Below are 179,008 nucleotides of genomic sequence, written 5' to 3' on the forward strand. Positions count from 1 at the left end.
GAGAAACACAGCCTCAGAAACATCGTGTTTCTCGTTGATTACGCTCACCATCTTTCAGCGGCATTGAACCGAGCAGGACTCCGATTTCAAACTGTTCGCCATGGAAATCGGAATGCTGTCGAACGTGTCTTTAGAGAAATAAAACGTCGAACGTCTTCGTTTAGCAATAGTTTCAGCCATGTCGATCCAGCAACCGCAGAAACGTGGCTGCAATCGTTCGCCGTCTGGTGGAATTCGCTTAACTAAACACGATGGGTATTGTCTGACAAAGACTTATATTCACCCATCGCTACCGTTCGGGTATGGTACAGAGTGACTCACCGTACGTCTTCGGCCACGCACCGCCAGCGAAAGCCCGTCACGACCCCGAAGGGCGGGATCTCGTGATCATCGATGGGAAGTCGATGACGTACCGGCACCACCGCGCCCAGCAGTAAGCCGCGCCGACCGCAGAGTGGCTGTTTTCGCCGTGTCGAGAGTTTGTGCCGGCGGTTTTGATTCGTCGATGTCGCCTATTCAAGAACGAACGATTCCTCGCCGTCGAGTACGTGGGCTTCCGTCCCGCTGCCGGTGGCGCGGACCTCACGCACCCAGTCGTCGGGGTCAACATCGATCGGCGGGAAGGTTCGGTAGTGCATCGGGAAGGCATACTCTACATCGAGCCAATCGACCGCCTGCGCAGCCTGCCACGGGCCCATCGTGAAGTGATCGCCGATCGGAACGGCCGCGGCGTCGGGTTCGAGATACGGTCCGATCACGTCTTTCATCTCGCTCATCAAGCTGGTGTCGCCAGCGTGGTAGAACGTCGTCGACTCGCTGTCGGCGACCTGTGTGGGTTTGGTGTCGCTGATGACGAACCCGGCGGGCATGCCGCCCTCGTACTCGTGTTCGGTGTTGATGCCGTTGGTGTGGTCGGCGCGAACCATCGTCACGAAGGCGTCGCCGCACTCGACGGTGCCGCCGAGGTTCATGCCGATGCCGCCGACGGCGTCCTCGTAGCCTAACTCGGCTTTCGCGTAGCTGACGATTTCGGGGGTGGCGACCAGCGTCGCCTCCGAGAAGTGCTCGGCGTGACCGATGTGGTCGGCGTGGCCGTGGGTGAGCAGGACGTAGTCGGGTGTCTCGACGTCTTCGGGCTCCAGTTCGCTGTGGGCGTTGTCGAAAAACGGGTCGATGAGGAGGGACGTTTCACCGACGGCGACGTGCCATGCGGAGTGACCATGATATGTTATCTCTATCGTCATAGACAGTTGTACTACCGGCAGCAGACACATAAAACTCGGCCGGCGGTGGGGGTTGCCGACCGCTACGGCGAGCTCACTCGCAGAGCCAACAGCGCGGCGATCCCCAGCGAGAGAACGACGCCGACGGCGGCGATATCGGCGGCCGGCGGTGTGAGCCGCGGCACTGCAAGCTGATACAGGAGCCACGCGCCCGCGGCGGCGACCGTACAGTACAGCAGACTCCCGGCGGCGTGGATCGTCTCGGTTCGGAGCGTCGGCGAGCCGTCGGGCAACTCCTCGCGGATTCCCGTCCCGAACTCGCCGACATCCCAAACACAGAGTCCGGCGGCGGCAGCGACGACGGCGAAGCCGACCAGATCGACGATCACGGCAGCGACGGCGACGCCGAACAGGCCGACGCTGCTGAGCGCGACGCTGCCGGCCCGGTTCGGAATCACCAGCACGGTCTTTAGTGAGCCGACGACGCCGAGCGGCTGGAGCGCGAGCAGCACCAGCAGCCCGACGACGGCGGTCCCGGCCGCAAACGGTGGGGCGGCCTCCGCGAACTCGATGATCGCCGCCGGGACGGCCGACGGTGCGGCCGCAAGCAACCGCTCCATTACGCCGAACTCGGCCGCGAGATAGCCGGCGGGCAGCGCGGTCAGAACCCCACCCGCAATCGGTGCGAGCAGTCGCGCCAGCGTCCAGCCCAGCCCGCGCCGCAGCGAGCCGAGCGCGCGAAAAACAGCGAGAACGCCAACCGAGCCGATCGTCGTCACCAACAACGCCGCTCTGAGCGAGGGCGCGGTGACGATGCCGACGAGTAGGCCGCCAAGCGAGGGCGGTAAGGTCGCAGCGAGCACATCGGTTCGCAGCAGCGACGTGTAGCGCGTGATCGTCGCCGCTCCCGCCGGAGCCGCCGCATTGAGCAACAGCCCGAAGCCGACAACCGCACCGAGACTGAACAGACCCCGAGCAGCGGTCGACCGCCACGCCTGCACTGTCGTAATCGTCGCCGTGACACCGGAGCGTCGATCGGGCGGCAGCAGTCGCTCGACCGGAAGCCGCGCGAGGAGCCGCCCGACCGCGAATAGTGTGATCGACACCAAGATCAAAAACGTCGCCAGCGCGTGGCTCGGCGCGACCGACAGCAGCGTCGACACCACCACGTCGCCGACGGCAGCCAGCGCGTCGACGGCCTGCCCTCTGAGCGCGGCCCGCGGCAGCACTTGTGCGGCGAGAACGAAACCGATCCCGAGCGCGCCGGTGACCAGCACCGCGCTGCTGCGGAGGATCGCCAGCCGGCTGAGGGTTCGCGCCGGCGTGAGGAACGCCCCGAAACTGGCGAGTGCCAAGGAGAGTAATCCGAGCCCGGCGAAGAGGCCGAAAAAGCCGCGCTGGAGGACGACGTAGACGACGAACGCACCCATCGCCAGCGTCGCCGCGCCGGCGAGCGTGCCGACCGCAACGCCGAGGGCGGTCACCAGCGGATTGTCGCTGGCGGTCGTCGCCAGCGTGGCCGCGAGTAACAGCCCGCTGGCGACGGTGAGGGCCGCACCGGTCGGGCCAGCAAAGGCGGTGCCGACGACGCTGACTACACCGAGTGTGAGCAGGATCGTCACCCAATCGCCGAACCGGAGGCTGTAGAGCCGGCGGCGGAGGTGGGCTTTCGTGTCGCCGAGCGTTGCTCGAAGGGCCGCCCGCACCGCCGCCAGCCGATCGGTCGCAGCGTCACTCTCCTCAGGTGTATCGTCTGCGTCGCCCGACAGCGTCGCGTACGGCTCGCTCACGGCGACCACCGCTGTTGGAGCCGCTGGAGTTCGACCATGATCGGCTCCCGAAGCGTCCAGTCGGCGACCGGGATGTCACGGCCGCGCAGGCGTTCGATCCGGCCGCGTCGCTGGAGTCCCGCGACGCGCTGGCCCGGCGTCAGCTCATCAACCGCAAGCCCGGTCGTCATATCCGGCGAGAGGACGCTCACCGCATGGCCGTAGGCGGAAATCCGCTCGGCGGCATCGACGATTTCGTCGTCAACGAGCGGGCTACAGACGACGACCTGTGCGTTCGCCGGCAAGCGGCCGAGGAGTCGATCGGTGCCGCCGTCGGTAGCGACGGCCTGATCGGTCGTCGCAGCCGTATCGAGCACGTCGTTGATCCGCTGGCGAGTGCCCTCGTCGGCACCGGGATCGACCCAACTCCCGGTCAGGGTGGCGAGCCCGGTGCGGTTGCCACGCTCGATCGAGGCGACGATCCCGCGGGCGGCGGCGTACAGCGAGAGATCGAAGGAGTTCGGCCCGCCGCCGATGCCGTCAACGTGGGCCGCGACGCGGTCGTCGATGACGAAGACGACGGTGACGGCCTGCTCCAAGCGGTACTCGACCGTCGAGAGCGTCCCCGAGCGGGCATACTGGTTCCAGTCGATCCGGCTCAGCGGGTCGCCCGGGCGGTACTCCCGCACCGAGTAGAACTCCAGTCCGGAGCCGCCGGTGTCGGTCGGCGTCTCACCGAAGAACTGGATCGTCTGCTGGCGCAGCGGCATCCGATCGAGCAGCGTCTCGCAGGTGAACTCGGCCGTCCCCTCGGCGGTGACGTGGTCGGCCGCGCCGAACGTCGCCGCGAGGTTTCGCCGCCGGACGGTCGCCTCGCCGAAGCTGAACTCCCCGCGCGGCGCGATGATCTCGTAGCTATGGCTGGCCGAACCACCGGGTTTGAGCGATGTTGCAAACGAGGGCGTTCCGCTGACGACGGCCACGTCTTCCGGGAGGTCCTCGGTCACGCGGAGGTCCGGCAACATCCGATCGCCGTCGTTGTCGATCTCGATGGTGACCGTTACCGGGACGCCGGGGGTCGGCCGGTCGGTATCGAGGCTGCGGCGGACGGTGTACTCGGCCGGCGGTGCAGGCGAGGCCTCCGCCAGCACCACGAGCCCGATCGCCACCAGCGCGACCAACAGCAGCGTTTCGAGCCCGATAACGACGCCGAGGACGGTCAGCAGGATCGCGCCGACCATCGCCCCCTGCCACCGCGAGAGGTGCTTCATCCGTCGCTGCCCTCCGCAGATCCGGCGCGATCCGCCGCGTCACGCGCCGACTGGTCCGTGCCATCAGGATTGTAGTACCGCTCGATCGCGGTGATCGCATGAGCGACACCCGTCTCGAAGGGGTCGCGGCCACGGAGCAGATCCCAGACAGTGAGCGCGAGCGGCACCGAGGGCCCCTCCTCGTCGGCCAGCAGGCCAGCGGCGCGGTCGTCGGTCGTCCAGTCGCCGGTGCCAACGGCCTCGCTGGCGGAGTCAGCGTCGTCGCTGGTGGTTCGCTGGATGGTCGTCGCCGCAGTGCGGCCGAGTTCGGCGACGGTAGCGCGGCGGGCGGCCTCGCGCTGGTTCCGGGAGGTGCCGCCGTAGTCGGTCGCCGTCTCGTAGTTCGCGTCGAAGCCCGCGCCGAGGTCGCCGCGGGTCGTGCTGCCGTCCCGGAACAGCGATTGCGTGGCTTCCGTCCGGGGCTCGTCGTCGCCGAGCGTCCGGTCGCCCAACAGCCGCGAGCGGACGATGATCACGAGCCCGACGAACACGAGCATGACCGTCGCCGCCAGCAGGAACGCCACTGGCTCGGCGGCCGAAAGCAGGGTCCGAACGCTCGGCACCGCCGCGAGCACTTGGGTCGGGAATCGGTAGAGAATCACCACGATAGCCAGCATGGCGGCGGCGATGCCGAGCGGCAGGAGCGCGCGGAGCCGCCTCATGGCTCGCCCTCCTCGGTCGGCGGTGCGTCGGCGTCATCGTCAGTCAACGCCGCCGCGGCGGCTTCGACCTGTTCGGCGGCATCGACGGCAGCGTCGGCGCGGTCGCCCGGATCGCGGTCGCCGTACTCGACGGCTCGGAACGCGCCGAGCAGCGTCGCCACCGGCGGCTCGGGGAGGCCGGCATCGACAGCCCGCTGTTTGATCTCTCCCGGCGTGCGGTTCGGATACCGGCTGACGCTGGCGACATCGACGACGGTTCGCCACGCGTCCCTGATCCGCTGGCGGTCGCTCCCAAGCGACGGCGACGCGGCGGTCTCGGAGCCAGCTGGCTCACGACCGAGCAGCGACCGCACCGACGAGTCGAGCGACCCTTTCGCGTCGGCGGCGGTGGCGAGCAGGAGGGCCCGCAGTTCGTCGAGCGTCGAGACCGACCGCAGCGCGGCGACCGCTCGCTCGACGGCGTCAGCGACACCGAAAACGAATCGGGTGACGCCGTTTGCGAACATCGTTGGCAACGAGAGCAGGAACTCGATCGCTGGCTTGTCGCTGCGATAGGCGAGTACGGCGACCATAAGCAGTACGATGGCGACAACAACGAGGATGATAGTCTCCAGTCGCCCGCGGTCGGCGACGCCTTCGGGTTCCGTCGGGCCCTCGTCACCAGCGGCCGAGTCTTCGGTCTGACTCGCTTGGTCGGTGTTGGTGCCGTCACCGTCCTGCGTCAGTTGGCCGGTTTCAGCGTCGCCACCGGATTCGCCGGTCGTGGTTGTCCCGTCGCTGGAGGTCGTCTCACCGCCGGTCGTTCCGGCGTCGCTGTCGCCACCGCTTGCGCCGTCAGTTGTTCCATCAGTAGACTCACTGGTCGCGGTGGAGCCGTCCGTGGTTCCGTCGGCTGCCGTCCCATCCGCAGTGCCATCGGCTGTCGTGCCGTCAGTGGTCGTTCCGTCAGTAGTCGCGCCGTCAGTCGTGCCGTCGGTAGTCGTCCCGTCAGTCGATCCGTCAGCGGTCGGTCCGTCCGGAGAGTCGCCGGCAGTCGGCTCACCGTCAGGAACCGTGCCGTCAATCGATTCCGGCGATATCTCGGCGTCGCCCGGATCGACACCGCTGACGCTGCCGCCGAGCGCGCCGCCGACGGCGTCCTCGCCGAGGAGCGTCGCAAGCAGGCCGGCGAGGGATTTCGCCGCGCCGGTCATCTCGGCGTCCTCGGCGGCGGCTGCAACGTCGTCGTTGAGTTCGCCGGTAGCGGGTTGGCCGGCCTCGCCGGCGGCCGAGGCGACCGCGTCGTCGACGCCGTCGCTGGCGGACTCGCTGACGCGGTCCAGCGGCGTCTGACCGGCCAACGCCGGCAGCGCGCCCGCCGCGAGGACCACCCCGAGAGCGAGTAACAGCGCGGCCAGCCCGGTGGTGCGCCCGCCTCCCCCGACAGCCATGATATGGGTACAACCACGGGCGCGTACATAACCGCTGTGGCGATTCGGTCGGGAGCGAGGCCAGAGAGGGACGCGAGAGGGCGGAAGCCACATACGCGTTGCCACCCTACGAACAGCCATGTTTACCGGGCGGACCGACACCCCCTGTTGTCTCTGTGGGAGCCCGACCACCGAGAGCCGGATCGAAGTCCCGCCGCGGGCGGTGACGCTGATGGAAAACAGCGGTCCAATCGCGTGGCAGGACATCGTCAGCCCGGTGACCCTGCAGTTCTGTGCCGACGACTGGGATCTCGTCTGCGACCTCGCCCTCGATATGGACCAACACCCGCTGTCGCGGTGTAACGTCGCCTACGCCTCGTTCGATCTGCGGGAGGATTTCGAGGCCCTGCTCAACGAAACGAAAGCCCCGACGGATCACAGCGAAATGGAAGCCCGGCTGCTCTCACGGAGCCGCGAGGTGCTGGCCGACGCCGACGACCCGATGACAGAAGAGCGTGATCTCGTCGAAGCAGCCGTTATCGACGCCGCACTCGCCGAACTGGATGTGTCGCCGTCGACGGCCGACTGAGCAACGGCGGGCCGGTAGTCGCCATCGCCGACAACGCAGCGATGTCGTGTGCTCACTGGGAAGCAGCGGTAGCTTCTTAACCCAATCCGACGCACCACCGGCCACCGGTGCCCTGTAGTTGTTCACAGCGTCGGCGGGAGTGGTCGCCGTGAGTAGCCGGAACCGCTCGCCGAACGCCGAACTCGGACTGTTGGACGCGACGATGATCGGAATGGGTGCGATGATCGGAGCCGGCATCTTCGTGCTGACCGGGCTGGCCGCCGAGATCTCCGGGCCGGCCGCGATCGTCGTCTTCGCGCTCAACGGCGTCGTCACCGCCTTCACCGGACTCTCCTATGCCGAACTCGCCGCATCGATCCCGAAAAGCGGGGGCGGGTATGCCTTCGTCCGGGAGATCTTCGCCGACTTCGCCTCGTTCATCATGGGCTGGATGCTCTGGTTCGCCTACATGATCGCCGGCGCGCTCTACGCGCTCGGCTTCGCGCCGAACTTTTTGGAACTCCTGCACGTCTACGGCGTCGTCGCGCCGCCCGAGGAAGTCGGTGCTATCGCGGTCCCGGTGATCGAGGCGTCGATCCCGCTGTCGGTGTTGCTGGCGTTCACCGCGGTCGCCGGGCTGGTCGCGCTCAACGCTGTCTCGACAGCCGCAAGCGGGAGCGCGGAGACGATCTTTACCATTATCAAGGTGAGCATCCTCGTGGTGTTCGTTGCCTTCGGGGTTACCTCGCCGATGTTCTCGTCCGCGGAGTTCCAGCCACTCTTCCCCGACACGGGGCCAGCATCGATCCTGCCGGCGATGGGGCTGACGTTCATCGCCTTCGAGGGCTACGACCTCATCACAACAGTCACCGAAGAAGTCGAAAACCCACGGGAGAACATTCCGAAGGCGATCTTCCTGAGCCTCGTCGCCACCGTGATCGTCTACTTGGCGGTCGTCGCGGTGGCCGTCGGGACGCTCGGTGCCGAGGGGCTGGCCGCGGCGGGCGAGGCCGGCATCGCCGAGGCGGCGACCTCGTTCATGCCGACCGGGCTGCCGATCATCCAGAACGGGGGCGCGCTGATCGTTTTCGGGGCTGTGTTCTCGACACTCACCGCGCTCAACGCCGTCGTCATCGCCTCCTCGCGGGTCGCCTTCTCGATGGGCCGAGAGGGGCAACTGCTCCCGTCGGTCGGTCAGCTGCATCACCGCTACGGGACGCCGTTCGTGGCGATCCTCGCCAGCGCGGTCGTGATGCTCGGCTCGGTCGCGCTGCCGACCAAGAGCGCGGGCAACATGTCGAGTCTGTTCTTCCTCCTGTCCTTTATCATCGTCAACGTCGCCGTCATCCGGCTTCGCCGCGAGCGGCCGAACATGAACCGACCCTACGAGATTCCGTTCTATCCGGCTCCGCCGCTGATCGGGATCGCGCTCAACCTCCTGTTAACAGGCGTTCTCGTCGAGTACCTGCTGCGGACCGACCGACTCGCAATCCTGCTGAGCGTCGGCTGGCTTGGCCTCGGCGGAGTCGCCTACCTCGCGCTTAACCGTTATCGAGCGCGGCAAAACGAGACCACTGACTCCATGACCAACAGCGAAATCACTCCGGAGGGCGAAGAACACCCATGACCGAGGATCGTGACGTAATCATCGCGGGTGGCGGCCGGGTCGGCTGTGAGACCACGGAGCTGCTGGCCGACCGCGGGCACAACGTCACCATCATCGAACGCGACCAAGCGGTGACCGATCGGCTGGCCGACGAGTGGCTGGCGACGCTGATCACCGGCGATGCGACGAACCCCGACATCATCGAACAGGCCGGCGTCGACTCGGCCGACGTGATCGCCGCGCTGACAGGTGAAACCGGACTGAACCTTGCGGTCTGTCTCGCGGCCGCGGAACTCAACCCCGGGATTCGGACGGTCGCCCGAATCGACCGCGCGGTCGGCGAGGCGTACCTCCGGTTCGTCGACGCCGTCGTCTTCCCCGAGCGGGCCGGCGCGCGGGTCGCCGCCAACGAGATCGTCGGCAGCGACGTCCAGACGCTGGCGGATGTGACTGGCGAGCTGGACATTATGCAGATCCGTGTTGCCAAGGACGCGCCGGCTGCGGGCAAACAGCTCAGCGACGTGCGCTTCCCCGACGGCGCGCTCATCATCTCCGACGGCGCGGGGAGTTGTGTCGTCGGCTCCGAGACAACGCTGACGCCGGGGAGTCGCTATCTCGTCGCCGTCGAACCCGCCGTCGCCGACGAAGTGCTGAACCTCTTGCGCGGGTAGCCGGACCCGGGTAGGTACGAACTATGCAGACGCAGGCCGAAGGGATTGATCTGGGCGTGAGTATAGAAAATCTACATCTATAGTCGGCTGAATCTGTACATCCACGCCAAAATATAAATACGAACTCGACGGATATTTCAGAGATGGACGATTTATCGGCAGCCCAATATAAATCACTGATTCGGCAGGGGTCCGACGTGGTTTCAATCGTCGCCGAGGACGGTACTGTCCGCTATCAGTCTCCGAACTCTCCGCATATCAAAGGGTGGGAACGCGACGAACTGGTCGGCGAGAACATACTCGACTATATTCACCCGGATGACCGGATCCATGTCGCGGAGGAATTTTACGCGCTTGTTGATGCCGATGGCCACATCGAAAAACAGATCGAGTTTCGATTCGAGACGAAAAACAGCGGGTGGATCTGGCTAGAAGTCACAGGGACAGCACCCGGCCCGGAGATCCCGATTGACGGATATATTACTACCAGTCGGGATATCTCCGACAGAAAAGAACGCGAACAGGAACTGCGGGCAACGAAACGGGAGCTCGAACAGTCCAATGAGAAACTCGAACAGTTCGCCTACGTCGCCTCCCACGACCTCCAGGAGCCACTCCGGATGATCGGCAGTTACATCGAGTTGCTCGAAGCCGACCTCGACGGCGAGCTTGACGACGACACACAGGAGTACATGGCGTTCGCCGCGAAGGGGGCAGACCGCATGCAGGCGATGATCGACGGACTGCTCCAGTATTCGCGGGTCCAGACCGACGGCAACCCGTTTGAAACGGTAGATACCGACGCGGTGCTCGACGATATGTTGCAGGATCTCAAACTCAAAATCGCGGAGTCCGGTGTCGAGATCGACCGCGAGACGTTGCCGACAGTAACCGCTGACAGGGCCCAGCTTGGACAGGTCTTCCAGAACCTCGTCAAGAACGCCATCGAACACGGCGACGAAAATACGGTGGTGGAGATACGCGCGACAGAGCGAGACGGAGAGACCGAATTCACCGTCGCTGACAACGGCCCCGGCATTCCTGCGGATCGGCAGGACGACATCTTCGATGTCTTCGACAAGGGCGGCGACAGCGACGGTACCGGGATCGGCCTCGCCGTCTGCCAACAGGTCATCGAACGCCACGGTGGCGACATCTGGGTCGAGTCAACTGTGGGCGACGGAACGACGTTTCATTTCACGATTCCTGACAAGGAGTGAGGCCGCTCACAACGCGTCACCAGCCGCCGCTCGAAGGAGGCCGCCGGGTAGTGGCATTTGTGCGGTTCTGTCAAAAACGGCCATCCTGTAGCAACCACCACGGAAAACGAGCGACGCGAGTGCCGAAATATGGATTCAGACGCGCTGGCTGTCGGTCGCAGCCTTCTCGATCTCGCTTTTCAGCGCGGCGGCCGCGAAGTCGTGGTCCGGCCGAATACTGACGAATCCAAGGAAGTCGGCAGCATCCAACACCGACGAAATCGAGTACGATTCGAGGGCGGCGTCGACGGTCGCCCGCGCGCCGAGGATCGGTTCGAGCGCGGCCAGCCCGCAGGCCAGATCGTACGAGCGGATCGCCTCCCGGGCTTCGCTGTCGACGCTGGTCGCGTCGATGAAGTAGAGGTCGTCGCCGCGGATGAGCACGTTCTCCGCCCGGAGGTCGCCGTGAGCGAGGCCCGCATCGTGAAGCGTCGCCAGCGCGGCGAACAGCTCGGTCGCCAGCGACGCCTCGGTGTCGGGATCGAGATCGTCGAGCGCGCGGAACTCCGGCAGATATTCGAAGACGACGATGCCGTAGCCGTCGACCTCGAAGGCCTCCTTCGGCTCGGGCGTGTTGAGCCCGAGGTCGCGCATCTCCCGAGTCGCCTCAAGCTCGTGGCGGGCCATCTCGGCAGGCGTCTGGAAGGACTCGAAGAAGCCGGCGGTTCCACTGGAGAACGCCCCGAGGTTCCGGCCAGTCGTAAACAGCGCGTGGACCAGCGTGTTCTGCTGGCTGATGATCTTCACGAACAGCTCCTCGTCGATCACGACCGGCGTCGACAGCCAGTTATCCGCGTCGAGAAACCGGGCGTGGGACGGCGAGCGGTCGTAGCGGTCGGCGACAGCCTGGACGACGCGCTCTAAGTCCCCCCAGCTGATACGACCACGGACGAGACGACGCAGCAACACTACGCGTATCGAGGCGGTCAGTCGTAATAAATGACCGGTGCAGCCGAAATCACCCGGCAGCGGGCACAGAGCGGTTTACGGTTGCCATGAGAAACCACAACATGGTATAGACACGCACGACATGTTGGCGAAATTATTAGTATTCGAGATTGTGACCGATTGTATTATGTATATTCGTCCTGTTGTAGTTGCTAACGAGTGGGGCAAGTGATGGTATCTGTCATTGACACGTCTGGGCACAGCACGTCCGGGCAGGCGTCGGCTGGTGGTAGGCGATGAGCCGACGGGCGGATGTCATCGGCAGCGACGGGCTCTCCGAAGCGATCCTCGCCGCCATCGACGACGGGGTCGTCGTCGTCGATGAGGACGGGGCGATCAGCCACACCAACGAGACCGCCCGGGAATATTTCGGGCTCTCGGCGGACGTGACCGGCACCCCGATCGGCGAAGCACTGCCGCACGGCGAGACGCTCAGCGGCTTGGAAACCGAACCCGACGACGACACGGAGTCGCTCATCGACAGTATTACCGGCGAGACCGACACCGACGCCGAAGAGCTACCCGTCCTCCGAGCGCACGCCGACGGCGTCGAACTCGTCGTCGGACGGGGTGAGACGAAACGGCACTTCATCGTCCGGGTCAAACCGCTGGACGCGTCGACTCCCGCAGCCGCCAAGCTACTCCTCTTCGATGAGATCAGTGCCCAACGGCAGATCGAATCCCAGTTCGAAACCGTGTTGGATTACACCGCTGACACGGTCGCCATCGTCCGGGCGGACGGAACGATCCGATACATCAGCTCAGTCCCGGACTCTCCGACCGAGCAGTTGACCGAACTCGTCGATACCGACAACATCGTCGACATCACCCATCCTGACGACAAACAGACCGTCAGGAACGCTCTCGAGGCGGCCAGCGAAACCGACAACGCGTCGATCCACCACTGCCGGCTGGAGACCGCGGGCAACGGCTGGAAGATGTTCGAGATCGCGGTCCGCGAAAACGACTCGATCCCGGCCATCGACGGGCTGATCCTCACCGCCCGCGACGTGACCGACCAACACCACTTCGAGCAGCGACGACAGGTGATGAACCGCATCCTCCGCCACGACCTCCGCAACGACATGAACGTCGTCGTCGGCCACGCGGAGATGCTGTGTGACTCCGACGACCGCGTCGTCGCCAGCCACGCCGAGACGATCCGCAAGAAGGCCCTCTCATTGGTGAATCTGGGCGATAAGGTCCGCACGATCGACAAACAGCTCCACGGCGTCGAGCGCGACCTCCGGCAGGTCCACCTCTCACAGATCGTCCGCGAGGAGATCGACGAACTCCACGGCCAGTACCCAAGCGTCATCATCCGCTCGCGGATCGAGGAGGCCTCGATCATCGGCAACACGCTTGTCCGAATTGCCATCAGCAACGTCCTCGACAACTCCATCGTCCACAACGACAACAGCTGTCCGGAGATCGAGATCGACGTGACCCACCGCACGGAAACCGGTCGCGTCGAAGTGGAGATCCGCGACAACGGCCCCGGCATTCCCGAGGGCGAGAAACGCGCGATCACCAACGAGGCCGAAACCCCCCTCGAACACATCAGCGGGCTCGGCCTCTGGCTCGTCAAGTGGATCGTCGACGGGATGGACGGGACGCTGTCGATCACCGAGAACTCACCGCGCGGGACGGTCGTCACGCTCTCCTTTATCGCCGCCGACGGCTCGGCAGCAGAAGCCGAGGACGCAAACACCGGCGCGGCGTTGGACCCCTCCGGCTTCAGCGGCGGCTCGATGGCCGACAGCGAACCGATCGGGACGACGACCCGCAGTGAAAAGTAAGTCTCCTCGCCGCAATCGTTTTGCTCCCAGTGAGTGAGCAACAGATATGCGTCGCCAGCGACCGCGCCGCGGCCGGCAGCTGAATCACGATCGGTCGCTCCATCGTCGTGGGGTGCTGACCGTTGGTGTCGCCGCGTTGCTCCCGACGGCCGGCTGTCTCGGCGGGAACGGAGCCGAAGACCCACTAGACGAAGACGGAAACGAGGACGCCATAACGACGCCGGATCCGGATCATCCGATCCGGCTTGCTAACGAAACCGACCAGCCAGTCGAGGTGACGGTCACCGTCATCCGAGAATCGACCGGTGAAACGGTCTACAGCGAGACCCACCAATTAGCTGCAGAAGAGCAGGACAGAGAGGTGTACAACACGCGCCAAGCGAACCCCGAAGGCATCGAGTCGTTCCGGATCGAACTGACGAGCGGCGGCGATACCGTGACCGAGACAGTCGAAACGAGCGCGTGCTACGGTGAAGTCATCGGCTTCGTCACTGCCGAGGGACTCAGAAGCACGTACTCGATCTGTTGAAACGTCTGTGGCTGTCGCTCAGCGGGGAGCGACCGGTAACAAGACCGGAGAGTTAGTCGATGTGGCCTTCGCGGCGGAGNTGNNCGGCGTCCTGNNNNTCGTANCGCCANTCGANNTCGNCCTTCTCGTCCTGCCAGTCCCACGGCTCGATGATGACGACGTCGCCCTCGTTGATCCACGTCCGGAACCGCATTCGGCCGGGGATGCGNCCCATCCGNTCTTTNCCGTCNTNACANCGNANTCGNACNCGNCCGCCGCCGAGCATGTCGGTGACGACCGCGAACATCTCGTTCTCGTCCGGCATGCGGAGGTCGTTCCGCCCTGATTCTTCTGACACGGTTGTAATAGGAACCCAACCCAATTAAATCGTGGCATGTCGCTCCGTCGCCGTGCGGGACGCTACCGTGACGACTCGGCGACGGGAACTACTCAGTATCCGAGTCCTGCGCCCGCGACAGCGTCAACAACACCAGATAACCGATCAGGCCGAGCAGAAACAGCAACACTGGGAGCACAAAGGGGCCAAAGGTGTTGATAAGAGTATCGAGCGGGCCGAGAGCCATACCGACCGAAGGCGACGAGCAGTGTTAAACCCTGTCAGTACACCAGTCCCAGCAGTCGAACGGCTTTTGTGGCCGCTCTGCAGCGTTGGCATGTGTACCGCAAGGGCCATCTCGGTGTCTCGATGCTCGTGTTCGCGCCAGTCGGCTACTGGCTCGTTGCCGTCGGCGAACCCGAACCCGCACTGCTGACCGGCGCGGTAATGCTTTGGCTCGCCATGCTACCGGACATCGACCACCGACTGCCAGTGATCGAGCATCGAGGCGTGACCCACTCGCTGCTGTTTGCGGGCCTCATCGGTGGCCTGTTCGGCGCGGTCGGGATCGTCATCAGCGGCGCGTTCAGCGTCGCCGGGGTGAGCCTCGGCGTCTTCGGCTTTCTGCTCGGCGCGCTGACCGTCGGCGCGCATCTCGTCGGCGACATGCTCACACCCGCCGGCGTCCCGTTGCTGTGGCCGCTGCCGCAGACCTACTCGCTGTCGCTGACGCGAGCCGACAATACCGTAGCGAACTATGGACTGTTCGCGGTCGGGATCGTCGTAACCGGCGGCTGGGCGGCGGTCGCCTTCGGCGTCGCCTGACGCATCGGCGACAGCGTCGGTGGCAGCGTCGGCTGCCGAAATACCAGCGTTTTTCGCCGTGGGGTGCGGAAATAAATCCGAGATGGATTGGTCCTCCGGACGACGCATGCGTTGCAGGTCCCGACAGGAGCACCACGATGAGTGACCGGAAACGATCCGACGCGGCAAGCGACGGCGGCCGGGAGCAACAGCCGGTCGGTGCCGTCACGGCCGACGGCGAGATCGTCGCTAGCGGATCGGGTGGCGACAGCCGGGAGTCGCTGGGCTGGCGAGTGCTCAGCAAGGCGTGGGCTGTCGGCGTCGGGACGGGCCTCGGGTTCGGCGCGACGGTGTTGTCGGCGATCGTCGGGTTCGTGCTCCTGTTGACGCTGAATGCGTTTTCGATCCCGCAGCCGTCGTCGCCGCTGGTGCGCGTCGGCATCCAGTTCTTTTTCGGCCAGCTGCTGGTAATGGGCGGGCTGGCGGCGGGCTACCTCTGGGCGACGGGGAAGACAATATCGTATCTCAACATCCGCCGGCCGACGCTCGGCGAGGGCGTCCTGATCCTGCTCGCCCCGTTTGCGGTGATCATGGTCAACATCGGCGTGGGGATCGTCGGGATGGCCCTCGGGATCGAGAGCTCGCCGCACGCGCTGGCCGAACTGGAAAACATCTCGGCGTCGTTCTACCTCTATCTGATTCCGTTTATGCTGCTGATCGTCGGCCCTTTTGAGGAGTTGCTGTACCGAGGAGTGATCCAGACCCGGCTGCGGCAGTCGTTCGGCCCGGTCGGGGCGATCGGCTTTGCGAGCGTGATCTTCACGCTGATTCACCTCCCGGCTTATGGGCTGGGGAGTGCGGCTCCGGCATCGATTGCGATTTCGTTGACGGCACTGTTCGGCGGCTCGGTGATCTTCGGGAGTCTCTACGAGTGGACCGGGAACCTAACGGTCGTCGCGTTGGTCCACGGGGTCTACAACTCGATTCTGTTGACGCTGCTGTACATCGTCACCCGCTACGAGGACGAACTGATGGAACTCTCCGAGCAGGCGGTCGTGCTGATCGGCTTTTGAATCCCGCCGCGGGCCGTGGCGAGAATTTATATTTTCGTACATACAACGTACAGACACGTGAGACGAAATGGGAAGCACGCGAGTCAACTTCCGGCTGCCCGAGGAGTTGGTGGAGAAGGCCGACATCGCCGCCGAAGTCGGCAAGACCAACCGGACCGAGATCGTCAAACAGGCCCTGCTTGCGTATTTCGAAGAAGTCGAGACTGAGGAAGGGTTCAAGGAAGCGGTTGTCGATCTCTACCTTGATGACGAGATCGGGTTCGACGTGCTGAAATCGGTGATCGGCCGACAGGACGCCGAATCCGTCCGAGCGTCGAAAACCCTGCTTGAAGACGGCGAGGAACTGGCCGACGATCTCGCTGAACTGTCCTGACTGCTCATGATCGTTGCCGACACGAGCGCGCTCATCTCTCTTGCCACGGTCGACCTCATTGCGACGGTGCTTTCGGAGTTCGATGTGCACACGACCGAGACCGTGATCGACGAACTGGAGACAACAAGCGAGTACGACGACAGCCACGGCGACGCCGCCCAGCGAGTGTTGGCTGAGCGGGATCGACTCACGATACACCGCGTCGACGACGCGATCGAATCCTCCCGTGTCGATGTCGGCGAGGGGAGTTGTGGCCGGCTGAGCGCTGACCACGGGGCGTCGTTCCTGCTCACTGACGACCTCCGTGCACTGCCGGAGTTACAGACCGTTGTCGACGCCGATGTCGCCATCTCGCCGATCGTGCTCAAAGCACTCGTCCAGCGGGACGTGCTGAGCCATGACGACGCGGTGAGCAAAGTGGAAACGCTTGCCGACCGACGGGACTGGCTCGGCGCGCCGATCTACAGGCGAGCGAAGGCACTGTTCAACTGAAACCAAAGAAAGCCTAGGCCGGAATTTGAATCCGGGGTCTCGTCCTTACCAAGGACGCGCTTTACCGCTAAGCTACCCAGGCANGCANNANCTCGTAGTTCGGGTTTGTCTTTAGGCGTTTCGATTCACCAGTGCCGCCCTGCGGTTTGCCCGCGTTAGGGATCGCCAACCGAGGACGCGACGGGGCCGTCGCCGCCGGTCGAGTGCTCGGATAGTCGCTGTCGCAAGGGGTCAGTGAGCACCGCGCCAGCCGGCGGCAACGCCGTGTCGCCGTCGTACTCACGCGCGGCGGCAGCAACGTGGTTCAGCAAGGCCTCGGAGGGTTCGCCACCAACGGCGGTGACGCCGGCGCGGACCGCCAGCGCGAAGATGTCGGCTTCGAGGTTGCGGTCGAGAGCAGCGCGGTCGTCGTCGGTTGGGGCCGCACGGCGATCGGTCTGATCACGACCGAAGGCGCGGATCGTTTCGACGGCTGCCGTCGAGGCTTCGGTTCGGGCCAGCAGGTAGAAGCCACGGGAGACGAGTACGTCGGCCGCGAGAATGTCCATGTCGGCGTCGATCTCGCGGTCGCCGACGGTCGCCCACGGCTCGCTGTGGGCCAGCGAGCGAGTGAGTCGCAGCCCCTCGTAGATCAGCTGCACGCCGGCACTCCGGTCGAGCAGCGGCTCAGTCGCCGTCGAGGGATCACGGCCGGTCGCACTCGCCACGACGAGCACACCCGGGGCCATCGAGGCTGCTTCGAGCCGGTCGAAAAGCACCTCGCGGAGCGCGGGCGGCTCGATGTCGGCGACCGTCTCGCGCGCTGCTGCCCGAGCCCGCACGGCATCGTCCATTACGCTCAGATAGGGATGCAACGGGCAAAGACCTTTGGAAAGGCCGGATCGACCGACCGCCGAGCGGTCAGCGTGGCCCGACTCGCTGGCGATGAGAGACACTGTCGCGCCATCCGACGCCGGGGCGAGTATTGGGGAAAAGTACTACACTCGTCTGACATGTGGCAGACGAATTTACTCGGATTTCCGTATGAGATCGGCTGAGAGGGGTTACTGATGCGATAGTATTTTACTGTAGAACCACGACACTTACATAACTGAGTCGTAGCCCAACTATGTCAAACAATACTATCTCAGGGGGGAGCCCGGCCGTCGACTCCGAAGCACTCGGCGAATGGGTCGCGGAAACCGCAGCCCAGAAGGGGATTTCCGAGCGGGAGCTGCTCGACGAGATTCTCTCTTCGTACTGGGTACTCGAAGAACTCTCGGACGTGATCGTCGACTCCGATGCCGAGAGCCCCGCCGCGAACGCACAACCCGAACGGAGCCAGCCGAAGGCCCAACGCGAAACGGTCGGCGGGCCATCGACGACCCATACCGAACCGGAGGCGGAGCAATCCACCGACCCGAAGGCACCCAACCAACCCGAGCCACAGACCGACGACCACCCGCAGAATACGGAGACTGAACAGCCGGTCGAAGCTGACGCTGCGGCGGGCGGCGACGCGAACGACGATATTGCGATCTCTCGAACGTTCCACTATCGGGCAGCCGCTGACGACGCCGAAAAATCCGACGAGGAAATAGAGATTTCCGGTATCGAACAGGAGCTCCAGAAGCTCCGGACGGTTGTGACCGAACTCTCCGGCGACGAGTCGCTGCCGAACCCTGAGTCGGGAGCGGATTCCGAGCGAGCGGAGACCAGCCACCCGCCAAACCGCGAACTAAAAACCGACGGCAACGACAGCCACATCGATGACTCCCACGGAGCGAGCGACCCGCTGGCGGCTCACAGCGGAGCCATCGACGAGTTGGACGACGAACTGGTCGAGATCAGAAACCAGCTGTCGGAGCTCGAAGCCGAACTCACCCGAAAAGTCGAGGCGAACGCCGAGTCCCAGGAGGAACTCGAAGCGTGGATCGAAGACGAGTTCGACAACATCGAAGACGTGCTCCAACACCTGCTGTCGACGACGGACAACCTCGAATACCGGGTCGGCTCAGCGGTCGAATCCCAACGCGAGCAGCTCGAACCGCTACAGGCCGCCCACGCCGAACAGGAGCAGTTGACGACACTCAAAGAAGAGGCGATCCAGAAGGACGTCGAAACCGCTGAGTGTGAGGACTGTGAGGAGGACGTCGATCTCGGCGTGCTGCCGAGCCCGTACTGTCCGAACTGCGAACAGCGGTTCACCGGTGTCGAAGGCGGCTCGGCATGGAACCCGTTCAGTTCGGCGACGCTCCGGACGACCCCGAGCCGGCGGCAGTCGGCAGCAGCTCCACCGGCTGACAGTCACGGAGCGACGGAGGCACACGAACAGCGAGGACCCCAATCAAACCAATCCCCCGAAACACCGGAGCAACAACCACAGCCAGGCGATCCAAACGGCGACCGACCTGACGGTGATTCTTGGGGTTGATCACGACCGCACAAAGCGGCGGAGTGGGTCCGGATCTCAAGGGATAATTCAATGACTCTCCAGCATCGTTCCGACGAAGAAAGCGAGACGGCGTCGACAGCGACGGCCGACGGCGACGAGACGGAACGATCACAGGAGCACACTGGAGCAGCCGCTGGCAACCAGCCAGCCACGATGGAGGCCAATCGACTGTGGGACGATTTCGACGGCGACAACGATAGCGACGAGACCGAAACTGGCGAGGACGCGACGGCGGCGGCAACGACCGAGCAAGCGGCCGAAACCCAGCAGCCAACAACCGAAGAGTCGTTCGGCGACGTGCTTGAGACGCTCTCCTCGTTCGGACAGTCGACATCGCCGACGCAGGTGCTCGTTCTCAGTCCAACCAGCCACTCGGTCACCAACGACATCTTCACGCAGATTACGTCCTCGGCTGAGACGAGCCAGAACGTGGTCTTCGTCTCCTCGGTCCAATCAACCAGCAACCGGCTGCCGATGCTCCGGGACTTTCCTTCCTGGGTCGAAGGGAAATCCACGCTCATCGAGGTCGGTAATCCGCAATCTGGCTCCTCTACACGCGGGACGAACACCTTGGATCGGAAGGTCGACACGTACAAAGAAGTCGCCAACCCCCAAAACCTCGCCAAGCTCGGCGTCGTCATCAGCCACGAGATCAACCGCATCGACAATCAGTATCCGACCGTCCTCTGTTTCCATACGCTGTCGTCGATCCAGCAGTACCTCGGCACCCAAAGCATCGTCCCGTTCCTCTATACGCTCTGCTCGAAGTGCAACGATTCGGGCGTGATGGGGTACTGTCATCTCGATCCAAACCGTCACACCGCCGACGCTGTTGGGACGATCAAGTCCGTGTTCGATGTGACGGTGACGATTACGCCGGGCGGCGACGTCGAGATCGAATAAGTTGCGTAATTAACACCCTCAAGCGGCGAAAAATACGCTACCCACTTGGCTGTTTTATCCGAAATTGACGCTTACCAGCACTCATGCCAATAACAGTTTGACAAGCGACACGCTTGATGGCTGAACGGCGAACCTCGTTGTGACTAGCCGAAATGAAGATAAAGGGAAGCTGAAATGGGTGGCCGATTAGTTGTCTTGGACACCGAAGAAGACCGAGTCGAGCAGGTCGAGGTTGTCCGAGCTAGCACCGAACCCGCTTGAGAGGTTCTGTCGGAGCGTCTGCTCGATGTCTTTGTTGTAGTTGATGTCAACATCGACTTCGACCGTATTACCAGCACCCACCGTAACGTAGTTAGCCGAATCGGGAGCACTCCCGTCGTCAGGTGAGATCTGGGTTGTATCGATGCTGAACGTGTAGAGTTGTCTGACGAGACTCTCCGAAACGTCACCGCTCTCCACATCAGCACCGTAGTTGTATTCGACACCGACATCAGCATCGGATGCACCGACGTTATCGACAATGAGTGGTGCTGTACCGGTCGCAGTCCCTGAGCCGTTGTACGGTGGACTGCCACCAAGACTGACGTTCCGATTGCCGGCCGTCGAATTGTCGTTGATCGTCGCTAACGACATATTCAGCTCGGAGTTGTTCTGGTCATCAACGGTGATATTCGGACCATCACTCTCGTTCAGCGTGCTGCTGGTGAAGTTGAGTGACCCTTCATTGTCGACGAAGTCGTTAGACTCGTTGACGTAGCCAGTTAGGCTATTATCGACCGAAGTCCCGTCCCCTGTTTCGACGGCCGGATTCCGAGCCACGTTGAGCTGCTCTGCGCTCAAGATCCGGAAGTCGGCTCCGGCCTCGACATCCCCTTGTAGTGCTGCGCTTGTGACTGATGCGGCACCGCTAAGCGTCGCTGCCGTCCCCAGCCCGAGTATGAAGTTTCTTCGATTCATTGTACCGAACGTTACACACAATAATGATGGACCTACTTAGTTATACCGAATTGGAATGTCTGATTCGGCATGATAAGAATACTTGAGAACAACCGCCAGAAAGCGGGTGATTTGTTACTAGATGTATCTCTTAAAATTCGCTGCTAATAGATCTCAATCGTAGAAATTTATTCGGGTTTGTAAAATCCCGTTCGTGTGAATTCATACCACGTACAATATCAATCCGATAGAACGGACCTACTGGCCGGAAGCTACATGAGTATTGGTTTCTTACACACATTGCTACGGACATCTGTAGAACACTACACAGCCAGCATGAATCTGAGATCGGCTCTGAGTACGGTAATCACAGTTTTACTTGTCGTCTTAGTGCTCTCTGTCCTCGCCTCCCAGCTTTTCGGATTTCCACCGCCGGTTAGCTATGTCTCAACGGATAGTATGGAGCCGCAGCTACAGCCTGGAGACGGGTTTATCGGAATTCCAGCACCATTAGCTGGAGACGTATCCGAAGGCGATGTCATCACGTATGAGGCACAAATAATTGGCGGGGGTGGGTTGACAACACATCGAATCGTTAACGAAACTGAGGAGGGCTATATTACAAAGGGTGATAACAACCCATTTACTGATCAGGAAGGTGATGAGCCGCCGGTCACTAACTCTCAAATCAAACTCGTCGTCGTCCAAATCGACGGACAAATCGTTAAAGTCCCGTACGTCGGGCTGCTCGCTGAGAGTTTCGGTGCGGGATTGGCGGCACTCGTTGGCATCCTCAATCTCAAGAACGTTTCCTCAACGAATCCAGGAATCATCGTTGGTGTCACCGGGATGGTATTAGTCATTGGTAGTGTTGTATACGACGTTTTTACCGACGATAAAAAGCGGTCAATGAGTCGAACAGCACGTCGAAGCAATGTGGTTGACAGTCGACTAATATTGGTAGCTGTTCTCCTCGTGTTATCGCTTCCGCTATTATCTATAACGGCACTACCTAGTGGAACGGACGAAATCGGGATTGTGAGTGCAGAACGGCCACAGCCAAGTGATCGATCAGTAATCGAAGCCGGTGGCTCCGTTGAATCGACAATGACGGTAAGGAACGAGCAGCCAGTCCCGATGGTGATCATCGTCGAAGGTACATCCGATGATATAGAAGTATACGATCAGGTGTTACCAGCAGCACCAGGAGAGAGAGTCACAACGAAATTCCGCATGTGGGCTCCCGAGGAAACGGGGAGCTACGTTCGTGGTCGGTCGGTAAGTTTCTACATTCACGTACTGCCGGCACCGGTGATCGGGTTTCTCCATAGTCTCCACCCACTCGTCGCACTGGTCACGACAACCGGGGTTATCCTCTCACCAGTGGCAGTATTGTTCTATTTGGTTGTCGGCTTCCGGCAGCTATCACTCAGAGAGGTCAGTCGGTAATCCAGAGCGAAATCAGTCGGTCGAACCATCGCCGACCGCACTCTCACCGACCGCCTCGTGACCTTCAATTAGTTCCTGACCACCCATGTAGGGTTGCAACGGGTCAGGGATCGTTACCGTGCCGTCCTCGTTCTGATAGTACTCCAGAATCGCAACCATCACCCGCGGGACAGCAAGCCCCGACCCGTTGAGCGTGTGGAGATACTCAGCCGACTCGTGTTGCTCGGGGCGGTACTGAATGCCTGCACGCCGNGCCTGNAACGCCNNGAAGTTCGANACCGANGANACNTCGAGCCANCGNCCACCCGCNTCGGGNCCGTCNNNCNNGTCGTNGCCGGGTGCCCACACCTCGATNTCGTANTTNTTCGCCTGCGTGAANCCNANGTCGCCGGTACACATTTCCAAAATCCGGTAGGGAAGCCCGAGTTCGTCAAGCACCGATTCTGCCTCGCTGACGAGGCCCTCGAACCGCTCGTCGCTATCTTCAGGCCGGACGAAGTTGACNANNTCGACCTTGTTNAACTGNTGGACGCGNACGATNCCCCGGGTTTCCGTGCCGTGCTCGCCGGCTTCACGTCGGAAGTTCGGCGAGTACGCCTGCTTCTTGAGCGGGAGGTCGTCGTCNAGCAGNATCTCNTCGNNGTNNANGTTAGTCACGGGGACTTCAGCAGTCGGCAACAGCCAGAGATCGTCGTCGTCGTAGGGCTCGCTGTTGTCGCCTTCGATCCGGTAAGCATCCTCGGTGAACTTCGGGAATTGCCCGGTGCCACGCATCGACGCGCTGTTGACCGGCAGCGGCGGGAAAATGTCGGTGTAGCCCTGCTCGCGGTGGAGGTCCAGCATGAACTGAATGAGGGCGTGTTCGAGTCGCGCCCCGTCGCCTTTGAGAAAGTAGAACCCGCCGCCGGAGACCTTCGCACCGCGGGAGAAATCAAGAATTCCCATATCTTCGCCGAGATCGTAGTGCGGTTCGATCTCGTCGGGAAGTGCCCGCCGGTCGTCGAACCCTTCGCGTCGCCGCTCGACGTTCTCGCTTTCGTCCTCGCCGACGGGGACCGAGTCGTCAGGTAGTTGGGGTAGCGTCAGGAGTGCGGCTTCGAGTTCGGCTTCCAACTCGTCGGCGCGGGCTTCGATCGTTTGGAGTTCCTCTTTGAGGTCCGAGGAGCGTTCGATCGCTTCCTCGGCTTCCTCATCCTTTCCGTCGGCTTTGAGTTGGCCGATCTTGCTCGATACCTCGTTGCGCTCGTGGCGGAGGTCGTCACCCTCGCTTTTGAGCGACCGCCACTCCTCGTCGATCTCAAGAATCCGATCGAGGTCGACATCGACGCCCTTGGTTTCGAGGGCGGCGCGGACGGCCTCGGTGTTCTCGCGGACGAACTGTCTTCGCAGCATTGACTGGGAGTTCCGGCGTCGGTGGGAAAACGGTATCTATTGCAATCGGGAGTGGTCGAATTAGAGTCGGACGTTTTCACCAGCAACATCGCCGAACCGTTCATCGTCGGCACCGCGGTCGCTCACATTGCTCTCGTCGGGCGTTCGCTCGTAGACGACCTGCCCGCGAACCATCGTGAGCTCAGGGAAGACGCCGCGGCGACCCTCGAACGGCGTCCAGCCGCACTTGCTATGCGTGTCGTCGCCGCGAATCTCACGGGCATCATCGGGATCGACGAGGACAAGGTCGGCGTCGCGGCCGACTTCGATTCGCCCCTTGGAATCGAGATCGAAGATGTCGGCCGGGTTGCGTGCAACGAGATCGACGACCCGCTCATACGAGAGGTCGCCCTGCCGGGCCGATTCGAGCAGCAGCGGTAGCATCGTCTCGACGCCGGGGACGCCGCTGGGTGCATCCCAGAGGCCGGCATCCTTCTCTTCGCGTGTGTGCGGCGCGTGGTCGGTGGCGACGATGTCGACCGTGCCGTCGGCAACGCGTTCGAACACCGCTTTCCGTCGCTGCTCGCTGCGGAGCGGCGGGTTCATCCGGCCGTAGGTACCGAGGTCGTCGAGGTCTTCGCGGGAGAGATAGAGGTGATGCGGACAGACTTCGCAGGTCGCCCCGCCGTCGACGGCCGCGTCGATCCCCTCCGGCGTCGAGGTGTGAGCAATGTGGATGTCTGCGCCCGTTTCTTGGCCTACCTCGGTCGCGTATGTCACGGCTTCAGCCTCGGCCTCGGCCGTCCGGTACGTACTCCACAGATCAGCGTTGGCGGCCCGCCCCGCACCGCCGGCGTCGCCATCGCGGGCGGCATCGTCGAACAGGGTTTCGTCTTCGGCATGGACCGTCACCGTCACGTCGGCAGCGACGGCGCGGTCGACGGCGTCGGCGAAATCATCGGGGGCAACACCCATATCGCCGGTCGAATCCGCGAGGAAGACCTCCCCGAGCGCGCAGAGCGGCCGGTCGAACAGCGAGTCTGGCTCCCAGTCACCGGTAACGCCGCCGTTGATCCCGTAGTCGATACAGGCCTTGCTGGCGGCGGCGGCTTTCGTGTCGAAGTGCTCGCCGGTCGTCGTCGGTGGCGACGTGTTCGGCATGTCGATGACGGTGGTGACGCCACCGGCGGCCGCGCTGCGGGCGCCGGTGGTCCACGTCTCCTTGTGGGAGTAGCCGGGCTCGCGGAAGTGGACGTGGGCGTCGATCGCCCCCGGGAAGAGGAGCTTGCCGGCGGCGTCGATCACCGATTCATCGGCAGCGGGATCGAGGTCGGCGTCGATAGCGGCGATCCGCTCGCCGTCGATCCGGCAGTCGACGGTGCGGCCGTCGACCAGTCCTGCGTTCGTGATGAGCATGGTGTTCGCTGTGACGGGGAGGCTCCTAAGTGTCGTGGATCGACTCGCCGCCCGTGCCGCAGTCGGTAGGGATTTGTGTACGGAGCTATTCGCTTGGTACACTGTGACACGACACCGCGCAATCGACACCGACGGCCCGCCGACAGCGGCAACGGTTCGTGGGCGAGGCCCCCCGGTAGCAACACACTTATCCGCCGACCGAACCGAGGTCACCCCAATTACTGAGAGTCAATCATGAACGAAGTGCAACTCGAAGTGGCGAAGGCGTACCCGAACGACTCGGGNCGCGGCATCGCNCGNCTNGACCCNGANACGCTGCTNCANCTNAAGCTNTCNCCGGGNGACATCATCGAGATCGAGGGCGCGGACACCACGGCCGCGAAGGTGTGGCGCGCCGACCGGCAGGANTGGAACACCGACACNGTNCGCATCGACGGCTTCACNCGNCANAACGCNGANGTNGGNATCGGCGAGCGCGTCTCGATCCGGAAAGCCGAGGCCGAAAAGGCCGANNNGCTCGTCCTCGCNCCGCCNGAGGANGCNNNCGTNCAGTTCGGNNNCGACGCNGCNGGNATGGTNAAANGNCAGATCNTGAAGCGGCCGGTCGTCGAACACGACATCGTCCCCGTGATGTCCTCGACGAACCACCCGTTCATGCGGTCGCCNGGNCAGGCNATCCCNNTNATCGCNGTCGANACNGAGCCGGANGGNGTCTGTCTCATCACCGAAGACACCGAAGTCGAACTCCGCGAAGAGCCGATCTCGGGCTTCGAGAAGACCGGCGGCGGCATTACGTATGAGGATATCGGCGGGCTCGAAAACGAGATTCAGCGCGTCCGCGAGATGGTCGAGTTGCCGATGAAACACCCCCAGATCTTCAAGAAACTCGGCATCGAGCCNCCNCAGGGNGTNCTNNTGCACGGGCCNCCNGGCACCGGNAAGACNNTGNTGGCGAAAGCGGTCGCCAACGAGACCTCCGCGAGCTTCTTCTCCATCGCGGGACCGGAGATCATCTCGAAGTACTACGGCGAATCCGAACANCAGNTNNGGGANATNTTCGAGGANGCNANNGANGANTCGCCGTCGATCATCTTCATCGACGAACTCGACTCCATCGCGCCGAAGCGCGAGGACGTGACCGGCGAGGTCGAACGCCGTGTCGTCGCCCAACTGCTGACGATGATGGACGGCCTGGAGGCCCGCGGGCAGGTCATCGTCATCGCCGCGACCAACCGCGTCGACAGCGTCGATCCTGCCCTCCGGCGACCGGGTCGTTTCGATCGGGAGATCGAGATCGGTGTGCCNGACGAGNNNGGCCGCAAGGANATCCTNCANATCCACACNCGCGGGATGCCGCTGTCGGACGACGTCTCGCTCGACCACATGGCCGACGAGACGCACGGCTTCGTCGGTGCGGACATCGAGAGCCTGACGAAGGAGTCGGCGATGAAGGCGCTCCGGCGCTACCTCCCGGAGATCGACCTCGACGAGGAGGACATCCCGCCGAGCCTCATCGACCGGATGATAATCAAACGNGANGACTTCCGNGGNGCGCTNAACGAGGTNNNNCCCNNTGCGATGCGGGAGGTGCTCGTCGAGNTNCCGAAGATCACGTGGGACGACGTGGGCGGGCTCGAATCGCCCAAGCAGCAGGTCAAGGAGGCTGTCGAGTGGCCGTTGACGACACCNGNGAANTTCGANCGGNTNGGCNTCGANNCNCCNANNGGNGTNCTGCTGTACGGNCCGCCNGGCACCGGGAAGACGCTGATGGCGAAGGCCGTCGCCAACGAGACGAACGCGAACTTCATCTCCGTGCGCGGCCCGCAGCTCCTCTCGAAGTGGGTCGGCGAGTCGGAGAAGGCGATCAGACAGACGTTCCGCAAGGCGCGGCAGGTCTCCCCGACCGTCGTCTTCTTCGACGAGCTCGACNNNCTCGCNCCCGNNCGNGGCNNNGACGTNGGCTCGAACGTCTCCGAGCGCGTCGTCAACCAGCTCCTCACGGAGCTGGACGGGCTCGAAGAGATGGGTGACGTGATGGTCATCGGCGCGACGAACCGCCCGGACATGATCGACCCCGCNCTCATNCGGTCGGGNCGGTTCGACCGNCTNGTGATGATCGGNNANCCCGNCNNNGANGGNCGCGANCAGATCCTCCGCATCCACACNGACGNNANGCCGCTNNCNCCGGACGTGAGCCTNCGNGAGATCGCCGAGATCACTGACGGCTACGTCGGATCCGACCTCGAATCCATCGCCCGCGAGGGTGCCATCGAGGCACTGCGCGAGGACGACGAGGCGACGGAAGTCGAGATGCAGCACTTCCGGAAAGCGATGGAGTCGGTGCGACCGACCGTCACCGAGGACATCCTCACCTACTACGAGGAGATCGAAGAGCAGTTCCGCGGCGGTGGCGGCGATCAGTTCGGCGACCGCCGCAACGGCCGCGTCGGCTTCCAGTAAGCCCAGTCGCGGTTTAACGCCCGCCGACCGGCGGTGTCGATTTTTGTCGTTGCTATCGACGACGCAGCAGTGATTAGCAGCCAAGTAATGATTAGGCAGACCAAAACCTATATCCCTTTAGGCATGCCTAAGACAGGTATGGAAATCACGGACACCTCCAAGCCGGACAGCGATCCCGAACCAGCCGACGCTGCGCCCTGTGTTTCTGTGCTCAACGCGACGCCCGACCGAACTGTCTTTACCGAAGAGGGCAACGAAGACGGCTGGATTGCGACCGATTACAGCGTGTCGCTGCAGCGATAGACCCTATTTCTACTGCATCCGTTGGGCTTCTGTTCTGCCGAGTGGAGATTTTTTCTCAGAGACGACGCTCCGTCCGTCGGGTCGAAGCTATTACTGGAGGTTCGGTCGTGTACAAAAATCAGAGAGGGGTTACAGCGATCCTGTCACCAACAGTTACGCGGCGTCGTCCGGATTAGCGGGTCGCCGAGTCGAGGACGAGCGTATCGTCTTCGAGGTAGTGTTCGATGTGGTGGGCGTCCTCTTCGATGTCGACAAGGATCTCCTTGAGGATGTGTTCGGTCGTCGGATCGCCGAGGTTGGCCGCCAGTTGGATGTGGTCGCGCATCCCCTCGATGATCGTGCCGTAGGCCTCCATGTCGTTCTGCAGCGACGTTCGAATGTCGTAGACGTCCTCACCTTCGAACTCGACGGTGGCGTGTTCCTCTTGGTTGGCCGGACCGGCGATCGGAACGCCGCCGATGGCCTGTGCGCGTTCGGCGATCATGTCCGCGCCCGCTTCCATGTTCTCGTAGGCCTCCTGCAGGAAGATGTGTAGGTCGCGGAACTCCGCGCCCTCGACGTTCCAGTGGTGTTTGTGGAGCTGGTGATACATGACGTACGCGTTAGCGAGATCCGTGTTCAGCGCGTCAATGATCTGCTCGGCTTTGTCCGCGTCAAGGCGAAGGGCTTCCGACTCCTCGACCTCACCGTACTGCTGGCGAACAGTTTCTTGGGTACTCATAGCAACTCTTCATTCCCCTGCCAGCCACTTAAATCTTCGCGTTCAGTTAAGACCTTTTTCTGTTTTAGAAAATTTGTTTTGTGTGTTGGCGACTCCTGACAATACATGAGCCGGATGTATCCATCCAACTGAATACCTACTCCAGTCGTTTCATCGATATATTCATCATTACGCACTCTCGAAGGAGCCATATGAACCGTGCGGAGAAAGCCGCCCTGCAACTGCGGGCGGTAGCCGTTCTTCGAGCTCTTAAAGAGAGCCGGACCTACGAGGAGCTATCGGCTGTCACCGGACTCCCAGCCGGCGACCTCAACCGGTACGTCAACGGCCACGTACTGCCCGGGGTTGATCGTGCCGAGGAGCTCGTCGACGAAATCGGCCGTGAGACGCTGGCCGACGAGCTCCGAACCCGGATCAGCGTCGACGACGAGGGATACGTCGACAACTCCGATGTCGTCTTCGACCAGTCGTTTCTCGATCTCGTCGCGCCGGTCGCCGCCACCAGTTTCGGCTTCGATCGGCCCGATGTCGTGCTGACCGCCGCGACCGACGGCATCAGCATCGGCGCGGCGATGGCGNNNNACTTCGNNGCGACCNTCGCNTACGCGAAGAAGTCGAANGAGACNGCNGTCGAGGAGTTCATCGAGTCNCGCCAGCGNCTCGCCTCCGGCATCGANNTNACNTACTANCTGCCGGCCTGCGCGCTNGTCGCCCGGTGAGTCAGTACTCGTCGTCGACGACCTGATCCGGTCGGGTGAAACACAGGAGCTACTCTTGGATATCGCCGCTCGCGCCGATGCCGACGTGGCGGGTGTCTTCGCGTTGATCGCTGTCGGCGACGAAGGGTTGTCGCGGGCGCGTGCGGCAACGTCGGCTCCGGTCGACGCGTTGGCGACCTTCGAGTAAGGGCGGCGTCGGAGGAAACGGTAGTTACTGCGGAACCGATCCTTCGACGTTCTCGACGTAGCTGCTCATCTCCTGGAAGAGGAACTCGTCGCTTTCGCCCTCGAAGGCCGAGCCGCTCCAGACATCGAGGTCGTCGTTGACGATGGCCGACTCCGTCTCGCCGACGGACTCCTGTACGTCCTGTGGAACCTCCGGCCCCCAGTCGTCGAGGCTGCAGATCCCAGAGTCCAGCCCTTCCCAGTAGGCGTCGGACTCCCACGTGCCGTCGTTGACCGACTGGACGGTCGGGCCGTAGAACTCCTCCCAGTGCCAGATCGGCGAGGTCAGGTAGTTGTCGCCGGCCTGCTCCTGCATCGGCGCGTCGTACCCCGTCGCCCAGATGTCGGCGTCGGCCGCGGCGGTCAGTGCGGCCGGTGAGTCCTGATGTTGGGCCATCACGTCGACGCCCTCGTCGATTAGGGCGTTTGCGGCCTCGCTTTCGGTCGGCGGGTCGAACCACGAGTTCGTCCACCGAACTTTGACCGAGGCCTCGTCGTTAACCGACGCCGCCCCGAGCGCGAAGGCGTTGATCCCACGGATGACCTCGGGAATCGGGAACGCCGCGACGTAGCCCAGCGAGTTCGCCTCGGTCACCATGCCGGCGGCCTGTCCGGCGAGATAGCGAGCCTCGTAGACCCGTCCCATATACCGGCCCATGTTTTCGCGGGTCACGTAGCCGGTGTTGTGCTCGAAGAGCGTGTCAGGGTTGTCGGCAGCGACCGTCGCCATCGGGTCCTGATACTCGAAGGTGCAGCCGAAGATGATGTCGTAGCCGTCGTTGGCGTACTGGCGGAAGACCCGCTCGGAGTCGCCGGGCGCGACGGACTCGGTGTAGTCGGTTTCGAGCCAGTCGAACTCCTCGTCGACCGCTTTGCGCCCCTCGTTGTGAGCCCACGACCAGCCGAGGTCGCCGACCTCCGAAATATACACCCATGCGGCACGGACATCAGCCTCGTCGCCGCCGCTGCTGCCGCCGCCGGCACAGCCGGCGAGTGCAGCCAGCCCCGTCGCTCCAACCGTACTGATTGCGTCCCGTCGTGAAATCGTTCGTTTCATGGTATCAATGGTACACCGTTGTCGTGGCGTCCTGTGTCGTACCTATGAACACCCCCACATAAGCCCACGCAATAGCCTCAATATTGACCGATCCGGTGCCCATACACTCGGTTTTGGCGATTGTTCCGACACGATAGTCGATTCGGCGAGCTGGGTCGACCGGGTCGGAGCATACCGTCTGTCTCCCCTCGCTTCGTGGCCCCAATTTGGGGCTTCGCTCAGTATTCCCAATACACGTTCGAGAGGTGACCGAAAATAATGAAATAAACCGAACAAAACCGACGTATCTTCGATAACGACGGTCGATTGGCGGGGATTCGTTGTATAAAGCCTTATCTTCATGTGTTCTCCATAGACGGGTATCAACCCCGATCATGGCTGATCACGCCTTCCTCCGGATGGAGGATATCTACAAGGAGTTCCCGGGCGTCGTCGCCAACGACCACATCGATCTCTCTGTCAACGGCGGCGAGATCCACGGCCTGCTCGGCGAGAACGGCGCGGGGAAATCCACGCTGATGAAGATCTTGTATGGGTTGTATACGCCAGACAGCGGTGAGATCTATCTCGGTGACGACCGGCTTGAGTTGGACACACCCCAAGACGCGATCGACGCCGGCATCGGCATGGTCCACCAGCATTTCAAGCTGATTCCCCGACTCACCGTCGCCGAGAACGTCGTCCTCGGCCAGCGGGAGCCGGCGGCGACGTTCCGCGCCGACAACGACGACAGCCGCCTCCCCGAATCGATCCGAAACAACCGCGTCGTCAAGTCGCTGGCCGAGACGTTTTCCCTCGGCCTCGACGCACCCGAACAACGGATTCAGGAACTCGCCGACCAGTACGGCTTCGACATCGATGTGAGCGCGAACGTCGCCGACCTTGACGTGGGCCAACAGCAGCGCGTTGAGATCCTCAAAGCCCTCTACCGCGACGTGGATCTGCTCGTCCTCGATGAGCCGACGGCCGTCCTCTCGCCGACGGAGGCCGACCGCCTCTTCGACTCGCTGAGCCGGCTGGCCGACGAAGGACTTTCGATCATTTTCATCACCCACAAACTCGGCGAGGTGACGGCGATTGCCGACCGCGTGACCGTCCTCAGAGAGGGACGGCGAGTTGATACCGTCCCGGTCGCCGAAACCACACAGGCCGACCTCGCGGAGTTGATGGTCGGCCGGGAAGTGCTGTTCCGGATCGAGAAGGACGACGCGGCTCACGGCGATCCCGTGCTGGAAGCAAGCGGCCTCCGAGCCGACGACGACCGCGGGATCGAATCCCTCTCGGGCCTCGATCTGACCGTCCGCGAGGGCGAGGTCGTCGGCATCGCCGGCGTCAGCGGCAACGGCCAGACCGAACTCGCCGAGGCGTTGGCCGGTATCCGCGAGTTGACCGACGGCGACCTTCGAATCGACGGTGCCGATCTGACGGGGGCGTCGCCGCGGGCGTTCGTCGATGCCGGCGTCTCCTTCGTCCCTGAGGATCGTCTGCGGTACGGCTGTGCGGAGGAGCTATCGGTGCTCCACAACGCCGGGATGAAAGCCTACCGCGAGGACCGCTTCGCCGACGGCCCGCTGCTGGATTACGACGAACTGGGCCGCTACGCCGAGTCGCTGGTCGAAGACTTCGACATCCGCGGCGTCAGCGACGTGACCGATATCGACGCCGGCGACCTCTCGGGCGGCAACCTCCAGAAGCTGATCCTCGCCCGCGAACTCGACCGCGATCCCGATCTCTTGATCGCCAACCAGCCGACCCGCGGCGTCGACGTGGGAGCCATCGAGTTCATCAGGGAGGCGATCCTCGAACAGCGCGAACAGGGAACCGGCGTCGTGTTGCTCTCGGAGGACCTCGACGAAATTACTGATCTGAGCGACCGAATCCTCGTCATCTACGAAGGCGAGTTCGTCTACGAGACGACCCCCGAGAACGCGGATCGGGAACGACTCGGCATCGAGATGACTGGCGGCCGTGTCGCCGACGAGCCGGCTGACGCGGTCAATTCGCCTGAGGCGGTTGCCCCCACAGCGGCCACCGACGGGGCTGAATCGACCGACTCGACAGCCGATGTCGCCGCCGCAGGGGACGGGGACTGATGGTCGGAATCGACCTCACAGCCCGTGAGAACGTCCCGCGCTGGCTCAACTATGCGACGCCGGTCGTCACGATCCTGCTGGCACTGGCCTGCGGCGCGGTCGCCCTGCTGGCTCTCGGCGTCAGCCCGCTTGCGGCCTACTGGACGATGTTCGGCGACACGCTGCTCAGTACGTTCGGCCGCACCCAGACGCTGATCAAAGCCGTTCCGCTGATCTTGGCGGGACTCGCAGTCTATCTCCCGCTTCGGGCCGGCCTGTTCAACATCGGTGCTGAGGGGCAACTGGTCTTCGGCGCGATCGCCGGCACGTGGATCGGGTTGAACGTCGAGTTGCCCAGCGTGCTGTTGCTCCCGCTTATGTTCGTCGCGGCCGGCACCGCGGGCGCGTTCCTCGCCGGGATTCCGGCGTGGCTCCGCGCGAAGTGGGACGTCAACGAGATCATCACCTCGCTGTTGTTGACGTTCGTCGCGCTCCAGCTCCAGAGCTATCTCGTCCGCGGGCCGATGCAGGATCCGACCGGCAACTTTCCGCATACAGCCCAACTCTCCGCAGCAGCGACGATCCCGGAAGCACTCCTCGGCGTTCACGCCGGCCTCATTGTCGCCGTCGTCGCCGTCGCCGTCACCTACGTCTTGGTGCGAAAAACCGGCCTCGGCTTCGAGATCACGTTCGTCGGCGCGAACGACGCAGCCGCCAGACAGGCGGGGATGAGCCGGTTCAAGATCTACCTCCTCGTCTTCGTTATCGGCGGAGCCTTTGCGGGGCTGGCCGGGATCAGCGAGATCGCCGGCCTGCAGGGACGGCTCCGCGCCGGCTTCGAGCCGGGCTACGGCTTTACCGCGATCCCGATCGCCCTGCTGGGCCGCAACAGCGCGATCAACGTCATGCTGGCTGGGCTGTTTTTCGCCCTGCTGTTCGTCGGCGGCTCAAGCATGTCGGTCGCCTACGGCGTCCCGGCCGCCCTCGTCGAAATCCTCCAGGCACTCATCATCCTCTTTTTGATCACCGCGGAGTTCTTCAAACGCTACCACGTCGACATCGAGTTCGACCGCGCAGGCGACGCGGCGACAGGCGGTGAGGCCTGATGGTGACGTTCGCCGCCGGCCTGTTGGACGCGACGGTGCAGGCGGCGACCGTCCTTATCCTCGCCGGCCTTGGCGAACTCATCACCGAACGGGCCGGCGTGCTCAACCTCGGCGTCGAGGGGATGATGCTGGCGGGCGCGCTCGGTGGATTCATCGTGACCGTTCTCACCGGCAGCCACTGGCTCGGGTTCGGCGTCGGCATCCTCTGTGGAATGGCTCTCGCCTTGGTGCACGCGTTCCTCTGTATCACGCTCAAATCCGATCAGGTGATCAGCGGCGTCATGATCACGCTCCTCGGCGGCGGCCTCACCACGTATTTCGGCTCGGCGTGGGTCGAGGAGTCAATCGATGGCTTCCCGGAAGTGACACTGCCGCTGATCGGCGAGTATCTCGTTGAGATCCCGCTGATCGGCGAGGCGTTCTTCCGAAGCACGGCGACCGACTACCTCGCGTTGCTGCTGGTGCCGCTCGGCTGGTTCTTCCTCACCCGGACGAACCTCGGGCTCGAACTGGTCTCGATCGGCGAGGACCCCGAAACGGCCGACACGATGGGAGTCTCCGTGTTTCGGCTCCGCTATCTGGCCGTGTTGATCGGCGGCGGCTTCGCCGGTGCGGCCGGCGCGCACCTCTCGCTTGCCTTTTCCGGACTATGGGTGCCGGGGATGACCGCCGGCCGCGGCTGGATCGCCGTCGCCCTCGTTATCTTCGCGCAGTGGCGGCCGAGTCGGCTGCTGATCGGGGCCTACCTCTTCGGCCTGCTGGATGCGTTCCGGCTGCGCTCTCAGTCGTTGTCGCTGTCGCTTGAGCCCGGCACACCGCTGGCCAGCGTGTTCAATCCCGTCATCGACTTCCTCACCAATCCGCAGATCATGGGTACTTACCCGTATCTGGCGACGATCATCGTCCTCACCTACGCCGTCGCCCGCACGAAGGGCGATCGGCTGGCGGTGCCGGACGCACTGTTGGAGCCCTACACCCGCGAGACAGACTAAGCAGCAGTCACTCCGCCGTCGCTGGCGGTACCGAACTGCTTTTCGCGCGGTTAACCAAACGAAAGCTATGGAACGGCTGCTCGAATCGATCCACGAGGCTCCGATCATCGATAAGGACGGCTACGAGTACATCGTCCACCCGATCAGCAACGGCGTGCCGATGCTCGATCCAGCCTTGCTGCGGGAGGTCGTCGTCGAAATCACCCGCGTCGCCGACCTCGATGTCGACAAGATCGTCGCCCCCGAGGCGATGGGCATCCACATCGCCACCGCGCTCTCGCTGCAGACCGACATTCCCCTTGTCGTGATTCGGAAACGACCCTACGGCCTCGACGGGGAGGTCTCACTGCACAAGACGACCGGGTACTCCGAGTCGGAGATGTACATCAACGACATCGACCCCGACGACCGCCTGCTGATCGTTGACGACCTGCTCTCGACCGGCGGCACGATGACCGCGATCTGTGACGCACTCGACGAGATCGGCGCGGAGATCGCCGACATCGTCATCGTCATCAAGAAGACCGGCGACAGCGAGTTCGACGACTCCGATCACGAGGCGACGAGTCTGGTCGAGATCTCGGTTGACGACGGCGAAGCCGTGATTCACTCCAGTATCGATTCCGCGTAGTGAACGGTTCCGGATTCAACGCGATAGGCCGTTTTTCCGGTCGAAAATCGACTCCTCGTCGGTTGGGTACAAGCGATACACAGCATCAGTGACTTCATTGGGCTGGCGAGTCTAGCAGCTCTGTATGTCAGACCTCATCCTGTACGAACTCCCGGGCTGTCCGTACTGCGCGAAAGTCATCTCGAAACTCGACGAACTCGGCCTCGAATACGAGTCCCGAGAGGTGCCGCGCTCACACGGCGAGCGGACTGAAGTCAAGGAAGTCAGCGGCCAGACCGGCGTCCCGGTGTTGATCGACAAACAGCACGACATCGACGGAATGCCGGAAAGCGACGACATCGTCGCTCACCTCGAATCGAACTACGCCTAATTCGGCTGCAACATCGCCGACGCTGTTAGTCGGGCGAGGCCGCGCGGTCGCGGATCAGTTCTCGAATCCGCTCCGGTTCATCGATGTCGGCGAGCTCCTCACAGGAGACGATCGCGGTTCCCTCGACCGATTCGCGTTTCGTTTTGTCGGCAGTGAAGTACACCGACCGGGTTTTCGTCACGCGACCGATCGAACTCATCAGTTCGGCCCGTTTCTCCGCGCTTTCGGTAAACGGCGAGTGACCGGTGAGGACGTTGTGCTCCCGGCGGTCGTTGTCCTCGCTGACGGCTTTGAACGGCGAGCGGTTGGTCGGATGCACATCGAAGCCGGCCTCGGCCAGCACCGACAGGACGTGTTGATCGTCGGGGTCAGCGTCGGGCTCGTCGGGTACCGGGTCGGCATCGTGGACATCCTCAGCACCCTCAAGCACCGACACGGGATTCGAGAACGGCTGGTCGAACAGTTCTTCAAGCTGGATTGCCACCTCGATAGAGGCGTTCATCCCGTCTTCGTATTTGGACACTGTGCGACGGGAAACACCGAGTTCGGTCGCCAGCCGACCGAGGCTCCAGCCGCGTTCTTCGCGTTCGTCGGCCAGCAGATCACCGTCGATGCTGACGTACAGCCCGCCGGGGGCGGCGTAGATNAGCGGCGGNACTNCNTCGACGAAGAGGTCGNNGGCGGTNTCNGGNNNGANNNCNGGNACGCCGTGCCGGAAGTAGACGACGCCGGGCTTCAGCTCCTCGTCGCGCGTGCGNAGNCCGANCACCATCGGCGTCGCNNNGAGGTAATCGCCGAGGCGACGGAGTTCCGCGCCGGTTTCGGGGTTGAACGCGTCGATGTTGCCGAGGATCTTCAACAGTACGAGATCGTCCCCGCGACGGGCTGCGAGGTCGAAGCTCTTCGGCCGGACGGAACACCGGTCACTAACGAGGAAGTCGGCATCCTCCAGCATCGCAGCGACGTTGCCGACCAGTGCTGTCCGTGACATAGACGGGCCTAGTGAGTTACGGCATATATAGGTTGTGGCAGGTATCGCCGGATATCACGGTTCCGTCAGTTGATTTGTCGGTTTCGCCGCCGGAAGGGTTATATATAAATCGACGGGCGAGGCGAAAACGGTTTTCGCAGCCGCCCAGTAGAGACGACGATGACCGTCATCGGGCTCGACGACACCGATTCCCGGCGGCAGGGGATGTGTACGACCTACCTCGCCGCCCGGCTGTCCGACGCCATCACCGACGCGGGCGGCCACGTCGAGCGCGTCCTCCTCGTCCGGCTCAATCCGGCGGTCGAACACAAAACCCGCGGCAACGCCGCGCTGGCGGTGCACACTGATCTGCCGGCCAACGAGGCGGCCGATCTCGCCGCTGATCGCATCGAATCTCTCGCCATCGACGCCGACGCCCGAACCAGTCCCGGCCTCGTCGTCGCCGACGACACACCCGAAACAGTGCCCGACGCCGTGGCCGACTTCGCCGAGCGGGCGATCCGCGACCGACTCAGCCTCGATACCGCACTCGACGTTGCCGACGACGCGGGCTACGAGCATCACGGCTGGGCCGGCGAGAGCGATGTCGTCGGTCGCGGGCGAATCGGCGCGCTCGCGGCCGTCGGCGCGTGGACCGCCCTCGATGAGTGGACCTACGAACACATCGCCTACCGCGAGTTCGACCGCTGTGGCTCACCCCGCGAGGTCGATATCGACTCCGTCTTCGCTGCGGCCGACCGCGGCTACCCGACCGTCTGGGATACCGTTGACCGCGAGGAAGGACAGGCAGTCTGCGTCCCCAACGCGCCCGGCCCGATCCTCTACGGCATCCGCGGCGACGACGCCGATGCCGTCGGCCGGGTCGCCGACGCTATCGAGAGCGAGCCAGTAGAGCGGAGCCGCTGTTTTCTGACGAATCAAGGCACTGACCTGCACCTGCGCGAAGGGACACTCGGCTCGCTACAGGGGGGTAGTGCCTACCGTGTCGATGGCGTCGTCACCGAACCGCCGACAACGCGGGAAGGCGGCCACGTTTTCTTTACACTCGGGCAGGACGGCGAGAGCGATGCGGCCGGCGACGCGACCGCCGACTGCGTCGCCTTCGAGCCGACGAAGCGGTTCCGCGACCGGGTGCGCGCACTGCGCGTAGGGGACCGACTCACGGTCTGCGGCGAGTACAGCGACGGGACGATCAAACTCGAAAAGTTCGCTATCCGGGCGTTGAATCGCACCGAACAGGTAACGCCGACCTGCGAGGAGTGTGGCTGTCGGATGGAATCAGCCGGCCGCGATCAGGGCTACCGGTGTCGGGACTGTGGGACATCGGCTCCCGGGCTGGTGGAACGAGAACGGGACCGCGACCTCGAGATCGGCTGGTACGAAGTGCCGCCGTGTGCGCGGCGACACATCGCAAAACCGCTCGTTCGCGGCGGGTTCGACGCACCGACACACCCGGAACGATAGTGAAAAAATCGGGACTCAGTCGGTATCGACGTAGGCGTCGACGACGACTTTGATCCGGTTGGCCAGCACGTCCATGTCGGCAGCGGCGTGGTCGCCCTTGTAGACGAACTCGGTGACGCCCTTCTCGGAGGCCTTCTTTGCGATGGGTTCGAGTTCGCGACCGGTAAGGAGGATGACCGGAATCTCAGGGGGTTCGTCGCCGGCGTTCAGCGAGTCGGCCAGCTCGATCCCGGTTTCGTCCGGCAGTTCGTAGTTGACGACGACGACATCGAAATCACCGGTTTCGATCCGGGTTCTGGCTTCCTCGGCGGTTTTGACCGCCGTTAGGCTCATCCCGTGGGTCGCTTCCAGCACCTCAACGACCCGCATCGACATGAAATCGCTGTCCTCGACAAGCAGTATGTTTGGGGTTATCATTGCTGTCGCTCCTGTCGGCCGTGCTGTTTGCCGCCGAGCCGTGTGCTGTCCTGCGGAATCATTGCCCGGAAGTCCGTTGGCGGCCATATGACCCGCACCGATTTAATAGTGTAGTATGGAATCGCCCAGCCGAACGGCGGTCGGCGGGAGCAGTCGCTGTCGCCAGCGGTAATCAGCAGTAGCCATCGCCATCATGACCGTTAGTAGCTATCGCCAGCGGTGACCGTCAGTAGCTGTCGACGTTGGTGCCGACCGAACAGACGTACTCGCCAACGGCGACCTGCGGAAGCCGCCGTGATCGCCAGAAAACACCGCTGTTGTCGGCGGCGACGCTGTCTTTCACCTCGCCGAAGGGGTCGGTGATCTCGAACAGCGTATCGCCCTCGTCAACGCGGTCGCCGAGATCGACACAGTAGTCGACCAGCCCGCCCGCCGAGGCACCGTACTGATCGAACCGCTTGGCGCGAGTTTGCCGTTCGGTCACCGCTTCGCCGTCGAGGAAGTCGTAGTGATTGAGGACGTTGAAGACGCCCTCGACGCCGGCCTGAATACTCTCCTCGTCGAAGCCGACCGAGCCGCCGAGTTCGGGATCCACCGTCGGAATCCCCTCATCGGGAGCGACGCGAGCGAGTTGGCCCTCCGGGCCCTTCTGATCGAGGACGTACCCGCAGCCGAAGACTTTCGCCAACTGGAGACACTCGCTGTGGAGCGTGTGTCGGCGACCGCAGCGGACGCGAACCTCCTCGATCATCCGGCTGGTCGAGCCCTGATGGAGGTCCAAAATCAGGTCGGCCGTCTTGGCGGTCTCGAAGACGGCGGCGGCGATCCGCTCGCTGGCGGTTCCCTCCGAGTCGCCGGGGAACGTCCGATTGAGCTTGCGGTCGTCGATCGGATTGCGGTGTTCGGCTACCTGAAACCCGTGATAGTTGACGATGCCGACGATCAGGATTTCGCCGGCCAACTCGGCGGGATCGAGCTGTGGGACGATCCGTCGGAGGACGCCCAGCCCGTTGAGTTCGTTGCCGTCGCTGACCGCTTGGATGTAGAGGCGATCGCCGTCGCTCGCGCCGTTGATCACGGCGACCGGCAGCCCCGCGCGACTGCCGTCGCGGGTCTCGCCGATATCGAGCCGGCCGACGGCGAGCTCGCCGGGATCGGCCGAGGCGGAGCCGAGCGTGATCGTCATTACCGGGCGGAGGGCCGCCCCGGTCTTAGGCGGTTCGATCCACTGGAAGGCAGAACGGATGCACCCGAAACCCGAACCGCTTTCCGGGACAGGACCCTACCGAGGGCTAATGAGCACGCTGTACTGGATTCTCGCGGGCGTGTTCGCCTACACCATTGCGATTCTCGCCGTGGAACGACGCGGACTGCTGCCCTCCTCGGTCTCCGTCTCCGGGCCGTTGCTGACGGTGCATACGAAACGCGGGCGGGCCTTCCTCACCAAGCTGGCCAAACCAAAACGGTTCTGGCGGGCCCTCGGCAACATCGGCGTCGGCGTCGCCCTCGTCGTGATGGTCGGCACGTTCATCGCCCTCATCGCCCAGAGCGTCCAGATCCTCCGGTCGCCACCGACCGAGAGCGTCCTCCAAAGCCCCCAAAACGTCCTCGTGATCCCCGGCGTCAACGAGTTTCTCCCGCTGTCGGTCGCCCCTGAGATCGTCATCGGCCTGCTGATCGGGATGGTCGTCCACGAGGGCGGCCACGGNCTGCTCTGCCGNGTCGAGGANATCGANATCGACTCGATGGGNNTCGCGCTGTTCGCNNTNNTNCCNNTCGGCGCGTTCGTCGAACCCGACGANGAGAGCGTCAACGCCGCCGAGCGCGGCCCCCGAACCCGGATGTACGCCGCGGGCGTCCTCAACAACTTCATTATCACCGCGATTGCCTTCGCCCTCCTCTTTGGCCCGGTTGTCAGCGGGATCGCCGTCGCCGACGGCGCGTCGGTCGGCGGTGTCTACCCCGGCAGTGCGGCGTCCGCTGCCGACATCCAAGCTGGCGACCGGATCGTCGCCGTCGGCGGCGAGGAGATCACCTCCGACGTGGCGTTCCAGCGCGTTCTCGACGAAACCGCGGCCGCCAGCGTCACCGTCACCCTCGCCGACGGCACCGAAACGACCGTCGAACGATCCGCACTGATTACGTCAGTCGTCACCGACTCGCCGTTCGCGGCTGGCAGCGGCGAAAGCGAGGGTGGTGAAAGCGGCGACGCCAGCAATAGCGACACCGGCGATAGCGACACCGGCGACGAGTTCGGGAGCGGCGACGACACCGGCCTCTCGACCGACGACACGATCACCGCCGTCGCCGGCACCGAAGTCAGAACGGAAGCGGGGATTCGAGCGGCCGCGACTGACACCGCCGACCCGGTCGTCTCGGTGGCGGCGACCGACGGTCAAACCGGCGAGTCGAAGACCGTCAGCGGCCCGCTGGGCGTGTTGGCGACAGTCGCGCCGGACGGCCCGCTGGCGGCGACGGAGGCGGCCGATGTCGGTGACCGCCTCGTCATTACGTCGGTTGCCGGCGAGCGGACCGTCGATTTCCCGGCTCTTGAGGCAGCACTCGCCGACAGCGAGCCCGGCGACACGATCGATCTCGCCGGCTACAGCGACGGCGAGGCGACGACCTACACGGTCGAACTCGGCGAGCATCCCGAGAACGACGGCGAGCCGTTCGTCGGGATCACCGACGCCAGCAGTTTCAGCGGGATCGGGATCAACAGCGTTGGGGTCAAACCCTACCCCGCCGACACGTTCCTCTCGATCCTCGGCGGCGACGTGGGCGACGGGATCGCCATCGTCCTGTTGTTCCTGCTGATCCTGCCGTTCGCATCAGTCATCGATCCGAGTCTCGATTTCAACTTCGCCGGCTTCGTCGATGCCAACGCCGAGTTCTACGAGGTCGTCGGCCCGCTGGCCGGCCTCGGTGAGGGTGGCGTGTTCCTGCTGGCCAATGTGCTGTTTTGGACCGGCTGGATCAACCTCAACCTCGCGTTCTTCAACTGTATTCCGGCGTTCCCACTCGACGGCGGGCACATCCTCCGAACCTCGACGGAGGCCATCGTCTCCCGGCTACCGACCGGCGCGAAACCGCAGGTGACGCGGGCGATCACGACTGCTGTCGGGATCACGATGGGGCTTAGCCTCGTGTTGATGATCTTCGGCCCGCAGTTGCTGAATTAAGCCCGGTTCCCAGCGCGTAGGGAAACGCGTAAACTCCAAACCATCGTGGAGCCAACGCCACCTATGGCCGAAGTCCCGCAGACCGACGAAGGATGGTATATGCTCCATGACTTTCGGGCAATCGAGTGGGACGCCTGGCGGAACGCGCCCGATCACGACCGCGAACGCGCCGTCAGGGACGCCCGAGAGTATCTGGAAGCACACGAATCAGCCGCTGACGCCGACGGCGAAGGCACCTCGGCGGTGTTCTCGATCATCGGCCACAAGGCCGACCTGCTGATCGTCCACCTCCGCCCGACGCTCGACGCCCTCTCTGCGGCCGAACGCAACTTCGAGCAGACGGGCTTCGCCGACTTCACGACGCAGCCGACCTCCTACGTCTCGGTGACGGAGGTCTCGGGCTATGTCTCAGACGACTACTTCCAAGACGACGGCGAGGTCGATGAAGGGCTGCGCCGCTATATCGAAGGCAAACTCAAACCCGAGATTCCCGACGACGAGTACATCTCCTTCTATCCGATGGCCAAACGCCGCGGCGAGACGTACAACTGGTACACCCTCGATTTCGAGGATCGCGCCGAGTTGATGAGCGAGCACGGCGAGACTGGCAAAGGATACGCCGGCGACATCAAACAGATCATCTCCTCGTCGGTCGGCTTCGATGACTACGAGTGGGGCGTCACACTGTTTGCGGCCGACCCAACAGATATCAAGGATATCGTCTACGAGATGCGGTTCGACGAGGCGACGGCGAACTACGGCGAGTTCGGCTCCTTCTACACCGGCCGCCGGTTCCCGCCGCGTGACCTGCTGGCGTTCATGAACGGCGAGGCGGTTCCAGCGGGCGAGGGCAGCGAAGGCGGCCACCCACACGGCGGTAGCGATGCCGACCACCATCAGGGCGACGACGGCCATCATCACGGCGACGACGGTCATCACCACGGCGACGGCGATGGCGACGGACACCATCACGGAGGCGACGACGGCGGACACCACGGCGACGACGCGCACGGCAAGGACGACGCTGACGCCGACGAAGAATCGATCCGCGGCGAGTTGGCCGATCTCGATATTTACGCCGGTAAACCCCACGGCGAGGACGTGTACGCGACCGTTCTCTACTCCGAAGCCGACACCGACGACCTCTTCGAGGAGGTCGACGGCCTGCGCGGGAACTTCGAACACTACGACACCCACGTCAAAACCGCAGTCTACGAGGCCGCCGACCGCGACCGCGCGGCCGTCGTCTCGATCTGGGAAACCGCCAGCGCGGCCGACACCGCTGCGGGCTTCCTGTCGGAACTGCCGGGCATCGTCGAACGCGCCAGCGAGGAAAGCGGCTTCGGGACGATGGGGATGTTCTACACGGTCAAACCCGACTCCCGCGAGGATTTCGTCACGAAATTCGACACCGTCGGCGACGTGCTCAACGAAACAGAGGGCCACATCGAGACGGATCTGATGATCAACGAGGAGGACGAAAACGACATGTTCATCGCCAGCCAGTGGAACGCGAAGGAGGATGCCATGGGCTTCTTCCGCTCCGATGAGTTCCAGAACACCGTCGAGTGGGGCCGGGACGTGCTGGCCGACCGACCACGACACGTGTTCCTCGCCTAACCATGTCAGCTGAACCACCAACCGACTGGGCCGTACAGGACTGGCTCCTCGTCGCCGAGGGGCTGTCGAGCCGGTTCCACCCGGAGGACGATTCGAAGCGAGCCCGCCGCGGCTGGCGGCTGCTGGAGACGGTCTGTCAGGCCTGCGAGGTCGACGCGACGGAGTACATCTTCGAGATCGACGACGAGTGGGGAGCCGAGGCGGCCGCCGCAGCGGGCCCCGATGCCCACCCCGATAGCCAGCCGGTCGATCGGTTCGACGAGACTGATTGGCAACTCGTCGCCGACGCGCTAACCGAAATCGCCGACCGTGAGACCGAAACGACCCGAACACAGCGAGCAGCGGCACTGGCGCAGTCAGTCGCCAGTCGGGAGCCCTCGGTCTCGTTGCGAGCCGTTTCCGAATCATAGGCCAGCGACGAGCAGAGCCGCTTCGAAGCGTTTTGGTACGGGAGCACCACAGTGTGGGTATGACAGTCCCAACCGCCCACCACGTCGGGCTCACAGTCAGCGATCTGGAGGCCGCCGTTGATTTCTACCGCTCGGTCTTCGACTGCTCGGTCGTCGCGGAGTTCAGCGTCGCCGGCGACGCCTTCGAAACCGGCGTCGGCATCGACGACGCCAGCGCGCGGTTCGCCCATCTCGATCTCGGCTCAGTACGGCTCGAACTCGTCGCCTACGACCCGGCTGGCGACGATCGACCGGCGGCCGAACTCAACGAGTCGGGCGCGACACATCTCGGCGTCGAAGTCGATAGCCTCGATGACTTTTACCGGTCGCTGTCGGCCGATGTCGAAACGATCAGCGAGCCACAGACGACCGAAACCGGGACGAAAATCTGCTTCCTGCGCGATCCGGACGACCACCTCGTCGAAGTGCTTGAGCTGGACGCTTAGGCGAGCGCGTACGGCCAAGCGGTCGTGCTGATCGCCAGCAGCGCGAGGGCCGCGCCGGTCAGGGCGACGTTTTTCAGAAAGTTGACCATCTCGCCCTGTTTTTGATCCTCTGGGACCGCCCAGAAGTCGTGCATCAGGGGTGTCGTCACGACGAGGAAGACGATGAGCGCGCCCGCAGCCAGCGACGGAAGGACGCCGGCAGCGACACCGAGGCCGCCGAACAGCAGGATCCCGCCGGTAAACGGGACCATGAGCCCCGGTGCAGGCACGCCTTTCGCGCCCGCGTAGCCGGCCATCGCGTCAGCATCGAGGAAGTGGTTCAGGCCGTTGAACGCGAGAACCCCGCCGAACAGCAGGCGACCGAGCAGGAACAGTTCGCCGGCGACCGCGCCGTCGAAGCCGGCCTGTAGTGGCAGCGTCGATACGAGAAGTTCGGAAACCGTTGTCGGTAACATTTTGCAAGTAACTGTATGGACGCAACTGATATATTGTTTCCCGGACAGGAATGTAATCAGCTAACATCGATGTTACCGGGACTGCAAGACGCGTTGAGACGGTGTTCGTATCCAGGGCAGAGCAGCGAACAACCGCAGCAGGGGCCACTACCGCGTTTGTGACGGGAGTGTCGCAACCGACTGAATCGGCGGAACGACTTTAGACAATGGCCGTCTGTATACACCTAATGTCCCAGCAGTCCACTCCCGCCGACGGCGACACCGGCCCCTGTTCGGTCGTCGAAGCCATCGAACAGGTCGGCTCGCCGTGGCGACTCGTGATCCTCCACGACCTCCAGGAAGGCGAAAAGCGGTTCAACGAACTCAAACGCTCGACCGAGGCCAACTCCCGGACGCTCTCCCGCGTCCTTGATGACCTCCAAGAAACCGGCTTCGTCGAACGCCGGCTCGAAGAGGACGCACCGGTGGCGAGCTACTACAGCCTGACTGCGAAGGGTGAATCGCTGTGTCCCGTTTTCGACGAAATCGAGGCGTGGGCCGACGACTGGCTGGCGACGGCCGACGCCGCACCGGTCGACGACGACTAACGAGTCGCCGCTGGCAACGACTGCCCTGTCAACACCGACTGTTATTCTTCGCTGTCGGACTCGACTGTTTGGGCCGATTTGATCGCCTCAGCGTCGGGCTCGACGACCGTTTCCGTCTCCGGGTGGCTAAGTGTCACGGCGTGTCGCGTGTGGCGCGCGTGGGTTTCGGCCCACCGTCTCGCCGGCTTCTCGTCGAGGAACCGCTCGCCGTCGGGGCACTGCTGGCAGTCGACGACCCACGGCGTCACACCGTCGGGGAAATGGCCGGTGTGGCGTTCGTGATCGAGGGCGAACTGCTCGAACGCTTGGTTGCCGGCGTACAGCGAATCGAGTTCGTAATCGAGGGCCCACGTTCGGCCACACCGCGAACAGGAGACCGTCGGTGTGTTGCCCGCCGGCTCCTCGTCGGCGGCCGGCGAGTCGTCGGGGTCGGTTGGCGGGTTCGACACGACCACGGATTACGACGCGAGGCATTTGTATCTACCTAGCCGGCGGCCACCGCAGCTGACGCGAGCGGCGGAACGAACGTCCGAAAAGCCACAGCCTCAGACGCAGCCGGGGAACTCCTCGCCCTGAATGTGGACCGAATCGACCCACGGTTCGAGGTCGTCGGCGGGTTTGGTGAACCGCGATCGGGAGTCCATGTAGGACATGATGAGTGCGCGCCGCCAGTCCTCGGTCGTGTTCGGCGCGGTGTAATGCGGAACGAGACAGTGCGTGAACAGCGCGTCGCCGGCCTCCATCGGGAGTTCGACGAGGTCGTCCTCGCTGTAGTCGGTGTCGTTGATGACGATATCAGTCTCGTACTCATCAGCCTCGTGGTTCAGCATGCCATCCTTGTGCGCGCCCGGAATCACGGTCATACAACCGTTCTCGGGCGTCGCGTCGTCGAGAGCAATCCAGACGGTGAGGTGGTCCCGCGGCTGAATCGGGTAGTAGGCGGCGTCCTGATGGAGCCCCTTCTCGCTGCCGACCGACGGCGGTTTGAACATCGCCGCGCTGCGGAGGAGTTTGAGGTGCTCGCCGAGCAGCTGTTCGGCGACCGCCGTGATCGTCTCGTGGTTAGCGATCTCGCCGAAGACATCGTCCTCCTCGACCATGCCGAGGCCCTCAAACTTCCGGACGGCATCGCCTTCCTCTTCGACATCGAGTTCGCCACGTTTGACGCGCGGCTCGATCTGAGATTCGAACGTCTGTGGCTCGCGGTCACCGTGACTGTACTCGCGGAGCCGGTTGATCGTCCGCTCGATCATCTCGCTGGACAGCGCGTCCTCGACGACGAGATAGCCGTCGGACTGGTACTGTTCGAACTGCGAGTCGGAGAGTTCCATACTGAGCACATGGTGGTATCGACTTCTAATATTTTCTCTTTGGCCGTGATCGGAAGGTCAAAACCCCCGGCAGTCGTCCGCTCGTCTACAAACCGATGCCGGATCTCCTGACGCACGCGCTGCTCGCCTACACCCTCGCCGTCGTGCTCTCGTACCGATACGAGTGGCTGACGCCGACGTTCGTGACGGTCTGTATGATGGGCGCGTTCATCCCCGATCTGACGAAAATCCGGATTCTATGGCCGTCCTGGCGGGTCGAGCAATGGCTCGGCATCCCCTTCGATTGGACAGCCCTCCACACGGTCGGCGGCACGTTCGTCTCGGTGCTGATCGGTGTCGTGGTAGTCCCGGCCGCCTACCGCAAGCGAGTCTTCGGGCTGCTGGCAGTCGGTGCCGGCTCGCATTTGGTTCTCGATTCGCTGTTGGCCTTCCCCGCCGGGCGAATGAAGTTCGTGCTCTGGCCGCTGACGACGTACCGGCCCGTCTTCGAGGGACTGTTCGTCTCAAGCGATCGGTGGCCACTCGTCGTTGCAGCGGTGCTCGCAGCACTGGCGTGGTATCTCCGCTACCGCCACTCACCGCCAGCGTGGGACGAATAGCTGGAGCAGCCGACGACGGTCGCTATCAGGTCGAGAGCGGAATTGGTTGCTCCGAAGTATCGGGAACGCGCTCGTCCCGGTAGATCGCTTCCAGTTTGTCAATCGTTCGCTCGACGGAGAACCGTTCGACCGCCGCTCGCGTCGGTCGGTCGCCGTGGAGGCAGTCGGTGATCGCCGCCTGCATTTCGGTGAGATCGCCGTACGCGAACCGTGCTCCGTTGTCGTCGGTGATCGTCTCGGTGAACGGCTGGACGTCGGCCGCGGCGACTGGCGTCCCGCAGGCGTTGGCCTCAAGCGTCGATAAACCGAGCGTATCGCAAGTCGAGGCCGTCACGAAGGCATCGAGTGAACTGTAGAACGTGGGTAACTGCTCCCGCGGCAGGAAATCACGAAACTCGACGTTGTCGGGTGCGGTCGCTTCCAGCCGCGGCCGGTCCGGCCCCTCGCCGACGATCACGTAGCGGAACTTCGGCGTCTCGGCGGCGACACGGAGGATTTCGTCGACATTCTTTTTTCGTGTTAGCCGGCCGCTGTAGCCAACGACCGGCCGAGGGCCGTCAAACAGCGACTCTCCTTGCGGCTGAAAGGTTTCCAGATCGACGCCGACGGGGAGTTTCTCGTGGGCCACGTCGCGTCGGATCTTCGATGTCGAGGCGGTCACGGCATCGAACGACCGGAGGAAGCGAGTCTCGTAGGCGACGTAGGCTCGGCCCGCGAGATCGGCGAGCCGATCGAATTTGAGGGCCTGAATCAGGTAGTCCTCGATCGGCGTATGGTGGGTGTAGACCGACCGCAGACCGTTGCGCGCCGCGTACTGCCGGCCCATGAGTCCCGTCGTCGCCGGGCCGTGACAGTGGACGACATCGAGGTCGGGCAGCGACGACAGCCGCCGGTAGACCGGCATCCGGTAGGGTTCGTAAAACGGGTTCGGCAGCGACGGCACCGGGTACTCGTGTGGCCCCGGCTCGTGGCTGCTGTCGGGATAGACGATGGAGACCTCGTGGCCACGGGACTCCAGCCGCTCGCGCCACGTCTTGATCGTGTACGTGACGCCGTCGATCCCGGGAAAATAGCTGTCCGTGAAGAACCCGATTCTCATTCGCGTCTCTACGGGGGCATTGGCTCCGTTCGGTTTCAATCTGCCGGGACGGCTCGTGGACGCGCCACTGAGCGTTACGAATCAGCCGCCTCGTCCATCTCGTCCAACACAGTATCGACAAAAGCGGGCGCGCCGTTCTCGTAGTCGGGGGCAACGTCGCTGCCGCAGTACTCCTCAACGCGGTCGATCACGCGCTCGACGGTCGTTGCCATCGAGATTCCGGGAAGGTGTTTCGCCTCGGCGCGTTCGGCGAGAGCCTTCTGGAACGGCAGGAATGGGTAGATCACACACGGCGTGCCGGCGACGACGGTATCTGCAATCGACGAAAAGCCGGTACAGACGACGACGTCGGCAGCGGCCGTATACGGCGTCATCGTCGGCTTCGTCTCCCAGTTGTCGTCACCGACGGTGCGGACATCGTACCCCTTCGCTTCCAGTCGATCGCGTAGCTCCGCGAAGTTGTCGCCGTGGCTGCCGGGATTCAGCAGAACGTCGTACGGTTCGACCGCCTCGTCAGGGTCGCCTTCCTGGGCCAGCGGCCCGACGCGGGTCGTCCCCTCGGGTGCGGGGTCATCCGGCCACAGCGACGTGACGATGATCCCCTCGGCGAACTGCAGCGAGACCTGATTGTAGAACGCCAGTGGCGGCCCCCAGATCGATCCGAAGAGGTCGGTCGTCAGGTGGTCGATCCGGTAGAAGTCGATGCCGAGACGAGCGGCCGCGAGACCCGCAAACACGTCGTCGGTGATCAGGACATCAGGCTCCTCCTCGCGGAGCCACGCGGTGACCTCGCGGAAGCGACGAACCGACGATGGCACCAGATCGAACAGCGTGTGTTCAAGGAACGCCCGCGGCGTGTCACCTTCGACGGTGACAGTGGTAAACTCCGGCTGGTCGAAGCCGTTGAGATCGACGAACCGCCCGCCGGGGCCGCCGCCGGCGATCGAAACCTCGATCCCGCGGGACTCGAACTCCTTGGCGACCGGGATGCTCCGGGCGGCGTGGCCCGCGCCATCACACCAGTAGACGATTGCGACGTTGTCGATCATCCGGTTGGCTGTGCTCATCGCTTGCGGTATATAAGCCGACCGTGAGCGCGGCGATCTTGCGCTGTGGATCAGAGTTACTAATTACCCGCTGGTCGTAGCCAGCGATATGACCGAGATCACGGGGCGGAAAAACGTCGTCTTCCTCGTGTTGGACTCCCTGCGGAAGGATCGCGTCTCCGTCTACAACGACGACGTCGAGTTCACCGACTCCCTGCAGGCACTCGCCGACGACGCGGTCGTCTTCGACGATGCCGTCACCCAAGCTCCGTGGACGCTGCCCTCGCATGCCTCGATGTTCACCGGGCTATACCCGTGGGAACACGGGACGACTCACGCCCGGAGCTACTTCGACGGCAGCCACGAGACGTTCATCACGGAGTTCGCCGACGCCGGCTACGACACCGCCGCGATCACCTCGAACATCTGGATCACTCCCCACAAGGGAATGACCGACGACTTCGACTACGTCGAAAACTTCCTTGGAACTGCCGACAACACCATCAGCCAACGGCTCTCGAAACTCTCGACGAAGCTCTACGATTCACTCGGGACGCTCCCCAAGCGCGTCATCGGCCGCCAACTCGACCGGGCGTTCCGGCTGTTCGGCGTCGATGACTCCTGTAAATCCGAGGAGACGGTCGCAGCGGTCGAATCCTATCTCGATGCCCAACCCGCTGAGGACCCGTTTTTCTGCTACGTCAATCTGATGGAGCCTCACGAGCCGTACCACCCGCCGGCCGAGTACCTCGACAAACACGGCGTGAGCGACACCAGCAGCATCCCCCAGCGACAGAAGGATATGTTCACGATGGACGATCCCGATTTCGAGGCCCTCCGACGGATCTACGACGCCTCCGTCGATTATACCGACAACCTCGTCGGGCGAATCACCGACAGCCTCGCGGCCAACGATCTCGCCAACGATACCGTCGTCGTCGTGCTATCTGATCACGGTCAAGCCCTCGGCGAGAGCGAGGGATTGTTCGGCCACCAGTTCACGACGGCCGATCCCGTGATCGAGACCGTCCTCTTCGTCGATCACCCTGACCTCGATGGCGACCACCGGGAGGAACCGTTCGAACTCCGGCGGCTCCACGATCTCGTCCCGTACTACGCCGGCCTCGAACCGAAACCCGACGAGGTCGTCGCCGACACCGTCCGCGGCGGGTGTGAGTTCCCAGAGAACTTCACCGGCTACATTCCAAGCGACGCGTGGGACGAGTACTACCGGAAACACCGGTATCTCATCCGCGACGGAACGACCGTGCGAAAATCCGTCGACGAGGACGGCAACGCGCGGTATCAAGCAACCCACCGCGAGACGGGTGAGTCCGTCGCCGTGTCCGACGAATTGCGCGAGGCTGTCGACGCCATCGACAGTGGAACGGCGGTCGATCACGGGGCGGATGCCGACGACCAGCCGGGTGAACCGGACGACCGCCCGGAGGAAGCAGCCGACGAGGAGATTCAGGATCGACTCGAAGCCCTCGGCTACCGGTGACGGTTCGCCTAAGCTAAGTGGCTCCCCTGTCTTCGACCAGCCATCGAATGAGTGCCACCGCGAACCGTATCGTCACGCGACCGGGCGAGCCGGTCGTCGCCCTGCCACACACGCCGGCCGGCAGCCGGACACACACGCCGGCCGCGGCGATCCCCGTCTGACCGATGCAGATCCCCGGACGTGACGGACTGACCCGGCGTGACCTGCTGTGGTATGGGATCACCGGCCTGTTGTTCGCCGGCCTGCTGTATTTCGCTGACACCGGCGAGTTCTTCCGCGCGCTCGGTCGTGTTGACCGGTCGTTGTTCGCCGTCGCCGTCGCCATCGGCCTCTCGTCGCTGTTCGTCTGGGCGTGGGTCTGGCACCGATTTTTCGGCCAACTCGGAATCGAAACCACCGTCTCGCGGACGATCCGGCTGTTTTTAACCGGGCATTTCCTGAACTCGATCACGCCGCTGGGGCAGTTCGGCGGCGAGCCGGTCATGGCCTACCTCGTCTCGGAGGCGACCGATTCGGAGTACGAGGAAGCGTTGGCGGCGGTCGTCTCCTCGGATATGGTCAACGCCGTCCCGTTTTTCACCTTCACCATCGGCGGCGTCGGCTACCTCTACCTGTTCGGCTCGCTACAGGCGTTCCTCGTCGAAGTCGGCGTGTTGGCCGTGGCGATCCTCACGCTCGGCGGCGGACTCGCGTATCTGCTGTGGTCGCCGGATAGCACGCTTGGCCGGGCAGCGACCCGGCTGTTCGCGGGGCTCGAAGCACGGTTCGACCGCGGCGAAGCCCTGTTTCAGTCGCTGCAGGAGCGCGTCGAGCGGGTCGAAGCCCTCTTCGAGAAAGCCGGCCGTGACCGGCGGTTCCTGGTGACGACGGTCACCGTCTCACATCTCGCTATCGTCGCCCAGATCGTCTCGCTGTACGTCGTCTTTTTCGCCATGGGGCTTGAGCCGACGATCGTCCCGCTGTACTTCATCGTCAACCTCTCGACGATCGCCACGCTGTCGCCGACGCCCGGTGGCAGCGGGACCTACGAAGCCGCCTTTTCGTGGCTGATGACGCTGTTTTACTCGGTCGATCTGGCGACGGCGTTGACCGCAGCGGTGTTGTTCCGGCTGACGACCTACTGGCCGGGGTTGGTCCTCGGCTTCGGGACACTGCTGACGCTCGATCGAGACGGCGAGGCCGAGCCGCCGGAGGAGCCGGAACTGTAACAGGCAAGAAAGCGATTACAGCCAGTCCGCAAACGAGTCGGTCGTGCGGCTGCGTCGGATGTACTCGTGTTGCATCCCGTCGATTGCGGCTGTGAGATCGTCGCCGTCGCCGAGTCGCTGCCGAACCGCCTGTTTCTTCCACGAACTCGGCGTCGCGCCGTCTGCGACTCTGGCCTCGATCGGATCGAGGTACTCGTCGATCGCGTCGCTCGACAGGCCGGCAGTTTCGAGGCCGTGGCGGGCGTACTCGAACAGTTCTTCAAAGATCATGTCGCTGTCAGTCGTTCGCTCGCCGTCAGCAGTCACCCAGTGTAACTCGGCGTCGATGCCGTCGGCCATCGCCGCGTAGAAGCTCTCCTCGGCGGCATCCCACGGCAGCGTCGCCAGCGGATGCTCGGTGGCGACGAGGCCACGGATCGCGCCAGCGACGAGGGCCTGCAGGCCGACGATATCGGTGACCGTCGGCTGGGTCGGAATCGGGCGGTACTCGATGCGCAGCGAGTGGGTGTCGTTTTCCTCGTTGATGTGATCGCCGCCGACCACACAGCGCAGCCACCGCCAGTAGGTGCCGCGTTTGTGGTTGAACTCCCAGAGCCGATCCGCGAGCGTGTCGCGGTCATCATCGGCCAACCACTCCCGGAGGAACGGCGCGTAGGGGTCGTCGGCGACGACGCGGTCGACGATATCGGTCGTTTCCTCGATATCTCGCGGGACCCTGACTTTCGCGTGTTCGGTTTGGTTGACCGACTGCTCGAAGACCTCGATCCGGAGTTCATGTGGCGTCTCGTCGACGACGGCATCGGGATCGGCCGCATCGTAAAACTCGGCCGGCAGGAACGGCGAGTTCGTCGAGAGCGCGAGCACCGGCCCGAGCGTCCGGATCGCGGTGTTGTAGTAGGCGGGGAAGTCGTCGGCGGAGGGAATCTGCAGGTGTGGTTGAATGGATGTTGCCAATGATTCAAAGAGGATCGACGGGAACGCCGCGTCGACGCCGGGAACCGAAAACGGGATTTCGTCACCGTCAGCGTGGGCGAGGGCGTCGTTGTCGATGGCGACGTAGCGGGGGTACTGCCGCATGTTGTCGGCGAAGACGACGCCGTCGTGCGCCTCAGTTGCCGAGAGGTAGGAATCGGCTCCCTCAGCGGGCGGGAGCGTCCACATCGCATCGAGGACGATTTCGCCGTCGTGTGCGCCCGCGGCCGCCCGCGTTGCTGCGGTTCGCTCGCGGATTTCGTCGGCTTGGGCGGCGAGGCCAGCCTCGCTGAGCAGCGTCGGGTCAGTGTTTATCTCGACGTTGTGGAGGCCGAGTTCCTTGTTCGCCGCCGGCTCGTCGAAGACGGTTTCCGGGAGGCGAGCGAGCCGCGGGTGAGCGGCGTCGCCGGCGACAGCCTCGCCGCCGGTCGCGGCCTGTCCGCCGTCGCTGACCGCTGCCGAGTCGTCGGGCACCGTGTCGCTGTCAGCATCGGTCGCGGTGTCGTCGCTGGCAGCGTCGTCGCCGCCAGCCACGGCGTAGGCTTCCAGTTCGAGGCCGACGGCAAAATCGGCGTTATCCAGCCGGCCTTCGTCGATAGCGGTGCGGAGCCACGCGGCCTGTTCGTCGAGGCGATCGCGGAACGTCGCCGCCGTCTCCGGGCTGAGCGACTGGGTGACCAACTCGACGGTGCGGCGTTTCTCGTCAGTCATCGCGGCTCGCTCCCGCCAGGAGTCGGCACGGCGTGGGTGGGTGGTCGTCGCTGCGAGACGTACGTCATTGGGTACTATCGCAAGCGAACGGCAGGTCGTGGCATAATTCTTGCTGCATCGGCGGGCTGGACGGCGAGTGGCGGCGGCAGCAGGTGGCAGCGACGAATCCCATGAGCGGGCTGACTGAAATCGATAGCATCGCCCCAACGCACGCGGGGTTTTTGTCCTGTTCGCACCACAATCAAGTGTGGCATCGTTTGACGCGGTCCTCTTCGATCTCGATGGGACACTGTGTCAGAACACACAGGACGCCCACGCGATGTACGAGCAGGCGTTCGAACGAGTCGATGAAACCCCGTTCGGCGAGCCGTCGTCCCTCTGGTCGGCGTTGTCCGGGCCGCCGGATCACGATGATCCGGTCGGCTACTTCGCGGCCGGGTTCGCCCGCGTGGCCGCCCAACACGGCCGCACCGACGTTGATGCCCTCGCCTTGGCTCGCGCGTTGCGCTCGGTGATCGACGACCGCGCCGTCGGATTCTTGCCGGGTGCGGAGGAGGCATTGGCAGAGGCGGCGGCAGTCGGCCCGATCGGAGTCGTCACGAACGGCCCGGAGGATCGCCAGCGGGCGAAACTCGACGCGCTGGGGATCGCCGACCGCTTCGCAACGGTCGTCTACGCGGCCGAACTCTCCCGCTCGAAACCGCACACCGAGCCGTTCGAGCAGGCCGTTGCCAAGCTCGGCGTCGCCCGTGATCGAACGCTGTACGTCGGCGACTCGCTGGCCTACGACGTGGCTGGCGCACAGAACGCCGGGCTGCCGGTCGCGTGGCTGCGCGGCGACGAGGAACAGGGCGACTACGAGCCGGAGTACGTGCTCGACTCGCTTGCGGAGTTGCCGGCGATCCTGCGGGGTGAGGCGTGACCGACGCGCTGGCAGCGGCGTTCGGCGACGAACGGGCGCGGGTCGCGGCCGCAGTCGGGCTCGACGCGATCGCGGAGTCACCGATCGAAATCGAGGCGATCACCCGCGGCAACCGCAAGGAGACGGCGATTGCGCGGTTCCCGACCCGCGGACCGGTCGTCGTGCAGGTGTCGACGGAGCCGACGTGGCTCCGCACTGAAGCCGCACTGCTGAGGGAGATCAGACAGCGGACCTTCGTGCCGGTACCGCCCGTGCTGGCGGCGGGGACACACGACGGGGTCGCGTACATGCTCACCGCCTACGTCGCCGGCAGCGACCTCCATGCGGCGTTTGCCGCGGTCGAACGCGAAACACAGCGTGCCCTCGCCCGGTGGTTCGGGCGCGCGCTCGCCCGCCTACACGATGCCTTCGCGTTCGACGCCTACGGTCGGCTCGAACTCGCCGAGGCTGGGTTTACCGCCAGCCAGCAAGACTGGCCGACGTGGTTCGCGGACTACGGCGAGCGCGCCATCGACCGCCTGCCGGCCGCTTTCGACGATCTCGCCGCCGACCTCCGGGACTTGCTTGCGGAACCGCCGGACAGCGACCGCACGCCGCGGCTGTTCCCGTGGGATTTCCGGCCCGGCAACGCCTTAGTCGCCGACGGTTCGGTCACCGCCGTCTTGGACTGGGAGGCCCCACTTTCGGCCGCGCCCGCGCTGTCGGTCGCCAAAGCCGAATACCTCGTCGCCGACTGGTACGTCGACGACCCCGAGCCGCTGCGGGCGGCGTTCCGAGAGGGGTACGAGTCGATCAGAGCGATGCCGGCGGTCAGCCCCGCCCACCGCGCCGTCGCTATCGCCGCCAGCGCGATCGACTCCGCCGGCCGGGTGACGAACCCGCGGTATCCGCCGGTCGCCAGCGACGCGGCAGTCGCGTTCCACCGGGACGCGCTGGAATCGGTGCTTGCGGGAGTGTGAGGGCCACCGTTTCACACATCTGCAGCTACGTCGCCAGTTTCCGCTCTATTACGTCGAGTAGAATTCGTGCCACCCTATGGGCGGTCGCTGTCGCAAAACAGGTGTGAGCAAGCGAATTCAGTAGGTGGCCGCCGATCGTCGCTCGACAGTGTCGGCCGGGGTGTTGTCGTCGGCTGTCGCGCCCAGTACCGCCTGCTGGACTGTCACATCGTCGAACGCACCGCGCAGGCGAGCACGAGCGTCGAAACTGATCGTTGGCGACTGCTGGCCGTCGGCTGGCGTCTCGCGGGTCGTTTCGGGGTCGGTTCCCGAGTGTCGGGTGACTGCGTTCATCACGTATGGATATGGGTGGATTGATAATAAACCGAATCCACGCGGAGTGAAAGTGAAATCTACTTCGAGAGTTCCTAATACAGGGTATCACTGTCGTCCGGACAGCCGAAAATAGCTGACGACTCAGAAAACACAACCCACGAAAATCTATCTGACCCCTGTTTTTGATGTTGTCTGCCACAACAATTATACCGATGTGGTGTATAACATCAATTGTAGATGGCACCCGACGACGTGCGTGTGGTGGAGGACACGGAACAGCGTTTCGAGGATGGAACGGTCCTCCGTGTCCGCGTACTGAGTGTGCCAGAATCCGAGAAGTTCCCGGACGGCGTCAAATACCGGCTGCACTACGGCACCGAAGCCGGCGACACGCTGCTCCGGTACGACAACTCCCACGGCCACCACGAACGACACACGGCCGATGGACTCGACGAGGAGTACGAGTTCCCCGGATACAACGCCGTCCAACGGCGATTCTGGAAAGAGCTCGAGCAGGCGTGTGAGTAACACGGAGCAGAACAGAAGACACCATGGCGAACAACACACTCATCGTGACGGTTGAATCGATCGGCGAGGTCCAACACCGAACAGCCAGTGCATTCGAGCACGCACTGGCTGACGATCCGCCGGATACCGACGCCCCGCGTCGGTTGAGCTTCGAGACGACAGACCAACTGGCGCAGGTGTTCACACCGCGGGCGATCGATTTACTCCAAGTGATCGCCCAGGAAGAGCCTGCAAGTATCCGTGAGACTGCCCGGCTCGTCGATCGAGACATCAAACAAGTCTCGGAGAATCTCGAACGTCTGGAAGAGTACCACGTCGTTGAGTTTGTGGATGAGGGGCGGGCAAAACGGCCCGTCGTTAAGTACGACGAGATCGACATCCAGTTGCCGCTGCGGCAGAGCACGGAGACGGATACGGCAGCCGTATAACGGATCGGGTTTTCAGGCGATTCGGAACTGTCTAGACCGCGTGATGAACCGCGCATAGAGTGCAACCGATGATCGGTTGAACTCAGAAGCAACTATCGAGTCTGAATTATAAGCAATCCACCGCTGTGTGGTCAATATGAAGCGACCGAAGGAAGCATGGGCCGACACGGATTTGAACCGTGGGCCTCCCGGTTATCAGCCGAGCGCTCAACCTGACTGAGCTATCGGCCCCAACGCAACTGCTCGTAGCGGGGGACTCTGTTTAACAGTTTCCTTTCGCCACCGCGACTCCGTCAGTCGGTTTCGGGGACAAAACCAAGCAGTGACAACGCGGTCGGCTACGACTCGGACCGGCTGTCGCCGTCGTCGGTAACCTCGAAATCGACATCGACGTACTCCTCGTCGTCACTGCCGCCGGCCTGCCCGCCTGCCGTGTCGTCGACGCTGGGACCGCCGGTCCCGCTGGGACCGCCCGCGCCGGCGCCGGGGCCGCCGTCGAACCCGCCGGGACCGAAGGGGTTGCCATCGCCGTCGCCGGCCCCGTCAGGATCGGGAAACCCGAACGTCCAGACGTTGCCGGTGCCGAAGCCGCCGGTCTGTTTGTCGATGTAGGGGACGATTACCCACCGCTTGAGCGCGACCCGGATCGGGTACCGCGTCGGCGGCAACACGAGGAGGAAGCCGATCAAGTCAGTCACGAGCCCCGGCGTGAGCAGAAACGCGCCCGCCGCGATCAACAGCCCGCCGTCGAGTAGTTCGTCGGTCGGCGGCGAGCCGGCAGCAGCCTTCTGCTGGAACCGCATCAGGGTGTTGCGGCCCTCCGCGCGGACGAGGATCATCCCGAGCAGCCCCGTCAGGACGACTAACGCGACCGTCTGGAGTGCCGTCAGAATCCCCGAGCCGACGATGGCGACGAGGACGAAGGCGTCCACGAGGGGGATCAACAGCAACAGCGCGAGCAGGGAGCGCGTGCGCATACCCCGAGTTACGGGCCATCGGTGATAACGTCTTTCGTCGCGGGACGAAGGCCTTAGGCGGCGGCCCACCCGAAGAGCGGTATGCACGATTCGACGGCGGCCGCGGCGGCGACGGAGTCCACACGGGTCGAGTGGCGAGCGTGGGGTCCCGACGCCTTCGAGGAGGCCGCAGCGACCGATACGCCGATCCTGCTCTCGTTGTCGGCGACATGGTGCGGGGAGTGCCACGAGATGGACGCCCGCACCTACAGCGAGCCACGCATCGCCGCCAACATCACCGACAGTTTCGTGCCGATCCGGGTCGATGTCGACCGCAACCCCCGCGTGCGGGAACGCTACAATATGGGCGGGTTCCCGACAACCGCCTTCCTCACGCCGACCGGCGAGCTCTTGACGGGCGCGACCTACCTCGGCCCCGATAGCATGCGGAGCATCGTCGATCGCATCCGCCAACTGTGGGACGAAAAGGGAGCCGACGCCGGCCGCGTCCCTCGCGCCGTCGCCGACGAGCCGACGCCGGCCGACGACCTCGACCCCCGCATCGAGGAACATATCGCCGGCCAACTCACCGAGCAGTTCGACCCCCACCACGGCGGCTGGGGAACGGACGCCAAATTCCCGCTGCCCAGAACCATCGAGTTCGCCCTCAAACGCGAACCGGGGCAGGCCCGCCAGACCCTCGACGCCATCGCCCAACACCTCTACGACCCTGTCGACGGCGGCTTCTTCCGGTTCGCCACCGAGCGCGACTGGTCGGGCGTCCGCCACGAGAAAGTACTGGAAACCAATGCCGCGCTCACTCGCGCCTTCGCCAACGGGTATCTCTACACCGGCGAGGACGCCTATCGGGAGCCGGCCCGCCACACTATCGACTACCTCACCAACACACTGTGGACGGGCGTCGCCGTCGGCGGCAGTCAGGGCCCCGGCCAAGGAGCAAGCTACTACAGCGGCGATGCCGACGAACGCGCCGATCAACCGGGACCACGAACCGACTACACGGTCTTCGCCGGCGGCAACGCCCTTGCAGCCGACGCCCTGCTCACCTACTACGCCTACACCGACGACGACCACGCCCGCGAGTACGCCGAACGGATTCTCGACGCCATCGAATCGGATCTCATCGACACCGACAGCGGCGTCGTCACGCACTACCGAACTGAGGACGCAGTGGGCGAAACCGACTTACTGGAGGACGCCGCGCGCGTCGTCACCGCGTGGGCCACGGCCAGACAGGTCCTCGGCGACGACGACTATCTCACGGTCGCAACGAGCGTCGCCGACAACGCCCTCGACACCCTCGGCGGCGACGGCGCGTTCCGCGACGGCCCGGCGGCCGGCGACGGGCTCTGTGCCCGCCCGCTGCGACCCATCGACACCGGGATGGAGTTCGCCGACGGCCTGTTGGATCTCGCGGCCATTACGGGCAACGAGCGGTACCGCGAAGCCGCCACCGACGCCGTCGAGGCCTTCGCCGGCGCGTGGGACCGGATCGGCGTCCAGGTCGCGGGCTACGGCAGCGTCGCCGCCCGGCTCACCGGCGGCGATCTCGCTATCGACGTTGGCGACCCCGCCGGCTCGGACCTTCACCGTGCAGCCCTTCGGATCGCCGACCACGAGGCCGTCGTCATCCCCGACGCCGATGGCGTCGAAGCCGGAACGGCACGGATTCGCGGCAGCGACGCGTCGCCGGCGACGACACCCGAGGAACTCAGCAGGCAGATATCCGAGGCCGTCGAGTCGCTGTCGAACTGACCGTTGGATGATCCGGCGACAGCAGCGATCTGCGGCCCGAAATATTCTGCATTATTGAGCATTACATTTATACGCGTTTGCAGGGTAATAGGTCCTATAGGACGTGTGTCATTGTCACACGCCTATGGGCAATTCATGACTTCAGATCAGAACCGACGGACGTTCCTGAAAGTAGCGGGGAGTACAGGCGCACTCGGGCTCACGGGACTGGCGGGCTGTGCCGGCAGCAGTTCCGACGGCGACGGTGGCGGCGAGGGCGGCAGCGGCGACACGATCACGCTCGGCGGCTCGATGAGCCTGACCGGCGACAACGCCGACCTCGGGCGGCTGTATAAGGACTCCTATCAGGAGACCATCGACCGGATCAACGAGGCGGGCGGCGTCGAGGCCGGCGACGGCAACACCTACGAGCTGGAGATGGTGCTGCGGGACGACGGTACCGACCCCTCGACCTCCCGAAGTATCTATCAGGAGCTGATCGACCGCGAAGGGATCGACTACCTGCTGGGACCGTACGCCAGCTCGGTGACGCTGCCGGCGAGTGCGGTCGCCGCCGAGAACCAAAAACCGATGGTCGAGGGCGGCGGTGCGAGCCCGGAGATCTTCAGTCAGGGCAACGAGTGGATCTTCGGCCTGTTGCCGACGGCCAACAAGTACGCCAAGAGCTACTTCGATATGGCACTCGAACAGGACTCGCCGCCGGAGACGGTGGCGATCCTCGCGGAGGACGACACCTTCAGCCAGACGACCGCCGACGGCGCGCGCGAAAAGATCGAGGAGGAAGGGTTGGAGCTCGTCGTTGACGAGTCGTTCCCGACGGAAACCTCTGACCTCTCGACGAACCTCGGCCGCGTCCGCGACAACGACGCCGACATCCTACTGCTGTGTGCCCACCAGCAGCACAACATCATTCTGGCCAACCAGATGGAAAGCCAGGGCGTCAACGTCGATGCGGCGATGGGGACGGTCGGTAGCCTCAACCAGTCGTTCAAAGGCGAAGTCGGCGCGAACGGTGACTACATCTACGGCCCGACCTCCTGGGACATCAATGCCAACTTCGATGATCCGGTCTACGGCGGGACCCAGGACTTCGTGGCGGCAATCAACGAGAATTACGGTTACCCGCCGGACTACCACAGCGCGGCCGGCGAAGCGGTCATCCTGACGTTCGTCAACGCCTTCGAGTCCGTTGACGAACTCGGCCCGACCGCAGTGCGCAACGCGATCCGGGATGCCGATCCGTTCTCGACGGTCTACGGCGAGGTGAGCTTCGGTGACAACGGCGTTATTGACAAAGACATGCTCATCCGGCAGTGGCAGCCCGATCCGGGGCTGCAGACGGTCTACCCCTCCTCGGTCGCACAGGCCGATCCGATCTACCCGATGCCTGACTGGAGCGAACGGTAAGCCAGATGGCCATCGCGCAGTTCGTGGTCAACGGCCTGCTCGTCGGCGCGCTGTTCGCGGCCGTAGCCGTCGGCTTCGCGCTCATCTGGGGCGTCGTCGACATCATCAACCTCGCCCACGGCGAGATGGTGATGCTCGGCGGCTACACCGCCTACTGGCTGTTGAGTATCGCCACCGGCACCGCCGAGGGGTCGGTCCTGCTGTTTTTGGCGACGCTGCCGGTCGTGATCGCTGTGCTGTTCGTCCTCGGCTACGTGCTCCAGCGAACGCTGGTCTCGCGTGTCATCGGCACCGACATTTTCCTGACGCTGTTGGTCACATTCGGCATCAGTATCGCCATCCAACAGCTGGCGATTCAGGCCTGGACGGCCAACCCACGGTCGATTCAGGTCGGGTTCGCCGACCCGTCGCTGATCGTCGCCGGGGTCGTGATTCCGAAGATGAAGCTGGTCGCCTTTTTCGGGGCGATCGTCCTGACGGCGATCCTGTACCTGTTCCTGCAGCGAACCCGCACCGGACGGGCGATCCGGGCGGTCTCCCAAAACCCGGAGGCCGCCGCGCTGGTCGGGATCGATGTCGAGCACACGCGGGCGGTGACATTCGGCATCTCCTCGGCGGTCGCCGGGGGTGCCGGCGCGTTCATCGCCACCATCCTCAACATCGAGCCACAGATGGGGCTGATCTACACGCTGAAGAGCTTCGTCATCGTCGTCTTCGGCGGCGTCGGCTCGATCCCGGGCGCGCTCACCGGCGGGCTGTTGCTCGGCGTCGTCGAGGAGCTAACCGCCGGGTTGATCTCCTCGCGGTGGACGCTCGCGGTGAGTTTTACCCTGCTAATCGTGTTGCTCGTCGTGAAACCACAGGGCCTGTTCGGCACGGGGGCTGACGAATGAGCACGAAAGACGACACCGGTCTGCTGCGGTCGGTCCTCCCGCCCGAGCGGGTCGATCAGCTGTTCGATCTCTGTGGCACCCACAGCTGGAAACTTATTCTCCTCAGTGCGGTCATCGGCGCGTTGCCGCCGGTGTTCGGGCTGCGTGAGGGCTACATGATGACCGTCATCTCGGAGATGTTCCTGTTTGCGATCCTCGCGCTGTCGTGGGATATCGTCGGCGGCCAGACCGGCTACCCCAGCTTCGGGAACATGGCCTTCTTCGGGATCGGTGCCTACACCGGCGCGATCCTGCTGAAGGACTTCGCCGTGTCGTTCCCGCTGGCGGTTGTCACTGCCGGCGTGTTTGCGACCGTCTTCGCGGCGATTATCGGCCTCATCGTATTGCGGCTCCGGGGCCACTACTTCGCTATCGCCACGCTCGGCGTCCTGCTGGCGGCCCAGCAGATCTCCCGCAACCTCGAAATCACCGGCGGCGCAAGTGGCAAAATCCTCTTCGACGTGCCACCGGGGATCGTCTTCTACTACTTCTTCCTCGGCGTGCTCGTCGCCGAGATCATCGTCGTCTACTATCTCTCGAACACGCGGTTCGGGTTCATCCTGAATGCGATCCGTGACGACGAGGGGAAGGCGACCGCGATGGGGTTCAACACGACCTACTACAAGACGGCGGCGTGGATGCTGGCCGCGCTGTTCACCGGACTGGCCGGCGGTGCATACGGCCTGTTTAACACGTTCATCGATCCACAGACCGCCTACAACGGCGCGTGGAACGTCGAACTCATCGCCATGGCCCTGATGGGCGGGACCGGCACCGTCGCCGGCCCGGTCATCGGCGCGTTCGGCCTGCATACGATCATCGAGTACGTCGAAACCGCCTTCGTCGGCTGGCAACTCGTCTTGCTCGGGCTCGCGGTCATCGTGACCGTCATCGGCTTCCCGAAGGGCGTCGTCGGCTCGCTCCGGGAGTACGCCAACGAGATGGACTACTACGAACGCGGCGGAATGGCCGCCACCGACGGCGCGGCCGACGGCACCGATGCTGCCACCGACGCCAACGATCCGGAGGTGACAACCGATGAGTAACACACCTGACACCGACGAGCCGGAGATGACAGCAAACGCCGCCGACGCCGTCCTTCGGACCGAAGGCATCACGAAACGGTTCGGCGGTCTCACCGCCGTCGACGACGTTGATGTCGAGGTCCACGAGGGCGAGATCGTCGGCCTCATCGGCCCGAACGGGGCCGGGAAATCGACGCTGTTCAACTGCATCACCGGCACGCTCACCGCCGACGAGGGGCGGGTGACGTTGCAGGGCCAGGACGTCACCGACTGGCCGGAGTACAAGATCGCCCGTGCCGGCCTCGGCCGCATGTTTCAGGAGACCCGGATCTTCGGCGGAATGAGCGTCCGGAAGAACCTGCTGTTGGCCGCCCAAGAGGGTGGAGCCGACATCGGCGGGCTGCTTCGGCGACCGGACGACTCGCTGCTGGAGCGAACCAACGAACTCCTCGAGTACGTCGATCTCGGCGGACTCGCCGACACCCGAGCCGGCCGCCTCAGTTTCGGCCAACAGAAGCTCATCGAGTTCGTCATGGCACTGATGGCCGAACCGGAGTTGCTGTTGATGGACGAGCCGGCCGGCGGGATCAACCCCTCGATGCTAGAGAACCTGATCGACTACATCCGCACCGCCAACGACGAAGAGGAGGCGACGATCTTCCTCATCGAGCACAACATGGACTTCGTCATGGAGATCGCCGACCGAATCTACGTCCTCGCTCACGGCGAGCGCATCGCGGCGGGAACGCCGGAAGAAATCCAAAACGACCAGCGCGTCATCGACGCCTACCTCGGGAGGGAATAACCATGGCGAACACCATCCTCGAAATGGAGGACGTCGTCGCCGGCTACGGCAACACGACCGTCCTCCACGACATCGATATCGAGATCGAAGATGAGCAGATCGCCTGTCTCATCGGTCCCAACGGCTCGGGGAAGTCGACGCTGATGAAGAGCATCTACGGCTTCGCCGACGTGATGGCCGGGACAGTGTCGTTCCGGGGCAGTGAGATCACCGGCCGCTCGCCACAGGAGAACCTGGCAAACGGGATGAGCTACGTCCTGCAGGACGCCAGCGTCTTCCCCGGCATGAGCGTCCACGAGAACATGCTGATGGGCGGCTACGTCTTCGAGGACGACGAACGAGCGGCCGCCCGCGCCGAGGAGCTCTACGACGAGTTCCCGATCCTCGGCGACATCCGCGAGCAACACGCGGGCACGCTGTCGGGCGGCCAACGGCGACTGCTCGAACTCGCCCGCGCGCTGATGGTCGATCCTGACGTGATGTTGCTCGACGAACCGTCCATCGGGCTCGAACCGAAGTTCATCGACGACGTCTTCGAGCGGATCGAACAGCTCAACGAGCTGGGAACGACCATCCTCCTCGTCGAGCAGAACGCCCAGAAGGGACTCTCGGTCGCCGACCGCGGCTTCGTGTTGGCCAGCGGCGAGATCAAATACACCGGCTCCGGCGACGAACTCCTCGACGACGAGGAGGTCGGCCGGCTCTACCTCGGCGGCTGAGGTCCGAACAGAATCTCCGCGGCTGACGGGCAGGATCGATCTCCCGGACCTGTCCAACCGAGTCGTCGACGGCATCGGAGCAATAAACGGTCGGTGCGTTTTTATCACCGCAAACAGATATCGATGTATGGCGAGTCTCCGCGATCTCGGGCTGTCGGAGTACGAAGCCCGAGCGTATCGGGCGTTGCTCCGGAGCGGTCCGACAACCGCAAAGGAGTTGTCACGGAAAAGCGAGGTGCCGATGGGCCGGATCTACGACGTGCTCAACGGACTCGAACAGCACCGCCTCGTCCGAAGTCAGGCCGCCAGCCGGCCGAAGAAGTACGTCGCCGTCGAGCCTGATGTCGGGCTGGATCGCCTGCTGGAGGCCAAACAGCGCGAACTCGACGAGCAGGCCGAACAGTACGCCGAGACCGTCGATACGCTGATGGACGATCTCGAGGCCGCCGCGCCGGTCAACGGCCAGTTCTGGACCGCCGCGGTCGGCCCGGAAGAGACGCTCGAACTCCTCTTAGAGCGGATCGATGCCGCCGACGAGGAGTTGGTTTTCGTCGGTGGCTCACCCGCCGCCGGGTTGGATCTCGAAACAGCCACGGGCCGCGTCGTCGACCGGCTCGAATCAGCCCTCGATCGCGGCGTCGAGGTGCAACTGTTGCTCACACCCGAGGTCGTCTGTGATCTACCCGACGAACGAAACGTCGAGTACAACGAGCGACTGGACAAATACGACAACTACAGCGTTCGCACCCACGAGGCCGTCGAGGGGACGTTCAACCTCATCGATGACGTTGAGGTCTGTTTGGAGGTACCGAACCCGCTGGACCCACAGCAGGCGTTTGCGATGATCGACCTCAAGGACCGGAACTTCGCGGCCGACGTGCGAGAGGTCTTCCAGCCGCGATGGGAGAACGCTGAGCCGCTCAAGCTACCGCAGCACCAGTAACCTGATTAGACGGCGGTGCCGTCGAGTTCCGCCCGGAGCTGGCCCATCGTGACCTCACGTTCGGCGTGGGCGTTGTGCTGGTGGATCGACTCGTCGTTCGACTGGCGAATGTAGACGACGGCGTCGTCGGAGAGATGGTCGAACTTTTCCACCGCGCCCTCAGCGAGGGCGCGCACGCAATCCTCGACGAATTTGGCGTCCGAGTGGGCGGCGAAGGTCATGTGATCCTCGTCGGGGCGTTTCGCCATGTTGTAGATCCGCGCGCTCATCGCGTCGCGGGCGATGTCGATGATATCGCCGAGATCCACATCGGGATCGCCGTCGCTGGTGATCGTCAGCGTGGCGTGGCCGCGCTGGGAGTGGCCGGGCTGTGGCACCTCGTCGAGGAACTCGTCGATGACCTCGCGTTCGACATCGAGATCCTGTAATTTCTCGCGCGCTCTCGACTCGGACATCCCCTGCGAGCAGGGACAGACCGTCATCCCGGTGACTTCCGCGCCGATCTCCTCGTGAGTGCCCTCGTCGGTCGCGGTCGCGCTGGCGATGATCGTCGCGGTGTTTTGGGTCTGCTTGCCGCTGGCGGGCGTCTGCTCTTTGGTCACGAGGTCGGCAGTCATCTCCACCTCAGCGGTTGAGGTGTAGTCATGTTTGGAGAGCAGGCGTTCGGCGGCATCGCCACAGACGTCCTCGACGCGGTAGGCCTCGGACTCGGTGGCCTCCTCCAGAATCTCGTCGATGACCTCCATGTTGCGGCTCATGTCGATCCCTTTGCGGCCGCCCGGCAGGTCGACGAACACGTCGAACTCGGCCATCAGGACGATGGGGCGTTTGTCCTCGCGGGCGAGTTTGACCAGTTTCTCTACACCCGTGACGCCGACCTGACTGAGGCCGACCGACACGTCCGGTTGGGAGGCTTGTACGTCCGGCAGCTGGTGACTCATTACCTCTGTTAGGCGTGTCGCCTGATTAGGACTTTCGATCAGTGTAGTCACCCGCCGGCACGGTATGCGCAGTGCTAGTCAGTATGGATTACGTCTGCGGAGGTCGTCACAACTCGGGAGAAAGCAAAACAGGATGCGCCGCGGAGATGAAACTGAGGTCAGGGCCAGTCTTCGCGCTGCTCTTCCTCGAAGTATTCCTCGTCGGCTGACTCCTCAGCGAGTTCCCAGTCGGCGGCCTCGGCAGCTTCCGACAGTGGGAGGTACTCCCAGCTGGCCTCCTCGGCGATGGCTGCGTCGTCGTCGCTCGTACCGATGAAGACGTGTCGTGGCGTCTCGAACTGGTCGGCGACGTTCTCAAGGCTCTCGGCGACGCCGCGCGGCCCCGANAAGAAGTCCTGCCGGANGCGGTNNTTCCGNGTGAAGTTGGTCACGACGTAGGTNGGCTTNTCGCTNACNACGCCGACGTACTCNNTCCACNGCCGNGCGTCGGTGAACACAGTCCCCGGATCGGCCAGCGATTGCAGAGCTTCGAGTTCGAATGCGAGGGTCATCTCGCCGCTGCCTCCGTCCATAGAAAGAGCTACTCCGTGGCTGCCGAAAACCGCTTCGTTTCGCCGTCCGCAGCGGGATCAACCGAGCGACCCGGCGTTACTGCTCTTGGACCGCAGCGATGTCCTCGGCGTCGAACTGCTCTTTCAACAGCGTCTCCTTCTGGTCGCCGACCGGGATCTCCTCGCGCATCAGTTTCTTGTAGCCGCTCTGGGGTGCGAGATCGCCGATCAGAACGCCGCCGACGACTTTGCCGTCCTTGAGCGCGATCCGTCGCCACTCGTTGTCGGAGTAGGCTTTGGCGACGTAGTCGTCGCCGATGGTCGGATGCCCAAAGGAGAGGAAGGGGAAATCGAAGTGTGTGATCGAGTACGACGACACCCAGCGGAACTCGTCGCTTTCGGGCTCGATCATGTTTTTTGCGGCGATAGTGCCCTGCTCTTTGGCGGAGCCCCACGAGCCGTTCTGAGCGCGCTCGCCGAGGATCGTATCGTGATATCGCGTCAGGTCGCCAGCGGCGAAAACGTCGTCGAGGCTGGTTCGCATGTACTCGTCGACGACGACGCCGTCGTCCTGTTCGATGTCGAGGTCGTTGAGGAGTTCGGTGTTGAAGTTCAGGCCGATGGCGATGCCGACGAAATCGGACTCGAACCGCTCGCCGTTGGGGTCGATCGTGGCTTCGACGTGGCCCTCGTCATCGGTTTCGAAGTGGTCAACGCCGCTCTGGAACACGGGGGTGACGCCGCGTTCCCGCATCGCGTCGTGCATGATTTCGGCTCCTTCCTCAGTGAGCGCGTACCGCCACCAGCAGTCCCCGCGCATGAGGTAGTTGGCCTCGACCTCTTGGGCCCCGCAGATCGCCGCGAGGTCGATCCCGAGCAGGCCCGCGCCGACGATGGTCGCCGAGTCGGCCTCTTCGATGTGTTCGCGGATGCCGCGGGCGTCCTGAAACGTCCAGAAGTGGTGGATGCCATCGGCGTCGCTGTTGTCGACGGGGAGTTGGGTCGGCGTCCCGCCGGCGGCGATCAGGAGCTTGTCGTACTCGATGGTATCGCCCTCATGCGTCGAGACGGTGTAGGCCTCGGGGTCGATGTCGGTGACGACGGTGTTGAGCCGGAGGTCGATGTCGCGGTCGGCGTACCAGTCCGTGTCGTGAATCGAGATNGGGGCCTCNGGNAGCTTNCCNTTCGCNAACTCCTTGATNAGNATNCGGTTGTANAGGGCCTCNCCCTCGTCGGTGATGACGGTCACGTCCGCGTCNGGGNCNNCCTCGCGGANNGTNTCNGCGGCGGAGCTNCCNGCGATCCCGTCGCCGATGATCACGTACGACTCTGTCATGGCTCCCGCTTCGTGGTCAGGGGTAAAGTGGGTTGCTATCGCCGAAAATTCGGCTACAAACGTATAAATCGCTGGACGTAAGCCGACCATACCGCCAGCGACCACGCCAATCGCGTGTCCAGTAGTCGCACCGTTCCATACAGTAGCCGGCCTCGCGTCGTGGGCTTCAAGCCCGTCGACACCCAAACAGGAGTACGATGAAGATCCGCCAAAACCTGCGCCACTGGGCCGCGAAAAACGCCCTGACCGCCCCCGTGATCGGCGATATCGCCAACGACAAACTCGTCGACATGCACACCGATATCTTCCTCGGGAAGGCCGACGAGGACACCCGCGAGGACCGACGGGATCACCTCGANGNCTTCTTCGATGCGACGATGGANACCTANGTCGCCGCNCTNGANNCNGGNNTNNCNGAGGCCGAAGCCCGCGAAATCACCCACATTCAGGCGAACTTCGACTTCTTCAACCACGGCTGGGCGGAGATGATGGAGNTNCCCGCCGACGAGNTCGAGGNACACTNCCGNCGCTACGNNGACTTTTTCAAACGCTACGGCATCTCGGTCGACGATCCGCTCGGCGAGTTCCGCCCGATCGACGGGATTCCAGACGCCCCCGAAACACCCGAGAAACGTGACCAGCCCGCCTACGAAAACGCGATCGCCGGCTTCGCCGACGACGTATATGTCGAAGACGGCGAGGGCGAACTCCACGTTGGCGGCGGCACCGACGAACCGGAAGACGTCGACCCGACTGACGCACCCGGGCTGAACGACGTCGATGCCGACGCGGCCGACGCCGACCGCGCGGAGAACTGAGGAGCCGCTTTTCGGTTCCAGCAGTTGGCAGACCGATAGACACCTGTGTGTGGCGATTCGAGAGTCGGTATGTCGCAGGCCGACGAGCCGGAGACGACGCCGACGCTCCGGCGGCCGGTGCCCGAGGCGACGGCGGAGTCGTATCTCTCGCATGGCCCGAGCCTCATCATGGTGCTCGTCGCCAACGCGGTGACGTTCCTCCTCGGCGTGCGGTTCTACGTTGACACCATGCCGGCGGTGCCGACGCTGCTGTGGCCGCTGTATGCGGACTCGCCGACCGCTATCGCGCTGGCGACGCTGTCAGTGGCGACGTTGCTGCCGATACTGGACCGGCCGCTCAGTGAAACGCCGGTCAATCGCCCGCTTGCGTATCTCCACACGCTGGCGTTCGTCTGGCTCGTCAAGTACGGCCTGTGGGTTGCTATCGCGCTCAACCGCCGGCCGAGCCTGTATTTTGGGTTCGACGCCAACGCGCTGTACGCCTACTGGGGGATTATCGGCTCGCACCTGCTGTTCGTCGGCTTCGCCTTTGCTATTCTTCACTACGGCCGGACGACGCGGGGCGCGCTCGGCCTCGCGCTGGGGCTGTTGCTCGCCAACGACATCGTCGACTACGGGTTCGGCTACCACCCGCCGCTACGCTACGAGCCCGGTGTCGTGGTGCCGACGCTGACGGTCGTGCTCTCGATTCTGGCCGTCGGGCTGGCCGCATGGCAGTTCGACCGGCTGGGCACCGAATCGTCGGGCTAAATTTCCCGCGTTAGCCCGTCACGTAAGTCCCGCCCGAAGTAGTGGCCGACGAGCGCGAGGACGACGCCGATGACAACGCCGACGCCGCTGAACGCGAGGCCGTACTGCTGGAAGAAATCGACGCCGATCGGCAGCGCGACCGACGTGAGCAGGCTCAACGCGAAGTTGACGCCGACGACCACGCCGCCAGCGAAGGCGGTTTCGAGATACCGAGACTCGCTGACGAGGATGCCGAGGACGAACGTCGCCGCGAAGACGCCGACCAGCGAACCGACGCTACCGATGATCGGGATCGCGCCGCCGACACCGACGCCGATGGCGACGGCGACCAGCGACAACAGGAGAGCTTTCCCCGAGAAGCGACCGCCGAGCCGACCCGACTCGCCGCCGCCCTCGCTGGCGGTAGGTGTTGAGTCGGTGTCGATCTCCTCGATCGACTCGGTCAGTTCGTCGGACTGCTGCATACCCGAGTGTGTCGGCCCAGCGGTTTGGCTGTTGTGCCCGTCGCGTGGGCGGCGGAAGACCGCGAAAGCGTGGTTTCAAGTCGACCCCCGGGCAACGCCGGAGTATGAACCCAGGCGACCGCGTCCGCGTCGAGCGCGGCGGTACCACGAACGAAGGCGTGGTGTTGCCCTCCTCGACGAGCGACCACATCGTCCTCAAACTCGACGGCGGCTACAACATCGGGATCGACCGCGAGGCAGCCAGCGTCGACGTGCTCGAAACCGACGTCCACGACATCGGCGACGACGATGACCCCGACGACGGGGAGATCTCGGAAATCGAGTTCGGCGAGGANCNGCCGACNNTCTCNCTCATCTCGACGGGTGGCACCATCGCCTCGACGGTCGACTACCGGACCGGCGCGGTCACCGCGCAGTTCNNCGCCGAGGANGTGNTNCGNGCGGTNCCNGANCTCGCCGGNCGCGCNAACTACCGNGGNCGNGTNGTCGCNAACATCCTCAGCGAAAACATGGACCCCTCGATCTGGCAGGAGCTCGCTCAGGCGGTCCACGAAGAGATCGAGGCAGGCGCGGACGGCGTCGTCGTCATGCACGGCACCGATACGATGCAGTACTCCGCGGCCGCCCTCGGCTTCATGCTCGATACGCCGGTCCCGATCGTCTTCACCGGCAGCCAGCGATCGGCCGACCGCCCCTCCTCTGACAACGTCATGAACGCAGTCTGTGCGGTCGAAGCCGCGAAAAGCGACTGCGCGGAAGTGCTGCTCTGTATGCACGCCGACGCCAGCGACGACCGCTGCGCGCTCCACCGCGGGACCCGCGTCCGGAAGAACCACACCTCCCGNCGGNACGCCTTCGAGACCGTCGGCAACAAGCCGCTGGCGACGATCAAGTACGCGACCGCGAAGGATGACGGCAGCGAGGGCGAGGCAGCCGCCGACGCCTTCGAGTTCAACCGCGAGTACGCCGAGCGCGGCGACGCCGACCTCGCGCTCACCGACGACCTCAATCCGTCGGTCGAACTCGTGAAATTCACTCCGGGGATGGACCCCGCGGCGTGGGACTATCTCGAGGATAAAGACGGCGTGATAATCGAAGGGACTGGCCTCGGCCACATCCATACCGACCTGATCCCGCGGGTCGAGGAACTGGTCGACGACGGCGCGGTCGTCGCAATGACGAGCCAATGTCTGGAGGGTCGCGTCTGTGATCGGGTCTACGACACTGGCCGCGACCTGCTGGATGCGGGCGTCGTCGAAGCCGGCGATACGCTGCCCGGCACCGCGAAGGTCAAACTGATGTGGGCACTGGCGAACGTCGGCAACCCCACTGAGGCAATGGGTCGCTCGTTGGCTGGCGAGCTCACCGAGGAATCCCAGCCGTGGCAGTAGCGGCGTCGTTGGTGGCTGGATCGCCGTTGCTGGTCGCGGCCGTCATCGAAGAGCCGATTTTGGCTGTCGTCTACGCGATCACACTCGGGGTGTCGGTGTGGCTGTTCCGTGACGCGCGTCGCCGCAGGCGGTCGGTCGTCGTCGCCGTCGGTTGGGCGGTCGGCGGCCTCATACTGCCGGGAATCGTTCACTTCGGGTACCTCTACGGCCGGATGAAATCGACGACACCCGCTGAGCCGCCGGCCGACGACGAGACAGAGCGCGGCAACGACCGTTGAGGCAGTGGTAATTATTAGCACGGCGACAAAATAGTTCGATATGTTCGACCGACTCCTGTTTCCGACCGACGGCAGCGACGGTGTTGAGGCCGTCTTCGATCAGGTCCTTGCTATCGCCGCCCACCACGGCGCGACCCTCCACGTGCTCCACGTTGCCGACACGTCCCACGACAGCGTTACCCGGATCGGCGACGACGTGATCGACGTCTTCGAACAGGAAGGCGAGACGCTCGTCGCCGACACCGCCGCTCGCGCCGAAGAGCGCGGCATCGAGACGGAGACGGCCGTCATACAGGGTGGCGTCCCCAAGACGATCACCGGGTACGCCGCGAGAGAAGGGATCGACTGCATCGTGATGCCGACTCACGGACGAACCGGCTTAGAGGAGTTCTTCCTCGGCAGCACGACAGAGCGCGTCAGCCGACTGACGACGGTGCCTGTCCTCACGCTCCGACCGGACGGCCAGCCGATCAGCTACCCTTTCGAGTCGCTGCTCGTGCCGACCGACGGGAGCGACCCGGCGACCCGCTCCCTGAAATTCGCCGTCGATCTCGCCAACGACACCGACGGGACGCTCCACCTGCTGTCAGCAGTCGATGTCTCGGTGTTCGGGGGTTCCAGTCGCTCGCTGCCGCACTTCGATTCCCTCGAAACGGAGGCAACCGAAGTCGTCGACAACGCGGCCGACCTCGCCGCGACGACGGGGATCGAGGGCATCCAAACAGCCGTCGAACACGGCTCATCAGTCCCAGCGGCGATCCGGTCGTACGCGACCGAGCATGATATCGGCTGTATCGTCATGGGTACACACGGCCGGACAGGGCTGAGCCGATATTTGATCGGCAGCGTCACCGAGGCGGTGCTCCGCTCGTCGGAACATCCCGTGTTGGTCGTCCCGAGTAAGACGAACAAATCAGAGGGGGACGCGGACGACGCGACAGCCGACTGAAATTCGCCCCTCGATACCGGAACCCCAGCGGCTATTCGCGTCGGTCCCGACACGCTCCTATGGGCTTTCACACGTTCGACCCCTCGCGGGCCGATCGGCTTGAGGACGTGAGTCGCTACCGGTTCTGCTCGCGGGAGGAACTGCTCGGCGCACTTGACGCCGGCAGCGGTACCGACGACCACCTCATCGATCTCGGCAGCGGCACCGGCTTTTACACCGCCGACCTCGCACCGTTTTTCGGCCGCGTCTCCGCGGTCGACATTCAGGCCGAGATGCACGAGTTGTTCCGCGAGAACGGCGTTCCCGACAACGTCGATCTCGTCGAGAGTTCGACCGACAGCCTGCCGCTCGGCGACGGCGCGGCCGACGCGGCGGTCTCGACGATGACCGCCCACGAGATTCCGCTGGCGTCGACACTGACGGATCTCCGGCGCGTGCTCGCCCCCGACAGCCCGGTCGTCGTTGTCGACTGGTCGGCCGACGGTCGTGGAGAAGCGGGCCCGCCCCGGGACGAGCGACACGACGCCGACTTCGTCGCCGACGCCTTCACCGAGGCTGGATTCAGCGTCGAGGTCGCCACCGAACGCGGCGAGACCTTCTCGATTCGGGCGCGGTCGTAAGCGGCTGACCGCCCCGACGATTATTTATCCGGCCGCCGAAGCGAGCGTATGATCACAGCCGACCGGATGGCGGCCGTCGACGCCAACGCGGCCGCTCTCGGAATCCCGCGCAAGCAGTTGATGGAGTCCAGCGGCAACGCCGTCGCCCGCGTCGTCCGCGAGTCCGTCGACCCCGGCGACCGCGTCGTCCTCGTTTGCGGCCGCGGGAACAACGGCGGCGACGCCTTCGTCGCTGCGCGCTTTCTCGACGCCTACGATACCGAAACCGTCCTGCTCGGGCACCCCGAGCGGATCGGCACGGAGATCGCACGCGAGAACTGGGACGCCATCCAGCACGCGGAGTTGCCGACAACAGTCGTGGGCGATACCACCGACATCGCCGACCTCGATCTCGACGACGTCGATCTGATCGTCGATGCGATGCTCGGCACCGGCGTCACGGGCGCGCTACGGGAGCCCGAAGCGACGGCCGCCCGCGTGATCAACGAGTCAGAGGCTACGGTCGTCGCCGTCGATGTACCGAGCGGCGTCGATGCCGACACCGGGACCAGCGAGGGCGTCGCCGTCGACGCCGACCACGTCGTCACGTTCCACGACACGAAGCCCGGCCTCGCTGACCTCGACGCCGCGGTCACCGTCGCCGAAATCGGCATTCCCGCGGCCGCCGAGCGGTTCGTCGGCCCCGGCGACCTGCCGAGTCAGCACCGCGCAGCCGCGAGCCACAAAGGCGACCACGGCGAGGTGCTGGTGATCGGCGGCGGTCCCTACACCGGCGCGCCGGCACTCACCGGACAGGCCGCACTCCGAGCGGGCTGCGACCTCGTCCACATCGCCTGTCCGGAATCCGTCGCCCGCGATGTACAGGGCTACAGCGAGAACCTGATCGTCCACGCCCTCGACGGCGAGCGGTTCACGCCAAGCGTCGTCGAGGGCGTCCTCGATCGCGCCGTCGAGATGGATGGCGTGATCTGCGGACCGGGGCTCGGCGACCACGCCGAGACACGCGAAGCCGTCTCCAACTTCCTTGGGGGCTTCGAAGGCCGAGCCGTCATCGACGCCGACGCGCTGGGGGTCGTTCCCGAAGTCGACACCGACGCGACACTGGTCTGTACGCCCCACCAAGGCGAGTTGCAGGCGATGGGCGGCGAGACAGCCGACGACTGGGAGCAGCGAGCCGATCTCGTCGCCGAGTTTGCGGGGGAACTCGGCCACACACTGCTCGTGAAAGGACCCTACGACATCGTTGCCGACGGCGAGACGACCCGCGTCAATCGGACCGGCACGCCCGCGATGACCGTCGGCGGAACGGGCGACGTGTTGGCCGGCGTGGTCGGCGCGCTGCTGGTCGCCACCGAGCCGCTTACGGCCGCGGCGGCCGGGGCGTATCTCACCGGTCGCGCCGGAGAGGCGGCCGCCGACGCACGCGGCAACGGGCTCGTGGCGACGGATTTACTCGACCGGCTCTCGGAGGGCTTCGACAATGAGTGACGATCAGCAGGCAGAACCAGCGGACGCCGACGCGGCAGCGGAGTTGACACACACCGACGACGAGGGCTCGGTCCAGATGGTCGATGTCGGCGACAAACCCGACACGAAGCGGCGGGCGGTCGCGGCGGGAACGATCCGCCTCCAGCCCGCGACAATCGAGGCAATCGAAGCCGACGAAATCGGTAAGGGTGATGTGCTGGCGACGGCGCGGATCGGCGCGATTCAGGCCGTCAAACACACGTGGGAGACGATCCCGATGTGNCACCAGATNCCGATTNCGAACGTNGANNNNGANTTCGNNGTCNNCGANGNNCGGATNGANCTNACNGTCGCCGTCGAGACGACCGGCAAGACCGGCTGTGAGATGGANGCNCTNGAAGGNGTGACGACCGGNNTNAACGTCGTTTGGGATATGTGCAAAGCTGTCGAGAAGGATGACGCAGGCCAGTATCCCGAGACAGCGATCGAGAATATCGGAGTTGTCGAGAAGTCGAAACAATCGATATAGCACTCGGAGCTTTATCGCGGCGATTGACCGCCGAGAGCGGCGACTGCGAAGCGGCAGGGAAAACCGCGTGACTGTTCGGTGCTAACTGCGACAGCGTCGACGACACGCTCGACTGGTACGCTTCGATTGGGGAACCGATACAGAGCGAAAACGCCGCTCTCAGGCGGATTCGACGGGCGTGAGTTCGGCGGCCTTCGCGCGGGCCTGCTCGACGATCGCGGGCCGGGCCTCGAACTCAAGGAGGACCTGCTCGGTCTCGTAGGACTCGGTTTCGACGTAGGCGTGATCGTAGAGCCACGAAACGAAGCTCATTGTCTCGTCGGCCATCGGCACCAACAGTCGCTCGTGTTCCCAGTCAGGGAGTTCGGCCTCGACTCGGTCGCGTAAGGCGTCGATGTTCTCGCCGGTCTTCCCGGAGACGGCGATCGGATCGGGCGCGAGCGCGGCGAGGGCCGCTTGTTTCTCTTCGAGTTCGTCTTCGGAGAGCAGGTCGGTCTTGTTGAACACGGTGAGAATCGGGGCCTCGTTGCGCTCATGGAGGGTGTCGTGGGAGGTGACGAGCTTCTCACGCATCTCCTGAACCGGCTCGCTGGCATCAACGACGAGCAAGACGAGATCCGCCCGGTAGACCGAATCCAGCGTCGACTGGAAGGACTCGACGAGCCAGTGCGGAAGGTCGGAGATGAACCCGACCGTGTCGGTCAACAGCACGTCACGCCGTTCCAACTCCGCGCGGCGGGTCGTCGTTCCGAGCGTCGTAAACAGCATGTCTTGGGACTCCGCCACGTCGTCGAGATCGGGATGTTTCTCAGCGTTTTCGTCGACGTCGAGTTCGGCCGCCAGCCGGCGGAGCAGCGTCGATTTGCCGGCGTTGGTGTAGCCCGCGAGCGCGACAAGATCGAAACCGGAGTCCCGGCGTTCGCTCCGCCGCTGTTCTTCCTTTTCCGCTATTGCTTCCAACTCCTCTTTGATATTGGCGATCTGGGATTTGATGTCCTGCTCGCGGCTCTCGTCGTACTCACCGAGGCCCATGAAGCCCGGGCGTTCGTCGCGCTTGGCAAGGCTGGCTTTCGCCGAGGCCCGCGGCAACTCGTACCGAAGTTCGGCGAGTTCGACCTGTAGCTGGGCCTTACGCGTCTGTGCGCGCTGGCCGAAGATGTCGAGAATGAGCGTAAACCGATCCAGCACGTCGATTTCTTCGGGCAGGGCTTGCCCGATGTTGAACATCTGGAACGGGCTGACCTCGTTGTCGATAATGACCGTGTCGGCCCGGGTTCGCACCATAAGGTCGGCGAGTTCGGCGACTTTCCCTTCGCCGAAGTGGTAGGCGGGGTCCTCTTTCCGCGTCTGCGTGAGGTCGCCGACGACCTCGTAGCCCGCGGCGGCCGCAAGGTCGCGGAGTTCGGCGAGGTCGGCGGTGCCGCTGTCAACGCGTTTGGCGAGGACGGCTTTCATGCGGCACCTCCGCGGCGATTTCGGTGGCGACGATGCTGCTGGCACTGTCGAGCGAACGGCCGCACAGCCGGCGAGGTCGCTGGGGGGTCGCGCATGCGGGTGCGGGAGCCCGGTCGACTGGGGGCGCGATCAGGCAGTGACAGTGCGCATCACGTCCATACCTGATGTTCGGCCGCCGGACCCAAGAAACTCTCGGGAGATTCGGTGCCACCTGGTGTCCACATCCGGCCGAATCACCGCGTTTTGATGTCGTCTTCGTCTTTGATGATCCGGGTTTCGGCCTCGCCGCTGGTGAGTTCGTTGACCATATCGTAGAAATCGTTCTGCAGGCCGGCCGGGAACGTNACGACGCCGACCCACGAGCCGTCNNNNTGCCACTCCTCNCGTTCCAATTCGCCGTACTGGCGGACTTCGGCCTGCCCGCTGCCGGCGTAGTCGGCGGGGAGTTGGACCGCGATGGTCACCTCGTCGAAGCGGATCGGGAGGACCGGGCGAAGGTCTTCGAGTGCCTCATCGACCTGATCGGAGACGGGCTCCATCGGGTCGATCCGGAAGCCGGCTTCGTCGAGTGCGCGCTCGATCCGTTCCGGCGGGTGGGGCGCGTCGTCCATCTGAGGGTTGACTGCGTTGCGCGCGATGGTGTTGATGAGTTGTTTGCGCTTCTGTTCCTGCATCTCGCGTCGCTGCTCGGCGGTGATCTGGATCTCGCCGCGTTTGATGACTTCAGGAATGATCTCCATCGGGTCGGTCGTCCCGAAGACATCTTCGAGGTCGGTTTCGGCGGGGCGGTCGCCGCGGGAGGCGTCCTCGAAGACGTCCTCGGCGGCGATCACGTCTTCGAGCTCGCCGTCGAACTCGTCGCGTTTGATTTCGAGGGCGGCATCGGGATCGATCAGTACCTCGAACCGCGCGCCGTGGGATTCGAGGCGCGCCGTGACTGCGTCCTCAAGCGAGATCATATCAGGGCGTTACACCGCGGGTCATAAAAACGCTCCCCGCGAGTGGGCTCCCCGCCCCTAATCGAGGTAGTTCGAGCGGCAGTCGGCAGAACAGAAGTGAACGTGTTCGATCTGTCCGTCCTCGACCGTCGTGATAACCCGGTGTGTCGGGAGTTGGACGATACGCTTGCTGCAGACCGCACACTCCGGGGCGTCCTCCTCGGAGATGTCCTCGCCGATATCGGATGTCGGATCCACCATACCGGAACAGGTGGGTCTCGGTACGTTAACCTGTCTACTCGTAGTGACGGATGTTGCCGGTTCGTCACGTCACGACGACGACCCGCAGATCGTTCACGTTCGTCCCGGTCTGGCCGGTTTCGATGAGTGCGTCCGCCGAATCAAGCACGCGATAGGCGTCGTTGGCGGCGAGCGCGCGGTGGCCGGCCGCCGGCTCGACCGTCTCGGCGTCGACGATCCCGCCGGCGGCGTCGGTCGGGCCGTCCACGCCGTCGGTGTCGACCGCGGCGACGACAGTGTCGGCGGACGCGTCGCTACCGGTGCCATCGTTGTCGGCGTTGCCGCCGTTGCCACCGTTGCCGCCGTTGCCGCTGCCGTCATCGACGGTCGCCGAAGCGGCGAGTTCGACAGCCGCCGATAGCGCGAACTCCTGGTTCGGGCCGCCAGTCCCATCGCCGCGGACTGTGACAGTCGTCTCGCCGCCGGAGACGACGACCGCCGGCGGCGCGAGCGGCTGGCCGCTGGCATGGATCTCCTCAGCGATAGCGACCTGTGTTTTCGCCGCTTCGCGTGCCTCGCCGCGAACGCGCGAGGAGAGAACCAGCGACTCAAAACCCGCCTCGCTCGCGCGGTCGGCGGCAGCCCGAACCGCGGTCATCCCGTCTCCGATGATCGTCGTCGTCACGGGCTCGAAGACCGGATCACCCGGCGTCGGTGTCTCATCGATCTCACCGGCCGCGCCGCGGGCGAGGCGGTCTGCTACAGCCGCGGGTACGTCGCAGTCGTATCGCTCGATCACCTCGCGGGCGTCGGCGTAGGTCGTCGGATCGCCGACGAGCGGCCCGCTGGCGATCGTGGCGAGGTCGTTGCCGACGACATCGCTGACGACGAGTGAGTGGACCGTAGCCGGCCCTGTCGCCGCCGCGAGCCGGCCGCCTTTGATCGCCGAGCAGTGCTTGCGGACGGCGTTGATCTCGGTGATCGTCGCACCCGAGGCCAGCAGCGCGTCGGTCGTTGACTGGAGGTCGGCCAGCGAGATACCCGCCGCGGGCGCGACCAACAGCGCGCTGCCGCCGCCGGTGATGACACCGAGGATCAGCGTCGAGGCGTCGGCAGCCTCCGCAGCGTCCAACAGCCGGCGGGTGCTCTCGACGCCGGCCTCGCTGGGGATCGGATGGTCGCCGGCGGCTACCTCGACGCGCTCAGTTGAAACGGGGGTGTCGGTAACGACGATCCCGCCGTCGAGCCGGTCGCCGAGAATCGATTCTACCTCGGCGGCGACGACGGCAGCTGCCTTCCCGCCGCCGAGAACGATGACTTCGTCGTAGTCGTCAAGTGCGTACGTCGTCTCGCCGACCGTCAGCATCCCGTCGGCACACGACACCATCTCGCGTGTGAGGCGAGCCGGGTCGGCGGCCTCGATGCCGGCAGCGAGGCAGTCGAGGGCGACCTCGTGAGCGTGAGATGTCGCCAACTGCTCGCGGTTCTGGATCATTGGGGGCTCAACGGCGGATGGACGCAAAAACGTAGGGCCGGATCGGCGTGCGTTCCGGAGCCGGAAAGACAGGATCCAGCTACTCGGCAGTCGGATGCGGGATTTCGTGGGTCGTGTTCGCTGTCGGCTCCTCGATGCTCAGTTCGCGGCCGTCGAGCCACCGGACGGTGAGACGTTGGGGCGTCTGTTTCGGGGCGGTCGCGCCGCCGAGGCCGAAGTGGGCGACGGGTTCGCACTGACAGAGGTAGCTGCTGCCAGCGTCGATCACGCGTCGCTGTCGCCCGCGGTCGGTTTCGAGCGTGACGACCGCGCCGCGGGCTGGCGCGCCGTACTGGGTCGTCGGCTGGACGCGGAGCCAGTCGTTGTCGGTCGGCGCGCTGTACAGCGACAACGGCTGAGAATCGACCTCGCCGTGGACGACCAGCAGTTCAAGCGTGCCGTCGTCGTCGAGGTCGGCGACGACCGCGCCGGTGCCGAGGCCCTGCGGTTCGGACGCGTCACCGAGCGGGCAGGCGTCCCACTCGGTTACGGAGCCGTCACGTGACACAGCGTCGTCAGCCGCATCGTCACCCGACCCGTCAGCATCGGTAGCCGGCGCGAACAGCCGATTCTCGCTGCCGAGGACGTTGACGAACAGCTCTTGGCGGCCGTCGTTGTCAAAATCCGCCGCCAGCACCGTCCGAATCGTCGTCGGCTCGGCGAACGCCGCCGGCGACACGTCGGCGAACCCCTCGTCAGTCGGCACGAAGAGATGGTTGTCGTCCTCCCAACTGCCGACCGCTAAGGCGAATTCGCCGTCGCCGGCGTCGATGAGCGTCGCGCCGCGGGCGTCGGCGTCGGGCGCGGCGACGCCGACTTCGGCGGCAACATCGACGAAATGGCCGTCGTCGTTGCGAAACAGTCGATTGGGGCCGCGCTCGACGCCGACGAAGATGTCCATGTTGTCGGTGACAAGCGGGGCGGCGATCAGCGAACGCGCGCCGCAGGTGAAATCGAGCCCGACGGCGTCGGCCATATCCGTGATCTCGCCGTCGTCGCCGAGTTCGTAAAACCGGGTTTCGGCGTCGTAGCTGGCGACGACCATCCCGTAGCGACCAGTCCCAAATCGGTCGACGGCGGCGACCGATCGACCCGCGTTGAAGTTCCCGCGGTCGGCGTTGATGTCGTGAGCGAAAGCATCACACCAGACTGTCCGGCCGTCGTGGTCGATCCGGTTGAGCAGGAGATCAGTGTTTCCGGAGACGCCGCTGTAGGCGTCGGTATTGTGGACGTACAGCTCCTCGTAGCCGTCGGTATCGAGATCAGCGGCAGCGACGCCGATGGCCTGTCGGTTGGCGTCGGCGATGATGCCACAGGAGCGGTTGTGGAGTTCGCCGGCATTCCACGAGAGGAGTTGGTTGCCACAGCCGTGGCCCGCGACGAGGATCAGCGGCCCGTGTTCACCCCGGGTGACCGCCGCGCCGTACCCGGTAAATGGGGTGTTGTCGGCGATATCGGCCGACCGATCCTCGAACATACCAGATCGAAGTCGGCCGAGCGATAAGAACACTCGGATTACCCGAACCGACGACGACACGTCCGGCCGTTTCGCCGCCCGCGAACGAAACCGCTGTCGCTTACATCGTCTCGTCGTCGATCTCCTCGTTGACGACGAGGTATCCCCGTCCAGTGAGAAAGACGCCAGTATCACCCTTCCGGAGCAGACCGGCCGCCCGAAGCGGCTCGAAGAGCTCCGTGAGTTCGGCCGTCGATTTCGACAGCATCGCCGAGGGATCGAGCTCGCCGCCCATCGAGTAACACCGGACGAGGAGTTCGAGCTGTGGACCCGAGAGGGACAGGTCGTCGATGGCGTCGCGTTGGCGCCGGTAGTAGTCGGCAACGACCTCGCGGAGTCGGTCGTGGGCCGCGTCGTCCCAGACGCTCACCGCCGTCGTCACCGCCGCCGCGGGCGGCTGGACGTGGCGGATCGAGAGGCTCTCGACGGTGCGGCCGTTGATCTCCTGGTGATCCTCTCGGTAGTAGACAATGTCCGAAAACCGGAGGTCGAAGTCCGCGAGGTCGCCGTCGGCGTCCCGAATCTGCAGCGTCTCGTCGGCCAGCGTCAGCCGCGCGGCGACCGCGCTCACGTCGGTCACGCGGCCACCCTTGCGCGCGGGATGGGTGACGCCAGCCGGGACCGCGGCGAGGTCGGCGGCAGGCGGTTCGCTGTCGGATGAGCCGGTCCCCTCAAGCAGCCGATCCTGCACGTCGTCAGGATCAGCCGTCATGGGGATTGCTCAGTCGTCCGCGGCGGCTGTATCCGAGTAGTCGGCGACGACGTCCTCGTCGGCCGGATTGCGCGCGCTGTATTTGGCAACAAGATGGTCGAGTTCGTCAGGGTCGTCAACGCCCGGGAGTCGCTCCTCGGCCGTGATCGACTCAGCGTCGACGCCGAGGATCTCGCAAACGTGGTCAGCCGTTGCCTCAGCCATCATCCGGTAGGTCGTCAGCTTGCCGCCGACGACGCTGGCGAAGTTCTCAACGCCGTTGTCGTCGTGGTCGAGCAGGAAGAACCCACGCGAGATGCCGCGTTCGTCGCCCTTGCCCGAATCCTGGCTGCCGCGACCCGCCTCGTCGGGCGCGTACAGCGGCCGAACGCCCCAGTAGGTGCGGGCGACCTCCCGACCGTCAAGGGTCGGCATCATTGCCGCACACTCCTCGAACATCTTCTCGATTTCCCACTGTTCCTCATCGTAGTCGTCAGGATCGTCGACGGCGACGCTGGTCGTCCCGAGGACGACCTGCCGCTCGTGGGGGATGATAATGTCGCCGTCGTCGGGTTCTCGACAGCGATTGAGGACGGGCCCGAGCCCCTCGTAGTCGACGCCGACCATCACGCCTTTCGTAGGTTTCATTTCGACATCGACGCCGGCCATGGCGGCGCACTCGCCAGCCCACGCGCCCGTGGCGTTGACGACGTACTCGGGGGTGATCGTCTCGTTGACCTCGCCGCCGACCTCAACGGTGGCGATCTCGCCGTCGTCGAGGGTCATCCCTTCGACGGGCGCGTGCGTGAGGACTCGCGCGCCGTGGTCGGCCGCGCTTTCAGCGTTGGCCGCGACCAGCCGCGACGGATAGATGACACCGTCGGGGACGACCATCGCGCGCACGACGTTGTCGCCCAGTTCCGGGACGCGATCACGGGCTTCGTCGCCATCGATCACCTCGGCGTCGATGCCGTGCTCGCGGCAGCCCTCAAGCTTGGCGTCGAAGTAGTCGGGGTCGTCGTCTTCAAGCTGGACGAAGATCCCGCCCGTGTCACCGATCGCGTGGCCGGCGATATCGCGGAGGATTTCGTTTTCCTCGATGCACTCCGCGGCCCCCTCGGGGTCGGCCTCCGCGTAGCGCGCGCCGCTGTGGAGCAGGCCGTGGGAGCGTCCCGAGGTGCCGCTGGCGAGGCCGCCGCGCTCGACGAGCGTCACGTCGACGCCGCGGGCCGCGAGGTCGCGTGCGGTTCCGACACCTGTACCGCCGCCGCCGATTACGAGGACCGTTGTGCTGTGTGTCATGGAAAGCAGCCTCCGGACTCGCTGGTCTTGTTTCCGGGTGCGCGAGTGAACGGAGTACTGTGTGTATGGTTCCCACAGTCAAAAACCCCGGTGTCGGATGGTTGTCACAAGTGTTGACAACCACGCCGTTCCCCGGGATTGCTACCGGCTGTCGTACACCTACGACTGATTCATGACCTCCTCGATCTCTGCTTGACTCATGTCTGATCGGGCCTCATCCGAGAGATAGTAGTCGACGAACCACTCGCCGTCGTTCGTTCGCATAGTGAGCCAGTCCTCGTTCGTCGCTGAGCCCAGTGGCGTATTATATGTCACCTCCACGTGGACCTCAGCCGTCGAGTCAGTTTGAGAGACCACTTCCGTCGACACGATAGTCGCTTTGATGCTCTCGATCCCACCGAACGGTTCGAAATCCGAGGGCCTCATTTCCCGTGACTCGGTGTCCGGGTGGTACATCGCGTTGGCCCCCTCGATATCGTTGTTCTCGTAGAGCGTGGTGTAGAACTCCTCGACGGTCGTGACAACCGGACTGCCCTCGGTGTCAGCTTCGTTGGTACTGTCGCCACCTGTACAGCCTGCCAGTCCGGCCATTGCCATCGCCGATGCGGTCAGTATCTGTCTGCGTCGCATAACTAACGATTCTGAGTTAGTATAATAAGTGTTGGGGACTTTCCTCAGCAGTAACGAAAATAACTCTTCAATGCGACAGCTACAAATCCGATGATCGTGTATGGGACAGTAATGGAGGTAACCGATCGGGTTCACGTGGTGGCACTCGGCTGGGAAGTCGCACGGATCGTCGAGCCGCTGTACGACCTCAAAGCGGACAAGGTTGTGCTCATCTGCCCGGACAACGAGGCGTTGATCGCCGAGTTCGAAGCGGAGATGCGTGCCGACCTTGAGGCGATGGACCGCATCGAGGTCGAAACCCGCATGGCGAACCTCTATGATCTCGACAGTGCCCTCCAAGTGTTCACACAGGCCGTCACGGATCACGGAGGTGACGACGTCTATATCAACGTCTCGACGGGGAGCAAGATCGCAGCAATCGCGGGGATGATGGCCACACAGACCACCGAGGCGACGCCGTTCTACGTGCGCCCGACACGTGGCGGGGCGGAGGAGACTGCAGTCGAACCCCCCGACGAGCCTGTGGTTTCAGGCGCGGGGGCAATCACTGAACTACCGGTGTTCGAACTCCAAGGACCGTCCTCAGAACAGCTCCGGATTCTGGCGTTCCTCCATGGGAAGGATGGCGTCACAAAGAAGGAGCTGATCCAGTATACCGAATCCCAATCACTGCCGTTTATCGCTAACACGGAGTCCAAATCGGAAGAGGGACGCTACAAACTGCTTGAATCACATATCATCACACCCCTAACTGACGGCGAGTATATCTCCGTCGAGAAAGTCGGGCGGGAGAAGCAGGTCTTCTTGGAGGACCGCGGCGTCGACGCGCTCGCGGCGTTTCCACTCGAAGCCGACACGCTCGAAGCCGTTGAGAGTAGTGGCGATGAAACTTACATCGAGGACTTTTACGCCGACGCCTTTAGCGACACTGCCCATCTGGAAACGTCCTAATAGCAGTTGGTAGCAGGCAACACAGCAGTCTCGATGAGTGAGCAGTCAGCAGCATGTGCTATCACCCACGTAGCGATGTAGAAACGACGGCTGTGTTCGATTGGGCGGCGTGTGATCGCCGGTTCCACCCGGTATTTCACCACCGCAAAGATACTAACTAAAACGAGTTAATGATGAAAGTTTATATGTAGGGACTCTGCAGTGTATGCCATGCCAATAGAACTGACCCGACGCGATGCACTGTCGGCACTCACGGCCGCCGGTATCACGTCGACTGCTGGCTGTGCAGGATTCTCGGATCGCACCGCGGACGCCTCACCGATGGAGACGCTGGTCGGCGTCGCCGACGTCCTCTATCCCTCTGAGGTCGAGGTCACCGAGGAGTTCATCGAGACGTTCATGTTCGGCCGAATCACCGACAAAGAAGTCTACAGAGAGCGGCTCACCGCCGGGATCGAGACACTCAACGAGTTGGCTACCAACGAGTTCGGCTCAGCGTTTCTCGGGTTGGCGCCCGACGAGCGTGTCTCGCTGTTCGAGGAGACAGCACTTCGCTCGGGTGACTCGGTCCACGACGGCGGCGATATCGAGCAGGTGAACTACCATATCCTCGATGAGCTGCTGTTCGCGTTCTACGCCTCACCGAAGGGTGGCGAACTCGTCGGCAACCCCAATCCGCGCGGGTTCCCCGGTGGATTCGGCTACAATCCGGGAGTCACCCAATGAACGAAACCCAGTCTGGAGAGGCCCAATCGAGCGAAAATCTCGACCGAACGCCGGTCGAGGACGCCGATGTCTGTGTCGTCGGTGCGGGCCCAGCGGGCGCGTTGCTCTCGTATTCGCTGGCCAAGCGCGGCCACGATGTCGTCATTCTCGAAGCCGGACCACGGTTCGACATGGAGCACCGCGTCGACCGGATGAAACTCCAGATCCACCCCGATCGAGGGGTCAACGAGGTCTGGGATATGGGCGGCGAGCGCGATGCCTACTCCATGTCGGGCGAACAGGACTGGCCGCTCAACAAGCGTCGTGTCAAGGGCGTCGGTGGGACCAGTCTCCACTGGGGCAGTGTCACGCCGCGCCTCCGCGAGAAGGATTTCGAGATGGAGAGTCGCTTTGGCGTCGGCAAAGACTGGCCGATCAGCTACGAGGACCTCCAGCCCTACTACGCTCGCGCCGAGCAGGAGGTCGGCATCGCTGGCCCCGACAACGCGCCCCATCAACCGCCGCGGGAGGAAGGGTATCCGATGGACCCACTACCCAACAGTGCCTCCGATGATCTGTTCGCCGAGGCTGCCGAGGCGCTCGATATCGACGTGCAGTCGATGCCGATGGCCATCAACACGGGGAAATACGACCGCAATCAGTGTCAGGGGTACGGCACCTGCGAGCACGTCTGTCCGTCGGGGGCGAAGTACACGGCTGAAGTCCACGTCGAGAAAGCCGAGGCCGAGGGGGCAACGGTGCTCACCCAAACGCCAGTCCAGCGGTTCGAACACGGACCCGACGGCGAGGAAGTCACCGGGGCCGTCTACAAAACGCCGGACGGTAACACCCATACCCAAGAAGCCGACGTGTTCGTCGCCGCGGCCGGTGCCTTTGAGACGCCTCGACTCCTCTTGCTCTCGGAGTCCGATCAGTATCCCGACGGCCTCGCGAACTCCAGTGGCACCGTCGGTCGGTACTTCATGCAACACGAGGGCGCGCTCGTCATCGGGATCGTGCCGAATCAGGAAACCTACCAGGGCGCGTACGGTCCAGTCGTTTCCTCGGGCATCCAGCAGTTCTACGAGGGAACGGCCGAGCGCGGGGGTGCCAATATTATGCTCCTCAACACGTCCGACCCCTCGCTCGCCGAGCGGGCAATCGATAGCAGCGGGTTCGGCGACGACCTGCTCGAAACAGTCAACCTCTATGGGAACTCGATCGGGACGCTGAACAGCGTCGAGATGCTGCCGAGAGAAGACAACCGGATTACCCTCGACAGATCGAAGACCGACAACCACGGCAATCCCGTGCCGGACGTGCAGGTCGAGGCCGGCGAGTTCAGTGAAAAGGGGACCGAAAAAGCAATCCAGGTCGGGAAGGACCTCATCGAAGAGATGGGCGGCAACGTCGCCTTCGTGCAGGGAACGACGACTGATTCCGACGAGTTCATCGAGGATATCAAAGGCGGCTACCATCCGATGGGTGGCACACGCATGGGGACTGATCCCGACGACAGCGTGGTCGATCCGAACCTACAGACGCACGACCTCGATAACCTCTATATCTCCGGCGGCGGCGTCTTCGTCACCGGCGGCGCGGCCAATCCCACGCTGACGATCATGGCACTATCGCTGAAAGCCGCCGACAACATCCACGGCTCACTGGCTGGGTGACTGCTGCGCTAACCGCTGCTGCACTGTAATGCAAAATTACGAATTCGGTATCGTCGACAGGCGTGAGAAAAAACCGCGGTGAACGGATGGCAGGTCGTTAGACCAGCGCTTCTTCGAGCAGTTCCAGCGGGTGGCGGATCTCGTAACCCGTCCCGTGGTTCATCTGCATCGCACAGGTCGGACACTCGGTCATGCCAACGTCGCCCTCGGCGTGTTCCATGTGATCGAACATCTCCGCGCCGATCTTCATCGAGGTCTCGTACTTCTCGGACTTCCAGCCGTAGGTTCCTGAAATCCCTGAACAGGACTCACCGACGTCCTCGATGGTGACGCCGTCGAGGTCGCGGAAGAGTTCGACCGCCTGCCGGTCCAGCCCCTGATTCCGGGCGTGACACGGTGCGTGGTAGGCGAACGCCTGCGGATCGACCTCGCTCTCCTGAATCGCCTGGCCGATGTCCTCGTGGACGCGCAGGAATTCGAGGGCTTCCCACGTGTGCTCGGACAGCTCTTCGATACCCTCGATGTCGAACAGTTCGGGATACTCCTGTCGGAGTGCCATCGAACAGGACGTACAGGAGGCGATGACCTCCGCGCCGTTGTCGATGGCCTCGCCGAGTTCGCGGACGTTGACCTCCGCCTCGCGGCGGGCGTCTTTCAGCATGCCGTTGGCGAACATCGGCGTCCCCGAACACTGCTGTTTCGGGACGAGGACTTCGTAGCCGAACTCCTCGAAGACACGCACCATCGCCTTGCCGACTTCGACGGTGTTGAAGTTGGAGTAACAGCCGTGGAAGTACGCGACCTGTTTGTCCGGGTTCGATACCTTCGAGCCGCCGCGCTTTTTCCACCACTGTCGGAAGGTCTCGGTGGCGAACTCGGGTACGTCGCGCTCGCTCGGGATGCCCATGATCTTCTCACCGAGGACGCTCGTGATCCCGAGACCCATGACGAAGTTCGAGAGCCGTGGGATCTTGCTGCCGATCGAAGCGAGCGTCCGGTAGTTCGAGAGCATCCGGTTGCGGAGGTACTCCCGGGAGAGCTTGTCCAGGTGCTCTTCGACGTACTCCCCGCGGGCGGTGTTGTGCATCTGGCTCAGCGGGACGCTCGACGGACAGGCGTCGTCACACCGCATACAGTTCGAACACGACATGATCGAGTCGTCGATGTCGACGTCCTCATGACGTTTCAGCCGCCACTGTTCGGGGCCCTGGAACTTGGGACCGGGGAAGTCCTCGTTGACCTCGGCGACCGGACAGGAGGTATCACAGCTGGTGCATTTGTAACAGTTGTCGGCTCCGGGCCGGAGGTCCATATCCTCGCTCGACGGGAAGATATCGACGGCCTCGAAATCATCTGCAACACTCGTCGGCTCGAAATCGCTGGGTTGTTGTGCGTCGCTCATTGGCTCACCTCTCGTTTCGCAGCTCGTTCACTCGCCCGTTGCCCTGCAACCACACCAGTCGTCAGCGAGACGCCGCTCTGTGACTTCTCGGTCACCGTATCGGTGCCGCCGACGACCGCGCCGGCCGCCCGGAGGTTCGGGAATTCCGGATTCCCGTCGGCGTCCAGCGGGCGCATGCCCTCGTCGATCCGGACGCCGAAGTGGGCGAACGGCTGATCGCCGAAGGCCTCCTGTTCGAACCAGTCGTAACGGTCCTCCGAGTGTGGAATGTGGCAGTCGAAGATCGGCTCCTCGACGGTGCCGTCGCGGTCGGAGTCGATCCCCTTGCCGACGAGCCCGCCGGTCGCAAGCACGAACTCCTCGGCGTAATGCGGTACCTCGCGGCCTTTGCTGTCGACGATGACGGCGTCGATCTCGTCGCCGTCGGTCTCGTAGTCGATGACCGGATTCCCAGCGGAGATGTGGACGCCGGCCTCGTCGAGGGCGTCTTTCATTTGGTCGGCCAGCCGCATGCCGGGGAAGCTCGGCGGCCCCATCGGGATTTCGAACACGTCGACGCCGAGATGGCGTTCGAGATCGCTGCGGACCTCGGCGGTGTGTTCGTCGCCGAGGAACGCGGGGAAGCCGACGCGTTCGGCGTCGCCGACGTGGGGTTTCACCGCATCGGCGAGGGCCTCGCGTGCGCCCATCGTCTGCCCGTCGTACTCGACGTCCTCGTCGTTGTCGAGCCGTTTGGCGAACCGGGTCACCCGGGAGTCGTTGGCGTACGTCCCGGGGAAGTTGAGTTCGACGCCGTCGACCGCGAACGGCACGTCGGCCGCGGCGAGATGATCGGCCAGCATACTGGCGTTGTAGTCGGTAATCTCCTCGAAGCCGACGACTAACATTTCGCGGCTGTCGCTGGCGAGGCCGGCCGCGGCGGCAGCCGGATACCGGGCGGTCGGTTTGACCGCGCCGCCGAACGTCGGCACCAGCGCGTTGCTGTCGGTGTGATTGCCCTGATAAGTATCACCGACCGCCTCGTCGAAGCGGTCGAGGCCGTCGCGGATCGCTGCCTCGCCCGCGATCGAGTACGGGTGGTCGTCAGGGAGTTTGGAGACCGCAGAGAACGGATCGGCGACCGGCTCCTCTTCGTCGAGATAGCCGAGGACGTCGATCAGCCCGCTGGCGTGTCGCAACGTGGACTTCTTGTAGGTGATGAGGCGAACGCTGGCCTCGCTGTCGGCCGCTTCCAGCGCGGCGATGGAGCCGGCGAGCCCGCCGCCGATGACGATGACGTCTTCTTCGATCGCCATCAGTCGTCTCCCCGCTTGCCGCCGTCGGTTGCAGCCGCACCGGTCGCCCCGTCGCTCGGCGACGCGCCGACACCGGTATCGAAGGCGTTGAAGTCGCTGATGACGGTGTCAGTCGTCGCAGCGTCCTTGTCCCGGTTCATCGTGGTACCGTGCAGCGAGTACTTGAGGGCGGCCTGTGAGAGCTGTCGCCCCCACATCGCGTGGCGTTCACCCTTCCAGCGTTCCTGATAGAGTTCGTCCCACGCAGTGTAGGCCGTCTCCTCGTCGTACTCGTCGTAGAGCTCGGCAGCCATCCGGTGACAGCAGAACGCGCCCTGACAGTTACCCATTGATGCGCGCGTGCGTAGGCGCACGGCGTTGAGGTCGGAGCCCGAGCCCTCGATCCCGTCTTGTACCTCCGCGCGCGTGACGGCTTCGCACTCACAGACGACCGGGTTCGGGCCGTCGTAGTCCAGCACCTCGTCAGTGCGGGAGCCGAGTCGCTGGGCACTCCGCCGGCCGATCGGCGAGCGGATGCCGAACTCGTCCATGTAGTCTCGCAGCACCGAGAAGTCATCGCTGCCGGGCAGCGGCACCTCGTCGGTGCGACACTCGGCGTCGATGCCGAGCTTGTCGCAGACGTGATCGGAGATGTCCTCGCCCATCATCCGGTAGGTCGTGAACTTCCCGCCGACGATGGAGGTGAAGTTCTCGACGCCATCGCGGTCAGCGTGGTCGAGGAGGAAGAAGTCCCGGGTGATGTCCGTCGAGTCGCTCGTCCCGGTTCCCGGCGGCTCGTACAGCGGCCGGACGCCCCAGAAGGAGCGAATCGTTCGGGCCTCTTCGATGATCGGCACCAGCTCTTTGAGCGTGTCGATCATCAGATCGACTTCCCACTGCTCTTCGGGGTAGTCCTCGGGATCGTCGACCTCGACGTCCGTAGTGCCGAGAATCGCCGTCGTCTCGTGGGGGACGACGATGTCGGCGTCACCCTTCGGTTTACACCGGTTGATGACGGTGTCGACCTGTCGGGTGTTCATGATCGTCATGACGCCTTTGCCGGGCCGGACCTCGATTTCCTGTTCGAGGCCGGCCATCTCGCCGATCTGTCCGGCCCACGCGCCGGTCGCGTTGACGACGTAGTCGCCGCGGATCTCCTCGCGGGTGCCGGGTTCGCGGTGGACGCGCTTGCCGGGGCCCGACTCGTGTTCGACCTCGACGCCGACGACCTCGTCGCCCTCTTTGAGTACATCCACTACGGGCGCGTGTGTCTCGATCCGCGCGCCGTGTTCCTCCGCACTGGCGGCGTTGGCCACACAGAGCCGGAAGGGGTCGATCGCGCCGTCGGGGACGCGGATCGCCTTGTCGATGTCCTTGGCGAGGTACGGCTCCAGCTCACGAGCTTCGTCACCGGACAGCACCTCAACCGGAATATCGCACTCCTTGCAGCCCTCCAGTTTCTTCTGGAAGTACTCCTCGGTATCCTCAGGCCGTTTGACGAAGAGCCCGCCGGTCTCTTCGACACAGTGACTGGCGATATCCCGCAGAATTCGGTTTTCGATCATACACTCCTTCGCGCTGGCCTGGTCGGCGACTGCGTACCGGCCACCGCTGTGGAGTAGCCCATGCATCCGTCCTGTCGTCCCGTGCGTAAGGTTCCCCTGTTCGACGAGTGTCACGTCGAGTCCGCGCATCGCGAGGTCGCGCGCGATGCCGCACCCGGTCGAACCCCCGCCGATGACGATTACGTGTGGTTTGCTACTCATCCGTTCGGTTCTCCTTTGAACTATAATGACTTTAGTTTACCCCCTTACCACGCAGGTGTCGGCGGTCGATTCTTGCGGCTGGTTTGAAACCCCCGGACTAACCCCCGGAATGGTGTATGTGAACAGCACACAGGATCGTCGAAAATTGCCGAAAAGCACGGGGAATGGTACCATACAGAACACGGAGAAGTTTGGGGATAGGAGTAACATTTATCACGTTCTTCTATAGTGTTTACCCGTGGTGGTGGAACCGGTCGTAAAGAACGGTTCGCCGCCAGCGGGGGAACGACCCCCACAAGGAGTGTGGTGATTACACAATGTCAGAAACATACGTTGGTTCAATCGACCAAGGGACGACAGGAACGCGCTTCATGGTCTTCGATCACGACGGCGGTGTCGTGTCGCAGGCCTACGAGAAGCACGAACAGATCTATCCGGAGCCGGGTTGGGTCGAGCACGACCCCATGGAAATCTGGGAAAACACGAAACTCGTCATCAACGAGGCCCTCGACAAAGAGGGTATTGACCCAGAACAGCTCGAAGCGCTCGGTGTTACCAACCAGCGCGAAACCACCATCGTGTGGGACAAAGAAACCGGCAAACCAGTACACAACGCCCTCGTCTGGCAGGACCGTCGGACGACGGACCGCGTCGAAGAAATTCAGGACGAGAGCACCGACACGCTCACCGTCGAGACGATCCGCGAGAAAACGGGTCTCGAATGTGACGCCTACTTCTCCGCGACGAAAACTGAGTGGATCCTCGACAACGCGGATCCGATCAAACTTCAGCGATCCCGACCGCAGGACGTCCGGGACCGCGCTGAAGAAGGCGAGCTCCTAATGGGTACCATCGACACGTGGGTCATCTACAACCTCACCGGTAACCACATCACCGACGTGTCCAACGCATCCCGAACGATGCTCTACAACATCGAGGACCTCGAATGGGACGACGAACTCCTCGAGGAGTTCCGCGTGCCCGAGTCCATGCTGCCTGAGGTTCGTCCGTCCTCGGACGACGACACCTACGGTAGCACGGATCCGGACGGCTTCCTCGGCGCCGAAGTGCCTGTCGCGGGCGCGCTCGGTGACCAGCAGGCAGCCCTGTTCGGCCAGACTTGCTTCGACGCAGGTGACGCCAAGAACACCTACGGGACCGGTTCGTTCATGCTCATGAACACCGGTAACGAAGCCGTTCCGTCCGAGCACGGCCTGCTCACGACGATCGGCTTCCAGCGTACGGGCGGCGACGTCCAGTACGCCCTCGAAGGTGCCATCTTCATCACTGGCGCAGCAATCGAGTGGCTCGAAGACATGACGCTCATCGAGGATGCTGCCGAGTCCGAAGAACTCGCCCGCAGCATCGACTCGACTGACGGCGTCTACGTCGTGCCCGCCTTCACTGGCCTCGGTGCACCCCACTGGGACCAGCGCGCACGCGGGACGATCGTCGGCATGACGCGTGGCACGCGACGCGAACACATCGTTCGCGCCACGCTCGAATCCATCGCCTACCAGACCAAAGACGTCGCCGAGGCAATGGTCGAAGACGCAGACATCGACCTTTCGAGCCTCCGCGTCGACGGTGGTGCAGTCAAGAACAACTTCCTCTGTCAGCTCCAGTCGAACATCATCGGCACGGAGATCGTCCGCCCGGTCGTCGACGAGACGACCGCGCTGGGGAGTGCCTACGCGGCCGGCCTCGCCGTCGGCTACTGGGACACCCTCGACGAACTCCGTAACAACTGGCAGGTCGACCGGAAGTTCCCGGTCGACGAAGACGCCGACATCGAAGTCAACTACGACCGCTGGAAGGACGCTGTCGAGCGTTCCGAAGGCTGGGCCCAAGACGAGGGAGGTGACTAACGATGGTCAACCCGACGCTGCTTGACCCGACGTGGTACATCACGGCCTTCGCGGGCGGTGCCTTCGGTGCGGCTATCGGCGCGCTACCAGCTTTCATCTTCACCGGCTTCATGGTCATCGCCGGCGAGGCACTCGCCGTCTCCGGTGGCCACCAAGGCGGCTACGGTCCGATTAGTGACTACGGACAGTCCACCGCCGGTGTGGCAGTGAACGCAGGAACGTTCACCGGCTACGTCGGCTTCGGTCCGATCTTCGGTCCGCACATCAGCTTCGCGGCTGGTGCTGCGGCAGCCGCATACGCGGCGAAGAAAGGCTACATCGACGACGGGAAGAACATCCTCTGGGCTGCCGGGACGAACCACATCGACGTACTGCTCGTCGGTGGGATCTTCGGTATCCTCGGGATGGTCGGTACCGGCCTCGGTCGAACGGTCGGCTTCCCAACTGACAACATTGCGACGATGGTCTTCCTCTCCGCGCTCATCCACCGCGTGGCCTTCGGCTACAGCGTGATCGGCGAAGTGACCGGCGACGGTCTCTTCGACGTCGGTCCGTGGGAGCGAGACGAGGACGAAGCACCCGGCATCTGGCTGCCGTGGCAGTACAAGTGGAGCGGTGTCGCCATGATCGGCCTCATCGGCGGTATCTTCGGCGGTGCACTCTACTACGCCACCGGTAGCGCGCTGCTCGGCTTCGGTATCAGCGCGGCCAGCCTCGTGTTCCTGCAGTGCGGTGTCGACAACATCCCGGTCACCCACCACATCACGCTGCCCGGTTCGGTCGGCGCGTGGGGTGCGGTCGCAGCCGGTTACAGTCCGACGCTCGTGATCATCTGGGGTGCCCTCTTCGGCATCTTCGGTGCGCTCATGGGTGAGGTCCTCGAACGTGTGTTCTACATGCACGGCGGGACCCACGTCGACCCGCCGGCAGGCGCAATCGCCGCCTCCGGTCTGCTGTCGGCAGTCCTGACCGCTGCGGGCGTCCTGGGAGCGACCTTCTGGGGCGGCCTCGGCGGCATCGGCCTCTAAGCCGGCCGAACTCACTCGCCAACCACTCCTTGCTCACCCCGTTGGTGGGCCGGAGTTAACACCCGTCGTGCGGTGACGGTTGTTCGGTGATGCGGTTTCCGTTTTTTCACGTACCGACGAACACTGACCACGACTCTCTGAGGGAGCACATATGAAAATCGATGAGCGGATCGCCCGACGACAGCACGCCGACGAGGAGGGTGTCATCCCCGACTACGATGCCATCAGCCCGGTCGTCCACCTCAGCGAACCGGTCGGTCGCGGCGCGGTTATCGAGCAACTGCTCGATGTGGTGTCGCCGGTGTTCGATGGCCACCCGCCGAGCGACGGCTACGTGTGGGGGCCGAAAGGAACGGGCAAATCCGCCATCATCCGGCCGCTGTTCGAGGGACTGAGCCGGCAGGTCGGCCGGAGCGAAAGCCGACTGTACACGACAACGCGGGCGGCCCCCGCGCCGGACGTGAACTTCGTCTACGTCGACGCGCGCCGTGCCAACTCGGCGTTCGCGCTGTTGCATACAGTTGCCGATACCGTTAGCTCGGAACCGGTCCCGAGACAGGGCGTCGGCCGTGGGGCGATGGTCAAGCGACTGCAGGATCACGTCGCGGGGACGAACCGCCACCTGTTGGTCGCCGTCGACCACGTCGGCGAACCAGAGACGATCGGCGTCGACGGCGTCTTCGAGCAGTTTGATGATTTCGGCGAAGCGGTCGGCTGCGTGGCGATCGGGCGAGCGAACCCGACGGAAACCGTCGTCAGCAACCGACCCAGCACGGAGACGGTTCACGTCGACGCCTACACCCAACACGCGCTGGCTGAAGTCCTGACCAACCGCGTCGCCGACGGCCGGCTGCGGACCGCGACGACTGACGAACAGCTCACGGCACTCGCCCGGTGGGCCGAGGGCGACGCCCACGACGCCTTGGCCGCGCTGTTCGGGGCTGGTGTGACCGCCGAAACGCGTGGCGTCGAGCGGATCGGACCGGCCGAACTCGCTACCGGAATGGAGGCCGTCCCACAGCCCAGCGTCGCCCTCGGCCGGGTGATCGCGTTGCCGACGAACCGGAAACGGATCGTCCGTCGACTGGTCGGGCTCTCGGAGGCCAACCGGAGTTCCGTCAGTACGGCGGCCGAGAAGATCAGCGAGGGGATCGATCTCTCGCGGGCGACGATCGAGCGGGTTCTCTACGAACTCGCCGAGTCGGGGATCATCCGCCGGCTCAAAGCCGGGGAGACGCCGGCGACCGGCCGGCCGCCCTCACGGCTCGAACCGCGATTCCCGACGCTCGTCTTCGAGCAGCTGCAGGCCGAAAGCTGACCATACTACCCTTCTCGCCGCAACTCACAGCGCGGCCCATCCAGCAGTCAGAAGTCATACCGAGCCAACAGAAACGGCCGCCTTAGCGGATGTATCCGGGAGAAGAGTTTCACACACAATAATTAGATACACACATTTATTTATCCGATGAGATAGAGTCTATAAATATGACCTTACGGTGGAGTGTTCCGAATCGTGGTGGTGGTAGCCAGCCCGTCAGCGTCACGCGTCGCACCCGACTCCTGCTCGGCGTGCTCGGGGCGTGTCTCTGTGTCGGGTGGATCGTATCCGACCCCGCTGTCGGCGAGACAGCCGTCCTGTTCGGCCTGTTCTCCCGGTTCTGGGGCAACGACACTGACAACGCGAGCGACGAGGACGAGGGACAGGCCCGGGTCGATCCTGACCCGACTGCCGAGAACGAAACGGCAAGCGAGTCGGCCGACGCCGAGCCAACGACCGGTGCGGCAGGCGATACGGAGGCGACAGCCGACACCGAAACGGAAGCCACCGAGGAGACGGTTGCCGACGAACCCACGGCGGAAACATCGACAGCAACCCCTGAACCGACGGATTCGATCACACCGACCGTCGAGGCGACTGACGACGCGGCGGGCGTCGCCTCCGACGGCGGGATCACGGCGGAGGACTCCACCGACGGCTCCCAGCCGCCAGGGGACGGCGAGGACTGGGACCGCTTCTGCCGGGAGATGGGCGATGCGATGCAGCAGTGTGCCGACGGCGATCTGACGATCCGGATCGACCCCAACGAGGCCCCACAGCAGGCCCGCGGGATGGTCGAGGACTTCAACGAGATGATCGCCTCCTTCAGCGAGACGGTCCAGACGGTCGACGACTTCAACGATCAGGTGACGGGCGCGACCGACCGCGTGACGAGCCGGGTCGACGAAGTCAAATCCGCGAGCAAGGAGATGAGCACCGAGGTCAACGCCATCGCGGAGGACGCCCAAGAGCAGAACGCCCAACTCGAAGAGCTCTCCGACGAGATCCGCTCGCTGTCAGCAGCGACGCAGGAGGTCGCTTCCTCGGCCAACGAGGTCGCGGAAGCCTCCGAGCAGGCCGCCGAACGGGGCGAGAAAGGTCGGGATCTGGCGACCGATGCCCTCGCGGAGCTCGACGACATCGACACCCGCACCAACCGGATGCTGGAGGCCACCGAGGAACTCGACAGCCGGATCGATGAGATCGAGGAGATCGCGGAGTTCATCGGCAGCGTCGCCAGCCAGACCAACATCCTCGCGCTGAACGCTTCGATCGAGGCCGCCCGCGCGGGCGAAGCCGGCGAAGGGTTCGCCGTCGTCGCCGACGAGGTCAAGAGCCTCGCGGAGGACGCCGAGGAAGCCGCCGGCGACATCGAGGAGTCGGTGAACACGATCCGCGAGCAAGCGGATACCACTGTCGAGGAGATGCACCAGACGCGCGACCGGATCGACTCCGGCGTCGAAACAATTGAGGGTGCGGTCGAAACCTTCCACAAGATCGCCGACGACGTCGAGGAGACCAACGTCGGCGTCCAGGAGATCAGCGACGCGACCGACGAGCAGGCCAACTCCCTGCAGGAGGCCGCGGCGATGGTCGACGACGTGAGCGCTATCGCCGACGAAACGGCCGACCGCACCGACACGGCAGCGTCGGCAGCCCAACAGCAGACGACGGCGTTGGCCGAAGTCTCGACGGCATCGACGACGCTCGACGAACGCAGTTCCGCGCTGAACGACCTCACTGCATCCTTCGAGATCGGCGGCGGCCGCGGCGCGGTCGCAGCCGACGACAACGTGACCACCTTCGAGTTCTGGCACGCGATGGGTGGCGACAAGGGACTGCTCCTTGAGGACCTCATCCGAGAGTTCGAGGAGCAGGCCGACGGCATCCGGATCGATGCGACCTCGAAAGGCAGCTACCGCGGCAACCTCGAATCGACGCTCAACGCCGCTGAGCGGGGCGACCCGCCGACGCTGTCACAGATCTACGAGATCGGGACAGCGAAAGCCGTCGACAGCGGCGCGTTCCAGCCCGTCGAGCACATCCTGCCGTCGGATACCGACATCAACAGCTACCTCAGCGCGGTGTTGAGCTACTACCAGACCGACGGGACGCTGTACTCGATGCCGTTCAACTCCTCGGTCCCAGTGCTGGCGATCAACGAGGAGGCGTTCTCAGCGGCCGGCCTCGATCCAAGCAACCCGCCGCAGACGTTCAAGGAAGTCGAACGCGCCGCCGAGAAGCTGGTCGATGCCGGTGTCTGTGAGACCGGGATCACCTTCGCCAACTACTCGTGGTTCGTCGAGCAGTGGTTCGCCACCGCCGGTCAGGAACTCGTCAACAAGCGGAACGGCCGCGCCGGGACGCCCGACGAGGCTCTCTACGACAGCGACGCGGGCGTCGAACTCTACGACTGGTGGACCGGTCTCGACGACCGCGGCCTCTACCACAACCCCGGGATCGAAGCCCGCGGGAAGGCCAAAGAGGCCTTCCACGAGGGCAAAGCCGGCATGCTGATCGGTTCGTCCTCCTCGTGTGGCTCGATCATCGAGGGCGCGGAGTTCGGGACGTCGATCAGCGGGATGCCCGCGGCGGGCGAGCGCGTCGGCCTGATCGTCGGCGGCGCGTCGCTGTGGGTCTCCGAAGACGCCAGCCGCGACCAGCAGGAGGCCGCCGGCGAGTTCCTCGCGTGGATGACCGCGCCGGAACAACAGGCCCGCTGGCACAAGGAGACCGGCTACCTGCCGGTTCGACAGGACGGCATCCAGAAGCTTGAGCGTGAGGGCTGGTTCAACGAGAACCCCGGCCACGAGGTCGCCATCCAGCAGCTTCTCGACAGCCCCGACACGCCCGCGACCAACGGCGCGCGGATCGGGCCCTTCGACACCGTCCGGACGCTCGTCGCCGAGGCCTACGAGGACATCAAAAGCGGCGACACCGAAGAAGAGCTCGCCAACCTGAGTTCGCGCGTCGAACAGCAGCTCGACTCCTACGCGAGCCAGTAACCCGCCTGCCGTCTGTTTTCGCCGCGTATCACCCATTACTAAGCCCTCGGCTGTCGAGACTCGCGTATGGAGCGAACGGTACCCGTCGTCCCGGAGGACGGACTACACGCACGACCGGCCGCGACGTTCGTCGAAACCGCCAGCAACTTCGACGCCGAGATCACGGTTGAGGCCGTCGACGGCTCCCGGCCCCCGGTCGCCGCCGACAGCATCCTCGGGGTGACCGGCCTCGGCGTCCACGGCGGCGACGAGGTTATCCTGAGCGCGGAGGGGCCGGAAGCCGAACCCGCCCTCGACGCCCTCGAAAATATTCTCTCGACGCCGGCTGGGCAATCGAACGCTGCCTGAGACGGCGACCATAGGCTGACGGCGGCACGGTTTTCACACCAGCGGACGGATACCGGGTATGGTGCCGCCGCTCGCTCTCGATATCGACGGGACGCTGACGACCGCCGCCGATCGGATCGATCCCCGCGTGTTCGAACGGTTGCCCGCGTGGGACGCGCCGATCGTCATCGCCACGGGCAAATCGTTTCCGTACCCGGTCGCACTCTGTCACTTCCTCGGGATTCCCGAACAGGTCGTCGCGGAGAACGGCGGCGTCGTCTGCGCCGACGGCCAAGTCTCGTTTCAGGGCGACCGCGAGCGCGCCGAGGCGGCGATCGGCCGCTTCCGTGATCGCGGCGGCGACCTCGGGTGGGATGACGCGGATACGACGAACCGCTGGCGAGAAACCGAACTCGCAGCCAACGTCGATGCCGACGAGGAGTTACTGCGGGCGGTCGCCGCGGAGTTCGACCTCGAAGTCGTTGACACCGGCTACGCCTATCACCTGAAAACGCCGGGCGTCGAGAAAGGGGATGGCCTCACCGCCGTCGCCCACCTCCTCGGACTCGATCCCGGGGAGTTCGTTGCCGTCGGCGACAGCGAAAACGACGTGTCGCTGTTCGAGACCGCCGGCGACTCCTACGCCGTCGCCAACGCCGACGAGCGCGCGAAAGCGGCCGCTGCGACCGTGCTTGAGGACTCGTACTTCGATGGCACGCTGTCGGTGCTCGACGCGCTGCAGTCGGACTGAGAGCTACGTATCCCCCGTCGCGATACTATCCGCTGGCGTCGACAGCGTCGTCGCGCCACGCGCCGAAGCGATCGAGGGTGTCGGTTTCGTCGAAGCGTTCGATACAGGGCACGTCGTAGGGGTGTATCTCGTCGATTCGAGCTTCGAGGCGGTCATAGCCCGCGTCGGTCGTCTTGATCAGCAGGATCGTCTCGGCGTCGGTTTCGACGTCGCCCTCCCAGCGGTAGGTTGACTGGCAGTCGACGGCGTTGACACAGGCGGCGAGCCGTTCTTCAACGAGCGTGGCCGCGAGGTCGTCGGCCGCGGCCGACGGTGCAGTAACGTAGACGGTCGGCATCAGTGATACTCTTCGAAGGGAACGAACGAGCCGTTGATATCCCACTCGTGAATGCAGTAGATGCTGCCGGCGTTGTCGTCGACGACACACCACGTCTCGCCGTCGGCATCCCACTGCTCCTCCCGGCCGCACCGCTCGCAGGTGCGGTCAGTCGGGTGACGTAACGTCGTTGCCATACCGCAATCGGGGGTGTCCACGAAGTTAAACGTGTCTCAGTCGTCGGCGACCGTCAGCGCGAGGACCCGACGCCAGCAAGGAGTCCAGCTCGAACTGAGGAAAACAATTGTTTGATTTTAGCAGAGATAATAGACACCTCGACGGAAATAATCGAATGCGTTGTGTGAAGCGACGACACAGAAGCCAAAACTATTTATGTGCTTGCTAGGCTATGTGAACGCATGCCACAAAACGCTGCCAGCATCGATCCATACACCACCGAAGAGGCCTGTTTCGAGTGTTTAGAGTGCGGCGCGCGCGCTCGAAGCGAAGAACGAATCCACGAGTGTTCGGCCTGCGGCGGCGAGGTCAAGAACATCGCCATCCCGCGAGAGTAGCTTAGGCGTCGGCGATCCGGTACTGATAGGGTTGCTGTGAGATCACCTGTACCTCACCCTCCCGCGCCCGTCGCCCGAGGACCGTGGCTATCTGATGTGGGTTCTCGAAGGTGTCGTCACCCCGCGCTTCGAGTTCCGCCAGAATCTCACGAGCCGTCAGCGGCTCGTCGGCCTCTGAAAGCACACCCTGCAAGCGCTCGAAGTCGCTCGGTGTGGTATGCATATACACTCTTTACAACGCCGACAGGTTTAGACCTATGTGAGACAACCGTCAGACAACCGTCGTACAGACCGATTTCAGACGTTTCAGTGTTTACTACCGGCCGTTGTTGTCAGAAAAACAATCATAGTCGACAGAACAGCCAGCGTCTCCCACCGAGTCAGGCGTAAACGTCGTCTTCGCTCAGGTCGCGTTCATCGCGGTACTCCTCGACGAAGGCCTCGACCTCGAACTCGTGCATCTTCCCTTCAAATTCGGTGAGTGCACTCGTGTCGTCGGCATGACTGATCGCGTGTTCCATCAACTCGACGACGAGTTCGACGATGATCTCGTGGAGTTGCCGGGAATCGAAGTCAGTGATCCATAGCAGCGCGAACCCCACGTCCTGCTCCTCGGAGGCGTCATGGGAGACGACGCGCTCGGGAAACTCTTCGAGGACGATGCCAAGCAGGTGCGGCGTGCCGAACTCCGGCATCTCCTCGCTGGTGGTTTCGATGGCCTCCCGCAGCGTCTCAACAAGGAAATCGGGGAGGAACCGCTCGGGCGGGTGGACATCCATGACGATGCCGTGGCTATCGCCGCAGTCGCAGTCGAACTCCCGCATCCCGAGGTCGAGATCGGTAACCGCGACCGACTCGCCGCAGGGGAGATCGAGGCGGTCGCCACCCCCGCCCGGGACGCGTGGTTTGGTCATAGCGTCGCTTGGCACGTCGAGCGGTTAAATCTCGTGTTGTCGGCTGCCACAGTCTTATGCAGGCAGCGGCCCAAGCCGGCGGTATGAGTCCACCCGCAGACAGCCCCGACCGGCCGCGGGACCGCGAGGAGTTGGCGGCCCAACTCGACGAGTTGGAGTCGACGCTCACCGACCTCCGCAGCGAACTCCGCGGCGAGGGTCGTCGCGGACCGCCACAGCCGCCGAAGTTGGGCGATCTCCTCCGCTTTACCGAGCAGTACACCATCCCGACGCTGATCGCGGCGCTTGAGGCAACGATTAAATCCTTAGAGTTGCTCCAGCGAACGCTTCGGCTGGCCGACCCCGCACGCGCTGCCCGCGAGGAAGGCACCGCCGCTCGGGGGCGACTTGACGAGGTCGGCAGCGAGGCCGGCCAGCAGCTCGCTGCCGCACTGGGCGAACTCCGGACCGCACTCGCCGAGGCCGACCTGCCGGAGAACCCCGACTCCCGCGACCTGATCGAAGACGCCCGAAGCCTGACCGGCGAGATCGAAGGCCGGCTCAGAGACGCCGAGCGAACCGTCAGCGACCAGCGTGACCGCGAACGGGGCAGCCGGCGGAACGCCGAGGGCGCATCAAGCGGCGGCGTGATGATCGATGTTGGCGAGGACGGAGACGACACGAACAGCGATAGCCAGCAGGACGACAGCGACACCGATCCCGAGGTCGATGTCGATGCCGAACTTGAATCGATCAAAAACGAGCTCGACCGCTCGGAGCAAGCACTCGACGAGCAGACCAACGAGACCAATGACGACGACAGCGGAACAGCCGATAGCAACGAAAGCGACGATAACGACGACGCGAGTGAGAGAGACGAAGCGAGCGATAGCGACGACGAAAAGACAGCCGACAGCGACAACGACTGATTACTCGACGGGGCGGAACCGGTAGCCGTCCCACGAGTGACTTTCTGCCTCGCGGATGCCAGCGTCCGGGTCGCGGAGTTCCGGAACATAGACCGGTTCGACCGTATCACCGATCTCGACCTCGTCGGTGGTGAGCTGACCGATCGCACGCACCGCTTCACCATCGACGTCGAACTCGACGATCCCGAGGTGGTTCGGTTCGCGGACGCCCGGCGGTGTCGCCGTCGAGGAGGTCCACGTCACAACGGTCGCGTGATACTCACTGAGATCGACTGTCCCCACTGGCTCCGCGCCGTCGGGGCCGAGCGGATGTGGCGGGTACAGGATCGTCCCGTCAGGGTAGCGGGCGGCCTCCATCGGCGGCTGGTCGTCGGGCTCGCCATCGTCGGTTGCGTTCTCTCCGTCGCTCATTGGCCTGCCTCCATGATCGTCGTGATGACACAGTTGCCGAACCCGCCGACGTTGCACGCGAGGCCCGTCTCAGCGTCGACCTGTCGCGGCCCGGCGTTGCCGGTGAGCTGTTGGTAGATCTCGTAGACTTGCGCAACGCCGCTCGCTCCGAGCGGGTGGCCCTTCGATTTCAGGCCGCCGGAGGTGTTGACCGGGAGCTCGCCATCGCGGTCGGTGACGCCGTCCTCAACGGCTTTCCAGCCTTCGCCCTGCTCGAAGAAGCCGAGGCCCTCCGACTGGAGGAATTCGAGAATGGTGAACATGTCGTGGAGTTCGGCGACATCGATGTCGTCGGGGCCGATCCCAGCCTGCTCGTAGGCGATCGCACTGGAGTCGACGACGCCGTTCATCACCGTCGGATCCTCGCGTTCGTGGACGACGTGGGTGTCGGTCGCGCCGCCGATCCCGGAGATGACAGCGTACTCGTCGGTGTACTCGCTGGCGACGGATTCAGGACACATGAGGAGTGCAGCCGAACCATCCGTGATTGGGCAGAAGTCATAGAGCCGCAGCGGGTCGGCGACGATCGGGGACTCCATGACGGTTTCGAGGTCGACTTCCTTCTGGAACTGGGCGTGAGGGTTGTCGACGCCGTTTTTGTGATTCTTGACCGCGACCTTGGCGAGACTTTCGCGTGGGGCGTCGTACTCNNNCAGGTANNNCCGNGCGGTNAGNCCCGCAAAGGAGGGNAGCGTNACGCCGTGTTTGTACTCGNCGGGGTGGGTNAGCGAGGCGATNACGTCGGTNGCCTCNNCGGTNNTNCGGTGNGTCATCTTCTCGCCGCCGANCAGGAGTGTGAGGTCGCTCGCACCCGAGGCGACCGACTGCCACGCGCTGTAGACGCCCGCGCCGCCGGAGGAGCTTGTCTGGTCGATTCGAGCAGTGTACGCCGGCAGCGCGTCGAGGTCGTGGGCGACGGCGTTAGCGATCCCCGTCTGACCCTCGAACTCGCCGCTGGCCATGTTCGATACGTAGAGATGATCGAGGTCGTCGCCGTCGATGGCGGCGTCAGCCAAGCAGGCTTGGCCGGCCTCCGCGAGCAGGCCACGGATCCAGCTGTCGCGCTGGCCGAACTGGGTCATCGACGCGCCGATGATCGCAACGCGGTCCATACCCGACCCTCTCGGCGGGCCGCTTTACCGATTTCCATTCTGACTGATCTCGGTCGATTTAACACGCCGTCAGCCCTACCGGCGGTATGGATCTCGACTACCTCCTCCCGCATCTCGGTGCCGGCGTCTGTCTCGTCCTCGTCGCGTTGTTGGCAGCCCCCTACGCGCTCATCGAGGGGCAACCGGAGTTGGTCGGCGCGTACTACAACGCCGGCCCGCTCGGCGTCGCCGGCGCGCTCTTCCTCGCCGTGCTGGGAATCGTCATCTTCCTCTCCGGCGTCCGCGGACAGGCCGATCCGACGCTCGTCGCGGGGATCATGCTCGCCGTCGGGCTGACGATTTTCGCGCTTACCGTTGTGTGGGCGATTACGATGGAGTCGACGATCATTTTCAGCTTCCCCAGCCAGTACTCGTGGCTGGAGTACCATCCGTGGGCGAGCCTCGCGGTTAGCGGCGTGCTCGCTGGCGTCGCCGGCGGCTACGCCGCCGTTGCGATCAACTGATCGGCGAGCGAGAGCAACGAGAGCCTGATCATCGATCGCCGACGACGAGTGACAGACGAAAGGGCCTTAAAGCCGTCCGGTGTACGTCGGAATGGACTAGGTCGGGCAGGTAGGCCCTGCTCTTTACCCGTGAGACAGTCTTTAGCGGGGACCGAACTGCCGGGGCGTCGGTCGAACCGTCACAGGCCTCGGGAGCCAACGTCGAAACCTCGTCCGTCGGGGACAGCGGTTCCGGTGTACTCACCCGCAGGGGTGTCACACGCCGGTTGGTCGGCGACAGTGGGTCAGGCGCGGAAGCGAGCAGCCCATCGCCGGACGCCCGTCGCTCGCCGGATCGCGGGGTGGAGGAGGCAACCGAGAATCCCTGTGTCCGGAACGGTCGGCAAACCGGCCTGTCCGTCATTCATACCCGATTTTCGACCCGCCAGCGACAGCCATACGCACAGCGTCACCCATCGCTACCGACAGGTTCGACTATCACCAACTCCTTCGAGACGTATGAGCGACGACGCGGCGAGTGAAGAAATGGAAGACACTACCGAAGCAACCGCTGGCGACATCCACGCCGCCTACAGCGAGGCCGCGGGCGAACGCCGCCTCGTTTTCGACCGCGAGGGACAAACGGCGGTCGTTGCCCAGAACATCGAGGGCTACGCCATGCTCCGAGTGCGGCGGACCGCCGACGGCGACGAACTCGAACGCTACTACGGGTTCGATATGGCACTCGATCACGTCGCCGAACTGCTCGACGTCGATCCCAACGCGCTCCCAGTCCCCGAGGCCGCCGCCGACATGGGAATGTAGCCCGAGTTAGTCATTCTCGCCGAACGACGACTGCAGCAGGTCGCTGTCGAGGTGATCTCGCCAGTAGAACCGCGGCGCGAAGACGAGATACGCGAGGGCGAGAAACAGCAGCCCGAAGGCGAACACGCGGCCGTAATACCCCGGCGCGACGATTGCCAATGCTTGGACGACACCCATAATCAGCGCGTCTTGAGCATGGAGATCCGGATACGTGAACGTCGAGACCATCAGCACCGCGAGGACGCCGACGAGGCCGACCAGCTGCCACACGTCGGTAAAGCCAGCCAGCACGGCCGCCGCGAGGATCGTCGCCGCCAACGTCGTCTGGACGCCCTGCGTCTCCTCGCTGTCGCGGTCGTAGGCGGTGTACATCCCCAGCCGCGTGACGGCCATCGCCACGAACAGCGCGGGCAGCGCGAGGGCGACAGCGATAACGGCGGGCTCACCGTTCGGCATCAACATCTCGATGACGACCGCGGCGACGAGGACAGCGGGGGCAACACCGAAGGAGGCCACGTCGGCCAGCGAGTCGAGATAGACGCCGGCGGGCGTTCTGCCGCGGCGGCGGGCGACGATCCCATCGAGGGCGTCGGTGATCGCGCCGAGGAGGATGAGCCGGGCGGCCAGCGTCACGTCGATGAGCGCGGCGGCGGTCGCCAGAAAGCCCAGCGCGGCGTTGGTGACGGTGACCGCATCGGCTGCCCCGAGTCGGCCGACGAACCGCAGTTGCATATCTCGTCGTTGGCGAGTGGGAGGTTATGTGTTGTTATCTCGGTGACCGCCAGTCGACGGTCACCGCGACAACGGGTCGACAGCCGCCCGAACCACGCGGCCTATATGGCTCCCAGCCCTACCAGTTCACATGACGCAGTCGCGGACGCGACGGCGGATGCTGGCGGCCCTTGGCACGGCTGCAACGGGCGGTCTCGCCGGCTGTCTCAGTGCGTTCACGCGCGGTGAGTACGACATCGGGATGCGAACGTCGGCGTTTGCGCCCGAAACGCTGCGGGTCGATGTCGGCACGACGATCGTCTGGCGCAACACCTCGGCGCGCGGGCACACGGTGACGGCCTACGAGGACACCCTCCCCGACGGCGCGGCCTTCTTCGCCAGCGGCGGCTACGACAGCGAGGCAGCCGCCCGCGAGGCGTGGGAGGGTGACAACGAGGGACTGATCGGGACGAGCGAGACGTTCAGCCACACCTTCGAGGTCGCCGGCGAGTATTCTTACGTCTGTCTCCCGCACGAAACCGGCGGGATGATCGGGACGATCATCGTCGAATAGCCGTCGCTGGCTGGACGATGAGAAAAGCGAAAATTCGACTGCCGGCTTAGTCGTCGGCGACGTCGTCGGCGATGTCTTCTTCGTCGACATCGACGGCGGTCGCTTCCTCTTCGGCCAGCTCTTCGGGGCGGGCTTCGAGTTCGAGCTTCGTGACCTCGACGCGCCGCAGCGGGTAGATCTGTTTGGCCTCGCCGTAGATCGCCGACGAGAGGCGGCCTTCGATAACGCTGTCGGCCAGCTCTTCGAAGGTTCGCTCCGCGGCGGCTTCCTCGACGAGGTCGATCATGACACGCCGGATGGCGTGCTCTTGGCTGTTGTCGGCCTTCTTCGTCGTGAAGGCGACCGGCTGGATCTTCACGCGGTAGTCGTCGGTCGTGACGACCGTGATGTTGGCCTCAGTTTTCGAGGCACCGCGTCGCACGAGGCTCCGCAGGTAATCTCGGGTCAGCTCGTGTTTGATGAACTCGGTGTAGGCCGTATCCGAGCCCACGTCGTCGATCTTGAACGTGAGTTTGGTGTTGTCTGATCCGGCGTCATCCTTGATGTCGCCGAGGGTCGTCTCGATCGTGCGGCCGACGACCTGCTGTGGCTCTGCTGCGATGGTCTCACCGAGTTCGGCCCGGTCGAACTGCTCGGGGGCCTGTACGGTGTACCATCGTTTTCCGTCCTGTTGCTGCTTGGATACTGATCGTTCGCTCATAGTTGGGTTGTCTCGTCTGTCGTGGTTTCGGCTGCTGTGCTGGCCTCGGTCGGAGCAATGTCGGATTCCGTGTCAGCGTCGGCCGCGTCGATGGCGTCGTCACCAACGTCGCCAGCATCCGCGTCGGCTGCGTGGTCTACTGCGTCAAGCACTGCCTCGGCGACGCCGAGGTTGACGACGTAGTCGTCGACGGTTGACTGCAGCCCGCCGGTGGTATCGCGGTCGATTTCAGTCGTCACGGTCGCCGACTCGACCCGCGTCGTCATCGACGCGGTGTTGTCGGGGCCGACCGCGCGGGCGACGCGCTCGGCGCGCGTCGGTGTCCCGTACTCGGTCGTCACAGTCGCGCTGCAGGCGACCGCGGTGTGAGTGGTGGCGTCAGTCATCGTCGAGTGCCTCCCTGACCGCAGCGATCAACTCACCGTCGGCGACGCTGCCGGCAACGTCGAGTGTCGCCTGCGTCGGCGTCCCGCCGGCGTCGGCAGCGAGCTCGCGGGCGACGGTCGCCGTCGCGTCGGCGAGCCCGCGTGGCTCGGTTGCCGCGAGGGCTGCCCGCCGGCGGCCGTCGACCGGTTCATCGGTGACGACGAGCGCGACGGGTTCCGGCGAGCGGAACACGCGGGCGAGGCGGGCGACCATCGGCAACACCGACGGTCGGTCCGTCTCGACACGGAGGACGTAGACGCCCTCGTAGCGACCCGTCGTCGGCGAGTCGAGTGCGGCATGCGCCGCAGCGGCGTGATCGCGCCAGACATCGACCGCCTCGCTGACGGCTCCCGGCGCGCCGAACGCCAGCGACACCGCCGCGCCCGGTGCCTCGCAGGCGAGTGCTGACAACACGTCAGCGTAGCCGCCGAGCGTGGCGAACGGCGCGGTCGGCGTCGCGTACGGTCGGAGTGCGTCCCCGACCGACTCGGCGGCCTGTGGGGCGGCCGAGTCGGCGGTTGCCGCTTCGACGGCGACAGCCGAGGCGATGGCTGTCCGCATTTCCTCGTCGATCTCGGCGTCCGAATCGGTCGGGATGCCGAGGTCGGCGAGGAGGTCGCGTGCGGCGTCGCCATCGCCCGAAAACGGCGCGTCGAATCGCGTCGAGTGGGCGAGGTCGGCGGCGAGGTCCGCAGTCGGCACCGCAACGCCGGGACGACGCTCGACGAGGTCAGCCGCTTGGGCTGCCGCGAGGAGGTCGTCGCTGCCGGCTCCGCCGGGCGTCTCGCCGGCGGCGATGACGCCCGCCAAGGCGAGTACCGGGTCGGGATCGACGCCGAGTTCGCGGCTGATCGCCGCGGCCGCGACGCTGGCCGGCTGGCGGTCGCCGCGGGCCGGTACCGCGAGGTCAGCAGGGCCGCGCTGGCCGCGGCTGACGACAACGGTTCGGCTCTCGGCGTCAGCGTCGGTCGCGCCGGCTTCGCTACTGTCGTCCTCGGCAGTTTCGACGGCGACGGCGTCGCCAGCCGGATCCGCCGAGACGTGGACGCGGAACGGGATCTCCCGGTCGCGGAGTGCGACCGCCAGCAGGCCACAAGCGGCGAGTGCGTCGCCGTCGGCGTGACCGAAGATGCGGACGAACGGCGCGGCCGCTACCGCCGAGGCCACCCTGCTGGCGGCGTCGGGATCGGGAGCGGCTGCGGCGTCAGTCCGGGAGTCCGACATCGTGAATCCTTATCCGAGGAGTTCTTGCGCTTGCTCGTAGCTGTAGTTGAAATCGGCGTCGATCTCGTCGCCGCGGTAGTAGTTGGCGAGACGACGGATCTTCGACTCCGTGTTCTGGAGTGCGCGTTTGTTCTGGTGGTCTTGGCCGTTGTCCGCGAGGTGCTCACGGAGGTTGATTGCGCGCTCCATGAGCCGCCGGAGATCCTCGGGGAGCTCCGGCGCGGCGTCGTTGTCCTCGAGAATCTCGCCGACCTTCTTGCCGGTGGCGAGTTTGACGTTCGGGATCGGCGTGCCTTTGACGCCCTCGTCGCGGAGTTTCATTCCGATGACGCTGGGGTCGTGACCCTGTTCGGCNAGTTCGACGACGCGNTCCTCGATNGCGTCGGCGTCNACNTCNCTCCANTCCGNNGGNTCGTCTGCCGNCGGNNNGTCCGAACCGGACGAGCCNCGNCGNCGGGTNTGCATTCGTGCCATTGTTANNGGTTGGAACGGCACAGGCCGCAGAAACGACGTGTCCACACAGCCGAGACAGGGGGCTCTGGCGCGGCGGCCACACCCGCCGTCCGGCTGGTGGCGCACTGTCGCAATCCCAAGCCCATGTGGGCGAGTCAGAGTTACGACTGTGCTGTTCCCACCGGCATTTCCCCGCTGTGGGCGTTAAGGGCTTTCTATTCGTGTCGCCTGAGGATTCAGCCCGCTATGCGTACTCAGCATCCGCTTTCCTGGTGGACTGAAAGGGCGAGGGTCTCTCGACGAACCCGGACGACGCAAGCACTGCAGGAGCGAGCACCGCGAGCGACGAAGCGCGCAGCGAGTCCCGGGAGTCGAGAGATCAGAGGGCTTTCTGGATGGTCTCACCTACAAAGGATTAACCGAGAAAATTCAGTTCCAACCCCGAGTCGAAGGCCTTAATACCAAAACCGGGGAACGACAGATTGCGTTGCGGGCTCGTAGATCAGCGGTAGATCATCCCCCTGGCACGGGGAAGGCCGCGGGTTCAAATCCCGCCGAGTCCATTCTCGCTCCTTCGTTTCACTCAGTCGCTCCGATGGACTCGGCTTACTCCCACTCGCTCACTGCGTTCGCTCGCGGGAGTCCCGCCGAGTTCACACAGCGCAAACAAATTTGGCACCAACAGTCGGATCAAATATCTTCGAGGGTAACGCCTTGGGAATCAACCGTCAGCAGATAATCGAACAGCATCTTGATCGTATTCGTGTTCTGGACGCCGGCTGCCGACGGATTCACATGGACTTGTGTTACTGCACCGCGTGAACTGAGCTTGCCCAAGAGGGCGTGCATGAACCTGAAGACGGCTTCGACCGCTTTGTAGTTGAACAGCGTCTGGAGCGGATCGATCGAGACACGGATTCCGGCAGTGAGCTTCCGCCACTGATTGACGATTCTGGTCGCCAAAATCCCCAAGCGACGAACGTCGCCCGGATTGGTGATACGGATCGTCTCGATCGAATCCCGCACCGCTGGCGGTATCGGCTGGTGACACCCGACGGAGATGACAGTCACGTTCAGGGCGTTGGAAGCGATCGTTTCGAGACGCTCCGGCGGGAAGGGTCGATACCGGATGAGCAACACGTTGTGCGCGTGCTCGTCGTCGAGCCCGAGCAGATCTCGATGGAGGTCGTATTTGCGGTCGTCTTGGCCGGTCGATTGAACGAGAAATTTGGTTCCCGGAGAAAGATCGAGATTGGGGGGCCGTTCGGACACGCCTGACTCGGCGGCGGTCGGATGCGGCGCATCAACGTCATCGGCGGCCGCAATCGACATGTCCTGAAGCTCCAAGAGGAGCGTAATCAGCTCGTCTTTCCCGAGAGCTTCGAGCCGCTCGCGGCGCAAGTCACCGGTTGCCCACGCATCGAGGAGCGAATCGAGCGGGATCGTCGCACCTGACTGCTCACGCTGTGCCGCGCCACCAGCCGATGTGGCTTCACCACGATCTGCTTCTCTCCCCCCGCCAGCGGCGTCGTCGACGCCGACCGTCTCCTGCCGCTCGGTGGCTTGACGATGGAGTTCGTGAATCCGATCGACCAGTGGATCAAAGGAGTCGTCGATTTCCGACCGCCGAAACAGTGCCGTCGTGCCGGATTTGAACGCCCCGCTATCGACGGTGGTTGGCTCGTCGTCAGTCAGCAGAATCACCGGGAGCGAGCCGTAATCCGAGCGAATGTGCGAGAGGAGATCGAAGCCATCGGCGTCGCCGAGTTCGAACTCGCTGATCACACACTCGATCGCGTTCGTCTGCAACGCCGTCGTCGCCGTATCGATGTCCCCGGCGGTATAGACCTCAAACCCGTACTCATCGGAGAGCACCGCTGCGCGGGAGGCTGCCGTATCGGTGTCACTGTCAACATAGAGGAGACGGGAGACATCGGACATACAAGCAAATACTGAGCCCAGACAAAAAGTGCTAGCGACAGAGACCGAGGCACCGATAGCGACGCCGCAGACGCAGGATCAATCGTCATAGCAGCTACTCGAACAGGGCTCGAACGGCGGCCAGAACGCGGCCGACGATCCCACGCTCGGATCGCGGCTCAGCGAGTGCCCAGTCGGATTTCTCGGCGGCCTCAGCAACGCGGACGTACTCCCAACAAAAGAGGGTTGACACCCGCATATCAGCGTCGCTCGCACCGACATAGACGTGTCGTGGCGTCGATTCCGTCTCGCAGAGCTCTTCGAGGACGAACCATTTGTCGCGGCCCTCCATGTCGAAATCCTGTCGCAGATCGTACTCGGCAACGACCTGCTTGATCCGGTCGGTGTCGTCGTCGATGATCCCGATCGACCGGCTCCAGTTCTCTGCGTCCGCGAAGACGGCCGCCGGATCGTCGAGTCGCTCGATGGCCGACAGCGAAAAGGCGAGGGTTACGGTTCCCGCCTCGGTGTCGCTATCGTCGGTCATTCCATCCTCTGTATCGGAGTTCATCGTGGGTGTCCAGTCGCACGGTAGCTGAGCGAGATATCGCCGTCATCCGGCAAAGCAGCAGCGACTCACGATCACAACGAGCCGTCCTTCGCGTCAGCGAGCAGCCGCCCGAACTCGGCCGTCGTCGAGAGGTCGCTGCTATCGAAGACGACGGTGCCAGCTTGGTAGGTATCGAGCGTATACAGCGGCCGCTCGGTCGAACAGCGTGTGATCTCCGTCTCGCTGATCTGGACGCTCTCGCCGGCGGCGAGTTGGTCATCGAGGATGGTGAGCAGGCGGTCGACCTCGTTGCTGCTGTAGTGTGTCATCGGAACGCCTCTCACGAGGCAGTACAGAAAGAAGTAGTTGCTGGCACACGCTGCGAGCAGCAGCCAGCGGCGTCTCGCTTAGTTGACGGCGACGACTTCGATCTCGAAGTGTAGCGTTTCCCCGGCCAGCGGCGGATTGAAATCGACCTTCGAAACGTCGTCGTCAACGTGGGTGATTTCAGCGGCCGCGCCCTGCTCGGTTTCGACGTACTGGCCGACCTCCGGCCGTTGCCCGCCGAGCGTGGCGGTGAGTTCTTCCGTTTCGTACTCCCGGACATGCTCTTCGGACCACTCGCCGTAGCCCTTCTCCGGCGGGACTTCGATCGATTCGGTGTCGCCCTCCGAGAGTCCCGGCAGGGCTTCCTCGATGCCGTCGATAACCTCGCCAGCACCGACCGAGACAGTCAGCGGCGTGAACTCTCGCTCCGGTTGGGCCTCAGCCAGCCCCGACTCGGCAGCGACATCCTCGCGTGAGGTGTCGAATACCGTCCCGTCGTCGGCACGGCCGGTGTACTCGATCACGACTTCGTCGCCGGATTCGATTGTCATGTTCGTGAAACGATAGCGGCGAAAATAATCCTTGGGATACGGGTCGCGAGCCGATCACAACGGAGTCAGAAACGGCTCGCCGCTTTGGGATGCGGCCGACGGCCGACGGAGGCGGAGCGCGGCGGCGTTACTGCAGTGCCTCGGCCGGCGCGTCAACCGTTTCTCGAAGGGTCTCGATGTCGTCAAGGAGGTCCTGATAGGCGTCGCTGTCCTCCAGCGCGTAGGGGTCCTTCTCGCCTTCGAGCAGTTTCCGCTTGCTCAGCAGCGTGATGAGCTCTTGGACGGGTTCGTCGTAGGACTCTCGTGAAAGGAGGTCAGCCACCGTGTTTTCCAGCCCCTGCTTGGCGAGTGGTTTGACGAGGTAGCTGTCGAACGGCATCTCGATGATATCGAAATCCGGCTCGACGGCGGTGACCATCGCTACGCGACAGTCGAGGTCTCGCTCGCGGATCTCCGCGAGGACCTCGTCGCCGGGCATTTCGGGCATCCGGCGGTCCAACAGGGCGACATCGGTCGCCGGTCCCAACGCGTCAAGTGCCTCGGGGCCGCCGTAGGCCGTGTCGACATCGTAATCAGTTCGTAACCACGTCGCGTACAGATCCGCCAAGTCGGGCTCGTCCTCAACGACCAGAATACGCGGCGAGTCGGCTTCGACCATTACCAGAGGATGGGGAAACTGAAATAAAAGCCTCCCTGCCCGATTCTCAATATCGAAACTGCCGGCGAGCCGCAGTAGTGCTCTCGGTCGGTCAGTCCTCGACTGCGGGCGGCTCCTCGGGTTCGACGCCGGCCAGCCGGAGGGCGTTGCCCGTCACGCCGAGGCTCATCCCCATGTCGCCGACGACAATGGCCCCCAGCACGGAGACGTAGCCGAACGGCGCGGCGACCGCGAGCAGGAGTTTCACGCCGAGACTCGACCAGATGTTCTGCCGGATGACGCCGCTGGCGCGTGTCGAGAGCACCGAGAGGTACGGTAGTCGCGTCAGGTCGTCGGCCATCAGCGCGATATCGGCGGTCTCCAGTGCGGTGTCGGTGCCGGCCGCGCCCATGGCGACCCCGACGGTCGCCGTCGCCAACGCGGGCGCGTCGTTGATGCCATCGCCGACCATCGCCACGCCGCCCGGATGTGCCTCCCGGAGTTCGCGGACGGCATCGACCTTCTCCTCGGGCATGAGGCCAGCCCGTACCTCGTCAACGCCGACCTGCTCGCCGATGGCGTGGGCGGTTCGCTCGTTGTCGCCGGTCAGCATGACGATCCGCTCGATCCCGTTGGCTCGGAGCCGCTCGACGGCCCACGCAGCTTCGGGACGGACCGTGTCGGCGATAGCGATCAGGCCCTCCAACTCCTCGTCGGTGCCGACGAGGACGACGGTTTTGCCCGCCTGTTGGAGCCGCGGGATTGTCTCGCTGAGCAGGTCGAGGTACTGGCCGTGTTCGCAGTCAGCGATCTCGTCGGCAACGACGGGCGAGTCCGCGTCCCCGTCGGTGTCGCCGTCGGCGTCGGCATCGACCGCGCCGGCCGCCAGTCCGCCGTCGGTTTCCAGATGCGCGTGATCGAGGTCGAAGCCGAGATCCGCGAACAGCTCCGGCTTGCCGGCGTAGTGGGTGATGCCGTCGAGTTCCGCGCGGACACCCTCGCCGGTCAGAGCCTCGAAGCCCTCGACAGACCGGTCGTCGGTCCCGTCCGCTGCTTCCTCGGCGCGGTCGACGATGGCGTCGGCGATCGGGTGTTCGCTGCGGCCCTCTAAGGCGGCTGCACAGGCCAACACGTCCTTTTCCGTGTTGCCGTTGAGCGGGAGCACGTCGGTGACGCCGAGATCGCCGGTCGTCAGCGTCCCCGTCTTATCGAGGGCGACCGCTTCGACATCGCCCATCGCTTCGAGGTGCGTCCCGCCCTTGATGAGGACGCCGTTGCGCGCCGCGCTCGTCAACCCGGAGACGACCGAGACGGGCGTCGAGATGACAAAGGCACACGGGCAGGCGATCACCAGCAGCGTCAGCCCGCGGACGAACCATTCCGTAAAGGGGCCACCCACAACCAGCGGCGGGACGGTCATCGTCAACAACGCGGCAGCGACGATGATCGGCGTGTAGACCGCGGCGAAGCGGTCGACGAACTGTTCGGTTTCGGTGTCCTCGCCCTCGGCGGCCTCGACGAGGTCGATCACGCGGGCGATCGTCGATTCGGCCGCGGACGCGGTTGCCTCGATCTCGATGTAGCCGGCCTCGGTCAGGCTACCCGCGTACACCTCAGCACCCGGTCCCTTGTCGGCGGGCACGCTCTCGCCGGTGATGGGCGACTCGTCGATCGCGCTGTTGCCCTCCCGAATCACGCCATCGACGGGGATCTTCTCGCCCGGCCGGACGATCACCCGGTCGCCGATCTCGACGGTCTCGGCGGCGACGACCTGCTCCTCGCCGTCGCGTCGGACGGTCGCGGTCTCCGGTGAGAGTGCCATCAACTCCCGCAGGGAGCCGCGGGCGCGATCCATCGAGTAGCGTTCGAGCAGTTCGGCGATGCTGAACAGCACGGCCAGCGTCGCCGCCTCGAACGGAAGGTTGACTGCGAGCGCGCCGAGGATGCCGCCGGCCATCAGCAGGTCGATATCGAGGCTCAGGTTTCGCGCCGAGGCGTAGCCGTTCCGCAGGATGATCACCCCGGGTGCGGCGGCCGCCAGCACGTACGCGACCGAATCGAGGCCGATCTCCGCGCCCAAGACGGTCGCCAGCGTCGGGTTCGCTGCCGGGACGACCCATTCGAGAACGATTCCGACCAGCAGCAACACACCCCCGATCGCGGTGCGGATCGCCCGGCCGCTTTTCCAGATCGCCAGCGGGTCGTAGGGCTCGTCGGCGTCGACGATCTCGTAGCCGGCGGCCTCGACGCGGCCGCGGATCGCCTCGGGTGTCGTCCGGTCGGGATCGTAGCCGACGACGAGCGTCCCCGAGGTGGTTCGGGGATCGATGTCGGTGATTCCGTCGAGTTTCGCAACGCTGGATTCGACTTTGCCGGCACAGGACGGACAGTCCATCGACGGCACCGACAGCGAGAGGCTTTCGCGGTCGCTGTCGGCAGCGTCATCCGCAGCTGGCTGGGTCGAATCCGGTGGGGCCGACTGCGCCGAATCCGACGTGTGATCACTCATTAGGAGAGGCTAAACGCTCGATAGTTATTAACTCAACTGCTAAATAGCGCGGTTGTTACTAGAAAGATTGGTTGTCGCGGCACCAGCGTTAGTAACCGAGCGGAGAACTCGATGGCACCACGGCGGAACCGCGGGCTTTTGCGGCCCGGCCGCCTCTGGCCGGTATGACAAACTGGCGCGCGGTCGGCATCGGTTTCGTCGTCTTGTTCGTCGCCGGCGCGTTGGCGACGGGCGTCCCGATCGTCGGCCACATTGGCGCGGGCCTGATCGGTGGGTTCGCAGCCGGCTACGTCGCCGGCGGCAGCTTCGCCAGCGGCGCGTGGCACGGCCTGCTCGCTGGCTCGATCGCCGGCGTTGCCGTCGCCGGCGTCTTCGCGCTCGTCGTTGGCGTCCTCGGCGTCGCCGTCGGCGGCCCGTTCGGCGGCCTGCTCGGCTTCGGCGGCATCCTCGTCGCCGGGATCGGTATCGCAGTGCTGCTCGCAATCGATAGCGCGATCGCCGGCGGGATCGGCGCGCTCGTCGCGTAGTCACAGCCCGAGGCCACACGCGTACTCCAAGGTCCCGAACCCCTGTCCGGTCGTCGCCGTTGTGATCGGGTCGCCGTCGATCCGTCCGCGGAGGTTCGTCGTCCGAAACAGATACTCGTTGTAGCTCCAGTGGCTGTCGAGGGCCCCGCCGAGCAGTGGTCGATCAATGTAGTTTCGGGCATGGCCGTAGCTGGCAGCGTCGAACGCCACACGATTCCCCGCGCCATCGCTGACGCTGACCTCGAAGTCCGGGTGGTCCCCACCGCTGAACACCGGCTCGATGGTTGCCGAATCGAACTCGACGATCCGGTCGCCGGTCGCCGACTCCCACAGCCCGGACTGCCGAATCGGCACGGTCAACCGTTCGAGCCGTGTCGAGTCGAAGAAGCGATAGCCGCGGCGGAGCAGTTGCGGGCCGAGGAAGGGGACGAACGCCGAAAACGCGGTGCCGTCGGGGAAGAAGGCCCAGACCCATTTCCATGGAAACAGCGGGACGTTGAGACAGACGCGCTGGAAGTAACACAGCCCGGAGAGCCGCTCTGTCCCGCTGGGGAGGTCGAATTCACCCTCGAACTGCATGCGTCGCCACGCAACGAGGTCGGTCGACCAGTCGTCAATCGCTTGGACTGGCGAGTCGACACTGTTCTCCAGGTCGCCCCACGCCTCGAAGTCGGCCCGACCGTTGTCGCCGACGAACGTGGCCTCCAGCCCCAACGGGCGATCTGTCGCGGCCCTGATCTCGCTGCCCCGTCGCCCGTCGTTGGTCTCTGTCCACGCCTCGATGGAGCCATCGCGGGACAGCGTGGCCGTCGCCGGCTGATTGACCAGTCCCTCGTGGACGGTTTCGTCGTCGCCGTACCAGCCGACCGAGATCGCGTTGAACGTGTCGACGCCAGCCGAGGTGTCGCGGTCGAGATCGAACCCGGTCATCGGAATCCCGTTGACGCGGATTCGATCGCCCGCACGGGCGGCAATCGAAAACATCAGCTGCTGTGGCCCGTATCCGTCCTCGCCCTCGGGGAAGAGAATGAACCACCACCACGACGAGGAACTCCGATTCTGTCGGTCGGGATACTGTCGCCAGATCCGGTCGAAGACGCGCTGGTGGTCGGCCAGCGTTCGCTCCGAGACCGCGCTGTCCATTAGCTGGTTCTTTGCACCGGGAGTGATAGCTTGTTCGTTCCGGTCGACAGTCAAGGATTACAGTGCGCGATTCAGCGGTCGAGGTATTCCTGCTGAACGGCGACGACCTCGCTGGAATCGTCGCAGTCGGCGTACCGCTGGAGGGGTTCGGCGTTGAGTTCGAGAAACGTCTCACCCCACGTGAACTTGCTGAGAATCGCTTCGGCCTGCTCATCTTCGCCGAAAATGGAGAGCGCGGCGGCGAGGGCTTCGACCGTCGTGAGTTCCATTGGCCGGCCGAAATTGACCGGGTTGGCAGCGACGAGATACGGGAGGGCACGGTGCTCACCGGCCAGCGAGAAGCGGGCTTCGCCGGCGGATTCCCACGAGCAATCGAGGGCGACGAGCGCGCCGTCGCTGGCGATTTCGCGGTCGGCTGGCGAGAGGGCCTGCTCGGCGTGGGGATTGAGCACGACGCCGTAGGGCGTGGCTTCGTGGCTTCGGTGGAGCGTCGCCAACTCGAAGCGTGCCAGCTTGCGGGCGGTGCACTTCTCGGGGTCGTCGTCGCCCGCATACCGGATGTGTAGCTCCACGGCTGGCTGTGGGTCCGTGAGCGACGACCAAAAACAGCGCGTTCGACGGTGGGGGCGCGACTTACTCGTAGTTCGTTTTGATGTAGTCGGCGATGTCACCGCTGCCGGAGAGGCCGTTGGGGTGGTTGTCGTCGATGATCACCGGGACGCCGCGCTGGCCGGTCAAGGATTCCAACTCGTCGCGGTCGTCCTTGTCGCTGGGGACGATCGTTTCCTCGTAATCGACGGAGAGCACGTCGAGGACGCGGCGGACGCGTTTCGAATACGGGCAGTCGGGGCGATCGTAGAGATCTATTTCTGCCATAGCTGTATCGTGTGCTGTAACGGGGTTATACATGTCTCTGTTGTGTATCACCGGTGCATAACCGATTGGAAACTGACATCTTTGTATGGCGTCGATGTCGCACGAAGGCGTGACGTATGTCTGACTGGTTTTCTTATACTGCGGGTTGGTTGATTAATCCGGTACAATGAACATGGGGACAGACGACTACCGGATCGGCCCGGAAACTGAGGAGGCCGAGCGGCTCAAGGACGCCATCGACCGCGAGTGGGAATCGCTCTGAGCCGGCGTGCAGGGGGGACGCCAGCGACGACAGGAGCGGCCACACGCGACCGGAACGGGGTGGCTAGCGGGGGTACTCGGTCGCGGCGGTCAGTGCGATAAACAGGAGGTATAGCCGCTGTACCGGCTGAACAATCATTGCAAACAGGGTTATATCCGTCGAGCGACTACGGGTGGGTATGAACCAAGTGCCCTCCCCAAAACAGGCGACTGATGGTCGCAAGACCCTGCTTTTCTGTCAGGATTGTGACTATCAGGCTGCCCCGACGGGGCGGTGGATCGTCCACGAGAAGACCGACTGTTCGGTCTACGAGTGCCCGCGCTGTGGGGCCACGGTGACGATCCGCGACCGAATGGATTAGTTCTTGTTTGCCCACTCGCGGGCGTCCTGCTGGAGTTTCTCGTCTCGGGCTGATTCGATCCGGAGCTCCGGCACCGGCGTCGGCTTTCCGTTTTCATCGATAGCGACGAAGACGAAGACACTCTCGGTCGTGAGTTCGCGCTCGCCGGTGCGTGGCTGTTCGCGGTAGGCCCGGAGCCGGACTTTGACGCTCGTCTTGCCGTGCTCGAACACGTAGGACTCGATAACGGCGGTATCGCCCTGCGGGATCGGCCGCTCGAAGTTCATCTGATTGATGCTGGCGGTGACGCAGGGTTCGCCCGCCGACCGCATCGCCGACAGCGCGCCGGTCTGGTCCATCCACTTCATCACGTTGCCCCCGTGGGCCGTCTCGTAGTTGTTGGTATGGTTCGGCTGGATCCGGTGGCGGTTCTCGATGTAGGTATCCTCGGGCGTCGGCATATCCACGGCGAGAACAGCGGGACGGAAAACAGTGGCTTCAGACAGCCGGGTCCTCGTCGCGCTGACTTCGGTGGTCGGCCGTTACGTCGCGGGCTTGGGCGAACCCGTCAGCCCAGAGGTTGGCCGCGACGACCGCAGCGTAGAAGCTGGCAAACGGCGTGAGCAGCCAGCCGACAACAGGGATGGCACTGACGAGTCCAGCAGCGAGGACGATCACGACCGAGGCGAGCCACGTGACCGCATACGCGCGGTCGAACGCGACTGCCCGGATGACGCCACTGTCGAAGGCGGCTCCGAACCGCTCCTCGCGGGCGAAGTTGACGATGCCGACGACCGAGACGTAGCCGAACAGCAACGTGAGGACGACGGTTGCGACGACGCCGACGAGCAGCCCGCCGGCCCCGAGCACGCCGCCAGCGTTGCTGCCGCTGGCGAAGGCGGCAGTCGACCCCGCGACAGTGAGCGCGCCGACAACAGCCGGGACGAGCAGGTAGACCACGCTGATAAGCCACGCTTGCGCGCCCTCGACGAGGAGCCTGCGCCAGTCACCGAACGGTCGCGGACGCGACGCACCCGCGAGCGACTCACGGATCGTTCCGACGAGATAGCCGTAGACGACGAACAGCGGCAGGAGGAGGGCTCCGAAGAGAACGAGGAGCCCACCGATCAACACGGTTGTTTGCCACTCGTCACTCCGCATCGGATATTTGAGAACACGCTCGAATTCCATACGACTATCTCGGCCTGCCGGATATATCGTTAGCTGCTGGCTTCAGCCCGTACACTGAGATTACCCACGCCACAACGGACCGACCATCGATTCCGAAAACGAGAACGTTGCTTTGGTCGTTCAGTCGGCGGCGGCTTCTTCGAGCGGTTCCACGTCGAGACAACCGCAGGCGTCGAGTTCCGGATCGAAACAGTCCGGACACTCCGATTTCCGGTCGATGATCGTATCCAACCGTTCGGCGACGGTGCCGTCGATGACGCTTTCGAGAGCTTGGGCCTCCCCGCGGAAGTCCTCGACATCGAGAACGTTGATCAGGAANCGCTCGATGATGCAGTAGGTCTNCAGCGCNTCGCGGGCCTGNNNGATNCCNTCGTCGGTNAGCGAGACGCCNTTGTACTTCTCGTGNTCGGCGAGNCCGCNGTCNTNNAGCTTGCCGATCATCTCGTTGGCGCTNGCGGGGCTCACGTCGAGCATCTCGGCGACACGGCCGGTGGCGGCGGGGCTGTTGTCCTGCTCCTGAATGATGTAAATCGCCTTGAGGTACTGGGCGGCCGTATTCATCGCTGTGCCTCCGGTGCTGTCGGGGGTGTCACGGGTTGGTGGGGACTCATTCGCGTTGCTCCATAACGTTGGTGACTGTTTCGACGGCGTCGTGCTCGGCCTCTCGGAGTTCCCGCAGGACCGACAGCAGGTGGTCGCGGTCGACCGAGAACGTCGCGTCGCTGGCCTCGATGGCCTCGATCACGTCGTCGTAGAACTTGTAGGCCGTCTCCTCGTTGCAGAGTTGGTCGTAGAGGACGCCATCGAAGTCCTCGGGTTTCGTCTGGCCGTAGCTGGCCTCGACGAGGGCGTCGATCTCGTCGAAGGGGATGCTGTCAGCCGCGAGGCCGGCGATGAGGGTGTCGAGCCGGTCGCGGTGGGCCGCCGACTCCTCGGCCGCCTCGGCCAGCAGCGACTCCAGCTCGTCGTCGGGCTCCGGCAACGACTCGCGGTGGTTGTTGGCGCGGGACTCGGTCACCTCTTCGAGGACGATTCCGATCTGCAACAGCCGTGCGAGCTGCTGGTCGGAGTCGACGCGCTGTTGGAGACTCATTGGTTTCCGCCCCGTACGGCCGTTGGCATACCCGTATCTGGTCGGTGGGCGAACTTACCGCTTTCCCTTTTCAGCGTCGGTAACGGCGAACAGCGACGTGAGCGACGCGAAAACAGCGGCGAAAGGTGTCGAAAAGGAAGCGTCAGTCGAGCCGTTCGATGATCAGATCCGAGAGGTCCTCGCGGAACTCCTCGACATCGATCTCTTCGAGCACCGGCACGAAGAAGCCCTCGACGAGCATGTTGCGCGCGGTGTTCGGGTCGATGGATCGGGAAGTCATGTACAGCATGTCCTCCGCGTCGACCTGGCCGACGGTCGCCGAGTGGCTGGCCTCGGTGTCGTGGTTCTTGATGATTAGTTTGGGTGAGGCGTCGGCCTCAGAGTCGTCCGACAGCATGAGGGTGTTCTCACGCTGGTAGGAACTCGTGTTCCAGGCGTCGCGGCCGACGTCCTGGACACCTTCGTAGACCGAGCGCGCCACGTCGTCGAGGACGCCGCGGGTGACGAGATCGGCGGTGGTGCTCTCGGCGTTGTGCCAGACGCGGGCGTTGATATCGAGGTGCTGGTCCTCGTGGCCGAAGAACGCGCCGACGACCTTGGTTTCCGAGCCCTCGCCGTCGAGACTGGTCTCGACGTCCGAGCGGGTGAGCCGGGAGCCGATGTTGCCCTCGATCCAGTTGATCGTCGAGTAGGTGTCGGTCGTCCCGCGTTTGAGCGTGATGTGGTAGGTGTCCTCGTCGAGGTCCTGTAGCGAGCCGAACTGCACGTAGCTGTTCTCGCCCGCGCTGACTTCGACGATGTTGCTGAAGAACCGATCCCCATCAACGTCGTCGCCGGATTCGATAGACTCCAGAATCGTCGCTGACGACGATTTCTCGGTGACGACGAGCGTGTGGCTGAATAGCGACCGGGAGTTCATCTCCGCGCGGATCGTGATGTCCTCGACATCGACGCCCTCGGGCACGTAGATGACCGTTCCCGTCGTGAACAGCGCGGTCGACAGCGCGGTCAGATAGTTGCGCTCGGGATCGACGACCGATCCGAAGTGCTCCTCGATGAGGTCCTCGTGCTCGTCGAGTGCCTCCGCGAAGGAGAGGACGGTCGCACCCTCGACATCCTCGCGGACGGTCTCGTCGGACTGATCGCGGGGGTCGACGAGTTCCTCGAAATCCAGCGATTCGAGGTCGGTCCATCGGCGACCGGGCGTGTGGATCACGTCCGGCAGGTCGAGCGAATCGAGGCTGTCGAGCGCGTCGAGGCGGCGTTCGAGCAGCCAGTCGGGTTCGTTACGGGCCGCCGAGATCTCCTCGACGGTCTCCGCGGAGATGGAGGCTGGTACCTGCACGCTCATCCGAGTGAGCCCTCCATNTCGAGTTCGANGAGNCGGTTGAGTTCGACCGCGTACTCGATGGGCAGTTCCTCCGTGATCGGCTCGATGAAGCCGGCGACGATCATCTGCTTCGCGTCGTCGTCGTCGAGGCCGCGCGACTGCAGATAGAACACGTCCTCGTCGCCGATCTTCCCGACGGTCGCCTCGTGGGCAACGTCGACCTTCGACTCCTGGATCTCCATGTACGGCATGGTGTCGGAGGTCGACTCGTTGTCGAACATCAGCGCGTCACACTCCACCGACGTGNTGGAGTNCTCCGCACCGTCGGCGATGTGGACGAGGCCACGGTAGTTCGTCCGGCCGCCGTCCTTCGCGATNGANTTCGACTCGATGGTCGANTTNGTNTNNGGNGCGTTGTGGTANACCTTCGCGCCNGTGTCGATGTCCTGCCCTTCGCCGGCGAAGGCGATGGTGATGTGGTTGTCCGACGCGCCGCGACCCTTGAGGATTGTCGAGGGGTACAGCATCGTCGCTTTCGAGCCCATCGAGCCCGAGATCCACTCCATGNNNNCGNCCTTCTCNGCGATGGCGCGTTTNGTGTTGAGNTTGTAGGTGTTCTTCGACCAGTTCTGGACCGTCGAGTACTGAACGTGAGCGTTCTCCTTGACGAACACCTCGACGCCACCGCTGTGTAGATTGAACTCCGAGTACTTCGGGGCCGAACAGCCCTCGATGTAGTGCACTTCGGAGTTCTCCTCGGCGATGATGAGCGTGTGTTCGAACTGACCCATCCCCTCGGAGTTCATCCGGAAGTACGCCTGCACGGGCATGTCGACGGTCGTGTTCTCGGGCACGTAGACGAACGAGCCGCCGGACCAGATCGCGCCGTGGAGCGCCGCGAACTTGTTGTCGCTCGGGGGGACGGCCTTCGTCATGAAGTACTCCTTCACGATGTCTTCGTGCTCACGGACCGCCTTGTCCATGTCACAGAAGATAACGCCCTTATCCTCCCAGCGCTCCTGCATGTTCTGGTAGACGATCTCGGACTCGTACTGTGCGCCGACACCGGAGAGNGCGTTCTTCTCGGCTTCNGGNATGCCGAGNTTGTCGAAGGTNTCNTNGATNTCTTCNGGGAGGTCNNNCCAGTNNTCGNCGCCGCCGCGNACNTCGATGTCNGGNCGGATGTAGGGGACGANCTNGTCGATGTCNACCTCGCTNAGGTCCGGNNNCCCGGGCCAGTCGGTCGGCATCGGCATCTGCTGGAACTGCTTNANCGCNCGNAGGCGNCGCTNNAGCATCCANTCNGGNTCGTCNTTGTCNTCGNNGATGACNCGGATNGTCTCCTCNNNNAGGCCNTTCTCGNTCTTGAAGGCGGAGGCNTCCTCCTTCTTGAACTCGAANCGGGCTTCGGTGTTGGTCTCTTGGAGATCTTCGTTTGAGCTCATGTATTGTGGTTGTGTTTGGTTGCTTATAGTGCTGTGCGTAATCGTGTGGGGTTACGCGGCTCCGTAGACTTCGTCGCGGACCCAGTCGTAGCCTTTGTCTTCGAGTTCCTCGGCCAGCTCGGCCCCGCCGCNNTTGNCGANNTNNCCGTCGAGCATNACGTGNACGTNGTCNGGCTCGACGTANTCGAGGATGCGCTGGTAGTGAGTGATCTGGAGGATGCCCGTGCCGACCTCGTCGCGCAGGGCGTTGATGCCGTTCGAGACGTCCTGCAGCCGGTCGATGTCCAGCCCGGAGTCGATCTCGTCGAGCACGGCGATGGACGGCTCGAGGATGGCGGCCTGCAGCACCTCGTTCTGCTTCTTTTCTCCGCCGGAGAAGCCTGCGTTCAGGTAGCGCTGGGCGAACTTCTCGTCCATGTCAAGCAGCTCCATCTTCTCNNNGAGNANCTGCTGGAANTCGGCGACNCNGACNTCGCCNTCGTCNNCGNNNCCNTCCATCGGCGAGGTGTCGTACCCCTCGTCCTCGTCGGCCTCGGCTTCTTCCTCGTCNTCATCCTCGAANAGNTCCTCGCGNTCCTCGNNNTTGGCGTTGAGNGCCNNCCGGAGGAAGNTCACCATCGTGACGCCCTCGATCTCCGCCGGATACTGGAAGCCGAGGAAGATGCCGAGNGCGGCNCGCTCGTTNGGTTCGAGGTCGAGNAGGTNCCACGNNNGGTCGTCCTCGTCGATGTCGGCGTCGATGTCGGCGACGTCTTCCGCCTCAAGGTGGAGCAGGATCTCGCCGTCGGTGACCTCATACGCCGGGTGGCCGGCGATGACTTTCGCGGTGGTCGACTTCCCGGAGCCGTTGGGGCCCATCAGGGCGTGGATCTCGCCGGAGTTGACTTCGAGATCGACACCGCGGAGAATCGTTTCGCCGTCCTCTTCTGCGACGTCTACGTGGAGATTGCGTATTTCAAGTGTTGCCATTGCTAATTCGTTCCCTCGTATCCAATGACTAGGGGGTTGCACGCATAATGGTTACGCATTCCCCCGTGAAAGATACGCTTGTGAAAAGAAAATTTTCTGTAACCGAAAACGACTAGCGGCCGGTGCCCATCAACGCTGGCTACCAGTACTGTTCGAGCCCGGTCTGTGTTTGCCCGGTTTTGATCTCGTCCCACGACATATCCAGAGCCTCGATGACCCGCGAAATCGGGCCCTTGAGCGTCTTCTCCAACATCTTTTCGAGGTCGATCTCGAACTCCTCGGGTAGCTGGTCGGCGTACTCGAAACAGATCACGTCGGGATCGCGTTTGAACTCGCCATAGAGCGGATCTTGCCGTGGATCGAGGCCTTTCTCGTCTTCCATCCGCCGGAAAAACGAGGAGTGAACATCCTTGAGATAGAGCCGCTTGGGTTTCGAGCCACGGTCGAAGTTGGTCCCGAGCAGGAGGTTGGCGTACTGCGCGCCCCGGACCTGTGCCGTGGGCGTCTCGTAGGCGTCGAGCCGCTTGCCGATCCCGCCGGGGATGCCGATCTCGTCGACGCTCCGCTCGCCGTCGAGGAACTCCTCGATGACCGTCGTCAGATACTCCCTGACTTCTTCACGGTCGGCCTCCATGTCGTCGCCGGTGACGATGGTTTCGATGACGTCCTTCTGGACGCGTTTGGTGATNGGGGCGATGTCNGANCGNTTGTACTCGAAGCCNGTGATNTCGATGTCGTCGACGTCTTTNCCCTCCTTCCAGANGATGTGGCCNGCGTANCGNTTCTTNNNNCCNGCCTGGAAGAACCGNCGGTAGAGNTTTTCAAACTCGATCTGGAACCGATGCTCGGCGGCGTTGAGTTGGTCGCTGGCGAAGTCGTCGTACCGGCTGTTGATGTACTCCTCAATTTCGAAAGATTGCTCGATGGCCTCGGCTTTGTCCACCTCGCTGTCGAGTTCGAGCATGACGGAGTCGGTGTTGTGGAGGACGACACCGCCGACGCCGTCAACGAAATTGTCGTTTTCCGCGACGCTCAGATCATAAACATAGCCGTCGTGATCGACATCCGTGAGAACCGGGTCGCGTCCGCTCCGATAGGAGTCGCAGGTGCGGATCGTGTAGCTGTCTTTCGCATCCCGGTATTTCAGCGAGTGTTTTTGTTCCCGTTGCGTGAGCAACATCGAGAGCCCGGCGGCGAGTTCGCGGCTCGTCGTCTCGAAGTCGAAGTGTCGCTCACAATACTCGTCGGTGTACCGTGGGAACTCGCGGGAGCCGTCGCCCTCAATGAGCGTGTCGAGGAACAGATCCTGCGCATCAGCCGAGAGGTTGAACACGAAGCCCGGAATCCGCTTGCCGCGTGAGATCTGCCCGGCGAACTCGCGGAAGAACACCGCGGCCAACTCGTTCATCATTTGGAGTTTGTACGTTGCGTCGTCGTAAGTGACGGATTGTGACCCTTCGCTAGTCTCGTACTCAACGGTACGCTCTCCGGAGCTGTCGGAGGCAATCACGCTCGCCGTCGTGTTCTCAAACAGCCGGTAGTAGTCCGACTGGAGTCCATCAAGCCATTCCTCACGGGATTCGGAAATGCTTGCACCGAACCGCGAATCAGTCGTCTCGGTTGTCGAGGCACTGCCTTCAGTGATGTATGCCGCCAGCAATCTGAGCAGGGCAGCCCCGTCTTCGGAGTCAATATCGATGTACCGCTGTACTTTGACCGGTTTCGATAGCTCGTTGTGATGGTCGTGACCGAACCAGACCCATTCGTCGTTTGCGTGGACACGCTTTGTTTTGGTTGTCGCGTCCTCGCTCCCGACGCTCCGGCCGTCTTCGTATTCGCGGGTGTAGCCGTTCAGTACCTCGTAGACATCAATCGTCTCAACGGTGTCGACTGCCGGCATCCCTGGAATACGCAGCGGTTCGTCGACATCGTCTGGTGCTGCTTCGACGAATTTGTCGTCGTTGTTGACCACGTATGAATGATCACGTGTCGTCGTCGATTCGCCGAACTTGTGCTGGAGGTTGACGACGGGCTTGTCGGTCTCGTGTCTGATCGCCTGCTGGATCGGCTGCCACTCCGGCTTACCGTCGGCGGACAGCGACAGAGCCTCCCAGCCGTCAAGTCGGCGACGATTCTTGCCAGCAGGAGCCGAGCCAACCGCGCCACCGTCGGCGGTAATGACGACCTTATCGCCGGTGCTCGCTGTCGCGCGCTCGAACAGGTCCGCAATCGGTAGTACGCGAACGATCCCGTCGGGATCGCGGACGACGACCGGCCGGTCGCCGGTGACGCTATCACCGTAGGCAACCTCGTAGTCGAGTTCGCTGGCGACGGTTTCGGTGAAATCGATGACTTCGCGGCCGGTCGCCGTGACAGCCGCCGCACCCTCCTTGTCGTAGAGCCGGAAGCGATCCCACCCCGTCACGCCATACAGTGACTGCCCGACGAACTGGAACTTCCCGTTGCGACCCGCCAACAGCGTGTGATTGTCGGCGACGGTTACACAGTAGACACCATCATCAGCCGTGCTTCGAGAGCCGCTCCGGTGCATTCGGAACGAGTTCTTCGAGTCCTCGGTAACGTAGATCCGCCACGTGCCGCTGTCGGCGTTGTAGCTGGCTGTGATCCCGAGATGCGTACAGAGTCGGAGTACGTCGTCCCGGAGTCGCTCGCTCGACGTGCTGTATCGCCACGAGTTGGGCTGGCGGTCGCCATCGCCGTCGATCAGCACCGACAGGAACCGCTCTTTCTGGTCGGTGCTCGCCTCGAAGACAAGTTCCGGAATCCGTTTCGAGAGGCTGTCGTCGCCACACAGGTCTTCGAGCAGCTCGCCGAACAGGTGGGAAGTGAACTGGTACGAACGGTCGTCAACGTAGTAGTCGAAACCCATCCGGTCGAGCAGGTCGCCGATAGCGGCGTGGTGATCAACCCCGGTGGAACCACCGTCGGCGACGGCTTCTTGAGCGATCTGAACGGTCGTCGCCGAACCACGGTAGTTGTCGCCGAACTCCTTGGCGTCCGATGTGTAGGCATTGCCCTCGGTGATATACCACGCGAGGAACGCGAGGAAGTCGTCGCCGTCGTAGGTTCGGGGAATCCATTTCCGGCCCGATTCGGCGTGGATGAAGCTCCGTTCACAGACAGATTCAATGTACTCGCGGTTGGCCTCAAACTCCTCGGGTGTGAACACGTAGCCGACCTGATCAACGTCGGCCTTCGGGACTCGTCGTGGCTGGAAGCCGAGTTCGGTAGTAAACGTGTGACCGTGAACCGAGGGTCGAACCCAGACCTCGTAGTCGTCGACGAACTCGGTGAGGTCAACCGTTTCGAGGTGGTCTCCGCCGTCGTAGGTCCAGTCGTGGGGGAGTTCGTAGTTGCAGTAGTCCTCTAAGTCGCCGGCCTCGACGAAGCTGTATCCGTCTTCGGTAGTACCGTTACGGTCGTTTTTCCGGACGAGCATCCGGTGGTTCGGCGTCACCCGGAAATCGATTTTGCTCGTCTCGATGTCGACGAGTTCGTCGCGGTAGTCCGGATACGCGTGGGTTTCGGTGACCGGTTTGATTTCGAGTTCCTGGGTCCCTGGATTGAGCGAGTAGACCTGATCGCCGACAGTGAGTTCCGCGATGTCGCGTACACCCGTCGGCGTCAACACCTCAGTATCCGGCGTAAAGCAGTTCATGATGACCTTCACCGCGGCCTGTTGGGTGTCGTAGATCTCGTATTCCGAACTGTCTGGATCGTGTTGATTCCGGAGTTCTTTCTTTTCCTCTCGCTCGGTTAGGAGTTCATCGACCATCTCGCGCATGATCCCGTCCGGCTCCTTGCGGAACTGCGTCCCGTTGGGCGCGCGGTAGGTCTCGCCCTCGAAATCGTCGTCGACCTTCGTTTCAGGTCCGGCGTTGATTGTCACCATGCACATCGGATAGAGGCTCTTCAGGTCGAGGACGCTGATGTTCTCGCGGACGCCAGTGATCGGATCGAAGACGGCCCCGCCCTCGAACTCCTCGGCTTCCTGTTTGCCCTTCGTCGGGAGGGCGAACTTCCCGTAGGCTTTGTGCAGGACATACTGGTCGACGGCGTCGCCCGGCGTCGGCGCGTCTTCGAGTTTGCAGCCGACGAACTTGCGGACTTCATCCCAGAAATCGATCAGGCCCTGCTTGCGATCGATCTCGACACAGAGTTCCACGTCTCGGAGGTTGTATTCGAGGAGGCGTTTCGGCTCCTCTTCCCACAGATCGCCGATGTCGCCGGCGTACCGCTCTTTGCCGACCCCGAGTTCGAGTTCGCCGACAGCGTCGAGGCGATAGGAGTCGAGTTCGGTGAACTGGGTACGCTTGTAGCCGTAGAGGAGATCGAAGACGACCCGGCCCTTGATATCCGGGCCACCCCAGCCGGATCGCCAGACCTCGTCGATACGGGAGAGGCGGTCAATCGAGAGGTCCCGGTCTGTCTTGGCGTCGACGACGTCGAGGCGGTCGAGGAAGTACGGCGCGTCGAAGTCCTCGAAATTCCAGCCAGTGAGCACGTCCGGATTCGTGTCGTCGATGTAGTCGATAAACGCGTCCAACATCGCCGCCTCGGAGTCAAAGGTTCGCACGTCGACCGCGATGTCGTCCTGATACGGATCGTAATCGGGCAGTTCGTTCGGAATCTCGCCGTCGCCGTCGGGAGCCTCGTAGAGCCACGCGATGTACTCCTCGTCGAAGGAGTCGTAGCTGGTCAGACAGACGATCGGTTCCTCGCCGTCTTCGGGAAAGCCGCGGCGGTCGTCGACCTCGATATCGAAGATGTTGACCCGGAGGTCGCTGTCGACATCGGCGGGAACGACCTCGTTGTGGGGGACTTGGATCGTGTCGCTTTCGAGGCGTCGCTCGGAGACCTCGATCCCGCTGTTGACCCCCTTGTCGATCAGGAAGCGGTTCGGAAACAGGATGTCGGCCTCGTAGTGGTCGAACTCGTCGCGGATTTCGCCCACATCTCGCGGCGTGCGGCCGATAACTTTGGTCAGTTGCTCGCCGCGAATACTCTCGAAGGAGTCGCCGTCGGCGTCGACCTCGCGGCTGTCGACGATGACCTCGTATTCGTCCTCCGGTGGTTTGTCGAGCGAGTCAGTCGGGACGTAGAAGTAGGGCTCGAAGCCGAGGACGCGGACGTGTTCGTGGGTGCCGTCCCCGCGGCGGCCGAAGACGTGGATCACGGGGTGTTCCTCGCGGCCGCTGCCCTCGATGGTGTAGTCGACCTGCGTGACCATCAGCTCGACCGTGCCCGTCGAGTCGGGGAACCTGGCGTCCTCGACGTCGACGACCTCGCTGATCCGGCCGCCGCCGTTGCCGGCGACGACCGCGGCCGCGTCGCCGGGATCGGCTGCGTCGGCGGGCGTGGCGTCCGCATCATCGGCGTCGGTGTCATCGGGAGAAGAGAAGGTCGAAAGATCCGACTGTGTCATAGCGAGTGCTTGCGTCGTTCGGATAAAAAGACCCGGTGTTCGACCGGTCGGATGACCGCAGGCGATCACTCTCGACTGAGGGCGGCAAGCCTCGGGGCGATAACAAAGTATTTAGTATGTCACCGGTTACCAAAGGGTAGCATGTCCACTCATGCGGACGAACGACGGGGGAACAGTGCGGCAGCGTCCGAACCGGCCGGGGTCGCAACCGTCGAATCCTATGAGGTCGACGACGGGGTGGTGCTCTTCGACGCCGAAAATCCGCTTGCGTGGGTTGAAACCACCGAGGCGATTCCAGTCACCGAAGCCCTGTAAAAGGCGAATCCTTTTGCTGGCAGCCCATCGACAGCGAGTGTGTCGTCCGATCCGCCCGAGGAGCCTGCCGACAGCGTCGAGCCGGCCGATCCGGAGCCGGGCGTCGATGAGACAGCCGAAGCGAACGGCGAGGAAGACCGCTCCTACGAGGAGCGAGTGCTGGACGAACTCGTTCCCGATATCGGCGTCGGCGACAACGAAGACGAAGCGTCAGCGACGCACGATCCCGATTCCGAAATCGAAGCCGAGATTGAAGCGGAGATCGAAGCCGAAACCGACGCGGAAGACGAATTATCCGACGCGCTGGAAGAGATCGACGACGACCTGCTGAACGCGTTCGTCGGGATCGTCGTCTCGATCAAAGCCGGCATCCTGCTGATCAGTATCGGCCTATTGGTCATCGGCTTCCGCGACATGCTCACCATCGGCGGCGCGCTCATCGCGGTCGGCTGTCTCGCCTTCGCCCGCGCCGCCCAGCGATACGTGACCCACGAACGAGCGGAGACACAGGCGGACGGCGACAATAACGGGAGCGATGACACCGCTGAGTCAGGACGCAACGGCTAACCCGCCGGGCGGCGTTGACACAGCCAATGCGAACGGTTCGGGACGCCGACGGCGACCGCTATCTCTTAGTGAAACAGTCCGGCGACAGCAGCCTCGTGCGCGACCCGCAGTCGGGAGCCGAACACTACGTCGCCAACGACGATCTCGATGTCGTCGACGAGGAGTCGCCGCTGGCGACCGCGGCCGCCGGCATCGACCCCGCCGTCCGGCGACTACTGACGGCGACGTATGACGATCAGTCGCTCGGCCTGCTCGTCGAATTGGTCGATCGCGGCCCGATCTCGACAGTTGGCCTGCTCGATAGTTACGACCTCTGTGAGAGCGATCTCCACGGCCTGCTCGCTGAGTTCCGGGCGGCCGGGCTGGTCGAAGAAGCCGAGCGGGCCGGCGAGCGCGGCTATGATGCAACCGCTATCGCCAGCGAAGCTGTCGAGAAACTCCGCGACAGCGAGACAAGCGAAACGGCATCGACAGCGAGGGAATAGCTCAGTCGTCGGCGACCTGACCCAGCAGTTCGAGATCCGGATCGGCGGCGCGTGTGGCCGTCGAGCGGTTCGTCGTCGGGTCCTTTTCGACCGTGATGAGTTCGTCGGCCGCGCCGACGAGTTCGTCGTCGTGGCTGACGATCAGGATCTGGCGGACGCCGAAACCGCGCATCTCCTCGACGAGATCGACCAGCCGGCCGACGTGGCCGGAATCCAGGAAGACGGTCGGCTCGTCGAGGATGAGCGGCGGCGTTGGGGCTGCGCCCTCGATGCCCTCGGCAAGCAGGCGGTAGATCGCACACCGGAGGCTGAGGTTGAACAGCGCGCGCTCGCCGCCCGAGAGCTGACCGGGTTCCAGCGGCTGGCCGTCTTTCTGGTAGACGGTGAGGTCGTANTCGNNGTCNANNTCGATGNGGGNGTAGGCGTCGTTGCCGTANACGAGNTCGAACGTCTCGTTNANCATNCGTTCGAGGCTCTCGACGTTGCGCCGGCGGAGTTCGGTGCGGAGATCGCCGTACATCGTCTCGATATCCTCGGTTTCGCTGTGGACTGATTCGAGCCGCTCGACGCGCTCGGCGATGGCCTCGCGTTCCTCTCGAAGGGCTTCGAGCTGTTCGATGTCGGCGGTGACGCCGCCGATGGCGTTCTGGAGTTCGTCGCGTCGTTCCCGAAGATCGGCGAGTACAGGCTCGACATCGTCGAGGTACCCCTCGGCGTCGTCCTTATTGTTTCGGGCGGTTTCGACGCGGTCGTCGTCGAAAGAGTCCCGAAGGTCGTCGCGCTTGTCGCGTTTGTCGGCCAGCCACTCGCGGCGTTCCTCGTTGCGCTCGGCGAGCGTTTCGCGCTGCTCGGTGAGGTCTTCGATCCGGGATTCGAGTTCTTTGATTTCTTCGCGCGTCGCATCGAGGCTATCAAGTCGGTCGAGGGCATCACTGACGGCCTCGCGGTCGTCGGTCTTTGCGTCGATTTTCTCCCGTGTCGCCGCGGCGTCGTCGGCTTTCGCGTCGGCTGCCTCACGTCGGTCAGCCGCCTCCTCACGTTTCTCCGCCGCGGCTTCCCGTTCTTCGGCTGCCTGCTCGCGTTTTTCCGTTGCGGTCTCGCGGTACGTCTCGATCCGTTCGGTGAGTCGCTCGCGTTCGTCGTCGAGATCGACAATCCGGCTTTCGATTTCGACCAGTCGGTCGGCGGTTTCGAGCCGGTCGTCGAGCGTTTCCTGATCGGCTTCGAGGTCTTCGATTTCGGCTTCCAGATCTTCGACGCGTTCGCGTTTTTCATCGAGGTCGTCAACGTGGGGTGCGTCTTCGACCGGCTGGCCGCAGGTCGGGCAGTTACCCTCGGCGAGAAGGGCCTCAGCTTCGGCGACGGACTCGCGGGCGGTTTCGAGTCGCGTTCGCGTTTCAGCGAGTTCCTCGCCGAGTTCCTGCCGCTCAGTCTGGAGTGTCTCGCGGTGAGTTTCGGCCTCGCCGATCTCGATATCCGGCTCTGCGGCCTCGAATTGCTCGACTAAGTCGTCGCGTTCGTCGTCGAGATCGTCGCGCTCGGATTCGCACTCCTCGGCGTTGGCTTCTGCTTCGTCGGCCTCGGTTTCGAGTGCGTCGGCGCGCTCCTCGGCGTCGTCAGCCTGCGTTTCGAGATCGTCGGCGGACTCCCGGAGGTTTTCAGCTTGATTCTCGTAGCCGGTCGCCTCGACGCGGAGGTCGGCGATTTCGTCGCCGAGGGTTTCGTGGCGATCCGTGAGCGTCTCGCGGCGATCAGCGATGGACTCGGCGGTCGCCTCGGTGAGTTCGGTCTCAGCGAGTTTGTCGTCGAGTTCGGTTTCGAGTTCGCCCCGTTCTTCGATAGCTTCGCGGCGTTGGTCGCCGAGGTCATCGCGTTCGGCTTCCGTCTCGCTGATCTCGGTTTCCAGCTCCTCGATTTCAGTCTCTAACTGCTCGATCTCGGCTTGGTGTTCCTCGTACTCTTCGAGTACCGATTCGGCGTCCTCCAGCGTCTCTTTTGCCTTCTCGCGCTGCTCCTCGTAGTTCTCGATGTCCTCGTCGACCTCCTCGCGCTTCGTTTCGAGTTCGTTGAGTCGCGCGTGGAGGTCCTGTTCCTCTTTGGCCTCGATCTGCTCGTCGATGGTTTCCAGCGAGCCGCGGGCAGTCTGTAGCAGGTCGGTGACCGCCAGTCGGGCCTCGCCAGCCCGATCCCGATAGGTTTCTAAGGTGCCCAGCTGCAGCAGNTCGTCGATCATGTCCTGTCGNTNNCNCGGNNNGGCGTTGATGAGCTTGTTCACCTCNCCCTGNCGGACGTANGCGCAGTTGACGAACGCNTCGGCGTCCATCCGCAGCAGGTCGGTGACGAACTCCCGGACGGCCCGCGCGCCGTCGCGGCTGATCGGGTCGCCGCTGCCGTCGTCGCCTTCGAGTACGCATTTCCGGGTGCTGACGCGGTCGCCGCTGCGGCGGAGCTGGCGTTCGATGTGGTAGTCGACGCCCTCGTGGGTGAACCAGAGTTCGACGGCGGCTTCCTCCTCGCTGTTGCTGATCACGTCGTCGAGCGTGCCGGGCAGGGCTTTCGAGCCGTAGAGCGCGAAGAAACAGGCCTCCAAGAGCGACGATTTGCCGCTGCCGTTGAGCCCGTGGATCACGGTGACGCCGTCGGTGAGTTCGACATCGGCATCGCCGTAGGGCTTGAAATTCGAGAGACGGAGGCGGCTGAACCTCATAGGAAGTCCTCCATCGTCGAGAGTTCGCCGTCTGCCGTGTCGTTTTCGTCGTCAGCAGTGTTCTCGTCGTCAGTGGTGTCGTTGGTTTCGGTCTCAGCGTCGTCAACGTCGTCATCGACAGCATCGCTAGTCGTGTCATCGCTGTCGGTAGCCGCCTCAGAATCTGCATCGTCGTCTCTCTCAGGCGGTGCCAACGCGGCAGGATCGTTCTCGATCTGCTCCTTGAGCCGGGCTTTCACCGTCTCTCGGAGGTTGCTGTCTGCGATGTCGGGCGACCGGACTGCGTCGTCGATATCGAGAGCGGCTTCCGACAGGCCCAACTCCTCGATTCGTTCGTCAACCGCGGCATCGGGGTCAGCGAAACTCACCGAGAGTTCGGTTTCGGTCTCGATCTCCCGGCGGTCGGTGACGCGGGCGATCAACGCGCCGTTGTCGAGTGCGAACGATTCGATTCCCCCCGGCGTGACAGCCTCGCCGTCACCGATGATTTCGACGATGACGACGGCGTCGTCGAGGTCGTGTTGGCCGATCCGCTCGCGGACGCGATCCGCACCCTCGCCGGGTTCGAGGTCGGCCGTCACGAAGACGAACTCGCGGGTCGGCAGCGACTTCCGACGAATATCGACGCCCTCGGGGCCGGGCGCGTCGGCGTCGAACTGGACGATGTTGTACCCACGCTCGTCTTCTTCGCTCGCGCTCGCGCGCTCGGTCGACCCACAGTAGGTCACCCACACGTCGTCGATGCGTTCGATACCCGGCGCGTGGTTGTCGCCGAGCAGGACGGCGTCGAAGTCGACTGTCGATTCGTCGAGGACTGTTTCGGTGTCCCAGTTCGCGTGCGCGAAGGGCTTAAAGAGACCGTGGCCGACGAGGACTCTCTGGGCTGGCTCGGTGTCAAGGTCGCTATCGGCCGACAGCGTGAAATCGTAGTCGAGATCGTCGCGGCGGGATTCGGGGACGTGATCGAGGCCGTAGAACGCGACCGAATCGATGGCGACCGGGTCCTCGCCCAGTCGCGTTGCGAGCCCGAGGCGTTCGAAGAGGTCGAGCCACTGGCCGCCGCGGGTGGATTCGTGGTTGCCGACGACCGCGAGAAACGGGATGTCGGCGGCGTTGAGATCGCGGAGGGCTGAGAGCGTGCCCATCAGATCAGGGAGATCGGGCCGGCGATCGTGAAACAGGTCGCCAGCGTGGACGACGGCGTCAACGTCGAGCTCGATTGCGTCGTCGATGACCTGCTCGAAGGCCGCAAGGAAGTCCGCTCGCCGCTCCGGCGAGTGGTACTGTTGGTAGCCGATGTGGGTGTCGCCAGTGTGAATCACCCGTGTCATTGCCACCCTGTTGTTGCCGGGGTGGTATATCGGTTCCGCGACGGGCGATTGGTGTGGTGAGTACAGAACGAGTGGGAGAATGTGAGCACAGCGGTCTCACGAGGAGGGCAGCCGGACGGAGGGACCGCTATATCTTCAGACTGTAGAGCCGTTTCCGAGCGTCCGAGAAGGAAAACCGGGAGTCAACCACGTCGGCCTCCTCAAGCCGATTGAGCGCGTAGCGCACCGTTCGCGGCGGTAGCAGCGTCTCGTCTGCGAGTTCGCTCTGTGTCAGTGTATCGTTGTAGTCAAGCACCTTGGCGACGAGTTTCGCACTCGGCGGTAGGTCACGAACGGCCTCCCAGCGGTCGGCGGCCTCCTCCGTCGAAACGGCTTCTTGTGTACTCATGCTGAGTGGTACTCGTGAATAGCGTATGATAATACTTGCTATCAAGAGATATTATTTGTCACCTTCTCCGCCGTAAACGGCGGAACTTGTCGGTGGACTCCCGTTCTGGCCGACCCTACTGGCCGGCAGGCGAATACTCGCCGTTCACGGTCAACGTCCCCGACTTCAGGGCGAGGTGACGTGTCGCCCCTCCGTGCGGAGACTTTTGCCCCGCACGGAGTAGCCGAAAGCCGATATTCTTCGCTGCGTTGTAATCCGCATGAGCCTCGTAGCCGCACTTCTGACAGCAGAACCGCGCTTGTGACCGGCGGTTCTCTTGCAGGGTCGTTCCGCATTTGGAACACCGCTGGGAGGTGTACGCTGGACCGACCTGCGTTGTCTCGATTCCCTCCGCGTCGGCCTTGTACGCCACGTAGTCGTACAGCCGGCGGAACGCCCACGTATGGAATTTTTTTATGCCCGGCAATCGTTCGCGGATTCCGATCAACTCCTCGAACGCGATCCGGTCGCAGTTGTGCGCGATGGCTTCTTGGACGATAGCCTTCGAAATCCGGTGGAGGTAATCTTCTACCCACCGCGTCTCGCGGTCCCCCATCCGTTCGATAGTTCGATGGGCAGACTCCGTACCCGTCCGTTGCAGATCGCCACGTATCCGTTCGTACTCCCGACGACGGTGATTCAGGTAGCCACCGCTCCAGAACTTCCCGGTCGAGGTGACAGCAAGCTGTTCGATACCGAGATCGACACCGAGGACTGTGCTGTGCTCGGTGTCACTGTCATCCGGCATCTCAGCCTCCATTTCGGCCTTTGTGCCGATATGGAGGAAAAAGGTGTCTGTCGTCTCCCGGTACTGGAGCGTTGCACCTGTGACCTCGTAGTCATCGTTTCGGAGGTACGTGGTATGTGGATTACCGCCTTCGGGTGGCAGGACGTACTCGGCGTCGATCCGTCCGTCTACTGTGGAGAGTGATACGTGGTCGTCGTGGAACGTCGCACTTCGTTTATCGTATCGGATCGACGGCGTCGTGAAGTGCGGTTTTGATGCCTGTTCCCCCTGTTTCCAGCGTTCGACAACGCCCTTTATGGCTTCGGCAGCCTTGTTGCGTGCGGATTGGACGAGGTTCGCCTGTAGGTGGGTCTGTTCGCGTACGTCGGCATAGGTTCGGTCGTGGAGTTTTGTTTTCGAGGTGGGCTTGAAGTCGTCTTGCCATGCGTCGTCAACGACGTAGTTGCAGGCCCACAGGTACTCGTCGATGGTTTCATGGAGGAGAGCGGTGTCGCTATCGGTCACGTCGAGTTTGACAATGACCGTACGACGGATCTCCGCCATAATTCATATGTAAGACACTACATTTATATTAATTTCGTTTGACGTTGGAGTCGATCGACTACCGAACGGTGGTTGTGTCCCACGATAACGCATTCTTCCCCGTCCTCAGAACGCCTTGCATTCTGCTATGCTAACGAGACGCCGTGCGTCTCGTCAAGTCCGCAAGCGGCGGGGTTCCTGCTTGTAGACAGATGAACATTGTTGCTCGGCTGCGAGGACAGAAGCCGGAACGACGGAAACGCCTGTGAGGACCCGAAGTCTCTTATTACGCACCGCCCTATTGGTGGTGATGACCGACACCGTGGACGACGTCGAACTCCCATACGACGAGACGGCGTCCAGACAGGAAAAGATCGAAGCCCTACAGGAACGGCTCGGGGTGATCGAGNCCCANAACGAGGANATGCGNGACAAGCTNCTCGACGCNAACGCCGAGAACAACAAGTACCAGCAGAAGCTTGAGCGGCTCACCCACGAGAACAAGAAGCTCAAGCAGTCGCCGCTGTTCGTCGCGACGGTTCAGGANGTNACNNNCGACGGCGTCATCATCAAACAGCACGGCAACAACCAGGAGGCNCTCACCGANGTCACCGANGAGATGCGNGAGGANCTCGNNCCGGANNNNCGCGTCGCCGTCAACAACTCGTTGTCGATCGTCAAACAGCTCGACGACGAGACGGACGTTCGGGCGCGCGTGATGCAGGTCGATCACAGCCCCGACGTGACCTACGCCGACATCGGCGGCCTCGACGACCAACTCCAAGAAGTCAGAGAGACCGTCGAGATGCCGCTCGATCGCCCGGAGATGTTCGACGAGGTCGGCATCAACCCGCCGNCGGGCGTNCTGCTGCACGGNCCNCCGGGNACNGGCAAGACGATGCTCGCNAANGCCGTCGCNAACCANACNGACGCNNCGTTCATCAAGATGGCCGGCTCCGAGCTCGTCCACAAGTTCATCGGTGAGGGNGCGAAGCTCGTCCGCGACCTCTTCGAGCTCGCCCGCNAGCACGAGCCGGCCGTCATCTTCATCGACGAGATCGACGCCATCGCCTCGAAGCGNACNGANTCGAANACGNNNGGNGACGCGGAGGTGCAGCGGACGATGATGCAGCTGCTCTCGGAGATGGACGGCTTCGAGGAGCGCGGCGACATCTCCATCATCGCCGCCACCAACCGCTTCGACATGCTNGACNGGGCGATCCTGCGNCCCGGCCGCTTCGACCGCCTCATCGAGGTGCCGAAGCCNGANNNCGANGGNCGNAANNTCATCTTCNAGATCCACACCCGCGNCATGAACGTCGCCGACGANNTNGNNTTCGNNGAGCTGGCCGAGCTGGCGACCGACGCCTCCGGCGCGGACATCAAAGCCGTCTGTACCGAGGCCGGCATGTTCGCCATCCGCGACGACCGCAGCGAAGTCCGCCGGCAAGACTTCGTCGACGCTTGGGAGAAGGTCCAACTCGGCGAGACCGACGCGCCCGCGAGTTCGCCCGCCTTCGCCTGATCTGCGTCGACTGCCGCACTGTTTTTGCCCGTCGCTTGCGCTGCGTTCATCCGAACGACTCAACACCCCACCGACCCAGTCGTCGGTATGGGCAGCACACTCGACTCACCGAGCGACCAGACGCTGGAAGTCATCGACCGACTCTACGACGCCTATCCCGAGCCGGAGATCTCGCTGAACTTCTCGACGCGGTTGGAACTCCTTATCGCAGTGATTCTCTCGGCACAGTGTACTGACGAGCGCGTCAACAAGGTGACCGCCGACCTCTTCGCAAAGTACGACGGCCCGGCGGACTATGCTAATGTCGATCAGGATGAACTCGCCGAGGACCTCAACTCGGTGACCTACTACAACAACAAGGCGGGCTACATCCGCTCGGCCTGCGCGGACATCATCGAGAAACACGACGGCGAAGTGCCGGATACGATGGACGAACTCACCGAGTTGGCCGGCGTCGGNCGGAAGACGGCNAACGTCGTTCTCCAGCACGGNCACGANNTCNNNGAAGGGATCGTCGTCGACACNCACGTCCAGCGGCTCNCGCGNCGNCTNGGNNTCACCGAGGNGNANCGNCCNGAAGCNATCGAGCAGGAACTGATGGATCTCGTCCCCGAAGACGACTGGCAGTGGTACACCCACCTCCTCATCAGCCACGGCCGAGAGATCTGTACTGCGATCAACCCCGACTGCGAGGAATGCGTGCTGGAAGACATCTGTCCGTCCTCGAAAATCGATAACGACGTTGATCTCGCGTCGAACGAAGCGTGGTAGATATCGGAGCCGATCGTCAACGACAACGATGCGGTCGTAGACTCCTTACAGCCAGTAGCGCAGGAAGTACCGATACAGCCCAACAGTCCACGCGAGCAGCCAGAAGACGACGTAGCCGAAGACGCCGATGCGGAGGCGGCCACGCCACGCGCTCATGTTCTCGTGGAGATCGTTGAGATCGATATCTTGGTCCGGATTTCGGTACAGGTCGGCCTCGCGTTTGGCCTGAAAGATCCGAACGATGCCAGTCAACGCGAAGACCAACAGTGCGTACGCCTGGAGGCCGAGGACGGCATGCAGGGCCGACAGCCCGCCGAGTTGGTCGAACAGCCGCGGCATCATCCACGTCACCATCGGCACCGTCGTCAGCGTGAGGCCGACGACGATGAATTTGAGGTGGTAGATCAGCACGTCCCACGTCACCGTCTCGGTCTGCAGCATGATCCACGCGCCGTAGAGGAAGAAGGGAAGGCTCGCCGTCACCGACAGCGCGGTCAACGTCGCAATTGTCGTCTCCGAGACCATCATCTCTCCTTGCGGCTACGGAGGCCTAAAGGGTGCGGAACCACGGCGTCGGAAAGTGCTTTACCGCCGCCAGCCCAACCCACACCCAATGGATTCCTCCAACGCCGATGCCGGGGGCGACGCGGACGCCGAGCCGGAGGCCGGCGAGCCGGGGCAGGCCGCTACCGACGCTGACGACGACGCCAGTGACGCCGTCGCCGACAACGACATCGCCGACGACGAGGAGTTGGCCGAACTCCGGGCGGCCGTCGAGGAGAAATACGATTTCGACGACTTCGGGCCGGCGGATATGGCCAAAATGAGTGCCGACGAGTGGGAGGCTGCCTTCGACGCCGAGACGTGGATCACCGGCGAGGAGCTGCTCGACCGCGTCGTCGCCGACCTCAAAACCCGGATCGCCAACCGCGAGGTCTTCGCCGTCATCGAACGTGAGGGCGACCAACTGCTGGTGTACTCCGATGAGGGATACGCGGTCGTCTCGCCGGACGGAACCGTGGAGGGACAAGGCGGCACTCGGCGGGATGTCGAGCCGATCGTAGCGATGTGTTCGATGGAGGAGTACGACGTTCCTGAGCCGCCCGAAAACTACGAACTCCCCTCGCCCGAAGCAGTCGCCGAGCAGACCGGCGAATTCGGCAATCTGATGGTTCAGATCATCGCCGGCGGCCAGCTCATCGGCGGGCTGGCCCTGATCGGGGCGTGGCTGGTGACCGATCTCGACACGCTCGTCGCGCCGGTGATCGGCGGCATTTTCGCGGTCGTCGGCTTCGCGCTGTTCGTGCTCGTCGCCAACGCGCGGCTCTCGGATCGGTTCCGCGCCGAGCAGTACCGCAACCGCCTCCGTGCGGTCGAGATCGATGGCGTCGAGCGGCCGGATATCGAGCTCGAAGGCGCGCCCGACGGCGGCGTTACATCGGACTCACAGGACGGCACAGAGGCGGAACAGGACGGGGCCTAAAGCGGCCGCGCTGATCGGGTAGTCGGAGGGTTTAAGCCCGCTCCGTGCCCATATTTTTGCGTATGAAACGGCGGGATCTACTGAGGACAGCAGCCGGCGCGGGTGCTGCGGCGGGAGCCGCCACAGCCACGGCAGGGACCGCCGCCGCGCAGACGACAATGCCCGACTTCGGCAGTCACCTCTCGAACGTCGACGGAGGCACTGAGGACCTCCGCGGCAACAGCGAAGTGACCGTCGAGGTCGGTGCCAGCGGCAACGGCGGCAACCTCGCGTTTAGCCCCGCAGGCATCTGGATCGACCCCGGAACAACGGTGATCTGGGAATGGACGGGTGAAGGCGGCGGCCACAACGTCGAAACCGTCGACGGGCCGGCATCGCTCGGCAGCGAAACGGTCAGTGAGAGCGGCTTCACCTACGAGTTCGAGTTCACCGAAGACCACGCCGGCATCACCAACTACCAGTGTGGCCCGCACGCCTCACTCGGGATGAAAGGCGCGGTCGCCGTCGGCGGCGATGTACCGACGGTGGAAGTCGGCGGCGGGGGCGGCGCGGCATGGCCGGTCAGCCTCGAAGACTTCGCCCACGACGTTGGGGTGCCGATTCAGAAGCACTACGTCGGCATCGCTAGCTTCCTCGGCATCGCGGTGAGCCTCGTGTTCACCTTCTACGTGCTGAAATACGGCGAGTCACCCAACACCGGGCGGGGTGGTGCCTGATGTCCTCGTCCGGCTCCACCTACGGTGATATCCACCGCTACGAGCCCGCCAGAGAGAGCACCGCGGCCGCGATCGCTATCGTGTTGCTGACGATCATCGAGGTCGTCTTCGTGTTCTTCTTCGTGTTCGCCCTCGTCTCCGGCTGGGCGGGCACGGAGTTCGGTAACATGTTCCTCGGGGCGATCCTCGGATTGATCTTCATCGATCTGGCGTTCATCCTCGCGTTGTATCGCAAGGAGTTCCTGCCGGACGTGATGATCGTCAAGAAACGCCGCCGGAAGTGGGAAGACCTCTACATCGACAGCGACGACGTCGATGGTGTCTCCCTCGGCGGCGGCGAGCAGGCCTGGGACACACTCAAACGCGCGGTTTACCCGTACTACAAACGATAATATGAGCTTAGAGAAACGAGACGACTTCGACCACAACGCGTGGCTCAAGGAGAAGGATCTGACGGCCATCGAGACGATCTTCCTGACGACGCTGGTCTATCTCGACCGGCGACTCCGGATCGTCGACTACCTCGAGNTNCTNGAGGACNNCTACTACAAGNTCAACNTNCAGATGCCGAAGAGCCACACNGANCAGTACNANCTNGACAACAAGTTCTGGTACTGGTACCCCCTGTACTCGCTTGGGTTCTTTTCGGTACTAGCGTATATCGTCGCCGCCGTGTCGGGCGCGATGCTCGGGTTCTACTACTCCCCATCTGCGGCCGGCGAACCGACAGCGGCGTACGCCTCGATCCGGATGATCATGGAGGATCTGCAGTTCGGGTTCGCGCTTCGGAGCATTCACCGGTGGGCCGCCCAGATCATGATGGCGGCGGTCTTCCTCCACATGTTGCGAGTCTATTTCACCGGCTCCTACAANGAGCCGCGTGAGCTNAACTGGNTNNTCGGCATCNTNCTNATCNNNCTNNCGATGGTNTTCGGCTACACGGGCTACCTNCTNCCGTGGNACCAGCTNGCCTTCTGGGCNGGACAGATCGGCGTCGAGATGGCGTTGGCGACACCCATCGTCGGCGAGTGGGCCGCCCAACTGTTGTTCGGCGGGTTCACATTGGGACAGGCAACGATTGTGAGGATGTATATCCTGCACGTCTTCATCCTCCCGTTCGTGGTGACCGCGCTGATCGCGCTCCACATCGGCATCGTCTGGGTGCAGGGCATCGCGGAACCACACTAAGACAATGAGCGAGACAGACAGCACATCGACCGACGGTGGCACCGGCGAGCAGGTGCGAGCAGACGGCGGCACGGACGACGAAGCACGTACTGACGGCGGCGAGACCGGGATCGTCGCCCCCGACGACGAGACGCCGACCTGGAGCGAGCGCAAGGAGCGGAAGGCTGGCCTCNCNCGGCTNACCTACGAGTACTTCGAGCGNGCNCGNCGCGAGGANCAAGANCTNCGNNNNGAGTCAGACTACGTCGAACGCGACGTGCTCGGCTTCCCGACGTGGCCGCATGAGATCATCCGCAATCTCTCGATCTCGCTGTTCTTCGTCGGCATGATGATCCTCATCGCGGCGGCGTTGCCGCCGAGCCTTGAGCTGCCGGCGAATCCGAGTTCGACGCCGTCGATCATCCTGCCGGACTGGTATCTATACTGGTCGTTCGGCCTGCTGAAGCTCAACCCGCTCAACCCGGCACTGGCCGTCCTCGGCGGCGACAAACTGCTGTCCGACCAGCTCTACGGCGTCCTCGCAAACGTCGTCGTCGTCGGTGCGATCGCGTTCCTCCCGTTCCTCAACAAAGGGAGTGCCCGGCGTCCGGTCGAACAGCCGTTCTGGGCAGCACTCGGTGCCGGCGGCGCGGTGTTTGCGATCACCATCGCCGGGCTGGCCGTCCAGAACCTCATCCCGCTGCCGCTGTCGCTGCAGCTCAACATCGTCTTCATCGGGCCGATCATGGTCGGCGTGATCACCTACGCCCTGCTGAAGACGCTGCGTGAGGGCTACATGTACGGTCTCAACCGGCGGTACTACATGCTTCGGCCGCCGAAGTAACCGTCGGCGGCTACCGAATAACGCCGGATAGATATAGCTCGCTGTCCTTTCTTTTGTATGGTTGATTCAGACGCCGCGAGCGACGAGTCGGCAGCGACGGAGCCAGCCGACTCGGCGACCGGGCGGCGGGATGTCGTCGTGCCGATGCGGCTCTACAAGACGATCACCGTGTTCTCGACGCTGATCGCAACCGCGTGTATTCTGGCCGGCTTCATCCTGCTTGATGCGGCGACACTGCAAGTGAGCGTCCTCCGAACGGTGTTGCTTCGCGGGCTCGCTGGAATCGGGCTGGCGGTCGATCAGGAGCTGTTCAGCGTGCTGCTCGGTATCGGTGGGCTGAGCCTGATGGCCGTCGGGACGGGCGTGTTCGTGCTGTCCAGTCGGTTCCGGGCTCCGGGAATGGGAAACCCTCAAGAGGATTCCGACGAAGGCTAAGATATGGCTGATGAGTTCATCAAAGGGTTTGGCATCCTGACCGGTGCAGGCCTCGTCTGGCTGACGCTGGCGGGCTGGTATCAGACGCCGACGTTCTTCATGACGAACCAGCTGATCGCGCCGCCGCCGGAACCGGGGAACGTCTTCGATGCGATCTCGATCTTCCTGATCGACGTGTTCCTCTGGACGGCACTGCTGGGTGCGTTTACCTTCTGGATCCTGATCCCGGCCGGCAAGGAGGTGGCAGCGGCACTCGAAGAGCGCGGCGAGTCTAATTAAAGAGCTCATCTGGAACCGGAATCCGAAATCATATCACACAGCGAATAATAGATGTTGTATCCAAATTCGAAAATAGCAATATCTAATATTTATATAGGACATTATCAATACGAATCACAGTCGGACTATCTTGTAATGGACTCCGAACCAACATCGAGACGACTTCAGCCGTCAGTATCCGACAACACCGGCTATAGTGGCGAATCGAACCGCAATCAGCCGACGCTAGTCGGAGCTGATGATGACATACAGCCAGTGGTCAGCTTTGTACTCCCGACAATGAACGAAGAGGCAGGCATCAAGGAGTGTATTCAACGTGCAACGCGAGCACTTGAAGAGCTAGAGGTTACCGGCGAAATCATCGTCAGCGACGATTCGACAGACGCAACCCCTGAGATCGCACGGGCGATGGGTGCAGTCGTTGTCGAACCCGACGCACCGGGGTATGGGTATGCGTATCGCTACGCGTTCAATACCGCCCGTGGAGAGCTCATCGTGATGGGTGATGGAGATACCACTTATAATTTCGAAGAGTTGCCAAAATTACTCAACCGATTGAGCGAAACGGATGCGGATATCGTTCTCGGGAGCCGACTTGCGGGAGAAATCAAGGATGGGGCGATGCCACCATTACATAAGTATATTGGGAACCCACTGTTGACGTGGTTCTTAAATACGTTTTATGATGCCGGCGTGAGTGATGCCCATAGTGGGTTCCGGGTAGTGAGAAAGGAGGCACTGGAGAGATTAGAGTTAGAATCGGATGGCATGGAGTTCGCTAGCGAAATGATCATGGACGCCGCTAGTAAGGGCCTCACCATTGAGGAAGTTCCGATTACCTATCACGAACGAGAAGGAGAAGCAACACTAGAGAGCTTTACCGACGGCTGGCGACACGTGAAGTTCATGCTCGTGAATTCACCCGGCTATCTTTTTTCACTCCCGGGGATCGTGTTGGGTATAATCGGTTCCCTGATCATGGGACTAGGATATACAGGAACCAGCGTCGCCGGACAGCCTTTCGGTATTCATTCGCTTATCGCCGGGAGCTTACTAACGTTGCTCAGCTACCACATCGGAAGTTTTGGCTTGCTCTCGGAGATTTCGAGCGATCCGATCCAAGAGTCACGGGATCCTATTACAAAGTGGGTGAGACAACACTTCACGCTTGAACGCGGTATTCTCGTCGGGGTCGGACTGATAAGTATTGGATCGCTGATGGTTGGGATCTTCTTATCGCGATGGATACAAAGTGGTTTTATTGTGTTACCACCACTCCGTGGAGATATCGTCGCATTTACGCTAATCGTTGTTGGGATCCAGACGATCTTCGGGTCTTTCTTTATGAGTATTCTCTCGAACGAGTAGTTATTCCACTTACTGTTTCTCAGATGTCGTATTTTCTATTACATCTAACAATTGTTCTGCTGAACGATTCCATTTAAATCGAAAGGAGCGGTTTCTTCCACGTTCAATTAGTTGCTGGCGGTAATGGCTATCAGAGAGGACAGCATCAATACCACTAGCAATACTGTCTACGTCATGTGGATCTACCTGTTCTCCAGCATCACCGATTATTTCAGGGAAAGAAGTTGTATTCGATACAATAACCGGTGTGCCACAAGCCATTGCCTCAAGTGGAGGAAGCCCAAATCCTTCATATAAGGAGGGATAAAGAAGCACAGCAGCATTAGTATAAACGAATTTTAGTTCCGGTTGTGAAAGGAATCCAAGCGAAACAATCCTATCATCCTCGGAAATATTTAATTTATTGAATATTGATTTATTTCGAGGTCCAACAAGTACAAATTTGTACTCCGCTGCAGAATCATTCGCGAACCGCGTAAACGCCTCAATAGCACGAGAGATATTTTTTCGATAATTAACCGAACCAACATAAAGAATATATCGTTTAGGAACATCAATTGTTGAATAATTATCAGACCCATAGTAAAAATCATCAACGCCATTGTACACAACCGAAACAGTATCAGACTGAACATCAAGTTTATCGACTATTTCTGATTTCGAAAAAGAGGAAACAGTCACAATATGATCAGATATCCGGGCAACTATTGGAACAGTCGCTTTCCGGTACAAGCTGTGTAAACCATTGGTGAAGCCGTTCAAGGCATTCACATCATGAATACATGTCACAACTGGGTACGGTTGTGGAGTCAAAGGTGAATTTCCGTTTGGACAGAACAGAACGTCAATATCGTGGTGTTTTGCAAGCCACGGAAGGACTGTCCGCTCCCAAGCAACACCAAACGACTGTGTAGGTCGAAAGTAATAGTTACTCACTACAGGGATATCTGGGAAATCAGTACGTATTGACTCATGACCAAACAAAAGAAGCTCTACAGAACGCCGTTCGTGAATAGTCCGAGTGAGTTTCATCGCCGCTTGAACGGCTCCTCCTGGTTGGGCTTCGGTGAACGTTCGTGCATTCACCCCAATTCGAACAGTCATTTGTACCCTAGAGCAGCGAGTCGATCTTCAATCGAATCACTGATATTTGGATCCTCAGTTGAGACAATATTATTCGAGGGGATATATTGATCAATATATTCTTTCAATAGATTGGTAGAATTGTGGTCATTATCAAGAACCTCAGCCTGCGCATGATTGTATGTAGAAAACCAAGTCTCAGCAGTTGATCGAGCACTGAGTCGACGAAGGTGTGAATCATCACCTTCTTGACGAGCAGATGAATATACTATACGGTCCTCAAAATTCGATGGCGTAGCAGCGATTGTCAGAAGATCCTGTCCCAGAGGACAGAAAGGTTCATCACCGACTGCTGACATCACGGTGGCAGCAATATCTACTGTACTAACTGGAACCTGAATGGTACTCGATGAAACTCCTGAATGATACACAAACAGTGGGACATGAATGAGTTCAGTATGTAAATAGCGTGGGTGCTCATAGTATCCATGTTCACCGAAGGCATCACCGTGGTCAGCAGTAAGGATAATTAAAGAGTCATCCAACAGGTTACGCTCTCGAAGTGCATCAAGGAAGGCACCGATTTGAGCGTCAGTATATTGGATTTCACTGTCGTATAAATCAATGAGTTGTTGCCGGTCATCAGATGTAATCGAATCAGGGTCATCAATAGCACGTTGATACAACCTTTGAGCATTACGATTAGAAGGAACGTTGTCTCTATACAGCGAACGGTACTCGGCCGGAGGTTCGTAGGGGCCGTGCGTATCCATATAGTGGTTCCACAAAAAGAACGGCGTTTTTGCTTCTAACGAATCGATCCATGCCAGCGCGCGGTTGTTAATTTCTTCAGCCCGTGCATAGTGACGATTTCGTAATTTATCCATGGCCCGTTGTAACAAAGCTATGATCCTGTGTCGGCCGAGATAGAAATCATCATCAAAGGTGTCGAAGCCGCGGTCAAAACCATAAGCCCGAGAAAGAAACGGATTAGAGTGAAACGCTGCAGTGGTGAACCCCTTGTCAGAGAGGCGTGTTGCGAGGGTGTCAGTATTCGGCGCGAGGCAGTAGTTCGAATCAACAGCGTTCGCTGGCGGGCAACCAGTTAGTAAGGAGGGTACAGCCTCGCGTGTATGAGAACTCGCACTGTAAGCAGAAGTAAACGAGATCCCCTTGTCAGCAAATTCAGAAAGGACTGGTGATGTCTCTCGGTGGTAGCTATATGCAGAGAGATGGTCCGCTCTGAGTGCGTCAAGAGTGAGCAAGATAATGTTATTCCAGTCCTGCATTGGTTGTAGATATAGGATATAAACAATAGGAGTTTATATCAACCACGGTGTCGTACCATAAGACCATTACTCGCGCCGGAAGTGAATACAACTGATGGATGTCGCGTTCGTCTCGAACGTTGTTTACCCGTTCGTTACAGGAGGTGCTGAAAAGCGCATCTATGAAATCGGTACTCGACTCGCCGAACGTGACCATTCTGTGACGGTGTATGGTCGACACTACTGGGACGGCCCCAGTGAAACCGTCTACGATGGACTGCAACTTCACGGTGTCAGTCCACCCCGTGATCTCTACACAGAAGGAGGCCGTCGCTCAATTACAGAAGCGATTGAATTCGGAAAAGACGTGTTACGCCCGTTACGGCGGAGCGTTGCCGAACACGACGTTATTGTCGCGTCAGTTTTTCCGTACTTTCCAGTACTCGCTGCGGAGCTTGCGGTCATCGGTTCAGATACGCCACTCGTGACGACATGGCACGAAGTCTGGAGGGACTACTGGAAGGAATATCTCGGCCGGCTTGGCATTTTTGGTGCGATGGTCGAACAAGTCACTGCACGCGTGCCACAGTATCCGATTGCCGTTTCACAAAACACAGCCGACAAGCTAGCGGAACTCGGGCGTTCAAGAGAACAAATTCGAATCATTCCAAACGGGATCGATTACGAGGGGATTCAGGCGACTGAGCCGGCTGAAAACGGGTTCGAGGTGCTGTTCGTCGGTCGGCTCATTGAACCGAAGCGCGTCGAGATGTTGCTTTCCGCGTTCGATGCGCTCAATACCGACGCAACGCTTGGAATCATAGGAGAAGGGCCACAACAGGAGGCATTAGAGCGACAGGCCGCCACGCTCGAAAGCGAGGATCGGATCACGTTTTGTGGGTTCATTGAGGACCATGAGGAGGTGATCGCTCAGATGCGAGCGGCACGCGTGTTCGTTTCACCGTCAGTACGAGAGGGATTCGGGGTGACGTACATAGAAGCGATGGCAGCTGGATGTACCGTGATTGGTACCAAACACCCGAATTCAGCTGCTGCAGAGGTTATTGGAGACGCCGGATTTACTATCTCCCCGACACGTAATAGTCTGAGAGAAGTTCTCAGACGAGGGCTTAATGGGGAAAGACCCAGCAAGAGTCCCCAAGCGGCAGCGAAGCAGTTCGATTGGGGACAAATTACAACCAATGTAGAGGATGCTTATTTAGATATAGTTAAGTAGTGATTGTAACGTAGGGCGAAATCTAATAAATAACCGCCCTATTATTCAACCAATCCAATTCTGGGGCCATCCCAGACAAATCGATTACTAAAGAAGAAATTCCAAACAAAAGCCACAATAATTCCAATACAATTTGCTAAGATATAATAAATATCGAAATATTCAGAGGCAACCCACAATACGCCAACATTAATTATTAAGCCAAATGCATATATCAGGTTAAAAGTAAAAGCTTTTTTAAATAATGAATTACCACTGTCCGTATTAAACGTCCATAATTCGTTGAAAATAAAATTAGATATAATAGATGCTTCAACAGCGATAACCGAAGAGAATAAGTAATAGAATCCTATTATTTCAGTAAGGTACCAGAGCAGCCCTATATTTACACCTACTCCGCTTAATCCTACAGTTCCAAAGCGAAAAGCTGTGATAAATAGTTGATTTTTTATTGGGATTACGCTAAGTAAATTTAATATGTATCTTTTCATTTTAGTTATTCTGAATTATTTGATTCCGATACACGGTATATATCAATAGTACCTCCACGCTCAAGTTGGACAGTATGAACAATTTCAGTATTATCTTTTATTTTAAAACCGAACCGATTATTAATTTCTCCATATCCGCCACTCCATCTAGAAAACCAAGGATCAAAAACAATATAATCAACATTCTGTGAAAGAATATTATCTGCATAAGCTTCAGGAGTCTGATCACGAAGATACAAATTCGCAAAGCTTTCATAATTTCCAGTTGTTGACACGTTTCTTGTAAGGGCAGTAATGGTGGGGTTTGTCGAATAAACAACTTCTGCATCATTGTTTTCCAAATAATCAGCTGTTTGCTCGTAGGCTTCTTTTTCGCCCTCTGTGCTGATCTCCCAAGTCACGTCGTATCCATGAGGTGCAAATGGAACTGGGATAAGCAGCATGATGAAAATTAATATAACAATTACGGTAGAGATGTATGCCGTCCAGCTCCCAAGAAGGGCATCATCTAATTCTCTCCAAGTCAATAAAAAGCAGGGTACGACAAGGGTAAAAAATGGAACAGAGGCTACATAATACCTTGGAAGAAATGAAACAAATTGGCATAATACTATTGCACCCATCAAACTTGTTGTCAAAAATATCTTTGTTTCCCCTACACTTTCATCATTATAAAACCTAAATATTACTTTTGCGAGTATGATCAGTAGACAAACAACAGAAATAAACATTGGAAAATGATACCACCTCATCCAAGCAGAACCTGTTGAGGCTAATCGGTTGAAATTTTCAACAGCGGCTAAAAGTGACGGGAAAGATCCAGTACCGTCTCGACCGATATGAATGAAAAATGTTTGTTGTAAAAATTTTTCAGGTATTTTAATCCAAAGATGAGCAGTAATAGCTAGGAACCCGATAGTAGTAGACATTATCAATGTAGCCAAAGGCTTAATTTCTTTTCCAACAGTTGACTGTTTCTTAGTATATCTGAAATAGATTAGAACTATTAATCCCAGCCCAATACCGAATATAGCCGGTAAAAATATATATTTCGTAGTAATCATAAATCCCAAACATAAACCAGAAAGGATCATGTTTGATGGTTTTTTTGCCTCATTTTTTATATAAGGTGTTAAGAAAAAGAGAGATATTGATAAAAAGAAAAGTCCTAACGGCTCTTGAACAGCTCGTCGAGCATGAAATACATTTATTGGATCAAGAGCAAACAGTGCCAAAGAAAAAATAGCACCTTCTGACCCTATTAATTTCCTAGACATAACGAACCAAATAAATATAGTAGCAATTGAGATAATTATATTTAGATACCTCGCATAAATAAAGCTATAACCGAATATAGAATAAATTAATTCTAAAATATATTCAAATAATGGAGGATGAACAAAAAATACATCGGTATACAAATTTTTACTTTGCAACAAAAGTCGAGCTCCGACTACCCAAGCACCCTCATCGTAATCGACATAAGGTGAAAACCAATCAGAGATATTCCATATTCTAGCAAATATAGCCAATAGGAACGTACTCGTTATTAAATAAAGCTGCTTCTTAGAATAGTCATTTCTGATATCCTGGAATAATGTCGTAATAGAGTGTAAGTGGTTAGAAATCATACTTGATCTCTAAATTCGAATCATCAATACCATGTGTAACCCTATAATTTCACCGTAGTTAAAATAAATTTCGATTTCTCTTTAGTTGTATTCTTGCAGTTGAGGCTGATCGGTATTAAGTATAAAAATTGCTCCGCAAGATCAAATCGTTTTTATGCACATGATTTGTTCCCACGCACATGATAACTGCAGTGATACCCGCCTATAGAGAGAAAAAAAACGTTGTCGAATTAACTGAACGACTCCAATCGACATTTAACAAACACGATATAGAATACCACATTAGATACGTGTACCAAGGAACAGATGGCGGTTCAGAGGTTCTGGAAAAATTTGAGACTGAAGACGTAGAAGTAGATCACTATCCTGAACCCCTCGGTGTCGGCAAAGCGTATAGAATCGGGTTTCATGATCTTCCATCAGAAACCAAATATGTTCTTACTATGGATGCTGATCTCAATCATCAGCCAGAAGAGTTAGATGAATTCCTGGATATGAAAGGTACCGCTGACATTGTAGTAGGGTCTCGATTCATCAACGATGGCGATTTCGCTCAATTAGATTCATGGCGGAAGATTGCTAGTCCGTTCGCAGCAAAGACTTTGTCTGGTGTGTTTGACGTTGAGGTTAATGATATAAGCTCCGGATATAGGTTATATGATGTTGAAGTTATCCAGTCAATCAGAAACGACTTGAGCTTCGATAATTTCGAGTTTTATCCAGAAGCGTTGATTAGAGCAGCCCAAAATAATTATACGATCACCGAAGTCCCAATTAATTACAAACCAAGAAAACATGGGCAAAGTAAAATGAATGAGATTGAAACAGCCTTTGGATATGGAAAATTGCTTATTTCTATGATGTTTTAGAATAAATTGACGAATAAAACTATTGAATGCATTTTAGTATAAATATGTCCACAGTATTGTGATTAAAATGTGTTTTAACAGAAACATCAATTCTATCCATGTTTATATTGATGAATAAAGCGATAGTCTTTTCATATTCTTGAGGAGAGATATTAACATGAAAGCCGTAATCCCAACTGCTGGGCAAGGTACGCGACTTTATCCACAGACACACACAAAACCGAAAGCAATGGTCCGATTAGCCGGGAAACCAATTCTCGGGCATATCCTAACAAGACTAGCCAAGACTCGGATTGAAGACGTTATTATTGTTGTTGGAGGACCAATGCAAGAAATGATCATTGAGTATGCCGAACAGTCATTTAGCGATGATTTTTCTTTTTCATTTGTTGAACAAAAAAGAGCAGAAGGCCTTGGGCACAGTATCCACCAGACCAAAGAGATAGCCTATGGAGATTCCCTGTTCATCATACTTGGAGATATGCTTTTTGAAAACGGATATAAAACGTTTCTCAATGCACACGATAATCTAAACTCACCCGACACAAGTATCGGTGTAAAGACAGTCGAAGATCCGCAACATTACGGTGTTGCTGAAGTCAAAGACGGCACAAAAGTTGAACGTCTCGTGGAAAAACCAAATAATCCAGAATCGAACTACGCAATTAGTGGCGTCTATATTGTCGAAAATTCAGAAGCCCTCTTTGATGGATTAGATTATCTAATCAAGAACGATATTCGTGGAGCAGGAGATGAGTATCAATTAACCGACGCACTGCAACGAATGATTGAACACGATGCAAGGATCGATATTTTCAATGTCGAAGACTGGTATGATTGTGGTCGACCTGAAACACTGCTTGATGCGAATCGTGTGTTACTCTCAAAATTAGAGACAAGTAGATCAACTGCATCGACAAATACTATTATTATTCCACCGGTTGATATCGGCGACGATATTACAGTTGAAGAGAGTGTTATAGGGCCACACGTAAGTATCGATGACGGTGCATCAATTTCCGAAAGTATCGTGCGTGACAGTATCATTGGAGAAGATGCAACGCTCGGAACAGTCAATCTTGAAAAAAGTATTGTCGGCGACGGAGCAACTGTCCGTGATGAGCCAAACCATTTGAATATCGGAGATAATAGCATCATAGAACTATGACTAAGACGCCACATGCAGTTGTTACGGGCGGCAGCGGGTTTGTCGGAAGCCATCTGATCGACGCTTTAATATCTGATGGCTATCAAGTTACCTCGTTAGACAACTTCGGAAGTGGTCGGCCAGCAAATATTTCCCACATCAATTCTGACCGATTTATTTCAATTGAACATGACGTCCGGGAACCTCTACCAGATTTAGAAGCCGTCGATTATGTATTCCACCTTGCATCCAGAGCAAGCCCAGAAGATTTTGAATCGCACGCGGTTGAGATTGCACTAACGAATAGCCAAGGGACTCACAACGTACTCTCTTATGCTCATGATCATGATGCTATTGTAATCCTTGCCTCAACAAGTGAAATCTACGGCAATCCCGAAGAGCATCCGCAACATGAGGAGTACAATGGAAACGTCAATATACGCGGCCCTCGGGCCCCATATGACGAAAGTAAACGTTTCTCAGAAGCTCTTGGGGTCGCCTACCAGCAACAATACAATATTGATATCCGGACAGTTCGAATATTCAATACATACGGACCACGAATGCGACCCGACGACGGGCGCGTTATTCCGAACTTCTTATCACAGGCACTACGCGGCGACGACCTCACGGTGTACGGCGACGGAACGCAAACGCGGAGTTTCTGTTATATTGATGATCTCGTCGAGGGAATTAGGGCAGTCGCCAACGCACCTCAGTCTGCTATGGCAGGTGAAGTCGTCAATCTTGGGAGTACGGAAGAAATAAAAATCGAGGACCTTGCGGAGGTCATTATTGAAGTTGTCAATCCAGATTGTGGTGTTGTATATCAGGATCTTCCGACGGACGACCCCGAACTTCGTCGGCCAGATATTAGCCGCGCTGGGGAGTTACTTGGCTGGTCGCCTAAAATACCATTATCGGCTGGTATAAAAAAGACCATTCCATATTTTAAGACCGAGATTGATGCGAAGAGTTTCGTTGGAAACGACTAATCGAATAACGAACTGTTTTAACCGATCGTTTTCACCGATTGAACATGAGTAGTCCAGAGACAGTTCTCGTTACTGGCGGAGTAGGATTCGTCGGCAGCCATGCAGTCGAATACTACGCTGAGCAGGGTGCCGAAGTCACTGCACTTGACAATCTCAGTCGTATTGACACACTTGAAACCGCAGACGAAAGTCGAAATACTGCGGCCTACAATTGGAATTACATCTCCGAAAACTATCCACAGGTTGAACTCATAGAAGGAGATATACGAGATCAGGAACATCTTGAGGAAGTCGTTGAAGGACACGACGCAATCGTCCATACCGCCGGACAGGTCGCAGTAACAGCATCAATCCAAGAGCCCCGTACTGACTTCGAAGTAAACGCACTCGGTACGTTCAACGTACTCGAAGCCGCTCGTAAGGCCGACAGCGACCCGGCAGTCGTACTGGCGTCAACGAACAAGGTATACGGTGACAATGTCAACGAAATTCCTGTTCGGGAGCAGAAAACGAGATATCAGTACGACGATCCGGAATACGAAAACGGGATTCCCGAGTCACTATCTATTGACGACTGTGAACACACACCGTATGGAACCTCAAAGCTATCAGCGGACCTCTACGTCCAAGACTACGCCGACCGTGACGAGGTTGATGCTGCGGCATTTCGCATGAGTTGTATCTACGGTGCACGCCAGTTCGGAAACGAGGACCAAGGGTGGGTAGCGCACTTTGCGATCAGCACTCTCCGAGACGAACCGTTGACGATTTTTGGTGACGGAAAACAGGTCCGAGACGTGTTGTACGTAAAAGATTTGATTAGAGCCTACGATGCGTTTCTGTCTAATCCTGACGGTAAACCGGCAGTATACAATATCGGTGGCGGAACCGAAAACACCACCAGTTTGGTCGAATTTCTCGACATGCTCGAAGACCAAACAGGAGCCAGAACCGACGTTTCCTTCGATGACTGGCGAGAAGGGGACCAGAAAGTCTACGTTTCCGACATTTCGCGGGCACGAAACGAGCTTGACTGGGAACCACAGGTAGACTTCGAAACCGGGATTCGCCGATTCGTGGACTGGTACGCCAACCGGTAGTCGTACGTACCCCGCAAATTGGAACGAAACCAAAAGTTGAGTAATAGGTGTATTCAAACAGAACATCATGAAGATCAGCATCATCGGCAGCGGCTACGTCGGTACGACTATTGCAGCATGTTTCGCCGACATAGGTCACGGGGTCATCAACATCGATATCGATGAAGAAATCGTCGCGGCGATCAATAGCGGCGAGTCGCCGATCCACGAACCGGGACTCGACGAGTTAATCACCACCCACGGCGGCGACACGCTCACCGCAACGACGGCGTACGAGGACGTACTCGACACTGAGATCACGTTCCTCGCGCTGCCGACACCCGCTCGTGAGGACGGCAGCATCGATACCTCGATCATCGAAGCCGCCGCCGAAACCCTCGGCGAGACGCTACGGGAGAAAAACGGAAAGCACGTCGTCGTCACGAAGAGCACAGTAATCCCGACGACGACCACAGAAACACTGGCACCGATTCTCGAAGCTGCCTCGGGAAAAACACTCGGCGGCGACCTTCACGTCGCAATGAACCCTGAGTTCCTCCGTGAGGGAACTGCTGTCGATGACTTCCTTGATCCTGACAAGGTCGTCTTCGGTACTGAGAGCGACGCTGCACTCGATACCATTCATACCGTTTTCGACCCGCTCATCAACGAAACCGACGCGCCGGTCGTCGAGACTGGCATCGAGGAAGCTGAGATGATCAANTANGCCAACAACGNCTTNCTCGCNNCNAANNTCAGCCTCATCAACGANATNGGNAANNTCTGCAAGGAGTACGNCGTCGANGCCTACGAGGTCGCCGACGCNATCGGACTCGACGANCGCATNNGCGNGCNGTTCCTTCGAAGCGGCCTCGGCTGGGGAGGGAGCTGCTTCCCGAAAGACACCGCCGCGATCAGAGCCGCAGCACGCGAGCAGGGATACGAAACACTGATGCTCGACGCCGCCACCGAAATCAATGACCGACAACCAGACCGACTGCTCTCGCTGCTCGACAGCCACGTCGATGTCGCCGACAAGCGCGTCGCCGTCCTTGGGCTATCGTTCAAGCCCGGCACCGACGATATCCGGAACTCCAGAGCGATTCCGGTAATCGAGGGACTCAACGAACGTAGTGCGAACATCGTTGCCTACGATCCGGTTGCTGTCGAGAGCATGCGCGAGCGGTTTCCGGAGATCGAATACGCCGACTCGGCGAAAGCCGCTCTTGAGGACGCAGCAGCCGCACTCATCGTTACTGACTGGCCAGAAATAACCGGACTCAATGAGGAGTTCGACACGATGGCGACACCAGTCGTTATCGACGGCAGGCACGCTATCGACCGCAGAGAGGGCATCGTGTATGAAGGACTGACATGGTGATAAGAATCGCTGTGCGCGTGGTAGGTATTTCATAGCCCTTTCACCTGTGTTGGGATAATCAGAGGCAATGACTGAGAGCACTGCACCCGCTGACCTCACATGGGGTGAGAAACTCACCGCACTCGCCCGGGTTGCTCGCTACCGCCCGACGTTCACCGCCGGGCTGATCCTCCTCGGCGGCTTCGTTGCCGCTCTCGAAGGCATCGGCCTCGGCTTCATCCACCCGATCATCGAGGTCGCACAGGCCGAAGGGCCCGTCGATAGCGGCGGTCCCGTGTTAGAGACGTTCCTCGCGGTCTACAACTTCGTCGGCATCCCGTTCGAACTCGGCTACCTCCTCGTCGGGGTCACCGCGGTGATGACGATCCGCTATACGCTCTCCTTTCTCGTTGCGTGGCTGAAGGCGTGGATCTACGCAGTACGAGACGACACTCCGCACTCGGGCGTTCGACAGCGCGCTCAACGGGCGTGTCGGCTACTTCGATGCCGAGGGTTCCGACGACATCCTCAACGCGATCATCACCGAAATCCGATTTTCAGGAGAGGTGATCGAAAAGGGTGTGATGACCATGGAGCGGCTGTTTCTGGTTGGGATGTATCTTGCCATCATGGTGTATATCACGCCGTTGATGACCTGGCTTGCGGTCGGCATCCTCGGGACGATCACGGTCATCCTCCGGGCTGGTATCGAGCCGGCCGTCACCGTCGGCACGCGCGTCGCCGAGGCGAACGAACGCGTCCAGACCGCGGTACAGGCCGGCACACAGGGCATCCGCGACGTGAAACTCTTCAGAATGTCGGAGGGACTGTTCGAAAACTTCCGGTCGGCAATCGACCAGTACGCCGAGGCCGAGGTGGCCATCTCGCGCAACGAGGCAGCGATCACCAACTTCTACCAGCTCGCGGCCGCGGTCACGATCTTCGTGTTGATCTACGTCGGCTTCGTCTTCTCCGGGCTCGAACTCGGCGAACTCGGGATTTTCCTTATTGCCATGTTCCAACTCGCCCCGCGGGTGAGTACGCTCAACAGCCAACTGTACAGCCTTGAAGGCGCGCTCTCGCATTTCATTCGGACCCACGAATTCTGACCGACTGGAGGAGAGACAAGAACACGGCGGCGACAGATCCGTTTCGTCGGTCGAAGAGATCACCTTCGACAATGTCACCTTCAGCTACACCGACGACGAACGCGTCCTCGATGGCGTCTCCGTCGATGTCACCCGCGGAGAGTTCGTCACCTTAGTCGACCAATCCGGTGCCGGGAAATCGACGATCGTCTCGCTGCTCGCTCGGCTCTACCAACCCGACAACGACGAGATCAGTGCCGACGGCGTCTCGATCAGCGAGTTCGATCTCCAGCAGTGGCACGAACGGATCGCTGTCGTCCGCCAACAACCGTTCATCTTTGACGACACGCTAGAACGGAACGTGACGGTCGGTAACCGTGATGCGACCCGCGAGGAGGTCGAAACAGTCTGTCGGATCGCCATGGTCGAAGAGTTCATCGATGGGCTCCCGAACGGCTACGAGTCACAACTCGGCGACGACGGCGTTCGACTCTCCGGCGGCCAACGCCAGCGGGTCGCCGTCGCCCGCGCGCTGCTGACCGATGTCGACTTCCTCGTCCTTGATGAGGCGACCAGCGACCTCGATTCGGGGCTCGAAGCCGATCTGCAAGCATCTATCGAGTCGATGGATCGTGAGGTCGGCATCGTTGCCATCGCTCATCGGTTCTCGACGGTGCGAACGCCGACCGGATTTATACCCTTGACGGCGGTCAGATCGTCGAATCAGGCACCCACGAGGCCCTGCTGGCAGAGGCAGGGGCCTACGCCGAACTACACGAGATGCAATCAAGTACATAACCACCGGCAGTGTACTCGAACCGAAGTAGTGATCGACCGCAAGCCCGAGAAACGGGTATGGACGACCAGCGCGTCCTCGTCACCGGCGGTGCGGGGTTTATTGGCTCGAACCTTGCCAACCGTCTGGCTGGCGACAACGACGTGATCGTCGTCGATGATACGTATCTCGGGACCCCGGCAAACCTCTCGGAGGCCGTCGAGTTCGTCGAGGCATCGATTCTCGACGAAACGTATCCGACTGATGTTGACGTGCTGTTTCACCTCGCCGGCTACTCTTCGCGGGACATGCACGAGGAGAACCACAGCGCGGTTGCCGCGTCAACGTTGAGGGATTCATTAACACGGTCGAACAGGTCAAAGCCCACGGCTGTGACACCGTCGTCTACGCCTCGACATCCTCGATCTACGGCAGCCAGACCGAACCCTCACCGGAGAGCATGGAGGTCACATCCCAGACCGCCTACGAGGCCTCGAAACTCCCCAGCGAACGCTACGCCGAATACTACGCCCATCACCACGACATGAAGATGGCCGGCCTGCGCTTCTTTTCGGTGTATCAGGGCTTCGGCGGCAACGAGGAACACAAAGGCGAGTACGCCAACACGGTCGCGCAGTTCGCCGACGCCATCGCCAGCGGCGAGGCCCCCGAACTGTTCGACGACAGCAGCCAGACACGGGATTTCACACACGTCAGCGACGTGGCTCGTGCCTGCGAACTCGCCGCCGACCACGAACTGACCGGTGTCTACAACGTCGGCACCGAGAACCTCTACACTTCAACGAGATGGTCGCAATGATCAACGACACGCTTGGCACCAATATCGATCCCGAATACATCGAATGCACGTTCGACGGCTACGTTCACGACACCTGTGCGGACATCTCGAAGTTCCACGAGGCGACCGGCTGGGAACCACAGATCAGCTTCGAAGAAGGGATCGAACGCGTCTGTGAACCCTATCTCACGGCAGAAATCTAATCCGAACCAAAGGCTACTGCTGAATACCCCGCAATGTTGCATTCGTTTTAGCAGTTACTTATTTATGTGATTTTGCGGTGGACAGCTCCTACTGAGAGTAACAAGGGCGAGACAAAATTGAATATGAGGAATTCGACAGTACGATCATGTAGATTACGCTCCGGTTGTTGATAAATCTCGGCTCAGCCGAGGTCATCGTGTTTAGTTAAGCGAGTTCCACCAGACGGCGAACGATTGCAGCCATGTTTCTGCGGTTGCTGGATCGACGTGGCTGAAACTATTGCTAAATGAAGATGTTCGTCGTTTTATTTCTCGAAAGACACGTTCGACAGCATTTCGATTTCCATGGCGAAGTGTCTGAAATCGGAGCCCTGCCCGATTCAATGCCGCCGCAAGATGATGTGCGTGATCAACGAGAAACACTGCCTCGGAAACGTCATGTTTCGCACGGAGCTCCCGCAAGAAGTTCTGTGTCAATGCGGTTGTTGTCGTCGTAAACAGCCGAATATGGAGGAATTGGTTTGTTTGTGGATCGACCGCAGCGTACAGCCAGTACTGCTGCCCATTGATCCGGATCACCGTCTCGTCCAACGCGATGTGATCCGGGCTTGCATCGCTAGCGGGCTGTAGATCTGCTTTCTACACCCAATCATGAACCGCTTTCCGTGAGCGTTGGACACCGAACTTCTCAAGTTCTGAGACGGTATTCGCAAGTGATAGCCCAGCCAGATGCAGGCGAATACCGAGCTTCATCAGCTCACTCGGTGTCCGCTCTCGTTCCACAAAATCTAATTCAAGCCAGTCGCTACAACCACTGAGGCGAGTGATTTCTGCCATGACCAGCCGAAATTCACTCCGCCTCAGTTTGCAGTCTTAACTAAACACGACCGCCGAGGTGAGTGAGACCGTCCCAGCCTGAATGGATCAATTCCATAGTACCTGAAAGGACTATCATAACACTCGAGTATATGTTAACAAATATTTGGTATGAATGGAAATAACGAACCGACCACGTATCGATCAGTTATATGGCTCCAACACTGACTATGCGTCCCGTGAGCGTTGCTCCATCTGAGTAGAATACAGATCAGCGTACGCTCCATCTGACTGGATGAGTTCTGAATGCGAGCCGGATTCAACGATTCGACCGTGTTGCAGAGTGTGAATACAGTCCGCGTCGGTAATAGTCGAAAGACGGTGGGCAACGACGAGGACGGCATAATCGCGATCCATCGATTCTATCGCGTTGTGTACGTGTTTTTCGATGTTTGAGTCAAGATCGCTCGTCGCTTCGTCGAGCACGAGGAACTCAGCGTCCTTCAACAGCGCACGGGCGATAGCAATCCGCTGGCGTTGACCACCGGAAAGTCGAACGCCATTATCACCGAGAACGGTATCGTAACCGTTTGGAAGTTCATCAAGGAACTCGGTAACTTGTGCGATGTCACAGACACGCTCGATTTCTTCGACTGTCGCCTCACGATCACCAACGGTTACATTGCGTCGAAGAGTATCATTGAAAATGTGCGGTTGCTGGCAGACGAGAGAAACGTCCTCGCGCCACGCAGCAATATCAATGTTAGTCAGTGGGAGATCATCAACAACGATCTGACCATCATCTGGTTCATAGAGGCGTGCTAACAACGAAACAATGGTTGATTTTCCGGCACCAGAAGGACCGACGAAGGCGACGAACTCTCCACGTTCAACCTGAAATGAGATCGACTCAAGGATCGTCTCAGTTCCTTCATACGAGAAAGAGACGTCTTCAAACCGAAGTTCGTGAGTGGTCGCCGGAGGATCACAGTCACCAGCCCCGGACTCCTGTGTCGCCTCTAAATTATCGATCAGTTGCTGGGTTCGAACGAGGTGAGGGAGTTCCCCGTCGAGCTGGTAAACGATATTATTGAGCGCGCTGATCCGTGGTGCCAACCGGAACATCGCAAAGAGAAACACACCAAGCTGCGGGATCGAAAGCGAAGCAATCGTGAGTGCAAAGTAGATCAGCACGAAGACGGTGATAGCAGTGAGTAGTTGATAGAGGTTATTAATCGCAGCCTCGTTACGGTTCAGGGTAACTGAAACGGAGGCACTTTCTTCAACAGCGGTTGCAAACTGGTCGTAGAGTTCCTCAGTCAATCCAAACAGCTTGACATCTCGAATCCCTTGGATTCCACCTTGAGCCGCCTGATGGATCCGTTCGTTAGCTGCAGCGACCTTCGAGCCGAGTGAATATCCAGACGAAATAACATACCGAACGAGGAACGTGATAATCCCCAAAGAAGTCGCCGCGAGAACGGTAAGGAGCGGAGCGATAACGAGGGCGATAGCGAGATAGATCAGACTGAGAAACGCCGTTTCGACTATCGCAACGATCCGTTCAATAGTGTTACCAGCTTGATTAACCTGCGTGACGACAGCATTGAGTAGTTCGTCAGATCCCTTCGTATCGAAGTAGCTTATTCGAGCATTGAGTGCACGATCAAACAAGGTCTCTTTCAAGAATACGACATACTGCATTTGGAGTATCGTCCGGAGCCATGAAACGGTGAAACTCGAGCCGTATCGAACAGTCATAACAGCGGCTACGCCAACGACAACTGAATCAAGCGTGAACGGAATACCTAATGATTGATACACAGTGACGAAGAGGGACAGTATTCCATCCGCAGCGTTCGGATCGATCTGACCTTGTGCCAATCTAATTATCGGGAGGAGGAAACTGAGCCCGATCCCTTCAAGCAAGGCAGTTACAATGCTTACAAATATAATACTAATCGTAAACAGCGGGCGATACATCGCGACCCGCCAGACGGCAGCAAATTTACGTTGAAATGAGGGCGATCCGCTCATAACACATAACACTGTAGTCAGCGTTAAACCGTGTTGGATTCAATAGCTGACACAGACTATATTCCAGACGGGTATTCTGAAAAGTAATACCCGGAGTAAGAGAGATATGAGTGAAAAGATCGCAATCGCCCATGACCACTTTCCCCAAATAGGAGGGGCAGAGCGGGTCGCACTGAAGCTTGCAAATATCTTTGATGCAACGATATATACGTCATATACTGATGAAAACGTCACGGTGGACGATGTACCCGTTTATACCCTATTCAATGGCTCAATACTGTCTCGATTAATAAAACGTCGCGGGAGGATTGGAACACTTGTTCAAAAATTTTATTACCAACTCGGATGGTCACAGGCTACTGAACTCGCCGAGTACGATATCGTCATTCAAAGTGGATCTGCCCCGATGTGGTACGTGCCACCGGATGATCAGGTAATCGTTCGGTACGTGCATACGCCGCCCCGAAGTGTGTACAGCAAATTTCAAGATAATGGTAAGTCGTTACCTGTATCCCTATTTACCCTATATCTCCGCGCAATGCGGACACATACGGTTCCGTATGCCGAACGCTACGTTGCTAACTCGGAGCTAGTTGCTAGGCGAATCAGGAAATACTGGGGCGTACCGACCGATGCTATCACCGTTGTCTATCCGCCTGTTGACGTAACCGGTTACAAACCATCAGCTGGAAAAGAGTACTACGTTGCGGTTTCCCGACTGGTTGATCACAAGCGATTCAAACCGATCATTAAGGCATTTGCGAACCTCCCCTCGAAGGAACTACGTATTGTCGGGGACGGACCAGAACGTGATACACTTGAACAACAGGCAAAAGAACACGAAAACATCAGATTCGAGGGCTACGTATCAGAACGGAAAAAACAGTCGCTGCTATCGAACGCAAAGGCGAGTATGTATAATGCACTCAACGAGGATTTCGGGATCGTTCCCATCGAGAGTTGGGCGGCCGGAACACCAGTGATCGGTGTCAGTGATGGATTCACGCAGTATCAGATCCAAGACGGGAAAACCGGTATTCTGTTCGCCCGAGCAAAAACACCCGAGCTGACAGCAGCGAATATTCAAGACGCAGTACGTCGATTCGAATCCGAAGGTATTGAATCGACACCGGCTGACCTCCATCAACAGGCCAAGAAATTCAGTTCAGAACGGTTTACAAAGCGGATGCAGCAGGTCGTAGCGGAGGTAAAAGACGAAGCAGCGATCAAGCCCGCGTTCCTACAAAACTGAGAGTATAGACTACGCTATACTGAAATCGACTCACCGTTGCGGACGGCTGCCTCGGAAACAGTCATCTGATCCGATCCGATTTCGTAAGAACCAGGATATGGAACACGAACCGAATACTGCCCATCATCACCTGCTGTCACTCTACGTTCGTACACTACCGTCTCATTGCCGACCGTGAGAGTTGTTTGGACCGTCCGAGTCTCCGTGGGAGCCCCAGTCCACGTGAGTTCTGCTCCGGGGACAAGCTCATACACCTTCCGATCGTCAGTCGCGTGGATAGCTCGGTAGTGGCCGAGGCCTGCAGTGGTTTCAGTTGCACTCCCCCAGTTCGACCAGAGCCGTGCCTGCATCGAGGCTGGGAAGGGATCGTTAACGGTTGGTTCAACAACGATGTAACCGACCGGCTTCTCTTGGAGGCGATCATACCACGACCCAGGCTCAGTTGCGCCAAGGAACTCGCGGTAGTTGTTCCGCGCGTATGTGTACGACTCCGTTTGTCCGTTCACGTAGTAGTTGTATGCCCGGTTCCAACTCCATTGACTGAGGACGTAGTTCTCTGGCCACGTGGTGTTCGTTGCGGTTGCGTAATCGTCAATGGCAAGCGATGACTCATAGGTCGAATCCTCAACAGCAAGGTCACCCGTATCAACTGCCGTCTGAAACGCACCGAAACCCCCGATGAACAGGAAGACGACAGCGATGAGAGCGACTGTCCGTAACGGAGGTAGCGAAACAGATCCGTTCTCAGCAGTGGCTTCACGGGTTCGCTCCACCCCACTGATTGGTTCAATCAGATCAACAGCGGAGAGCAGGTAGACGAAGACGACACCGCCGAAGACAGCACACAACAGCCCGAACTGCGAAGCGAAACGAAGCTGAACGAGCGCGGCGGCGAAAAACGTCCACCCGTAGGCACCCAGTACAAGCCATGCCGGGCGGTCAACATCGACAAGCCGATAGCTCACCCCGGCAAGCCCGACGAGCCCGAACACGAACGTCGCTCCGAGATAATAAAATGGGGTCACCACGACGCCGAGCTCCGGACTAAGAATCGATACCGTCTCGGTGATCCCAGTACTGCCGGTCCGAACGAAGTAGGCCAGTCCTTCATCAATTGCGTTGCGGACGGCTGGAACGGAGACCCACACAAGCCCTGCAACCACAATCCCACCGATTACCTCGGCACCGAACACAGTTCGTGCCCGCAGCTCAAGCCGCTGGGCGAGCACACCAATGCCGACAGCCACTAGACTACCGCCGAAAATAAGCAATGGCGTCACCGCCCTGAAAAGTGGCGACCAGCCGAGGCCACCGTGGGCAAGGAGTGCGACGACCGAAGCGATCCCAAGCGCGCCGAGGAACCACGCGTTGGCTCGGAGAGGGTCGCGGGCAGCCCGCCGGTCGAAGAGAACACTCGCCGTGATATAGACAGCCAGCGGAGCGAGCAACAGCGGGCCACCACGCCACGCGTGTACCTGACCAGCAACGCCGAGTACCATCGCAGCAACACCGGTAGCACGACGTAACGTCGCAGTTCGCCACGCCGCCGATTCGCTTACGAGAGCAACGAGCCCGGCGACTGTTATCGTCACGAGGAGGTAATCAAAGGCGTGGTGATCGCCGAATCCGAGAGCTGATCGATAGGCAAGGATCGGAGTGACGGCGTAGATCGCGACAGCGGCGAAGCCGACCCGACGATCACCAAAGGAAACGGTAGCGATCCAGTAGAGCAGCCCACCGACAGTTACCGCTGCGAGAACGGGATACCACGTGAGAACAGTCGAAACAGCCTGCTGTGTCCCACCGAGGAGCAGTGTGCCAACCCACAGCGATGCGATCATGAACACGTCGTGGCTCCGCATACCGGCCGGAAGCGAACCAAGCGTCGCTGGCCTACGCGTCAGTTCGTCCAGCCAGAAGCGGTAGAAGTAGGGATCGTTGCCGAGCAGGACGACGTGTTCACTGCGAAAGACCGCCGACCACGAGAATGCGGTTCGCATCACGACGACGAACAACAGCAGTCCGGCGAGAACCCCGGTCACAACCGGATCAGGCGTTCGTAATCGGTGTCGAACGGCACCAAGATCGAACGATTGTGATTGCGGTTCATCGGTGCCTGAGTCCGTTGACGCTCCGTCGAGAACAGCCCGTACGGCGGTTGGATCACGAAGGCGGTAGGTGTCGTCGCCGACGGACTCGACGATCCCCGTTGAGACGATCTCGCCGAAAGCCCCCGAGTCGAGCGGTACGTCGTCGAACGTCCACGGCCCGTCGTCGTCGATGGCGAGGATCGACCGGAGAGCATCTTCCAACTCCGGACGGTCGGCGAGCAGTTCGGCTGTCGCCGACGCGACATCAGTCATGCCTACCGGTGGCTGATACGTGAGGTTAAATCATTCGAAGCGGCGCAAAACCCCTGCTACCGGATGAGCATCTCATAGCAGTTAGGGCCGATCGACGAACGCTGGAGCTGGCGAAGTAAAAACAAGTGAGAATTATGGCCGGCCGCGGCAGCCGGTGGTTAGTGTGGGTGAAGGCTGCTGGGTGCAGTCGTCAGATTAGTTCTGACGCCGCGTGGCCAGCAGGGCAGCACCGATGAGGGCGACGAGAGCAACGATGGCACCGAAGCCGGGCGTCTCTTCGGACGTTCCGTCTTCAGATTCACCGTCGTCGGTCTCGTTCATCTCCTCACCGTCGTCCATATCTTCTTCACCGTCGTCCATGTCTTCCTCACTGTCGTCGGTCTCGTTCATCTCCTCGCCGTCGTCCATACTGACGGACTCGACGATGACACCTTCCGTGGTGTCAACGCTCGACCCTTCGACGCGGAAGTTCGCATCGAAGAGGTCGCCGACTTCCTGATTGGAGAGGTCGTAGGTCGTCGAGATCGAACCGTCCTCGGAGATGTTCACGTCGTTACCGACCTGGAACGAGGACGAAGCGTCGGTCGAACGGAGGCGGAGCTCGGTGTCCGTCCCCGGCGCGACGTTCGTCGTCGCGGAGACTTCCGCACCTTCAGCGTTGGCAACCTGAACCTGCTCGTCTTCGTTCAGGTTGTCGTACTCGATGGTCCGCGGTGCGAGGGTGAGTGCGGACGTACTGCTGACCGTTTCACCCTGCAGCAGGTACGGGTAGTTCTGGTAGGCACTACCGCGTGGGCTGAACGGAGCCGATGCTGTGCCAGCAGAACCGGAGCCGCCGGCATTGGCGAACTCGAAGCGGTTGTCGCCGTCGTCAGCGTCGTACTCCATGAACGCCTCGAATTCGGTTTCCTCGTCAGGTGCGTCGCCGTTGGCGAACGCACTGTCGGAGCTTGTGTCCGTGACAAGGAAGAACTGGCCGCCGTCGTTGTCAAGCACGAGGAAGGTGTCGGAGTCAGATGCACCGAGATCGACCTCAAGCGGTGCTTGGTTGCCAGTTCCGGTCTCACCAGCGACCTCGAAGTCAACGTTCTCACGACTGTCAACGAGGTTCTGGAGTCGGCTTGTCGATGCGCCATCTTCGAGAATGTCGAAGTTGACGTCCTGCGGACCGGCACCGCCATTATTACCGGGAGTCACACTGGAGCTGACCGGAGCGTCAGCAACGAGTGCACCGTAGATACCGGTTGCTTCGACTTGCACGACGAGGCGGTCGTCAAGAGCGACTTCCTCGCGTGGGGTCGCAGCGTCAACGAGTGCGCTGACATCGCTCGTGTCGTCAGCGGACTCTTCAGGAGCCGTGTGAATCGTAATGTCACCGATCTCCGGCTGGGTCAGCTCGAGCGTCTGGCTTGCGAGCTGGTTGTTGGCTTCGCCGCCGGGGTCGGCGTCGAAGACGTAGCTCTCACCGGTGTAGCCGGCGACAGCGATCTGGTAGTCAGTCGGCTGCAGCGGTCGGTCGAGCTGGTCGGCGACGGTTTCGCCACCGTTGGAGCTCGCGTCGATGATGCCGGCCGCGTCGAGGTAGGCCTCGAACGCAGTGCTACCAGCCGAGGTGGTACTCGCGCTCAGGCCAGTACCGTCGTCCTCGTAGAGGCTCGCACTGCCAGCGGCAGTGATATCAGACGGAGTGCCAGCGGAGGCACTGTAGATCGCACTCTCGATCGTGTCAACGTTGGTCGTGTCGTACACATCGCTCTGCTGAACATTACCGGTGGTTCCGAGCAGGCGCGTGTTGAACCGCACTTCCATCGGTTCGTCCGAATCGTCGGCTTTGAGGTACAGCACCTCAATGAAGTTCGAGTTCTCGCCGCCGATCTGGACGTAGGTTTCGTCGTTGTCCGAGAGCGTGACATTGAATTCAGCGATGTCACCGGCACCGACAGCTTGGGTGCCGTCCTCGAAGGAGGCGTCAGCGTCTCGTTCCTGAACCGAAACGCTCGCGGTTGCGGACGCTTCGGTGTCAGCGGCTTCGAAGTCGAAGTCGTAGCTACCCTCGTCTTGGCCGACGAAGGAAACATCAGCGTCGAAACCACCGCTGCGGACGAGAACCTTCTCGTCGAAGTCAGCAGTGTCTGAGTCTTGGTCCTGTGCGTAGAAGCCGAGAGTAATGCCGCCGACAGTAACCGTATCGCCGGAGCCAGTCACAACATCACCGTTGTGACCGAATTTCTCGATGGTCGAGCCGCTGGAACTGTCCGGGTTGTTCACTGACACACCGAGTGTGCTCAGCGGAGTGTCATCACCGGATCCAGTGTTGGCGGCACCAGTATCGGCACTGGTGACTTCCTCTCGGAACAGCGCATATGGTGAGCTGAATGTTTCACCACTACCACTAATCACGACCTCACCGTTATCATTGACTGACACACCGCTCAGTGAATTGATTTGTGCGGCCGCGTGGATGTTGAACAGCTCTTGGTCGCTGAGGTCACCGTCAGCACTCACGTTCAGGTCGAACGTGCTCCGACCGGAACTCACGTCGAGCGTGACAGTGCTGTCACTGAACGTGCCGGGGAGAACCTCATCGTCGTCGAACTCAGCACTGAGGTCCTGAACGGTGACTTCGAAGGTACCAGCCGTAGTTGGGGTGGTGACGTCACCGTCTTGATCCACGACGAAGTAGTCGTCAGCTTCGAGATCATCTGTGTCGATGTCGATGACCTCATCGCCTGGACCGTCTACACCTTCGACGGTGTACTCTTCAACGAACTGTGAAGAGTCAATAGTCGTACCGTCTTCGGCGGTGACACGTCGAAGCACGACTGTGTCACCGTCGCTGACATCGCCAGCGTTGAACGCGGCGAGGTTGTTCTGACCTTGGAATACAAGGTTACTTTCGTAGTTTACGTTACCATCACCTGGTACACCGCCGGCCGGGCCTGCATCGCCTGCAGACACGGCCCCGGTGAATGCCACGGTCCCTCCAACAACGGAGGTAACCATGATCGCTGCCAGGAAGACAGCGCGCAGTTTCTCACTATAGTTTCGTTCTGTCATAGTTTGTATGTTGTATCGTTGCAGCGCGCACATCGCCCGCGCCGACTGTCCGAGACGGACAGCGGCAGCCAGCCGATTGCAAGCACTATGGGTAGGGGCGATTGAAATGTACATGAGGGTTGGTAAATACTTTGTGTACTTCGGTTCCAGAGCCGGCGGGTAAACGTGAATAAACCGACACCGTGTTCCGCAATTCCTTTTCACGAGTACACGGAGTGCTAAGCATGCACGCAGGCGTGAGATCACGTTCTCCGGCGAACATACAGCCAACCCACAGTCGGCGGTGGGAGCGATGGTGACCACTGGATCGCTGCGACGCTGGCTCGTCGTCGGCGTCGTCGTCGCCCTCTGTACGACAACCGTCGGCGTCGGCGTCGTCGCTGGCCTCGACGCACAGGGGCGGCCGAACCTCTCGCCGTACGTCTCCGATAACGAGGTGACCCCCGGTTCGGAAACGACGATCGACGTCGAGATCAACAATGACGGGACGTTCATCGACGGCAACGAGGCCGACCGAAGCGCGGTCACGACCGCCCGCGGCGTCGTCGTCAAACTTCGCGCACCGAACTCGCCGATCTCTGTTAATACGAACTCAGTACCATTGGGTGAGATCACCGAAGCCGGAAGTCCGAAAACCGCGTCGTTCAACGTGACAGTTCCGGACCGAGTCGATCCGGGTGCCTACGATCTCCGCGTTATACTCGACTACTCTTACACGTCGAAAGCCCAAAACGTCGATTCTGGAGTGCCGATCACGGTTAATCAAGAACAGAGCGATACTGAAACCGAAACCGTCCCGATTCGCGTCACCGACGACGCCCGCTTCGAAGTCACTGAACTCGAAACCGAGCTCCGTGTCGGCGAGGAGGGCGAGATCACCGGCGAACTCGAAAACATCGGCAACGATGATGCCCGCAACGCCGAAGTCAGCTTTGCACCGGAAAGTGAGACCGTCGTCGCCCTCGAAAGCAACGTCGCTGTCGGCGACATCCCGGCCGGCGAATCGGTGCCGTTCTCGATCCCGGTCGAAGTCACCAGCGACGCCGAAGCCGTCCCGAAACGCTTCGACCTCCCAGTCTCGTTCCGCGATGAGAACGGCATCCGCCAGTCCGACACCGATCCCGAATTCCTCGTCGATGTCGGCGAGCAACGCGACGCCTTCCTCGTCGAGCCGGTTAACAACTCCATCCCGGCCGGCGGTAGCCAGCCGCTCGACCTGCGCGTGACGAACAACCTCGACGAGCCCGTCACCGACATCGAAGGCAAGCTGTTCGCCGACGACCCCCTCGACAGCACCAACGACGAGACGTTCACCGAATCGCTCGATCCCGGCGAAACGACGACAGTAACGGTCGATCTGAGCGCGTCCAGCAGCGCGACGATCAAGAACTATCCGACCTCGATTGACTTCCGGTACGTCGATAGCGACGGTGACAGCAAGCTCTCCGATCCCTACCGGATGGCGATCAGTGTCACCGAGCCCGAAGACGGCGGTGGCTCACCGCTCCCGCTCGTGATCGGCCTGCTCATCGTCGCCGGGGCCGTGGCGTTCCTCTGGCGGCGCGGGACGTTCGACGGCATCAACCTCCCCGGCGGCGAGTAACCGCTCGATCCCGCGCTATCCGGCGCGATCAGCGACCGTCTTGAGCGCGTCCACGCGCGGACACTCGTTGATACCCGTCAGCAAGGCGATCATCGTGATCTCGTTGCTATCCGGAGTGGGCATGTCGCCACCGCGGATCTCAGTGCTGCCGGTCTCTTGGGCCAGCCACGACCGCGCATCGGCGACGGCCTGTCGGTTGAGCCACTCCGGCGGCCCGCCGACGATCAACAGCCCACGACGTGCCGCATCGAGGTCGATTTCGACGGTGAGTTTGCCTCTGACGGCTCGCCGAGAGGTCGATTCGATGGCTTTGATCGCCGTCGTCTCGTCGAGTTCGCCCTCCGTTTCGAGGATGCCGAGCCCGAACCGAGATTCGGTCGGTCGCTCGATCTCCTGGCTCGCATAGCCGATAGTCGCAACCCCGCCAGCCTCGAAAGTCGCACTCACCTCCGAGGCGTCGACGACCTGCTCGGCGACCCCGCGATTGAGATCGCCTTCGCCGGCCGCGAACAGGGCGGCGATCCGCTCGGTCAGCGTGTCGTTGAGTCGTTCCCACACCGCCGGATCAGTTGCCGATTCGCCGGATTTCGTCCACAGCGCGTTGTCGAACAGCAGGACCGAGTCGGTCGTCGAACTGAGGTCTTTGAGTGCGCGGAGCGCGTTCTTTGCAATCCCTTGAGCTTCGGTGTCGTCGTCAGGGAGATCCGGAAGGACGCCGAGCGTGTAGACCGGCAGGCCGTGGACGCGACTGAGTTCGTCGGCGATCCGCGAGAGTGCCGTCGCCCCGCTCCCACCGGCGAGGCCGACACAGCAGAGGATCGCTTCCGTCTGTGAGGGAACGGCGTCATCGACGGCGTTCGTCAGTTCGGTCGCCGCGCTTTCGGCCGCGGCCGCCCCGACGCTGCGGTCGCCGTCGACGCCTTCGCCTTCGGCCTCGATCACGCCGTAGAGGTGTCGCTGCTCGTCGGGGATTCCGTCAAGCGCGGAGAGGTTCCGCTGGTCGGTGTCGAAGGCGACGCTCTCGACGACAAAGGAGCGATCGTCGCTGTCGGCCGCAACGAGACGGTCAGCGATCCGACCGCCGGCCCCGCCGAACCCACAGACAGTCAGCTGCATACCAGCCACTCACGGCGACAGCGCAAAAAGAATACGCTCGGGGAAATCGGCGGGCTAGAAGGGGAACAGCGAATCGCTATCCGGATCGCGGTCGATCAGCTCGATCTCGTGGCCGTCCTGATCGCGGGTGAACGCATAGAGGTTGTCGCACTCCTCGGGACTGCGGTAGTCGTCGGCCTCACGGAGCATGAGCTGCTCCCAGNCGTCNTCGAGGTCGTCGACGCGGNCGGCGAGNTGNCCCCANGCGTCGCCCATCGTGTACTCTCGACCGTCGTAGTTGTAAGTGAGTTCCAGCCACATCGCCTCGTCGGCGTCGTCTTCGGGCGCCATGAAATAGTTCGCAAAGGAGCTGGCCTCCCAGCGGGAGCGCGGCTCGATGTACTCGAATTTGCGGCCCCAGAAGCCGAGTGCCTCGTCGGCGTCCTCCACGCGGATCATCGTGTGATCCAGCGACCATAGCGCGCCGTAGTCACGCTGGACGATCTCGACTTCGTGGCCGTCGGGGTCCTTGACGAACGCATACGAGCCGCCGCAGGATTCGGGGTCCCGATAGTCATCGACGCCCTCATCCATCAGTTGCTCGTAGTAGTCTTCGAGTTCGCCTTCGGGCACTCGAACCGCGATGTGGCCCCAGGCGTCACCCATCTCGTAGTCGACCTCATCGTTGTTCTCGGTGAGTTCGAGCATCGCCCCGTCTTCGTGCATGTCTTCGGGGCCGAGATACGCGATGGTGAAGCCGTCGCCGTCGTAGCGTTCCTTCTCCTCGTAGTCGAGGTGGGTCTGGTACCAGTCAAGCGACGTTTCCAGATCCGCGACCCGCATCATGACGTGATCGAGTGTCCCAGTCATACATGCCATGGTGGGGTCGCCACGGCGAAAAGGATACCGGGACGGCTCACTCCTGGGGCGGGGCAGGCGGCGCGCCAAGCGAACCGAGCACTGGGTAGTAAAACCACCAGCCCACGATGGCTGTCGCAAGCACGCCGACGGGAATCGGACCGGCGGCTCCGCGACCGAGCAGCCCCCACCAGACGACGACGGACGTGATCGCTGACAACGCGAGCAGGCCGACGGTCACCCGCACGTCTTCACGGCCGGTCGCAACACCGCTGGCGGCACTCAGAAGCGCGCCACAATAGAACCCGAACCCGAGCGGCCACACCTGTAGCGACCACGGCAGCGTTTCGAGGCCCTGTGTTTCGCCGAAATAGCCCGGCAGCGGGAGGGCGTGCCACGGGTTTGTGTTGAGCAGCCCCCATGACATGACGGCAGTCAGATCACCGGGCGCGTTGAGTTGGACGACCCACGGGACGAACGCGAGCGCGAGGAGTGCGACCAAAGCGGAACGCGAGGATCGATTCATTGGGGCTCTTCGAACAGCTGTGTCGCCTGCTGGACGTAGGCGTTGCCGCTCCAACTCCGAGCGTCTGCGATCCCCTCCAGTAGCTCTACGGCAGTATCGTTCGAAACTATCCCGCGAACGACAAACGCCTTGAGCAACCGCGGTGTCGTCACGAGCCGCGTCGCCGAGAGCGAGGCGTGGATCAGCGATAGTTGATTGTATTCGTCACAGTAGCAAAACGGCGCGTCGAGACTGTTGGCCAGCTGGACGACCGCGTTTTCGCCGTCGTCAAGCGGAAACGTCGAATCGAGTTCGACCGTTGCAACTGTGAGCCGCGACTCGTCGTCGAGAACCGCACTCGCGGCGGTCGCGTGGACATCGTCGTACCCCGCGATAGCGTCGAGTTCATCGATGACCTGCTGTGGAACGGTCACCTCGTAGCTATCCAGCAGCAACGGCAACAGCTGCTGCCGCGCCTCGGCCGTGCTTGCGATGCTCACGAGCCCCGACGTGTCGGCGACCAGCTTCATTCGTCGATGGCGTCAGCAAGCTCCTCGCTAAGCGTGTCATCCGACAGCTGCTGTTTGAGCACCCGGAAGTTCTGGGCCGTCTCCGTACCGACGATGGCTTTCGTCTGCTCGAAGTCGAGGCGATCCTCGTAGTAGGCGTTCGCAATCGCTTGCTGGACTTCCTCCTCGTTGCTCGCGTTCGATAAATAGACCCTGAGTGCCTCAACGAGTACGTCTGTCCGGTTTTTGTCTTCCGCGACGGCAAGCGCGTCGGCCTGTTCGATCAGCCGCTCGGGCGCGCGGAAATGGACGCGAGTACTCGAACTCATAGTCACACATTGTGTGCACAAACACCTATTTCTACCGGTGGGTAGGCGAAGAGTGATCCACGGTCGTCACCGACTCGTAATAATTCGCAACACGTCCTCGTCGGCCAGTTCGTGGTCGGTGCCGACCTGCTGGTCGTTGTGTTTCGCGCTCGGGCCGCTGACGCGGGCGAAACGGAACCGGTCCTCGAACTCGCCGCCGAGTTTGTCGAGGGCGTCGCCGATGGTGTCACCCTCCCGCAGGATGAGTGGTTCGTCGTAATCGACGCCGCGACCGGGTTTGTCCATATAAATACGGACGAGACCGAGTTCCGCCCAGATGCGTTCGGTCAGCCCGTCGAGGCCCTTCTCCTCTTCGGCGCTGATGAAAACGCACTCCTCGGGATCGAGGTCGTGGTCGCGGAGGTGCTCGTGGACGGTTGGGAGGTAGTCCTCCTCTATCAGATCGGCCTTGTTGACCGCGACCATTGAGGGAATGTAGACGCGGTTGTCCATCATCCCGTCGACCAACTCGTCAATCGAGGGGTCGCCGCGGACCGTGATCTCGGCGTTGACGTAGCCGTTCTGCCGCAGGACTTCCTTGATCGTGTTTTCGTCGAGGGTGACGCTATCGCTTTTGTTGACCTGAATCCCGTTTTTGTGTCGCTGGCGGATATGGATGCTCGGCGGCTCCGTATCGAGGCGGATGTTGTTGTTGTAGAGCTCTTGGCTGAGCCGAGCGTACTGGTCAATCTCGAAAACTGAGAGCATGAACACGGCGAGATCGGCCGTGCGGACGACAGAGAGCACTTCTTGGCCGCCACCGCGACCGTCGGCCGCACCCTCGATCAGCCCCGGCACGTCAAGGAGTTGGATGTTCGCGCCCCGATACTTGAGCATCCCGGGGTTGACATCCAAGGTGGTAAACTCGTAGGAACCGGTCTCGCTGTCGGCATTCGTGAGGGCGTTGATGAGCGTCGATTTACCGACGCTGGGGAAGCCGACAAGTGCGACGGTGGCGTCGCCATGTTTCTCGACGGCGTACCCACCGCCGCCGCCGGCGGAGGACTGGTTTTCGAGTTTTTCTTTCTTCTCGGCGAGTTTCGCCTTCAGCCGACCGATATGGGCCTCCGTCGACTTGTTGTACGGGGTTTCGGCGATCTCCTCGCGGATCGATTCGATCTCCTCCTCCAGTCCCATTATCGGCCACTGGGCCGTCGCCGTCGAAAAGGCTGTCCATTCGGGTGGTCGGCAGGGCAGCCGGCCAGCGGTCGGCACCCGAAACCGGGGTGACAGGCGACTTCGACATGATTATACCCGATCCGTGCAAAGTTACTATCGATTGATATGCCGGATCCAACACGACTGCGTGACAGCACGCAGATCGAGCTCCCCTGCCAATCGTTGGACGGGATCCGCGACGATCTCGAAGCCGAACACACCGTCACGGTCGTCCAACCCGACGACCAGCAGTGTCGGATCATCGGCAGCCCCATCGAGATCAAAGCCGCCAGCGACTTCCTCAGCCGCCACGGCATCGCCCTCCCGTAGTCGCGTCGATCGTGGTGACTCCCGATTTCCGAAGCGCGTTTTAGCCTGCGTTCCCAACAGGAGATATGGACGAGACGCCGGGACTCAGCGATCAGTACCGCAAGGCAAGCCCGTGGCCGCTGTTTATCGCCCTCGGCGTCCCGATCTCGGAGATCGGGCTCGTGTTCAACGTCTTCCCCGTCGCCGTCGGCGGGCTGTTGCTGTTCTGTGGCTGCGTCGCAATGATGTTACAGGAGGCCGGCTACGTCACAACGCCATGGCCGGCACTCGGCGGGATGGCACTCCTGTTGTTCGTCGTCGGGGCCGCGGTATTCTACGTCGACCCACAGGTCGGACGTGACATGACCATGCGCGCGTACGCGATCCTCGCCAGCGGCGTCGTCCTCGTCGCCGGCGTGATCGCCGGGCGGCTGTTCGTCCCGAAGCGACAACAGCCGGCCTGACGCCGAACTGAACCGGAAACCTATTTGAGTGGGCGGCGATAGGTGCGGGTATGGAAACGCAGCTCTTCGACCGAGAGACCATCCTCGATCTGGTGGTGAACTTCATTCCGCTGGGGATCATCCTCTTTTTCGTGACGACGTTCGTGGTGGTGTCCCCGTGGGGCTTCGACATCCGAGCGTCGGGGATCATGCTGGCACTCCTGATCGTCCCGTTCCTCGCGCTGTTGGTGTTGACGTATCTGTCGGCGGTCGCGATCGCCGGCGACGAGAAACGCGCCACCGTCTACGCACAGGGGCAGGCCGGGCTCAAAGGTGCGACACCGCTGCACGAACAGGAGGAGGCAGCCGAGGACGAGGCGGACACAACGACTGCCGAGGCGACGCCCGACGCTGCCGACGAAAGCGACGCTGACGACGAAAACGCCGACGAAGCGGCAAGCGACGAAGAAGCAGGCGATGACGACACTGCTGAAGACGCTGCCGACGACGACGGGGATGACGAGTCAGCCGAAACGGACGCCGACACTGACGACGCCGAAGAGACTGACGAGGCCGCTGGCGAGGGTGACGAGACGGCCGCCGACGAGACCGCTGCCGACGACACGAAACCGGACGAAAACTGACGGCAGTTCGGAGTTTTCAAACGCCGATTTGAGAGGCGGACCCGAATCTTTCTTTAGGTTGCGATACCGAACAACGGTATGGCAATCGACGCGCAAATCACACTGACCGTCCTGATGGGAGTGTTCCTCGTCGCCGTCGCCGCGTGGCTCACGCGGATCGAGAACTGGCGATCGTACACGCCCGTCGGCGGTGGCTCCTTCATCGAGGACTCCGGCTACGGACACAGCGAAAAGCCGGCAGGGATCGTCCGCTGGCTGACGACCGTCGACCACAAGGATATCGGTATCCTCTATGGGCTCTACGGCATCATCGCCTTCGCGGTCGGCGGCCTGATGGTCACGGTCATGCGGCTAGACCTGATCACGCCGTCGTCGATCCTCGGCACGCAGGTGTACAACTCACTGCTGACGAGCCACGGAATCACGATGCTGTTCCTGTTCGGCACGCCGATCATCGCGGCGTTCGCCAACTACNTCNTCCCGCTGNTCATCGGCGCCGACGACATGGCGTTCCCGCGNNTCAACGCCATCGCCTTCTGGCTGCTCCCGCCGGCGGCCCTACTGATCTGGGCGGGCTTTTTCGCCCAGCCGCTCGGCCTCTTCGAGCCGGCCCAGACGGCGTGGACGATGTACACGCCGCTGTCGCTCGGTGAAGCTGGCCCCAGCGGCGACGCGGTCGGCGGTACCGGCGTCGACCTCATGCTGCTNGGNCTCCACCTCTCCGGCGTCTCCGCGACGATGGGTGCGATCAACTTCATCGCGACCATCTTCACCGAGCGTTCGGGTGACGTGACGTGGGCGAACCTCGACATCTTCTCGTGGACGATCCTCACGCAGTCGGCGCTCATCCTNTTCGCNTTCCCGCTNCTNGGGNNCGCGCTNNTNATGCTNNTNNNCGACCGNAACTTCGNNACCACNTTCTTCNNNGNCGACGGCGGNNNGCCNATCCTCTGGCAACACCTGTTNTGGTTCTTCGGCCACCCCGAAGTNTACATCCTCGTGTTGCCGATGATGGGGATCGTCAGCTACGTCCTCCCGCGGTTTGCGGGCCGGAGACTCTTCGGCTTCAAGTTCGTCGTCTACTCCACGCTCGCTATCGGCGTCCTCTCGTTCGGCGTCTGGGCGCATCACATGTTCTCGACGGGCATCGACCCCCGACTCCGGGCGTCGTTCATGGCGGTCTCGATGGCGATTGCGATCCCATCAGCCGTGAAGACGTTNAACTGGATNACGACGNTGTGGAACGG

At 61.9% G+C, this 179,008-nt stretch carries 171 protein-coding genes, 3 tRNA genes, 1 other RNA gene and 10 pseudogenes (1 of these 185 cut by a window edge); 96 read left to right on the top strand and 89 right to left on the bottom strand.

The features are described from left to right. Positions 1-246 (top strand): annotated as a pseudogene (locus EGH24_RS00005) (IS6 family transposase); the annotation flags it as partial. 56 nt (positions 247-302) lie between these two features. Beyond that, positions 303-437 carry a hypothetical protein gene (locus EGH24_RS15735; RefSeq protein WP_281284915.1) on the top strand — a complete coding sequence of 45 codons (135 nt, stop codon included), beginning with the start codon at positions 303-305 and terminating at the stop codon, positions 435-437. A gap of 75 nt (positions 438-512) precedes the next feature. Here the strand turns inward: EGH24_RS15735 and EGH24_RS00010 are convergent, their stop codons facing one another. The 5 genes from EGH24_RS00010 to EGH24_RS00030 form a co-directional block, all read right to left on the bottom strand. After that, complete coding sequence (locus EGH24_RS00010; protein ID WP_142978769.1) at positions 513-1,238, bottom strand: metal-dependent hydrolase; 726 nt, start codon at positions 1,236-1,238, stop codon at positions 513-515. 68 nt (positions 1,239-1,306) lie between these two features. Beyond that, on the bottom strand, positions 1,307-3,013 hold the full coding sequence (locus EGH24_RS00015) for a hypothetical protein (RefSeq protein WP_142978136.1): 1,707 nt from the start codon (positions 3,011-3,013) through the stop codon (positions 1,307-1,309). Continuing rightward, a complete protein-coding gene (locus EGH24_RS00020) occupies positions 3,010-4,263 on the bottom strand; it encodes a DUF58 domain-containing protein (protein ID WP_142978137.1) in 1,254 nt (417 codons plus the stop codon). Before EGH24_RS00020 ends, EGH24_RS00015 begins: the two co-directional genes overlap by 4 nt. After that, positions 4,260-4,964, bottom strand: coding sequence for a DUF7269 family protein (locus tag EGH24_RS00025; RefSeq protein WP_142978138.1), 705 nt, complete (start codon positions 4,962-4,964; stop codon positions 4,260-4,262). Before EGH24_RS00025 ends, EGH24_RS00020 begins: the two co-directional genes overlap by 4 nt. Further along, the gene (locus tag EGH24_RS00030) at positions 4,961-6,394 is read right to left on the bottom strand and encodes a DUF4129 domain-containing protein (RefSeq protein WP_142978139.1); all 1,434 of its coding nucleotides are present in this window, start codon (positions 6,392-6,394) and stop codon (positions 4,961-4,963) included. The genes EGH24_RS00025 and EGH24_RS00030 overlap by 4 nt, the downstream gene beginning before the upstream one ends. A gap of 118 nt (positions 6,395-6,512) precedes the next feature. On the opposite strand from EGH24_RS00030, the gene EGH24_RS00035 reads away from it, so the two are divergent. From EGH24_RS00035 to EGH24_RS00050, 4 genes are all read left to right on the top strand, one after another. Then, on the top strand, positions 6,513-6,962 hold the full coding sequence (locus EGH24_RS00035; RefSeq protein WP_142978140.1) for a hypothetical protein: 450 nt from the start codon (positions 6,513-6,515) through the stop codon (positions 6,960-6,962). 148 nt (positions 6,963-7,110) lie between these two features. Continuing rightward, complete coding sequence (locus tag EGH24_RS00040; RefSeq protein ID WP_142978141.1) at positions 7,111-8,568, top strand: APC family permease; 1,458 nt, start codon at positions 7,111-7,113, stop codon at positions 8,566-8,568. Continuing rightward, positions 8,565-9,218, top strand: a complete 654-nt coding sequence (locus EGH24_RS00045; protein WP_142978142.1) for a potassium channel family protein — start codon at positions 8,565-8,567, stop codon at positions 9,216-9,218. Before EGH24_RS00040 ends, EGH24_RS00045 begins: the two co-directional genes overlap by 4 nt. A gap of 143 nt (positions 9,219-9,361) precedes the next feature. Beyond that, complete coding sequence (locus tag EGH24_RS00050) at positions 9,362-10,438, top strand: sensor histidine kinase (RefSeq protein WP_142978143.1); 1,077 nt, start codon at positions 9,362-9,364, stop codon at positions 10,436-10,438. A 135-nt stretch (positions 10,439-10,573) separates the two neighbouring features. On the opposite strand, the gene EGH24_RS00055 is transcribed toward EGH24_RS00050, so the two are convergent. Further along, positions 10,574-11,386: an RIO1 family regulatory kinase/ATPase domain-containing protein gene (locus EGH24_RS00055; RefSeq protein ID WP_142978144.1), complete on the bottom strand. Its 813-nt coding sequence runs from the start codon at positions 11,384-11,386 to the stop codon at positions 10,574-10,576. 275 nt (positions 11,387-11,661) lie between these two features. Here EGH24_RS00055 and EGH24_RS00060 point away from each other — a divergent pair, with 275 nt between their 5' ends. Continuing rightward, positions 11,662-13,224 (top strand): sensor histidine kinase, encoded by a 1,563-nt coding sequence (locus EGH24_RS00060; RefSeq protein WP_142978145.1) that lies wholly within the window; start codon positions 11,662-11,664, stop codon positions 13,222-13,224. A 46-nt stretch (positions 13,225-13,270) separates the two neighbouring features. Beyond that, positions 13,271-13,753 carry a hypothetical protein gene (locus EGH24_RS00065; RefSeq protein ID WP_142978146.1) on the top strand — a complete coding sequence of 161 codons (483 nt, stop codon included), beginning with the start codon at positions 13,271-13,273 and terminating at the stop codon, positions 13,751-13,753. Positions 13,754-13,805: 52 nt separating this feature from the next. Here EGH24_RS00065 and eif1A read toward each other — a convergent pair. Both eif1A and EGH24_RS15190 read right to left on the bottom strand, forming a co-directional pair. Beyond that, positions 13,806-14,090 (bottom strand): annotated as a pseudogene (eif1A, locus tag EGH24_RS00070) (translation initiation factor eIF-1A). A gap of 88 nt (positions 14,091-14,178) precedes the next feature. Then, positions 14,179-14,316, bottom strand: coding sequence for a hypothetical protein (locus EGH24_RS15190; protein WP_185903195.1), 138 nt, complete (start codon positions 14,314-14,316; stop codon positions 14,179-14,181). 92 nt (positions 14,317-14,408) lie between these two features. Here EGH24_RS15190 and EGH24_RS00075 point away from each other — a divergent pair, with 92 nt between their 5' ends. The 4 genes from EGH24_RS00075 (at position 14,409) to EGH24_RS00090 (ending at position 16,811) form a co-directional block, all read left to right on the top strand. After that, positions 14,409-14,894, top strand: coding sequence for a metal-dependent hydrolase (locus tag EGH24_RS00075; protein WP_142978147.1), 486 nt, complete (start codon positions 14,409-14,411; stop codon positions 14,892-14,894). A 137-nt stretch (positions 14,895-15,031) separates the two neighbouring features. Next, positions 15,032-15,946, top strand: coding sequence for a CPBP family intramembrane glutamic endopeptidase (locus tag EGH24_RS00080; RefSeq protein WP_142978148.1), 915 nt, complete (start codon positions 15,032-15,034; stop codon positions 15,944-15,946). 67 nt (positions 15,947-16,013) lie between these two features. Beyond that, entirely contained in the window at positions 16,014-16,319 is a 306-nt protein-coding gene (locus EGH24_RS00085) for a ribbon-helix-helix domain-containing protein (protein ID WP_142978149.1), read from the top strand. A 6-nt stretch (positions 16,320-16,325) separates the two neighbouring features. After that, positions 16,326-16,811: a hypothetical protein gene (locus tag EGH24_RS00090; protein WP_142978150.1), complete on the top strand. Its 486-nt coding sequence runs from the start codon at positions 16,326-16,328 to the stop codon at positions 16,809-16,811. Between the two features lie 10 nt (positions 16,812-16,821). Here the strand turns inward: EGH24_RS00090 and EGH24_RS00095 are convergent. Together EGH24_RS00095 and EGH24_RS00100 are read right to left on the bottom strand one after the other, a co-directional pair. Then, positions 16,822-16,893: transfer RNA gene (locus EGH24_RS00095), tRNA-Thr, on the bottom strand. 73 nt (positions 16,894-16,966) lie between these two features. Then, positions 16,967-17,644, bottom strand: coding sequence for a DUF7114 family protein (locus tag EGH24_RS00100; RefSeq protein ID WP_142978151.1), 678 nt, complete (start codon positions 17,642-17,644; stop codon positions 16,967-16,969). A gap of 275 nt (positions 17,645-17,919) precedes the next feature. Between EGH24_RS00100 and EGH24_RS00105 the strand changes: the two genes are divergently transcribed. Then, positions 17,920-19,224 carry a hypothetical protein gene (locus tag EGH24_RS00105; RefSeq protein WP_142978152.1) on the top strand — a complete coding sequence of 435 codons (1,305 nt, stop codon included), beginning with the start codon at positions 17,920-17,922 and terminating at the stop codon, positions 19,222-19,224. A gap of 51 nt (positions 19,225-19,275) precedes the next feature. After that, positions 19,276-20,148, top strand: coding sequence for a DUF7504 family protein (locus EGH24_RS00110; protein ID WP_142978153.1), 873 nt, complete (start codon positions 19,276-19,278; stop codon positions 20,146-20,148). A gap of 186 nt (positions 20,149-20,334) precedes the next feature. Here EGH24_RS00110 and EGH24_RS00115 read toward each other — a convergent pair whose 3' ends face one another. Continuing rightward, positions 20,335-21,105 carry a hypothetical protein gene (locus EGH24_RS00115; protein WP_142978154.1) on the bottom strand — a complete coding sequence of 257 codons (771 nt, stop codon included), beginning with the start codon at positions 21,103-21,105 and terminating at the stop codon, positions 20,335-20,337. 255 nt (positions 21,106-21,360) lie between these two features. On the opposite strand from EGH24_RS00115, the gene EGH24_RS00120 reads away from it, so the two are divergent. Further along, positions 21,361-22,533 (top strand): signal peptidase I, encoded by a 1,173-nt coding sequence (locus tag EGH24_RS00120; protein WP_142978155.1) that lies wholly within the window; start codon positions 21,361-21,363, stop codon positions 22,531-22,533. Between the two features lie 12 nt (positions 22,534-22,545). Here the strand turns inward: EGH24_RS00120 and serS are convergent. Then, positions 22,546-23,925: pseudogene (gene serS, locus EGH24_RS00125) on the bottom strand (serine--tRNA ligase). 60 nt (positions 23,926-23,985) lie between these two features. Next, positions 23,986-25,320: a dihydroorotase gene (locus tag EGH24_RS00130; RefSeq protein WP_142978156.1), complete on the bottom strand. Its 1,335-nt coding sequence runs from the start codon at positions 25,318-25,320 to the stop codon at positions 23,986-23,988. 234 nt (positions 25,321-25,554) lie between these two features. On the opposite strand from EGH24_RS00130, the pseudogene EGH24_RS00135 reads away from it, so the two are divergent. Next, positions 25,555-27,780, top strand: a pseudogene (locus EGH24_RS00135) (CDC48 family AAA ATPase). Between the two features lie 138 nt (positions 27,781-27,918). Then, positions 27,919-28,083 (top strand): hypothetical protein, encoded by a 165-nt coding sequence (locus EGH24_RS15195; RefSeq protein WP_185903197.1) that lies wholly within the window; start codon positions 27,919-27,921, stop codon positions 28,081-28,083. Between the two features lie 172 nt (positions 28,084-28,255). On the opposite strand, the gene dpsA is transcribed toward EGH24_RS15195, so the two are convergent. Further along, complete coding sequence (dpsA, locus tag EGH24_RS00140) at positions 28,256-28,804, bottom strand: DNA starvation/stationary phase protection protein DpsA (RefSeq protein ID WP_142978157.1); 549 nt, start codon at positions 28,802-28,804, stop codon at positions 28,256-28,258. A gap of 191 nt (positions 28,805-28,995) precedes the next feature. Here dpsA and EGH24_RS00145 point away from each other — a divergent pair. Next, positions 28,996-29,710, top strand: a pseudogene (locus EGH24_RS00145) (phosphoribosyltransferase family protein). A 24-nt stretch (positions 29,711-29,734) separates the two neighbouring features. Here the strand turns inward: EGH24_RS00145 and EGH24_RS00150 are convergent. Beyond that, positions 29,735-30,805, bottom strand: a complete 1,071-nt coding sequence (locus EGH24_RS00150) for a BMP family ABC transporter substrate-binding protein (RefSeq protein ID WP_142978158.1) — start codon at positions 30,803-30,805, stop codon at positions 29,735-29,737. Between the two features lie 374 nt (positions 30,806-31,179). On the opposite strand from EGH24_RS00150, the gene EGH24_RS00155 reads away from it, so the two are divergent. From EGH24_RS00155 to EGH24_RS00175, 5 genes are all read left to right on the top strand, one after another. Further along, entirely contained in the window at positions 31,180-32,898 is a 1,719-nt protein-coding gene (locus EGH24_RS00155) for an ABC transporter ATP-binding protein (protein ID WP_142978159.1), read from the top strand. Next, a complete protein-coding gene (locus EGH24_RS00160; RefSeq protein WP_142978160.1) occupies positions 32,895-33,983 on the top strand; it encodes an ABC transporter permease in 1,089 nt (362 codons plus the stop codon). The genes EGH24_RS00155 and EGH24_RS00160 overlap by 4 nt, the downstream gene beginning before the upstream one ends. Further along, entirely contained in the window at positions 33,983-34,975 is a 993-nt protein-coding gene (locus EGH24_RS00165; protein WP_142978161.1) for an ABC transporter permease, read from the top strand. The genes EGH24_RS00160 and EGH24_RS00165 overlap by 1 nt, the downstream gene beginning before the upstream one ends. 67 nt (positions 34,976-35,042) lie before the next feature. Further along, entirely contained in the window at positions 35,043-35,606 is a 564-nt protein-coding gene (gene hpt / locus EGH24_RS00170; protein WP_142978162.1) for a hypoxanthine/guanine phosphoribosyltransferase, read from the top strand. A gap of 124 nt (positions 35,607-35,730) precedes the next feature. After that, positions 35,731-35,976, top strand: a complete 246-nt coding sequence (locus EGH24_RS00175; RefSeq protein WP_142978163.1) for a glutaredoxin family protein — start codon at positions 35,731-35,733, stop codon at positions 35,974-35,976. Positions 35,977-36,001: 25 nt separating this feature from the next. Here EGH24_RS00175 and EGH24_RS00180 read toward each other — a convergent pair whose 3' ends face one another. Then, the gene (locus tag EGH24_RS00180) at positions 36,002-36,967 is read right to left on the bottom strand and encodes a transcriptional regulator (RefSeq protein WP_142978164.1); all 966 of its coding nucleotides are present in this window, start codon (positions 36,965-36,967) and stop codon (positions 36,002-36,004) included. Positions 36,968-37,126: 159 nt separating this feature from the next. Between EGH24_RS00180 and EGH24_RS00185 the strand changes: the two genes are divergently transcribed. After that, complete coding sequence (locus EGH24_RS00185; RefSeq protein WP_142978165.1) at positions 37,127-38,431, top strand: tRNA(Ile)(2)-agmatinylcytidine synthase; 1,305 nt, start codon at positions 37,127-37,129, stop codon at positions 38,429-38,431. A gap of 15 nt (positions 38,432-38,446) precedes the next feature. Here the strand turns inward: EGH24_RS00185 and EGH24_RS00190 are convergent, their stop codons facing one another. Both EGH24_RS00190 and EGH24_RS00195 read right to left on the bottom strand, forming a co-directional pair. After that, the gene (locus EGH24_RS00190; protein ID WP_142978166.1) at positions 38,447-38,848 is read right to left on the bottom strand and encodes a response regulator; all 402 of its coding nucleotides are present in this window, start codon (positions 38,846-38,848) and stop codon (positions 38,447-38,449) included. Between the two features lie 226 nt (positions 38,849-39,074). Further along, positions 39,075-40,034 carry a succinylglutamate desuccinylase/aspartoacylase family protein gene (locus EGH24_RS00195; RefSeq protein WP_142978167.1) on the bottom strand — a complete coding sequence of 320 codons (960 nt, stop codon included), beginning with the start codon at positions 40,032-40,034 and terminating at the stop codon, positions 39,075-39,077. A 328-nt stretch (positions 40,035-40,362) separates the two neighbouring features. Here EGH24_RS00195 and EGH24_RS00200 point away from each other — a divergent pair, with 328 nt between their 5' ends. The 4 genes from EGH24_RS00200 (at position 40,363) to EGH24_RS00215 (ending at position 44,545) form a co-directional block, all read left to right on the top strand. Next, positions 40,363-42,030, top strand: a complete 1,668-nt coding sequence (locus tag EGH24_RS00200) for a site-2 protease family protein (protein WP_449271757.1) — start codon at positions 40,363-40,365, stop codon at positions 42,028-42,030. A gap of 63 nt (positions 42,031-42,093) precedes the next feature. Beyond that, the gene (locus tag EGH24_RS00205; protein ID WP_142978169.1) at positions 42,094-43,650 is read left to right on the top strand and encodes a heme-binding protein; all 1,557 of its coding nucleotides are present in this window, start codon (positions 42,094-42,096) and stop codon (positions 43,648-43,650) included. 2 nt (positions 43,651-43,652) lie between these two features. Beyond that, positions 43,653-44,060: a hypothetical protein gene (locus EGH24_RS00210; protein ID WP_142978170.1), complete on the top strand. Its 408-nt coding sequence runs from the start codon at positions 43,653-43,655 to the stop codon at positions 44,058-44,060. Positions 44,061-44,119: 59 nt separating this feature from the next. Then, entirely contained in the window at positions 44,120-44,545 is a 426-nt protein-coding gene (locus EGH24_RS00215) for a VOC family protein (RefSeq protein ID WP_142978171.1), read from the top strand. On the opposite strand, the gene EGH24_RS00220 is transcribed toward EGH24_RS00215, so the two are convergent. Next, positions 44,542-45,000, bottom strand: coding sequence for a DoxX family protein (locus tag EGH24_RS00220; protein WP_142978172.1), 459 nt, complete (start codon positions 44,998-45,000; stop codon positions 44,542-44,544). The two genes, EGH24_RS00215 and EGH24_RS00220, sit on opposite strands and share 4 nt — an antisense overlap. Positions 45,001-45,227: 227 nt before the next feature. On the opposite strand from EGH24_RS00220, the gene EGH24_RS00225 reads away from it, so the two are divergent. After that, the gene (locus EGH24_RS00225; RefSeq protein WP_142978173.1) at positions 45,228-45,587 is read left to right on the top strand and encodes a winged helix-turn-helix transcriptional regulator; all 360 of its coding nucleotides are present in this window, start codon (positions 45,228-45,230) and stop codon (positions 45,585-45,587) included. A gap of 41 nt (positions 45,588-45,628) precedes the next feature. Here the strand turns inward: EGH24_RS00225 and EGH24_RS00230 are convergent, their stop codons facing one another. Together EGH24_RS00230 and EGH24_RS00235 are read right to left on the bottom strand one after the other, a co-directional pair. Further along, positions 45,629-46,036 (bottom strand): hypothetical protein, encoded by a 408-nt coding sequence (locus EGH24_RS00230; protein WP_142978174.1) that lies wholly within the window; start codon positions 46,034-46,036, stop codon positions 45,629-45,631. 96 nt (positions 46,037-46,132) lie between these two features. After that, positions 46,133-46,918 (bottom strand): phytanoyl-CoA dioxygenase family protein, encoded by a 786-nt coding sequence (locus tag EGH24_RS00235; protein ID WP_142978175.1) that lies wholly within the window; start codon positions 46,916-46,918, stop codon positions 46,133-46,135. A gap of 95 nt (positions 46,919-47,013) precedes the next feature. Here EGH24_RS00235 and EGH24_RS00240 point away from each other — a divergent pair, with 95 nt between their 5' ends. Beyond that, entirely contained in the window at positions 47,014-47,517 is a 504-nt protein-coding gene (locus tag EGH24_RS00240) for a metal-dependent hydrolase (RefSeq protein ID WP_142978176.1), read from the top strand. Positions 47,518-47,542: 25 nt separating this feature from the next. On the opposite strand, the gene EGH24_RS00245 is transcribed toward EGH24_RS00240, so the two are convergent. Then, positions 47,543-48,616 carry a glycosyltransferase gene (locus EGH24_RS00245; protein WP_142978177.1) on the bottom strand — a complete coding sequence of 358 codons (1,074 nt, stop codon included), beginning with the start codon at positions 48,614-48,616 and terminating at the stop codon, positions 47,543-47,545. A gap of 74 nt (positions 48,617-48,690) precedes the next feature. Next, the gene (locus EGH24_RS00250) at positions 48,691-49,683 is read right to left on the bottom strand and encodes a glycosyltransferase (protein WP_142978178.1); all 993 of its coding nucleotides are present in this window, start codon (positions 49,681-49,683) and stop codon (positions 48,691-48,693) included. A gap of 88 nt (positions 49,684-49,771) precedes the next feature. On the opposite strand from EGH24_RS00250, the gene EGH24_RS00255 reads away from it, so the two are divergent. After that, complete coding sequence (locus EGH24_RS00255) at positions 49,772-51,166, top strand: sulfatase (RefSeq protein ID WP_142978179.1); 1,395 nt, start codon at positions 49,772-49,774, stop codon at positions 51,164-51,166. Between the two features lie 164 nt (positions 51,167-51,330). Beyond that, complete coding sequence (locus EGH24_RS00260) at positions 51,331-52,374, top strand: lysylphosphatidylglycerol synthase transmembrane domain-containing protein (RefSeq protein ID WP_142978180.1); 1,044 nt, start codon at positions 51,331-51,333, stop codon at positions 52,372-52,374. Positions 52,375-52,389: 15 nt separating this feature from the next. Here EGH24_RS00260 and EGH24_RS00265 read toward each other — a convergent pair whose 3' ends face one another. Further along, positions 52,390-54,057, bottom strand: coding sequence for a hypothetical protein (locus EGH24_RS00265; RefSeq protein ID WP_142978181.1), 1,668 nt, complete (start codon positions 54,055-54,057; stop codon positions 52,390-52,392). Between the two features lie 247 nt (positions 54,058-54,304). Here EGH24_RS00265 and EGH24_RS00270 point away from each other — a divergent pair, with 247 nt between their 5' ends. Beyond that, positions 54,305-54,979 carry an HAD family hydrolase gene (locus EGH24_RS00270; RefSeq protein WP_142978182.1) on the top strand — a complete coding sequence of 225 codons (675 nt, stop codon included), beginning with the start codon at positions 54,305-54,307 and terminating at the stop codon, positions 54,977-54,979. Continuing rightward, a complete protein-coding gene (locus EGH24_RS00275) occupies positions 54,976-55,938 on the top strand; it encodes a phosphotransferase family protein (RefSeq protein WP_246057855.1) in 963 nt (320 codons plus the stop codon). The genes EGH24_RS00270 and EGH24_RS00275 overlap by 4 nt, the downstream gene beginning before the upstream one ends. A 117-nt stretch (positions 55,939-56,055) precedes the next feature. Here the strand turns inward: EGH24_RS00275 and EGH24_RS00280 are convergent, their stop codons facing one another. Further along, positions 56,056-56,271 carry a hypothetical protein gene (locus tag EGH24_RS00280; protein WP_142978183.1) on the bottom strand — a complete coding sequence of 72 codons (216 nt, stop codon included), beginning with the start codon at positions 56,269-56,271 and terminating at the stop codon, positions 56,056-56,058. A gap of 219 nt (positions 56,272-56,490) precedes the next feature. Between EGH24_RS00280 and EGH24_RS00285 the strand changes: the two genes are divergently transcribed. Next, a complete protein-coding gene (locus EGH24_RS00285; RefSeq protein ID WP_142978184.1) occupies positions 56,491-56,781 on the top strand; it encodes a toxin-antitoxin system TumE family protein in 291 nt (96 codons plus the stop codon). Between the two features lie 23 nt (positions 56,782-56,804). Further along, positions 56,805-57,209, top strand: coding sequence for an HVO_A0114 family putative DNA-binding protein (locus EGH24_RS00290; protein WP_142978185.1), 405 nt, complete (start codon positions 56,805-56,807; stop codon positions 57,207-57,209). Between the two features lie 157 nt (positions 57,210-57,366). Here EGH24_RS00290 and EGH24_RS00295 read toward each other — a convergent pair. Next, positions 57,367-57,440 (bottom strand) — tRNA-Ile (locus tag EGH24_RS00295). A 107-nt stretch (positions 57,441-57,547) separates the two neighbouring features. Then, positions 57,548-58,186: an FxsA family protein gene (locus tag EGH24_RS00300; protein WP_142978186.1), complete on the bottom strand. Its 639-nt coding sequence runs from the start codon at positions 58,184-58,186 to the stop codon at positions 57,548-57,550. 81 nt (positions 58,187-58,267) lie between these two features. Between EGH24_RS00300 and EGH24_RS00305 the strand changes: the two genes are divergently transcribed. The 7 genes from EGH24_RS00305 (at position 58,268) to EGH24_RS00335 (ending at position 65,772) form a co-directional block, all read left to right on the top strand. Then, the gene (locus EGH24_RS00305; protein ID WP_142978187.1) at positions 58,268-59,941 is read left to right on the top strand and encodes a DUF255 domain-containing protein; all 1,674 of its coding nucleotides are present in this window, start codon (positions 58,268-58,270) and stop codon (positions 59,939-59,941) included. Between the two features lie 135 nt (positions 59,942-60,076). Then, entirely contained in the window at positions 60,077-61,348 is a 1,272-nt protein-coding gene (locus EGH24_RS00310) for an ABC transporter substrate-binding protein (protein WP_142978188.1), read from the top strand. Between the two features lie 5 nt (positions 61,349-61,353). After that, positions 61,354-62,241, top strand: coding sequence for a branched-chain amino acid ABC transporter permease (locus tag EGH24_RS00315; RefSeq protein WP_142978189.1), 888 nt, complete (start codon positions 61,354-61,356; stop codon positions 62,239-62,241). Beyond that, complete coding sequence (locus EGH24_RS00320; protein WP_142978190.1) at positions 62,238-63,326, top strand: branched-chain amino acid ABC transporter permease; 1,089 nt, start codon at positions 62,238-62,240, stop codon at positions 63,324-63,326. The genes EGH24_RS00315 and EGH24_RS00320 overlap by 4 nt, the downstream gene beginning before the upstream one ends. Further along, positions 63,319-64,110 (top strand): ABC transporter ATP-binding protein, encoded by a 792-nt coding sequence (locus EGH24_RS00325; RefSeq protein WP_221886691.1) that lies wholly within the window; start codon positions 63,319-63,321, stop codon positions 64,108-64,110. The genes EGH24_RS00320 and EGH24_RS00325 overlap by 8 nt, the downstream gene beginning before the upstream one ends. A 2-nt stretch (positions 64,111-64,112) precedes the next feature. Further along, positions 64,113-64,829 (top strand): ABC transporter ATP-binding protein, encoded by a 717-nt coding sequence (locus EGH24_RS00330; protein ID WP_142978191.1) that lies wholly within the window; start codon positions 64,113-64,115, stop codon positions 64,827-64,829. Positions 64,830-64,956: 127 nt separating this feature from the next. Continuing rightward, a complete protein-coding gene (locus tag EGH24_RS00335; protein WP_142978192.1) occupies positions 64,957-65,772 on the top strand; it encodes a TrmB family transcriptional regulator in 816 nt (271 codons plus the stop codon). 5 nt (positions 65,773-65,777) lie between these two features. On the opposite strand, the gene mptA is transcribed toward EGH24_RS00335, so the two are convergent. From mptA to EGH24_RS00350, 3 genes are all read right to left on the bottom strand, one after another. Then, positions 65,778-66,713, bottom strand: a complete 936-nt coding sequence (gene mptA / locus EGH24_RS00340; RefSeq protein ID WP_142978193.1) for a GTP cyclohydrolase MptA — start codon at positions 66,711-66,713, stop codon at positions 65,778-65,780. 158 nt (positions 66,714-66,871) lie between these two features. Then, on the bottom strand, positions 66,872-67,285 hold the full coding sequence (locus EGH24_RS00345; RefSeq protein ID WP_142978194.1) for a DUF7124 domain-containing protein: 414 nt from the start codon (positions 67,283-67,285) through the stop codon (positions 66,872-66,874). Positions 67,286-67,361: 76 nt separating this feature from the next. Continuing rightward, positions 67,362-68,600 carry an NAD(P)/FAD-dependent oxidoreductase gene (locus EGH24_RS00350; protein WP_142978195.1) on the bottom strand — a complete coding sequence of 413 codons (1,239 nt, stop codon included), beginning with the start codon at positions 68,598-68,600 and terminating at the stop codon, positions 67,362-67,364. Between the two features lie 197 nt (positions 68,601-68,797). Between EGH24_RS00350 and EGH24_RS00355 the strand changes: the two genes are divergently transcribed. Together EGH24_RS00355 and EGH24_RS00360 are read left to right on the top strand one after the other, a co-directional pair. Beyond that, positions 68,798-69,418 (top strand): DUF6149 family protein, encoded by a 621-nt coding sequence (locus tag EGH24_RS00355; protein ID WP_142978196.1) that lies wholly within the window; start codon positions 68,798-68,800, stop codon positions 69,416-69,418. A gap of 69 nt (positions 69,419-69,487) precedes the next feature. Next, positions 69,488-70,168, top strand: a complete 681-nt coding sequence (locus EGH24_RS00360) for a DUF1405 domain-containing protein (protein WP_142978197.1) — start codon at positions 69,488-69,490, stop codon at positions 70,166-70,168. On the opposite strand, the gene EGH24_RS00365 is transcribed toward EGH24_RS00360, so the two are convergent. Then, positions 70,165-70,632, bottom strand: coding sequence for a hypothetical protein (locus EGH24_RS00365; protein WP_142978198.1), 468 nt, complete (start codon positions 70,630-70,632; stop codon positions 70,165-70,167). The two genes, EGH24_RS00360 and EGH24_RS00365, sit on opposite strands and share 4 nt — an antisense overlap. Positions 70,633-70,736: 104 nt before the next feature. On the opposite strand from EGH24_RS00365, the gene gatD reads away from it, so the two are divergent. Genes gatD through moaC form a run of 6 tightly spaced genes read left to right on the top strand, consistent with a single transcriptional unit; the run spans position 70,737 to position 75,866 of the window. Further along, positions 70,737-72,023: a Glu-tRNA(Gln) amidotransferase subunit GatD gene (gene gatD, locus EGH24_RS00370; RefSeq protein WP_142978199.1), complete on the top strand. Its 1,287-nt coding sequence runs from the start codon at positions 70,737-70,739 to the stop codon at positions 72,021-72,023. Continuing rightward, the gene (locus tag EGH24_RS00375; RefSeq protein ID WP_142978200.1) at positions 72,014-72,301 is read left to right on the top strand and encodes a hypothetical protein; all 288 of its coding nucleotides are present in this window, start codon (positions 72,014-72,016) and stop codon (positions 72,299-72,301) included. Before gatD ends, EGH24_RS00375 begins: the two co-directional genes overlap by 10 nt. 40 nt (positions 72,302-72,341) lie before the next feature. Beyond that, positions 72,342-73,250, top strand: a complete 909-nt coding sequence (locus EGH24_RS00380) for a universal stress protein (protein ID WP_142978201.1) — start codon at positions 72,342-72,344, stop codon at positions 73,248-73,250. Between the two features lie 59 nt (positions 73,251-73,309). Continuing rightward, the gene (locus EGH24_RS00385) at positions 73,310-73,870 is read left to right on the top strand and encodes a class I SAM-dependent methyltransferase (protein WP_142978202.1); all 561 of its coding nucleotides are present in this window, start codon (positions 73,310-73,312) and stop codon (positions 73,868-73,870) included. Between the two features lie 48 nt (positions 73,871-73,918). Next, positions 73,919-75,358 (top strand): NAD(P)H-hydrate dehydratase, encoded by a 1,440-nt coding sequence (locus EGH24_RS00390; RefSeq protein WP_142978203.1) that lies wholly within the window; start codon positions 73,919-73,921, stop codon positions 75,356-75,358. Next, the gene (gene moaC / locus EGH24_RS00395) at positions 75,351-75,866 is read left to right on the top strand and encodes a cyclic pyranopterin monophosphate synthase MoaC (RefSeq protein WP_142978204.1); all 516 of its coding nucleotides are present in this window, start codon (positions 75,351-75,353) and stop codon (positions 75,864-75,866) included. Before EGH24_RS00390 ends, moaC begins: the two co-directional genes overlap by 8 nt. Positions 75,867-76,025: 159 nt before the next feature. On the opposite strand, the gene hflX is transcribed toward moaC, so the two are convergent. From hflX to EGH24_RS00435, 8 genes are all read right to left on the bottom strand, one after another. Beyond that, a complete protein-coding gene (gene hflX / locus EGH24_RS00400; RefSeq protein ID WP_142978205.1) occupies positions 76,026-77,321 on the bottom strand; it encodes a GTPase HflX in 1,296 nt (431 codons plus the stop codon). 233 nt (positions 77,322-77,554) lie between these two features. Next, positions 77,555-78,280 (bottom strand): ribosome assembly factor SBDS, encoded by a 726-nt coding sequence (locus EGH24_RS00405; RefSeq protein ID WP_142978206.1) that lies wholly within the window; start codon positions 78,278-78,280, stop codon positions 77,555-77,557. Between the two features lie 57 nt (positions 78,281-78,337). Continuing rightward, positions 78,338-78,520 carry a DUF7576 family protein gene (locus tag EGH24_RS00410; RefSeq protein WP_142978207.1) on the bottom strand — a complete coding sequence of 61 codons (183 nt, stop codon included), beginning with the start codon at positions 78,518-78,520 and terminating at the stop codon, positions 78,338-78,340. 64 nt (positions 78,521-78,584) lie between these two features. Continuing rightward, positions 78,585-79,994, bottom strand: coding sequence for a glycerate kinase type-2 family protein (locus tag EGH24_RS00415; RefSeq protein ID WP_142978208.1), 1,410 nt, complete (start codon positions 79,992-79,994; stop codon positions 78,585-78,587). 79 nt (positions 79,995-80,073) lie between these two features. Then, on the bottom strand, positions 80,074-81,510 hold the full coding sequence (locus EGH24_RS00420) for a CRTAC1 family protein (RefSeq protein ID WP_142978209.1): 1,437 nt from the start codon (positions 81,508-81,510) through the stop codon (positions 80,074-80,076). Positions 81,511-81,610: 100 nt separating this feature from the next. Further along, positions 81,611-82,261, bottom strand: a complete 651-nt coding sequence (locus EGH24_RS00425) for a CheF family chemotaxis protein (protein WP_142978210.1) — start codon at positions 82,259-82,261, stop codon at positions 81,611-81,613. Positions 82,262-82,270: 9 nt separating this feature from the next. Continuing rightward, positions 82,271-83,542: an FAD-dependent oxidoreductase gene (locus EGH24_RS00430; protein ID WP_142978211.1), complete on the bottom strand. Its 1,272-nt coding sequence runs from the start codon at positions 83,540-83,542 to the stop codon at positions 82,271-82,273. A gap of 159 nt (positions 83,543-83,701) precedes the next feature. Continuing rightward, complete coding sequence (locus tag EGH24_RS00435) at positions 83,702-84,172, bottom strand: hypothetical protein (protein ID WP_142978212.1); 471 nt, start codon at positions 84,170-84,172, stop codon at positions 83,702-83,704. Positions 84,173-84,283: 111 nt separating this feature from the next. Between EGH24_RS00435 and EGH24_RS00440 the strand changes: the two genes are divergently transcribed. The 3 genes from EGH24_RS00440 to EGH24_RS00450 all read left to right on the top strand — a co-directional run bounded on the left by EGH24_RS00440 (position 84,284) and on the right by EGH24_RS00450 (position 87,504). After that, positions 84,284-85,123: an HFX_2341 family transcriptional regulator domain-containing protein gene (locus EGH24_RS00440; RefSeq protein WP_142978213.1), complete on the top strand. Its 840-nt coding sequence runs from the start codon at positions 84,284-84,286 to the stop codon at positions 85,121-85,123. Between the two features lie 210 nt (positions 85,124-85,333). Next, positions 85,334-85,849 carry a gluconate 2-dehydrogenase subunit 3 family protein gene (locus EGH24_RS00445; protein ID WP_142978214.1) on the top strand — a complete coding sequence of 172 codons (516 nt, stop codon included), beginning with the start codon at positions 85,334-85,336 and terminating at the stop codon, positions 85,847-85,849. Then, entirely contained in the window at positions 85,846-87,504 is a 1,659-nt protein-coding gene (locus tag EGH24_RS00450; protein WP_142978215.1) for a GMC family oxidoreductase, read from the top strand. Before EGH24_RS00445 ends, EGH24_RS00450 begins: the two co-directional genes overlap by 4 nt. A gap of 97 nt (positions 87,505-87,601) precedes the next feature. On the opposite strand, the gene EGH24_RS00455 is transcribed toward EGH24_RS00450, so the two are convergent. From EGH24_RS00455 to glpA, 3 genes are read right to left on the bottom strand one after another with little or no spacing between them, the layout of a single operon-like run. Beyond that, on the bottom strand, positions 87,602-88,906 hold the full coding sequence (locus EGH24_RS00455) for an anaerobic glycerol-3-phosphate dehydrogenase subunit C (RefSeq protein ID WP_142978216.1): 1,305 nt from the start codon (positions 88,904-88,906) through the stop codon (positions 87,602-87,604). Then, positions 88,903-90,201 carry a glycerol-3-phosphate dehydrogenase subunit GlpB gene (gene glpB / locus EGH24_RS00460; RefSeq protein WP_142978217.1) on the bottom strand — a complete coding sequence of 433 codons (1,299 nt, stop codon included), beginning with the start codon at positions 90,199-90,201 and terminating at the stop codon, positions 88,903-88,905. Before glpB ends, EGH24_RS00455 begins: the two co-directional genes overlap by 4 nt. Then, positions 90,201-91,946 carry an anaerobic glycerol-3-phosphate dehydrogenase subunit GlpA gene (glpA, locus tag EGH24_RS00465; protein ID WP_142978218.1) on the bottom strand — a complete coding sequence of 582 codons (1,746 nt, stop codon included), beginning with the start codon at positions 91,944-91,946 and terminating at the stop codon, positions 90,201-90,203. Before glpA ends, glpB begins: the two co-directional genes overlap by 1 nt. 317 nt (positions 91,947-92,263) lie before the next feature. Here glpA and glpK point away from each other — a divergent pair, with 317 nt between their 5' ends. From glpK to EGH24_RS00495, 6 genes are all read left to right on the top strand, one after another. After that, entirely contained in the window at positions 92,264-93,814 is a 1,551-nt protein-coding gene (gene glpK, locus EGH24_RS00470) for a glycerol kinase GlpK (protein ID WP_142978219.1), read from the top strand. A gap of 2 nt (positions 93,815-93,816) precedes the next feature. Next, the gene (locus EGH24_RS00475) at positions 93,817-94,842 is read left to right on the top strand and encodes a hypothetical protein (RefSeq protein ID WP_142978220.1); all 1,026 of its coding nucleotides are present in this window, start codon (positions 93,817-93,819) and stop codon (positions 94,840-94,842) included. 151 nt (positions 94,843-94,993) lie between these two features. After that, entirely contained in the window at positions 94,994-96,160 is a 1,167-nt protein-coding gene (locus tag EGH24_RS00480; protein ID WP_142978221.1) for a Cdc6/Cdc18 family protein, read from the top strand. A gap of 167 nt (positions 96,161-96,327) precedes the next feature. After that, positions 96,328-99,165 (top strand): extracellular solute-binding protein, encoded by a 2,838-nt coding sequence (locus tag EGH24_RS00485; RefSeq protein ID WP_142978222.1) that lies wholly within the window; start codon positions 96,328-96,330, stop codon positions 99,163-99,165. 66 nt (positions 99,166-99,231) lie between these two features. Beyond that, the gene (locus EGH24_RS00490; protein ID WP_142978223.1) at positions 99,232-99,513 is read left to right on the top strand and encodes an HPr family phosphocarrier protein; all 282 of its coding nucleotides are present in this window, start codon (positions 99,232-99,234) and stop codon (positions 99,511-99,513) included. Positions 99,514-99,571: 58 nt separating this feature from the next. Then, the gene (locus EGH24_RS00495) at positions 99,572-100,243 is read left to right on the top strand and encodes a phosphoglycolate phosphatase (RefSeq protein WP_142978224.1); all 672 of its coding nucleotides are present in this window, start codon (positions 99,572-99,574) and stop codon (positions 100,241-100,243) included. A 25-nt stretch (positions 100,244-100,268) separates the two neighbouring features. Here the strand turns inward: EGH24_RS00495 and cutA are convergent, their stop codons facing one another. Beyond that, complete coding sequence (gene cutA / locus EGH24_RS00500; protein WP_142978225.1) at positions 100,269-100,580, bottom strand: divalent-cation tolerance protein CutA; 312 nt, start codon at positions 100,578-100,580, stop codon at positions 100,269-100,271. Beyond that, positions 100,580-100,756 carry a transposase gene (locus EGH24_RS00505; protein ID WP_142978226.1) on the bottom strand — a complete coding sequence of 59 codons (177 nt, stop codon included), beginning with the start codon at positions 100,754-100,756 and terminating at the stop codon, positions 100,580-100,582. Before EGH24_RS00505 ends, cutA begins: the two co-directional genes overlap by 1 nt. A gap of 222 nt (positions 100,757-100,978) precedes the next feature. On the opposite strand from EGH24_RS00505, the gene EGH24_RS00510 reads away from it, so the two are divergent. Continuing rightward, complete coding sequence (locus tag EGH24_RS00510; protein WP_142978227.1) at positions 100,979-101,134, top strand: rubrerythrin-like domain-containing protein; 156 nt, start codon at positions 100,979-100,981, stop codon at positions 101,132-101,134. Between the two features lies 1 nt (position 101,135). Here the strand turns inward: EGH24_RS00510 and EGH24_RS00515 are convergent, their stop codons facing one another. Both EGH24_RS00515 and EGH24_RS00520 read right to left on the bottom strand, forming a co-directional pair. Continuing rightward, positions 101,136-101,357, bottom strand: a complete 222-nt coding sequence (locus tag EGH24_RS00515; RefSeq protein WP_142978228.1) for a hypothetical protein — start codon at positions 101,355-101,357, stop codon at positions 101,136-101,138. 157 nt (positions 101,358-101,514) lie between these two features. After that, a complete protein-coding gene (locus EGH24_RS00520; protein ID WP_142978229.1) occupies positions 101,515-102,048 on the bottom strand; it encodes a DUF5815 family protein in 534 nt (177 codons plus the stop codon). Positions 102,049-102,131: 83 nt separating this feature from the next. On the opposite strand from EGH24_RS00520, the gene EGH24_RS00525 reads away from it, so the two are divergent. After that, on the top strand, positions 102,132-102,956 hold the full coding sequence (locus tag EGH24_RS00525; protein WP_142978230.1) for a DUF7547 family protein: 825 nt from the start codon (positions 102,132-102,134) through the stop codon (positions 102,954-102,956). On the opposite strand, the gene EGH24_RS00530 is transcribed toward EGH24_RS00525, so the two are convergent. Together EGH24_RS00530 and EGH24_RS00535 are read right to left on the bottom strand one after the other, a co-directional pair. Then, on the bottom strand, positions 102,957-103,367 hold the full coding sequence (locus tag EGH24_RS00530; protein ID WP_142978231.1) for a nucleic acid-binding protein: 411 nt from the start codon (positions 103,365-103,367) through the stop codon (positions 102,957-102,959). Next, entirely contained in the window at positions 103,364-104,518 is a 1,155-nt protein-coding gene (locus EGH24_RS00535) for a thiolase family protein (protein WP_142978232.1), read from the bottom strand. The genes EGH24_RS00530 and EGH24_RS00535 overlap by 4 nt, the downstream gene beginning before the upstream one ends. A gap of 86 nt (positions 104,519-104,604) precedes the next feature. Here EGH24_RS00535 and EGH24_RS00540 point away from each other — a divergent pair, with 86 nt between their 5' ends. The 3 genes from EGH24_RS00540 to EGH24_RS00550 all read left to right on the top strand — a co-directional run bounded on the left by EGH24_RS00540 (position 104,605) and on the right by EGH24_RS00550 (position 105,825). Beyond that, positions 104,605-105,021: a DUF7548 family protein gene (locus tag EGH24_RS00540; RefSeq protein WP_142978233.1), complete on the top strand. Its 417-nt coding sequence runs from the start codon at positions 104,605-104,607 to the stop codon at positions 105,019-105,021. A gap of 89 nt (positions 105,022-105,110) precedes the next feature. Next, positions 105,111-105,423: signal recognition particle sRNA (ffs, locus tag EGH24_RS00545), an RNA gene on the top strand. 123 nt (positions 105,424-105,546) lie between these two features. Beyond that, positions 105,547-105,825, top strand: a complete 279-nt coding sequence (locus tag EGH24_RS00550; RefSeq protein WP_142978772.1) for a DUF7111 family protein — start codon at positions 105,547-105,549, stop codon at positions 105,823-105,825. Positions 105,826-105,831: 6 nt separating this feature from the next. Here EGH24_RS00550 and EGH24_RS00555 read toward each other — a convergent pair whose 3' ends face one another. Further along, complete coding sequence (locus EGH24_RS00555) at positions 105,832-106,557, bottom strand: protein sorting system archaetidylserine synthase (RefSeq protein WP_142978234.1); 726 nt, start codon at positions 106,555-106,557, stop codon at positions 105,832-105,834. Positions 106,558-106,687: 130 nt separating this feature from the next. Here EGH24_RS00555 and EGH24_RS00560 point away from each other — a divergent pair, with 130 nt between their 5' ends. Then, the gene (locus EGH24_RS00560) at positions 106,688-107,110 is read left to right on the top strand and encodes a plastocyanin/azurin family copper-binding protein (protein WP_142978235.1); all 423 of its coding nucleotides are present in this window, start codon (positions 106,688-106,690) and stop codon (positions 107,108-107,110) included. Positions 107,111-107,156: 46 nt separating this feature from the next. Here EGH24_RS00560 and EGH24_RS00565 read toward each other — a convergent pair whose 3' ends face one another. The 4 genes from EGH24_RS00565 to EGH24_RS00580 are packed head-to-tail and all read right to left on the bottom strand — an operon-like array spanning position 107,157 to position 109,934. Next, positions 107,157-107,810: a 30S ribosomal protein S3ae gene (locus EGH24_RS00565; RefSeq protein ID WP_142978236.1), complete on the bottom strand. Its 654-nt coding sequence runs from the start codon at positions 107,808-107,810 to the stop codon at positions 107,157-107,159. After that, positions 107,807-108,196 (bottom strand): KEOPS complex subunit Pcc1, encoded by a 390-nt coding sequence (locus tag EGH24_RS15560; RefSeq protein ID WP_246057856.1) that lies wholly within the window; start codon positions 108,194-108,196, stop codon positions 107,807-107,809. Before EGH24_RS15560 ends, EGH24_RS00565 begins: the two co-directional genes overlap by 4 nt. Next, on the bottom strand, positions 108,189-109,460 hold the full coding sequence (locus EGH24_RS00575; RefSeq protein ID WP_142978237.1) for an exonuclease RecJ: 1,272 nt from the start codon (positions 109,458-109,460) through the stop codon (positions 108,189-108,191). Before EGH24_RS00575 ends, EGH24_RS15560 begins: the two co-directional genes overlap by 8 nt. Before the next feature lie 9 nt (positions 109,461-109,469). Further along, positions 109,470-109,934, bottom strand: coding sequence for a 30S ribosomal protein S15 (locus EGH24_RS00580; protein ID WP_142978238.1), 465 nt, complete (start codon positions 109,932-109,934; stop codon positions 109,470-109,472). Positions 109,935-110,404: 470 nt separating this feature from the next. Here EGH24_RS00580 and EGH24_RS00585 point away from each other — a divergent pair. Further along, a tRNA-Ala gene (locus tag EGH24_RS00585) sits at positions 110,405-110,476 on the top strand. A 127-nt stretch (positions 110,477-110,603) separates the two neighbouring features. On the opposite strand, the gene EGH24_RS00590 is transcribed toward EGH24_RS00585, so the two are convergent. The 6 genes from EGH24_RS00590 to EGH24_RS00615 form a co-directional block, all read right to left on the bottom strand. Further along, positions 110,604-111,854: a DUF7504 family protein gene (locus tag EGH24_RS00590; RefSeq protein ID WP_142978239.1), complete on the bottom strand. Its 1,251-nt coding sequence runs from the start codon at positions 111,852-111,854 to the stop codon at positions 110,604-110,606. 94 nt (positions 111,855-111,948) lie between these two features. Then, positions 111,949-112,404, bottom strand: a complete 456-nt coding sequence (locus tag EGH24_RS00595) for a DUF7124 domain-containing protein (RefSeq protein ID WP_142978240.1) — start codon at positions 112,402-112,404, stop codon at positions 111,949-111,951. Positions 112,405-112,475: 71 nt separating this feature from the next. Next, positions 112,476-112,712 (bottom strand): hypothetical protein, encoded by a 237-nt coding sequence (locus EGH24_RS00600; RefSeq protein ID WP_142978241.1) that lies wholly within the window; start codon positions 112,710-112,712, stop codon positions 112,476-112,478. A gap of 78 nt (positions 112,713-112,790) precedes the next feature. Continuing rightward, the gene (locus EGH24_RS00605) at positions 112,791-113,261 is read right to left on the bottom strand and encodes an FKBP-type peptidyl-prolyl cis-trans isomerase (RefSeq protein ID WP_142978242.1); all 471 of its coding nucleotides are present in this window, start codon (positions 113,259-113,261) and stop codon (positions 112,791-112,793) included. 127 nt (positions 113,262-113,388) lie between these two features. Next, positions 113,389-113,919, bottom strand: coding sequence for a response regulator (locus tag EGH24_RS00610; protein ID WP_142978243.1), 531 nt, complete (start codon positions 113,917-113,919; stop codon positions 113,389-113,391). Between the two features lie 91 nt (positions 113,920-114,010). Further along, positions 114,011-116,407 (bottom strand): heavy metal translocating P-type ATPase, encoded by a 2,397-nt coding sequence (locus EGH24_RS00615; protein WP_142978244.1) that lies wholly within the window; start codon positions 116,405-116,407, stop codon positions 114,011-114,013. Positions 116,408-116,571: 164 nt separating this feature from the next. Between EGH24_RS00615 and EGH24_RS00620 the strand changes: the two genes are divergently transcribed. Continuing rightward, entirely contained in the window at positions 116,572-116,934 is a 363-nt protein-coding gene (locus EGH24_RS00620) for a DUF5518 domain-containing protein (protein ID WP_142978245.1), read from the top strand. On the opposite strand, the gene EGH24_RS00625 is transcribed toward EGH24_RS00620, so the two are convergent. The 3 genes from EGH24_RS00625 to EGH24_RS00635 form a co-directional block, all read right to left on the bottom strand. Further along, a complete protein-coding gene (locus EGH24_RS00625) occupies positions 116,935-118,077 on the bottom strand; it encodes a hypothetical protein (RefSeq protein ID WP_142978246.1) in 1,143 nt (380 codons plus the stop codon). A gap of 71 nt (positions 118,078-118,148) precedes the next feature. Next, entirely contained in the window at positions 118,149-118,649 is a 501-nt protein-coding gene (locus EGH24_RS00630; RefSeq protein WP_142978247.1) for a DUF367 family protein, read from the bottom strand. 61 nt (positions 118,650-118,710) lie between these two features. Then, positions 118,711-118,953, bottom strand: a complete 243-nt coding sequence (locus EGH24_RS00635; RefSeq protein ID WP_185903199.1) for a glutaredoxin family protein — start codon at positions 118,951-118,953, stop codon at positions 118,711-118,713. Positions 118,954-119,393: 440 nt separating this feature from the next. On the opposite strand from EGH24_RS00635, the gene EGH24_RS00640 reads away from it, so the two are divergent. Further along, positions 119,394-119,576, top strand: coding sequence for a hypothetical protein (locus EGH24_RS00640; protein WP_142978249.1), 183 nt, complete (start codon positions 119,394-119,396; stop codon positions 119,574-119,576). Here EGH24_RS00640 and EGH24_RS00645 read toward each other — a convergent pair. From EGH24_RS00645 to EGH24_RS00680, 8 genes and pseudogenes are all read right to left on the bottom strand, one after another. Further along, positions 119,573-120,016 (bottom strand): acyl-CoA thioesterase, encoded by a 444-nt coding sequence (locus tag EGH24_RS00645; RefSeq protein ID WP_142978250.1) that lies wholly within the window; start codon positions 120,014-120,016, stop codon positions 119,573-119,575. The two genes, EGH24_RS00640 and EGH24_RS00645, sit on opposite strands and share 4 nt — an antisense overlap. A 37-nt stretch (positions 120,017-120,053) precedes the next feature. Then, the gene (locus tag EGH24_RS00650; RefSeq protein WP_142978251.1) at positions 120,054-120,746 is read right to left on the bottom strand and encodes a DUF4013 domain-containing protein; all 693 of its coding nucleotides are present in this window, start codon (positions 120,744-120,746) and stop codon (positions 120,054-120,056) included. Between the two features lie 120 nt (positions 120,747-120,866). After that, entirely contained in the window at positions 120,867-121,307 is a 441-nt protein-coding gene (locus EGH24_RS00655; protein WP_142978252.1) for a metal-dependent transcriptional regulator, read from the bottom strand. Between the two features lie 46 nt (positions 121,308-121,353). Next, positions 121,354-121,839, bottom strand: a complete 486-nt coding sequence (locus EGH24_RS00660) for a ferritin-like domain-containing protein (RefSeq protein WP_142978253.1) — start codon at positions 121,837-121,839, stop codon at positions 121,354-121,356. A 142-nt stretch (positions 121,840-121,981) separates the two neighbouring features. Then, complete coding sequence (gene sufD, locus EGH24_RS00665) at positions 121,982-123,190, bottom strand: Fe-S cluster assembly protein SufD (RefSeq protein ID WP_142978254.1); 1,209 nt, start codon at positions 123,188-123,190, stop codon at positions 121,982-121,984. Further along, complete coding sequence (sufB, locus tag EGH24_RS00670; RefSeq protein WP_142978255.1) at positions 123,187-124,614, bottom strand: Fe-S cluster assembly protein SufB; 1,428 nt, start codon at positions 124,612-124,614, stop codon at positions 123,187-123,189. Before sufB ends, sufD begins: the two co-directional genes overlap by 4 nt. A 51-nt stretch (positions 124,615-124,665) precedes the next feature. After that, a pseudogene (locus EGH24_RS00675) lies at positions 124,666-125,583 on the bottom strand (ATP-binding cassette domain-containing protein). Positions 125,584-125,722: 139 nt separating this feature from the next. Beyond that, positions 125,723-131,029, bottom strand: coding sequence for a DNA polymerase domain-containing protein (locus tag EGH24_RS00680; protein ID WP_142978256.1), 5,307 nt, complete (start codon positions 131,027-131,029; stop codon positions 125,723-125,725). Positions 131,030-131,170: 141 nt separating this feature from the next. Here EGH24_RS00680 and EGH24_RS15200 point away from each other — a divergent pair, with 141 nt between their 5' ends. Genes EGH24_RS15200 through EGH24_RS00690 form a run of 3 tightly spaced genes read left to right on the top strand, consistent with a single transcriptional unit; the run spans position 131,171 to position 132,396 of the window. Beyond that, a complete protein-coding gene (locus tag EGH24_RS15200) occupies positions 131,171-131,344 on the top strand; it encodes a DUF7331 family protein (protein WP_185903200.1) in 174 nt (57 codons plus the stop codon). A 39-nt stretch (positions 131,345-131,383) separates the two neighbouring features. After that, positions 131,384-131,911: a DUF7322 domain-containing protein gene (locus tag EGH24_RS00685; RefSeq protein ID WP_142978257.1), complete on the top strand. Its 528-nt coding sequence runs from the start codon at positions 131,384-131,386 to the stop codon at positions 131,909-131,911. A gap of 26 nt (positions 131,912-131,937) precedes the next feature. Beyond that, complete coding sequence (locus EGH24_RS00690; RefSeq protein ID WP_142978258.1) at positions 131,938-132,396, top strand: DUF7346 family protein; 459 nt, start codon at positions 131,938-131,940, stop codon at positions 132,394-132,396. 1 nt (position 132,397) lies between these two features. Here EGH24_RS00690 and rad50 read toward each other — a convergent pair whose 3' ends face one another. The 4 genes from rad50 to EGH24_RS00710 all read right to left on the bottom strand — a co-directional run bounded on the left by rad50 (position 132,398) and on the right by EGH24_RS00710 (position 138,152). Further along, on the bottom strand, positions 132,398-135,103 hold the full coding sequence (rad50, locus tag EGH24_RS00695; RefSeq protein WP_142978259.1) for a DNA double-strand break repair ATPase Rad50: 2,706 nt from the start codon (positions 135,101-135,103) through the stop codon (positions 132,398-132,400). Then, on the bottom strand, positions 135,100-136,434 hold the full coding sequence (mre11, locus tag EGH24_RS00700) for a DNA double-strand break repair protein Mre11 (RefSeq protein WP_142978260.1): 1,335 nt from the start codon (positions 136,432-136,434) through the stop codon (positions 135,100-135,102). The genes rad50 and mre11 overlap by 4 nt, the downstream gene beginning before the upstream one ends. 127 nt (positions 136,435-136,561) lie before the next feature. Then, positions 136,562-136,822, bottom strand: a complete 261-nt coding sequence (locus EGH24_RS00705; protein ID WP_142978261.1) for a MarR family transcriptional regulator — start codon at positions 136,820-136,822, stop codon at positions 136,562-136,564. Positions 136,823-136,937: 115 nt separating this feature from the next. Then, positions 136,938-138,152, bottom strand: a complete 1,215-nt coding sequence (locus tag EGH24_RS00710; protein WP_142978262.1) for an RNA-guided endonuclease InsQ/TnpB family protein — start codon at positions 138,150-138,152, stop codon at positions 136,938-136,940. Between the two features lie 289 nt (positions 138,153-138,441). On the opposite strand from EGH24_RS00710, the gene pan1 reads away from it, so the two are divergent. Then, the gene (pan1, locus tag EGH24_RS00715; protein ID WP_142978263.1) at positions 138,442-139,656 is read left to right on the top strand and encodes a proteasome-activating nucleotidase Pan1; all 1,215 of its coding nucleotides are present in this window, start codon (positions 138,442-138,444) and stop codon (positions 139,654-139,656) included. Positions 139,657-139,743: 87 nt separating this feature from the next. Further along, the gene (nth, locus tag EGH24_RS00720) at positions 139,744-140,427 is read left to right on the top strand and encodes an endonuclease III (RefSeq protein WP_142978264.1); all 684 of its coding nucleotides are present in this window, start codon (positions 139,744-139,746) and stop codon (positions 140,425-140,427) included. Between the two features lie 45 nt (positions 140,428-140,472). Here the strand turns inward: nth and EGH24_RS00725 are convergent, their stop codons facing one another. Beyond that, on the bottom strand, positions 140,473-140,952 hold the full coding sequence (locus EGH24_RS00725) for a DUF7321 family protein (RefSeq protein WP_142978265.1): 480 nt from the start codon (positions 140,950-140,952) through the stop codon (positions 140,473-140,475). Positions 140,953-141,040: 88 nt separating this feature from the next. On the opposite strand from EGH24_RS00725, the gene EGH24_RS00730 reads away from it, so the two are divergent. The 8 genes from EGH24_RS00730 (at position 141,041) to EGH24_RS00765 (ending at position 146,719) form a co-directional block, all read left to right on the top strand. Next, the gene (locus EGH24_RS00730; RefSeq protein ID WP_185903201.1) at positions 141,041-141,910 is read left to right on the top strand and encodes a DUF7319 domain-containing protein; all 870 of its coding nucleotides are present in this window, start codon (positions 141,041-141,043) and stop codon (positions 141,908-141,910) included. 62 nt (positions 141,911-141,972) lie between these two features. After that, positions 141,973-142,626 carry a halocyanin domain-containing protein gene (locus tag EGH24_RS00735; RefSeq protein WP_142978266.1) on the top strand — a complete coding sequence of 218 codons (654 nt, stop codon included), beginning with the start codon at positions 141,973-141,975 and terminating at the stop codon, positions 142,624-142,626. Beyond that, complete coding sequence (locus EGH24_RS00740) at positions 142,626-143,018, top strand: DUF7318 family protein (protein ID WP_142978267.1); 393 nt, start codon at positions 142,626-142,628, stop codon at positions 143,016-143,018. The genes EGH24_RS00735 and EGH24_RS00740 overlap by 1 nt, the downstream gene beginning before the upstream one ends. A 1-nt stretch (position 143,019) precedes the next feature. Continuing rightward, complete coding sequence (locus tag EGH24_RS00745; RefSeq protein WP_142978268.1) at positions 143,020-143,814, top strand: cytochrome b; 795 nt, start codon at positions 143,020-143,022, stop codon at positions 143,812-143,814. A 4-nt stretch (positions 143,815-143,818) separates the two neighbouring features. Beyond that, positions 143,819-144,637, top strand: coding sequence for a cytochrome bc complex cytochrome b subunit (locus EGH24_RS00750; RefSeq protein WP_142978269.1), 819 nt, complete (start codon positions 143,819-143,821; stop codon positions 144,635-144,637). A 57-nt stretch (positions 144,638-144,694) separates the two neighbouring features. Further along, positions 144,695-145,072 carry a DUF7315 family membrane protein gene (locus tag EGH24_RS00755; RefSeq protein WP_142978270.1) on the top strand — a complete coding sequence of 126 codons (378 nt, stop codon included), beginning with the start codon at positions 144,695-144,697 and terminating at the stop codon, positions 145,070-145,072. A gap of 3 nt (positions 145,073-145,075) precedes the next feature. Continuing rightward, on the top strand, positions 145,076-145,351 hold the full coding sequence (locus EGH24_RS00760) for a DUF7314 family protein (RefSeq protein WP_142978271.1): 276 nt from the start codon (positions 145,076-145,078) through the stop codon (positions 145,349-145,351). A gap of 135 nt (positions 145,352-145,486) precedes the next feature. Beyond that, positions 145,487-146,719: a glycosyltransferase family 2 protein gene (locus EGH24_RS00765; protein WP_185903202.1), complete on the top strand. Its 1,233-nt coding sequence runs from the start codon at positions 145,487-145,489 to the stop codon at positions 146,717-146,719. A gap of 9 nt (positions 146,720-146,728) precedes the next feature. Here EGH24_RS00765 and EGH24_RS00770 read toward each other — a convergent pair whose 3' ends face one another. Together EGH24_RS00770 and EGH24_RS00775 are read right to left on the bottom strand one after the other, a co-directional pair. Next, the gene (locus EGH24_RS00770; protein WP_142978272.1) at positions 146,729-147,823 is read right to left on the bottom strand and encodes a glycosyltransferase family 4 protein; all 1,095 of its coding nucleotides are present in this window, start codon (positions 147,821-147,823) and stop codon (positions 146,729-146,731) included. Further along, positions 147,820-149,091: a sulfatase gene (locus tag EGH24_RS00775; RefSeq protein ID WP_142978273.1), complete on the bottom strand. Its 1,272-nt coding sequence runs from the start codon at positions 149,089-149,091 to the stop codon at positions 147,820-147,822. Before EGH24_RS00775 ends, EGH24_RS00770 begins: the two co-directional genes overlap by 4 nt. 94 nt (positions 149,092-149,185) lie before the next feature. Here EGH24_RS00775 and EGH24_RS00780 point away from each other — a divergent pair, with 94 nt between their 5' ends. After that, on the top strand, positions 149,186-150,307 hold the full coding sequence (locus EGH24_RS00780) for a glycosyltransferase family 4 protein (RefSeq protein ID WP_142978274.1): 1,122 nt from the start codon (positions 149,186-149,188) through the stop codon (positions 150,305-150,307). 41 nt (positions 150,308-150,348) lie between these two features. Here EGH24_RS00780 and EGH24_RS00785 read toward each other — a convergent pair whose 3' ends face one another. Both EGH24_RS00785 and EGH24_RS00790 read right to left on the bottom strand, forming a co-directional pair. Next, positions 150,349-150,798: a GtrA family protein gene (locus EGH24_RS00785; protein WP_142978275.1), complete on the bottom strand. Its 450-nt coding sequence runs from the start codon at positions 150,796-150,798 to the stop codon at positions 150,349-150,351. Positions 150,799-150,803: 5 nt separating this feature from the next. Beyond that, the gene (locus tag EGH24_RS00790) at positions 150,804-152,429 is read right to left on the bottom strand and encodes an ArnT family glycosyltransferase (RefSeq protein ID WP_142978276.1); all 1,626 of its coding nucleotides are present in this window, start codon (positions 152,427-152,429) and stop codon (positions 150,804-150,806) included. Between the two features lie 179 nt (positions 152,430-152,608). Here EGH24_RS00790 and EGH24_RS00795 point away from each other — a divergent pair, with 179 nt between their 5' ends. The 7 genes and pseudogenes from EGH24_RS00795 to EGH24_RS00825 all read left to right on the top strand — a co-directional run bounded on the left by EGH24_RS00795 (position 152,609) and on the right by EGH24_RS00825 (position 160,744). After that, positions 152,609-153,298: a glycosyltransferase gene (locus EGH24_RS00795; protein ID WP_142978277.1), complete on the top strand. Its 690-nt coding sequence runs from the start codon at positions 152,609-152,611 to the stop codon at positions 153,296-153,298. A 157-nt stretch (positions 153,299-153,455) separates the two neighbouring features. Further along, on the top strand, positions 153,456-154,466 hold the full coding sequence (locus tag EGH24_RS00800; RefSeq protein ID WP_142978278.1) for a sugar phosphate nucleotidyltransferase: 1,011 nt from the start codon (positions 153,456-153,458) through the stop codon (positions 154,464-154,466). Further along, complete coding sequence (locus tag EGH24_RS00805) at positions 154,463-155,440, top strand: NAD-dependent epimerase/dehydratase family protein (RefSeq protein WP_142978279.1); 978 nt, start codon at positions 154,463-154,465, stop codon at positions 155,438-155,440. Before EGH24_RS00800 ends, EGH24_RS00805 begins: the two co-directional genes overlap by 4 nt. A 44-nt stretch (positions 155,441-155,484) precedes the next feature. Beyond that, positions 155,485-156,540: an NAD-dependent epimerase/dehydratase family protein gene (locus EGH24_RS00810; RefSeq protein WP_142978280.1), complete on the top strand. Its 1,056-nt coding sequence runs from the start codon at positions 155,485-155,487 to the stop codon at positions 156,538-156,540. A gap of 67 nt (positions 156,541-156,607) precedes the next feature. Next, positions 156,608-157,900, top strand: a pseudogene (aglM, locus tag EGH24_RS00815) (UDP-glucose 6-dehydrogenase AglM). Positions 157,901-157,967: 67 nt separating this feature from the next. After that, positions 157,968-159,765: pseudogene (locus tag EGH24_RS15905) on the top strand (ABC transporter ATP-binding protein). Positions 159,766-159,822: 57 nt separating this feature from the next. Then, positions 159,823-160,744: pseudogene (locus tag EGH24_RS00825) on the top strand (NAD-dependent epimerase/dehydratase family protein). A 201-nt stretch (positions 160,745-160,945) separates the two neighbouring features. Here the strand turns inward: EGH24_RS00825 and EGH24_RS00830 are convergent. Together EGH24_RS00830 and EGH24_RS00835 are read right to left on the bottom strand one after the other, a co-directional pair. Continuing rightward, positions 160,946-161,581, bottom strand: a pseudogene (locus tag EGH24_RS00830) (IS6 family transposase). 207 nt (positions 161,582-161,788) lie between these two features. Then, positions 161,789-163,597, bottom strand: a complete 1,809-nt coding sequence (locus EGH24_RS00835; protein WP_142978281.1) for an ABC transporter ATP-binding protein — start codon at positions 163,595-163,597, stop codon at positions 161,789-161,791. A 106-nt stretch (positions 163,598-163,703) separates the two neighbouring features. Between EGH24_RS00835 and EGH24_RS00840 the strand changes: the two genes are divergently transcribed. Beyond that, positions 163,704-164,849 (top strand): glycosyltransferase, encoded by a 1,146-nt coding sequence (locus EGH24_RS00840; RefSeq protein WP_142978282.1) that lies wholly within the window; start codon positions 163,704-163,706, stop codon positions 164,847-164,849. A gap of 14 nt (positions 164,850-164,863) precedes the next feature. On the opposite strand, the gene EGH24_RS00845 is transcribed toward EGH24_RS00840, so the two are convergent. Together EGH24_RS00845 and EGH24_RS00850 are read right to left on the bottom strand one after the other, a co-directional pair. Beyond that, a complete protein-coding gene (locus EGH24_RS00845; protein WP_142978283.1) occupies positions 164,864-167,212 on the bottom strand; it encodes a hypothetical protein in 2,349 nt (782 codons plus the stop codon). A gap of 195 nt (positions 167,213-167,407) precedes the next feature. Beyond that, positions 167,408-170,269: a BGTF surface domain-containing protein gene (locus EGH24_RS00850; protein WP_185903218.1), complete on the bottom strand. Its 2,862-nt coding sequence runs from the start codon at positions 170,267-170,269 to the stop codon at positions 167,408-167,410. A gap of 292 nt (positions 170,270-170,561) precedes the next feature. Between EGH24_RS00850 and EGH24_RS00855 the strand changes: the two genes are divergently transcribed. Next, entirely contained in the window at positions 170,562-171,872 is a 1,311-nt protein-coding gene (locus EGH24_RS00855) for a COG1361 S-layer family protein (RefSeq protein WP_185903203.1), read from the top strand. 15 nt (positions 171,873-171,887) lie between these two features. On the opposite strand, the gene EGH24_RS00860 is transcribed toward EGH24_RS00855, so the two are convergent. The 6 genes from EGH24_RS00860 to EGH24_RS00885 form a co-directional block, all read right to left on the bottom strand. Beyond that, positions 171,888-172,988, bottom strand: coding sequence for a tubulin/FtsZ family protein (locus EGH24_RS00860; RefSeq protein WP_142978285.1), 1,101 nt, complete (start codon positions 172,986-172,988; stop codon positions 171,888-171,890). A gap of 54 nt (positions 172,989-173,042) precedes the next feature. After that, positions 173,043-173,837, bottom strand: a complete 795-nt coding sequence (locus EGH24_RS00865) for a VOC family protein (protein ID WP_142978286.1) — start codon at positions 173,835-173,837, stop codon at positions 173,043-173,045. A gap of 46 nt (positions 173,838-173,883) precedes the next feature. Then, entirely contained in the window at positions 173,884-174,351 is a 468-nt protein-coding gene (locus EGH24_RS00870) for a TIGR04206 family protein (RefSeq protein ID WP_142978287.1), read from the bottom strand. Then, complete coding sequence (locus EGH24_RS00875; RefSeq protein ID WP_142978288.1) at positions 174,348-174,860, bottom strand: hypothetical protein; 513 nt, start codon at positions 174,858-174,860, stop codon at positions 174,348-174,350. The genes EGH24_RS00870 and EGH24_RS00875 overlap by 4 nt, the downstream gene beginning before the upstream one ends. Next, the gene (locus EGH24_RS00880; protein ID WP_142978289.1) at positions 174,857-175,168 is read right to left on the bottom strand and encodes a hypothetical protein; all 312 of its coding nucleotides are present in this window, start codon (positions 175,166-175,168) and stop codon (positions 174,857-174,859) included. The genes EGH24_RS00875 and EGH24_RS00880 overlap by 4 nt, the downstream gene beginning before the upstream one ends. Before the next feature lie 66 nt (positions 175,169-175,234). Then, a complete protein-coding gene (locus EGH24_RS00885; RefSeq protein ID WP_142978290.1) occupies positions 175,235-176,344 on the bottom strand; it encodes an OBG GTPase family GTP-binding protein in 1,110 nt (369 codons plus the stop codon). A 147-nt stretch (positions 176,345-176,491) separates the two neighbouring features. Here EGH24_RS00885 and EGH24_RS00890 point away from each other — a divergent pair, with 147 nt between their 5' ends. From EGH24_RS00890 to EGH24_RS00905, 4 genes are all read left to right on the top strand, one after another. Beyond that, positions 176,492-176,695: a VNG_1110C family protein gene (locus tag EGH24_RS00890; protein WP_142978291.1), complete on the top strand. Its 204-nt coding sequence runs from the start codon at positions 176,492-176,494 to the stop codon at positions 176,693-176,695. 65 nt (positions 176,696-176,760) lie between these two features. Next, positions 176,761-177,138, top strand: a complete 378-nt coding sequence (locus tag EGH24_RS00895) for a DUF7541 family protein (protein ID WP_142978292.1) — start codon at positions 176,761-176,763, stop codon at positions 177,136-177,138. Positions 177,139-177,188: 50 nt separating this feature from the next. Next, on the top strand, positions 177,189-177,761 hold the full coding sequence (locus EGH24_RS15575; RefSeq protein ID WP_246057863.1) for a DUF6684 family protein: 573 nt from the start codon (positions 177,189-177,191) through the stop codon (positions 177,759-177,761). A gap of 114 nt (positions 177,762-177,875) precedes the next feature. After that, positions 177,876-179,008, top strand: the 5' portion of a protein-coding gene (locus EGH24_RS00905; protein WP_142978776.1) for a cbb3-type cytochrome c oxidase subunit I. Its footprint extends 643 nt past the window's final position; only the first 1,133 of its 1,776 coding nucleotides appear in the window; it begins with the start codon at positions 177,876-177,878; its stop codon lies beyond the right edge, outside the window.

The sequence above is a fragment of the Halonotius terrestris genome (assembly GCF_006861665.1).
Taxonomy (GTDB): domain Archaea; phylum Halobacteriota; class Halobacteria; order Halobacteriales; family Haloferacaceae; genus Halonotius; species Halonotius terrestris.

Excerpts from the sequence above, each read along its gene's own strand:
- EGH24_RS15735 (WP_281284915.1), top strand. The coding sequence starts at position 303 with ATGGTACAGAGTGACTCACCGTACGTCTTCGGCCACGCACCGCCAGCG.
- EGH24_RS00020 (WP_142978137.1), bottom strand. The coding sequence starts at position 4,263 with ATGAAGCACCTCTCGCGGTGGCAGGGGGCGATGGTCGGCGCGATCCTG.
- EGH24_RS00025 (WP_142978138.1), bottom strand. The coding sequence starts at position 4,964 with ATGAGGCGGCTCCGCGCGCTCCTGCCGCTCGGCATCGCCGCCGCCATG.
- EGH24_RS00030 (WP_142978139.1), bottom strand. The coding sequence starts at position 6,394 with ATGGCTGTCGGGGGAGGCGGGCGCACCACCGGGCTGGCCGCGCTGTTA.
- EGH24_RS00035 (WP_142978140.1), top strand. The coding sequence starts at position 6,513 with ATGTTTACCGGGCGGACCGACACCCCCTGTTGTCTCTGTGGGAGCCCG.
- EGH24_RS00045 (WP_142978142.1), top strand. The coding sequence starts at position 8,565 with ATGACCGAGGATCGTGACGTAATCATCGCGGGTGGCGGCCGGGTCGGC.
- EGH24_RS00050 (WP_142978143.1), top strand. The coding sequence starts at position 9,362 with ATGGACGATTTATCGGCAGCCCAATATAAATCACTGATTCGGCAGGGG.
- EGH24_RS00060 (WP_142978145.1), top strand. The coding sequence starts at position 11,662 with ATGAGCCGACGGGCGGATGTCATCGGCAGCGACGGGCTCTCCGAAGCG.
- EGH24_RS00065 (WP_142978146.1), top strand. The coding sequence starts at position 13,271 with ATGCGTCGCCAGCGACCGCGCCGCGGCCGGCAGCTGAATCACGATCGG.
- EGH24_RS15190 (WP_185903195.1), bottom strand. The coding sequence starts at position 14,316 with ATGGCTCTCGGCCCGCTCGATACTCTTATCAACACCTTTGGCCCCTTT.
- EGH24_RS00080 (WP_142978148.1), top strand. The coding sequence starts at position 15,032 with ATGAGTGACCGGAAACGATCCGACGCGGCAAGCGACGGCGGCCGGGAG.
- EGH24_RS00085 (WP_142978149.1), top strand. The coding sequence starts at position 16,014 with ATGGGAAGCACGCGAGTCAACTTCCGGCTGCCCGAGGAGTTGGTGGAG.
- EGH24_RS00090 (WP_142978150.1), top strand. The coding sequence starts at position 16,326 with ATGATCGTTGCCGACACGAGCGCGCTCATCTCTCTTGCCACGGTCGAC.
- EGH24_RS00100 (WP_142978151.1), bottom strand. The coding sequence starts at position 17,644 with ATGGACGATGCCGTGCGGGCTCGGGCAGCAGCGCGCGAGACGGTCGCC.
- EGH24_RS00105 (WP_142978152.1), top strand. The coding sequence starts at position 17,920 with ATGTCAAACAATACTATCTCAGGGGGGAGCCCGGCCGTCGACTCCGAA.
- EGH24_RS00110 (WP_142978153.1), top strand. The coding sequence starts at position 19,276 with ATGACTCTCCAGCATCGTTCCGACGAAGAAAGCGAGACGGCGTCGACA.
- EGH24_RS00115 (WP_142978154.1), bottom strand. The coding sequence starts at position 21,105 with ATGAATCGAAGAAACTTCATACTCGGGCTGGGGACGGCAGCGACGCTT.
- EGH24_RS00120 (WP_142978155.1), top strand. The coding sequence starts at position 21,361 with ATGAGTATTGGTTTCTTACACACATTGCTACGGACATCTGTAGAACAC.
- EGH24_RS00130 (WP_142978156.1), bottom strand. The coding sequence starts at position 25,320 with ATGCTCATCACGAACGCAGGACTGGTCGACGGCCGCACCGTCGACTGC.
- EGH24_RS15195 (WP_185903197.1), top strand. The coding sequence starts at position 27,919 with ATGGAAATCACGGACACCTCCAAGCCGGACAGCGATCCCGAACCAGCC.
- dpsA (WP_142978157.1), bottom strand. The coding sequence starts at position 28,804 with ATGAGTACCCAAGAAACTGTTCGCCAGCAGTACGGTGAGGTCGAGGAG.
- EGH24_RS00150 (WP_142978158.1), bottom strand. The coding sequence starts at position 30,805 with ATGAAACGAACGATTTCACGACGGGACGCAATCAGTACGGTTGGAGCG.
- EGH24_RS00155 (WP_142978159.1), top strand. The coding sequence starts at position 31,180 with ATGGCTGATCACGCCTTCCTCCGGATGGAGGATATCTACAAGGAGTTC.
- EGH24_RS00165 (WP_142978161.1), top strand. The coding sequence starts at position 33,983 with ATGGTGACGTTCGCCGCCGGCCTGTTGGACGCGACGGTGCAGGCGGCG.
- hpt (WP_142978162.1), top strand. The coding sequence starts at position 35,043 with ATGGAACGGCTGCTCGAATCGATCCACGAGGCTCCGATCATCGATAAG.
- EGH24_RS00175 (WP_142978163.1), top strand. The coding sequence starts at position 35,731 with ATGTCAGACCTCATCCTGTACGAACTCCCGGGCTGTCCGTACTGCGCG.
- EGH24_RS00185 (WP_142978165.1), top strand. The coding sequence starts at position 37,127 with ATGACCGTCATCGGGCTCGACGACACCGATTCCCGGCGGCAGGGGATG.
- EGH24_RS00190 (WP_142978166.1), bottom strand. The coding sequence starts at position 38,848 with ATGATAACCCCAAACATACTGCTTGTCGAGGACAGCGATTTCATGTCG.
- EGH24_RS00195 (WP_142978167.1), bottom strand. The coding sequence starts at position 40,034 with ATGACGATCACGCTCGGCTCCGCCTCGGCCGATCCCGGCGAGCTCGCC.
- EGH24_RS00205 (WP_142978169.1), top strand. The coding sequence starts at position 42,094 with ATGGCCGAAGTCCCGCAGACCGACGAAGGATGGTATATGCTCCATGAC.
- EGH24_RS00210 (WP_142978170.1), top strand. The coding sequence starts at position 43,653 with ATGTCAGCTGAACCACCAACCGACTGGGCCGTACAGGACTGGCTCCTC.
- EGH24_RS00215 (WP_142978171.1), top strand. The coding sequence starts at position 44,120 with ATGACAGTCCCAACCGCCCACCACGTCGGGCTCACAGTCAGCGATCTG.
- EGH24_RS00220 (WP_142978172.1), bottom strand. The coding sequence starts at position 45,000 with ATGTTACCGACAACGGTTTCCGAACTTCTCGTATCGACGCTGCCACTA.
- EGH24_RS00225 (WP_142978173.1), top strand. The coding sequence starts at position 45,228 with ATGTCCCAGCAGTCCACTCCCGCCGACGGCGACACCGGCCCCTGTTCG.
- EGH24_RS00235 (WP_142978175.1), bottom strand. The coding sequence starts at position 46,918 with ATGGAACTCTCCGACTCGCAGTTCGAACAGTACCAGTCCGACGGCTAT.
- EGH24_RS00240 (WP_142978176.1), top strand. The coding sequence starts at position 47,014 with ATGCCGGATCTCCTGACGCACGCGCTGCTCGCCTACACCCTCGCCGTC.
- EGH24_RS00245 (WP_142978177.1), bottom strand. The coding sequence starts at position 48,616 with ATGAGAATCGGGTTCTTCACGGACAGCTATTTTCCCGGGATCGACGGC.
- EGH24_RS00250 (WP_142978178.1), bottom strand. The coding sequence starts at position 49,683 with ATGAGCACAGCCAACCGGATGATCGACAACGTCGCAATCGTCTACTGG.
- EGH24_RS00255 (WP_142978179.1), top strand. The coding sequence starts at position 49,772 with ATGACCGAGATCACGGGGCGGAAAAACGTCGTCTTCCTCGTGTTGGAC.
- EGH24_RS00260 (WP_142978180.1), top strand. The coding sequence starts at position 51,331 with ATGCAGATCCCCGGACGTGACGGACTGACCCGGCGTGACCTGCTGTGG.
- EGH24_RS00265 (WP_142978181.1), bottom strand. The coding sequence starts at position 54,057 with ATGACTGACGAGAAACGCCGCACCGTCGAGTTGGTCACCCAGTCGCTC.
- EGH24_RS00280 (WP_142978183.1), bottom strand. The coding sequence starts at position 56,271 with ATGAACGCAGTCACCCGACACTCGGGAACCGACCCCGAAACGACCCGC.
- EGH24_RS00285 (WP_142978184.1), top strand. The coding sequence starts at position 56,491 with ATGGCACCCGACGACGTGCGTGTGGTGGAGGACACGGAACAGCGTTTC.
- EGH24_RS00290 (WP_142978185.1), top strand. The coding sequence starts at position 56,805 with ATGGCGAACAACACACTCATCGTGACGGTTGAATCGATCGGCGAGGTC.
- EGH24_RS00300 (WP_142978186.1), bottom strand. The coding sequence starts at position 58,186 with ATGCGCACGCGCTCCCTGCTCGCGCTGTTGCTGTTGATCCCCCTCGTG.
- EGH24_RS00305 (WP_142978187.1), top strand. The coding sequence starts at position 58,268 with ATGCACGATTCGACGGCGGCCGCGGCGGCGACGGAGTCCACACGGGTC.
- EGH24_RS00310 (WP_142978188.1), top strand. The coding sequence starts at position 60,077 with ATGACTTCAGATCAGAACCGACGGACGTTCCTGAAAGTAGCGGGGAGT.
- EGH24_RS00315 (WP_142978189.1), top strand. The coding sequence starts at position 61,354 with ATGGCCATCGCGCAGTTCGTGGTCAACGGCCTGCTCGTCGGCGCGCTG.
- EGH24_RS00320 (WP_142978190.1), top strand. The coding sequence starts at position 62,238 with ATGAGCACGAAAGACGACACCGGTCTGCTGCGGTCGGTCCTCCCGCCC.
- EGH24_RS00325 (WP_221886691.1), top strand. The coding sequence starts at position 63,319 with ATGAGTAACACACCTGACACCGACGAGCCGGAGATGACAGCAAACGCC.
- EGH24_RS00330 (WP_142978191.1), top strand. The coding sequence starts at position 64,113 with ATGGCGAACACCATCCTCGAAATGGAGGACGTCGTCGCCGGCTACGGC.
- EGH24_RS00335 (WP_142978192.1), top strand. The coding sequence starts at position 64,957 with ATGGCGAGTCTCCGCGATCTCGGGCTGTCGGAGTACGAAGCCCGAGCG.
- mptA (WP_142978193.1), bottom strand. The coding sequence starts at position 66,713 with ATGAGTCACCAGCTGCCGGACGTACAAGCCTCCCAACCGGACGTGTCG.
- EGH24_RS00360 (WP_142978197.1), top strand. The coding sequence starts at position 69,488 with ATGTCGCAGGCCGACGAGCCGGAGACGACGCCGACGCTCCGGCGGCCG.
- EGH24_RS00365 (WP_142978198.1), bottom strand. The coding sequence starts at position 70,632 with ATGCAGCAGTCCGACGAACTGACCGAGTCGATCGAGGAGATCGACACC.
- EGH24_RS00380 (WP_142978201.1), top strand. The coding sequence starts at position 72,342 with ATGTTCGACCGACTCCTGTTTCCGACCGACGGCAGCGACGGTGTTGAG.
- EGH24_RS00385 (WP_142978202.1), top strand. The coding sequence starts at position 73,310 with ATGGGCTTTCACACGTTCGACCCCTCGCGGGCCGATCGGCTTGAGGAC.
- EGH24_RS00390 (WP_142978203.1), top strand. The coding sequence starts at position 73,919 with ATGATCACAGCCGACCGGATGGCGGCCGTCGACGCCAACGCGGCCGCT.
- hflX (WP_142978205.1), bottom strand. The coding sequence starts at position 77,321 with ATGAAAGCCGTCCTCGCCAAACGCGTTGACAGCGGCACCGCCGACCTC.
- EGH24_RS00410 (WP_142978207.1), bottom strand. The coding sequence starts at position 78,520 with ATGGTGGATCCGACATCCGATATCGGCGAGGACATCTCCGAGGAGGAC.
- EGH24_RS00415 (WP_142978208.1), bottom strand. The coding sequence starts at position 79,994 with ATGATCCAGAACCGCGAGCAGTTGGCGACATCTCACGCTCACGAGGTC.
- EGH24_RS00420 (WP_142978209.1), bottom strand. The coding sequence starts at position 81,510 with ATGTTCGAGGATCGGTCGGCCGATATCGCCGACAACACCCCATTTACC.
- EGH24_RS00425 (WP_142978210.1), bottom strand. The coding sequence starts at position 82,261 with ATGACGGCTGATCCTGACGACGTGCAGGATCGGCTGCTTGAGGGGACC.
- EGH24_RS00430 (WP_142978211.1), bottom strand. The coding sequence starts at position 83,542 with ATGACACACAGCACAACGGTCCTCGTAATCGGCGGCGGCGGTACAGGT.
- EGH24_RS00435 (WP_142978212.1), bottom strand. The coding sequence starts at position 84,172 with ATGCGACGCAGACAGATACTGACCGCATCGGCGATGGCAATGGCCGGA.
- EGH24_RS00440 (WP_142978213.1), top strand. The coding sequence starts at position 84,284 with ATGGAGGTAACCGATCGGGTTCACGTGGTGGCACTCGGCTGGGAAGTC.
- EGH24_RS00445 (WP_142978214.1), top strand. The coding sequence starts at position 85,334 with ATGCCAATAGAACTGACCCGACGCGATGCACTGTCGGCACTCACGGCC.
- EGH24_RS00450 (WP_142978215.1), top strand. The coding sequence starts at position 85,846 with ATGAACGAAACCCAGTCTGGAGAGGCCCAATCGAGCGAAAATCTCGAC.
- EGH24_RS00455 (WP_142978216.1), bottom strand. The coding sequence starts at position 88,906 with ATGAGCGACGCACAACAACCCAGCGATTTCGAGCCGACGAGTGTTGCA.
- glpB (WP_142978217.1), bottom strand. The coding sequence starts at position 90,201 with ATGGCGATCGAAGAAGACGTCATCGTCATCGGCGGCGGGCTCGCCGGC.
- glpA (WP_142978218.1), bottom strand. The coding sequence starts at position 91,946 with ATGAGTAGCAAACCACACGTAATCGTCATCGGCGGGGGTTCGACCGGG.
- glpK (WP_142978219.1), top strand. The coding sequence starts at position 92,264 with ATGTCAGAAACATACGTTGGTTCAATCGACCAAGGGACGACAGGAACG.
- EGH24_RS00475 (WP_142978220.1), top strand. The coding sequence starts at position 93,817 with ATGGTCAACCCGACGCTGCTTGACCCGACGTGGTACATCACGGCCTTC.
- EGH24_RS00480 (WP_142978221.1), top strand. The coding sequence starts at position 94,994 with ATGAAAATCGATGAGCGGATCGCCCGACGACAGCACGCCGACGAGGAG.
- EGH24_RS00485 (WP_142978222.1), top strand. The coding sequence starts at position 96,328 with ATGACCTTACGGTGGAGTGTTCCGAATCGTGGTGGTGGTAGCCAGCCC.
- EGH24_RS00490 (WP_142978223.1), top strand. The coding sequence starts at position 99,232 with ATGGAGCGAACGGTACCCGTCGTCCCGGAGGACGGACTACACGCACGA.
- EGH24_RS00495 (WP_142978224.1), top strand. The coding sequence starts at position 99,572 with ATGGTGCCGCCGCTCGCTCTCGATATCGACGGGACGCTGACGACCGCC.
- cutA (WP_142978225.1), bottom strand. The coding sequence starts at position 100,580 with ATGCCGACCGTCTACGTTACTGCACCGTCGGCCGCGGCCGACGACCTC.
- EGH24_RS00505 (WP_142978226.1), bottom strand. The coding sequence starts at position 100,756 with ATGGCAACGACGTTACGTCACCCGACTGACCGCACCTGCGAGCGGTGC.
- EGH24_RS00510 (WP_142978227.1), top strand. The coding sequence starts at position 100,979 with ATGCCACAAAACGCTGCCAGCATCGATCCATACACCACCGAAGAGGCC.
- EGH24_RS00515 (WP_142978228.1), bottom strand. The coding sequence starts at position 101,357 with ATGCATACCACACCGAGCGACTTCGAGCGCTTGCAGGGTGTGCTTTCA.
- EGH24_RS00520 (WP_142978229.1), bottom strand. The coding sequence starts at position 102,048 with ATGACCAAACCACGCGTCCCGGGCGGGGGTGGCGACCGCCTCGATCTC.
- EGH24_RS00525 (WP_142978230.1), top strand. The coding sequence starts at position 102,132 with ATGAGTCCACCCGCAGACAGCCCCGACCGGCCGCGGGACCGCGAGGAG.
- EGH24_RS00530 (WP_142978231.1), bottom strand. The coding sequence starts at position 103,367 with ATGAGCGACGGAGAGAACGCAACCGACGATGGCGAGCCCGACGACCAG.
- EGH24_RS00540 (WP_142978233.1), top strand. The coding sequence starts at position 104,605 with ATGGATCTCGACTACCTCCTCCCGCATCTCGGTGCCGGCGTCTGTCTC.
- EGH24_RS00550 (WP_142978772.1), top strand. The coding sequence starts at position 105,547 with ATGGAAGACACTACCGAAGCAACCGCTGGCGACATCCACGCCGCCTAC.
- EGH24_RS00555 (WP_142978234.1), bottom strand. The coding sequence starts at position 106,557 with ATGCAACTGCGGTTCGTCGGCCGACTCGGGGCAGCCGATGCGGTCACC.
- EGH24_RS00560 (WP_142978235.1), top strand. The coding sequence starts at position 106,688 with ATGACGCAGTCGCGGACGCGACGGCGGATGCTGGCGGCCCTTGGCACG.
- EGH24_RS00565 (WP_142978236.1), bottom strand. The coding sequence starts at position 107,810 with ATGAGCGAACGATCAGTATCCAAGCAGCAACAGGACGGAAAACGATGG.
- EGH24_RS15560 (WP_246057856.1), bottom strand. The coding sequence starts at position 108,196 with ATGACTGACGCCACCACTCACACCGCGGTCGCCTGCAGCGCGACTGTG.
- EGH24_RS00575 (WP_142978237.1), bottom strand. The coding sequence starts at position 109,460 with ATGTCGGACTCCCGGACTGACGCCGCAGCCGCTCCCGATCCCGACGCC.
- EGH24_RS00590 (WP_142978239.1), bottom strand. The coding sequence starts at position 111,854 with ATGTCCGATGTCTCCCGTCTCCTCTATGTTGACAGTGACACCGATACG.
- EGH24_RS00595 (WP_142978240.1), bottom strand. The coding sequence starts at position 112,404 with ATGAACTCCGATACAGAGGATGGAATGACCGACGATAGCGACACCGAG.
- EGH24_RS00600 (WP_142978241.1), bottom strand. The coding sequence starts at position 112,712 with ATGACACACTACAGCAGCAACGAGGTCGACCGCCTGCTCACCATCCTC.
- EGH24_RS00605 (WP_142978242.1), bottom strand. The coding sequence starts at position 113,261 with ATGACAATCGAATCCGGCGACGAAGTCGTGATCGAGTACACCGGCCGT.
- EGH24_RS00610 (WP_142978243.1), bottom strand. The coding sequence starts at position 113,919 with ATGGTCGAAGCCGACTCGCCGCGTATTCTGGTCGTTGAGGACGAGCCC.
- EGH24_RS00615 (WP_142978244.1), bottom strand. The coding sequence starts at position 116,407 with ATGAGTGATCACACGTCGGATTCGGCGCAGTCGGCCCCACCGGATTCG.
- EGH24_RS00620 (WP_142978245.1), top strand. The coding sequence starts at position 116,572 with ATGACAAACTGGCGCGCGGTCGGCATCGGTTTCGTCGTCTTGTTCGTC.
- EGH24_RS00625 (WP_142978246.1), bottom strand. The coding sequence starts at position 118,077 with ATGGACAGCGCGGTCTCGGAGCGAACGCTGGCCGACCACCAGCGCGTC.
- EGH24_RS00635 (WP_185903199.1), bottom strand. The coding sequence starts at position 118,953 with ATGGCAGAAATAGATCTCTACGATCGCCCCGACTGCCCGTATTCGAAA.
- EGH24_RS00640 (WP_142978249.1), top strand. The coding sequence starts at position 119,394 with ATGAACCAAGTGCCCTCCCCAAAACAGGCGACTGATGGTCGCAAGACC.
- EGH24_RS00645 (WP_142978250.1), bottom strand. The coding sequence starts at position 120,016 with ATGCCGACGCCCGAGGATACCTACATCGAGAACCGCCACCGGATCCAG.
- EGH24_RS00650 (WP_142978251.1), bottom strand. The coding sequence starts at position 120,746 with ATGGAATTCGAGCGTGTTCTCAAATATCCGATGCGGAGTGACGAGTGG.
- EGH24_RS00660 (WP_142978253.1), bottom strand. The coding sequence starts at position 121,839 with ATGAGTCTCCAACAGCGCGTCGACTCCGACCAGCAGCTCGCACGGCTG.
- sufD (WP_142978254.1), bottom strand. The coding sequence starts at position 123,190 with ATGAGCGTGCAGGTACCAGCCTCCATCTCCGCGGAGACCGTCGAGGAG.
- EGH24_RS15200 (WP_185903200.1), top strand. The coding sequence starts at position 131,171 with ATGTCCACTCATGCGGACGAACGACGGGGGAACAGTGCGGCAGCGTCC.
- EGH24_RS00690 (WP_142978258.1), top strand. The coding sequence starts at position 131,938 with ATGCGAACGGTTCGGGACGCCGACGGCGACCGCTATCTCTTAGTGAAA.
- mre11 (WP_142978260.1), bottom strand. The coding sequence starts at position 136,434 with ATGACACGGGTGATTCACACTGGCGACACCCACATCGGCTACCAACAG.
- EGH24_RS00705 (WP_142978261.1), bottom strand. The coding sequence starts at position 136,822 with ATGAGTACACAAGAAGCCGTTTCGACGGAGGAGGCCGCCGACCGCTGG.
- EGH24_RS00710 (WP_142978262.1), bottom strand. The coding sequence starts at position 138,152 with ATGGCGGAGATCCGTCGTACGGTCATTGTCAAACTCGACGTGACCGAT.
- EGH24_RS00725 (WP_142978265.1), bottom strand. The coding sequence starts at position 140,952 with ATGGTCTCGGAGACGACAATTGCGACGTTGACCGCGCTGTCGGTGACG.
- EGH24_RS00730 (WP_185903201.1), top strand. The coding sequence starts at position 141,041 with ATGGATTCCTCCAACGCCGATGCCGGGGGCGACGCGGACGCCGAGCCG.
- EGH24_RS00735 (WP_142978266.1), top strand. The coding sequence starts at position 141,973 with ATGAAACGGCGGGATCTACTGAGGACAGCAGCCGGCGCGGGTGCTGCG.
- EGH24_RS00740 (WP_142978267.1), top strand. The coding sequence starts at position 142,626 with ATGTCCTCGTCCGGCTCCACCTACGGTGATATCCACCGCTACGAGCCC.
- EGH24_RS00755 (WP_142978270.1), top strand. The coding sequence starts at position 144,695 with ATGGTTGATTCAGACGCCGCGAGCGACGAGTCGGCAGCGACGGAGCCA.
- EGH24_RS00760 (WP_142978271.1), top strand. The coding sequence starts at position 145,076 with ATGGCTGATGAGTTCATCAAAGGGTTTGGCATCCTGACCGGTGCAGGC.
- EGH24_RS00765 (WP_185903202.1), top strand. The coding sequence starts at position 145,487 with ATGGACTCCGAACCAACATCGAGACGACTTCAGCCGTCAGTATCCGAC.
- EGH24_RS00770 (WP_142978272.1), bottom strand. The coding sequence starts at position 147,823 with ATGACTGTTCGAATTGGGGTGAATGCACGAACGTTCACCGAAGCCCAA.
- EGH24_RS00775 (WP_142978273.1), bottom strand. The coding sequence starts at position 149,091 with ATGCAGGACTGGAATAACATTATCTTGCTCACTCTTGACGCACTCAGA.
- EGH24_RS00780 (WP_142978274.1), top strand. The coding sequence starts at position 149,186 with ATGGATGTCGCGTTCGTCTCGAACGTTGTTTACCCGTTCGTTACAGGA.
- EGH24_RS00785 (WP_142978275.1), bottom strand. The coding sequence starts at position 150,798 with ATGAAAAGATACATATTAAATTTACTTAGCGTAATCCCAATAAAAAAT.
- EGH24_RS00790 (WP_142978276.1), bottom strand. The coding sequence starts at position 152,429 with ATGATTTCTAACCACTTACACTCTATTACGACATTATTCCAGGATATC.
- EGH24_RS00795 (WP_142978277.1), top strand. The coding sequence starts at position 152,609 with ATGATAACTGCAGTGATACCCGCCTATAGAGAGAAAAAAAACGTTGTC.
- EGH24_RS00800 (WP_142978278.1), top strand. The coding sequence starts at position 153,456 with ATGAAAGCCGTAATCCCAACTGCTGGGCAAGGTACGCGACTTTATCCA.
- EGH24_RS00805 (WP_142978279.1), top strand. The coding sequence starts at position 154,463 with ATGACTAAGACGCCACATGCAGTTGTTACGGGCGGCAGCGGGTTTGTC.
- EGH24_RS00810 (WP_142978280.1), top strand. The coding sequence starts at position 155,485 with ATGAGTAGTCCAGAGACAGTTCTCGTTACTGGCGGAGTAGGATTCGTC.
- EGH24_RS00835 (WP_142978281.1), bottom strand. The coding sequence starts at position 163,597 with ATGAGCGGATCGCCCTCATTTCAACGTAAATTTGCTGCCGTCTGGCGG.
- EGH24_RS00840 (WP_142978282.1), top strand. The coding sequence starts at position 163,704 with ATGAGTGAAAAGATCGCAATCGCCCATGACCACTTTCCCCAAATAGGA.
- EGH24_RS00845 (WP_142978283.1), bottom strand. The coding sequence starts at position 167,212 with ATGACTGATGTCGCGTCGGCGACAGCCGAACTGCTCGCCGACCGTCCG.
- EGH24_RS00850 (WP_185903218.1), bottom strand. The coding sequence starts at position 170,269 with ATGACAGAACGAAACTATAGTGAGAAACTGCGCGCTGTCTTCCTGGCA.
- EGH24_RS00855 (WP_185903203.1), top strand. The coding sequence starts at position 170,562 with ATGGTGACCACTGGATCGCTGCGACGCTGGCTCGTCGTCGGCGTCGTC.
- EGH24_RS00860 (WP_142978285.1), bottom strand. The coding sequence starts at position 172,988 with ATGCAGCTGACTGTCTGTGGGTTCGGCGGGGCCGGCGGTCGGATCGCT.
- EGH24_RS00870 (WP_142978287.1), bottom strand. The coding sequence starts at position 174,351 with ATGAATCGATCCTCGCGTTCCGCTTTGGTCGCACTCCTCGCGCTCGCG.
- EGH24_RS00875 (WP_142978288.1), bottom strand. The coding sequence starts at position 174,860 with ATGAAGCTGGTCGCCGACACGTCGGGGCTCGTGAGCATCGCAAGCACG.
- EGH24_RS00880 (WP_142978289.1), bottom strand. The coding sequence starts at position 175,168 with ATGAGTTCGAGTACTCGCGTCCATTTCCGCGCGCCCGAGCGGCTGATC.
- EGH24_RS00885 (WP_142978290.1), bottom strand. The coding sequence starts at position 176,344 with ATGGGACTGGAGGAGGAGATCGAATCGATCCGCGAGGAGATCGCCGAA.
- EGH24_RS00890 (WP_142978291.1), top strand. The coding sequence starts at position 176,492 with ATGCCGGATCCAACACGACTGCGTGACAGCACGCAGATCGAGCTCCCC.
- EGH24_RS00895 (WP_142978292.1), top strand. The coding sequence starts at position 176,761 with ATGGACGAGACGCCGGGACTCAGCGATCAGTACCGCAAGGCAAGCCCG.
- EGH24_RS15575 (WP_246057863.1), top strand. The coding sequence starts at position 177,189 with ATGGAAACGCAGCTCTTCGACCGAGAGACCATCCTCGATCTGGTGGTG.